The 184,453-nt window shown below is 64.7% G+C and carries 143 protein-coding genes, 1 tRNA gene, 4 pseudogenes and 1 riboswitch (1 of these 149 running past the window's edge); of the genes and pseudogenes, 73 read left to right on the forward strand and 75 right to left on the reverse strand.

Translation table 11 applies throughout. The annotated features are described in order from the left end of the window. The 11 genes from AU072_RS01980 to AU072_RS02030 form a co-directional block, all read left to right on the forward strand. Nucleotides 1-376 carry the 3' portion of a carbohydrate kinase family protein gene (locus AU072_RS01980; RefSeq protein WP_064412157.1) on the forward strand. It extends 557 nt beyond the left edge of the window, so the window shows 376 of its 933 coding nt (coding positions 558-933); the start codon falls outside the window, past its left edge; it ends in the stop codon at nt 374-376. Next, nucleotides 376-1,335: a non-homologous end joining protein Ku gene (gene ku / locus AU072_RS01985; protein WP_064412158.1), complete on the forward strand. Its 960-nt coding sequence runs from the start codon at nt 376-378 to the stop codon at nt 1,333-1,335. Before AU072_RS01980 ends, ku begins: the two co-directional genes overlap by 1 nt. 185 nt (nt 1,336-1,520) lie before the next feature. Then, complete coding sequence (locus AU072_RS01990; protein ID WP_064412159.1) at nt 1,521-2,312, forward strand: SDR family oxidoreductase; 792 nt, start codon at nt 1,521-1,523, stop codon at nt 2,310-2,312. Between the two features lie 10 nt (nt 2,313-2,322). Next, a complete protein-coding gene (locus AU072_RS01995) occupies nt 2,323-3,399 on the forward strand; it encodes an NAD(P)H-dependent amine dehydrogenase family protein (RefSeq protein WP_064412160.1) in 1,077 nt (358 codons plus the stop codon). Between the two features lie 33 nt (nt 3,400-3,432). Further along, nucleotides 3,433-3,708, forward strand: coding sequence for a hypothetical protein (locus tag AU072_RS02000; protein WP_064412161.1), 276 nt, complete (start codon nt 3,433-3,435; stop codon nt 3,706-3,708). A gap of 89 nt (nt 3,709-3,797) precedes the next feature. Further along, entirely contained in the window at nt 3,798-4,040 is a 243-nt protein-coding gene (locus AU072_RS02005) for a hypothetical protein (protein ID WP_064412162.1), read from the forward strand. 76 nt (nt 4,041-4,116) lie between these two features. Further along, nucleotides 4,117-5,343, forward strand: a complete 1,227-nt coding sequence (locus AU072_RS02010) for an Nramp family divalent metal transporter (RefSeq protein WP_064412163.1) — start codon at nt 4,117-4,119, stop codon at nt 5,341-5,343. After that, the gene (locus AU072_RS02015) at nt 5,343-6,404 is read left to right on the forward strand and encodes a poly-gamma-glutamate hydrolase family protein (protein WP_064412164.1); all 1,062 of its coding nucleotides are present in this window, start codon (nt 5,343-5,345) and stop codon (nt 6,402-6,404) included. The genes AU072_RS02010 and AU072_RS02015 overlap by 1 nt, the downstream gene beginning before the upstream one ends. Nucleotides 6,405-6,443: 39 nt before the next feature. Continuing rightward, on the forward strand, nt 6,444-7,217 hold the full coding sequence (locus AU072_RS02020) for a DUF1365 domain-containing protein (protein ID WP_064412165.1): 774 nt from the start codon (nt 6,444-6,446) through the stop codon (nt 7,215-7,217). Next, nucleotides 7,214-7,795 carry a sigma-70 family RNA polymerase sigma factor gene (locus AU072_RS02025; protein ID WP_064412166.1) on the forward strand — a complete coding sequence of 194 codons (582 nt, stop codon included), beginning with the start codon at nt 7,214-7,216 and terminating at the stop codon, nt 7,793-7,795. Before AU072_RS02020 ends, AU072_RS02025 begins: the two co-directional genes overlap by 4 nt. Beyond that, nucleotides 7,792-8,514, forward strand: a complete 723-nt coding sequence (locus tag AU072_RS02030; RefSeq protein WP_064412167.1) for an anti-sigma factor — start codon at nt 7,792-7,794, stop codon at nt 8,512-8,514. Before AU072_RS02025 ends, AU072_RS02030 begins: the two co-directional genes overlap by 4 nt. On the opposite strand, the gene AU072_RS02035 is transcribed toward AU072_RS02030, so the two are convergent. After that, complete coding sequence (locus AU072_RS02035; protein WP_064412168.1) at nt 8,511-9,611, reverse strand: glutamate--cysteine ligase 2; 1,101 nt, start codon at nt 9,609-9,611, stop codon at nt 8,511-8,513. The genes AU072_RS02030 and AU072_RS02035 overlap by 4 nt on opposite strands. Nucleotides 9,612-9,784: 173 nt before the next feature. On the opposite strand from AU072_RS02035, the gene AU072_RS02040 reads away from it, so the two are divergent. Continuing rightward, on the forward strand, nt 9,785-10,603 hold the full coding sequence (locus AU072_RS02040) for an LLM class F420-dependent oxidoreductase (protein ID WP_064412169.1): 819 nt from the start codon (nt 9,785-9,787) through the stop codon (nt 10,601-10,603). Here AU072_RS02040 and AU072_RS02045 read toward each other — a convergent pair. Then, nucleotides 10,598-12,559 (reverse strand): flavin-containing monooxygenase, encoded by a 1,962-nt coding sequence (locus AU072_RS02045; protein WP_064412170.1) that lies wholly within the window; start codon nt 12,557-12,559, stop codon nt 10,598-10,600. The two genes, AU072_RS02040 and AU072_RS02045, sit on opposite strands and share 6 nt — an antisense overlap. Before the next feature lie 126 nt (nt 12,560-12,685). Here AU072_RS02045 and AU072_RS02050 point away from each other — a divergent pair. After that, nucleotides 12,686-12,758 (forward strand) — tRNA-Arg (locus AU072_RS02050). 37 nt (nt 12,759-12,795) lie between these two features. Here the strand turns inward: AU072_RS02050 and AU072_RS02055 are convergent. The 3 genes from AU072_RS02055 to otsB form a co-directional block, all read right to left on the reverse strand. After that, nucleotides 12,796-14,541 carry a GAF domain-containing sensor histidine kinase gene (locus AU072_RS02055; protein WP_165595584.1) on the reverse strand — a complete coding sequence of 582 codons (1,746 nt, stop codon included), beginning with the start codon at nt 14,539-14,541 and terminating at the stop codon, nt 12,796-12,798. 286 nt (nt 14,542-14,827) lie between these two features. Further along, entirely contained in the window at nt 14,828-15,787 is a 960-nt protein-coding gene (locus tag AU072_RS02060; RefSeq protein WP_064412171.1) for a 1-phosphofructokinase family hexose kinase, read from the reverse strand. Between the two features lie 109 nt (nt 15,788-15,896). Further along, the gene (gene otsB / locus AU072_RS02065) at nt 15,897-19,646 is read right to left on the reverse strand and encodes a trehalose-phosphatase (protein WP_064412172.1); all 3,750 of its coding nucleotides are present in this window, start codon (nt 19,644-19,646) and stop codon (nt 15,897-15,899) included. Between the two features lie 182 nt (nt 19,647-19,828). On the opposite strand from otsB, the gene ppsA reads away from it, so the two are divergent. Then, a complete protein-coding gene (gene ppsA, locus AU072_RS02070) occupies nt 19,829-22,114 on the forward strand; it encodes a phosphoenolpyruvate synthase (RefSeq protein ID WP_064412173.1) in 2,286 nt (761 codons plus the stop codon). Between the two features lie 36 nt (nt 22,115-22,150). After that, the gene (locus tag AU072_RS02075; RefSeq protein WP_064412174.1) at nt 22,151-22,435 is read left to right on the forward strand and encodes a hypothetical protein; all 285 of its coding nucleotides are present in this window, start codon (nt 22,151-22,153) and stop codon (nt 22,433-22,435) included. Here the strand turns inward: AU072_RS02075 and AU072_RS02080 are convergent. From AU072_RS02080 to AU072_RS02095, 4 genes are all read right to left on the reverse strand, one after another. Continuing rightward, a complete protein-coding gene (locus tag AU072_RS02080; protein WP_082680903.1) occupies nt 22,395-23,951 on the reverse strand; it encodes a bifunctional aminoglycoside phosphotransferase/ATP-binding protein in 1,557 nt (518 codons plus the stop codon). The two genes, AU072_RS02075 and AU072_RS02080, sit on opposite strands and share 41 nt — an antisense overlap. 73 nt (nt 23,952-24,024) lie before the next feature. Next, complete coding sequence (locus AU072_RS02085; RefSeq protein WP_064412175.1) at nt 24,025-24,909, reverse strand: universal stress protein; 885 nt, start codon at nt 24,907-24,909, stop codon at nt 24,025-24,027. Between the two features lie 89 nt (nt 24,910-24,998). After that, nucleotides 24,999-25,874, reverse strand: a complete 876-nt coding sequence (locus AU072_RS02090; protein WP_064412176.1) for a universal stress protein — start codon at nt 25,872-25,874, stop codon at nt 24,999-25,001. A 128-nt stretch (nt 25,875-26,002) separates the two neighbouring features. Further along, nucleotides 26,003-26,692 carry a GAF and ANTAR domain-containing protein gene (locus tag AU072_RS02095; RefSeq protein WP_064412177.1) on the reverse strand — a complete coding sequence of 230 codons (690 nt, stop codon included), beginning with the start codon at nt 26,690-26,692 and terminating at the stop codon, nt 26,003-26,005. Between the two features lie 251 nt (nt 26,693-26,943). Here AU072_RS02095 and AU072_RS02100 point away from each other — a divergent pair, with 251 nt between their 5' ends. The 4 genes from AU072_RS02100 to AU072_RS02115 all read left to right on the forward strand — a co-directional run bounded on the left by AU072_RS02100 (nt 26,944) and on the right by AU072_RS02115 (nt 33,367). Then, nucleotides 26,944-28,464 carry a carotenoid oxygenase family protein gene (locus AU072_RS02100; protein ID WP_064412178.1) on the forward strand — a complete coding sequence of 507 codons (1,521 nt, stop codon included), beginning with the start codon at nt 26,944-26,946 and terminating at the stop codon, nt 28,462-28,464. 45 nt (nt 28,465-28,509) lie between these two features. After that, nucleotides 28,510-29,376 carry a winged helix-turn-helix transcriptional regulator gene (locus AU072_RS02105; RefSeq protein ID WP_064412339.1) on the forward strand — a complete coding sequence of 289 codons (867 nt, stop codon included), beginning with the start codon at nt 28,510-28,512 and terminating at the stop codon, nt 29,374-29,376. 108 nt (nt 29,377-29,484) lie between these two features. Continuing rightward, nucleotides 29,485-29,934 carry an Hsp20/alpha crystallin family protein gene (locus AU072_RS02110; RefSeq protein WP_064412179.1) on the forward strand — a complete coding sequence of 150 codons (450 nt, stop codon included), beginning with the start codon at nt 29,485-29,487 and terminating at the stop codon, nt 29,932-29,934. 148 nt (nt 29,935-30,082) lie between these two features. Next, nucleotides 30,083-33,367, forward strand: coding sequence for a LuxR family transcriptional regulator (locus AU072_RS02115; protein ID WP_064412180.1), 3,285 nt, complete (start codon nt 30,083-30,085; stop codon nt 33,365-33,367). On the opposite strand, the gene AU072_RS02120 is transcribed toward AU072_RS02115, so the two are convergent. Both AU072_RS02120 and AU072_RS02125 read right to left on the reverse strand, forming a co-directional pair. Beyond that, a complete protein-coding gene (locus AU072_RS02120; protein ID WP_064412340.1) occupies nt 33,358-33,954 on the reverse strand; it encodes a GNAT family N-acetyltransferase in 597 nt (198 codons plus the stop codon). The genes AU072_RS02115 and AU072_RS02120 overlap by 10 nt on opposite strands. A gap of 6 nt (nt 33,955-33,960) precedes the next feature. Further along, entirely contained in the window at nt 33,961-34,377 is a 417-nt protein-coding gene (locus AU072_RS02125) for a hypothetical protein (protein ID WP_064412181.1), read from the reverse strand. 78 nt (nt 34,378-34,455) lie between these two features. Between AU072_RS02125 and AU072_RS02130 the strand changes: the two genes are divergently transcribed. Continuing rightward, entirely contained in the window at nt 34,456-34,902 is a 447-nt protein-coding gene (locus AU072_RS02130) for a cupin domain-containing protein (protein ID WP_064412182.1), read from the forward strand. 3 nt (nt 34,903-34,905) lie between these two features. Here AU072_RS02130 and AU072_RS02135 read toward each other — a convergent pair whose 3' ends face one another. Then, nucleotides 34,906-35,265, reverse strand: a complete 360-nt coding sequence (locus AU072_RS02135; protein ID WP_064412183.1) for an Hsp15 family ribosome-associated heat shock protein — start codon at nt 35,263-35,265, stop codon at nt 34,906-34,908. 114 nt (nt 35,266-35,379) lie between these two features. On the opposite strand from AU072_RS02135, the gene AU072_RS02140 reads away from it, so the two are divergent. Continuing rightward, entirely contained in the window at nt 35,380-35,958 is a 579-nt protein-coding gene (locus AU072_RS02140) for an SDR family oxidoreductase (RefSeq protein ID WP_064412184.1), read from the forward strand. A 7-nt stretch (nt 35,959-35,965) separates the two neighbouring features. Here the strand turns inward: AU072_RS02140 and AU072_RS02145 are convergent, their stop codons facing one another. From AU072_RS02145 to AU072_RS02210, 14 genes are all read right to left on the reverse strand, one after another. Then, nucleotides 35,966-36,739, reverse strand: coding sequence for a VOC family protein (locus AU072_RS02145; RefSeq protein ID WP_064412185.1), 774 nt, complete (start codon nt 36,737-36,739; stop codon nt 35,966-35,968). 68 nt (nt 36,740-36,807) lie between these two features. Continuing rightward, the gene (locus AU072_RS02150; RefSeq protein ID WP_064412186.1) at nt 36,808-37,710 is read right to left on the reverse strand and encodes an amidohydrolase family protein; all 903 of its coding nucleotides are present in this window, start codon (nt 37,708-37,710) and stop codon (nt 36,808-36,810) included. Nucleotides 37,711-37,792: 82 nt separating this feature from the next. Continuing rightward, the gene (locus tag AU072_RS02155; RefSeq protein ID WP_064412187.1) at nt 37,793-39,226 is read right to left on the reverse strand and encodes an aldehyde dehydrogenase family protein; all 1,434 of its coding nucleotides are present in this window, start codon (nt 39,224-39,226) and stop codon (nt 37,793-37,795) included. Between the two features lie 27 nt (nt 39,227-39,253). After that, on the reverse strand, nt 39,254-40,969 hold the full coding sequence (locus tag AU072_RS02160; RefSeq protein ID WP_064412188.1) for a thiamine pyrophosphate-binding protein: 1,716 nt from the start codon (nt 40,967-40,969) through the stop codon (nt 39,254-39,256). Nucleotides 40,970-40,980: 11 nt separating this feature from the next. After that, a complete protein-coding gene (locus AU072_RS02165; protein WP_064412189.1) occupies nt 40,981-41,928 on the reverse strand; it encodes an acyl-CoA dehydrogenase family protein in 948 nt (315 codons plus the stop codon). Then, entirely contained in the window at nt 41,928-43,094 is a 1,167-nt protein-coding gene (locus AU072_RS02170) for an acyl-CoA dehydrogenase family protein (protein WP_064412190.1), read from the reverse strand. Before AU072_RS02170 ends, AU072_RS02165 begins: the two co-directional genes overlap by 1 nt. Further along, complete coding sequence (locus tag AU072_RS02175) at nt 43,091-44,017, reverse strand: Gfo/Idh/MocA family protein (RefSeq protein ID WP_064412191.1); 927 nt, start codon at nt 44,015-44,017, stop codon at nt 43,091-43,093. Before AU072_RS02175 ends, AU072_RS02170 begins: the two co-directional genes overlap by 4 nt. Then, the gene (locus AU072_RS02180; protein WP_064412341.1) at nt 44,014-44,931 is read right to left on the reverse strand and encodes an acyl-CoA dehydrogenase family protein; all 918 of its coding nucleotides are present in this window, start codon (nt 44,929-44,931) and stop codon (nt 44,014-44,016) included. Before AU072_RS02180 ends, AU072_RS02175 begins: the two co-directional genes overlap by 4 nt. A gap of 5 nt (nt 44,932-44,936) precedes the next feature. Further along, nucleotides 44,937-46,088, reverse strand: coding sequence for an acyl-CoA dehydrogenase family protein (locus tag AU072_RS02185; RefSeq protein WP_064412192.1), 1,152 nt, complete (start codon nt 46,086-46,088; stop codon nt 44,937-44,939). Nucleotides 46,089-46,090: 2 nt separating this feature from the next. Beyond that, nucleotides 46,091-47,398, reverse strand: a complete 1,308-nt coding sequence (locus tag AU072_RS02190; RefSeq protein WP_064412193.1) for a CaiB/BaiF CoA transferase family protein — start codon at nt 47,396-47,398, stop codon at nt 46,091-46,093. Continuing rightward, a complete protein-coding gene (locus AU072_RS02195; RefSeq protein ID WP_064412194.1) occupies nt 47,391-48,338 on the reverse strand; it encodes an SDR family NAD(P)-dependent oxidoreductase in 948 nt (315 codons plus the stop codon). Before AU072_RS02195 ends, AU072_RS02190 begins: the two co-directional genes overlap by 8 nt. 2 nt (nt 48,339-48,340) lie before the next feature. Further along, entirely contained in the window at nt 48,341-50,185 is a 1,845-nt protein-coding gene (locus AU072_RS02200; RefSeq protein WP_064412195.1) for a flavin-containing monooxygenase, read from the reverse strand. A gap of 3 nt (nt 50,186-50,188) precedes the next feature. Then, the gene (locus AU072_RS02205) at nt 50,189-51,562 is read right to left on the reverse strand and encodes an aromatic ring-hydroxylating oxygenase subunit alpha (protein WP_064412196.1); all 1,374 of its coding nucleotides are present in this window, start codon (nt 51,560-51,562) and stop codon (nt 50,189-50,191) included. A gap of 10 nt (nt 51,563-51,572) precedes the next feature. Next, nucleotides 51,573-52,418: an SDR family NAD(P)-dependent oxidoreductase gene (locus AU072_RS02210; protein WP_064412197.1), complete on the reverse strand. Its 846-nt coding sequence runs from the start codon at nt 52,416-52,418 to the stop codon at nt 51,573-51,575. A 138-nt stretch (nt 52,419-52,556) separates the two neighbouring features. On the opposite strand from AU072_RS02210, the gene AU072_RS02215 reads away from it, so the two are divergent. The 6 genes from AU072_RS02215 to AU072_RS02240 all read left to right on the forward strand — a co-directional run bounded on the left by AU072_RS02215 (nt 52,557) and on the right by AU072_RS02240 (nt 59,089). Beyond that, nucleotides 52,557-54,164 carry an SMP-30/gluconolactonase/LRE family protein gene (locus AU072_RS02215; RefSeq protein WP_064412198.1) on the forward strand — a complete coding sequence of 536 codons (1,608 nt, stop codon included), beginning with the start codon at nt 52,557-52,559 and terminating at the stop codon, nt 54,162-54,164. After that, complete coding sequence (locus AU072_RS02220; protein ID WP_064412199.1) at nt 54,161-54,898, forward strand: GntR family transcriptional regulator; 738 nt, start codon at nt 54,161-54,163, stop codon at nt 54,896-54,898. The genes AU072_RS02215 and AU072_RS02220 overlap by 4 nt, the downstream gene beginning before the upstream one ends. A 3-nt stretch (nt 54,899-54,901) precedes the next feature. Then, nucleotides 54,902-56,446, forward strand: coding sequence for an AMP-binding protein (locus AU072_RS02225; protein WP_064412200.1), 1,545 nt, complete (start codon nt 54,902-54,904; stop codon nt 56,444-56,446). A gap of 21 nt (nt 56,447-56,467) precedes the next feature. Next, nucleotides 56,468-57,247 carry an SDR family NAD(P)-dependent oxidoreductase gene (locus tag AU072_RS02230; protein ID WP_064412201.1) on the forward strand — a complete coding sequence of 260 codons (780 nt, stop codon included), beginning with the start codon at nt 56,468-56,470 and terminating at the stop codon, nt 57,245-57,247. Further along, entirely contained in the window at nt 57,244-58,716 is a 1,473-nt protein-coding gene (locus AU072_RS02235) for an acyl-CoA synthetase (protein WP_064412342.1), read from the forward strand. The genes AU072_RS02230 and AU072_RS02235 overlap by 4 nt, the downstream gene beginning before the upstream one ends. Nucleotides 58,717-58,801: 85 nt before the next feature. Continuing rightward, entirely contained in the window at nt 58,802-59,089 is a 288-nt protein-coding gene (locus AU072_RS02240; RefSeq protein WP_133147258.1) for a hypothetical protein, read from the forward strand. Between the two features lie 18 nt (nt 59,090-59,107). On the opposite strand, the gene AU072_RS02245 is transcribed toward AU072_RS02240, so the two are convergent. The 6 genes from AU072_RS02245 to AU072_RS02270 all read right to left on the reverse strand — a co-directional run bounded on the left by AU072_RS02245 (nt 59,108) and on the right by AU072_RS02270 (nt 65,769). After that, the gene (locus AU072_RS02245; RefSeq protein WP_064412203.1) at nt 59,108-59,557 is read right to left on the reverse strand and encodes a type II toxin-antitoxin system Rv0910 family toxin; all 450 of its coding nucleotides are present in this window, start codon (nt 59,555-59,557) and stop codon (nt 59,108-59,110) included. Between the two features lie 3 nt (nt 59,558-59,560). Continuing rightward, a complete protein-coding gene (locus tag AU072_RS02250; protein WP_064412204.1) occupies nt 59,561-59,800 on the reverse strand; it encodes an antitoxin in 240 nt (79 codons plus the stop codon). 10 nt (nt 59,801-59,810) lie between these two features. Beyond that, nucleotides 59,811-62,234, reverse strand: a complete 2,424-nt coding sequence (locus AU072_RS02255) for a cation-translocating P-type ATPase (RefSeq protein WP_064412205.1) — start codon at nt 62,232-62,234, stop codon at nt 59,811-59,813. Further along, nucleotides 62,231-63,832 (reverse strand): serine hydrolase, encoded by a 1,602-nt coding sequence (locus AU072_RS02260; RefSeq protein WP_064412206.1) that lies wholly within the window; start codon nt 63,830-63,832, stop codon nt 62,231-62,233. The genes AU072_RS02255 and AU072_RS02260 overlap by 4 nt, the downstream gene beginning before the upstream one ends. Nucleotides 63,833-63,916: 84 nt before the next feature. After that, nucleotides 63,917-65,035, reverse strand: a complete 1,119-nt coding sequence (locus AU072_RS02265; protein WP_064412207.1) for an MBL fold metallo-hydrolase — start codon at nt 65,033-65,035, stop codon at nt 63,917-63,919. After that, nucleotides 65,035-65,769: an enoyl-CoA hydratase gene (locus tag AU072_RS02270; RefSeq protein ID WP_064412208.1), complete on the reverse strand. Its 735-nt coding sequence runs from the start codon at nt 65,767-65,769 to the stop codon at nt 65,035-65,037. Before AU072_RS02270 ends, AU072_RS02265 begins: the two co-directional genes overlap by 1 nt. A 26-nt stretch (nt 65,770-65,795) precedes the next feature. Here AU072_RS02270 and AU072_RS02275 point away from each other — a divergent pair, with 26 nt between their 5' ends. Beyond that, entirely contained in the window at nt 65,796-67,265 is a 1,470-nt protein-coding gene (locus AU072_RS02275; protein WP_064412209.1) for an acetyl-coenzyme A carboxylase carboxyl transferase subunits beta/alpha, read from the forward strand. 1 nt (nt 67,266) lies between these two features. Here AU072_RS02275 and AU072_RS02280 read toward each other — a convergent pair whose 3' ends face one another. Genes AU072_RS02280 through AU072_RS02295 form a run of 4 tightly spaced genes read right to left on the reverse strand, consistent with a single transcriptional unit; the run spans nt 67,267 to nt 68,593 of the window. Continuing rightward, nucleotides 67,267-67,512 carry a hypothetical protein gene (locus tag AU072_RS02280; RefSeq protein ID WP_064350695.1) on the reverse strand — a complete coding sequence of 82 codons (246 nt, stop codon included), beginning with the start codon at nt 67,510-67,512 and terminating at the stop codon, nt 67,267-67,269. Further along, the gene (locus AU072_RS02285) at nt 67,509-67,724 is read right to left on the reverse strand and encodes a DUF3072 domain-containing protein (protein ID WP_064412210.1); all 216 of its coding nucleotides are present in this window, start codon (nt 67,722-67,724) and stop codon (nt 67,509-67,511) included. The genes AU072_RS02280 and AU072_RS02285 overlap by 4 nt, the downstream gene beginning before the upstream one ends. Nucleotides 67,725-67,753: 29 nt before the next feature. Then, the gene (locus tag AU072_RS02290; protein ID WP_064412211.1) at nt 67,754-68,200 is read right to left on the reverse strand and encodes a hypothetical protein; all 447 of its coding nucleotides are present in this window, start codon (nt 68,198-68,200) and stop codon (nt 67,754-67,756) included. Between the two features lie 12 nt (nt 68,201-68,212). Then, on the reverse strand, nt 68,213-68,593 hold the full coding sequence (locus AU072_RS02295) for a hypothetical protein (RefSeq protein WP_064412212.1): 381 nt from the start codon (nt 68,591-68,593) through the stop codon (nt 68,213-68,215). A 53-nt stretch (nt 68,594-68,646) separates the two neighbouring features. On the opposite strand from AU072_RS02295, the gene AU072_RS02300 reads away from it, so the two are divergent. Both AU072_RS02300 and AU072_RS02305 read left to right on the forward strand, forming a co-directional pair. Further along, nucleotides 68,647-69,750: an epoxide hydrolase family protein gene (locus AU072_RS02300; protein ID WP_064412213.1), complete on the forward strand. Its 1,104-nt coding sequence runs from the start codon at nt 68,647-68,649 to the stop codon at nt 69,748-69,750. After that, a complete protein-coding gene (locus AU072_RS02305) occupies nt 69,751-71,130 on the forward strand; it encodes an NAD(P)-binding protein (protein ID WP_064412214.1) in 1,380 nt (459 codons plus the stop codon). It abuts the gene before it with no gap. A 73-nt stretch (nt 71,131-71,203) separates the two neighbouring features. On the opposite strand, the gene AU072_RS02310 is transcribed toward AU072_RS02305, so the two are convergent. From AU072_RS02310 to htpG, 4 genes are all read right to left on the reverse strand, one after another. Next, entirely contained in the window at nt 71,204-73,048 is a 1,845-nt protein-coding gene (locus AU072_RS02310) for an ABC transporter ATP-binding protein (RefSeq protein ID WP_064412215.1), read from the reverse strand. Beyond that, nucleotides 73,045-74,970, reverse strand: a complete 1,926-nt coding sequence (locus AU072_RS02315; RefSeq protein WP_064412216.1) for an ABC transporter ATP-binding protein — start codon at nt 74,968-74,970, stop codon at nt 73,045-73,047. Before AU072_RS02315 ends, AU072_RS02310 begins: the two co-directional genes overlap by 4 nt. 41 nt (nt 74,971-75,011) lie before the next feature. Beyond that, nucleotides 75,012-76,892 (reverse strand): ABC transporter ATP-binding protein, encoded by a 1,881-nt coding sequence (locus AU072_RS02320; protein WP_064412217.1) that lies wholly within the window; start codon nt 76,890-76,892, stop codon nt 75,012-75,014. A 95-nt stretch (nt 76,893-76,987) separates the two neighbouring features. Continuing rightward, complete coding sequence (gene htpG, locus AU072_RS02325) at nt 76,988-78,913, reverse strand: molecular chaperone HtpG (protein ID WP_064412218.1); 1,926 nt, start codon at nt 78,911-78,913, stop codon at nt 76,988-76,990. Nucleotides 78,914-79,170: 257 nt separating this feature from the next. On the opposite strand from htpG, the gene AU072_RS02330 reads away from it, so the two are divergent. Further along, a complete protein-coding gene (locus tag AU072_RS02330; protein WP_064412219.1) occupies nt 79,171-80,037 on the forward strand; it encodes an SDR family NAD(P)-dependent oxidoreductase in 867 nt (288 codons plus the stop codon). Nucleotides 80,038-80,069: 32 nt separating this feature from the next. Here the strand turns inward: AU072_RS02330 and AU072_RS02335 are convergent, their stop codons facing one another. Beyond that, nucleotides 80,070-87,740 (reverse strand): non-ribosomal peptide synthetase, encoded by a 7,671-nt coding sequence (locus AU072_RS02335; RefSeq protein ID WP_064412343.1) that lies wholly within the window; start codon nt 87,738-87,740, stop codon nt 80,070-80,072. A gap of 628 nt (nt 87,741-88,368) precedes the next feature. Here AU072_RS02335 and AU072_RS02340 point away from each other — a divergent pair. Continuing rightward, on the forward strand, nt 88,369-89,628 hold the full coding sequence (locus AU072_RS02340) for a glycosyltransferase (protein WP_064412220.1): 1,260 nt from the start codon (nt 88,369-88,371) through the stop codon (nt 89,626-89,628). 56 nt (nt 89,629-89,684) lie between these two features. On the opposite strand, the gene AU072_RS02345 is transcribed toward AU072_RS02340, so the two are convergent. The 5 genes from AU072_RS02345 to AU072_RS02365 form a co-directional block, all read right to left on the reverse strand. Then, nucleotides 89,685-90,023, reverse strand: a complete 339-nt coding sequence (locus tag AU072_RS02345; RefSeq protein ID WP_064412221.1) for a hemophore-related protein — start codon at nt 90,021-90,023, stop codon at nt 89,685-89,687. A 153-nt stretch (nt 90,024-90,176) separates the two neighbouring features. Then, nucleotides 90,177-97,829 carry a non-ribosomal peptide synthetase gene (locus AU072_RS02350; protein WP_064412222.1) on the reverse strand — a complete coding sequence of 2,551 codons (7,653 nt, stop codon included), beginning with the start codon at nt 97,827-97,829 and terminating at the stop codon, nt 90,177-90,179. After that, nucleotides 97,826-108,085: a non-ribosomal peptide synthetase gene (locus tag AU072_RS02355; protein WP_064412223.1), complete on the reverse strand. Its 10,260-nt coding sequence runs from the start codon at nt 108,083-108,085 to the stop codon at nt 97,826-97,828. The genes AU072_RS02350 and AU072_RS02355 overlap by 4 nt, the downstream gene beginning before the upstream one ends. Nucleotides 108,086-108,110: 25 nt before the next feature. Then, nucleotides 108,111-108,344 (reverse strand): MbtH family protein, encoded by a 234-nt coding sequence (locus AU072_RS02360; protein ID WP_064412224.1) that lies wholly within the window; start codon nt 108,342-108,344, stop codon nt 108,111-108,113. Between the two features lie 1,145 nt (nt 108,345-109,489). After that, the gene (locus tag AU072_RS02365) at nt 109,490-109,735 is read right to left on the reverse strand and encodes a hypothetical protein (protein ID WP_064412225.1); all 246 of its coding nucleotides are present in this window, start codon (nt 109,733-109,735) and stop codon (nt 109,490-109,492) included. A gap of 305 nt (nt 109,736-110,040) precedes the next feature. Between AU072_RS02365 and AU072_RS02370 the strand changes: the two genes are divergently transcribed. From AU072_RS02370 to AU072_RS28905, 6 genes and pseudogenes are all read left to right on the forward strand, one after another. Continuing rightward, nucleotides 110,041-110,838: a GAP family protein gene (locus tag AU072_RS02370; RefSeq protein ID WP_064412226.1), complete on the forward strand. Its 798-nt coding sequence runs from the start codon at nt 110,041-110,043 to the stop codon at nt 110,836-110,838. 377 nt (nt 110,839-111,215) lie between these two features. Then, nucleotides 111,216-112,160, forward strand: coding sequence for a daunorubicin/doxorubicin resistance ABC transporter ATP-binding protein DrrA (locus AU072_RS02375; RefSeq protein ID WP_064412227.1), 945 nt, complete (start codon nt 111,216-111,218; stop codon nt 112,158-112,160). Continuing rightward, nucleotides 112,160-112,903, forward strand: a complete 744-nt coding sequence (locus tag AU072_RS02380; protein WP_064412228.1) for an ABC transporter permease — start codon at nt 112,160-112,162, stop codon at nt 112,901-112,903. Before AU072_RS02375 ends, AU072_RS02380 begins: the two co-directional genes overlap by 1 nt. A 14-nt stretch (nt 112,904-112,917) precedes the next feature. Continuing rightward, nucleotides 112,918-113,691, forward strand: coding sequence for an ABC transporter permease (locus AU072_RS02385; protein WP_328586832.1), 774 nt, complete (start codon nt 112,918-112,920; stop codon nt 113,689-113,691). Nucleotides 113,692-114,299: 608 nt separating this feature from the next. Continuing rightward, nucleotides 114,300-114,562: pseudogene (locus AU072_RS02390) on the forward strand (ATP-binding protein); the annotation flags it as partial. Nucleotides 114,563-115,018: 456 nt separating this feature from the next. Continuing rightward, a complete protein-coding gene (locus AU072_RS28905) occupies nt 115,019-115,198 on the forward strand; it encodes a hypothetical protein (RefSeq protein ID WP_456237903.1) in 180 nt (59 codons plus the stop codon). 193 nt (nt 115,199-115,391) lie between these two features. On the opposite strand, the gene AU072_RS02395 is transcribed toward AU072_RS28905, so the two are convergent. The 6 genes from AU072_RS02395 to gmd all read right to left on the reverse strand — a co-directional run bounded on the left by AU072_RS02395 (nt 115,392) and on the right by gmd (nt 121,714). Continuing rightward, nucleotides 115,392-116,366 carry an FkbM family methyltransferase gene (locus AU072_RS02395; protein ID WP_064412229.1) on the reverse strand — a complete coding sequence of 325 codons (975 nt, stop codon included), beginning with the start codon at nt 116,364-116,366 and terminating at the stop codon, nt 115,392-115,394. A 248-nt stretch (nt 116,367-116,614) separates the two neighbouring features. Further along, nucleotides 116,615-117,664 (reverse strand): sulfotransferase family protein, encoded by a 1,050-nt coding sequence (locus AU072_RS02400; protein WP_235629816.1) that lies wholly within the window; start codon nt 117,662-117,664, stop codon nt 116,615-116,617. Nucleotides 117,665-117,954: 290 nt separating this feature from the next. Beyond that, nucleotides 117,955-118,779 carry a glycosyltransferase family 2 protein gene (locus tag AU072_RS02405; protein ID WP_064412230.1) on the reverse strand — a complete coding sequence of 275 codons (825 nt, stop codon included), beginning with the start codon at nt 118,777-118,779 and terminating at the stop codon, nt 117,955-117,957. Nucleotides 118,780-118,896: 117 nt separating this feature from the next. Next, the gene (locus AU072_RS02410; RefSeq protein WP_082680715.1) at nt 118,897-119,550 is read right to left on the reverse strand and encodes an FkbM family methyltransferase; all 654 of its coding nucleotides are present in this window, start codon (nt 119,548-119,550) and stop codon (nt 118,897-118,899) included. 170 nt (nt 119,551-119,720) lie between these two features. After that, entirely contained in the window at nt 119,721-120,695 is a 975-nt protein-coding gene (locus tag AU072_RS02415; RefSeq protein ID WP_064412232.1) for a GDP-L-fucose synthase family protein, read from the reverse strand. Then, nucleotides 120,692-121,714, reverse strand: coding sequence for a GDP-mannose 4,6-dehydratase (gene gmd / locus AU072_RS02420; protein ID WP_064412233.1), 1,023 nt, complete (start codon nt 121,712-121,714; stop codon nt 120,692-120,694). Before gmd ends, AU072_RS02415 begins: the two co-directional genes overlap by 4 nt. Nucleotides 121,715-122,089: 375 nt before the next feature. Here gmd and AU072_RS02425 point away from each other — a divergent pair, with 375 nt between their 5' ends. From AU072_RS02425 to rffA, 3 genes are all read left to right on the forward strand, one after another. Beyond that, complete coding sequence (locus AU072_RS02425; protein ID WP_064412234.1) at nt 122,090-123,604, forward strand: glycosyltransferase family 87 protein; 1,515 nt, start codon at nt 122,090-122,092, stop codon at nt 123,602-123,604. 370 nt (nt 123,605-123,974) lie between these two features. Further along, a complete protein-coding gene (locus AU072_RS02430; RefSeq protein ID WP_217266005.1) occupies nt 123,975-124,952 on the forward strand; it encodes a glycosyltransferase family 2 protein in 978 nt (325 codons plus the stop codon). A gap of 130 nt (nt 124,953-125,082) precedes the next feature. Further along, entirely contained in the window at nt 125,083-126,249 is a 1,167-nt protein-coding gene (rffA, locus tag AU072_RS02435) for a dTDP-4-amino-4,6-dideoxygalactose transaminase (protein ID WP_064412235.1), read from the forward strand. 73 nt (nt 126,250-126,322) lie between these two features. On the opposite strand, the gene AU072_RS02440 is transcribed toward rffA, so the two are convergent. Further along, complete coding sequence (locus tag AU072_RS02440; protein ID WP_082680716.1) at nt 126,323-127,123, reverse strand: GNAT family N-acetyltransferase; 801 nt, start codon at nt 127,121-127,123, stop codon at nt 126,323-126,325. Nucleotides 127,124-127,560: 437 nt separating this feature from the next. Here AU072_RS02440 and AU072_RS02445 point away from each other — a divergent pair, with 437 nt between their 5' ends. The 3 genes and pseudogenes from AU072_RS02445 (at nt 127,561) to AU072_RS02455 (ending at nt 130,901) form a co-directional block, all read left to right on the forward strand. Then, nucleotides 127,561-128,403: a TylF/MycF/NovP-related O-methyltransferase gene (locus tag AU072_RS02445; RefSeq protein WP_120270938.1), complete on the forward strand. Its 843-nt coding sequence runs from the start codon at nt 127,561-127,563 to the stop codon at nt 128,401-128,403. Between the two features lie 130 nt (nt 128,404-128,533). Further along, a pseudogene (locus AU072_RS02450) lies at nt 128,534-129,798 on the forward strand (glycosyltransferase). A gap of 305 nt (nt 129,799-130,103) precedes the next feature. Next, nucleotides 130,104-130,901 (forward strand): class I SAM-dependent methyltransferase, encoded by a 798-nt coding sequence (locus tag AU072_RS02455; protein WP_064412238.1) that lies wholly within the window; start codon nt 130,104-130,106, stop codon nt 130,899-130,901. 104 nt (nt 130,902-131,005) lie between these two features. On the opposite strand, the gene AU072_RS02460 is transcribed toward AU072_RS02455, so the two are convergent. Further along, the gene (locus tag AU072_RS02460) at nt 131,006-132,082 is read right to left on the reverse strand and encodes an acyltransferase family protein (protein ID WP_064412239.1); all 1,077 of its coding nucleotides are present in this window, start codon (nt 132,080-132,082) and stop codon (nt 131,006-131,008) included. A 194-nt stretch (nt 132,083-132,276) separates the two neighbouring features. Here AU072_RS02460 and AU072_RS02465 point away from each other — a divergent pair, with 194 nt between their 5' ends. After that, nucleotides 132,277-133,902 carry a GMC oxidoreductase gene (locus tag AU072_RS02465; RefSeq protein ID WP_235629817.1) on the forward strand — a complete coding sequence of 542 codons (1,626 nt, stop codon included), beginning with the start codon at nt 132,277-132,279 and terminating at the stop codon, nt 133,900-133,902. Nucleotides 133,903-133,955: 53 nt separating this feature from the next. On the opposite strand, the gene AU072_RS02470 is transcribed toward AU072_RS02465, so the two are convergent. Beyond that, complete coding sequence (locus tag AU072_RS02470) at nt 133,956-134,954, reverse strand: Gfo/Idh/MocA family protein (protein ID WP_064412348.1); 999 nt, start codon at nt 134,952-134,954, stop codon at nt 133,956-133,958. A 44-nt stretch (nt 134,955-134,998) separates the two neighbouring features. Next, complete coding sequence (locus AU072_RS02475) at nt 134,999-136,069, reverse strand: NAD-dependent epimerase/dehydratase family protein (protein ID WP_064412240.1); 1,071 nt, start codon at nt 136,067-136,069, stop codon at nt 134,999-135,001. Nucleotides 136,070-136,396: 327 nt separating this feature from the next. Between AU072_RS02475 and AU072_RS02480 the strand changes: the two genes are divergently transcribed. After that, entirely contained in the window at nt 136,397-137,620 is a 1,224-nt protein-coding gene (locus AU072_RS02480; RefSeq protein ID WP_082680718.1) for a class I SAM-dependent methyltransferase, read from the forward strand. An 82-nt stretch (nt 137,621-137,702) separates the two neighbouring features. On the opposite strand, the gene AU072_RS02485 is transcribed toward AU072_RS02480, so the two are convergent. The 5 genes from AU072_RS02485 to AU072_RS02505 all read right to left on the reverse strand — a co-directional run bounded on the left by AU072_RS02485 (nt 137,703) and on the right by AU072_RS02505 (nt 147,822). Then, nucleotides 137,703-138,983 (reverse strand): glycosyltransferase, encoded by a 1,281-nt coding sequence (locus AU072_RS02485; protein ID WP_064412241.1) that lies wholly within the window; start codon nt 138,981-138,983, stop codon nt 137,703-137,705. A 142-nt stretch (nt 138,984-139,125) separates the two neighbouring features. After that, nucleotides 139,126-141,357 carry an acyltransferase family protein gene (locus tag AU072_RS02490; RefSeq protein ID WP_082680719.1) on the reverse strand — a complete coding sequence of 744 codons (2,232 nt, stop codon included), beginning with the start codon at nt 141,355-141,357 and terminating at the stop codon, nt 139,126-139,128. 199 nt (nt 141,358-141,556) lie between these two features. After that, on the reverse strand, nt 141,557-144,502 hold the full coding sequence (locus tag AU072_RS02495) for an MMPL/RND family transporter (protein WP_064412242.1): 2,946 nt from the start codon (nt 144,500-144,502) through the stop codon (nt 141,557-141,559). A 9-nt stretch (nt 144,503-144,511) separates the two neighbouring features. Then, complete coding sequence (locus tag AU072_RS02500; RefSeq protein ID WP_064412351.1) at nt 144,512-147,403, reverse strand: MMPL/RND family transporter; 2,892 nt, start codon at nt 147,401-147,403, stop codon at nt 144,512-144,514. Further along, nucleotides 147,403-147,822 (reverse strand): MmpS family transport accessory protein, encoded by a 420-nt coding sequence (locus tag AU072_RS02505; RefSeq protein ID WP_064412352.1) that lies wholly within the window; start codon nt 147,820-147,822, stop codon nt 147,403-147,405. Before AU072_RS02505 ends, AU072_RS02500 begins: the two co-directional genes overlap by 1 nt. 752 nt (nt 147,823-148,574) lie before the next feature. Here AU072_RS02505 and AU072_RS02510 point away from each other — a divergent pair. The 7 genes from AU072_RS02510 to AU072_RS02540 all read left to right on the forward strand — a co-directional run bounded on the left by AU072_RS02510 (nt 148,575) and on the right by AU072_RS02540 (nt 154,636). After that, the gene (locus AU072_RS02510; protein WP_064412243.1) at nt 148,575-148,913 is read left to right on the forward strand and encodes a hemophore-related protein; all 339 of its coding nucleotides are present in this window, start codon (nt 148,575-148,577) and stop codon (nt 148,911-148,913) included. Between the two features lie 292 nt (nt 148,914-149,205). Then, entirely contained in the window at nt 149,206-150,498 is a 1,293-nt protein-coding gene (locus AU072_RS02515; protein WP_064412244.1) for a sensor histidine kinase, read from the forward strand. Continuing rightward, a complete protein-coding gene (locus AU072_RS02520) occupies nt 150,486-151,130 on the forward strand; it encodes a response regulator transcription factor (RefSeq protein WP_064412245.1) in 645 nt (214 codons plus the stop codon). The genes AU072_RS02515 and AU072_RS02520 overlap by 13 nt, the downstream gene beginning before the upstream one ends. Nucleotides 151,131-151,148: 18 nt before the next feature. Further along, nucleotides 151,149-151,607 carry a DUF6197 family protein gene (locus AU072_RS02525; RefSeq protein ID WP_064412246.1) on the forward strand — a complete coding sequence of 153 codons (459 nt, stop codon included), beginning with the start codon at nt 151,149-151,151 and terminating at the stop codon, nt 151,605-151,607. A 145-nt stretch (nt 151,608-151,752) separates the two neighbouring features. Beyond that, a complete protein-coding gene (locus AU072_RS02530; protein ID WP_133147260.1) occupies nt 151,753-152,505 on the forward strand; it encodes a DUF4097 family beta strand repeat-containing protein in 753 nt (250 codons plus the stop codon). A gap of 74 nt (nt 152,506-152,579) precedes the next feature. After that, nucleotides 152,580-153,293, forward strand: a complete 714-nt coding sequence (gene prrA / locus AU072_RS02535) for a two-component system response regulator PrrA (protein WP_064396416.1) — start codon at nt 152,580-152,582, stop codon at nt 153,291-153,293. Then, the gene (locus tag AU072_RS02540) at nt 153,293-154,636 is read left to right on the forward strand and encodes a HAMP domain-containing sensor histidine kinase (protein ID WP_064412248.1); all 1,344 of its coding nucleotides are present in this window, start codon (nt 153,293-153,295) and stop codon (nt 154,634-154,636) included. The genes prrA and AU072_RS02540 overlap by 1 nt, the downstream gene beginning before the upstream one ends. A 1-nt stretch (nt 154,637) precedes the next feature. Here AU072_RS02540 and AU072_RS02545 read toward each other — a convergent pair whose 3' ends face one another. After that, nucleotides 154,638-155,012, reverse strand: coding sequence for an FKBP-type peptidyl-prolyl cis-trans isomerase (locus AU072_RS02545; protein WP_064412249.1), 375 nt, complete (start codon nt 155,010-155,012; stop codon nt 154,638-154,640). A gap of 30 nt (nt 155,013-155,042) precedes the next feature. Between AU072_RS02545 and AU072_RS02550 the strand changes: the two genes are divergently transcribed. Beyond that, nucleotides 155,043-155,291, forward strand: coding sequence for a DUF2630 family protein (locus tag AU072_RS02550; RefSeq protein ID WP_064412250.1), 249 nt, complete (start codon nt 155,043-155,045; stop codon nt 155,289-155,291). Further along, on the forward strand, nt 155,288-156,856 hold the full coding sequence (locus AU072_RS02555) for a phytoene desaturase family protein (RefSeq protein ID WP_082680723.1): 1,569 nt from the start codon (nt 155,288-155,290) through the stop codon (nt 156,854-156,856). The genes AU072_RS02550 and AU072_RS02555 overlap by 4 nt, the downstream gene beginning before the upstream one ends. Here the strand turns inward: AU072_RS02555 and AU072_RS02560 are convergent. Together AU072_RS02560 and AU072_RS02565 are read right to left on the reverse strand one after the other, a co-directional pair. Further along, a complete protein-coding gene (locus AU072_RS02560) occupies nt 156,853-157,269 on the reverse strand; it encodes a MarR family winged helix-turn-helix transcriptional regulator (RefSeq protein ID WP_064412251.1) in 417 nt (138 codons plus the stop codon). The two genes, AU072_RS02555 and AU072_RS02560, sit on opposite strands and share 4 nt — an antisense overlap. Further along, entirely contained in the window at nt 157,259-158,671 is a 1,413-nt protein-coding gene (locus AU072_RS02565; RefSeq protein WP_064412252.1) for an MFS transporter, read from the reverse strand. Before AU072_RS02565 ends, AU072_RS02560 begins: the two co-directional genes overlap by 11 nt. A 471-nt stretch (nt 158,672-159,142) precedes the next feature. On the opposite strand from AU072_RS02565, the gene AU072_RS02570 reads away from it, so the two are divergent. From AU072_RS02570 to AU072_RS02585, 4 genes are all read left to right on the forward strand, one after another. Next, nucleotides 159,143-160,393, forward strand: a complete 1,251-nt coding sequence (locus tag AU072_RS02570; RefSeq protein WP_064412253.1) for a polysaccharide biosynthesis protein — start codon at nt 159,143-159,145, stop codon at nt 160,391-160,393. Nucleotides 160,394-160,770: 377 nt separating this feature from the next. Beyond that, the gene (locus AU072_RS02575; RefSeq protein ID WP_064412254.1) at nt 160,771-161,142 is read left to right on the forward strand and encodes an acyltransferase; all 372 of its coding nucleotides are present in this window, start codon (nt 160,771-160,773) and stop codon (nt 161,140-161,142) included. Continuing rightward, on the forward strand, nt 161,139-162,725 hold the full coding sequence (locus AU072_RS02580; protein WP_064412255.1) for a GMC oxidoreductase: 1,587 nt from the start codon (nt 161,139-161,141) through the stop codon (nt 162,723-162,725). Before AU072_RS02575 ends, AU072_RS02580 begins: the two co-directional genes overlap by 4 nt. 9 nt (nt 162,726-162,734) lie before the next feature. Next, nucleotides 162,735-163,991 carry a DegT/DnrJ/EryC1/StrS family aminotransferase gene (locus AU072_RS02585; protein ID WP_064412256.1) on the forward strand — a complete coding sequence of 419 codons (1,257 nt, stop codon included), beginning with the start codon at nt 162,735-162,737 and terminating at the stop codon, nt 163,989-163,991. A 158-nt stretch (nt 163,992-164,149) separates the two neighbouring features. Here AU072_RS02585 and AU072_RS02590 read toward each other — a convergent pair whose 3' ends face one another. The 3 genes from AU072_RS02590 to pdxH all read right to left on the reverse strand — a co-directional run bounded on the left by AU072_RS02590 (nt 164,150) and on the right by pdxH (nt 166,947). After that, complete coding sequence (locus AU072_RS02590; RefSeq protein ID WP_082680721.1) at nt 164,150-165,457, reverse strand: citrate synthase; 1,308 nt, start codon at nt 165,455-165,457, stop codon at nt 164,150-164,152. A 97-nt stretch (nt 165,458-165,554) separates the two neighbouring features. After that, nucleotides 165,555-166,214 (reverse strand): TetR family transcriptional regulator, encoded by a 660-nt coding sequence (locus AU072_RS02595; protein WP_120270940.1) that lies wholly within the window; start codon nt 166,212-166,214, stop codon nt 165,555-165,557. 103 nt (nt 166,215-166,317) lie between these two features. Then, on the reverse strand, nt 166,318-166,947 hold the full coding sequence (pdxH, locus tag AU072_RS02600) for a pyridoxamine 5'-phosphate oxidase (protein ID WP_064412257.1): 630 nt from the start codon (nt 166,945-166,947) through the stop codon (nt 166,318-166,320). A gap of 116 nt (nt 166,948-167,063) precedes the next feature. Here pdxH and AU072_RS02605 point away from each other — a divergent pair, with 116 nt between their 5' ends. The 3 genes from AU072_RS02605 to AU072_RS02615 all read left to right on the forward strand — a co-directional run bounded on the left by AU072_RS02605 (nt 167,064) and on the right by AU072_RS02615 (nt 169,424). Next, on the forward strand, nt 167,064-168,182 hold the full coding sequence (locus AU072_RS02605) for a citrate synthase 2 (protein ID WP_064412258.1): 1,119 nt from the start codon (nt 167,064-167,066) through the stop codon (nt 168,180-168,182). Then, nucleotides 168,179-168,781 (forward strand): maleylpyruvate isomerase family mycothiol-dependent enzyme, encoded by a 603-nt coding sequence (locus AU072_RS02610; protein WP_064412259.1) that lies wholly within the window; start codon nt 168,179-168,181, stop codon nt 168,779-168,781. The genes AU072_RS02605 and AU072_RS02610 overlap by 4 nt, the downstream gene beginning before the upstream one ends. A gap of 187 nt (nt 168,782-168,968) precedes the next feature. After that, nucleotides 168,969-169,424, forward strand: coding sequence for a VOC family protein (locus AU072_RS02615; protein WP_064412260.1), 456 nt, complete (start codon nt 168,969-168,971; stop codon nt 169,422-169,424). Nucleotides 169,425-169,429: 5 nt separating this feature from the next. On the opposite strand, the gene AU072_RS02620 is transcribed toward AU072_RS02615, so the two are convergent. The 3 genes from AU072_RS02620 to AU072_RS02630 all read right to left on the reverse strand — a co-directional run bounded on the left by AU072_RS02620 (nt 169,430) and on the right by AU072_RS02630 (nt 172,776). Continuing rightward, a complete protein-coding gene (locus AU072_RS02620) occupies nt 169,430-171,106 on the reverse strand; it encodes an FAD-dependent oxidoreductase (RefSeq protein ID WP_064412261.1) in 1,677 nt (558 codons plus the stop codon). Between the two features lie 9 nt (nt 171,107-171,115). Further along, a complete protein-coding gene (locus AU072_RS02625; RefSeq protein ID WP_064412262.1) occupies nt 171,116-172,132 on the reverse strand; it encodes an AurF N-oxygenase family protein in 1,017 nt (338 codons plus the stop codon). Between the two features lie 161 nt (nt 172,133-172,293). Then, nucleotides 172,294-172,776, reverse strand: a complete 483-nt coding sequence (locus AU072_RS02630; protein ID WP_082680722.1) for a CAP domain-containing protein — start codon at nt 172,774-172,776, stop codon at nt 172,294-172,296. A gap of 149 nt (nt 172,777-172,925) precedes the next feature. Here AU072_RS02630 and serC point away from each other — a divergent pair, with 149 nt between their 5' ends. Then, the gene (gene serC, locus AU072_RS02635; protein ID WP_064412263.1) at nt 172,926-174,038 is read left to right on the forward strand and encodes a phosphoserine transaminase; all 1,113 of its coding nucleotides are present in this window, start codon (nt 172,926-172,928) and stop codon (nt 174,036-174,038) included. A gap of 143 nt (nt 174,039-174,181) precedes the next feature. Next, nucleotides 174,182-174,997 carry a septation protein SepH gene (gene sepH / locus AU072_RS02640; protein WP_064412264.1) on the forward strand — a complete coding sequence of 272 codons (816 nt, stop codon included), beginning with the start codon at nt 174,182-174,184 and terminating at the stop codon, nt 174,995-174,997. A gap of 16 nt (nt 174,998-175,013) precedes the next feature. Here sepH and AU072_RS02645 read toward each other — a convergent pair whose 3' ends face one another. Both AU072_RS02645 and AU072_RS02650 read right to left on the reverse strand, forming a co-directional pair. Further along, nucleotides 175,014-175,286: a DUF2537 domain-containing protein gene (locus AU072_RS02645; protein ID WP_064412356.1), complete on the reverse strand. Its 273-nt coding sequence runs from the start codon at nt 175,284-175,286 to the stop codon at nt 175,014-175,016. A gap of 5 nt (nt 175,287-175,291) precedes the next feature. Continuing rightward, nucleotides 175,292-176,167 (reverse strand): TrmH family RNA methyltransferase, encoded by an 876-nt coding sequence (locus AU072_RS02650; protein ID WP_064412357.1) that lies wholly within the window; start codon nt 176,165-176,167, stop codon nt 175,292-175,294. A gap of 48 nt (nt 176,168-176,215) precedes the next feature. Between AU072_RS02650 and AU072_RS02655 the strand changes: the two genes are divergently transcribed. Together AU072_RS02655 and AU072_RS02660 are read left to right on the forward strand one after the other, a co-directional pair. After that, complete coding sequence (locus tag AU072_RS02655) at nt 176,216-176,455, forward strand: DUF2530 domain-containing protein (RefSeq protein WP_064412265.1); 240 nt, start codon at nt 176,216-176,218, stop codon at nt 176,453-176,455. A 24-nt stretch (nt 176,456-176,479) separates the two neighbouring features. Further along, nucleotides 176,480-176,932 (forward strand): SRPBCC family protein, encoded by a 453-nt coding sequence (locus tag AU072_RS02660; RefSeq protein WP_064412266.1) that lies wholly within the window; start codon nt 176,480-176,482, stop codon nt 176,930-176,932. Here the strand turns inward: AU072_RS02660 and AU072_RS02665 are convergent. Beyond that, the gene (locus AU072_RS02665; protein ID WP_064412267.1) at nt 176,929-177,690 is read right to left on the reverse strand and encodes a DUF3027 domain-containing protein; all 762 of its coding nucleotides are present in this window, start codon (nt 177,688-177,690) and stop codon (nt 176,929-176,931) included. The genes AU072_RS02660 and AU072_RS02665 overlap by 4 nt on opposite strands. A gap of 88 nt (nt 177,691-177,778) precedes the next feature. Here AU072_RS02665 and AU072_RS02670 point away from each other — a divergent pair, with 88 nt between their 5' ends. Beyond that, the gene (locus AU072_RS02670) at nt 177,779-179,485 is read left to right on the forward strand and encodes an MFS transporter (RefSeq protein ID WP_064412268.1); all 1,707 of its coding nucleotides are present in this window, start codon (nt 177,779-177,781) and stop codon (nt 179,483-179,485) included. Continuing rightward, nucleotides 179,482-179,964 carry a DUF2771 domain-containing protein gene (locus AU072_RS02675; protein WP_064412269.1) on the forward strand — a complete coding sequence of 161 codons (483 nt, stop codon included), beginning with the start codon at nt 179,482-179,484 and terminating at the stop codon, nt 179,962-179,964. The genes AU072_RS02670 and AU072_RS02675 overlap by 4 nt, the downstream gene beginning before the upstream one ends. A 28-nt stretch (nt 179,965-179,992) precedes the next feature. Here the strand turns inward: AU072_RS02675 and AU072_RS02680 are convergent, their stop codons facing one another. Together AU072_RS02680 and AU072_RS02685 are read right to left on the reverse strand one after the other, a co-directional pair. Then, entirely contained in the window at nt 179,993-181,009 is a 1,017-nt protein-coding gene (locus AU072_RS02680) for a glutathione S-transferase family protein (RefSeq protein WP_064412270.1), read from the reverse strand. An 87-nt stretch (nt 181,010-181,096) separates the two neighbouring features. Continuing rightward, nucleotides 181,097-181,507, reverse strand: coding sequence for a cold-shock protein (locus AU072_RS02685; RefSeq protein WP_064348123.1), 411 nt, complete (start codon nt 181,505-181,507; stop codon nt 181,097-181,099). Between the two features lie 151 nt (nt 181,508-181,658). Here AU072_RS02685 and AU072_RS02690 point away from each other — a divergent pair, with 151 nt between their 5' ends. From AU072_RS02690 to AU072_RS28495, 5 genes and pseudogenes are all read left to right on the forward strand, one after another. Next, nucleotides 181,659-182,063, forward strand: coding sequence for a YccF domain-containing protein (locus AU072_RS02690; RefSeq protein WP_064412271.1), 405 nt, complete (start codon nt 181,659-181,661; stop codon nt 182,061-182,063). Further along, nucleotides 182,060-183,112 (forward strand): GTP 3',8-cyclase MoaA, encoded by a 1,053-nt coding sequence (gene moaA / locus AU072_RS02695; RefSeq protein ID WP_064412272.1) that lies wholly within the window; start codon nt 182,060-182,062, stop codon nt 183,110-183,112. The genes AU072_RS02690 and moaA overlap by 4 nt, the downstream gene beginning before the upstream one ends. A gap of 13 nt (nt 183,113-183,125) precedes the next feature. Continuing rightward, a complete protein-coding gene (locus tag AU072_RS02700; protein WP_064412273.1) occupies nt 183,126-183,395 on the forward strand; it encodes a MoaD/ThiS family protein in 270 nt (89 codons plus the stop codon). A gap of 253 nt (nt 183,396-183,648) precedes the next feature. After that, nucleotides 183,649-183,829: riboswitch (cyclic di-AMP (ydaO/yuaA leader) on the forward strand. A gap of 9 nt (nt 183,830-183,838) precedes the next feature. Then, nucleotides 183,839-184,348, forward strand: a pseudogene (locus AU072_RS02705) (transglycosylase family protein); the annotation flags it as partial. Continuing rightward, a pseudogene (locus tag AU072_RS28495) lies at nt 184,339-184,453 on the forward strand (GTP 3',8-cyclase MoaA); the annotation flags it as partial. The pseudogenes AU072_RS02705 and AU072_RS28495, both read left to right, overlap by 10 nt.

Raw genomic sequence — 184,453 nt, forward strand, 5'->3', positions numbered from 1 at the left:
GGGCCGGCCGCCCGAGCAGATCGCACAGACGTGGCTGTCGCTGGGCCCGTCGATCGTCGTGGTGACGATGGGCGGGCAGGGGTCGTTCGCACTGTGTGCGCAAGGTCTGGTGCGCGTGCCGGCGTTCGAGGTCGACGTCGTCGACACCGTGGGCGCGGGCGATGCGTACATGAGCGGTCTGATCGACGCGCTGTGGGCGTTGGGGCTGCTGGGCGCCCAGCAGCGCCGTGACCTGGCGCGGATCGGCACGGCCGACCTGAGGACCGCCATAGGCACCGCCGCGATGTCGGCGGCGCTGACGGTCGCCCGCGCCGGCGCCGACCTTCCCGATCGCCGTAGCCGCGATGCGGCCCTGGAATCGGCCATACTGGGGTGATGCGTTCCATATGGAAGGGTTCGATCGCGTTCGGCCTGGTGAACGTCCCGGTCAAGGTCTACAGCGCGCAGCAGGACCACGATGTGAAGTTCCACCAGGTGCACGCGAAGGACAACGGGCGCATCCGGTACAAACGCGTCTGCGAAATCGACGGTGAGGAAGTCGAGTACCGCGACATCGCCCGGGCCTACGAATCCGACGACGGCCAGACGGTGATCATCACCGACGAGGACATCGCCACGCTGCCCGAGGAACGCAGCCGCGAGATCGAGGTGCTGGAGTTCGTCCCGGCCGCCGACATCGACCCGATGATGTATGACCGCAGCTACTTCCTCGAGCCGGAGGGCAAATCGTCGAAGTCGTATGTGTTGCTGACCAAGACGCTCAAGGAGACCGACCGGGTCGCGATCGTGCACTTCGCGTTGCGCAACAAGACCCGGCTCGCGGCGCTGCGGGTTCAGGACTTCAGCAAGCGCGACGTCATGGTGATCCAGACGCTGTTGTGGCCCGACGAGATCCGCGATCCCGATTTCCCGGTGCTGGACAAGGAAGTTGACATCAAGCCCGCCGAGCTCAAGATGGCCACCCAGGTCGTCGACTCGATGACCGATGACTTCAACCCCGACCGCTACCACGACGACTACCAGGAGCAGTTGCGCGAGCTGATCCAAGCGAAACTCGAAGGCGGCGAAGCGTTCACCACCGAGGAGCAGCCGCAGGAACTCGACGAGACCGAGGACGTCTCCGATCTACTGGCCAAGCTCGAAGCCAGTGTCAAGGCGCGACGCGAGGGTCGCGGCGGCTCAAAGAGTTCCGACGACGATAAGCCGGCCAAGAAGGCGCCCGCGAAGAAGAGCGCCGCCAAGAAGTCCGCCGCGAAGAAGACACCCGCCAAAAAGGCCGCGAAGAAATCGACCGCCAAGAAGTCTCCCGCGAAGAAGTCCGCCGCCAAGAAATAGCCAGTCGCCGCCAGCCGCTCGGCGCCGTCGCCCTTGATTCTCGCGAGACGTACACCAGGGTCGTGCTATCCGGTCGAAGTACCACCCTGTTGTACGTCTCGCGAAAAGTAGAACGTGTTTCAGAAACCCCTCACGCACGGCGCCGCGCCCTGTTACGGTTCGCCGGCGAGGGAAGGATTCGAAACGTGATTCTTGACAGATTCCGGCTCGACGATCAGGTCGCGGTCGTCACCGGCGCCGGTCGCGGCCTGGGCGCCGCGATGGCGCTCGCATTCGCCGAAGCCGGTGCAGACGTAGTGATCGCGGCCCGCACACAGTCCCAACTCGAAGAGGTCGCCGAGCAGATCAAGGGCGTCGGTCGCAAGGCGCACGTCGTGGTCGCCGACCTGGCCCACCCCGCCGACACCGCCACATTGGCCGGTGCCGCGATCGAGGCGTTCGGCAAACTAGACATCGTCGTCAACAACGTCGGCGGCACCATGCCGAACGCACTACTGAACACCTCCACCAAGGACCTGCGCGACGCGTTCACGTTCAACGTGACCACCGCGCACGCGCTCACCACCGCAGCGGTTCCGCTGATGCTCGAGCACTCCGGCGGCGGCAGCATCATCAACATCACCTCGACGATGGGACGGCTGGCCGGCCGGGGTTTCGCCGCCTACGGAACGGCCAAGGCCGCGCTGGCCCACTACACCCGCCTGTCCGCGCTCGACCTGTGCCCGCGGATCCGGGTCAACGCGATCGCGCCGGGGTCCATCCTCACGTCGGCGCTCGACATCGTGGCCTCCAACGACGAGCTGCGTAAGCCGATGGAGCAGGCCACCCCGATGCGCCGGCTCGGCGATCCGCAGGATATCGCCGCCGCGGCGGTGTATCTGGCCTCGCCCGCGGGCAGCTACCTGACCGGTAAGACGCTGGAGGTCGACGGCGGTCTGACGGTGCCCAATCTCGACATGCCTATCCCGGATCTGTGAGAGGACTTCCATGACGATCAAGGTGGCCGCGGTCGGCACCGGCAACGTCGGCAGGCACGCGCTGACACAACTCATCAACGATCCGCAGTACGAGCTCACCGCCGTCTGGGTGTCGTCGGAGGCCAAGGCCGGCAAGGACGCGGGTGAGCTTGCCGGCCTTGGTGTTTCGACGGGCATCACCGCCACGACGGACCTCGACGCGGTTTTGGCGACCAACCCCGAGTGCGCGGTCTACACCGCGATGGCCGACAACCGACTGCCCGAGGCGCTCGAGGACTACCGACGCATCCTGGCTGCCGGCGTCAACGTCGTCGGCAGCAGCGCGGTCTTCCTGCAGTACCCGTGGGAGGTGCTGCCCGCCGAACTCGTCAAGCCGATCGAGGAAGCCACGCAGGCGGGCGGATCGAGCGTGTTCGTCAATGGCATCGACCCCGGCTTCGCCAACGACCTGCTTCCGCTCGCGCTCGCCGGAACCTGTCAGAGCATCGAGCAGATCCGGTGCATGGAGATCATCAACTACGACACCTATGACAGCGCGACGGTGATGTTCGACGTGATGGGCTTCGGCAAGCCGCTCGACGAGATCCCGATGCTGTTGCAGCCCGGCGTCCTGAGCCTGGCCTGGGGATCGGTGGTGAGGCAGCTGGCGGCGGGGCTTGGCATCGAACTCGACAAGGTGTCCGAAACCTATGTACGCGAACCGGCTCCCGAGGATTTCGACATCGCCTCGGGCCACATCGCCAAGGGCACCGCGGCGGCGCTGCGCTTCGAGGTCCAGGGCATCAAGGACGGCAAGGTTGCCGTCGTGCTCGAACATGTCACCCGGCTACGCGACGACCTGCACCCGGACTGGCCGCAGCCCGCCCAGGAAGGTGGCTCGTACCGCATCGAGATCACCGGCGAACCGTCGTACACGGTGGACCTGTGTCTGAGCAGCCCAAACGGTGACCACAACCATGCCGGACTCGTCGCGACGGCCGCCCGCGTCGTCAACGCGATCCCCGCGGTCGTGGCCGCGCCGCCGGGTATCCGCACCACACTCGACTTGCCGCTGATCACCGGAAAAGGGTTGTACGCTGTGCGTTAAAGCCGGGGGTCGATCAGAATCGAGGACGTGCCTATGCGGACCACACTTCGTCATCTCGCACCGGTGATCGCTGCCGGCGGTATCGTCGCGGCGCTCGCTGCGGCCGCGCCGGCCGTTGCCGAACCGGCTCCGAACCCGAACCCGACCCTGCCGCAGTGCGTCGACACCGGCGGCGCCCAAGCCATCGGCGGATCCACCACCGAGTGCGTGACGCCGGGCAACGTCTCCATCAACGCGACTCCCGCCGAACAGGAGTATGTCGGCCCTTGGGGCAGCATGTGGGAGGGCGACGGCTTCTTCTTCCCGTGATCGTGCGGGACTGACTCACAACGTTTTTCGCAGCGCTCGCTATTTGCGTGACCGCTGACCAGAAGTGCCCCTGGCCGAGGAGGCCGATCATGAAGGCCCGATTCCGTTATCTCACAGCGGCTCTCGCGGCGGGCATCATCGGTGTGCTGACTCTCGTCGCACCCGTCGCCGGCGCCGCGCCGCAGTGCACCAACATCGGTCCCAACACCACGCAGTGCCAGACCAACGGAAGCTCGCAGATCGTCACGTCACCGTCGGTGCAGACCAGCCCGTACTGGGGCTGGCCATGGGGCGGCGGCCTCATCATCGGGCTCGGCGGCGGGCACAAGTAGCCCCACCCGCCACTGAAGCCCGGGGTTTCGGCTACCCTAACTTTTCTATTCGCGGTTCCGGATAGAGAGGGGTGGGGTGGGCCAGGGCACCGAGGTGAAGGCGCGCCGCAATTGGCTGCTGCTCGGACCGGCGTTCGTGGCTGCCATCGCCTACGTCGACCCCGGCAACGTCGCCGCCAACGTCAGCGCCGGCGCCCAGTTCGGCTTCCTGCTGATCTGGGTGATCGTGGCGGCCAACGCGATGGCCTGCATCGTGCAGTACCTCTCGGCCAAGCTCGGCCTGGTGACCGGCATGTCGTTGCCGGAGGCGGTCGGTGGCCGGATGCGCCGCCGTACCCGGCTGACCTACTGGCTGCAAGCCGAAATGGTCGCGATGGCAACCGATCTCGCTGAGGTCGTCGGTGGTGCGATCGCGCTGTACCTGCTGTTCGACCTCCCGCTGCTCACCGGCGGCATCATCACCGGCGTCGTCTCGCTGGTTCTGCTGATGGTCAAAGACCGTCACGGCCAGAACTCGTTCGAACGTGTCATCACCGGGCTCCTGGCGGTCATCGCGGTCGGCTTCCTCGCCAGCCTGTTCGTCGCTCCTCCTCCGCTCGACGAGGCGGCGACGGGGCTGGTGCCCAGATTCGCGGGCACCGAGAGCGTGCTGATCGCGGCGGCGATGCTGGGCGCGACCGTGATGCCGCACGCGGTGTATCTGCATTCGGGGCTGGCCCGGGACCGGCACGGCCACCCCGAACCCGGGCCGATGCGGCGGTTGCTGCTGCGCGTCACGCGCTGGGACGTCGGCATCGCGATGGTGATCGCCGGCGCGGTCAACCTGTCGATGGTGTTGGTCGCCGCGACGAACCTGCGGGGTCAGGCCAACACCGATTCGATCGAGGGCGCGCACGCCGCGGTCGGCGAGACCCTGGGGCCGACGATCGCGCTGCTGTTCGCGATCGGCCTGCTCGCCTCCGGGTTGGCGTCGTCGTCGGTCGGCGCGTACGCCGGAGCGATGATCATGCAGGGCCTGCTGCACCGCTCCGTTCCGCTGGTGCTGCGCCGCCTCATCACGCTGTTGCCCGCGCTGGCGGTTCTGGCGATCGGCCTGGATCCCAGCCGGGCGCTGGTGTTGTCGCAGGTGGTGCTGTCGTTCGGGATACCGTTCGCGCTGATCCCGCTCGTGCGGCTGACCAGCGACCGGACCCTGATGGGCGACGACGTCAACCACCGGGTGACGACGGCTGTCGGGTGGGTGATCGCCGGCCTGATTACTCTTTTGAACGTGGTGTTGATCTACCTGACGCTGACGGGTTGATGCACGCCTACTTCGCCTACGGCTCGAACCTCAACGTCGCGCAGATGGCGTTGCGGTGTCCCGACGCGGCCCACCCGCGGCCGGCGATGCTGACCGACCACGACTGGCTGATCAACGAGCGCGGTGTCGCCACGGTCGAACCGTTCCACGGCTCCGAAGTGCACGGCGTGCTGTGGCAACTCAACGACCGCGATCTGGCGGTGCTCGACAGCGCCGAAGGCGTTCCGGTGCGTTACCGCCGCGACCGGCTCACCGTGCACACCGACGACGGGCCCGCCGAGGCATGGGTGTACATCGACCATCGCGTCGAACCAGGCCCGCCGCGACCGGGTTACCTCGAGCGCATCATCGACGGCGCCCTGCACCACGGCCTGCCACCCCGCTGGGTCGATTTCCTCAAGCGGTGGGATCCGGCGCACTGGCCGGGGCGCTCCGGCCAATCGGATATCCCTGCCCCGCAGTCGCTTTCGGAGCTCCTGGCGCAGCCGGGCATCGTCGAGGACCGAATCCTGCGCTCGCGCTTCGGGTTTCTGGCCATCCACGGCGGCGGCCTCGAGCAGATGACCGATGTGATCGCCGAACGTGCCGCCGACGCCGCGGGCGCCTCGCTGTACACGGTGCGCCATCCCGACCACTATCCGCACCATCTGCCCTCGGCGATGTACCTGGCGCGGGAGTCCGTGCGCCTCGCGGAGTTCCTCGACCACGTCGACGTCGCCGTGTCACTGCACGGGTACGGCCGCATCGGTCGCAGCACACAGTTGCTCGCCGGCGGCCGCAACAGCGCACTCGCCGAGCACCTCGCCAAACAGGTCGAAGTGCCCGGCTATCAAGTCATCACCGATCTCGACGCGATCCCGCGGGAACTGCGGGGGCTGCACCCCGACAATCCCGTCAACCGCGTCCGCGGAGGTGGCGCGCAACTCGAGTTGACGCCGAGGGTGCGCGGCATCAGCCCGCGCAGCCAGCTACCGGGTGACGACGGCCTGACCCCCGCGACCTCCGCGCTGATCCACGGGCTCGTCGCCACCGCACATTCCTGGGAACTCCGCTCCACCTGAGCACCCATCCGCCTCGCGTGTGGCTCCGAATACCGCTATGTGGATGGCTCGTACCTGTACCGCACCCGGACGGCGCACCTGCGTCGTGCGCCGGTGTACCACCATTTCGAGCATCACGGATACAGCTGGCTGGTCGACGTCGACCGGCTCCCCAGGGTGCCGTGGTGGCTGCGTCCCTTCGCGCGCTTCGACGCCCGCGACCACCTCGACGGTGCGCCGGGGGACTCGCTGCGGCAGCGCATCGACGCGTTCCTGTTAAACCGCGGCGTCGACCTGGGCGGCGGGCGGGTCACCGCGCTGCTGCAGGCCCGGGTGGCCGGCTACGCGTTCAACCCGGTGACGCTGTACTGGTGCCACGACTCGGCGGGCGTCGTACGCCACATCGTCATGGAGATGCACAACCGCCGCGGTGAACGCCATGCGTACCTGCTGCCGCCGAGCCCCGACGGGACGTCGATGGCACCGAAGAAGCTGCGGGTGTCGCCGTTCAACGGCGCCGACGGCCACTACTTGGTGCGCGCGCCGCACCCCGACGACGAGGTGAACGTGACCGTATCCCTGCACCGCGGCAACGGCCCGGCATTCATTGCCACCGTGCGTGGCACACGCAGGCACGCGGGCGTCGCCGAGGTGCTGCTGATGCAGGCGAAGGCCCCGCTCGCGCCGCTGATGACCGCGCTGGAGTACCGGCTCCAGCACCTCACGCTGTGGCTGCGGCGGGTGCCCGTGGTACGCGATACCGAAGTGGTGGGCGAAACCGTCGCTCCGACAGAGGTTTTCGCCGGCAACGTGGCCAGATCGCGATATTCATGACGGTGTCCACGCGGGTGGCTAGGCTACCGCTGGTGACCACGGACCTCGACGAACTGCTTCGCCAGGTTGCCGAGGAGGACGTCGAGGCTTTCGCCACCTTCTACGATCGCACCCGTGCGCGGGTGTACGGCCTGGTGACCCGGGTGCTGCGCGATCCCGGGTACAGCGAGGAGACGACGCAGGAGGTCTACCTGCAGGTGTGGCGCACCGCGGGAAGTTACGACCCCTCGGCGGGTTCCCCGCTGGCGTGGCTGATGACACTCGCACACCGCCGCGCGGTCGACCGGGTGCGGTCCGAGCAGGCGGCGACGCAGCGGGAGGACCGCTACGGCGCGACCACCGTCGAAGCGCCCGCCGATCACGTCGTCGACTCGGTGATCATGCGCGACGAGCGCCGCCAGGTCGCCAACTGCCTGGGATCGCTCACGGACGTCCAGCGGGAGTGCATCCAGCTGGCTTACTACGACGGGCTGACCTACGCCCAGGTCTCCGAACGACTGTCGGCGAATCTCGCCACGATCAAATCGCGGATGCGCGACGGCCTCCGCGGTCTCCGCAAGTGCTTGGGGATGGCATGACCGAGCCCATGGATTCCGACCTCGGCGCCCTCGCGGCGCCCTACGCCCTGGACGCGATCTCCGACTCCGAACGCGAGGAGGTCGACCGCCGCCTCGCGGCCGCTCCGCCCGCCGTCGCGCAGGCGTTCGCCGAGGAGGTGCGCAACGTCCGCGAGGCCATGGCGGTGGTGTCGGCCGCCACCGCGACCGAACCGCCCCCGCAGCTTCGCGAGCGCCTGCTGGCCGAGATCGGTGGCGAGCGAGTCGAGCCGGTACGCCAGTTGCGGCCGCGGCCGACGCGCTGGCAGAAGGCCGCGTTGGCCGCTGCCGCCGTGGTCGTGGTCGGCGCGGGCGCCCTGGGCGTCGGTCTCGCGCTGCGACCGGCCGACACACCCTCGACCGCCGAGCAGGTGTTCGCAGCGCCCGATGTGCGCACCGTCTCGGGCGAGATTCCGGGCGGCGGCACCGCGACCGTGGTGTTCTCCCGCGAGAAGGATGCCGGGGTGCTGGTGATGAACAACGTCACCCCGCCGCAACCCGGCACCGTCTACCAGATGTGGCTCGTCGACGCCGAGGGCCCGCATCCCGCGGGCACCATGGACGCGCAGGCCGTTGCCCCGTCGACCACCGCCGTGCTGCCCGACCTCGGCGACTCGAGCACGCTGGCCTTCACCATCGAACCGCCGGGCGGTTCGGCGGAGCCGACCAGCGCGCCGTTCGCCGAGCTGCCCCTGGCCTAGGTGCCCGCCATCGTCGCCTCGGCCGCCTCCGCCAGGACATCGCGCACGTCCCGGCGGCGCTGCCACGCCCGCCGCTGCCGGATGGCGCCGTTGCCGTGTTCGGTGACGCGGCGCAACTCGTCGAACACCAGGTCGTAGTCACCCACGGCTTCGAGCGCAGGCCGTACGTGCTCGACGAGGCGGTCCAGCAACTCGCGGGCGGGCACGCGTTGGTGGCTCTCCAGCAAGTCGACCGCATCGCCGTCGAGGCCGTCGCGCGCGGACTTCCAGTACGCGGCCTTGAGCGCATGCGCGGCGAGCGGCGGCGTGGGCTCGCCGCGCCGCTCGTCCTGCAACGCCGTCATCACCGCGGCCCGGGTCAACGCGGCCAGCAGCACGGTCTCGGCCACCGTCGCGGGCACGTCGGCGACGCGCACCTCGATCGTCGGGAAGTTCTTCGACGGGCGCACGTCCCAATAGACCATGCCGTCGTCACGCATCGCGCCGGCCTGTTGCAGCATCGTCACGACGGCGTCGTACTCGTCGACGGAGTCGAAGTGCGGCGGTGGGCCCGCACTGGGCCACCGCGCCCACAGCACGCTGCGCCAGCTGGCGTAGCCGGTGTCGGAGTTGCGGTAGATCGCCGAGTTCGCGCTCAACGCCAGCAGGGTGGGCAGCCATGGTCGCAGCCGGTTGCTGACGCGGATCGCGGCTTCGCGGCTGGGCACCGCCACGTGCACGTGGCAGCCGCAGATCCCCTGCTCGTGAGCGATCATGCCGAACTTCTCGCCGATCTCCCGGTACCGCGGGGTGTCGGTGATCGGAAACTCCCGCGGAAGCGTGGGCGGCAGCCCGACCGCCAGCAGCCGTGCGCCGGCGGCGTCCGCGGCCTCGGCGGAGAGCCGGCGCAGCCGCAGCAGTTGGTCGCGCAGTTCGCGGGTCGAGCCGACCACTTCGCTGGTGGTCTCGACCTGGCAGGTGGTCAGTTCGAGTTGCAGTTTCACCCCACGGTCGGCGGCCTCGCGGGCGACGGCCTCGTTGAGCGCGACCGGTTCCCCGCTCGTGGGGTCAACGAGCAGGAACTCTTCTTCGACGCCGATCGTGGGGTGCGTGGCCATGGGCAGAAATATTGATCCGGCCCGTCGGATGGTTCACGACGGGCCGGATCGGGGCAACAAGTCCTTCGGCTAGTGGGACTCCGGGAGGTCGGAGTCGGCGTGAGATTTATTGCCCCGAGCGTGTGTGCGCCAAACATTCCTTTGTCGACCTGCGACCCTCCTACGATCGATCCGTGACCAAACCGTTCCGGTTCGGCGTCGGACTGCAGGCCGCGCGCCGTCAGAAGTCGGTGCAGGAGTGGGCGCGCCGCGCCGAAGACATGGGCTACGACATCGTCCACGTCGCCGACCACCTCTACACCACCGCGCCGTTCCCGATGATGACGGCGATGGCGATGGCGACCGAGCGGCTCCGCGTGGGCACGTTCGTGCTCAACGCCGGCTTCTACCGGCCCGCACTGCTCGCGCGCGAGGTGACCACACTGCGTGACCTCAGCGGCGGGCGCTTCGACCTCGGCCTGGGCGCCGGCTATGTCAAGGAGGAGTTCGAACAAGCCGAGCTGCCGTATCCCACGGCCGGCCAGCGCGTGGACTGGCTGCGCCACGTCACCGAGCACATGACCGAGCACGCACCCGATGTGCCGATCCTCATCGCGGGCAACGGTGACAAGCTGTTGACGCTGGCCGCGCAGCGCGCCGACATCATCGGGCTGACGGGCGGCGCCCCGATCACCGCGACCTCCGATCCGCTCGCCGACCGCATCGGATTCGTTCGCCAAGCGGCCGGCGACCGGTTCGACGACCTCGAGCTCAACCTCGCCGTCACGGCCATGCCGACCGACGATTCCGGTGAGCCCGATCTGTCGATCACCCGGCGATTCCTGCCCCATCTGTCAGAAAAGGAACTGCTGGCGACTCCCGCGGTGCTGTCGGGGTCGACGAGCGAGATCGCCGACACACTGCGCGGTTACCGCGAGACGTATGGGATCAGCTACATCACGGTCCAGCAGCTGCATGCCGAGCCGTTCGCCAAGGTAATCGCCGAGCTATAACGGTTGCGCCGCAGCGGTATCGGCCGACCGCACCACGAAGTCCGACCACTCCGGTTCCCGCACCGCGTCGTGGTATTCGTAGAGCTTCCAGGGGCTGACGGTGTGGATCTCGCCGCGGGCGTTCTTGAAATAGGAATGCTTGATCGACGGGTGCGCCCAGACCGTCAGCTTGATCGCCTCCTGTGACCGGCGGCGCCAGTCGTCGGTGGCGTCGGCCTTCGGTTCGATCGAGTGCAACCCGTCGGCCAGGGCGCGCAGGCACTGGCCGATGTAGCGCATCTGCAATTCGGAATTGAAGATGAGGCTGCCGCCGTGCGCCAAATGCGTGCCGGGGCCGTAGGTGAGGAAGAAGTTCGGGAAGCCCGGAACCATGATCCCTCGGTACGCGTACGGCCGGTCCCCCCAGACGTCGCGCAGATCGATCGGGTTGCCGTCGCCGTCGCGGCCGGTGATCCGCAGCGGCCACAGCACCTCGGTGGCGCGAAAACCCGTGGCGTACACGATGACATCGGCGCGCCGTTCGCGGCCGTCTGCGGTCACCACGCCCGTCGGCGTGATCCGCTCGATCGGCGTGCGGACCAACTCGACATTGTCGCGGCGCAGGGTACGCAACCAGGTGCCGTCGTCCTGCAGCGTGCGTTTACCCGTCGCGGGGTAGTCGGGCAGGACCTTGGCGAGCAGTTCTTCGTCGCCCTCGACCTGGGTGGTGATCCAGTCGGTGAACATGATCCTCGCGGCGGCGTTCATGTCGCTGACCGCGTAATCACCTTGTTGATAGGCGGGATCGACGCGTGCGGCGTCCAGACCCTTGTCGGCGCCCGGCCACAACAACAGGAAGCGGTACCAGCGGCTGTAGAACGGCAGATGTTCCATCGCCCAGCGGGTGCCGTCGCCGACTTCCTTGTGGTACATCGGATTCGGGAACATCCACTGGGCGGTGCGCTGGTAGACGTCGAGATGCTCGACCCGGTCGGCGATCGCGGGCGCGATCTGGAATCCGCTTGCCCCGGCGCCGATCAGCGCGACACGCCGGCCGGTGACGTCGACGCCGTGGTTCCACGCGGCGGAGTGAAAGGCGGGGCCGCCGAACGTGTCCGCTCCCTCGATGTCGGGCACCTGCGGCCGGTTGAGTTGGCCGACCGCGCTGATGATCGCGCGGACGGTGACCCTCGAGACACGGCCGTTCTTGGCGCGCAGGGCGACGGTCCAGGTACCCGACGCGTCGTCCCATTCGGCCGAGACCACCTCGGTCTCCCACCGCACGTGTTCGCCGATACCGTGTTTGTCCATCACGTCGACGAAGTACTGCCGCAGCTCCGGTTGCTCGGCGAAGTAGTGGCTCCAGTTGTTGCTGGGTTCGAAGCTGTAGCAGTAGAAGTGGTTGGCCACGTCGACACGGGCCCCCGGATAGCTGTTCTCCCACCAGGTTCCGCCGGGACCGGCGTTCTTCTCCACCACGGTGAACGGCAGACCGGCCTGCTTGAGCCGGATGGCGGCGAGCAGTCCGGACTCACCGCAGCCGATGACGAGCACGGGTAGCGTTGCCGCCGCGTCCGGATCGATGGGTTCGGGCTTGCGCGGATCGGCGCCGTCGAGGTCGAGTTCCTCGGTAAGCAGCGGCAGGTACTCCTCGCCGACGGATTCGCATGCGGCCCAATCCATCATCTGTTTGACGACGGAGGCGCTCAGCGGTGCGGGTTCGGGGCAGCCGCGGTCGCGGTAGGCGGTGATCACCTCCAGCGCCTCGGCCCGCGCACGGGCCTTGTCCTCTTCGGACATGAAGCCCTGGACCTCGTTGAGGAACAACCCGGCCTGGGCGTAGTCGCGGATGAAGCGGGTGTCGCCGGTGATGTGCACGAGGCTGAGCAACAGCGTCGGGACGCTGACGTCTTCGAGCGCCCGCTGGATCTCTGCGGTGGGCGTTGTGAACGGCGTGCCCGCGTAGCGACTGCGCACGAGACCTCCTCCTGACCGCGACGGCCGCATGCAATTACGGAACTTACAGTAGCGTAATCGACGCCGGACTCCGGCAGTGACGTTTGATTCGCGGCCGTCGGTCAGCCGGTAAGCTCCCAGCGGTCCGCCCTCGTAGCTCAGGGGATAGAGCACGGCTCTCCTAAAGCCGGTGTCGCAGGTTCGAATCCTGCCGGGGGCACTTTGTATTTTCGCAGCTCAGAGGTGGTATTCGACCGTCAGGTCAGCGGTGCAGACCACGTCAGGATGGTTCCGCCGCCCGGGGCGCCCTCGACGGTGAGCCGCCCACAAACCTCCTCGGCGCGGGCGCGCAGGTTGGCCAACCCGCTGGGCGTCACGTCGGCGGCGATACCACAACCGTTGTCGACGACCTCGATACGCAGATCGTCTGCGACGGTCACGCCGATCTGCAACGCGGTGGCGTCCGCGTGCCGCACGGCGTTGCTGACCGCCTCGCGCACCACCGCTTCCGCGTGCTCGGCGAGTTTGTCGTTGACGACCGACAGCGGACCCGAGAATTTCGTCGTGGTGCGCATGTTCGGGTCGGCGAACTGATCGATCGCCTCGTCGAGCCGCTGTCGGAGGGTGACGCCCGGTCGCGAGTTGTGCAGGTCGAAAATCGCCGTCCGGATCTCTTGGATGACTTCCTGGAGGTCGTCGACGCAGCCGGTGAGCCGCTCCTGCACCTCCGGGGTGCGCGCCCGCGGGATCGTCCCCTGCAACGCCAGCCCGACGGCGAACAGTCGCTGGATGACATGGTCGTGCAGATCGCGGGCAATGCGGTCCCGGTCGGTCAGTATGTCGAGTTCTCGCATCTGCCGTTGCGTGCTCGCCGACTGCCATGCCAAGGCCGCCTGATCGGCGAACGCGGCCATCATGTCCATGTTCTCGTCGCTGAAGGGCGGCGCCCCGACGGGCCGGAGGGCAACCAGAACTCCCGCGACGTCATCGACTGCGCGCAGCGGTAACAGGAGCGCGGGGCCCGTTCCGCCTTCACCCGCACCGAGGCCCAGACCGTCGAACCGCATCGGCGTGCGCCCAGTGAACGCGTCACCAACGGGGCTGCCTACGACAGGAACCGACTCCACATCCAGGGCGGTCTCCCCCGCGGCCGCCGCGACGACGAGCTCGGTCGCTTCCATCGGCGGCAAATCGCTGTCCTCCGGAACGAACACCGCGGTCAGAGTGGCTCCGCTGAGCTGACGTGATTTCTCGGCGACCAACCGGAACACCCTTGCCGGATCGGCGCCCGAGAGCAGCTCGGTGCCGATGTCGCGGGTGGCCTCGATCCACGACTGCCGGTCCTTGGCCTGCTGGTAGAGCCGGGCGTTCTCGATGGCGATCCCGGCGGCCGCGGCGAGCGCCTGGACGAGGACCTCGTCGTCCTCGCTGAACGGCTGCCCACCCGCCTTCTCGGTCAGGTAGAGGTTGCCGAAGACCTCGTCGCGGATTCGGATCGGCACGCCGAGGAAGGTGACCATCGGGGGATGGTTCGGCGGAAATCCAACGGACACGGCGTGGTGCGCGATGTTGTCGAGCCGAATCGTCTTCGGGTCGTCGAGAAGGAGCCCGAGGACGCCGCGCCCCTCCGGCAGGTGGCCGATCGCCGCCCGCGTTTCGTCATCGATGCCCTCGTAGACGAACTCGACGAGGTCGTGGCCACGCCCGCGCACGCCCAGCGCCCCGTAACGGGCGTCGACCAGCTCGATTGCGGTGTGAACGATCGTCTTGAGTGTCTGGTCGAGTTCCAGCCCGGACGTCACGACGAGCATGGCGTCGAGTAACCCCTCGAGGCGATCGCGTCCTTCGACGATCTCCTCGACGCGGTCCTGGACTTCCGAGAGCAACTCGCGAAGTCGCAACTGGGACAAGGTGTCCCGGAGCGGACGCTCGCCGGCGTCGCTCCCGGACCGGTCTCTGTCGGTCACCGCTCTGCCGTTCCGCTCCTGTTCGACGATCACCATCCCGCAGGGGCCGATGCTACGCGTCCGGCGTGGATCGCACGCAAACTTGGTGGTGAAGCTTCAAGCCGCGTAGCGGTCGGCGAAGAGACGAAAGTTCCCGCGATACCGACCAAGCTCGGTGACGCCGGCGCCGCTGGAGCGGGCACCTGCCGGAGCCGACGGCATCATTTGGCGGGTTTCACCACCGTCGCGGACCACACCCGGCTGCGCCTCGGCTACCCCGGTGCGCGAATGTTCGCTGACGCCAGGGGTATTCATCGCGCGGCGATGGACAACACCCCGATATTCAGTCGCGGACCGCTTCGCTCTCACCGCTGATCTGGAGGGGCTCGGGCACTACCTCGAAGAACCGCTCGACGTCGGCGCGGGTGCAGGCCGCCGTTCCGGGCATCAGCAGCTTGGCGGTTGCGGCGGCGATGCCGAACCGCACCGACTCGACGAGCGGCCAGGCCCGGGTCAAGCCAACCGTCATACCCGCGACCATCGCATCACCCGCCCCCACGCTGCTGACCGCCTGAACGGGCAGGGGTGGGAACCGATAGCCGTCATGAGGTGTCACCAGCAGCGCTCCCTCCGCGCCCAGCGAAACCACGACCGCCTGTGTGACTCCGTTCTCGATGAGGCCCTGAGCCGCCGCCAACTGTTCGGATTCGGTCTCGAGCGGAAGGCCCACACATTCACGGAGTTCACGCACGCTGGGCTTCATCACGAACACTCCCGACTTCACGTGACGCAGTCCCCCGCCCCACGTGTCGAGGATCAGCAGGACACCGAGCTCTCGGCAGAGGCCTGCGACCCGCTCGAAGAAGTCGGCAGGCACACCAGGTGGGAGGCTGCCGCTGGCGACGACGAATTCCGCCGACGCCGCCGCCGATGCCAACTCATCCAGGCACCGATCCTGCTCGCCAGGGTCGAGCCGCGGGCCGGGGAACACGAACCGGAACTGGTTTCCGGTACTGCGTTCGTTGACCGTGAAGCTCTCCCGCGTAGCGTTCGCGATCGGGACGCGTCGTGCCGGGACGTCGGCCTGGTCGACCAGTTCTGAAACCATTGCACCCGTCGGTCCTCCCGCGGGATAGACCGCCGTCACCGACTCGCCGAGCGCCCGAACGAAGCGCGCCACGTTGACACCACCGCCGCCCGGGTCGTACCGGGCTCCTTCACACCGGACCTTGTCGGTGTGGCGCACGATGTCGGCATCGATGGTCACGTCCAGTGCCGGGTTCATCGCCAGGGTGACGATCATCGGCCTGGCATCGGCAGAGGATTCGGGCGCCCCTCGGTGCTCCGTCGGCTCGAAATCGGGCGGTGATGCAACCGCCCGAGGCTCTTCGGGCATTGGGTGACCGTACCCGTCACGCACAGCCGGCCACGCTGGATGAAGACGCCATGCCCACCGCCGACGGTTGCTCGTCGAATTCGACGGTGCCGCCGGCACACAGGATGTGCGTCTCGCCACGGCATTCCACCAGCACGGGTGCGGCATCGCCGGGTTCGGCGCTCAGCGTGGCGCTTCGGCCGAAGACCCCCAGTCGCAGCCGGTGCCCCCGATAGCGGAAGGTGAACTCCAGGTGTCCAAGCGATTTCGGCCACGACGGCCCCAGCGTGATGCGGTCGCGCCGGATCTCCAGCCCGGTGAAGCACCGCTGGAGGAGGTCGATGCTTCCCGCCATCGCGGCCAGGTGGATGCCCTCCGCCGTTGTGCCGCGCTGGATGTCGACGATGTCGGAAGCCAGCACATGCCCGAAGAACTGCATCGCCTGATGCCGGTTCCCCCGAGCCAATACCCACGCGTGCACGACGGCGCTCAACGTCGAACCGTGCGAGGTCCGCACCCGGTAGTACTCGATGGTTCTCGGGATCTGCTCAGGAGTGAAGCGATATCCGAGCCGGTCGAAGAGCTCGTAGAGTTCGTCGGCGGACAGCAGATAAAAGAGCATCAGGGCATCGGCCTGTTTGCATGCCCGATAGTTGTTGACGCTGTCGTTCTCGGCCTCGAGGATGCGGTCGAGCCGCTGCATGTTGTCGTACCGGCTGCGGTAGTCCTCCCAGTCGAGTTCCTTGAGTTTTTCGTAGCCTTCGAATTGACTGATCACGCCGTCGTGGAAGGGCACGAACATCCGCCGGCTGACATCTTCCCAGAGCGCGAGGTCCGCGTCGCTGATGCCGAGCGTTTCCAGCAATGCGAGCCGGTAATACAGCGGGATCCGTTCGAGGGCTTCCAGGGCCCTCATGATCACCCAGACCGCCATGACATTGGTATAGGCGTTGTTGTCGATCCCGTCGTATTCCCTTCCGGGATAACCGGAATGGAACTCGTCGGGCCCGATGACCCCGCAGATCACATAGCGTTGCCTGGTCGAGTCGTATTCGGCCATGCTGACCCAGAACCTCGCGATATCGGCGAGCATCTCGGCGCCGTAGTCGATCAGGAATCCGATGTCGCCGGTGACCTCGTAGTGCTGCCACACGTTGTAGGCGATGGCAAGCCCGATGTGGTGAGCGCGAGCGCTCGCATCCGGGTTCCACCGGCCGGACCGGGGATTGAGGTGCAGCCGTTGACTTTCCTCACGTCCGTCGCTTCCGGACTGCCACGGATACATGGCACCGGCATGACCCGCCTCGGCGGCGGCCAGGCGGGCCTCGGGTAGGCGACGGTAGCGGTACATCAACAGCGATCGGGTGACCTTGGGCAGTCGCATGTTCGTCACCGGGAAGACGAACAGCTCGTCCCAGAACACGTGTCCCCGGTACGCCTCACCGTGCAGCCCACGAGCCGGGACGCCGACGTCCAGGTCGGCGGTATGGGGAGACAGTGTCTGCATCAGGTGGAGTTGGTGCAGGCGCACGATGCGACGCAGGTCCGCATCCGCACCCATCTCGATGTTGAATCGCTCCCACAGGTGTGCCCACGCCAGTTGGTGTCCGCGTTCGAGTTCGGCGTATCCACCGATCCGGCGCAGTTCACGTTCGGCAGCCGAAACCGGACCGGAGATTCCGTGGTCACGGCTCGTGTACAGCGTCACCACCTCTTCGAGCGTGACCGCTTGTCCCGCACTGACATCGAGGGCGATTTCACGTCCCACCTGCATTGGATCGTCGACAAGGCGACGGGCGGATTCGAGGCCTTCGCTCTCGCCGCGCAGCGTGCTGCGCTTTGCGATGGCGACTTCGATGTTCGACTCGACGGTCCGCACCGCCAACAACACTGAGTCCTCGGACATCTCGCGCGTTTGGACGACGTTGACGTGGCGCGACGACAGTTCGCGGTAGCGCTCGACTCCATGGTTCTGGATGTCGCCGTCGATCATGGTGCGAAACTCGAGCCGTCCGGACCAGTTGTCGGCCCGCACTGTGGTCTGGATGGCGGCGGCGTGGGAAAGGTGCATCGCCACGAACCTGCTCTGCGACACCCGGGTGGTCCGTCCGGCCCGGTCGGTGAACGTGAAGTCACGCCACAGCGTTGCCCCGCGCAGGTCGATCGAGACCAGGTACGAGGAGACGTCGACCTCGTCGATGTCCAGCCACGGTCCGTCGTCGATGCGGAAGGTCACCGGCAGCCAGTTCGGCAGGTTCACCAGGCTCTCGTTGTCGATCACCGATCCCGCCACCTCGTCGGTCAGGCGGTTGTAGACACCCGCGACGTACAGTCCCGGGTAGTGGAACTCCCCGGCAGCGCATTCCGGTGCCGCGCCCCGTACGGCCATGTAGCCGTTGCCCATGGTGCACAGCGCTTCTCGCAGCTTCTCGTCGGCTGGGTCGTAGCCGCCGAACGTCAACTTCCACGGATCATTGGCCGTATCCCGTTCTGCGGCCAACTGGTCGGTGAGCCGGCCGAGGAACCGACACACGTGCTCGGGCCCCTCCAGGGTGAACCGGGCCGCCGATCGCCTGTCCCCCGATTCGTCGCTGCGGACCGCGACGCCGATGCCCTTGTGGCGCACTGCGTCAAACGCATCTTCATCGGTCAGATCGTCACCGATGTAGATGGGTAGCAGCGGCCGCGAGCCGTCGACCTGATCGAGGATCCATTCCAGCGTCTTACCCTTGTCCCATCCGACGTCGGGCCGGAGTTCGATGACCTTGCGCCCGCCGCCGATTCGAAACTTGTGGTGTTGCCCCACTGTCCGTACCGCGGCGACCACCCGGTCAACCTGTTCGGGTTGGACGTTGCGGTAGTGCACGGCCACCGAGAACCGCTTGTTCTCGATCATGATCCCGTCCACACCGGTCAGCCGCTCACGGAGTTCTGCCGTCGCAGTGGCGAGCGTGCGAATCGCTTGTACCCCAGCCTCATTCTGATGATGCGAGCCGTCAGGGGCCACGAGCTCGAATCCGTGGCTGCCCGCGTACCAGAGGCCGGGAACACCGACCCGCGACCGGATGTCGTCCAGACTCCGGCCGCTGATCACCGCGACCGGGCAGCTGGCGGCCAGGGACGCCAACATCTCACCCGCTCCGGAGATCAGGGTCGCCGCGTCGGGATCGTTGACGATCTGGGAGATGGTTCCGTCGAAGTCCAGCAGTACCGCTGGTTGCCGGGTGTCGGCCAAGGGTGCGATCTGGCTGTACGACAGCAGTGCGTCGGCCGTGGCGGAAAGGCGTTTGTAGCCGTCGCGGACCGTCACCTCGACGAGATCGCCGACCACCACATCGGCACCGGCCCGAAGCAGCGCTGCACCGTCTCGGGCGGGGTCCACCCCGACGACCAGTCCGAATCCGCCGTCGCGTCCCGCCGTCACCCCCGCTACGTCGTCGTCGACGACGACGCAGCGCGCAGGAGCTACCCCGAGGCTTCGCGCCACGTGGTGCAGGACGTCACGGTGTCGGCCCTGCGAATTTTGGAGGGTCGGGTTCGAGGAAGGATCGATGCACATCGAGAACAGGTCGCCTGCTGCCGACCGGGCGACTGCGCTGCCATTGCCGCCCGACGAGACGACCGCGGTCGCGATATCGGCGGCCCTGAGGTGGCGCACCAACTTGACGGTGGACTCGGCCAGGGGCAAACGGTCGGCCGGTGTTTCGGCGGTATCGGCCACAACGCCGTCTAGGCCGAAGATCACCGCGTCGTGATAGCGCGGGTCAACGAACACCGGAAGCTTCATCGCCCCTCCTCCGAAGAGATCGTGTTCCCATCGGATCTCCTCAGCGGTCCCGGGGGAAGGGACCGAAGTCACTCATCGAACCGGTTAGGGACTTAAGCACTTCCGCGGTCGGGACGTTGGTCCTCGACGTCGTGGCCCTCCGACGGTACGTCGAACACGGCGTCCAGAGCAGGATGAGCCCTATGGACGTTCGAGACGATCTCACCTTCATCCGCGATATCTCCGAGCTGACGATCGCCGATGCCGAAGAGGCCGGAGGCAAGGGCGCCAACATGGGTGAGTTGGTCGCCGCCAACCTGCCCGTTCCACCCGGATTCGTTCTGCTGCGGGATTGTTACCGCCGGTCCATGAGGTCCGGCGGGGTCGAAGCCGAGCTGAACGCGTTGCATCGAGAGGCGCTCGACGCCGTCGCCGACACCGCCAGGCTCACCGAGCTCTCTGAGCGCATGCAGGGCATGGTGCGGAAGGCCGGCGCCGACGACGAGGTGCGACGGCTGATCCTGACCGCTTACCACGGCTTGGGGCCGGGTGCGGTGGTCGCGGTGCGATCCTCTGCCACCGGCGAGGACGGCGCGGACGCCTCGTTCGCGGGAATGAACGCCACCATCACCAACGTCACCGGCGACGAGGCGCTGGTGGAGGCGGTGGTGCGGTGTTGGATGTCGCTGTTCAGCCCGCGCGTCATCACCTACCGCGCCAGCCGCGGCTTCACCAGTGACCCGGCGATGGCGGTCGTCATACAAGAGATGGTCCATTCGGAAAAGGCCGGCGTCGCATTCACCGCCGACCCCAGCAACGGCGCCCAGGACCGAGTCGTCATCGAGGGAGCGTTCGGTCTCGGCGAGGTCGTGGTGTCCGGAGAGGTCGAGCCGGACACCTACATCGTCTCCAAGGAGACGCGCCAACCCCTCGATGTCCGACTCGGCCACAAGGCGTTCAAAATCGTGCGTGGTGACGACGGGCACGATGCCGTCGTCGACCTCGACGAATCCCAGGCCGATGCCCGCGTACTGACCGACGACGAACTGCGCTCGATAGCCGAACTGGCCATCGCGACCGAGCGACACAACGGTTGCCCCCAGGACACCGAGTGGGCGATCGCGGGGGGTAAGACATATCTGGTTCAGGCGCGGCCGATCACCACGCTGGGCCACACCACTCCCGCCGCCGCAGACAAGCACCTGGTGCTGGCCCGCGGCCTGGCCGCGGCACCCGGACTCGCCTCGGGAAAGGTGCGGGTGCTGGAGTCCCCCGACGAGGGCGCGAAGTTGGAGGAGGGCGAGATCCTCGTCGCGCAGATGACCAATCCCGACTGGCTGCCCACGATCCGCCGAGCGGCGGCGCTGGTGACCGACACCGGCGGCATGACGTGCCACGCCGCAATCGTGGCTCGCGAATTGAGCGTGCCGTGCGTCGTCGGGACCCGGACTGCGACCAGAGACCTCCACGACGGTACGACGGTCACGGTGGACGGGGCCCGCGGCGAGGTGGTGTCCGGTCGGGTGCGGCCGTCGTCGACGACATCGGCGATTGAGCGGGGCGCCCCGAGCCGACCGCAGAGCGAAGCCACCGGCACGAAGGTCTACGTCAACCTGGCCATGCCCGAGTCCGCGGAAACCGTTGCCGCACAACCGGTCGATGGTGTGGGGCTGTTGCGTGCCGAGTTCATGCTGACCGAGGCGCTGGGCGGCCGTCATCCCCGCGATCTCATCGCCCACGGAGAGCAGGCCACGCTTGTGGACAAGTTGGGGGCGTCGGTCGGGCGGATCGCCGCAGCGTTCGCCCCGAGGCCCGTCATCTACCGAGCGACGGACTTTCGCACCAACGAATTTCGCGGCTTGAAGGGCGGGGAGACCTACGAGCCGGTCGAACACAACCCAATGATCGGGTATCGCGGCTCCTACCGATATGTGAACGAGCCGGACCTGTTCGCGCTGGAACTGGAGGCGCTGGCAAGAGTCCGGGAGCGGTCGCCCAATGTCGGGCTGATGATCCCGTTCGTCCGCACCAAATGGGAACTCGAGGCTTGCCTCGAGCTCGTCGACGCGAGTCCGCTCGGCCGGCAGCGGGGTTTGCACCGCTGGGTGATGGCCGAGGTGCCTTCGGTCGTGCATTGGCTTCCCGAATACATCGGGATGGGCATCGACGGAGTGTCGATCGGAAGCAACGATCTGACTCAGCTGATGCTCGGGGTGGACCGCGATTCCGATGTGTGCGCTGAGTTGTTCGACGAATCCGACCCCGCCGTGCTCGATGCCATCGGCCAGATCATCGGCACGGCAGGGAAATACGGCATCACCTCGTCACTGTGTGGTCAGGCGCCGTCCACGAACCCGGCATTCGCCGAATACCTGGTGCGGATGGGCATCACGTCGGTATCGGTCAACCCCGATGCCGCTGATGCCACCCGGCGGGTCATAGCCGCAGCCGAGCGGCGGCTGCTACTCGAAGCCGCACGGTTGAGGTGAGGCGGGCATGGATCCAGCCGACGGCAAGGCCATGAGATGACCCCGACCGAGCACGACGAGGAGACCGGGGAGAGGCGTGACACGATCGTGTGGGGTTTCTTCCGCTCGGAATTCGCCGGACCGATCTATGTCGACTGGCCGATCGACCGGCGCCTGGACGCCTACCTGTTACATCATGGGCCGGCCGAGCTTCTGATCGACGGCTCCGCCTACGACGAGTTGCTCGAGCGCGTCATGGCCAACATCGGGGTGGCGCAGCGCAAGGGCATCCTGCCACCGTTCAAAGCAATTCATCATGACGAAGCCGGTCATGTCGAATGACGGCATCGGGGAATCCTCCATCCACAGCCAGCTGAAATATCCGGTGCGCCTCGTTCACCGATTCCTCGAGCGGACAAGCGGTGTCGATTCGGTGGAATGGGCCCGTGCCTGCGTTCTCGCCGAGCGCGACGGCGATCTGTGGTGTCGCATCCGAACTCGACGGCCCTCTGGCCACGACCCGTTCGGCGGCCTGCGACGGCGACAGCGCACACACGAAATGCACTAGCGCCGAGGAGGTTTCGTTGGCCAGTCGGTACGCCCTCTCCTGTTGCTGCGCATCGCGCCAGGTGCCGTCGAGCACGACTGTCTCACCGGTGGACAGCAGCGCGCGGGCTCGACGCAGCACCTCGTCATAGACGGCGCGCACGTTCTCCGGTGCATACAGTCCCGCGTGCAGCTCGCCGACTTGTCCGTTAATGAGGCCGGACCGTTGTAGCTCGCGGCGCACCTCGTCGGTGGAGATGACCCGGGCGTTCACTTGTTCGGCCAGGCCGTGCGCGACGGTGGTCTTGCCGGTTCCCGGGCCGCCGCCGACGATGACCAACCGGACGGTGCACGATCTCAGGTGGGCGAGAGCGATGTCGAGATGGCGTATCGCGTCGGCCGCCGCTTCGCTGTGCCCTTGATCGACGCGGATGCAGTCCACCTTGGCCCGCACCACGGCGCGGTACGCGACGCTGAAATCCCTCAGGGACCGCGGTGCTGGGTCGTCGGCCCGTCGCAGGTACTCGTCGAAGAAGTGCTCGGCGAGGTCTTTGCGGCCGAGGAACTCCAGGTCCATCGCGAGGAAAGCGGCGTCGTCGACACCGTCGACATAGCGCAGTCGATCATCGAATTCGAGGCAGTCCAGCAGAACCGGACCGTCAGGCGTGCAGAAGATGTCCTGCGTCAGCAGGTCCCCGTGACCGTCGACCACGCGGCCCGACGCGATCCGCTGCGCGAACAGCTGGTCACGGCCGGCCAGGTACCGATCGGCCAGGCGTATGACCTCGCGAAGCGTCGCCTCGGGGATGACGCTGTCGACGTATCGCCTCAGCTCAGCGTGATTCTGGTGCCAGCGATCCGAGATCACCGCAGCCGTCGCCTGTTCGTCGATCTGTGGGCCCCGTAGCGCCTCCCGGTGGAACCGCGCCAATCGGTCCGCGATGGCGGTGAGGTATCCGTAGACAGGATCACCGTTGCGGACGAGCGCGGCGAGCCGGGCGGATTCGGGATATCGACGCATCACGATGACGGGTTCGGCGGGTTCTCCCGGCGCGGCGAAGTGGCCGACACCGAGATAGCTGTCGGGCGCCAACCTGCGATTCAGGGCCACTTCGCGTTGACACGCCTGCTCGCGAAGCTCGCAGGTGCCGAAGTCGAGGAAGTCCGTGACGATCGCTTTCTTCGTCTTGTATGCGCGGTCCCCGATGAGCGCAACCAGCCCCGTGTGTGTCTCATGGACCTCGGCGTGGAGATTCCCGTTGCCGGTCAACGGGTCTCGGCGGGTGCTCGCAGTAACCGACGCGGTCGTCATATCTGAACTCTCTCGCAGCCACCCTCTCTGCAACAGGGCCGGAAGACCCTAACCGCGAGAGACGGCCGGCCCGTCATCGGCTCGGTCGGCAGACCATGACCGGAATGGTGGCGTGTTGCAACAGGTTCAACGCGGTCGACCCCAGGATGGCGCTGGTGAGCGCGGGCTTCCGATGGCTTCCGACCACCAGCAGCTGCGCGCCGTCCGCGTGAGAACGATCGATGAGTGCCGCAGCGGGTTTGGCGTGTTCGACGAAACACGGTGCCGAAACCTGTGGGTAGCGCTGGTTGTATCGGTCGACGTCATTCGTCAGCTGCGCCCACTCCGCCGTCTCGAGCGCATCCCAGTCGATCAGCAGAGGCAGTCGCGTGGCCACCGCGCGCAGCGGCGACGACGTCGATCGTACGGCCGCCAACTTCGCGTTGAACCGTTCGCAGAATTCGAATGCGTTCTCCAAGGCGGCCGTAGACGATGGTGTCCCGTCCACCCCGACGACTACCGGATCGTCCGTCGGCACGACGTTTGACCCTCGCCACGCGACAACGGGGCAGTCGGCACGCGTGGCGACGGCCAGTGTCGTCGAGCCCAGCAACAGTGCACCCGCAGCGGTGACTTCATCGTTGCCGACAACGATCATCCGTGCGCTCTTGCCGAGTTCCACCAGCACCTCGGTGATGGGAACATCGGTGGACAGAGTCGTCACCTCGAGTTCGGTTTCCTGCGCGCGCACGATCTCCTCCGCGCGGCGCAGAATGGCGTCGGCATTTTCGCGCTGGTGCGCGAGGACGGCCGCTCGCATCGCGGCGACGGTGTCCGTCAGGTTGTGCCCGACGGCCGGTAGCGCATGCACGATGTGCAACGACGTGTTGTATATCGATGCCACCGCTGCCGCCCATCGCGCGGCATTGTCCGCGGCATCGCTGCCGTCCACGCCGACCACCACCGCACCTGTTCGCATGGAAACTCCTGTCTTCGGGATTCGTTAGCCCGTGAAGCCATCATGACCGGTGTCGCGCGCTGCGGCGTAGAGGCGAAAGTCCCTGGGCGTCAGCGCCGAGCGATGATGACCGGCATGCGTGCCGCCTGCGCGACCGCCGAGCTCACCGAGCCGAGCAACATCCCGGAGAAGCCGCCGAGACCGCGGCTGCCCACCACGAGGAGTTGGGCGCGCTCGGACTCCTCGAGCAGCCGGCGGGCGGGATCACCCGGGCCGACGATGCGCTGAACGACGACATCGGGATAGCGCTCGCTCCAGCCGGCAAGGCGTTGCGCCAGTTCCTCTTCCGGCCGTGTACCGCTCTCCTGTGCGCCGAGATCTCTGCTGCCCGTCCATACGTGCACGGCGAGCAGCCCCACGCCGCGACGATCGGCCTCGTCGAAGGCGATCTCGGTAGCCAGCTCCGAGGCGGGCGAGCCGTCGATGCCGACCACCACCGGAGCCGTCGCCGGATGATCCATCAAGGGGTCCTCGTCATGGATCACCGCCACCGGGCAGTGCGCGTGATGCACAAGACCCGAGCTGACCGAGCCGAGCAGCAGACCCTTGACGCCCCCCAGGCCGCGGCAGCCGACGACGATCAACTCGGCGCTCTGGGACAGGTCGACCAGTTCGGGAACCGTGGCGCCGGTGAGGACGCGATGCTTGATCTCGATGTCGGGCGCGGCGCCGAGGGCATCGCTCACGAGCCCGAGAGCGTCGTCGATCACCGCCGTCCCGCGGCGCTGCCGCTCGACGGCGAAATCGCTGGACGTCGGCAAGTCCAGCCATGTGCCGTTCGACGGCAGCACATGGACCACGGTCAAGGGCACGCCACGCAACGCTGCGTCACGCGCGGCCCAGTCGGTCGCCACCCGAGACGGCGGAGACCCGTCTACTGCGACCACGATGCCGCGCGGACCCGGCTTCGCTGCCGTCGAGCTCATCTCCTCCTCCTGACCGGCGTCGAGTAAGCCACGCCCCCAATGCTCGACGGTGAGCGGGGCGTATCGAAGAGTCGAAGGTCACCAGCTGCCGATGGATCCGACTGGTGACTTATCGAACGGCTCGCGGTTCAGGCGCCGCTGCGCGTGTCGATGACACGCGTTGCGACGTCGGCGAGCTTGACGTTGCTGTCCTGGGAGAGCTGTTTGAGCATCTCGAAGGCCCGCATCTCGTCGACGCCGTAGCGCTCCATGATGATGCCCTTGGCCTGGCCGATGCGATCCCGGGTGGCCATCGCCGACTTCAGCTGTTCACCTTCCCGGCTGGCCAGGATCGCCGCCGCGGCGTGTGCGGCCAGCACCGTGCCGATGGTTTCGTCCTCAGCATCGAAGGCGTTCGGTTTGAAGCCGAACATGTTGAGCGCTCCGGCGCTGCGATCGGCGGTATAGAGCTTGACCGACAGACCGCTGAACACACCGTGCTCGACCGCGGCCGCGGCGTATAGCGGCCAACGCTCTTCCGTGCGGAAGTCATCGGTTCGCAGAATCGATTCGTTCAGCGCGGCCTCGACGCAGGGGCCCTCGCCGGACTGCATCTGGATCTCGTCGAGTGCGTGGGGTAGCTCTGACGTCCCGGCCAGCGATTCAAACTTGCCTCCCCTACCGATCAGCAGCACGCCCACCGTGTCCGCACCGGGCATCAGCTCGCGCGCGGTGGCTGTGACGTCGTTCAGCACGTCGTCGACCGTGCGCGGCGGAGCAGACGCCCGTGCGAGCTCGGCCATCCGCTCAGCCAGTTCATGCGTACGAGGCTGCGTCATGGCCAGAAGTCTTCCCCTTCGGGCTTCGGTGTACACGATTGTTTGGCGTTCTTGGTATTGGGCATGTCGTGGTTCAAGCTCGGGTGACGGTCGACCGTTACTCGCGCTGAGGTCTCGTCGGTTCAGACAGGAGCCGGCGGGGCCGCCCTCTTCGGCCATCCCCGGGAGGTCACTCTCTTAGTTGTAGTACCGTCTCTGTCATCGACGGTCGCACCGCCGAGACCCCAGTTTCATCGGCGGGAGGGCCTGACATGGGCAGCGCGAATGTGGAGATCGTCGGCAAGTACCTCTCGACGCTTCCGGATGACGACGACCACCCCTACCGCACCGGACCCTGGCGTCCCCAGAACACGGAGTGGAATGCCGACGACCTCGCGGTGGTCGAGGGCGAGATCCCGTCCGACCTGGACGGTGTCTACCTGCGCAACACCGAGAATCCGCTGCATCCGGCGTTGAAGCTCTATCACCCCTTCGACGGTGACGGCATGGTGCACATCGTCGGCTTCCGTGACGGCAAAGCGTTCTACCGCAACCGCTTTGTCCGCACCGACGGTCTGCTGGCCGAAAACGATGCCGGCGGACCGCTGTGGCCGGGGCTGGCCGAGCCGATCGAGTTGGCCAAGCGCGACTATGGCTGGGGCGCGCGGACCCTGATGAAGGACGCGTCGAGCACCGACGTCATCGTGCATCGCGGCGTCGCGCTCACCAGTCACTATCAGTGCGGCGATCTCTACCGCGTCGACCCGTTCTCCGGCGACACCCTCGGCAAGGAGGACTGGCACGGCCGGTTCCCCGCGGACTGGGGCGTCTCGGCGCACCCGAAGGTCGACGACCGCACCGGCGAACTGTTGTTCTTCTCGTACAGCAAACAGGACCCGTATATGCGCTACGGCGTCGTCGACGAGGGCGGCGACCTCGTCCACCTCACCGACGTACCGCTTCCCGGTCCTCGGCTGCCGCACGATATGGCGTTCACCGAGAACTACGCGATCCTCAACGACTTTCCGATGTTCTGGGATCCCGAGCTGCTCGAAGCCGGCATCCACTTTCCCGGTTTCCACCAGGACATGCCCTCGCGATTCGCCGTGATCCCCCGCCGCGGAGGAGCCGCCGACATCCGGTGGTTCGAGGCCGATCCGACGTTCGTGCTGCACTTCACGAACGCCTACGAGGACGGCGACGAGATCGTCCTCGACGGGTTCTTCCAGGGCGATCCCACACCGGTGGGCACCGGCGACGTGTACCAGAAGATGTTCCGGTACCTCTCCCTCGACGGGCTGCAGACTCGGTTGCACCGGTGGCGGTTCGACCTCGTCACCGGGCAGACCACCGAGGAGCAGCTGACGGACTCCGTCACCGAATTCGGCATGATCAACAGCGGTTACGCCGGTCTGCCCTACCGCTACACGTACGCGGCCACCGGCAAGCCGGGCTGGTTCCTGTTCGACGGCCTGGTCAAACACGACCTGCAGACCGGTGCCGAACAGCGGTTCAGCTTCCCCGACGGCGTGTACGGCAGTGAGACCGCGGTGGCGGCACGTCCGGGGGCCACTGCCGAGGACGACGGCTACCTGGTCACCATCATCACCGACATGATCGCCGACGCCTCCTACTGCCTGGTGTTCGACGCGGCGAGGGTCGACGACGGACCGGTGTGCAAACTGGCACTGCCGGAACGCATTTCCAGCGGAACGCACTCGACGTGGGCTCCGGGGTCGGAGCTGCGACGGTGGCGGGAGACCGAAACGGCGGCCGAGGCCATCGGCCTGTAGGTGCCCCCATCCGAGCCCGTGTCCGAGCCGAACGCCGTCGCCCGCATGCTCGGGTTGCTCGGCGACGAATGGACGCTGCTCGTCATGCAGCAGGCGCTGCTGGGGGCGACCCGGTTCGGTGACTTCAAGTCTCGCCTGCCGATCTCCAACTCCGTGCTGACGGCGCGGCTTCGGATGCTGACGGATGCGGGACTGCTCGAGCGTCGTCAATACCAAGACCGGCCACCGCGTTTCGATTACCTCGGCACGCGGCGCGGCCGGTCGCTGTGGCCGGTGTTGCTGTCTATCTGGGAGTGGGAGCGGCGCTGGGTGCCCGGCCACGCCCAGCCGCTGCCCGCCATGCGCCATGCCGCATGCGGCGCCGATTTCACCCCGATGGTGACGTGCCGTTCGTGCGGCGAGAGCGCAGGCGACAAAGACGTTGTCGCTCAATGGGGTCCGAGTGGGTCGTGGAAGCGGTCGGTGCCCTCGACCACCATGACGCGCAGGCGCTCGGCGACCGATCAGCAATCGTCTGCGGGTCTGTTTCCGCAGACGATGAGCGTCATGGGGAACCGCTGGGGCTTCGCGCTGCTGGTAGCGGCATTCGTCGGCGTTCGACGGTTCACCGACTTTCAGGCTCAGCTCGGCGCGCCGCCCGGATCGATCGCCGACAGGTTGGCGATCTTCACCGCCAACGGGGTCCTCGTCGACGTCGGCAACCGGTACGAGCTGACCGAGAAGGGCCGCGCCCTGTTCCCGATTCTGGTCTCGGCTTTGCAGTGGGCTCAGCGCTGGTTCACCGACCTCGAGGGGCCCGCAGTCGTGCTGACCCACACCGCATGCGGGCACCGCTTCACCGCCGTCTTCACATGCGACGGATGCGGCCGACCGCTGGCGGGGGCACAGGTCTCGGCCGTGGAAATCTCCTGAAAAATTTCTGGCACTCTCTGGTGCCGAGTGCTAATATCGCAGGTGCGCACAGTGATTTGGCTGCCCGCCAGGGTGGCGGGCTCTGAGAGGCGTAGGAGGTGAATTGCTGTGCTTCGCTTTGATCCGTTCACCGAACTTGATGCTCTGACCCGTGGCCTGCTGACGAACCAGACCGGATCGAATCGTTCTCCCCGGTTCATGCCGATGGACCTGTGCAAGGTCGACGACCACTACCTGCTGACCGCGGATCTGCCCGGCGTGGACCCCGGCTCGGTGGACGTCAGCGTCGACAACGGCACGCTGACCATCTCCGCACACCGCACAGCACGCTCGGATGACGGTGTGCAGTGGCTGGCCAACGAGCGGTTCTTCGGCACCTACCGCAGGCAGCTGTCCCTCGGCGAAGGCATTGACGCGTCGAAGATTTCGGCCACCTACGAGAACGGCGTGTTGTCCGTGACCATCCCGATGGCCGAACGCGCCAAGCCGCGCAAGATCGACGTCGCCCACGGCGGCGATCAGAAGTCGATCGAGACAACCACCGTCGAAGCCGGGTAACCGCACCCAATCGAGACTGCGGTCAGATCGCGTTCCAGTCCGATCCTGCGATCTGGCCGCAGTTTCGGCGTGTCTACGCGCCCCTCTGCGACAGATCTACGCATCCGCGCCGATGTTTCGCCGTGCTGACGGCCGCACGCTGGTTAGCATGACTGGAATCGACGCGGCGCCGTTGAACTGGAGCGACTTGGGCGTGAGCGAGCTGGTACCGACCGGAACGGTGACGCTGCTGCTGGCGGACGTCGAGGGATCCACCCGGCTCTGGGAGACCCAGCCCGATGAGATGACGGCGGCCTTCGCCAACCTCGATCGAACGCTGGCCGAGGTCATCGGCGCGCACAGCGGCGTCCGGCCCATCGAGCAGGGCGAAGGTGACAGCTTCGTCATCGCGTTCGGGCGTGCAAGCGACGCGGTGGCATGCGCCCTTGACCTACAGCGCGCTGCACTGACACCGATCCGGCTGCGTATCGGCTTGCACACCGGAGAAGTGCAATTGCGTGACGAGGCCAACTACATCGGCCCCACCATCAACCGCACCGCCCGGATCCGCGATCTTGCGCACGGCGGGCAGACCGTCTTGTCCGGTACGACAACCGATTTGGTGTCCGACCGCTTACCCGTAGATGCATGGCTCGCCGAACTCGGGACGCATCCGGTTCGCGACCTACCCAAGCCTGAACGCGTGGTGCAGCTGTGTCACCCCGCAATCCGTAACGACTTTCCACCGCTACGCACCGCCAAAAGCTCACGCTCACACAATCTCCCGGCACAACTGACCAGCTTCGTCGGCCGCGCTCAACAGCTGGAGGAAGTATGCCGGCTGCTCCTCGACAATCGCCTTGTCACCCTGACAGGAGCCGGTGGTGCCGGTAAGACACGTCTCGCCATTGAGGCCGCGAATACGTTGTCCGGAGAATTCGACGACGGCCTGTGGTGGGTCGACTTGGCAGCCATCGCCGATCCGGCGGTCGTCTCGATCACGATCGCCCGCACGCTCGGCCTGCCCGACCAGCCCGGACGGTCCCCCCTTGAGACGGTGCAGCGCTTCATCGGTGACCGCGAAATCCTGCTCCTACTGGACAACTGCGAACACCTCTTGGACATATGCGGTGACGTGATCACACGACTGCTGAGCAGTTGCCCGCGGTTGACGATTCTCACCACCAGCCGTGAACCGATCGCGGTGTCCGGAGAGATCACGTGGCGGGTGCCCTCTCTGTCGTTGCAGAACGAAGCCGTCGCGCTGTTCACCGACCGGGCTCAACGGGCGCGGCCCACGTTCCACGCAATAGACGACGACCTTCAACTGGTGACGGACATCTGCCGTCGACTCGACGGGATGCCGCTCGCGATCGAGTTGGCGGCGGCGCGGGTCCGCGCTCTGTCGCTGCAACAGATCGCCGACAGCCTCAATGACAGGTTCCGGCTCCTCACCGGCGGCGCCCGAAACACCATGCGGCGCCAGCAGACCTTGCGCGCCTCGGTCGACTGGTCTCATGCGCTGTTGACCGGACCCGAGCAAGTCCTGCTCCGCAGGCTGGGCGTATTCATGGACGGATTCGACCTCGACGCCGCGCGCGCCGTCGCAGCCACCAGTGAGGCCGAGGAGTTCCAGATTCTCGACCAGCTGACGCTTCTCGTCGACAAGTCGCTCGTCACCGCTGACGAAGAGGCGGCCACCATGCGGTATCGCCTGCTCGAGACCGTCCGCCAGTACGCGCTCGAAAAGCTTGCCGAATCAGGCGAAGCCAGCCTGATACGGGCTCGGCATCGAGACCACTACGTCGCCACGGCCGTACAGCTGGGAGGCGATGGCCGGCTCGTCGGATGGGCCGAACGGGAAACCGGAAACCTCCGGGCGGCCCATGCCTGGAGCATCGACTGCGGGGAGTTCGAGCCAGCCCTGCGCCAGATTTCGGCCCTGCAGCGGCTCTGGGAGGCCCGCGGTCGCATGGGCGAAGGCATTGCGGCATTTGATCTCACGTTCAACGACAACCGCTATCGAGACGACGACGTCGCCCCGGCTGTGTGGACGCGCGCCGTCGCCGATAGGAGCCTCCTCGCCGCCTGGACCGCCGAGCCGGCCAGCTTGGAACGCGGGCAGAAGGCGCTGGCCGCTGCCCGCGAAACGGGTGACCAGGGACTTATCGCGTCCTGCCTGGCGGCTTGCGGTGGGCTTGCCTATTACAACCCGGAGGTGTCCCAAGCGTATTGGGCCGAAGCGATCGATCTCGCGCGGAAAACCGGCGATCGATCGAGGCTGTGCTACTTCCTCAGCTGCCTGGCCGTCGCGACGAGTGTGGCCGGCCAACCCATCGCCTCGCAACTGGCGGCCGGGGAGGGCCGTGACGTCGCCGAGGCCATCGGCGACGGCTTCGTATCACGTTACTGCCGCACCTGGCTCGCAACTGCCATGGGCTGGCGGGGCGGGACGACCGAAGCAGACGCCGTGATTCGGGATGTCAGCAAGGAGGCGCAAGCCGCCGGCGAGCGCATGCTCGAATTGTTCGCCCTGAGCTGTGAAAGCAACTCCTTCGCATACCAAGGAAAGGCATCTGCGGCGCGTGCGAAAGCCGAACAGGCGCGCGAAGTCTCGATCGCAATGGGCGGATTTCACGAAGACCTTCTGCACACCACCTCGGCCCTTGCGGCCTTGGCGGCCGGAGACGCCGACGCGGCGAAAGCCGCCTGCGAGGCGGCGGTGGCGTTGGTATCCCCCGACAGGATCCCGTACATGCGATCCCTCATTCCGATGACCCTTGGGTTGTTGAGTTGCGGCGAACTAGCCGCCGCTCGCAAGTGGGCCGATGAAACCATCACCCTGACGGTCGGCAACTATCGACAGAACGCCATCGTCGCGCGCGCTCACGTCGCGCTGGCTCAGGGCGAGACCGACCAAGCCGAGCGGGACGGCCACGCCGCATTGGCGCTCGCCGCAGACACCGGCTCGTTCGTGAACGTGCCCGAAGCGCTCGAAGCCCTCGGACGTTGCGCGGTTCATGACGGCAATCACCGGCACGCGGCCCGCCTTTTCGGTGCGGCCACCGCGGGCCGAAGCGCGATGGGCGTGGCTCGGTGGCCCGTGTACGCGATCGGATACGACGATGCGGTTGCACTGTGCCGAGAAGCCCTGGGAGAAGGCGTGTTCAACACCATCTGGGCCGAGGGTTCGGCCATGTCGACCGAGGAAGCCATCGCTTACGCCCAGCGTGGAAGGGGGGAACGGAAGCGGCCCACGAGCGGGTGGGAGTCGCTGACGCCCACCGAGCGGGACGTCGTCCGCCACGCCGTCGACGGGTTCGGCAACAAGGACATCGCCGAGCGCATGTTCATCTCGCCGCGTACGGTGCAGACGCATCTGACCCATGTCTACGCCAAGCTCGGATTTACTTCGCGGATTCAGCTCATCCGAGAAGCCGCACGTCACGTGTGACGGTTCAACCGGTACCGCAGGTTGTTCCGCACAGCCGGCCACTCGACGTCGAGGATCGAATACACCACCGTGTCCCGGCGTGACCCGTCGGGCAGCAGCTGGTGGCTGCGCAGGATTCCGTCGAGTTTCGCGCCCACGCGCTCGATCGCCGCGCGGCTCGCCGTATTGAAGAAATGTGTGCGGAACTCGACTGCCACACAACCCAACTCGTCGAACGCATGGCGGAGCATCAGCAGCTTGGTCTCGGAGTTGATACCACTGCGCCGCGCCGAGGCGACATACCAGGTGTTGCCGATCTCGAGTCGCCGGTTGGCGCCGTCGACGTTCATGTAGCTCGACGACCCGACCAGTGTTCCGTCGTGGCGCCGCACCACGAAGGTCAGACCGGTGTCGGGCGCCTGAACCGCCAGTCTGGCGTCCACCCATCGCTCGACGGAGTCGGCTGCGGGTGCCGCGGTGAACCACAGGCGCCCGAGTTCACCGTCGGCGGCGACGGCCGCGATCTCCGAAATATGTTCACGGCGCAGCGGTTCCAATGCCACCCATTGGTCGCCGGTCAGGACGACCGGCTCGACGAACCCGCTCACCGCCACCTACGCGACCGTCGCCCACGCGGCCACCATCGCCCACACCGACAAGACCACCGCCACCACGGCGACGGCGGCGCCGAGGTAGAGCCCGTAGCCGGCCGACACCGGTGGGTACACGTAGAGCCGGTAGTACCACACGGCGAGGACCACCAGTAGCACCGAAATGGCCAGCGCGGCAGTCGATGCGATCCGAGCCGAGAATCCTCGCGCCGACATCGCACCCGCGACGATCAGCAACGAGGCCAGCAGCACGATCAACTGGCCCACCCCGAATCCGGGCTTCGGCGTGGGCAGGTCACCGAAGATGCCGCCTATCGCGCTGACCCGGCCGCCGTTCGCGGTCAGCCACGGCAGCCAAGCGCTCACCGACACGATCGCCCCGCACAATGCGACCAGCCATCCGGGGCGCACTCGCGACATGCCACGAGCCTATCGGCTGGATCGCACCGCCCCGGTCTCTAGTCTGGAGTGTCCAAAACGAAAAAGGCAGGTACTGGAATGACCGATCTTCCGGAATGGGCGCAGCGCCTCGACCTGTCCCCCCATCCGGAGGGCGGCTGGTACAGGGAGACGTGGCGCAGTGACCTGATGGTGCCGCAGTCCGCACTGCCGCCGGACTACACCGGCCCGCGCAGCGCCGGTACGGCGATCCTCTTCCTGCTGATGCCCGGTCAGCAGTCGGCATGGCACACCGTGCGCAGTGCCGAGCTGTGGCTGTTCCACGCGGGCAGCCCGCTACTGCTCGAGGTCGGGCCCGAACAGGACCGCGCCACAACGCAAATACTGGGTGTCGACATCCTTTCCGGCGAGCAGCCCCAGTTCGTTGTGCCGCCGGGCCACTGGCAGCGCGCACGCCCCCGCGACGACGAGCCGAGCCTGGTCAGCTGCGTCGTGGTGCCGGGTTTCGATTTCGCGGACTTCGAGCTCGCAGCCCCGACAGGCTGAACTTCATCGAGCCCGCAGCCTCTCCAACATCCGGCGATCCCGCTTGGTCGGCCGGCCCGCACCGCGATCGCGCGCCGCGAATTGCACCGTTTCGGTGACCGCAGGCTTGGGTGTCCGGTCGAGATAACACGTCGACGCGTCGGCCGCGCCCACCCGCTTGTGGATCACCCGCAACACCTCCACCACGCGCGTGGTCTGCCCGAGGCGGGCCCGCACCTCGTCGCCGGGCGATACCGGGGTGGCCGGCTTGGCGGGGCGCCCGTTGATCCGGACGTGCCCGCCCCGACATGCCTCGGCGGCGTCGGGCCTGGTCTTCGCCAACCGGACCGACCACAACCACCTGTCTATGCGGGTCGACTCCACGCCACCATCATGACCGACGGCTACCTTATTGTGACCTTAGATAGACCTTATTTTTCTTAGAAATAGGTGTACGGTTGGGGCCACGCGGGCGCGCAGCGACGGAAGGAGCCCGACATGGATCACCAACCCGAACGAATCGTCCTGGTCACCGGCGGCTCGAGAGGCCTCGGCGCGCGTGTCGCGCGCCAGCTCGCCGGCGCCGACACCCACGTCGCCGTGACGCGCGACATCTCCGACGAGGTCGAATCCGCGGAGGTGATCGACGGCATCGCATCGCGCTTCGGTCGGTTGGACACGTTGATCCTCAACTCGTCGGACGCGCTGGACACCGGTGCGGACCCCGACTGCGCGATGCGCCTCAACCGCGACGCCCAACGCCGGCTCGCGCTGGCGGCTCTACCGCTGATGCCGGTCGGCGGACGGATCGTCTTTGTCACCAGCCATCAGGCCCACTTCTTCCCCGACAAGGCGGTGCCCAAGGGCTACACGGCCGTCGCGGCCAGCATGCGGGCCGGCGAAACCGCCTTGCTGACAAGGCGTTCGGAGTTCCGCCAGGCCGGCGTGCAGCTCACGGTGGTGTCCGGCGACATGAGCCACATGACCTTCGCCGACGCCGTCGTCGACGCGGCCATCACGCCGAACCCGGCGAGCATCGTCTTCGTCGGCAGGACCGACTACCTGATGACCGCCTGACGCTCGCTCACCGCAGCGAGGACAGGTTGAAGGCCGCCCCGGTGCAATCGGCCACCGCGGCCAACCGACCGTACGGCGTGTCCTCGGCGCCGCGAATCACGGCGCCGCCGTTGTCGAGGACCAACTGCACGGTCTTGTCGACGTCGTCGGCGCCCAGAAAGAAGTTCCAGTTCGAGGGCTCGGCCTCGGGCAGGAAGGCGCCGCCGTCCATCAGGCCGAGCAACGCCTCACCGTCGAAGTTCGCCGTGCTGTAGCGGAATTCGTCGGTGTCGGACACCGTCTCGAGCTGCCAGCCGAACAGGTCGCGGTAGAACTGCTGCGACCTGGCGTAATCGGGGCCGGTCCATTGGAAGTACACCGGTGCCCCGTGCTCGTTGACGACCTCGAATCCGCGGTGCCCACCCGGCTGCCACAGCCCGACGAACGCGCCGCTGGGGTCGGACAGCATGCCCATCCAGCCCTTGTCCTTGACCTCCATCACGGGCGCTCCGCACGTCGTCGCGCCCGCGGCGATCGCCGCGTCGAGGGTGGCGTTGGCGTCGGTGGTGTGGAAGTAGGTGGTCCAGCCGTCCGGGCTGTTCCACTGCGGGTCGTTGAACATCAGGCCGGCGATCGGCCTGCCGTCCTTGGACGCGGTGACATAGCCGCCGTATTCGGGGCCCGCCGACTCGAACGTCCAGCCGAACACCTCGCCGTAGAAGGCCTGCGAGCGTTCGACGTCCGAGGACGCCAGGTCGATCCAGGTGGGGGCGCCCACGGGGGCGGAATTGCGGATGGGCACGATGGTCTCCTTCTCGGTGGGTGGTCAGTCACCGGTGCAGACCGCCGTCCGCCCGAAAACTCATCGGACTAGCGCGTGACCCCCAGGACCCGCAGCGCGTTCTCCTTGTAGATAAGCGACTGCACCGCCGGGTCGATGTCGAGGGTGTCGAAGTCGGCACGCCACCGGTCGATCTGGATGTACGGGAAGTCGGTGCCGAACAGGACCTTGGTGCGCAGTTGCCGGCTCATGGCCCGGACCAGCTGCGGCGGGAAGTACTTCGGGCTCCAGCCGGACAGGTCGATGTATACGTTGGCCTTGTGCGTGGCGATCGCGATCTGCGAGTCGACCCACGGCACCGCGGGATGGGCCATCACGATCGTCAGATCCGGGAAGTCGGCGGCGACGTCGTCGAGCAGCATCGGATCGGAGTAGCGCAGCTTGATGCGGTGCCCACCCGGGAGCCCCGAGCCCATCCCCGTCTGCCCGGTGTGGAACAACGCGGGCAGTCCGGCCTCGGTGATCGCCTCGTAGATCGGGTAGAAGCGACGGTCGTTGGGTTCGAAAGCCTGCATGCTCGGGTGGAACTTGAAGCCCTTGACCCCGTAGTCGCGGATGAGCTCGTGCACGCGGTGCACCGCGCGGCGCTCGTGCCACGGGTCGACGCTGCCGAACGGGATCAGCACGTCGTTGTTGCGCGCGGCGCCGGCGACGAGTTCCTCGATCGAGTTCGGTACGTGGCGCATCGCCGTGCGCGCGTCGATGGTGAAGACGACGGCAGCCGTGTTGTGCTGCCGGTACAGGTCGGCGACCGCGTCGACACCGGCCGTCGCGCCCGGTGGCATCTTGAAGTATTTCTCGGTCGCCTCGACGAGCTCGTCGACGTAGGCCTTGTGGCCGTGGCAGTCGATCTCGACGTGGGTGTGGATGTCGATCGCCGCGATGCGGTCGAAATCGATGCCGTATTCGTACTTCTCGCCTCGTACCGTCACCCACGTGACGATATACGCGCTGAACCGCTTGCGATTCGGGTGTCCAAACAGTCGAACAGCGACTGTTTGGACACCGAAATCCCTATCCGGCGGCCTCCGGCGCGTAGCCCAGCGCGGCCTTGATCTCCAGGAACTCGTCGAACGCGAAGTGGCCCCACTCGCGCCCGTTGCCGCTGCGCTTGTAGCCGCCGAACGGAGCGGCCATGTCGAAGCCGTGGTTGATCGCCACCGAGCCCGCACGGATCCGCCGCGCCACCGCGCGGGCCTTCTCCAGATCGGCGCCCGAAACGTAGCCGGCCAGACCGTATTCCGTGTCGTTGGCGATCTCGAGCGCCTGATCGAGGTCGTCGTAGCCGAGGATGCACAGCACCGGCCCGAAGATCTCCTCGCGGGCGATCGTCATGTCGTTGGTGACATTCGCGAACACCGTCGGCTTGACGTAGTAGCCCTTGTCGAGCCCGTCCGGCCGTCCGGTGCCGCCGACGGCGACGGTCGCGCCCTCGTCGATCCCCTTCTGGATCAGGCCCTGGATCTTGTCGAACTGCGCCTTGGAGGCCACCGGTCCGATCGCGGTCTTGTCGTCCGGGTCGCCCACCTTGACCGCGCCCGCCACCTCACGGGCGATCGCGATCGCCTCGTCCATGCGGGAATTCGGCACCAGCATGCGCGACGGTGCGTTACAGCTCTGGCCGCTGTTCATCATCATCACCGAGACACCCGCGGTCACGCTCTTGGCGAAGTCGTCGTCGTCGAGGACGATGTTCGGGCTCTTACCACCGAGTTCCTGGGTGACGCGCTTGACGGTCAGCGCCGCGTTCTTGGCGACGTCGACACCCGCGCGCGTCGACCCGGTGAAGGACACCATGTCGATGTCGGGATGGGCCGACAACGCCGCTCCGACGCCCGGCCCGTCGCCGAACACCATGTTGTACACCCCGGCGGGAACGCCTGCCGAGTCGAGGATTTCGGTGAAGATCTGGCCCGAGTACGGTGCGACCTCCGACGGTTTGAGCACCATCGTGCAGCCCGTGGCCAGCGCGGGGAACACCTTGCAGGCGATCTGGTTGATCGGCCAGTTCCACGGCGTGATCAACCCGCACACCCCGATCGGCTCCTTCACGACGAGCGTCGCGCCGTGCTGCTCTTCGAACTCGAAGTTCTTCAGCACCTCGATGGCCGTGGTGAGGTGGCCGAGCCCGAGGTTGACCTGCGGGCCGGCCGCCAGCGACGCCGGCGCGCCCATCTCCTCGTTGACCGCGTCGGCGAGGTCGCCTGCGCGCTTCTGGTACTCGCCCATGATCGCCTGCAGCAGGTCGAGTCGTTCGTCGCGGCTGGTCTGTGACCAGGTGTTGAACGCCCGGCGGGCGGCCTGCACCGCGACGTCGACGTCGGCCGAGGAACCGATCGCGATCTTGCCGGAGACCTGTTCGGTGGTCGGGTTGTCGACCTCGAGGCTGTTGGGCCGGATCGGGTCGACCCACTGGCCGTCGATGTAGAACTTCAGATATTCACGCATGGCTCTACTCTTCTCTATTACGTGGTCCTACTGCGTGCCTTCTGCATACCAGGTGCGGAATCGGTCGTACTTGGGCATCTCCTCGGAGTTGGCCTTCGGGTCGATGCAGACGTGCACGACGGCGGTCTTACCGCTGGCGAACGCCCGCTTGATCGCCGGGCCGATCTCCTCGTCCTTCTCGATGTACTCGCCGTGGCACCCGAAGCCCTCGGCGACCTTGTCGAGCCGGACGTCCTTGCTCCAGTGCACACCGGGTTGCGGCGACGGCTGTTCGAACGTGCGCTTGTAGACGCCGACCTCCAGGCCCCACTGATGGTCGACCCCGACGACGCAGACCAGCGGCAGGTTCTCCCGCACCGCCGTCTCGAGTTCGGCGATGTGGAACAGGAACGCCGAGTCGCTGGTGAGCAGCATGACCGGGCGTTTGCGGCCCTCGGCGACCGATGCGCCGACCGCGTACGGCAAGCCGGTGCCGAGATGGCCGAAGTTCTGGTTCCAGATCACGTCGCGTGGCTTGGTCTGCGAGTAGGTCCACTGAAAGATCACCGTGGCGCCGCCGTCGCGGACCAGGATGCCGTCCTCGGTGCACTCGTCGAAGGCCTTCGTAGCCTCGACGACGTAGCGGGCCGGGTGAATCGGCGAGCGACCGCTCGGCGCTTCTTCGGCCACCCGGGCGAGTTCGGCGGCGTCCGCCTTGATCAGTGCCTCGAAGTCGGCCGACGGTGTCCGCGGGTTGTCGCGCAGCGCCTCGACCAGCTGCGGCACCACACCGCGCAGATCGCCGACCAGCGGCACGTCGATCGGCCGGTTCACCCCGATCGCGGTCGGATCCTGTTCGACGAGAATCCATTTGCGGTTGGCGTCGCCCTCCGCCCAGTGCTGGGTCCGGCCGTAGTGCATGGGTTCACCGAGCTCGGTTCCCAGCGCCACACACAGATCGGACTTCTCGACGGCCTCGTTGGCCGCCGGAGAGAACAGGTACGGGAACGTGCGGTCCTGCAGACCCGGGATGAACGACGTGCCACCCGAGGTCTGGATCACCGGGCAGGCCATCAGCTCGGCCAACTGCCTGACCTGCTCCTGGGTGCGCGAGGTGTGAACTCCGTGGCCCACCAGCAGGATTGGGCTCTTCGCCGCCTTGATCAGCTTGACCGCCTCGGCGACCTCGCGTTGGCCTGCGCCCTGATTGACGAGGCGATACCGGTGCGGCGGCAACGGATCCGGCACGTCGAGTTCTTCGAGGATGACGTGAGACGGGTACTCGACGTAGCTGGGGCCGGGGGTACCGGACATGGAGCGACGGATCGCCTCGCGGATGATCTCGTCGGTCTGGTCGGCGTACTCGATCGAGCTGCTGAACTTGACGGAAGCCTCGAAAAGCGGTTCCTGCTGGATGAATTGGATGCGACCGCGACGCACTCGACGCTCGGTGACGCGGGCGCGCTGTCCGCCGAGGAAGATCACCGGTGAATTCTCGACGAGCGCGCACTGGATCGCGCCCGCGATGTTGGCCATACCCGGACCCAGCGTTCCGATGCACAGTCCCGGCGTGCCCGTCATCCGCGATGCCGCTTCGGCCATGAACCCGGCGCTTAGCTCGTGGTGCGGCGCGACCACCGACCATCCGCGGGCGTCGGCTTCGGTGAACATGTGCACGAAGTTGGGGTCGGGGATGCCGAACAGCGTGTTGACGCCCTCGGCCTCGAACAGGTCGAGTATGCGCTTGTATACGGGTACACCCATGTGAAGCTCCTTTACTGGTAGCGCTTGGCTAGTTCTTGGCGGTGTGCTGACGGAGAGCCGAACAGTGATCGGTTCAGGGTGGCGCGTTTGAGGTAGACGTGGATGCCGCACTCCCACGTGTATCCGATGCCGCCGTGCAATTGCATGGCCTTGCCGGCGATGTCGACCGCGGCCGCGCAGGCGTACGACTTGGCCATGGAGACGGCGACTCCGGCCTCCGGTGCGTCCTCGGCGACGGCCTGCACTGCGGCACCGACGAGTTGGCGGGACACGGAGATGCTGACGAGCATGTCGGCACAGGCGTGTTTGACGGCCTGGAACGAGCCGATCGCCCTGCCGAATTGCTGACGCACCTTCACGTATCCGACGGTGGCGGTGAGCATGGCCTCGCTCAGACCGAGGCTGTCGCAGGCGATGGCCGCGGCGGCGCGCTCGTGGAGGCGTTGCACGGCGGTGTCGTCGGCGAACGGCAACAGTTCGGCGCCCGCCGTATCCCGTGACACGGCCGCCAGCGACCGCGTCTCGTCGACGACTGGGCGCGGCGTGGCTTGTTGTTCGGTCACGGCGATGCCGCGGTCGGTGACGATCAGCACCCGGTCCGCGCCCTCGGCGTCGGGCACGAAGTCGTACGGTTCCAGCGCGACGGTCATCCGGGTCGCGCCGCTGGCGAGTTCGGTGAGCAGATTGTCGCGAGTGTCGCTGGGCCGCACCGCGTTCAGCGCTGCGGCGGCGAGCACCGCGCTGCCGAGGAAGTGAGTGGCGCCGGCGGCGCGTCCGATCTCCTCACAGATCACCGCGACCTCGGCGAACGACGCACCCGCCCCGCCGAACTGTTCGGGCACCTCCAGCCCGACCCAGCCGGCATCGATCAGCGTCGGCCATTCGAGGTTGCGGTCCTTGGCGAGCAGATCGCCGGCCACCGAGCGCAGTTCGTCGTGGAATTCGGTGAAGTCGGTCATCAGACGGCGCTCGGTTCCCGCGGCAGGTCCAGTCCGCGCTCGCCGATGATCGTGCGCTGGATCTCACTCGCCCCGCCGGGGATCGTCCATTCCCACGATCCGATGAAGTCGAGCACCCATGCGCCCGACTCCCAGCCACTCGACATCGGCTTGGCCAGTTCGGTGTGGGCGGTCACCCCGCCGATTTCCGCGCCGAAGTCGGTCATGCGCTGAAGTAGTTCGCTGTAGAAAAGTTTGACGATCGAGGCGTCGGCCGGGCCGGCGGTGCCTCTCTCGTTGTCCTCGACCACCTTTCGGCACAGCGCCCGAAGCCCGGTGATCTCGGTTTCGAACTGCGCCAGCCGGTCGGCGACGATCGGGTCGTCGACGGGAGCGCTTCGGACCAGCCAGCGAAAGCCCGCGTTGCCCAGCCGCTCGGCGAGTTCGAGCATCGTCATGCCGCGCTCGGCGCCCAGAGTGGCCTGGGCGACCCGCCAGCCGTCGTTCTCCGCCCCGATCAAATTGGCCGCGGGGATCGTCACGTCGTTGAGGAAGATCTCGCAGAAGTGCGAGTCGCCGATCGCATTGCGGATGGGACGGACCTCGACGCCGGGAGTGGTCATGTCGAGCAGGAAGTACGAAATCCCCTTGCGCTTCGGCGCATCCGGGTCGGTGCGGGCCAGCAGCAGGCACCAGTCCGCGTGCTTGCCTCCGCTCGCCCACAGCTTCTGGCCGTTGACGACGTACGAGTCACCCTCTTTGCGCGCGGTGGTGCGCAGGCTCGCGAGGTCGGAGCCGGCCTCGGGTTCGGAGAAGCCCTGCACCCAGATCTCGCCGTCGAGGATCGCAGGCAGGTGCCGTCGCCTCTGTTCTTCGGTGCCGGCAACCAACAGCGTCGACGCGGCGTGGTGGATGCCGACGAACGCGAGCACCAGTCGCGGGGCGTCGTGCGCGGCCAGTTCCTGATACAGCACGACCTGTTCGGCCACCGACATGCCGCCGCCCCATTCGGCAGGCCAGTGCGGGACGGCGAAGCCGGCGCTGTGCAGTTCGGCGAACCACTGCTTCTGGAAGGCGACGAACTGCTCATCGGTTGCGCCGGTCTGTGTTTCGCGCCAGTCCGGCGGGATGTGCTCGACGCACCACTGCCGCACCATCTGCCGAAACCGGTCGAGCTCGGCGGTCATAGGCACACCGCCCCGGCCCGCAGGTGGTCCATCACGCGCGCGACGGCCAGGCCGTCGTCGAAGCCCGGGGTGATCTGAGTCCCGCTGCGCAACGCCTCGGCGACGTGTCCGAAGAACGCCGAGAGCGCAGGCGGGGGTGAGCGCCGCGGCGGCGGTGCGAACTCAGTGGTCTCGGGATCAGCGCCGGGCCGGCGCACCACCAGCGTCGTATCGGCGGTCAGTTCGACGGTGCCGTCGCTGCCCAGCAGCGTGACGGACGGCGGCGTGGGCACCGCGGCCGCGAAACCGGTGTCGTGAGTGGCGGTGCAGCCGTTGGCCATTGCGAACCATGCCGAGTAGGCATCCTCGGCGGTGGCCTGGTCGGGCGAACCGTCGATGCGGGTGATGCCGCCGCACTCGGTGATCTCGCTGCCGAAGAGCCACCGGGTGAAGTCGATCAGATGGGAGCCGTAGGCGCCGATCCAGCCGCCGCCGAGTTCGCGGTCGTTGATCCAGCCCAGTTTGCGGCCGCGCAGCCCGCTTCCGAAGAACGTCCAGTGCAGGTGCCTGGGTGTGCCGATCGTCCCGCCGTGGGCCAGCTCCTTGAGCCGTGACCATGATTCGTTGAACCGGAACTCGAAGTTCAAGAAGTGCAGGACGCCCGCATCACGCGCCATATCGCGCATCTGCACCGCCTCATCGGCGTTGCGTCCGAATGGCTTGTCACACAACACCGCATGCCCGTGTTCGATGGCGCCGGTGACGTGCTCGAGGTGCAGGAACGGCGGGGAGTGCACGGAGATCAGGTCGACATCCGAGGCCAGCGCGGCCTTGACCGCGGCGTCGTCGCGCGGGCTGACGACCTCGACGTCGAAGCCCGCTGCAGCGTACGCGGGGGCCGCGGCGTGCTTGCCGAAGCCGGTGCCGATCACCGCCACCTTCATGCGTACAACCCCGTCAGGCCTGCGCGCCCCGCCTCGCGGGTCAAGGCATCGCGGGTCGCCGACAGCCCGAGAGGCAGCCGTCGCAACGGCTGGCTGTAGCGGGACAGCCACGACAGGGTGGTCTCGTCGCAGAAGCCGACCGCCCCGTGCAACTGGTGGCATACGCGGAACACGACTTCGGCGGCTTCGAGCGCCGACAACCGCAGTGCGAGTGCGTCGGTGAGCGCCTCGGGCCGGGCGGTGGCGATGCTCCACAACGCGTACTTGGCGAGGATGTCGAGGCCGCTGCGTTCGACCTCGGCGTCGGTCAGCTGGAACTGCACACCCTGAAACGACGACAGCGTCTGGCCGAACTGCTTGCGCAGGCTGACGTGAGCGACGGTCAGCTCGATCGCCCGGTCGAGCATGCCGAGCAGCGTCCAGCACGGCAGTACCAGACCGAGTGCGACATCCGCGGCACCCCGGTCGTCGACGACGGCCGTCCTCAATTCGGAGACGAAACCCGGCCCGACGGGACCGATTTCGGTCACGGTGCTGCGGGTGCCATCCAGCGTGACGGTCGTCCAACGGCTCTCGGTCCCGGCCACCGCTGCGGCGGGCCGGTTGCCGGCCACCACGATCAGGCCGTCGGTGTCCAGATCGGTCGGGGCGGCCAGCCGTTCGGCGACCGGATACGGCAGCGCCCAGTATCCCGCGCTGCGGCACAGTGCCGCGGCCGCTTCGAGGCCGTCGGCATCGCTGCGCGCATCGAGTTCCCAGGCGCCGAGCCCCGCGAGGCTCGCGCCGACCAACGACTCACGGGCCTCGGGTTTGGCCTCGGCCTGTTGGACGAGCTCATCGCCGCCGGCCGCCTCGAACGCCCGAAGCGCCTCGCGCCCATACTCTTTGGAGTCATCGGAGAGGTCGAGGATCATCTCGCTCATTTCGACGCCGCCAGCAGGGCGCGTGACAGCAGGATGCGCTGCATTTCGATGCTGCCCGACGACACGGTCGAGGCCTGCGAGTACTTCCAGTGGTCCTCGACCTCGCCGAGGAACCAGGAGGCGCGGGGATCGTCGTGCGACACCTCTGCCGCGATGTCCATCAGGACTTCGGCGCTGTCCTGGTCGAGCTTGGTGACCGCGATCCGGTAGGCCGCGGCGTCACCGGGCTGGATGCGTCCGCTGCTCTGCAGCGACACCACGCGGTACGCCATCAGCCGGGCCCGCCGGCAATGCGTCAGCATCCGCACCCACCGCCCCCGTAATTCGGCGGGCAGCTCGTCCCACCGCTCGCCGAGCACGGTGGGCGCCGCGGCCAGCAGTCGTTCGCAGCGTGCGTAGCGGGCGATGCCGACCCGCTCGAAGGCCATCACGTCCTGCACCACCGACCAGCCCGCATCGACCGTCCCGAGCACATCGGCCTCGGTGACCCGCAGGTCGTCGAAGAACACCTCGTTGAGGTGATGCGGGCCCATCATGCAGCGGATCGGCCGGACCTGGATCGCCGGATCGTCCATCGGGACAAGGAAAATCGTGAGGCCCTGCTGCTTCTTCTCACCGCGCGAGGTCCGGGCCAGCAGGAAGCACCACTGCGCCATCGTCGCGTAGGAGGTCCAGATCTTCTGCCCGCTCACCAGCCAGCCCTCACCGTCGCGCCGGGCGGTGGTGCGCAGCGATGCCAGATCGGAGCCGGCCTCGGGTTCGGAGAAGCCCTGACACCAGATGACCTCGCCGCGCGCGATCGGCGGCAGGTGTGTGCGCTGCTGCTCCTCGGTGCCGTGCCGCATGATGATCGGTCCGACCCAGTTGACGCCCATGTACTGGGCGCCGCGCGGTTCGTGGTGGGCCCACATCTCCTCGCGCACGACCGTCTGCTCCCACACCGACGCCCCACCACCGCCGAACTCCTTCGGCCACGACAGGCACAGCAGTTCGCGTTCGGCCAGCATGCGGCAGAACCGTTGTGCGATCTCGAGATCGGCGGGGTCGTCGGTGAACGCACCCAGATAGTTCTCGGGCACATGCTCTTTGACCAGTGCGCGCAGCTCATTGCGTAACTCCGCGGCCTTGGCGCCCATCGCGAAGTCCATGCTCAGCCCACCTCCGACGCGCCGAAACTGCGGTTTTTGACCAGATTCGGCCCGTTTCCGTCAGAAAGCGCAGTCTCGGCGTCAGGGGGTTCGGCGGGAGGGGGCTCGGCGGGCTGAGGCGTGCCAGCGGGCTCGGGCGCGGACGCCGACTCGGGCGCTGCCGCGGCCAGGCCCAGGTCACCGAGCTCTTGGAGAACACTGTCGGTGTCGGCGCCCAGCGTCGGTGCGGGACCCGCGACCTTTCCGGGGGTGCGGGAGAACCACGTCGGCACCCCGGGGAAGCGCACCGGTCCGTCCGCGGTCTCGACGGTCTCGAAGAGTCCGACCGCGTTCAGGTGTGCGTTGTCGAACAGCGCGTCGGGGGTGTTCAGCGGCGCGGCGGGAATCTCGAGTTTCCCGAACAGGTCGAGCCATTCGGCGGTGGTGCGTTCCGTCATGGTCTGAGCCAGCAGCCCGTACACGACATCGATGTTGTGCGCACGCTTCTCGAGGGTGGCGTAGCTGTCGTTGTTCCACGCGGGCCGCACCGCGTCGATGAACGCGTTCCAGTGTTTGTCGTTGTAGATCAGAGCGGCGATGTACCCGTCGCTGGTCCGATACGGCCTGCGGTTCGGTGCGACCGTGCGCGGGTACACCGCGGGACCCAGTGGGGGGTCGAACATGGCGCCGTTGGCATGTTCGACCAGCATGAACGACGCCATCGTCTCGAACATGGCGACCTCGACCTCCTGGCCCTCCCCGGTGCGCTCGCGATGAAACAGCGCCATCATCGTTGCGTAGAGGGCGGTCAGCCCGCCGACCTTGTCGGCCATGATCGTGCCGACGAAATCGGCCTCTCCGGTCAATTGCTTTTGCACCGCGGGCAATCCGGCCTCGGCCTGGATGGTGTCGTCGTAGGCGGGGCGGTCGCGGTCGGGCCCGCGGCGGCCATAGCCGTAGCAGTTGGTGTAGATGATCGCGGGATTGATGGCCGCGACGTCGTCGTAGCCGAAGCCCAACTTGGCGACCGCCTTGGCGCGCATGGAGTGGATGAACACGTCGGACCGTTCAATGAGCGCGCGCATCGCCGCCTTTCCGTGTTCGGTCTGCAGGTCCAGCACCACGCTGCGCTTACCGCGGTTGACGTTGACGAACACCCCACTCATCCCCGGCGAGGGACCCACGGAGATGAAGCGGGTGTTATCCCCCTGCGGCGGTTCGACTTTGATGACGTCGGCGCCCATGTCCGCCATGATCTGGGTGCAGTACGGACCCATCACCATCGCGGTGAGGTCGACGACACGCACGCCGGTCAGCGGGCCGCTAGGCATGCACACCGCCCTTCTGCGCCATCGCGAAGCTGTACTTGATGTGATCGCCGTGCCCATCGGGCACCACGGGAAACACCACCGGTTCGGACATGTCGCGGATCGCGCCGATCTGCGCGCCGACGTCCTCGATCGACCACGACGGCCGGTAGACCCCAGGCGTCTCCACGACCACGGCCCGAGCGATCCGGCCGGCCAGCGCGATCAGCGCTTCACCTGTGATCGAACATGATTCGTGCGCCAGCCACCCCACCGCGGGGGCAACCAATTCGGCGCCCATCGGTGGATACGCGGATGTGTCGATGCCCTCGGCCATCCGGGTCACGGCGGCGGGCACGATCACGTTGCTCTTGACGCCGTGTGCGGCGCCTTCCATCGCGGCCACGTTGGACAGCCCGACGACGCCGGCCTTGGCGACCGCGTAGTTGGCGACCTGGTGATTGCCGTACAGGCCGCCGATCGAGGACGTCAACACGATGCGCCCGTAGCCCGCGTCGCACATCGCCGGAAAAGCCGGGCGCACAACGTGGAACGCACCGCGGAGGTGCACGTCGAGCACCGCTTCGAAGTCGTCATACGTCATCTCGGCGAGCGGAGCGCGGCGCACGATGCCGGCGTTGTGGATCAGGACGTCGATGCGCCCGTAGTGCTCCAGGGCCGATTCGACGATCGACCGTCCACCGGCCGGGGTGGCCACCGAGTCGGTGTTGGCCACGGCTTCGCCTCCGGCAGAGGTGATCTCGCGGACCACTTCTTCGGCGGGGCCCGATCGATCGGATGGCGGGTGGACCGGATCGTATTCCTCACCGGCCAGGCTTCCGCCCGGATCGTTGACGACGACCTTGGCGCCCCGCTGGGCCAACAACATGGCGTATGAGCGGCCCAGCCCCCTGCCGCCGCCGGTGACGACGGCCACTTGACCGTCGAAGCGCAGCTCATCCATCGCTACTTCTCGAGTACCAGGCCATCGAGATCGCCCTTGTCGCGCCACTCCTTCAGCAGGTCGCCGAACGCGTAGAAGCCCGGACCGTAGGGTTCGCCGAGGTGTGAGCGGATGCCCTCCCCGCCACCGCCGCCCTCGTTGTTGTAGTAGCCCGGAGTGCAGGATGCGTCGAAAGCCGAGTTGTCGACGGCGGTTTCGCGAATGGTCTGGCACCACTGCTCCTGGGCGTCGGGCGTCGGCTCGACGACGGTCGCGCCCCGCTTCAGCGCCTCGGCGATGATGTAGGCGATGTGCTCGCCCTGCAGTTCGTAGTTGGCCGCGATGTTGGCCGAGATGCCGACCTGGGTGAAGCCGGTGAAGAACTGGTTGGGGAAGCCGCGGCTTGTCATGCCGTGCAGGGTCTTGTAGCCGTCGTGCCAGTAGTCGTAGAGCGACACGCCGTCGCGTCCTTCGATCGCGTCGATCGAATAGCGCCTGCTGATCTCGGTGGTGATCTCGAAGCCGCTGGCGTAGATGATGCAGTCGACCTCGTACTCCTGACCGTTGGCGACGATGCCCTTCTCGGTGATCCGCTCCACACCTTTGGAGTCGGAAACGTCGACCAACGTCACGTTGGGCCGGTTGAAGGCGGGCAGATAGTCGTCGTTGGACAGCGGCCGCTTGCACAGGAAGCGGTAGTACGGCTTGAGAGCCTCGGCGGTGTCGGCGTCCTCGACGATCTCGGCGATCCGGCGGCGCAGCCGCTCCATGATCTTGTAGTCCTCTTCCTCGCGGATCGCCATGAACTGTTCGGGCGTCATCGACGCGGGATCCTCGAGCGAGAGCACCCGCGCCGCGGTGTTGCGACCGAGTTCGGTCCAGAAGTCGCACACCAGGTCCGGCTGCCCCAGAGCCATGCCCTCGAACGTCCACGAGTGGAAGTTGCGCTGCCGCTCCTTCTGCCATCCGGGCTGCAGGGTCTTGACCCATTCCGGATCGGTGGTGGTGTTGTTACGCACGTCGACCGTCGACGGGGTGCGTTGGAAGACGTACAGGTGTTTGGCATCTCGGGCCAGGAACGGCACCACCTGGATGCTGGTGGCGCCGGTGCCGATGATCGCGACGCGCTTGTCGGCCAGCTTGTCCATACCGCCGGTGTAGTCGCCGCCGGTGTAGTCGTAATCCCACCGCGACGAGTGGAAGCTGTGCCCCTTGAAGTCCTTCATGCCCGGGATACCGGGCAGCTTGGGCCGGTGGAACGGCCCCGACGCCAGCACCACGAACCGTGCGCGGATGTCGTCGCCGCGGTTGGTGGTCAGGCGCCACCGCTTGATCTCCTCGTCCCAGCGCATGTCCCGCACCTGGGTGGAGAAGATCGCCGAGTCGTAGAGGCCGAAGTGTTTGCCGATGCGCCGGCAGTGCTCGTAGATCTCGGGGCCGTCGGCGAACTTCTTGCTCGGGATGTAATCGAGCTCTTCAAGAAGCGGTATGTAGCAATAGGACTCGTTGTCGCATTGGATGCCGGGATACCGGTTCCAGTACCAGACGCCGCCGAAGTCGCCACCCAGCTCGATGATGCGGACGTCCTCGACACCGGCCTTCTTCAGGTGCGCCGCCGACAGCAGCCCGCCGAAGCCGCCGCCGAGCACCGCGACGTCGATGTCCTCGACGATCGGGTCACGCGGCGCGACGGGCGTGTACGGGTCCACCTCGTAGTAGCCGGCGAAGTCGTCGGTCAACTCGACGTACTGCTTGGAACCCTCGGGCCGAAGCCTTTTCGCCCGCTCCTGGGCGTACTTCTCCCGAAGCGCGTCGATGTCGATGTCGTCGGGCGTCTCGGTGGGCCCGCAGGTGTCGAACATTGTCATAGCTCAGAGCTCTTTCGGTTCGCCGGTGCCCATGTACTTGGACAACTGGTAGTGGAGGTTCACGGTGCTGCGCTCGCGGTACGGGTTGGGTTTGGTGCCCGGGAAGCCCAGCGACTTCATGCCCTGTTGCACGGCGGCCATGTTCGAAAAATCCTGGGGCAGCACCGACAGCCAGTTCGGGCTGTCCTTGGGCGTGTACTCCCAATGTGTCTGCGGCTCTTGGCCCTTCGGGAACAGCTCCAGGGTCGCCACTTCGAAGATGCACTTGTTGGGGTCGTAGCTCGGGTGGGGCCTGGCGCTGTAGCACAACGCGGTCGTCAGGCCCTGGCCGATCTGGAAGTTCGGGAAGACCTGCCACGCCGTACCGGCCTGCCCGAGGATGTCGGGCGGAATGGTCGGCCAGACGACGCCGCGAGCCTCGTCGTCACGGCGTGCCGAGGCCAGCCAGTGCTCGAGAACCTTGTCGGGGGGCGTGCCCTCGGGCAGTTCGTCGACCAGCCGCTTGGCCGCGTTCACCAGCGTCTCGGTGGTCGTCGCGTTGGTCTGCTCCCACGTGTACATCTGCATCTCCGCGGTGGAGACGCGCGGGTCGTCGCCGGTGCCGAGCCGGATCTTGGACTTGGTGGCCTCCATGTCCTTGGGCGCGTCGTACCCGATGTTGCTGTGCCTGCCCTGCGCCTTGGCCCACCCCTTGAACTCACCGAACTTGTTGAATTCCGGATGCGTGGTGAACACGTGGTAGGTCTCGTTGAAAGCCTCCAGCGCGACCTTCCAGTTGCAGTCGAAATACAGCCATTTGCGCCACTTGTAGCGCATGTTCTCCAGCCCGAACGGGTCGAGGATCTTGGCGGCCGGGAACAGGTAGTCGGCGAGGGGTTCGCAGTCGGGATCCATGTTGATGAACAGCCAGCCGCCCCAGGTGTCGACCCGGACCGGAACGAGGTGGGTGTTCTCCGGAGTGAGCGCGCCCTTCCAGTCGTCCTGTTCGCGGATGTGGGTGCACGCCCCGTCGAGACCGTATGTCCAGCCGTGGAATCCGCAGACGAACGATTTGCGGGCGCGGCCGACGGCGTTCTTCTCCCCGTCGGGAGTGTCGACGAGGCGCCGGCCGCGGTGCATGCACACGTTGTGGTGCGCCCGAAACTCGTTTGCCCCCGTGCGCACCACGATAATCGAGTCGTCGAGGACGTCGTAGGTCAGGTAACTGCCGACCTCGGGCAGTTCCTCGACGCGACCGACCTGCTGCCACACCTTGCGCCACAGCTTGTCCCGCTCGGCGCGCGCGTACTCCTCCGAGACGTACGCCTCGACGGGGATCGTCAACGGCTCCGAAAGCTCCTCCGGCACTTCTACTTCACGGTCCTGCGTATCGGTCATCTCAAACTCCTTAGAACCGACTGATCTCTGCGCGGAAGGTTTCGTCTTTCAAGAACAGCGACGTGTTGTCGGCACCCAGGTGCGTCCACTTCAGGTTGAGCCCACCGTCGACGAGAATCGTCTGCCCGGTGATGTAGCTCGACAGGTCCGAGAGCAGAAACAGGATGGCCCCCGCCTGTTCTTCGGGCCGACCGCGCCTGCCCATCGCGATCGCGCGCCGATCCCGGTCGGGGTCGACGTCGACGTAGGTGCGCGATGCGGCGGTCTCGGTCACCCCCGGGGCCACCGCGTTGACACGGATGTCGTCGTGCGCCAACTCCGCGGCCATGGTGCGCGTCATCGCGACCACCGCCGCCTTCGCCGTGCCGTAGGCGATGTGGAACGGCGCGGTGTTCATCCCGCTGATCGACGACACCGAGACGACCGAACCCTTCAGGCCACGGTCGCGTAGTTCTGCGCATACCGCCTGGCTCATGAAGAACGCGGTTTCCAGGTTCGCGGTGAACAACGCCCGCCAATCCTCGCGCGTCACCCGGGTCGACGGCATCCATGTCGACGGCGCCGCGCCGCCCGCGATGTTCACCAGTCCGTAGAGATCGCCATCAGTGCGACGGACCCGCTCCATCACGGTGGCGATGCCCTCGTCGGTGGAGGCGTCGGCCGATACGGCAATGACCGGCAGGCCCTGGTCGGCGAGGGGCCCGATGTGTTCGTCGAGGTTCTCTTTCGACCGGCTGACGGCCACCACCGTGGCACCGGCCTCGGCGGCCATCCGGGTCACGGTGGTGCCGATTCCGCCGCCGCCCGCACCCGAGACCACGACGATCCGGCCGTCCAGCCTCAAGAGGTCGTCCATGCTATTTGTCCGGACAACGAGTGTTGCTCTCCATGTTGCAGAACACTATTCCCCAGCGTGAATCGACCCGTCAAGGCCGGGATGACTTCTTTCCGAGCCTATTGTCTGGACTAAGCGGGCTTGCTAACGTGCCAGGTCATGACGCAATCGGCGACGGGGTCCCTGCAGCAGTCTCGCTATCCGGGCGGAAATCCGACCGCCGCGGCCGGATGGCGAGTCGAGCGGATCACCGAGCCGAGCCGGCTGTTCGGTGCGAACGGTCTGCGCACCGGTCCGGACGGCCGCGTCTACGTCGCCCAGGTGACAGGCAGCCAGATCAGCGCGCTGGACCTGGGTACCGGAAAGCTCGAGACCATCAGCGCCAAGGGCGGCGACATCGTCGCCCCCGATGACGTCGCCTTCGACGGTGACGGCAACCTGTTCGCGACCGAGGTGATGGACGGACGGGTCAGCGTGCGTGACGCTGCGGGCCGCACGCGGGTGCTGCGCGACGACCTGCCATGCGCGAACGGCATCACCGTGCATCAGGATCGCTTGTTCGTCAACGAGTGCCGCGACGGTGGGCGGCTGATGGAATTGGACCGCGGCACGGGTGCCGAGCGGATCCTGTTGGAGGATCTGCCCTCACCGAACGCCATGGAGGTGGGTCCGGACGGCCTGCTCTATTACCCGTTGATGACGGCCAACGAGATCTGGCGCATCGACCCCAATGGCGGTGAGCCGCAACGGGTGGCCGCCGACCTCGGCGTCCCCGATGCGGTGAAGTTCGATTCGCAGGGCTATCTGGTCTCCACACAGGTGGCCAGTGGCCAGGTGCTGCGCATCGATCCCCGAAGCGGGGAGAAAATCCTTCTGGCCCAGCTGAACCCGGGGATCGACAACCTGACGTTCGTCGGGGACCGGCTGTTCGTCTCGAACTTCACCGGGGAGATCACCGAGATCGTCGGTGTGGGTCAGACCCGCACATTGCTCGGCGGCGGGTTGAACTGGCCGCTGGATCTCGCCTTCGGTGAGGACGGTCGGCTATACGTCGCCGACGGCACCTACTTCTACACCGTCGCCGATGACGGCTCGCTGCAGACGGTCGGCATGCTGTTCTCCCCGGGCTACCCCGGCTTCCTCCGCGGGGTGGCACCCGTCGGAGACAACGCATTCGTGGTGTCCACGTCGGGTGGTCAGATCGGTCGGTACCGCCCCGCCGATGGCTTGACCGACTATCTCGCTGACGGTTTCGACCAGCTCTACGGGGTCGCGGTCGGCCCGAATGAGCGGATCGTGTTCACCGAGCTCGGCACCGGACGTGTGCACGCGCTGGGGTCGGGCGGTCCCGAGGTGCTGGCGACGGATCTGCGGGATCCGGTCGGGGTGGTCTTCGACGCCGACGGTCGCCCGCTGGTCGCCGAATCCGGCGCGGGACGGGTGGTCGCCGTCGGCGGCGCGACGGAAACGGTGGTCGACGGTCTGCAGCGACCGCAGGGCATCGCGGTCGCCGACGGGGTGCTCTACATCGTCGACGCCGGCGCCAAGGAGGTCGTCGCGGTGAACCTGGCCACCGACGCGCGCACCACGATCGCGTCGGACCTGCCTGTGGGTCCGCCTCCGGGTGTGCAGCCCAAGCCGCTCAAGGGCATGCCGCCGTTCTCCGGACCGCAGGGGCCGTTCGCGGGTATCGCCGTCGGCCCCGACGGCACACTGTATGTGTCGGCCGACGGCGAGGGCAGCGTGCTCGCGCTGCGGCGCACATGACCGTCAGCCCCACCGACCATCGCTACCTGCAGGTGGCGCGGACCCTGCGCAAGGAGATCGTCGACGGGATCTATCCCGTCGGCTCGCAGCTTCCCACCGAACAACAACTGTGCGAACGCTTTGCGGTCAGCCGCTACACCGTCCGCGAGGCGCTGCGCCGGCTGCGGGAGGACAACCTGATCGCGTCGCGGCCACGCGCCGGAACGCTCGTGGTTCCCCGACCCGCCTCCAATTCCTATGCCCAGGACGTGGTTTCGATCGACGACCTGCTGGCGTTCGCGGCGGGAGCCCAGCTCACGATCGAGTCCAACGCGATGGTCACCGTCGACGACGACCTGGCCGACCACACCGGGTTGAAGGCCGGTACGCAGTGGCTCGCGGTCCGCGGGTGCCGGCAGGCCGAGGGCAGCGACACCCCGGTCTGCACCACCGAGTACTACATCAATCGGGCCTTCGCCGCGGTCGGGCGTCTGCTGCAACGCCATTCGGGACCCATCTTCCCGCTGATCGAAGACCTGTTCGGGGTCAGCATCGTCGAGGTGCATCAGGAGATGGCGGCCATCACCGTCTCGCCCGAGCTCGCCAACGCGCTCAAGGTCGATGCCGGCAGCGCCGCCCTGGAGATGCGCCGCGCCTACACGACCTCCGACGGCGAGGTCGCGCAGGTGACCATCAACACCCATCCCTCGTCGCGGTACCGGCACTCGATGACGATGCGCCGGATCAAGGGTTAGGCCGTGCGGGTCGACGAGAAGCGCAGCGCCGACGCCTACCGGCGCGGGCTGTGGGTGCACGACACGCTGGCCGACGCACTGCGCGACGCGGCGGCCTCGACGCCCGAACGAACCGTGTTGGTGGACGGCGACATCCGACTCACCTGCCGCGAACTGCACGACCGGGCAGTGGCACTGGCACACGCGTTGATGTCGCGGATGCCCGCCGGCAGCGTGGTGTCGTTCATGTTGCCGAACTGGCACGAGGCCGCCGTCGTCTACCACGGGGCGACGCTTGCCGGCATGGTGGTCAACCCGATCCTGCCCTCGCTGCGCGATCGCGAACTGGCGTTCATTCTGCTCGACGCCGACGTCCGCGCGGTCTTCGTGCCGTCCGACTTCAACAAACACGACTACGTCGCAATGCTCGACCGCGTGACCGGCGCGATGTCCGCCCCGCCCGAAGTCGTCGTCGTACGGGGGGACGCGGGCGATCACACACCGTTCGAATCACTCCTGGGCGGCGGGGGCACGGGCGTGCTGCCGGTGTTGAACGCGGACACGGTGCGCATGATCCTCTACACGTCGGGGACCACCGGCCGGCCGAAAGGCGTGTTGCACACGCACAACTCGGTGCACGCGCTGATTCGCCAGATCGGCCGGCATTGGCGCGTGGCGCCCGGAGACACGTTCCTGGTGCCGTCCCCGATCGCGCACATCGGCGGGTCGATCTACGCGTTCGAATGCCCCCTGCTGCTGGGCAGTACGGCCGTGCTGATGCAACGGTGGGATCCCGACGCCGCGGTGGTGTTGATGCTCGACGAGCGGGTCACGCACATGGCGGGGGCCACGCCGTTCCTCGACGGATTGCTCGGTGCGGCCGAGCGGGCCGGGACGCGGCTACCCGAACTAAAGGTCTTCATCTGCGGGGGCGCGTCGGTGCCGCCGTCGCTGGTCCGAAGCGCCACCGCATATTTCGACAACGCGGCGGTGTCGCGCGTCTACGGTTCGACCGAGGTTCCGGTGACCACGGTCGGCTCGTTGGACGACGCCGACCACGCCGCCGACACCGACGGCAGACCGGGGATCGCCGACGTCAAACTCGTCGACGGCGAGATCCGCGCCCGCGGGCCGCAGATGCTCGTCGGCTACCTGCACCCAGAAGACGAGACCACCGCCTTCGACGACGAAGGCTACTTCCGCACCGGCGACCTCGGCCGGTGGGTCGACGACGGCTTCCTCGTCGTGACCGGTCGCGCCAAGGACATCATCATCCGCAACGGGGAGAACATCTCGCCCAAGGAGATCGAGGACATCCTGATCGGACATCCTGGCATAGCGGAGATCGCGATCGTCGGTGTGCCGGATGAGCGCACCGGTGAGCGCGCGTGCGCCGTCGTGGTGGCCAGTGACCAGCCACCGCCGGATGTCACGGCCATGCGGACCATGCTCGAGGAACACGGGGTCGCGCGGTTCAAGGCACCCGAGCAGGTGGCGGTGTGGGAGTCGTTGCCCAAGAACGACGCCGGAAAAGTGTTGAAGCATCGGATACGAGCGGCGCTGATATGACCGCGGACGCGAGGAGCAAGAATGGTTCAGGTAGCGATCGTGACCGGGGCGAGCAGCGGCATCGGCTTCGGTTGTGCGACCAAACTGGCCGAGGCGGGCATGGCGGTGCTGGGCACCGGCCGCGACGAGACGAGGCTCGCCGGGTTGACGAAGGCCGTCGGTGACCCCGACCGCGTCGCGACGGTTGCGGTCGACCTCACCGCCGACGACGCTCCGCAGCGGATCGTGCAGGCCGCGCTTGACCGTTGGGGTCGCATCGACTTCCTGGTCAACAACGCCGGCGTCGGCAGTCCCAAGCCGTTGCACGAGACCGACGACGAATCCCTGGACTACTTCCTGGGATTGATGCTGCGGGCACCGTTCCGGCTGGCCCGCGACGTGATCACGCACATGGAGGCCGGCTCGGGGATCGTCAACGTGACGTCGACCTTCGCCGTCGTCGGTGGCCTGCGCGGTGGCGCGTACTCCGCGGCCAAGGGCGGGTTGACCTCGCTGACTCAGCACATCGCATGCCAGTACGGCCCGCAGGGAATCCGCTGTAACGCAGTGGCTCCCGGGGTGACGCTGACGCCGATGGTGGCGACGCGTCTTGAAGATGAGCGGTTCCGCAAGATCAACACCGAGATGACCCCGTACCCACGGTTGGGCGAGGTGAACGACATCGCCAGCACGGTGGCCTTCCTGTGTTCGGAGGGTGCGAGTTTCATCAACGGGCAGACGATCGTCGTCGACGGGGGTTGGAGTTCGACGAAGTACCTGTCGGACTTCGCGCTGAACGCCGAATGGGTGGCCCGGCAGTGAACCTGTTCGCCCTTCTCGATCAGGCCGCGAGCCGCTTCGGTGACGGTGGCGCGGTGTATCACGGTGAGCGGCAACACCAAACGTGGGCGCAGCTGCGGGACCGATCCCTGCGGTTGGCCGCCTCGCTCGGCGCGCCGGGCACCCGGATCGCGGTCGCCAGCGAGAATTGTCCGGAGATCATCGAGCTGATGTTCGGGGTGTGGGCCGCCGAATGTGTGTATGTGCCCATCAACTACAAGCTGCACCCGCGCGAGATGGTGCAGATCCTCGAGGATTCCGGCGCCGCGCACGTGTTCGCCTCGCCGAAGATCGCGTCAGCGCTCGAATCGGAGACGGGGGTCCCGATAACGGTCGTGGGCACCGACGGCTACGAAACCTGGTTCAGCGCAAAGCCTTCGGAACCGCCGACCACCGATCCGCAGGCTTTGGCCTGGCTGTTCTACACCAGCGGAACGACCGGCAAGTCCAAGGGCGCGATGCTGTCACACCGCAACCTGATGGCGATGACGGTGTCGCACCTGGCCGACTTCGACTGTCCCGACGAGAACTGCGCGCTGGTGCACGGCGCGCCGATGTCGCACGGTTCGGGGCTCTACATCCCGCCATACGTGCTGCGCGCGGCGCGCCAGGTGATCCCCGAGTCGGGGGCGTTCGAGCCGAACGAGTTCCTCGACCTGTGCGAGCACCATCCCGGGTGCAGCGCGTTCCTCGCGCCCACCATGGTGCAACGCCTGGTGCAGACCGGTCGCGCCCGTCCGCACAACCTGCGGACCATCGTCTACGGCGGCGGCCCGATGTACGTCGAGAGCCTGAAGAAGGCGATGGCCGCGTTCGGTCCGGTCTTCGTGCAGCTGTACGGCCAGGGGGAAGCGCCGATGACCATCACGGGGTTGCGCCGAGCCGATCACGTCGGCGCCGACGACGCCGTTCTCGGATCCGTCGGCTATGCGCGCTCCGGGGTGGACGTGGCGGTGCGTAGGGCCGACGGAACACCCGCCGATGTCGGCGAGATCGGCGAGATCGTCTGCCGCGGTGACGTCGTGATGTCGGGCTACTGGCAGAACCCCGAGGCCACCGCCGCGACGCTGCAGGACGGCTGGTTGCACACCGGCGACATGGGCTCGTTCGACGACCGCGGCCTGCTCACGCTGCGCGACCGGTCCAAGGACGTCGTGATCAGCGGCGGCAGCAACATCTATCCCCGCGAGGTCGAGGAAGTGCTCCTCGAACATCCGGGTGTCGTCGAGGCCGGCGTGGTCGGCGCACCGGACGAGGAGTGGGGCGAGGTGGTGGTCGCGTTCATCGTCGGGTCGGCGTCGGCCGACGAGTTGGATGCACACCTGCTCGACCGCATCGCCCGGTTCAAGCGCCCGAAACGCTACGAGTTCATCGACGAACTGCCCAAGAACAGCTACGGCAAGGTGCTCAAGCGGGAGTTGCGCGACCGGGTGCGATCGGTGCCGCGGTAGCACCCGTGTCCGTCATCACAGATGATCTTGGTTTGGAGCCGATTCCGTCGGGGTATCAAGCGGGCTGCTCTACCGAAGGATGACGATGACCGACCACATGCCGACCGCCGACGGGTCGCCCACCTCAGATGGGCTGGCCACGCTGGCGCTGCTTCTGCATGCGATGGCGTTGTTCGCCTCGACCGCCTGCCTTGCCGCGTTCCTCATCGGGCATTCGACCGTCGCCCTGACGGCCGGAGTTCTCGCGGTGCTGCACCTCGTCGGCGCCAGAGCCACCGTCTTCCTCGACAGCAGCCTCGAGAAGCGCCGCCTCGGCCGAGAGGCATCGGCCCGGCCGTTTGGCGAGTACGCCCTAGCCGCCGGCTCGCCCTGACGCGAAGAACCGACCCGCCTACTGGGCCGGCGCGAACACCGACTTGAACCGGTTCAGCGACTCCTGGATATCGCTTCTGAGGGCTCCGGCGACCACCATGCCGATGGGACCGAACAGCGCGGGACCGCCGAGATGCACGTCGAACGTGACCGTCGATCCGGTGGGCTCCTTCTGGGCCGGTCGCACCTTGCCGATCAGCTTGACCTTCACGCCGCCCTTACCGTCGCCGTTGAGCGTCATCGCCTCCGGCGGACGGTAGTGCACGATGGTCCACTTGATCCGGTTCGGCATGCCCTTGACTTCGACGATCGACTCCAGCGTCGTGCCCTTCTCGAGCGTTTCGGGCAGCTTGGTGCGCCACACCCGGTGGATGCTCAGCCACTCTTTATAGCGCGCGAGGTCGGATGCGCACGACCAGGCCTGCTCCGGCGGCAGGGGGACGTCGACGGATACGGAGAGCTTGGCCATGGCTCAGGGCTGCGGTGGCTGCTGCTGCGGCGGAGCCTGCGGCGGTTGCTGCTGCGGCGGAGCCTGCGCAGACGGGTTGTCCTTGTTCACGTAGTTGCGCGCCGCGTCCTGGACCTTGTCGACGTGCTGAGCGTATTTGCCCTGCGTCTTGCGGTCGACGATGTCACCGGCCTTGTCGATCGCGGTGTCCACCTTGTCGGCGTTGCGGGCCAGCAGATTCTTCACCTTGTCGAGAAATGCCATGCACTAGAGGCTACTCGGCACGCCACAGCCGACGTCGCTCTCCCAATACCGCGCCCTGCACCCACCAGATCACCTCGATCGCGGCGGCGGCGAGAACGCCGATGGCAAAAGCGATCGACGTCGTCTTGACGTTGGAGATGTCGAGCATGAACAGCTCCTGCGCCAGCGGTATGGAGAAGATCACGACGTAGGCCAGCCCGGAGACCGCGACCAAGGCGACCCGCCACCACTCGTACGGCCGGGCCACCACCGCCAGCACCCAGATCGCCCCGACCAGCAGGGTGATCAGCGCCGCGGTCGACGCCTGGGTCTGCTCGACGGCCGTGGCGTCGCGACCCTGGTACGCGGCCAGATACGAGACGAACGTCGCGACGCCGATGACCAGCCCCGACGGCAGGGCCGCCGTCATCACGCGTTTCACGAATCCGGGGTGCGCGCGCTCCTTGTTCGGCGCCAGCGACAGGATGAACGCCGGGATGCCGATCGTGAACCACGCCGCGATCGTGACGTGTATCGGCTGGAACGGGAACAGCAGCGGGTCGGTGCCGAAGAACTTCGACGCCAGGCCGGCCAGGCCGACGAACGTCGCCAGCAGCACCGAGTACACGGTCTTGGTCAAGAACAGGTTCGAGACGCGTTCGATGTTGCCGATCACCCGCCGTCCCTCACCGACGACATACGGCAGCGTCGCGAACTTGTTGTCCAGCAACACGATCTGGGCCACGGCGCGCGATGCCGAGCTGCCCGACCCCATCGCGACACCGATGTCGGCGTCCTTGAGCGCGAGTACGTCGTTGACCCCGTCACCGGTCATGGCGACCGTGTGCCCGCGGGACTGCAGGGCGTGCACCATCGCGCGCTTCTGGTCGGGGCGGACCCGGCCGAAGGTGGTGTGCGACTCCAGCGCATCGGCCAGCTCGTCGGTGACCTCCGGCAGATTCCTGGCATCCATACACTCGCCGTGCAGGCCCAGCGAGCCCGCGACCGCCCCCACGGACACCGCGTTGTCCCCGGAGATGACCTTGATCGAGACCTTCTGGGAGGCAAAGTAATCGAGGGTGTCGCGAGCGTCGGGCCGCACGCGTTGCTCGAGGACGACCAGCGCGGCGGGGGTCACGGTCCCGGGAGCGTCGGGGTGGTCGACGGGCAGGTCGCTGGCTCCGAGCAGCAGGACCCGCAGCCCGGAAGAGCCGATCCGTTCGGCCTGTTCGGCGATCGGGGAGCCCGGTGCGCACAGCACGTCGGGGGCGCCGATCACCCAGTTGCCGTGCTCGCCGTAGGACGCACCGCTCCACTTGGTGGCGGACTTGAACGGCGCGGTGGCCGTCGCGGTCCAGCCGGGGGGCATCTTGTAGGCCTCCGCGATGGCCTGCATGCTCGCGTTCGGGCGGGCGTCGTCGGCGGCGAGCTGCGCCAGGATGTTTCCGACGTTCCCCAGCTCGCACGTGAGCCCAGCCTCGTCGAGCCGCTCGAGATCCGAGACGCGCATACCGTTCTCGGTCAGTGTGCCGGTCTTGTCGGCGCAGACGACGTCGACGCGGGCCAGACCTTCGATCGCGGGCAGCTCGTTGACCAGACACTGCCTACGGCCCAGCCGGATCACGCCGACCGCAAACGCGATCGACGTCATCAGGACCAGGCCTTCGGGCACCATCGGCACCAGCGCACCCACCATCGCCAACACTGAGCGCTTCCAACCGGATTCGGTGGTGAACAGCTGGGTGTAGATGGTCAGCAGCCCGGCGGGGATCAACAGGTACGTGATGAACTGCAGGATCTTGTTGATGCCGCTGCGCAGTTCGGAGTTCACCAGGGTGAACTTGCTGGCCTCCTCTGCAAGCTTGGCCGCGTACGCTTCCCGGCCGACCTTGGTGGCGCGGTAGGCTCCACTGCCCGCGACGACGAAGCTGCCCGACATGACTTGGTCGCCAACATCTTTCGCGATCGGATCGGCTTCCCCGGTGAGCAGTGACTCGTCGACCTCGAGGTTGGTGTCCTCGACCACCTCACCGTCGACCACGATCTGATCGCCGGGCCCGAGTTCGATGATGTCGTCGAGGACGATCTCGCTGGGACTGAGCTGCTGGGTAGCGGAGCCCGCACCGGTCTGCCTGCGCACCAACGGTTTCGTCTGACCGACGATCGCGAGCTTGTCCAGCGTCCGCTTGGCGCGCAGTTCCTGGATGATGCCGATGCCGCTGTTGGCGATGATCAGCAATCCGAAGGCGCCGTTGATGATCGAGCCGGTGGACAGCACGATGATCAGCAGCACGCCGAGGATGGCGTTGATGCGGGTGAACACGTTGGACCGCACGATGTCGGATACGCTGCGCGCCGCCCGTGTCGGGACGTCGTTGGTCTTGCCGTCGGCGATGCGTTGGGCGACCTCGGCTTCGGTCAGCCCGGCGGCCTGGATTTCGGGTGCGGCGGTCACTTGACGAACGTGCCCTTCTTGAACGTGTCGTAGTACTCCAGTATGAGCTTGTCACGGTCGACCCCATCGAACACCGCGGTGGAAACCGTTCCCGGCGGTGCGTTTTCGGTGACGAAGGAGAACGTGAAGGTGTTGCCGTCCCAGTGCTCGAGCGGCACGTCGAGCTTCGAGCCGAGCGCCAGCCGCAGCTCGCCGTTGCGTTCGGTGACCCGGGCGGGCCCCCAGTAGTCGTTGCGGTAGGTGCCGACGTACGACGCGAGTGGCGCTGCGGGTACCGGGTTGGCCGGCGGCTGCTTGCCGACCAGGGACCCGACCGGCTTCTCCATCTCGGCGAACGCCCCGCTGTAGAGGCCGTACCAGTCCTCGCGCACCTCGCCGAACTGCACCAGGTCGGCGAATTGCGCGGCCAGCGATTCGGGCACACCCGAAGGGGTGGCGTTGGTGAGCGCGACGATCGCGACGTCGGCCGACGGCAGGATCAGGAAGGTCGTGCCGGCGCCCAGCTCGAAGGCGCCCGAATGGCTCAGCTCCATGCGCGCCGCCGAGGTCGAGCTGACGTTGAAGCCGAAGCCGTAGAAGCCCGACCTGGCCGCGGGCTCGGTGGCGGGGCTCGACACGATCTGCGGGGTGAGCGCGGGCAGCAGGGCCTTCGGGGCGACGATCTGTCTGCCGTCATGGCTGCCGTTGGCGAGCACCATGGCCAGCCATCGGGTCATGTCGTTGACCGACGAACTCGCACCGCCCGCCGGGGCTTCCGGGTCGGCGTCACGGACGAACGCCGGTTCGTAGCGCTCGTCCATGTGGATGTGGCCGACCGCGCGGTTGGGTCGGGCCCGATAGTCGGTGAACCGGTAGCTGGTCTGCCCCATGCCGAGCGGACGGAACAGCACCTCGTCGGCCAACACCTCCCACGGCTTGCCCGCACCGACCGCGACCGCCTCGGCGCCGGCCGTATACCCGAAGTTGGTGTAGGCGTAGGAGATCCGGAACGGGTCCAGCGGAAGCTGGCGCAACCGTTCCAACACCTGCCTGCGGTCGTAGCCAAGATCTTCGAGCATGTCGCCGGCGTGGTCGGGCAGCCCGGACCGGTGCGACATCATGTCCCCGACGGTCACCATCGAGGTGACCACCGGATTGGACAGCGCGAACCACGGCAGCTCGGACACGATCGGGGTGTCCCAGCTGACGGCGCCCACACCGACCTGGCGGGCAACCACGGTCGCCGCCAGCGACTTCGACACCGACGCGAGCTGGAACACCGTGTCGGGGTCGACCCGGTTCTCGTCCCCGTCCGGCTTGGTGGCGTCCTTGACTCCGAACCCCTTGGCATACACGGTCTTTCCGCCGTGGACGACGGCGACCGCCATACCGGGGAGTCCGGACTTCCGCATCAGGTCCTCGGCCATGCCGTCGAGTTCGGCCACCGCGTTGTCCACCGCGTTCTCCGGAAGGGGCATCGCGGGCACCAGCGGCGGGGGTACGTCGGGCTGCGCACCCGGGGAGGCCGGCGGGGACGACGGAGCGGGTTCGGGGCGATCGGCACCGCAGCCCGCGACGAGCAGCACCCCGACGACGGCCACCCTGGCCAGTGCTTTCATGAGCTGAACGGTAACCCGGCCAGCGCGCTGTTGTGGTGCTCGAACCGCAAGTGCGTCTGCAAAAGTGTGCGCGGGCAGGCGGGGCTAGAACCGCCACCACGGGTCGAGCGCCGGCGCCGCGTCCAACCGGACCCGTTGCCCGGGCTTGGGCACCGCGATCTGCACCTTCTCCGCGTCGGCCGCCCGCAGTAGCCGCTCGACCGGTTCGGCCCACGGGTGTGGCGCGAGCCGGAAGGTGGCCCAGTGGATCGGCACCAGCAGCCCGCGGTCGGCGTCGGCGACGTCCAGGTGCGCCTTGACCGCCTCTTCGGGGTTCATGTGGATGTCCGGCCACGCCGGGTGGTAGGCGCCGACGGGCAGCAGCGTCATGTCGAACGGCCCGTGGTCCATGCCGATCTGGGCGAAGCTCTTGGTGTATCCGGTGTCGCCGCCGAAGAAGGCGCGGTGCCGGGGGCCGATGATCACCCAGGATGCCCACAGCGTGGTGTTGCGGGTGAACTGGCGACCGGAGAAGTGCCGCGCCGGGGTGCACACCAGGGTGAGCTCGCCGATGGTGTGGCTCTCGTTCCAGTCGAGTTCGACGATCCGGCTCTCCGGTATCCCCCATTTGCGCAGGTGCGCCCCGATGCCGAGCGGAACGACGAACGGTGCCCGCTGGGTGCGGACAAGTCCGGTGATCGTGTCCATGTCGAGATGGTCGTAGTGGTCGTGGCTGACGATGATCGCGTCGACGGCGGCCAGTGCCTCGAGCGGAGCGGGCACCTCGTGCATCCGCTCCGGACCGACGGTCTGAGACGGCGAGCACCGGCGGCTCCACACGGGGTCGGCCAGCACGCGGTAGCCGTCGAGCTCGACGAGCGCCGACGAGTGGCCGAACCAGCAGGCCGACACCTGCGTCGAGTCGAGCTCGGTCGGTGACGGGGTGACGACCGGAATCGGGCCGTCGGGTTTGGCGACGCCGCGCGATCCGATCAGCTCGCGCACCAGCAGTCGCTGCTGTTCGGCGTCGATGCTCATCATCGACGCCGGTTCGAGGTTGACGAACACACCGTCGCGGTAATTCGGGGAGTGCCGTGCGACGCGTTCGATCTCGGTGGGCGAAGCGCCCAGCGCCGCGGGTGCGCCCTGCAATGCGCGTACCAGCCATCCGCCGGCCAGCAGTGAGGCCGTGCCGAAGCCGAGGCGCAGCGCCGACCGGATCATCAGGCCCCCTTGAACCTCGGGGGTCGCTTCTCGATGCGGGCAACCTGAGCCTCGATGATGTCCTGGCTCGCCCACGCCCGGTCGAACAGATCCTTGTGCGCGGGCCAGGGATCCTCGTACGCGCCGTCGTCGTTGAGCACCCGCTTGGCGTGCTGCAGGGCCAGCGGCGCGAAGCCGGCGATCTCCTGCGCCCAGGCCTGCGCGTCTTCCAGCGTGCCGATGCGGTTGGCCATCCCGGTCTGCAGCGCGGCGTCGGCGGTGAGCCGCTCGGCCGCCAGCAGCATCCCGCGGGCCCGGCCCGCCCCGACCAGCGTCGTCAGCCGCCGGATACTCCAGTTGTCCAGTGCGATGCCGTATTTCGCGACAGGGAACTGGAAGTACGCCTCGGGGGCGACGACGCGGAGGTCGCAGATCATCGACAGGATGACCCCGGCGCCGATCGCTGGTCCGTTGATGGCGCCGATGACCGGTACGGGTGCCGCGTCGATGGCCAGGTTCAGCGCCCGGGCCTTGTCGGGCAGCTCGTCGGCGACCCCCTGGCCGCCGGAGAGGTCGGCGCCGGAGCTGAAGACGTGGCCCTGGCCGGTCAGCACGATCGCGCGGACGTCCTCGGCGGTGGCCTTCTCGATCGCTTCCCGGAGCCCGTCGACGAGTTCGGCGTTCAGCGCGTTGCGGCGCTCGGCGCGCTGCATCTCCAGGGTCATCACGTGGCCGTCGCGGGTCACACCAATCATGTCGCCAGCCTATATAGGCTCGCGTGATGAGCCGGATCGGTGCCCTCGAGGTGTGCGATGCCGTGCTGGACAGCGAGTCGTTCCGCAGTTGGGACGGCCCTCCGCTCGATGTCGGGGCCGACGGCGACTATCGGCGGGCGTTGGACGCCGCGGCCGCCAAGACCGGTCTGGACGAGTCGGTGGTGACCGGAGAAGGCACCGTGTTCGGCCGCCGCGTCGCCGTGGTGCTGTGTGAGTTCGACTTCCTGGCCGGCTCCATCGGGGTGGCGGCGGCCGAGCGGATCACCGCGGCGGTGCAACGGGCGACGGCAGAACGGCTGCCGCTGCTGGCCTCGCCCAGTTCGGGCGGCACCCGGATGCAGGAGGGCACCGTCGCGTTCCTGCAGATGGTCAAGATCGCAGCGGCCGTCGAACTGCACAAGCGCGCGCATCTGCCGTATCTGGTGTACCTGCGGCATCCCACGACCGGCGGGGTGTTCGCCTCGTGGGGATCGCTGGGGCATGTGACCGGCGCCGAGCCCGGTGCGCTGATCGGCTTCCTCGGTCCGCGGGTGTACGAACACCTCTACGGCGAGCCGTTCCCCGAAGGCATCCAGACCGCCGAGAACCTGCACCGCCACGGCGTCATCGACGGCGTGGTGCCGCTCGACGCGTTGCGCGCGACGCTGAACCGGACGCTGACCGTCGTCGCCGATCCGCCGGGCCCGCCGCCGTCTGGGCCCGAACTCGGGCCGCTGCCCGACGTGCCGGCGTGGGAGTCGGTGGAGGCCTCGCGGCGGCCGGACCGCCCGGGCGTGGGATATCTGTTGCGGCACGGGACGACCGAGCGGGTGCTGTTGTCGGGCACCGGGCAGGGCGAGGCGGCGACGACGCTGTTGGCGCTGGCCCGGTTCGGCGGGCAGCCCGCGGTGGTGCTCGGACAACAACGCGTGGTCGGCGGAATGGTCGGGCCTGCGGCGCTGCGTGAGGCGCGGCGGGGTATGGCGTTGGCCGAAGGTCTGCAGCTGCCGCTGGTGCTCGTGATCGACACGGCGGGCCCGGCGTTGACCGTCGAGGCCGAGCAGGGTGGGCTGGCCGGCGAGATCGCGCGCTGCCTGGCCGAACTGGTCACCCTGGACACTCCGACGGTGTCGGTGCTGTTGGGTCAGGGCAGCGGCGGGCCGGCGCTGGCGATGGTGCCCGCCGACCGGGTGTTGGCGGCGCTGCACGGCTGGCTGGCGCCGCTTCCACCGGAGGGTGCCAGTGCGATCGTGTTCCGCGATCTGGAGCATGCCCCGGAACTGGCGGCGGCGCAGGGTATTCGGTCTGCGGACCTGTTGCGCAACGGCATCGTCGACGTGGTCGTGCCCGAAAATCCCGATGCCGCTGACGAACCGCTGCAGTTCACGCAGCGGTTGTCTGCCGTCGTCGCCAACGAACTGCATGCGCTGCGCGCCGTTCCGGGCGAGCAACGGTTGCAGGCGCGGCTGGCGCGTTACCGGGGAATCGGACTGTGAGTCAACCACCCAGCTCGGAGACCGCGGTATCGAGTTGTGCTGCCTGCTCTTCGATTTCGCGGTCGGACGGCGAGTCGCCGAGGCGCTGCACCAGGTCGTCGCGGGCCACCACCTCGAGGGCGCCGCGGTAGTCGGCCGACGCGAGCCGGCCCGCGCCGATCACCTCGACCCGGCCCTCGATGACGACCAGTACGGCATTCTTCTCTTCGGACTTCAGCAGAGCGCGTACATCCTGGGCCGAGATCATGATTGGTTCCGTCCTGTCTGTTGTTGCAGCCGGTCGATCATCTCGGAGGCCTGGGCCTTGGTCAGGTTCTCGGAGACCTGCTCCCCTGCCTCCTGGGCCAGCGTCGTCAAGTAGCTGCGCTGCGGACCGGTCATCGGCTCGTCACCGGTGACCCAGTCCGAGCGGTCCTTCTGCGGGTTCTCCTGTGGCGCGCGGCCGGCGTCCTCACTCATGGCCCTAGCTATGCCCGCTGATCGCCCGTTTATGCGACCGCCAGCGCGGCAAGCATCGCGATGCAGGTGACGAGGTCCAGCGGTAACCGAAGCCGGCTGCGCCAGACCCAGCGCAGGCCCGCGGCCTCGTCGACCTCGGCCGGGTCGCATTTCTCGAACGCCACGGCCTTCGGGATGAAGTCGACCAGCGACCACACCCGCATCGCTGCGTGGCCGGCCAGCGCCACCAGCAGCGCGGTGCGCACGTCGGGGTGAGACCACGAACCGACGAGCGCGAGGGTCAGTAGCACCTCGAATGCGGTGTGCGCCGGGATCCAGAACCGCCGGCGGGAGAGCCCACCGTTGTGCGCCTGGATGATGCCGGGACGCTTCGGCCAGGCGGGGTCGACGACGATGGTCTCGTAGAGGCCGCCGCCGAACACGACACAGGCCAGCAGCGTGGTGGCGGCGATCAGGATAAGCGTCGGGGTCCACATCACCGCCGATTATCACGGGCCGTCCACCGCCCGGCCGCGGCTGTGTACGTACAGCACGGCCGCGGCGACGGTCGCCTCGGCCATGGCGACCACGGTGGCCAGCGCCATGACGGTTGACGGCGCGGTGGTCGGCGCTGCGCCGTGGTGGTGGCCGGCCGCGGGCAGGTGCAGTGCGATCATCGCCAGGTTCATCAGCGCGACGGCTAACCACGTGCGCTGGCGTCCGTCGCGCCACAGGTCGCGCGCGCAGTACAGGCATGCCGCGACCATCGCCGCCATCAGCATCGCCGCGAACGGGGTTTCCGCGTGATCGAGCATCGTCGCGTGTAGGCAGGCCGAGCCGGCGGCGAGCACGGCGCACGCCCGCCGTCCCACTGTTGCGATCGCCGTCATACAGATATCGACTCCCGCCGACGCCGGAATTCATCCCGTGACAGGATCCGGACATGGCAGCCATCCGCCCGTTCCGCATCGCAGTTCCCGACGCAGATCTCGAAGATTTGAAGGTCCGGTTGGCGCGCACGCGATGGCCCGAGGCCGAATGCGTCGACGACTGGAGTCAGGGAATCCCGCTGGAATACACCCGCGAACTGGCCGGGTACTGGGCCGAAGAATACGACTGGCGGGCCCGCGAAGAGGCGTTGAACCGGTTCGACCACTACACCACCGAAATCGACGGCCTGGACATCCACTTCATCCATCAGCGTTCGTCGCGGCCCGACGCCTTCCCGTTGCTGATCACCCACGGCTGGCCCGGCTCGGTCGTCGAGTTCCACAAGGTGATCGAACCGCTCACCGAACGCGGCTTCGACGTGGTCTGCCCATCGCTGCCGGGTTACGGCTTCTCCGCGAAGCCCACCGCGACGGGCTGGGGCATCGAGAAGATCGCCTCGGCCTGGGACACCCTGATGGGCGCGCTGGGTTATGAGCGGTTCGGGGCGCAGGGCGGCGACTGGGGTGCCGCGGTCACCACGCAGATCGGCCGCAACGGGGGTCGTTGTACGGCCATCCACCTGAACATGCCGCTCGGCTTTCCGCCCGGCAAGCTCGAGAACCCGGCCGAGGAGGAGCAGCGGGCGCTGGAACGCGGCTCCTACTACCAGAAGTGGGACTCGGGCTATTCCAAACAACAGTCCACCCGGCCGCAGACCCTCGGCTACGGGCTCGTCGACTCCCCTGTGGGCCAGCTCGCATGGATCGTGGAGAAGTTCTGGTCGTGGATGGATTGCGACGGCCATCCGGAGAACGTGCTGACCAGAGACGAACTGCTCGACAACGTGATGTTGTACTGGCTGACCGCATCGGGCGCGTCGTCGGCCCGACTGTACTGGGAGAGCTTCAACGCGTTCGGCGGATTCGACCGAGTCGAGCTCCCGACCGGCATCGCGTCCTTCCCCAAGGAGATCCTGCAAGCCCCGCGCAGTTGGTGCGAGAACGGATACAACATCACCCACTGGACGACGATGCCGCGCGGTGGTCACTTCGCGGCGTTCGAGCAGCCCGACCTGTACGTCGACGACGTCGCGAAGTTCTTCGCTAGCGTGCAATAAATGGGGCGGACACTGCAGGCCGACTACCTCGTCGTGGGTGCGGGCGCTATGGGGCTCGCGTTCACCGACACGCTGGTCCAGGAATCGGATGCAACGGTCGTGGTCGTCGACCGCAACGACCAGCCCGGCGGGCACTGGACGACGGCGTACCCGTTCGTGCGGCTACACCAACCGTCGGCCTACTACGGGGTGAACTCCCGTGGGCTGGGCAGTGACACCGTCGACCAATTCGGGCTCAACGCAGGCTATTACGAGTTGGCCAGTGGCGCCGAGGTGTGCGCGTACTTCGACGCGGTGATGACCCAGCACCTGCTGCCGACCGGCCGGGTGACGTACCTGCCGATGAGCGAGTACCTCGGCGACGGACGGGTGCGCACCTTCGGCGGCGAGGACATCGAGGTGACCGCACGGCGGGTGGTCACCACGCGGGTGGAGGTTGTCGTCCCGTCGATGCGGCGCCCGACCTACACTGTCGCCGACGGCGTCCATGTCGTGCCGCCCAACAGCCTGCCGCGCCTGCCCGATCCGCGTGACCGCTATGTCATTGTGGGAGCGGGGAAGACGGCGATGGACTCATGCCTGTGGCTCCTGCGTCACGGCGTCGCACCGGAGCGAATCACGTGGATCAAGCCCCGCGAGTCATGGGTGCTGGACCGAGCGGCCATCCAGCCCGGACGACAGTTCGCGAAGCACACGATCGGCGACTTCGCCAACCAGTTGGCCGCGGTGCGCGAGGCGGAGTCGCTTCCTGACCTGTTCACCCGGCTCGAGGACAAGGGCTGCCTGCAACGCATCGACCGGTCCGTCGAACCGACCATGTACCGGTGCGCGATCCTGTCGCAGGCCGAGCTGTCCGAACTGCGCCGCATCACCGACGTCGTGCGGATGGGCCACGTCCAGGCGATCGAGCCGGGCCGGATCACGTTGGACGCCGGCGTCCGCGACATCGACGGATCGGTGCTCTACATCGACTGCAGCGCAGACGGTTTGGGTAAGGAACCGGTGACGACGATCTTCGACGGCGACCACATCGCGCTGCAAACGGTGCGCACCTGTCAGCCTGCGTTCAGCGCGGCCGTCATCGCTCACGTCGAAACGGCGTACCCCGACGACGACGCCCGCAATGCATTGTGCCGGCCGGTGCCCTACCCACATGTACCGACCGACTGGCTACGAATGATGTTGATCTTCAACCAGAATCAACTGCAGTGGTTCTCCGACCCGGACATGATGGCGTGGGTCGACGCCGCGCGCCTCAACGCGTTGCACCATGTGACCGCCAACGTCAGCGAGCGTGCGCGCGACCGGATCATCTCGATGCTCACGTCGGAACTGCCGGCGGTCAACGAGAAGCTCCAAGAGCTGTTGGCGCAGGCCTGACTCCGACGAAACTGAACTTGTGCGCGAAGTTTCGCGCCGGCCTCGCGGATATCTTCAGTTTCGGCGGCGGGTCTCAGGCCAGCGACTCGACCCACGCGCGGTGTAGTGCGGCATAGTGGCCGTCGCTGCGGGCGATCAGATCCGTTGGCGCACCGTCCTCCACGATGCGCCCGTGCTCGAGCACCAGCACCCGGTCGGCGACCTGCACGGTCGACAAGCGGTGCGCGATGACCAAGGCGGTCCGGTCGGCGAGCACAGTCTCGAGCGCTCGCTGCACCATGCGCTCGCTGGGGATGTCCAACGATGAAGTGGCCTCGTCGAGGATCAGCACTGCCGGGTCGGCGAGGAACGCCCGCGCGAACGCGACGAGTTGCCGCTGACCCGCCGAGAGCCGACCCCCACGCTTGGCGACGTCGGTGTCGTAACCGTCGGGCAGTGCCGCGATGAAACGGTCGGCGCCGACGGCCTCGGCCGCCGCGGCGACCTCGGCGTCGGTCGCGTTGGGTCGGCCGAACCGGATGTTGTCGGCGATGGTTCCGTCGAACATGAAGTTCTCCTGGGTGACCATCACGACATGGCGGCGCAGGTCGCTCTGCGAAAGGTCGCGCACGTCAACGCCGTCGAGTGTCACCGATCCGGATGTCGGGTCGTAGAACCGCGCGATCAGCTTGGCGATCGTGGTCTTGCCCGCGCCGGTGGTGCCGACCAGCGCGACGGTCTGGCCGGCCGGCACTTCGAGCGTCAGCCCCGGCAGGACGGCGCGGTTGGCGACGTACTCGAATTGGACGTCGCGGAAGGCGATTTCGCCGCGCACATCGGTCAGCGCGACGGGGCGCTCCGGGTCCTTGATGCCCGGCCGCTGGGCGAGCACGCCCGCGAGTTTCTCGAGTGCCGAGGCCGCCGATTGGAACGTGTTGAAGAACTGCGAGATCTCCTGCATCGGCTCGAAGAACATGCGCAAATAGAGCAGGAAGGCCGTCAGCGTGCCGATCGTCATCTCACCGTTGAGAACTCGGTAGCCGCCGTAGAGCAACACCACACCGGTGGTGAGGTTGCCGACGAGCTTGACACCGGGCATAAAGATCGCGAGCAGTTGGAAGGTGCGCTCGTTGTCGACCTTGTAGCGGTCGGCGATGTCTTCGAAAATCTGCTGGTTGCGCGGTTCCCGGCGATAGGCCTGCACGGCCTTGATACCCGTCATCGTCTCGACGAACTGCACGATCACCAGGGCCGCGCTCTCGCGCACGCGGCGATATGTTCTCGCGGACTCGTTCCGGAACCACCACACGAGCCCGATCAACAGCGGGAAGGCGCCCAGGCACATCAACCCGAGCCGCCAGTCGAGTACGACGAGCAGGATGGCGGTCCCGAACAGTGTGAGCACCGCGGTGACCAGGCTGTCGAAGCCGGTCTCGAGCATGTCCTGGATGGCTTCGACGTCGTTGGTGGACCGGCTCACCACCCTGCCCGAGGTGTACCGGTCGTGGAAGGCGATGTCCAGGCGCTGGAAGTGCCGAAACACCCGGCGGCGCAACTCCAGAAGCACCTTCTGGCCGATGCGCCCGGAGCGGCGGAGGAAGAACATCCTGCTGGCGGCCTGGACCGCGACGACGAGGGCGAGGGTGCCGACGATCATCAGCAGTGTGTGGGCCGGGCCGCCGTCGACGATCGGCGGGATGCCCCGGTCGATGCCGCGCTGCACGAGGATCGGAACCGACAGGCGTGCCGCGTTTTCCACGACCACGACGAGGGCGAGCAGCGCAACGGCGTAGCGGTAGGGCCTCAGCAGGTCACCGAGAAGTGAACGGGCCTCCCGGCGGCGGTCGAGGGTCTCGTCGATCGGGAGGTCGTCGTGTTGTTCTTCGAACTTGCCGCGCCATTCTGGTGTCGCGGTATCCGGGGTGTCGGTGGCGGTCATCGGCGTTCGGCCTCCGAGGCGGCGAAGCGTCGCTGCGCAGGGTCGCGGTGCACCGCCTCCTGCTCCTCCACGACGTGGTCGAGGCGGCTGCGGTCCCGATCGTCCTCCCACGCGCACGCGCGCTCGGCGCCGTCGTCGAGTTCGTCATCGGCGGCCAGCAGGTATCGGTACTGCGGCACCCGCGCCAGCAGTTCGGCATGGGTGCCGACGTGGGTGATGGTGCCCTCCTCCAGCAGGGCCACCTTGTCGGCGAGCAGGACGGTCGACGCTCGGTGCGCCACAACGATTCCCGTGACGGAGTGCAGCACGCGACGCAACGCCTCCTCGACCACCGCTTCGGTGTGCACGTCGAGCGCGGACAACGTGTCGTCGAGCACGAGAATTTTGGGCGCCGCCAGGATCGCCCGCGCCAGCGACAGCCGCTGCCGTTGCCCGCCGGACAGGCTCATTCCCTGTTCGCCGATGCGGGTATCCAGGCCGAACGGCAGCTCGTAGACGAAGTCCGCGGCCGCGACGTCGATCGCTTCGGCCAGGTCCTCGTCGGACGCGTCCGGCCTGCCGAGCTTGAGGTTCTCGGCGACCGACATAGAGAACAGCGTCGGGTCCTCGAAGGCGGTGGCCACGGTTTCGCGCAGCGCCGACAGGGTGAGGTCGCGGATGTCACCGCCGTCGATGCGGATGGATCCCTCGGTGACGTCGTACAGCCGAGACAGCAGTGCGGCCAGCACCGACTTCCCCGACCCCGTCGACCCGACGAGCGCGAGCGTCTCCCCCGGCTCGACGGTGACCGTGACATGGCGCAGCGCAAAATCGTCCGAGTCCGGGAATCGGAATCCGACGTCGTCCAGTTCGAGGCGCCCGCCGCTGGGCGGTTGGTCGACGGGACCGTCGACGATATCGATTGGCGTATCGAAGATCTCGGTGATCCGGTTCGCGGCGGTGAACGACTCCTGCGTCATCGACAACAGAAAGCCCAGAGAGGCGATCGGCCAGACCAGGGACAGCATCATCGTGATGAACGCGACCAGGGTGCCCAGGGTGACGTGACCTTCGCCGGCGGCGTAGGCGCCGAAACCGAGCACCACGATCAAGGTCAGGTTCGGGATGACTTCGAGCAGCGTCCAGAACTTCGCCGAGACCGACACCCGATCGATCTGCGTGTCGTAGAGATCGGTGAGCTGTTCGTCGAACCGGTCATAGACGTAGTCCTCGCGCCCGAAGGACTTGACCACCCGCAGCCCGAGCGCGGACTCCTCGACGTGGGTGGCGACGTGGCCCGCCTGATCCTGAGCCAGCCGCGACAAGCGGGTGTACTCCTGCTGGAAATGCAGGACGGTCAGTGTGATCGGCACTATCGACACCAGCACGACCACGCCCAGCGGCCAGTACATCGCGAGCAGGATGGCCGTCACGACGGTGATCTGCAGTCCGTTGAGCAAGAGGAAGAGCAATCCGAAGGACATGAAGCGACGAATCGTGCTGAGGTCGTTCATGATTCGCGAGAGCAGCTGGCCGGACTGCCACCGTCCGTGAAAGCTCATCGGCAGCACCTGCAGCCGGGCGTAGAGGTCCTTGCGGATGTCGGCTTCGACGCCCATGGTCGCGCGCGCCGCCAGCCAACGGCGGATGAACCACAGCACCGCCTCGGTGATGCCGACGCCCATCGCGGCGGTGCCGAGCAGCCACAGTCCCTGCTGGTCCTGGTGGCGCACCGGACCGTCGATGACGGCCTTGGTCATCAGTGGGATCGACACGGTGGCGGCGAGGCTGGCGATCGCGACGGTGACCATCGCGATCCAGCGCGCCCGGTACGGCATCAGGTACGGCAGCATCCGCCACAGGTCCGAGCTCGCGCGTCGGCGTTGCGGTGGCGGGGCGATGGCCGGCGCTGAGCGCAGGGCCTGGATTTCGGGGGCGACCACTTAGGCCATCTTCCCATGCGGGGCAAACGGATAACGGCCGATCACGCGGCTGCCGTTTCCTGGGCTCCGAACTGGGTTTCGTACAACTCGGCGTAGCGGCCCCGGTTGGCGAGCAGTTCGAAGTGCGTGCCCCGCTCGACGATGCGGCCGTCCTCGACGACCAGGATGAGATCGGCGGCACGGACGGTGGACAACCGGTGCGCGATCACGATGGACGTCCGGCCGGCGAGGGCCTCGGTGAGCGCCTGCTGAACGGCAGCCTCCGATTCGGAGTCCAGCGAGGCGGTGGCCTCGTCGAGCACGACGACCCGCGATCGGCCCAGCAGCAGGCGCGCGATCGTCAACCGCTGGCGCTGCCCGCCGGACAGGCGATATCCCCGCTCGCCGACCACGGTGTCGAGACCGTCGGGCATCTCGGCGACCACGTCGGCCAGCCGGGCACGGTCGAGTGCCTCCCACAGTTCGTCATCGGTGGCGTCGGACGCCGCCAGCGTGAGGTTGGCCCGGATCGACTCGTGGAACAGGTGCCCGTCCTGGGTGACCACGCCGACCGTCTCCTTGAGCGACGCGAAAGACACGTCGCGGATGTCGACGCCGTTGAGCGTCACCGTACCGGAGTCGACGTCGTAGAGCCGGGCGAGAAGCGAGGCGATCGTCGACTTGCCTGCTCCGGACGAGCCCACCAGCGCCACCATCTGGCCCGGCCGCGCCGTGAACGAGATGCCGTGCAGCACTTCATCTCCGCCGCGGATGTCGAGCTCGGCGACCTCCTCCAGCGAGGCCAGCGACACCTTGTCCGCCGAAGGGTAGGAGAAGCGCACGTTGTCGAACTGCACCGCCACCGGGCCGGCGGGCACGGGGACGGCATCCGCCTTCTCGGCGATGAGCGGTTCGAGGTCGAGCACCTCGAAGACCCGCTCGAAGGACACCAGGGCGCTGGCGATCTCGACGTGCGCGTTGGCCAGTGCGGTCAGCGGAGCATAGAGCCGCGTCAGCAACAGTGCCAGCGACACGATCGCGCCGGCCTGCAGGTGGCCGCCGATCGCGAGGGCACCGCCGAGCCCGTAGACCAGCGCGAGCGCAAGGGCGGACATGAACGTCAACGAGTTCATGAAGACCGACTGCAGCATCGCGGTTTTCACGCCGATGTCGCGGACGCGGCCCGCGCGCACGGCGAACTCGCGAGATTCTGTCGCGGGATTGCCGAACAGCTTGACCAGCGTCGCGCCGGGCGCCGAGAACCGTTCGGTCATCTGGGTGTTCATGGTCGCGTTGTGGGCGGCGGCCTCGCGCGACAGCCGGGCCATGGTGCGGCCGATCCGGCGAGCCGGAACGATGAACAGCGGTACGACCACCAGCGAGAGCAGGGTGACCTGCCAGGAGATCGACAGCATCACAACCAACGTCAGCGTGAGCGTCACGAGGTTGGACACCACACCCGACAGCGTGTCGGAGAAGGCCCGCTGCGCGCCCATGACGTCGTTGCCGAGCCGGCTGACCAGTGCGCCGGTTCGGGTGCGCGTGAAGAAGGCGACCGGCATCCGTTGCACGTGGTCGAACACCGCGGTGCGCAGGTCGAGAATCAGACCTTCGCCGATCGTCGACGAGAGCCACCTCGTCACGAGGGAGGCGCCGGTCTCGGCGATGGCCACCGCCGCGATGATGACCGCCAGGACGAGCACCGTGCGGGCTGAACCCGCTGTGATGGCGTCGACGACCTTGCCCGCCAGCACGGGGGTGGCGACGCCGAGGAGTGCCGCGACGACGCTGACGGCGACGAACGCGCGCAGCCGAGGATGGTGGCGCCCGGCGAAGCGCCAGATGCGACGCAGTAACGCCGCGTTCAGCAGCGACCGCAGGTCACCGCCGCGGGCATGCGACTGCCGGTAGAGCGCCTGCCGCGCGACCGTTTCCATGCTCATGAAATCACCGTAAAACCTCAACAATAGATGAGGTCAACGGCTTCCCGCTGCCGCTGACCAGGGCACATAGGGGGTACCCAGGTTCGGCGACTCGCTTACACGGTGCGGGCGAGCCGCTCGGCGATGAGCCCGGCGAACTTGGCCGGGTCGTCGGGTAGGTCGCCCTCGGCCAGAAGAGCCGTGCCGTAGAGCAGTTCGGCGGTGTCGTTCAGTGCGGCTTTGTCACCGCTGTTCTTGTGCGCCTGTCGGAGACCCGCGACCAGCGGATGCTTCGGGTTGAGTTCGAGGATCCGCTTGGTGACCGGAACCGTCTGCCCGGAGGCCCGGTACATGCGGGCGAGCGCGGGCGTGATGCCGAAGGTCGGCGTGATCAGGCACGCCGGCGAGTCGGTCAGGCGGGTGGAGAGCCGGACCTCCGAGACGTGCTCGCTCAGGGTCTCCTTCAACCAGTCGAGCAGTTCGGCGAACTCCTTCTGCTGTTCCTCGCGCTCGGCGTCGCTCTTGTCGTCGTCGGAGTCGAGGTCGACCTCCCCGCGCGCGACCGACTGCAGCGGTTTCCCGTCGAACTCGGTTACCGAGCCGACCCAGATCTCGTCGACCGGGTCCGTGAGCAGCAGCACCTCATATCCCTTGGCGCGGAACGCTTCCAGATGCGGTGACTTAAGGAGTTGCTCGCGGGACTGTCCGGTCGCGTAGAAGATCTGCTCCTGACCGTCCTTCATCCGCTCGACATATTGCGCGAGGGTGGTGGGTTCGTCGTCGCTGTGAGTGGAGGCGAACGACGAGATCTGCAGCAGGGTGTCGCGGTTGTCGACGTCCGACATGAGACCCTCTTTGACGACGGACCCGAAGTGGGTCCAGAAGGTGCGATAGTCGTCGGGCCGCTCGGACTGCAACTCCTGGATCGTCGACAGGACCTTCTTGGTCAGCCGGCGGCGGATCGCAGTGACCTGGCGGTCCTGTTGGAGGATCTCGCGAGAGACGTTGAGCGACATGTCCTGTGCGTCGACGACACCCTTGACGAAGCGCAGGTACATGGGCATGAGGTCTTCGCAGTCGCCCATGATGAACACGCGGCGGACATAGAGCTGGATGCCGACCTTGGCGTCGCGGGTGAACAGGTCGAACGGCGCTTGCGACGGGATGAACAGCAGCGCCTGGTACTCAAAGGTGCCTTCGGCCTTCATCACGATCACCTCGAGCGGGTCGTCCCAGGCGTGTGCGATGTGCTTGTAGAACTCCTTGTATTCCTCGTCGGACACCTCGTCCTTGGACTTGGCCCACAGCGCCTTCATCGAGTTGAGGGTCTGCGTCTCGACCGTGGCGGTCTCCTCGCCGCCTTCCTCGGTCGGCGGGGTCCGGCGCTCGACATCCATCCGGATGGGCCACGCGATGAAGTCGGAATACTTCTTGACCAGCTCCCGGATCTTCCACTCCGAGGTGTAATCGTGCAGCTGGTCCTCGGCGTCCTCGGGCTTGAGGTGCAGGGTGACCGAGGTGCCCTGCGGGGCGTCGTCGACGGATTCGATTGTGTAGGTGGCTTCGCCGCTGGAGACCCATCGGGTGGCCTGGCTCTCGCCGGCCTTGCGGGTGAGCAGCTCGACCTTGTCGGCGACCATGAACGTCGAGTAGAAGCCGATCCCGAACTGGCCGATCAGTTCCTCGGCGGCGGCCGCGTTCTTGGCCTCGCGCAGCTGCTCGCGGAGCTGGCCGGTTCCCGACTTGGCGAGCGTGCCAATGAGCTCGACGACCTCGTCGTGGGTCATGCCGATGCCGTTGTCGCGGACGGTCAGGGTGCGGGCCTCTTTGTCGGGGATTACCTCGATGTGCAGGTCGGAGGTGTCGACGTCCAGGTCCTTATTGCGCAGCGACTCCAGCCGCAGTTTGTCGAGCGCGTCGGACGAGTTCGAGATCAACTCACGCAGGAACGAATCCTTGTTGGAGTAGACCGAGTGGATCAGCAATTCCAGGAGTTGGCGGGCCTCTGCCTGAAACTCCAACTCCTCGACACGAGCAGTCATGCGCCCTCCGTTTGACTATCCAGTTTGCGAAAGTCCGCGAACCATATTACTGAGAGGGTCTTGACCACTGATCATGGCGATCAGGGCTGCCCACGGTGGCGTTGCCATGGCCCCGTCCGCTGGGCCTGCAAACAGCGACAAGTGCATGCCGCGTTTGGCGCGTGTCGTTGCTAGGGTGATGCGGGGCGCGGCCGAACACGTCGGCTCCACCATTGGGGGACGTTCCGTCCATCCGGCGTGAAATTCGAGGAGAAGCGTTGACGAAGTCGAAGCTGACGATCAGCGGCCGCACAGCGGTGATCAGCGGCGCTGCGTCGGGTATGGGCCGGAGTTTGGCTCAGCGGCTCTCCGCTCACGGCAGCCCGGTTGCGATAACCGATGTCAATGAAGCCGGCTTGAAGGAAACCGAGGCCAGTCTGAAGGGCCCCGTGCTGTCGCGGGTCCTCGATGTCCGTGACGCGCAAGCCCAGACGTCCTTCGCCCAAGAAGTGCGTGACTGGACACCCGCGCCGGTCGGCGCTGTCTTCAACAATGCGGGAGTGGTGCTGGCGTCCGCAATCCTCGGCGGTGACCCCGCCGACGATGAATGGCTGTGGGACATTGATTTTCGCGGTGTCGTCAACGGAACGCGGGCGTTTCTTCCGATCCTGGTCGATCAAGGCGACGGAGCGATCGTGAATACCTCGAGTGTCTTCGGCTTGGCCGCCGTGCCGAACCAAAGCGCATACTGCGCGGCGAAGTCAGCCGTACGTGCTTTCACCGATTCCTTGCGCCATGAGCTGCGAGGCACCGGGGTAAGAGCCATCAACGTATTCCCAGGTGGTGTGAACACCAACATCGTGCGCAACGCTCGGTTCGCCGAAGGCCCTGATGGGCTCGGTCTTTCGCGCGAGGCGATGATCGAGGAATTCACGGCGACTTCGCTGACACAGCCGGACAAGGCCGCCGAAATAATCCATCGCGGCGTGGAGGCCGGCAAGGCGCGGATCCTCGTCGGGCCGGACGCACACCTCTTCGACCTGCTGACCCGAATCACTCCTACTCACTACATGGATGTGATGTACAGATTCCAGGGCATCGTAGACAAGGCTCGGCGTGCGCCCAGCCTGATTCGTCAACGTTGAATTGCCGTCGGCTCGAATTGAATTCGGGTTTGTCAGGCAGTCTGGAGCAATCCGAGTAGTTCCAGGTCCGTGACGTACTTGACGATGACGGGCGCCGAAACGTGAGGGATGTCCGGGTTGTCTTTGTCAGGACCGATCTTGGCCTCCCTCACCGCGGCCCTGAATCGATCGGTTGGCCCGTAAGCACCGCGTGTCGGCTCTGGCGGTTCCAGTATCTTCATGCCGTGCAGCAACACCAGCAGCATCTGTAGTACAGAGTGCTCGCGCTGCAGATCAGGTAGGGCCCGGAGCGCACTCTCGAATTGGTGCAGCCACTCATCGAAGTCGTCGATGCGCTCGATGTGATAGCCGGCCTCGACGAGCCAGTCGACGTATTCGTCGAGACCGATTCCGTCGTCGTGCGGATTCATCACGTGATAGGTCTCGAACCCGTCCAACAGCTGGATACTCAGCGTCGCGATTGCTTCGGCAACGAAATCGACGGGTAGCCCATCGAAATGCGCTTGCTGCCGATTTCCCGCGGCGTCACGCCGGTAAAACGAGCCGGGTGCCACACCGGTGGCCACGAGGCTGAGCGCCAATCGGGTCGCGTGGTCCGAGATATTGAGCTGCCCAGCGTATTTCGTATCAGCCATGATCATGTCGCAGCGGAACACCGAGACGGGCAGCCCGTACAGGGCGTGTGCCCCGCGTAGCAGTACCTCGCCGGCCCACTTGCTCGTGGCGTATCCGTTGGCGAAGCTGCCGTCAAGAGTTCGAGTCGGGCTGATGACGCGAATGTCGGCTTCCTCGGTGAATGACGATGGCTCGATCTGCTTACTCACGTCGGCAGTCGACGCGAATGCATATGACTTGTGCTTGGAGGTGAGCGCGAAGCGAATCAACTCCGCGGTGCCTACGACGTTCGGGCCGAACAATTCGTTGTACGGCAGGATGCTGTTCACCAGGGCCGCCGTGTCGACGATCAGATCGACGTTCTCGGTCAACCGCCGCCACACGTTTTCCGCTAGGCCGAGGTTGGGTTGAGCTTTGTCGCCCGCGACTACCTTGAGATGCTGTGCCGCTAGCGCATGAAAATGCCGCAGAAGGTGGGGGTCACCGCTGTCGAAGGTCTTCTCGAGGCGCCGGCGGGCATCTTCGTCCGAGTGGCCGCGCACCAAACAGATCAGCCTGCCGTCAACGCGCTCCATCTGCTCTAGCAGCTCTAGAGCCAGGTGGCGCCCGAGGAAACCGGTTGCTCCCGTCAGCAAGACCGTCCGCACTTCAGCGCTAGGGCCAGGTAAGGCATGGGCGGCGCCCAGAGTTTCGGCATCGATGAACTTGTCGAGCGTGAGATCACGGGCGTGAACCTCCGTTGCCCCGCGCCCATGAACCGCGGCGAACAGCGCGGCGGTGACGCTGTCCGTTGGTGCTTCCCCCGTCTCAAGCCGGTGACTCAGGCCGCTGACGGTCGGGGCATCGAACAACGTGTGTACGGCCAGGTTTGCCTCGAGGGCGGTGTTGATAGCCGCCGTCACCCGCATCGCCGAAATCGAGTCTCCGCCGAGATCGAAGAACGAATCGTCGACGCCAACCCGTTCTACACCCAGAACCTGGGCGTAGACACCCGCAATGATCTCCTCGACCGCACTGGACGGAGCACGGTATTGCACGGCGTTCCCGTAGTCCGGTGCCGGCAGTGCTCGGATATCCACCTTGTTGTTGGCCGTCAGGGGTAGCGAATCCAGCACGATGATCGCCGCCGGCACCATGTACTGCGGTAGCCGGACGGCGAGCTCAGCGCGAAGGTCAACCGGATCCGCGTCGCCGGTGATGTAGCCGATCAGCTTCTTATCACCCGGGCGGTCCTCGCGCGCGATGACCGCCGCATGGTCGACGCCGGCGAGGCCGGCGAGCGCAGCCTGGACCTCACCCAGTTCGATGCGGTAGCCGCGAATCTTGACCTGCTCGTCGGCTCGGCCCAGGTACTGCAGTTGCCCGTCCGGGCCCCATCGCACGAGGTCACCGGTGCGGTACATCCGCGCACCCCGCTGCCCGAACGGGCATGCCACAAACCGCGCCGCGGTCAGATCAGGGTGGCCCACATAACCGGCGCTGACCCCGTCACCAGCCACATATAGCTCACCCACGACGCCGACGGGCACTGGGCGCAGCCAGGAGTCCAGCACGAACACTGCGGCCCCCGGAACGGGCGAACCGATCGGGACCACACCGCCTTCACCCGCCGCCAACGGCGCGCTTATGGCCACACACATGGTGGTCTCCGTCGGACCGTACGCGTTGATCATCACCCGGCCTGGTGCCCAGCGGTCTACCACCGACGTCGAACAAGCCTCGCCGACCACCGCCAGCGTCGTACCCTCCAAACCTTCAGGCGATAGCATCGCCGCCGCCGATGGCGTCTGAGTGAGAACGGTGACACTCTCGCGGATCAGCACGTCGCGAAAGCCGGCGGGCGAGCTGACCACGCGTTCAGGGACAACGACCAGTCGACCGCCATGCAGCAATGCACCCCACATCTCCCACACCGAGACATCGAACGCCAAGGAATGGCATAGCGGCCAGATGCCCGGGTGCGTTAGACCCGCATCCAGTGACGCCATCAGTTGCGTGACATTCCGATGGGTCACCGCCACCCCTTTGGGGACTCCGGTGGTCCCAGAGGTGTAGATGATGTACGCCAAATCCTCAGGGGCCGGCTTCGTCATAGTGACGTCGTCGGCCAGACCGTCGTCCGGCGCCTCAAGATCGATGACCGGACGATCCAATCCATCGAGCCGCGAGCGCATTTGAGTAGTAGTCAGCACCGCCATCGGGTCCGCATCCTCGAGGATGAACTCCAAGCGGCACGCCGGCACCGTCGGGTCGATAGGCAGATAGGCCGCTCCCGTCTTCAGCACAGCCAAGACCGCGATCACAGCCTCAACCGATCGCTCGGACAACAGCGCCACGCGCTGGCCGGGCCCTACACCCTGCGCCGCCAGTACGCGTGCCAACCGAACCGCAGCCTCGTCCAACTGCTTATAAGTCAGCGAGCGGCCTTCTGCCGTCAGTGCTATCGCATCAGGCTCGCGCGACGCCTGCGCCTCGAACAGCGCCGTGATCGAAGGCGGTATCGGCTGCGGATCGCATAACGCCGCCCGATTGCCCCACTCATCGAGCTGGTCATACTCGCTGCCCTCGAGGAGGTCCATCGATGAGACCTGCGCTGTTGGATCAGAAGTCATCGCTACCAGCGCCCGCTCGAACCGTTCGATCCACGTCTCGATGAGCGATTCGTCGAATACGCCGGCGTCGAATTCCACCCGCAGGCTCAACTCGTAGCCAGGTATCGCCACCACAGAGAGCGGGTAGTGGTTGTACTCACGGCCGGTGCATTCGGTGATGGCCAACTCCCGGACGCCCAGCAATCCTGCGACGTCGATGGGATAGTTCTCGTACACAAAAACCGTGTCGAAAAGTTGATCGTGTCCGGTGACGTGATGAATTTCGTTGAGCGACAAGTGCTCGTGCTCAAGCGTGTCGTTATGCACGCTCTGGAGTCGATCCAGCATATCGGCGACGGCCATGTCCGGGTCGATGCGTACGCGCATCGGCACGGTGTTGATCATCAACCCGACCATCGAGTCAGCGCCGGGCAGATCAGCCGGGCGTCCCGACACCGCGGTGCCGAACGCGACGTCGTGGTTGCCGGTGATCGTCATCAGCAGCTGTGCCCATGCGGCTTGGAGCACGGTGTTGACGGTGGTGTGGCAAGTACGGGCCAGATCGCCGAGGTTTTGGGTTGTCGCAGCTGACAGGTGGAAGGACCGTTCGCTTCGCGGCCCCGGGTGAGCCGACTGTGAGATGAGCGTCGGTGTGTCGAACCCTTCGAACAATGTGCGCCACGTCGCTTGTGCGGCAACACGATCCTGTGAGGTCAGCCAAGTGATGAACCGCCGGTACGGCGCCGGTGCCGGAAGCCGTTCCTGGAAGTACGTCGCGAAGATCTCCTGCAGCAGGATCGGCTTCGACCAACCGTCAAGGACGATGTGGTGGTTGGTGAGCACGAATCGGTGATCGTTGTCTCCGGTGCGGATCAACGCCGCACGGATGGGCGGCCGATCGGTCAGTTCGCAAACCGCGGCACGTTCGGCCGCGCACAACTGCTCCAATTCCGAGTTGGACCTGCGATCGTCCCAGCGAAGGTCGAGATACCGCCATGGAACAACTGGGTTGGCCGGGATTACTTGCACCGGATCGCTGTACTGTTCGCAAAAGCGTGCCGCCAGATTTGGATGGCGATGGACCACCGTCTGCACCGCTTCGCGCAACCGGCGCGAGTCGAGTGGCCCGGTTATCGCGATTTCAAGCTGCACCGCGTATATATCGTCACCGGAACCCTGCCCGAGTCGTGCGTGGAAGAGCAGTCCTTGCTGCAAAGGGGTCAGGGGTAGGACGTCGGCGGGGTTGTGTCGGCGGGTGAGTTCGTCGATCTGTTGTTGGGTGAGTCGGGCCGGGGCGAGGTCTGAGGGGGTCAGCCCGCCGCCGCCGTTGTTCACGTGGGCGCAGATGCCGGCCAGGGCCTCGAACCACAACTGATTCAGCCGCTGGACTTTGTCTTCGTCGAGTGCTGAGGGGGCCCACGCCCAGGCCGCCTGCAGTTGCGGGCCATCGGCGGTGTCGATGGTGCCGACGTTGAGTTCGATCGTGTGCACCAACGGCATCCGCACCGCCCCGGCCACGTCGGCCCACGCCAAACTGTCGGCACTGATCCGCCACAGCTCCTCGGACAACTCACCGGCGCCAGCACCCAGACGTCCCAAATAGTTGAACCCGATCACCGGATCCGGACCCGAGAGATTTACATCGGGGTTCAGGTAGCGCAACAGGCCGTAGGTCAAACCGTCGGGCAGGGCGCGCAGTTGCTCCTTGACCTCCTTGATCACCGCACCCAACGCGGCATCACCGGCAGCCACCTGCGCCCACGACACCCCGCGGCCGACGGTCAGCGCGACCGGATACTTGGTGGTGAACCACCCCACCGTGCGGGAGAGGTCCACATCGGCGGCCAACTCCTCGTTGCGGCCGTGGCCCTCGACGTCGATGCCGATCGGCGCACCGGCGGTTTCCAGAAATTCCGCCCACGCCAGCCCGAACGCGATCAACAGAATGTCTTGCACGCCAGCGTGAAACGCCGCGGGCACCTCCCCCAGCAGAGGTTGGGTGATCGCCGCGTCCAGTGACGCGGTCAGACGCCCGGCGGTGGCGAAGGTGTCGGTCTCGGGCTGCACCGCCGGCAGTGCGGCCGCAGTCGAGGCCACCTGCCGCCACGTCTCGGCGTGTCCCGCGACGTCGGCCGCACCGGCATGCTCGGCCAGCAGCGATGACCATCGGGCGAAAGATGTTCCCCCCGTGGGCAACTCGGTCGGCTGACCACTGTGATGCTGCGCCCAGGCGATGTTGAGGTCTTCGAGCAGGATGCGCCACGACACCCCGTCCACCGCCAGGTGGTGGATCACCAATGCCAGCTGAGCAGCGTCCGGCATCCACACCGCGCTGAGCATCACCCCCGCACCCGGGTTCAGCCGCGACCGCGCCGCCATCAACGCCTCATCGGACAACGCGTCGACGACCTGCACCAGATCGCGCGCCTGCACCGCGCCGGGCTCGGGCACGACCAACGACCACCCGTCGCCACCGTCCTCGGCGCGCAACCGCAATGTCGCGTGCCGATCCAGCAGCGCCTGCAGCACCACTTCGACATCGGCCTCACCCACGCCCGCGGGGGCTTGCACCACCAGCGTCTGGTTGAACTCCTCGGTCGGGCCGTCGATCTCGCGCAGCCAGCGCATGATGGGCGTCGCCACCACCGAGCCGATGCCCTCATCGATGACCGCGGCCTCCCCGCCGACGACCTTGGTCACCGCCGCCAGACGCGCCACCGTCTGCTCGACGAAAATGTCGCGCGGCCGGCAGAACAACCCCGCCGCCCGAGCACGACCCACCACCTGCATCGACAAGATGCTGTCGCCACCCAGATCGAAGAACGAATCGTCGACCCCAACCCGCTCCACACCGAGCACCTCGGCGTAGATCCCGGCCAAAATCTCCTCAACCGGGGTGCCCGGACCGCGGTAGGCCGCATGGTTGCACACGTAGGTCGGTGCGGGGAGAGCACGCTTGTCCAACTTGCCGTTGATCGTCAACGGGAGCTCGTCCAGCAGCACGATGGCTGCGGGAACCATGTAGGCTGGCAGGGTCTGTGTCAGAGCGCTGCGCAAACCGGCCGGATCGGCGGTTCCGGTGATATAACCCACCAGCCGCTTGTCGCCGGGCCGATCCTCGCGCGCGATCACGACCGCCTGGTTGACCCCGTCCAGCTTGGACAGGGCCGCTTGAATCTCCCCGAGCTCGATTCGGTAGCCACGGATCTTCACCTGCTCATCGGCACGCCCCAGGTAGAGCAGGTGACCATCGTCGGTCCAGCGGACCAGATCACCGGTGCGATACATCCGCGCGCCGGGCCCGCCGAACGGACATGCCACAAACCGCGACGCCGTCAGACCCGCCCGCCGTACATATCCGCACGCGACGCCCCGACCGGCCACATACAGCTCGCCTACAGCGCCGATCGGCACGGGCCGTAGCCATCGATCGAGGACGAACAGCGCGGCGCCCGGCACGGGCGAGCCGATGGGCGCTACGCCTGAATGCGGTACCAACGGTGCACTCATGGCCGCGTAGATCGTTGTCTCGGTCGGGCCGTAGGCGTTGATCATCAGGCGGCCGCACGCCCAGCGATCGACCAGATCGGTCGGGCAGGCTTCGCCGGCCACGATCAGGGCCGTCGACTCCAAGCCCTCCGGCGCCAACATGCCCATTGCCGAAGGGGTCTGGCATAGAACGGTCACATTCTCAGCGACGAGCAGCTCGTGCAGATCAATCGGTGAACCGGCCACCGAATCCGGAACCACCACCAATCGGCCACCCTGTAACAGCGCACCCCAGATCTCCCACACCGAGACGTCAAAAACCAGCGAGTGCCACTGCGACCACGTTTTCCCTGCCCCCGTTGGAAGATCCCGGTGAAGTGACGAGACCAGTGAGGTCACATTCTGGTGAGTGACCACCACGCCCTTTGGAACCCCGGTAGTGCCCGAGGTGTACGTCATGTAGGCGAGATCTTCAGGCGAGGGTCCGGACATCAGCCTTTGGGGGCGAGGAGGGGCGGGGTCGTCGACGGCGACGACGGGTAGCCGTGTTCGGGCCAGACGTTGGCGCAGCTTGCGTGTCGTAACTGCCGCTATCGGCTCTGCGTCTCCGACTATGAAATCTATTCGCGCATTGGGATACGCGGGGTCGATCGGAAGATAAGCCGCCCCGGTTTTGAGCACTGCCAAGATGGCCACGATCGCCTCGGCGGAGCGCTGAAAGAACAGCGCAACGACCTCGCCTGCGCCCGCGCCCTCGGCTGCCAGGAGGTTGGCGAACTCGTCGGATGCCGTATCCAGCTCGCGATACGTCCAAGACTTGTCGCCGCAGACTAATGCCACCATGTCCGGGGTGCGGGTTACCTGTGCGGCGAACAGGGACGTGATCGGTGCCGACGAATTTGGTGGCTCGGCCAGAACCGCCCGGTTACCCCATTCAGCCAGCAGGTCATGCTCGGTTCCGTCCAGCGCATCGATCGACATCAACCGCCGATCCGCTCCAGCCGTCATGTGTCCTCCCCCGGACTGCACGTCGTCCACAGCCCCCCGGCGACACGTGGTCGTCGTCGGCGAAGCTGACTCCCCTTACTCATCGTCCGACCAAAAGCGCCGATGGTCAGCGATTTGGGCGAAGAAGGTGCGCTGGCCGGTTCGATATCTATAGATCTCGACGCCTCGACGAACCGTCCACACACCAGGACACAACCGCGGTGATCAGAATCGGAAGCCTGACGGTGGTCACGCCGACCCGAGCCGTGGCGCGTTAGATAACAGCTGGCCATAGGCGGTGCGCTCCTCGTCGTAAACTAGACGAAAAAGCTTGGGTTCGCGGCGTCGGTTGTTTGGGTTCTCCTGGCTGAGAGGGCTTACCGCAAACATACGGCAGGCGACTCCGATGAATCCGTCTTTTTGAACTCTTTACTGGAGGTTTTTCTGTGTCGAAGCGGTTTATCGCCCGATATCGACGGCCGAGTAAAAATTCTATTTCCTTTCCAGAAGATTTCGGTGGGCCGTGCGTCGTCGTTGCTGGACAGCAGACGGTTCGCCGTGCTGTCCCCCTCCGGCCCTCCAGCCCCACCCTGCGACGGTCGGCGCCCAAAGCGGCCAAATATGGCGTCGAAGTGGCTAGAACCTAGTTATGGAATTCGCTTTTGCGTGTTACGGCAGTCGCGGTGATGTCGAGCCGTCCCTCGCCGTCGGGAGCGAGTTACAGCGCAGAGGACACACCGTACGCCTTGCCGTGCCGCCCGACCTGATGGGGTTCGTCGAGTCAGCAGGAGTTGCCGCGGTCCCGTACGGACCTGTCGTCAACGACCTCCTGAACGCAGAGTTCGTGCGGAATTTCTGGACGAACTTCCTCCGAAATCCGGTCAGATCTGTGCAACAAATATGGGCCCCGTTGATCCGAGACTGGGAAGACACGAGCGCCACATTGAAGTCGCTGGCAAAAGGTGTTGACGTGCTCTCCACCGGTATCAATTTCGAGCAAGCGGCGGCGAACGTAGCTGAGCATTACGACATTCCATTGGTTGCGCTGCACCACTTTCCGATGCGGGCTAATGGCCAACTCATTCCTTTCCTTCCATCACCGTTGGTCCGCTGGGGCGGTGCGGCGTCTGAATGGATGTTCTGGCGGGCGACACGAGAGGTCGAGGATGAGCAGCGTCGTGAGCTAGGTCTGCCCAGGGCAACAGCACCCTCGCCGCATCGGTTCGCGGCTCGCGGGTCGCTTGAGATCCAAGCCTATGACGACGCGTGTGTACCCGGCTTGGCGCGTGAATGGGACAGCACGGTCAGCCGTCGGCCGTTCGTGGGCGCCCTCACGTTGGAGTTGGAGTCGGAAGTGGACGAGGAGGTTCGATCGTGGATCGCCGACGGATCACCGCCGATCTGCTTCGCCACTGGCAGCATCCCAGTCACGTCCCCCGCCGACCTGGTGAGGATGATCGCTACGGTGTGCGGACAGTTGAATGAGCGGGCGTTGGTGTGTTTCGGCGGGACCGACTATGCGGCCGTTCCGGATTCCCGAAACGTCAAGGTGGTCGGCCCAGTCAACTATGCGAAGGTTTTCCCGGCATGCCGAGCGGTGGTCCACCACGGCGGCTCGGGAACTACCGCCGCAAGCCTGCGGGCTGGCGCCCCGACGGTGATTCTCTGGAGCTCGGCCGATCAACCCTATTGGGGAAATCAGGTAAGACGCCTGAAAGTTGGTACCAGTAGGCGGTTTTCGGCAATCAGTCGAAAGTCTCTCCTTGCCGATCTTCGTCGTGTTCTGACTCCGCAGTACGCCATCCGGGCCCGCGGACTTGCCTCCCGGATGATTCCGCCCGCAACTAGCCTCCACAATGCGGCTGACTTGTACGAAGAGGCCGCCCGCCGCGGATGCGCGACCTCGTGAGGCCAGGAGGCTCTCGGACGGCACTCGGGTTACGCGTCGCTGCAATTAGACTTGACTCAGTAGTTCGGACAGCTAGCGAACATCTGTTGGATGATCGGAAAGGCCTCAGCCGCGCCTGGATTGTTTTCCACCTGCTTGATCAGGTTCATCCGTTGGTCCGGTGATGACGAGAGGAACAAACGCAGAAATTCTTGGTTCGGCGGGGAGGCGTCGAGGTACTGCGCAGCCATGGGATTCTCCGCGTGGATCGCCGCCATCGCCTGCTCATAACTGCAGGTTGTACTGATCAGTGGTCCGTAGTCCGGATTCGCGGAGGCGACTCCTGTCCCAGCGGTCAGCAATAGCGCCATCCCGCCGACTGCGGTAGTCAGTTTGGTCAACGACAGTTCGGGCATGTGCTGATCCTTCCCCTCCTTGGCGGACGACCCCCACAGACCGACTCTAAACGCCGAGCACGGGGCACGCGCAAGTAATTTCCGAACCATCGACTCGGCGCAGAGGTCATAAGCCGCCCGCAGGTACGTATGTCCAGCCGAATCTCGACCTTCTTACAGCAGCCCGAGCATTTGTAGATCGGTGACATATTTGACGATGACCGGTGCCGAGACATGCGGAATGTCGTTGTCGGGACCGACTTTCGCCTCCCGCACTGCAGCCTGGAACCGATCCGCCGGCGCGAACGAGCTCAGCGTCGGCTCGGGCGGTTGCAGAGCGCCAAGCGCCCGCATCATCAACAGCATCTGCAGCACCGACTGCTGACGCTTCTTATCCGGCAGTGCGCGCAGTGCGGTTTCGAAGCGGTGTAGCCACTGGTCGAAGTCGTCGATGCGTTCGATGTCATAGCCGGCGTCGATGAGCCAGTCGACGTATTCGTCGAGTCCGATGCCGTCGTCGTGGGGGTTCATCACATGGTAGGTGGCGAACCCGTCGACAGTCTGCGACCCAAGCGTGGCGATCGACTCGGCAACGAAATCGACCGGCAGTCCGTCGAAGTGGGCCCGTTGGCGGTTGCCTTGAGCGTCGCGCTGGTAGAACGACGCCGGCGCCACACCGGTGGCCACGATGCTGAAGATCATGCGCGTCACGATGTCGGTGACGTTGAGCTGACCCGCATAGGTCGGGTCGGCCAAGATCATGCCGGAGCGGAACACCGAGACCGGCAGTCCGCAGTGGTCGTGGGCTTCGCGTAGCAGCACTTCACCGGCCCATTTGCTGTTGCCGTAGCCGTTGGCGTAGCCGGAGTCGACGACGCGGGTCGCGCTGATCTGGCGGATGTCGGCGTCCTCGACGAAGGCCGAGGGTTCGATCTGGCGGCCCACATCCGAAGTCGACACAAACGCGAACGCCTTGAGCTTGGTGGTCAACGCGAAGCGGATCAGCTCAGCGGTGCCCACCACGTTCGGGCCGAACAACTCGTTGTAGGGCAGCGCACTGTTGACCACCGCGGCCGAATCCACAATCAGGTCAACCGATTCCGTCAACCGCTGGTAGGTCTGCGGGTCGAGACCGAGGTCGGCTTCACCCTTGTCTCCCGCGACTACCTCCAGATGATTGGCGGCCAGTCCCTGGAAGTACTGCACCAGGTTCGGATCACCACTGTCGAAGGTGTTGTCCAGTCGCTGTCGGGCGTCCTCGTCGGTTTTGGCGCGCACCAGGCAGATCAGTTTGCCGTCGACCTGTTCCATCTGTTCGAGCAGCTGCAACACCAGATAACGCCCGAGGAAGCCGGTGGCCCCGGTCAGCAACACCGTGCGCACCTCAGCAGCCGGGCCCGGCAGTGCGGGCGCCCCGGCCAAAGTGGCCTCGTCGATGAACTTGTCCAACCTCAGATCGCGGGCATGGATCTGGCTGGTACCGCGCCCGTGCACCCGGTCGAAGAGCTCGGCGGTAGCGTCGTCGGCCGACCCCTCTACGCGGTGAGCCAACCCGGCCACCGTGGGTGCTTCGAACAACGCGTGCACCGAAAGGTTGGCATCCAAGGCGGTGTTGATCGCCGCGATCACCCGCATCGCCGAAATCGAGTCCCCGCCCAGATCGAAGAACGCATCATCGACACCGACGCGCTCCGCACCCAGCACCTGGGCGTAGATGCCGGCGATGATCTCCTCGACCGCGCTTGAGGGGGCCCGATACTCGGTGGCGTTGCGGTACTCCGGAGCCGGCAACGCGCGCCGATCGAGCTTGCCGTTGACCGTCAACGGCAACCCGTCCAACGCCACAATCGCCGCGGGCACCATGTACCCCGGCAGACGCTGCGCCAGTGCCGCCCGCAGCTCGCCCGGATCACCGGCACCGGTGATGTAGCCGACCAGACGCTTATCGCCGGGGCGGTCCTCACGCGCGATCACCGCCGCCTGATCCACCCCCTCCAGGGAAGCCAGCGCGGCCTGGATCTCACCGAGCTCGATGCGGTACCCGCGGATCTTGACCTGATCATCGGAGCGGCCCAAATACTCCAACTGCCCCTCTGCGTTCCAGCGCACCAGATCCCCGGTGCGATACATCCGCGCCCCAGCCTCGCCGAACGGGCACGCCACGAACCGCAACGCCGTCAACTCCGCACGATTCACATACCCCACGGCCACGCCACGCCCGGCCAGATACAACTCACCCACCACACCAGCGGGCACCGGGCGCAACCACTCATCAAGCACGAACGTCGCTCCGCTGGGCACCGGCGAACCGATCGGCACCACCGCAGCACCAGGGGTGAGCGGAGCGCTGATAGCGGCGTAAATCGTCGACTCGGTCGGACCATAGGCGTTGAGCATCACCCGCCCCGGCGCCCACCGATTCACCACCTCCGTGGGGCAGGCCTCACCGGCGACCACCAGCGTCGTATTCTCCAACCCCTCCGGCGACAACATGCCCACCGCCGACGGGGTCTGATACAAGACGGTCACACCCTCGCCGACCAACAACTCATGCAGATCATCTGGCGAAGCGGCCACCGCCTCGGGCACCACCACCAACCGACTGCCATGCAACAACGCGCCCCAGATCTCCCACACCGACACGTCGAACACCAACGAATGCCACTGCGACCACACCTGACCCGGCCCCGCCGGCATATCGGCATGCAACGACTCCAACACCTGAGTCACATTGCGGTGCGTCACCGCCACACCCTTAGGCACACCCGTCGTCCCCGACGTATAGATCAGGTACGCCACATCATCAGGAGCCGGCGGCAACAACGTGGTGCGGGGGTACAGATCGATCGCGGGATCATCGACCTCGACGATCGCGATGTCGAAGCCGTCCAAGCGAGAGCGCAGGTCCGGCGAGGCGATGGCCGCGACGGGCTCCGCATCGCCCAGCATGAACTCCAGCCGCGCGTCGGGTACAGCCGGATCGATCGGCACATAGGCCGCGCCCGTCTTCAGCACCGCCAGCATGCCCACGATCGCGTCGTCGGAGCGGGGGACGAACAGCGCGACGGACTTCCCTGGTCCGGCGCCGTGCATGGCCAGAAGCCCCGCGACCCGGTTTGCGGCCTCGTCGAGCTCGCCGTAGGTCATCGAGCGATCGTCGAACGTCAACGCGATCTGGGCGGGGGTGCGATCCACCTGCGCTTCGAACGCGGCCGGGATCGAGGTCGGCGTGGCGACCGGCCGGCTCAGAATCGCCCGGTTCCCCCATCCGTCGAGTTCCTCGTATTCGTCGGTGTCGAGGGTGTCGATGGTGGCCAGTTGTTGGCTGGGGTCGGTGGTGGTGGTGGCCAGGATGCGTTGGAACCGCTCGATCATGGCGTCGATGTCGGCGGTGTCGAACACGGTGGTGTCGTATTCGACACGCAGACCCAGTTCGTGTCCGGGCAGGGCCATCACCGACAACGGGTAATGGTTGTACTCACGGTTGGTGAACTCGGTGACCGCCAACTCCTGCAACCCCGAGAGCGCGCTGGTGTCGATCGGATAGCTCTCATACAAGAACAGCGTGTCGAAAAGCGCATCATGCCCAGCAGCGTGATGAATCTCGGTCAACGCCAAATGCTCGTGATCGAGGGTGTCGTTGTGGTGGCGCTGCAACTGCTCGAGCAGATCGGCCACCGTCGCCGAAGCCGACATATCCGCCCGGATCGGCACCGTGTTGATCATCAACCCGACCATCGCCTCAGCACCAGCCAGATCCGCCGGGCGACCTGAGACCGCGGTACCAAACGCCACATCATGCTGACCGGTCAGCGCCATCAACAACTGCGCCCACCCAGCCTGCAACACGGTATTGACCGTCGTATGGCACGAGCGGGCCAACTCCCCCAACTCGCGGGTCAACTCCGTAGGCACCCGATACGACGCCACCCCACGCGGGCCCGGCACCCCCGGCGGGGCCACCAGAGTCGGGGTCTCAAACCCGGCCAACACCTGCTGCCACGCCGCGCGCGCCGCCGCGCGGTCCTGGCCGGCCAGCCAGGTCACGAAATTGCGGTACGACGGGGCCGCGGGCAGGCGCTGTCCGTAGTAGCTGGCCAAAATCTCCTGCAACAGGATCGGCATCGACCAGCCATCGATGACGATGTGATGGAAGGTCAACACGAACCGGTGCTGATTGCCCGCCGTGCGGATCAACGCCGCCCGGAAAGTCGGCCGATCCGCCAAATCGCACACCGCCGCGCGCTCAGCAGCGCACAACGCCTCGAGCTCGGCCTCAGACTTGCGGTCATCCCAACGCAGATCCAAATACCGCCACGCCATCACCGGATTGGCCGGCAAGATCTGCACCGGCTCACCGAACTCCTCGGAGAACCGCGCGGCCAGGTTCGGGTGGCGCTGCACCACGTTTTGCACCGCATCACGGAACCGATGCGCATCCAACGCCCCAGCCACCGTGATATCAAGCTGCACCGCATACACGTCATCACCGGTGCCGCGCGCAATCGCCGAATGAAACAACAACCCCTGCTGCAGCGGGGTCAGCGGCAACACATCAGCAATGTCGTGCTCGGCGCACAACTCGTCGATCTGTTGCTGGGTCAACCGCGCCGGGGCCAAGTCCGACGGCGTCAACCCGCCACCGCCGTTGCGCACATGGGCACTGATCCCGGCCAGCGCCTCAAACCACAACCGGCTCAGCCGCTCGACCTGGTCGCGATCCAGCGCCGAGGGCGCCCACGTCCACGCGGCCTGCAACCGCGGGCCCTCATCGGTATCCACCGTGCCGGCGTTGAGTTCCACGGTGTGCATCAACGGCATCGCCACCGCCGACACCGCCTCCGACAACGCGAAACTGTCCTCACTGAGCTGCCACAAGTCCTCGCCGAGATCACCCGCACCAGCACCCAGGCGACCCAGATAGTTGAACCCGATCACCGGGTCGCGACCCGACAACTCCACATCGGGATTCAGGTAACGCAACAGACCATAGGTCAGCCCATCGGGCAGCGCGCGCAACTGCTCCTTGGCATCCTTGATCAGCGCACCCAGCGCGGCGTCACCGGAGGTCACCTGGTCCCAGGACACGCCGTCAACGCTCAGCGCCACCGGTGACTTGGTGGTGAACCACCCGACCGTGCGCGACAGATCCACATCGGCGGCCAGGTCCTCGACGCGGCCGTGGCCCTCGACATCGATACCGATCGGCGTTTCGGTGGCGCCCAGGAATTCGGTCCAGGCCAGACCGAACGCGATCAACAGGATGTCCTGGACGCCGGCATGAAACGCCGAAGGCACCTCGCCCAGCAGCCGCCGGGTGGTGTCCACATCCAACGGAACCGACAACTGCCCGGCAGTGGCATAGGTGTCGATCTCGGGTTGCACCGCGGGCAGCACCGCCGGAGCAGCCTCCACCCGTCGCCACGTCTCGGTGTGTGCGACAACCTCCGGGCGCTGGGCGTGCTCTGCCAGCAGGTTGGCCCAGTGCTGGAACGAGGTGCCGCCCACCGGCAGCTCGATCGGCTGACCGCTGTGGTGCTGCACCCACGCGATGTTGAGGTCCTCGAGCAGGATGCGCCACGACACCCCATCCACGGCCAGGTGATGCAACATCAACACCAACTGGTTCGTCGAGGCCACCCACACCGCCGAGAGCATCGCGCCGGCGCCCGGGTTGAGCCGCTTCCGCGCTCCCACCAACGCCTCATCGGTCAAGGCGTCGACCACATGCAGGTAGTCGCGCGCGTTGACGGTTTCTGGCTTGGGAACGGTGAAGGACCATTCGCCGGCGCCGTCATCGTCGACATAGAGCCGCAAGGTGGCATGCCGGTCCAGCAGGGCTTGCAGCACCACCTCGACGTCGGTCTCAGTGACCGCCGCCGGTGCCTGCACGATCAGGGTCTGGTTGAACTCATCAACCGGGCCCTCGACCTCTTGTAGCCAGCGCATGATCGGGGTCGCCACCACCGGGCCGATGCCCTCATCGATGACCGCGGCTTCCCCGCCCACAACCTTGGCCACCGCCGCCAGCCGGGCCACGGTCTGCTCGACGAAAATGTCGCGGGGTCGGCACACCAGACCCGCGGCGCGTGCGCGACCGACGACTTGCATCGACAGGATGCTGTCCCCACCCAGATCGAAGAACGAATCATCAACCCCGACCCGATCCACACCCAACACCTCGGCGTAGATCCCGGCCAGGATCTCTTCGACCTGCGTGGAGGGCGCGCGGTAGTCCGCGGCCGTACTGCGGTACTCCGGCGCGGGCAGGGCGCGCTTGTCGAGCTTGCCGTTGACGGTCAGCGGGAGCGTTTCGAGCACCACGATGGCCGTGGGCACCATGTAGGCGGGTAGACGCTGGGCCAGCGCGCCGCGCAGTTCGGCCGGATCGGCGGTCCCGGTGATGTAGCCGACCAGCCGTTTGTCGCCGGGACGGTCCTCACGCGCGATCACCGCCGCGTGATCGACCCCGTCCAGTTTGGCCAGCGCGGCCTGGATCTCGCCCAACTCGATGCGATAGCCGCGGATCTTGACCTGCTCATCGGCGCGGCCCAGATACTGCAGTTGACCGTCCTCGCCCCAGCGCACCAAATCCCCGGTGCGATACATCCGCCCACCAGGCTCACCAAACGGGCACGCCACAAACCGCGACGCCGTCAACCCCCCACGATTGACATAACCGGCGGCCACCCCGGCACCGGCCACATACAACTCACCAACCACACCCTCAGCCGCCGGACGCAACCACTGATCCAGCACAAACAACGCCGCCTGCGGCACCGGCGAACCAATCGGCGCGACCCCCGAATTGGCCACCAACGGCGTGCTCATCGCCGCATAAATCGTCGCCTCGGTCGGCCCGTAGGCGTTGATCATCACCCGATCACCGGCCGCCCAGCGGTCCACCAACTCCGTCGGGCAGGCCTCACCAGCCACGATCAACGTCGTGGACTCCAACCCCTCCGGTGACAACATCCCGGCCGCCGACGGCGTCTGGCACAACACACTGACCTTCTCGGTGATCAACAAGTTGTGCAGATCCATCGGTGAACTGGCCACCGACTCGGGCACCACCACAAGACGGCCCCCGTGCAACAGGGCCCCCCAGATCTCCCACACCGAGACGTCAAACACCAACGAATGCCACTGCGACCACACCTGCCCCGGCCCCGACGGCAAATCCGCGTGCAACACCTCCACCAGCGACGCCACATTCGCATGCGTCACCGCCACCGCCTTCGGCACACCCGTCGTCCCCGAGGTATACGTCATATAAGCCAGATCAGCGGGCGCCGGACCCGTCGCCAAGACGACGTCGGGCTGACTCGACAGGGCGGGATCGTCGACGTCGATGACCGGCAGGTCCGAAACAGCCAGCCGTGAACGCAGATCACCCGTGGTGACCGCGGCGACCGGCTCGGCATCGCCGACCATGAACGTGATCCGCTCGTCGGGGTGCGCGGGATCGATCGGCAGATACGCCGCCCCGCTCTTCAACACCGCCAAAATCGCGATGATGGCCTCCGCCGAGCGCGGGATCAACAACGCGACGGTGCGACCCGGACCGGCGTCGTGCTCGGCCAAAACGTTGGCCAACCGGTTCGAGGCCTGATCCAACTCCCGATAAGTCCACGACTGATCTCCGCACACCAACGCCACCGCGTCGGGGGCACGCAGGACCTGGGTGGCGAACAAATCAGGGATCGAGACACGACTGTGCGTCGGCTCGCTCAACACCGAGTGGTTACCCCACTCAGCCAGCAGGTCCTGCTCGTCATCGTCGAAAAGGTCCAACGACAGTAAAGTCCGGCTCGGATCGGCGCTCATGACTTCCCCCTCGTATCTACAGTCATAGCCACCAACACACGCTGGAAACGGTCGACCAGCTTTCCGATGCGGGCGCTAGAGAACACGTCCTTGTCGTATTCGACGCGCAATCCCAGTTCGTTACCGGGAACGGCCTGCACCGACAGCGGGTAATGGTTGAACTCGCGATTTGTGTACCCGGTAATCGCCAGTTCCTGCACTTCCGACAACCCCGCTGCATCGAGGGGATAGTTCTCGTAAACGAAAACGGTGTCGAAAAGCTGATCATGGCCAGTGGCGCGATGAATCTCGGTCAGCGCCAGGTGCTGATGCTCCAGCGTGTCAGTGTAAGAGCCTTGCAGTTGCGCCAACAAATCGGCGATGGTCGTCGTCGGTGTGACGCTCGCCCGCACCGGAACGGTGTTGATCAGGAGTCCGACCATGGATTCGGCGCCCGGCATGTCGACCGGACGTCCCGAGACGGCGGTACCGAAGGCGACGTCGGTTTGCCCCGTCAACCAGATCAGGATCTGTGCCCACGCCGCCTGCAGCACCGTGCTGACGGTGGTGCGGCAGGAGCGGGCCAGCTCACCGAGGGCCTGCGTGGTCTCCGCAGAGACCGTGAAGGACTCGACGCCGCGACGGCCCAATGCCAGCCGTCCTGGAGGACCCACAAGGGTGGGCGTATCGAAGCCCGCGAGCACGTTTCGCCACGCCGTTTGGGCGGCATCGAGGTCTTGTTCGGCCAGCCAGTTGACGAACCGACGGTAAGGCACCGGTGGCGGGAGTCGGTGACCGAAGTAGCTGGCGAAGATCTCCTGCAGCAGGATCGGCTTGGACCAGCCGTCGAGCACGATGTGGTGGTTCGTGAGTACGAATCGGTACTGGTCTTCGGCGGTGCGGATCAGCGCGGCCCGGAATGGCGGCCGGTCTGCCAGGGCGCAGACCGCAACGCGCTCACCGTGGCTGAACTGGTCGATCTGCTCCTCGATGTCGCCGATCTCGGCGTCGAGTTCGACGTACTGCCAGGCCAGCTCCGGAGCCGCTGACAGGACCTGGACCGGCGCGCCGAAGTCCTCGTAAAACCGGGCCACCAGGTTCGGGTGGCGGTTGACGACGGTGTGCACCGCGTCGCGGAGGCGCTCGGGCTCGACCCGTCCGCTCACCGAAACGTCCAGCTGCACCGCATACAGGTCTTCGCTGCCGTCGGCTTCGCCGGTATGGAACAGCAGACCCTGTTGCAGCGGGGTGAGCGGCAGCACATCGACCGCCTGGTACTGGCGCTGCAGCAGGTCGATCTGGTCCTGCGTGACGCGTGCGGGCGCGACGTCGGACGGGGTCAGGCCGCCGCCGCCCGACTGCACGTGGGCACAGATACCGGCCAGGGCCTCGAACCACAGCTTTCCGACCCGGCTGACCTGCTCCTCGTCCAACGCCGAGAGCGCCCACGTCCAGGTCGCTTGCAGATGCGGTCCGGCTTCGGTGTCCATCGTGCCGGCGTTCAGCTCGACGGTGTGGCCGAGCGGTGTGGGCACCGCGGTCGCCGCGGCGGTGATGGACACACCCTCGTGGTCGATCCGCCACAGATCCTCGGAGAGCTCGGCGGCGGCCGCACCCAGCCGTCCCAGGTAGTTGAAACCGATCGAGGGGTCGGAGCCGGCGAGGTCTACGTCGGCATTCATGTAGCGCAGCAGGCCGTACGTCAGACCGTCCGGCAGCGCCCGCAGCTGTTCCTTGGCGGCCTTGATGACCGGGCCCAGCTCGGTGTCGCCGGCCGCAACCTGCTCCCAGGACAGCCCGCCGACGGTCAGGGCCACCGGGTATTTGGTGGTGAACCAGCCCACCGTGCGCGACAGGTCTACGTCACCGGCCAGTTCCTCCTGGCGGCCGTGGCCTTCGACATCGATGGAGATCGGTCCCTCGTTGGCGTCCAGGAACTCGGCCCACGCCATGCCGAAAGCGATCAGCAGGATGTCTTGCACTCCGGCGTGGAACGCCGCGGGTACCTCGCCGAGCAGGAGTCGGGTCGTGTCGGAATCCAGCTCCAGCGACAGCTGCCCCGCGTTGGCGTAGGTGTCGACATCCGGTTGTACGGCCGGCAGCGCGGCCGGGATGGCAGCCACCTGTCGCCATGCCTCGGCCAGGTTCACTACGGCCGGCAGGTGAGCATGCTCGTTCAGTATCGAAGACCAGCGGGCGAACGAGGTGCCGCCCGTCGGCAGCTCCACATCCTGGCCTCCGTGATGCTGAGCCCAGGCGATGTTGATGTCTTCCAACAGGATTCGCCACGACACGGCATCGACTGCCAGGTGGTGCACGATCAACACCAGCTGGTGTGCGTCGGCCACCCATAGCGCGCTGAGCATGGTGCCGGCGGCCAGATTCAACCGTGACCGCGCCTCCAGCAGCACGTCATCGGACAATGCGTCCACCGATTGCAGGCAGCTGCGCGCGTCGAGGGCGCCCACCTCGGGGACGCTCAAAGACCAACCGCCGGTGCCGTCGTCGTCGACGATCAACCGCAGCATCGCATGGCGGTCGAGCAGCGCCTGAAGGACGGCCACCACGTCCGCCTCGGTCACGCCGGCGGGTGCCTGCAGCACGACCGTCTGATTGAACTCGTCGATCGGGCCGTCAACACCGTTGAGCCACTGCATGATCGGTGTGACGACCACCGGCCCGATGCCCTCGTCGACTGCGCCTTCGGCGTCGGAGAAGGTGGCCACCTGCGCGAGCCGGGCAACGGTCTGCTCGACGAAGATGTCGCGCGGACGGCACACCAGCCCGGCCGCCCGCGCGCGGGCGACCACCTGCATCGACAGGATGCTGTCACCACCGAGATCGAAGAACGAGTCGTCGACACCGACGCGCTCCACACCGAGAACCTGGGCGAAGATGCCGGCGAGAATCTCCTCGACCGCCGTGCTCGGGGCGCGGTACTGGTCGGCGTCCTGGAATTCCGGCGCCGGAAGCGCGCGAGTGTCGAGCTTGCCGTTGACGGTCAGCGGCAAGGCGTCGAGTACGACGACCGCGGTCGGCACCATGTATGTCGGCAGCCGTTCACCGAGCTTCGCGCGCACCGCGGTGGGGTCCACATGTCCGGTGACATAGCCGACCAGCCGCTTGTCGCCCGGGCGATCCTCACGGGCGATCACCGCCGCTTCGTTCACACCGTCGAGTCCCGCCATCGCCGCCTGGATTTCGCCCAGTTCGATGCGGTAGCCGCGGATCTTGACCTGCTTGTCGGCGCGACCCTCGTACCGCAGCTGACCGTCGGCACCCCAGCGGACCAGGTCGCCGGTGCGGTACATCCGTGAGCCGGGGCCTCCGAACGGGCAGGCGACGAACCGCGTCGACGTCAGCCCCGCCCGGCCGAGGTAGCCCGAAGCCAGCCCCGCGCCGGCCACATACAGTTCGCCGGTCACACCCACCGGCACCTGTCGCATCCACTCGTCGAGCACGAAGAACGCCAGGTGTTCGAGGGGCACACCGATGGGGCTGGTGGTGGTGTCGACGTCGCCGGCGCCGATTTCGCGGAAGGACGCGTGCACGGTGGTCTCGGTGATGCCGTACATGTTGATCATGCGCGGCAGGCCCGGATGGCTGTGCAGCCATGACGAGAGTCGTTGTGGCTCAAGCGCTTCACCGCCGAACACGACGGTCTGAAGCTTGAGCTGCTGACCCAGCTCGGGCTGCAGAGCATCGGCGGTCTGCAACGCGTAGAACGCCGACGGAGTCTGGCTCAGGACACTGACCTGTTCGGTGACGAGCAGGGCGTGGAGCTCTTCGGGCGAACGGACGACCGAGTCCGGCACGATCAGCAGGCGGCCGCCGTAGAGCAGCGCGCCCCAGATCTCCCAGACCGAATAGTCGAACGCCAGGGAATGGCACTGCGTCCAGACCTGCCCGAGGGACAGTTCCACATCGAGCGACTCCAGCAGCTGGGTGACGTTGCGGTGCGTGACGGCAACACCTTTGGGCTTACCGGTGGTCCCGGAGGTGTAGATGATGTAGGCGATGTCGTCGGGCGCGGGCGCCGTCAGCGCAGGCGCGGGATCAGCGTCGGGTGCCTGGTCGTTGACGTCGATGATCGGGACGCCGTAGGACTCCAGCCGCCCACGCAGATCGGCCGTCGTGACCGCGGCGACGGGCGCGGCGTCGCCGATCATGAACTCGATTCGGGCGTCGGGATGCGCGGGGTCGATCGGGAGGTAGGCCGCGCCGGTCTTGAGCACCGCCAGGATAGCCGCGATCGCCTCGGTGGAACGCGGAAACAGAAGTGCCACACGCTGTCCCGGGCCCGCGCCACGGCTGGACAGCAGTGATGCCAACCGGTTGGCCGCCTCCTCGAGCTCGCCGTAGGTCGTCGACCGACCCTCGAACGTCACCGCCACAGCCTCGGGGTCGCGGCTCACCTGGGCGTCGAACATGGCCATGATCGACACCGGCGTGGTCGCGGGCCGGGTCAGTACCGCCCTGTTTCCCCAGCCGTCGAGTTGTTCGCGTTCACCGGATCCGAGCAGCTCGATCGAAGACAACCGCCCGGCCGGATCAGCGACCATGGCCGTCAGCACGTGCCGCAATCGGTCAACGAGCACTTCGATTTCGGACTCGTCGAAGATGTCGGTGTCGAACTCGACGCGCAGACTGAGTTCGTTGCCGGGCGTCACCACCATCGAGAGCGGATAGTGGTTGTACTCGCGGCTGTTGAAGTCGGTGACGGCAAGGTCTTGCACGCTCATCAGCGCGCCGATGTCGATCGGATAGTTCTCGTAGACGAACAGGGTGTCGAACAGACGATCGTGCCCGACGATGCGGTGGATCTCGGCGAGCGCGAGATGTTCGTAATCGAGGGTGTTGTTGTGGTCGCGCTGCAGCTGGTCGAGCAGGTCGGCGACGGTGGTCGCAGACGTCATGTTCGCGCGCACCGGCAGCGTGTTGATCAGCAAGCCGACCATCGAGTCGGCGCCGGGAAGGTCGACCGGCCGCCCGGACACCGCGGTGCCGAAAGTGACGTCGTGATGACCGGTCATCGCCATGAGCAGTTGTGCCCATGCGGCCTGCAGGACGGTGTTGACCGTGGTCTGTTGGGCACGTGCCAACTCGCCGAGCGACGCGGTGAGGTCCGCAGGCATCCGGTGTGACGCGACGGCCCGCGGCCCGGCCTGAGCCGGTGGTGCGACCAAGGTGGGTTCTTCGAAGCCGGCCAGCACCTCGCGCCAGGCCGCGCGTGCCGCGTCGTCATCCTGGTTCGTCAGCCAGCTGACGAAGTTGCGGAACGGCGGAGCGGCGGGAAGCCGTTGCCCGTAGTAGCTCGCGAAGATCTCCTGCAACAGGATCGGGAGCGACCAGCCGTCGATCACGATGTGATGGATCGTGATCACCAGTCGATGTCGATTCCCCGGCAGGCGAATCAGTGCGCCTCGGAACAGGGGTTGGTCCGCGAACTTGCAGACGGCGGCGCGCTCGTCGGCGCACATCTGATCGACTCGTTCCTCGGAGGTGTCGCCGTCGCTCAATTCGAGATACTGCCAGGCGATTACGGGATCGGCCGGGATGATCTGCACCGGTTCGCCGAAGTCTTCGCTGAACCGTGCGGCCAGGTTGGGATGGCGGGCGACGACGGTCTGCACGGCGTCGCGCAGGCGGTTCGGGTCAAGCGAACCGGTCAGGGTGATCCCGAGCTGCACCGCGTAGACGTCGTCGTCGGAGTCCTCGATGAAGCTGGACTGGAACAGCAGCCCCCGTTGCAGCGGAGTCAGGGGTAGCACGTCGGCGGGATGGTGCCGACGCGTCAGATCGTCGATCTGCTGTTGGGTGAGCCGGGCCGGGGCGAGGTCGGACGGAGTGAGACCACCGCCGCCGTTCTGCACGTGGGCGCAGATGCCGGCCAGGGCCTCGAACCACAACTGGTTGAGCCGCTCGGCCTTGTCCTGGTCCAGCGCTGTCGGTGCCCAAGTCCACGCCGCCTGCAGTTGCGGGCCGTCCTCGGTGTCGGCGGTGCCGGCATTGAGTTCGACGGTGTGTGCCAACGGCATTGACACCGCCGCCGCGATATCGGTCAGTGCCAAACTGTCGGAACTGATTCGCCAGAAGTCGTCGGAGAGCTCGCCCGCACCAGCGCCCAGGCGCCCCAGATAGTTGAACCCGATTGCGGGGTCCGGACCGGAAAGGTCGACGTCAGAATTCAGGTAGCGCAGCAGACCGTAAGTCAGACCCTCGGGAAGAGCGCGCAGTTGTTCTTTGATGTTCTTGATCACCGTGCCCAGTGCGGCATCACCGGCACTCACCTGAGCCCAGGTCACCCCGCCCACGTTCAGCGCGACAGGGTACTTGGTGGTGAACCAGCCGACCGTGCGGGACAGGTCGACGTCGGCGGCCAACTCTTCGTGACGGCCGTGACCCTCCACGTCGATGCCGATCGGCGCGCCGGTGGAGCCCAGAAATTCGGCCCAGGCCAATCCAAAAGCGATCAACAGAATGTCTTGCACGCCAGCGTGAAACGCCGCGGGCACCTCTCCGAGCAGCTGGCGGGTGGTCGCCGCGTCCAGCGAGGCGGTCAGGCGCCCGGCGTTGGCGAAGGTGTCGGTCTCGGGCTGCACCGCAGGCAGCGCGGCCGGGGTCGACGCCACCTGCCGCCACGTCTCGGCGTGCCCAACGACGTCGACGGAGCCGGCGTGCTCAGCCAGTAGCGACGACCACCGGGCGAACGACGTTCCTCCGGTGGGCAATTCGATCGGTTGACCGCTATGGTGCTGCGCCCAGGCGATGTTGAGGTCTTCGAGCAGGATGCGCCACGACACCCCATCGACCGCCAGGTGGTGGATCACCAACGCCAGCTGTCGGGCGCTTGGCGCCCACACCGCGCTCACCATCGCACCGGTGCGTGGATTCAACCGCGATCGCGCCGCCACCAACGCCTCGTCGGTCAGTGCGTCGACGGCCTGCACACAATCGCTTGCGTTGACCGCGCCGGGTTCGGGGACCATCAGCGACCAACCGTCGACACCGTCCTCGGCGCGCAACCGCAATGTTGCATGCCGATCCAGCAGCGCCTGCAGCACCGCCTCGACGTCGCCCTCGGTCACCTCCTCCGGGGCCTGCACCACCAGTGTCTGGTTGAACTCGTCGGTGGCACCGGACATCTCGTGCAGCCAGTGCATGATCGGCGTAGCGACCACCGGGCCGATGCCCTCATCGACGACCGCGGCCTCACCGCCGACCACCTTGGTCACTGCCGCCAGCCGTGCCACGGTCTGCTCGACGAAGATGTCGCGCGGCCGGCAGAAAAGCCCCGCCGCCCGGGCCCGTCCCACCACCTGCATCGACAAGATGCTGTCGCCACCGAGGTCGAAGAACGAATCGTCGACCCCCACCCGCTCCACGCCGAGCACCTCGGCATAGATCCCGGCCAAGATCTCCTCGACCGCGGTGCCCGGGGCGCGGTAATCGGCTCTGCCGCCGGTGAATTCGGGCGCAGGTAGAGCGCGGACGTCCACCTTGTTGCTCGATGTCAGAGGCAATGACTCGAGGACGACGATCGCGACCGGCACCATGTAGGGCGGCAGCCGGTCCGCCAGCTGGGCGCGCAGGTCGGCCGGATCGGCGGTTCCGGTGATGTAACCGACCAGCCGCTTGTCGCCAGGGCGGTCTTCACGCGCGATCACCACCGCCTGGTTGACGCCGTCCAAGCGGCCCAGTGCTGCTTGGATCTCCCCGAGTTCGATGCGATAGCCGCGGATCTTGACCTGCTCGTCGGCGCGGCCGAGATACTGCAGCTGACCGTCCTCGCCCCAGCACACCAAGTCGCCGGTGCGATACATCCGCGCACCCGACCCGCCGAACGGGCAGGCGACGAATCGTGATGCGGTCAGATCGGGGCGACCGACGTAGCCAGGCGCCACTCCATCTCCGGCTACATACAACTCGCCGACCACCCCGGCCGGCACTGGGCGCAGCCAAGTGTCGAGCACGAGAAGCGCCGTTCCCGGCACCGGTCGGCCGATCGGCACCACACCATCGCCCACAGCCAGCGGTGCACTGATCGCCACGCACATCGTGGTTTCGGTCGGGCCGTACCCGTTGAGCATCACCCGGTTTTCGGTCGCCCACCGTTCCACCAGCGATGCGGGGCAGGCCTCGCCGATCACCACCAGTGCGGTTTCCTCGAGTCCCGCGGGTGACAACATCGCCGCCGCCGATGGCGTCTGGGTCAGTACGGTGACCCCTTCGCGAACAAGTAGTTCGTGGAAGTCCTCCGGTGAGCTGGTCACGTGCTCCGGCACGACCACTACACGACCGCCGCGAAGAAGCGGATTCCACACTTCCCAGACCGAAGCGTCAAAGGCCAACGAGTGACACTGAGCCCAGACGCCCGGGATTGGCCAGCCGGGATCCAGCGAGCCCAGCAGCCGGGTGACACTGCCGTGGGTAACCGCCACTCCCTTCGGGGTCCCGGTGGTCCCCGAGGTGTAGATGATGTAGGCCAAATCGTCCGGGGACGGCGCGGACAATTCCGCCGAGGAGACCTCCGAAGGCGCGGCTTCAATGTCGATGACCGGAATGTCGAGACCGTCCAGCCTCGAACGCAGGCCCGCCGTAGTGAGCAGAGCCATAGGCGCTGCATCCTTGAGGATGAACTCCAGCCGTGCCGCCGGCACCGACGGATCGATCGGGAGATACGCCGCTCCGGTCTTGAGCGCGGCCAGAATCGCAATCACAGCCCGATCGGAACGGTCGGCGAGCAGCGCCAGGCACTGACCCGGGCGCGCCCCCTGGGCTGCAAGCGATCTCGCCAGTCCAGTCGCGGCCTCGTCCAGCTCGCGATATGTCCATGATCGATCGCCGAAGGCCAACGCTGGCTCTTCCGGGGCGCGCTCCACCTGAGCGGCGAACAAGGCCGGAATCGAGAGCCGGGTCGGTGCGGGATCGGTTAGCACCTGACGCTTCCCGATCTCAACCAGCTTGGCGTGTTCGTCGGAGCCGAGTTCGTCAATCGACGACAGTGGCCGATCCGGGTCGTCGGCCATCGCCGTGATGATCCGCTGCAGGCGCTCGGCCAACTCGGCGGCGTTGAAATTCGCGAACGGTTGCCCTAAACCCGCAGTGCTCAGCGACATCTGGTCGCTCACGCCGGAGAAGAAGAAGCCGTAATGACCGACCGGACCATGGTTGGTGTAAGACGCCGTTGCGGGAACGCCGCCAAGGTCCAGGGTGAGCCGCTGCGGAAGGAAGCTGATCGCTACCCGATTTGCGGTATGCCTAAGGCCGCCTGCACCTTCCAGGGTGTGCACCGGGAACCGCTGATGCTTCAACAACTCTCGAATGCGCACATCGACGTGCTTGCAGAACTCGCCGGCCGACAACTCCGGCGGCGCGCTCAGTACCAACGGCACAACGCCGGCCAGCATGCCGGGAATGGTCTTGGAGTCCTCGGTGACACGCCGGCTCACCGGAAAATCAAGGGCCACTTCGGAACCGCTGGCCGACCAAGACCGAGCCAACAACGCGCACGCCGCGGTTGTCACCGCGTAGCGGCGAATCCGCAACGCCTTCGAGAGCTGTTTGATACTGCCGACGGTTGCCTGGTCTATGTCAACGGACGTGGAGGGTGTGTATGCATCACGCTCCGCCGACTCCTTGGACCCCCGCGGATCCAACCCACTCTCCGGCGGAAGGTTCTCGCTCCAGTACGCCCTGTCTTCGGCGTAGTCATCGGACGCCTCGTACGCGGCCTCGCAATCGACGAGGTCCTGGATCGAGCCGAAGTAGGCGGGCGGGATGGGCTCACCCTTGGCCAACGCCGTATAGATGGTTGAAATGCGGCGGCACACCAGTGCCATTCCCATCCCATCAACGGAAACGTGATGGCCTAACCCGTACGCATAATATTGGTCGGTCTGAGTTTGAAATAACGCAAAAGTGACCATGCGGCCGGTAAGCGGCATTGGAGTGTGCTGAATTGATGACGCTATCTCCCGGACTTTGGCCGCAGGATCGGGCGCATCCCTGACGTCATAGAAGGGCAACTCGAGATCCGAGTAGTCCATCGGGCGCTGGACGATCTGGCCGTCTTGTTCGAAAAACGTCGCCCGGGCCGGTTCGGCTTCCTGCAGCGCCTGCCGCATGGCGTGGTGGAGAAGGTCCGGCTGGATCGGACCGTCGACCCTGACGAGAAGCCCGAGCTGCCACTCGGTGCCGGCGAGACCACTTTCCTGCGAGAGCCAGACGTCCAGCTGGCCTCGCGACAGCGGTAGTGCCCCGTCGTCATGTCCCATTAGTCGACTTTCCCCGCCAAGCCGTTCAGCCGTCGAGGGTCCCGCCGCCCTGCGCCAACCTCTCGCGCAGGCTCTTCGGCCTGATGTCGGGCCAATGCTCTTCTACGTACTCGAGGCATGCGGCGCGGTCAGCTTCGCCATACACCACCCGCCACCCGGCCGGCACTTCGGCAAAGCTAGGCCAAAGGCTGTGTTGCTCCTCGTCATTGACCAGAACGAAGAAGGTACCCTTGTCGTCATCGAACGGATTGATGCTCACGTCTCTCCAGGTTAGTCGTCAGACACCGCAAACCATTGGCGAGCCTATCGCAAAGTTACCGCAGGCTGTAGAGGTCGGCAAATTGTTACCTTACGGTTCCCTGTCGATGCGATTACAGCAAACTTTAGGTAGCTAATCTCTAAAATTAACTGCGGCGTCAATACCGCTAGGGATATGCGCAGCTCAACGGCTACCTTCAGCACCCACCTCGGGGTTGCGGACAAATCCTGCTTATGAGAATTCTGTGACCTCGCTAAGTATAAGGCTCACAATGCCGCCAAAATCTGCGCGCTCGCGCAGCGACTCCAGCAAACGCGCTTGCAAAACCGGATCGGTCCTCGAGCCCGACCAAAGGTTCGACGTGTGAATTATCGCTAGAAGTGGCCACGACCTGCAATTTGCCGTGGTTATCGGCGCACCGAGTGGGCGGGTGCGTGTTTGCCAGGTTCGCAGTACCAGCGATCTCACGTAAACTGCCTCCACCGACCCGGCGAGTCGCTCGGAATCGCGGCTCCTTGTAGCTGCTTAGCAACCGATCGCCGAACTACTGCAAAGCTCCGCCCTGAGGCGCCGATCGTGATTGCCAATGCCGTTCGCGCAGCGCCAGTCGATCTTCGCGAGAGCAAGTACCTGCGATGATCTTGATTTACGCTTCGCCCCGGACCGCCCGCCGCGGGGTCCCGCCGTAGCGGCGCTGCAAGTAGCGGTGGCGGTCTGTCGGCGCACCGAGCGAACGGCGAATCATATCGGGTCGGCCATGTAGTTACCACGGGTCCGGGGCGAGCGTCTTGGAGGGCTCCGGCGACCGACGACGTTGCGCGAGGACGGTGGGGCCTAAGGAGCCCGGTCGAGGGATAACGACTCGAACAGTGTCCCTTTCATTGCGGTCGTGTGCCGACATTCGGCGGCGGCTCATAGCGCGCTTGCGACGTCGTATGCCGGTTACCGCAAACTCTTCGGCCCGCCTCCCGCTTAGTCGCGAACCCGTGACAAGGTAAACAGCCGAAGTGGGCTTTCGGGGCCAACCACTGAGGACACCACCGCGCGTCCCAAATCGTGATAACAGTAGGCAATATCGATGCCAAAATTTATTCTTTAAAGTCTTGACGAATCCTTCACACTGGCGCCAAGTAGGCCAAAGGGTATTAATCCTTGCGGTCTTCGGAGCGAACCTGCAAGCCCTCGATAGGCGAAGACCCAACCGGCATGACCATGATGAAGACGGGAATGCTGATCATGGCGCCACCGGGAAATGGAACCCGAAATTTGAAGGAGACGACCTCCATCTCCAGACGTTTGCCGCGCTGGGTCTGCATCTCCAGTCGACCTGGTAGGTACCTCGGCGTCGCAACCCACTCCAAACCACGTTTGAGTGACTCGAGCAGATTCATCCCTCGACTCTATACCTCGCGGCGCTGAAGATAAGGAATCGAGAAAATCGCATCGGCACCGAGGTCTGCTGCACCGATCACACTCAACCTCAATGCCTTTGGCATTCTTAGCAGTCGGATCGGCTCCGGAGAGCCATTGTCCCGGCCCGACGCTGCTGCCGCGATATCTTGGTGCTGCGTTTCACGGCACTGCCGGCACGCGACGGGGTCCAATGCGGTTGGCCGCGACGACTGTACTTCGAATCACCCACTCAGGCATCGCGGCTCAGCCAGCGGTAGCCAGTTGAGCCGGTAGTCTGGCGGCAATGTGGAGCGCGTTGCTGGGGCTTGCGCTGGTGACTGTTCCCGATCCGCTCCGGCTGGTTGCCATACTGCTCGTGATCTCACGGCCGCGTCCGGTCCAGAACCTCTTCGCTTACTGGCTTGGCTGCTTGGTAATCAACGGGATTGTCCTCCTGACACCGCTGATCGTGCTCTACTACACGCCGGCGCTCAGAGGTTTCGTGCAGGAGTTGATCAGCTCGGCGATGACCGGCACGTCAACCATCCAGCCGGTTCAGGTCGGGATCGGTGTGCTTCTGTTACTGGTTGCCGCCCTTCTGGCGGTGCGGCCAAGGTTGCGGCAACGGGTAAGTGCTGCGGAGAAGTTGCAATCGAGCACTGACACGCGTCCGCGCGCCGCGATCTCGCGAACGCAGACGGGGGATGCGGAAGGCCCGGCGGCCGAATCCGCGCAGCCAATCAGACGGCTCCTCCTCCGCGCCCGCTCAGCCATCTCCAAAGCCTGGAAAGGTGGAGCGCCTTGGGTGTCCTTCTTGATGGGTCTAAGTTACTTACCACCCCAGGCGACGATCGCCCTCGCCATCATCGCGGCATCGGGAGCTGTGATCAGCACGCAGATCGCGGCCGCCTGCGCATTTGTGCTGATCATGCTCGCGGTCGTCGAGATCACCCTCGTCGGTTACATGCTCGCCCCGGCGAAGACCGAAGCGATACTGCGTTCCTTGCATGACAGGGTGCAAGCTCACCGTCGAGTAATTCTGGTCGCCGTCCTGGTTTTGGTCGGTTCGTGGCTTGCCGCTACCGGTTTGCGGCTCATCTGAGAGCATCCTGGCAGGACAATCCAAGCCCAAACTCCTGGCCGCTGGCTACCCCAGTAACGCTTTACGCGTGAAGTTTATGGGGATACGTCGCAGGTGCCCACTGTGCGTCGGAGATCTCATCAAGTGTAGACGGGTCGACTACCATGCGCAGCGCAAGTAGCCGAGTACTCGACGCAAGTGTTGCGGCGGTTGACAATTCAAGATGTAGCCAGCTGCCTAGTCGTCGGCGACCCCGATGGCGGGCTGTTCGGTGGAGTCGATTCTTCACAGCCGGTCTCGATCGCGACCCTTATCGAGGGCTCGATCGGCCTGGAGGCGGCAAACATGCTTCCGGGGTCTCGCAACACTCGAGCTTCCTACCATGAGACACTCGTGCAGTGAGTTCGCTTGCGATAGAGGTCGACGGCCTAACGAAGACCTTCGGCCGAAGCGTACATGCGCTCTCTGGCGTGAGCTTTTCGGTTCCGGCAGGAACCGTGTGCGGAGTTCTGGGGCACAATGGCGCCGGCAAGACAACGACGATCAATATTCTTTCCACTCTGCTTCGCCCGACTTCGGGCAGCGCGGCTGTCGCCGGTTTCGACATCACCCGCGAGCCCGCCGCGGTGCGTGCCAGCATTTCAGTCAGCGGCCAGTTCGTCGCATTGGATCCTCTGCTGACGGGCCGTGAAAATCTGGTGCTCTTCGGCAGGTTGCGAGGCTTACGCCGACAACAAGCACGGGCCCGTGCCGACGAGCTGATCGAACGGTTCGACCTCGTCGCGGCTGCCGACAGGCGGATCACGACTTACTCCGGCGGAATGGCGCGACGCGTTGACTTCGCCGCCGCTCTGATGGTGCTACCGAAAGTCCTTTTCCTCGACGAGCCGACTACAGGGCTTGACCCCCGTAGCCGCCGCGACGCGTGGGCTCTGGTGAGCTCCTTGGCTGAGCAAGGCGTCACCGTGCTGTTGACGACGCAATACCTAGAAGAGGCCGACCTGCTGAGCGACTCAATCGTCGTCATCGACCATGGACAGGTGATCGCCAGCGGGACCGCCGAGGAGCTGAAGCGCCGCGTCGGCGCCAGCTACTGCCAGGTAAGCCCGGCCAACCCGGACGACTTGCCCCGCGTCGCTGCGGCGTTAGCCGGTCTCGAGGGAATGGACGTCGATGAGGATGCGAACTCGTTGTCAGTGTTCGCCCCAGACGGAGTGGCCACACTGGCCGATGTGTTCCGTCGGATCGAGGCGCTGGGCGTTGAACTCACCGACATTTCGCTGCGCAAGCCTTCCCTAGACGAGGCTTTTCTGCACCTCACGAACCGCAGTCTTACGCGGTAATGAGGGGATTAGTTGCTCTCACCGAACGTTCGCTGAGAGCCGGCGCACGCGACGGCGAGATGATCTTCGAGATTCTGGCACCGATCGCATATCTAGCAGGTTTCAGCGTGGCCCTACGGGGCTTGGTAGACACCGGACCTGTCAGCTATTCCCAGTACCTGGTGCCGGCCGTGGTCGTCCAGGCGATGATCTTCGTGGGACTGATCACCGCGGACCGCGCGGTTCGAGACAATGTCAGTTTGTTCGGCACGCGTTTACGAACGCTCCCGATCGCCGCGATAACTCCCGTAACAGCTCGTATGGGGGCGACGCTGGTTCGGGGTCTCTTGGCCCTGTGGGTAGCGATAGCGGCCGGTTATGCATTCGGATTCCGGATGACCGGCGGGCCGGGCTATGCGATCGCCTTCATGTTCGTCGCGTTGCTGCTATGCCTGGCCGTGGCCCTCGGTGCAGACGCGCTGGGCTCGAGCATGAACAGCCTCCAAGGAGCCAGCTACATATTATTTGTCCCCCAGCTGCTGCTGTTCATGTTGTCGACCGGGATCGCGCCCGAAGAAACTTTCCCGGAATGGTTGCGGCCGTTCGTGCGTAACCAGCCGGTCTCACAGGTGGCCGAATCGCTGCGTGGGCTGGGCAGCGGACATGTGACGATGGGCAACCTGGCGCCCTGTCTGGCGTGGTGTGTCGGCATGGTGTTGGTCTTCGGCGCGATCACGGTGCGCATGCAAAGGCGCGAAACTTGATGTCACACCAAAATATGTCAAGCTCCCTGCTTAGGGAGGGCTTGATCGAAGCGGGTCGGCTCCTTACCCGGTGGCGCCGAGACCGCGCGGTTCTCATGGGTTCGCTACTGCTCCCCGTCGCCCTGCTGCTTCTCTATGTGTTGGTGTTAGGCGACCGAGTTAGAGCAATTACCGGAGCCCACAGCGTTTACGGTCTCGTTCCGACGTGTTTGGTGCTATCGGCGCTTTTCGGGACCCTGGGTAACGCAGTCAGCCTCACAATGGATCGCGAGTCGGGACTCCTCACAAAGATGTGGCTTCTACCAGTTCATCGGGCTTGCGCCATCACAGGACGGCTCATCGCGGAGGCTACCCGGGCCCTCATCGGATCGATCCTCATTGCCGCGCTCGGGATGGTCCTCGGTTTGCGCTTCGCTCATGGATGGGCGGCTGCGGTCCTTTACCTCCTGATTCCTTCGGTCGTCGCGATCGGGTTCACTGCTCTTGTGGCAGCCTTAGTGCTTAGCAGCCGCGGGCGCGCCTACACCACGTGGCTAGTCGGCGGGGTGGTGGCGATGGCATTCATCAATCCCGGTATCACCCCGATCGGGTTGTTCCCCGATTGGATGCAGCCCTTTGTTCGATTCCAGCCGATGTCGCCCCCGATCGAGGCCATGCGAGGGCTGGCCTATGGCGGTCCACTCGCATGGCCGCTTGCAATGACATTCATCTGGGCGATTTCTCTCCTTATCGTGTTCCTGCCCTTAGCCGTGCGTTCCTATGGGCGCGCCGCCGAATCCCATGGGTGAGTTGCGTGGCAGGGCATGTTCCCAGAACCGCGGAGACCGCCTTCTCCCTTTCAACGGCCTGAGCGCCGTGTGGTTGATGTCCGACGGGCAGAAGTCAGTTAACGAAATACAGCCGCCAGGCCAAGCCGATCTGATGCAGAACTCGGGGAACGGAAATTCCTGTAGGGTTTGACCTGGCCTGCACGAAAGCCGAGGCGACGTCGAGCCGTCTGCCGCCCCGATTTTGGAAGACTTCTTGGCGAGGATCCCTCGAAACATTGGGACGAACACTCTTCACAACCCCCGGTCAAGGGTACGTCTCGGGCGCCAGTTGCTCGCTGCTGGCCGGAGACGAGTAGGAAGCTGCGGTCGTTGGTTCAAGGAACCGACCTCGTATCGACGGGCCGGAACTTTCGAACGCGCGGGCGCCAATGTAGCCGACTATTGCGGCTTCCGTTGGTTGCGATCCATCACTTCCCGATGCGCGCCAACGGCGAACTTCTCCCAGCGATTCCCAACCCTGGTTCGGTCAACCGGAAAGTTGTTGAATATCTGTTCTGGCGTACGGCCGAGAAGATCGAGAATGCCCAGCGACGAGAACAGGCCTGGCGAAGGTGAGGCCTCCATTACTACCGGCTGAGGCCGCTTCAGCGCTGCTTCAGGTTGTCTCCCAACGATATTTCAAGACCAGCATCGTCATCACCACCAACCGCGGCGTCGGTGCATGCGACGACATCCTCGGCGACACCACCGACGCGGCCGCAACGCTCGACCGACAATTACACCGATCCATAGTCGTCAACCTCGACGGCCAGTCCTAGCGCCTCCGCGATCACCACGACGACGCCGAAACGCTACGCCGAACCACCACGGCACCCGCCAACCACTACATTGGCCGCTGCTCACAGGCAGGGAATTTCAACGAGCACACCCGCGGACTTTCGATGACCGCCGCCAGTCCCTCGAAATCCAAGCGCACGGCGAGGTCTGCCGCCCCCGTTGCGCCGCCCAGTGGGCGAAAATGGAATAGTCGGCGACGGTCTGTGGGCGCCCTGACAATGGAGACGAGCGTGGCAGCCGATGATGACGTCATGCGGTGGATCGCTGACGGATTTGCTTTGCGGCCGAAAGCATACCGGTTCGAATCACCCTCCGACACAGTCGAAATACCCAGCAAAGCGTGCGTACGCCTGGGGCTGTGAGTGTTGATCGACTTCGATGTAACCAACTCTACGGCATTCGACAGCGCGGACATATCTAGGTGGTAGAAGCAGTCAATTACCCTATGGCCTTCGCGGCATGCAGCGCGCAAGTTCACCACGGTGGATCGGGTACAACGGCTGCGAGCATGCGCGCGGGAGTTCCGACTCTCGTACTGTGGAACTCGGCGGATCAGCCGTACTGGGGAGCGCAAGTCAAACAGCTCAAACTCGCTTCTCCTCGGCGCTTTTCGAAGACTACCCGCGAAACTCTCGTTGCAGACCTACACCCAGATCCTAGCCCCGGAGTACGCGGTCAGAGCACGTGATTTCGCCGCCCAGATGACGAAGCCCACTGAGAGCATCGCGCGCCGCTGACCTCTTCGAGAGTCAGGTCAAACCGTAAGGTGACTGCACGGACCAGTCCTCGACACCGAGCAGCGCGGAGGTCGATGCGCTCGGATCGGTCCAAGGCGGAACCGCTTCCAGCTTAGGGGTCTGAGCTTTCGAGGCGAACCCTGTCTACAGGGCCTCAACGTCCTGACGGGACAGAATTATCTCGTACACTTTGCCTTCCCGGCTTTCCAGCACAGTCAGGTCCCGGAGGCGCTTCGGTGCTCCGACGTCGTTTGGCCAGAGATATCGCCATGGCCAGTAGTCATACGGCAGTAAGTAAACGTGAAATCCGAGGTCAAGGAATGGCCGCAGGACATCGATCGGTCGCAAATTGGGATCGGTCCACCATTTTGGGGTCAGCTCAACCATGATCTCGGCATCATCGCGCAGCGAATCGACCGTGGGGAGGATACCGGCCAGCACACGGTCCTCGGCACCTTCGACGTCGATCTTGATCAACCGTGCAGATGCGAGCTCCTCTGCCGTCACCAATGAATTGAGCGGCGCCGCGGAAACCCGCTCCGCTTCTCGTAGAAAGCTATGGGCCACCGTCGAAGTCAGGCCGGTGCCGAAGCTTGGTCCAGCGAACAGCGGGAGCTCACCGTGGTGATCAGACACGGCGGCCGCGACAACTCGAACATTGGCCAGATTGTTCATCGCCAAGGTTTCGTTCAATGCCGCGATGGTCTCCGTTGCCGGCTCGAGCGCGACGACGCCACCATCCGCGCCGACGAGCTTGCCGGCGAGCGCGCTCATATAGCCCACATTGGCACCGATGTCTATGAAAGTGTCGCCCCGCGTGAGCCGACTGCGCATGAACGCTACAAGGTCAGGCTCCCATGTACCGAAGAGGTAGATATACAGCTGGATGATGTCTGGAACACGGCATCGTAGACGAATGCCCTCCAGCGAGGTCCCATCGACGACGAGCGGCTTCCAGAACCCCGCCCGGGCGTACAGCGGCAATATCCCGACGCCGTACGGCCCGATCATGAAGGCCGCGCGGACCACGCGCTCGAGGAGGCCGACTCGTTCTTTATCTGTCCTGAACAGTCGTATGTACCATCGCCACACGGCTGCGATGCGTCGCTCGATCATCATGCCTCCACTCTGCCTGAAATCGTGCGCATGCCATCTGCGCGCATAGGGCGTCGAGCGCGACTGACCAACCGGCAAGCTGACGAAGCCACCCACAGCGGCTGCGGCCCTCCAAAATACGCTCCGTCGCGCGGACGCGGATGGCCGGTTGTGGCTCGACATCGATCGCGCTGCCTCCAGCCATCGCGGCTGACGTGAGAGCACGTAGTCGGGCGTGCCTTTAGGAATCGACGAAGCGGAACGTCGAGTGCTCACGCCCAGGTATTCTTCCGACCGTTGGCAAATGCCGCGAGTTCGATTGCGGCAGCGACAACGGGCGGGCGAAACAGTCGGAATTTCAGACTAGATGAATGCTTACCGAAGTCCTCGAAAACCCTGCGGAAGTCGCGCTCACTCGAGTGGTATGACTCGAATACGCGGTTCAGCGCAAGCATATCTACGGGCCCATCCCGACCGGCAGCGCATAGGGCCTCATAGACCTCCGAGACCCAATGCGTGCCGAAGCGCTCTGTGACGGGGTCGCCGCACCGCTGACGCCGTAGGTCAGGTGTGAGGAACTCGTCGATCGCACCTTCATCACGAGCTTCCACTTCGAATCCCAGCGCCGCGGATACGCGACCGACCTCGCGTCGCCAATCCTCGAGGAGATTGGCGTACTCGACGAATACGCGGGACACGCCGCGAGTAGATCTTTCCGCAAGCAGGTTGTACTTCAGCCACAGAGCACTTGCCAACTCGGGCGAAAGACCCCATGACGACGCGATCGACGAGACGACCTCTTGCGGGTGGCGCAGCACGGTAACGGCCGCGACATCGAATCCGGCGTCACGCGCCGCCTCGAACCACAGGTTGAACAGCACCGTGATCCTCGGCTCCTTGATCACCACAAACGGAGCCGCGGGCAGCGTCGACAGATAACTCGCGATCTCAGCGACGCATGCGGTCCGCGCATCACTGCCATCAGCCAATTCGTCGAGCAACCGAAGAGAGGGGTCAAACCATGCGCTGCCATAGCGGTTGAGTATCGCTTCGTTGAGGCTGATCGCCTTGCGTGGTTCCCAGCAGCCTCGTGGATTTCCTGCATCGGCGCCCAACAACCCGGCTGGAAGCGCTCCCCCACTCAGTGAGAGCACGCGGGTAATCGCCGACGTACCCGACCGTTGCGTACCAAGTACGAATACGGCAACCGGGCGGGCGCGGATACCGTCTCTGACCCCATCCGAGGCTTCGGTCTCGGTGCGATACTCGCACTGATCATGCCTCGACATCGAAATCATCGCGCTTTCAAAGCTTCCGAGCATCGTCGGAGGAATATTGGATTACTGCTCTTTGCAAGGACCCTACATCTCGCGAAATACTTGCGCATGCGATCGGTGGGTTTGGCGGAATTGCCTTCCGCACCGGCGGCACCGTTGCGTCTTAAGAGTTGCGCCGCGCGTCCCGTTCCCTCGGGCTACGCGCCTGATCACTCATCGTGATGGAGTATCCGTCGTTACTTCCAAAGTGAAATACCTAAAAGTACTGCGGCGTGAGGGCTCAAGCGAAATGGAGCTCCCATTCGCCGATGTCATCAACCGGAATGATGTTCCTGTCACAGCGTTCGAGTCGGGCTCGACTCATCGGCGCTTGTCGAACGTCCGGACACAGCCTTATACCTGATCACCCGCGAACGAACTGCTAGTCGGCGGTTCTCCGGCCGGCGCAAGAACGACAACATCCGACTACATGTTTCCCATGCCGCCACCCAGAAGTACATTGGCAGCCGTTTCCGAAACTCTTTGTCGACCCGTTCCCTCATACTCAGCCCGGTCATGTCGTTGTAATTGGCAACGACTAGGTCCATATACCTGATAGCCAACGCCGGGTTCGAGAAGCAGCGGATGTTGTAGTCCCAGTCGGCCCACACCCGGTAGCGCAGGTTGTAGGGGCCGATGCCATCGAAGATTGCGCGACGGTAGAAGATCGACTGATGGCAGATGTTCGTCTCGAACAACAGACGATCGAGATCGAATGCGCCGGCGTGCCGCACACCGGTTGAGCGCATTATCGCGTCGCCGTACACCAGGTCGCTGTGGTCCTGGCTTTCGATGAACGCCACCACCTGGGCCAATGTATCGTCTGCGTGGAGGGTGTCATCCGCGCCGAGGAAGAGTAGCCAGGAGCCGGTGGCCATGCTGACTCCCCGGTTCATCGCGTCGTAGGGACCGTCGTCCGAACCCGAATGTACAACTAGTCGAGTGCCGAGTTCGGAAGTGAATCCTCTTGCGACATCGAGGGTTCCGTCCGTGGACCGCCCATCGACTAGGATCACCTCGAATGAATCCCAAGTTTGACGGACGACGCTGTCGAGGCAGGTTTGCAGCGTCTCTGCAGCGTTGAACGTCGGAATTATGATCGAGAACATTGGGTCAGCCATGGCGCTAGCCACGTTAGCATTGGCAAACGAACTAGTGCGCGGTATCTACGACATCGAGGCGGAGACGGGGCGGCCGAACAAGCGCTGAAAACCGTAAAGGACTAACCGAATCCCGTCTCATCCGTCTCGGCGGAAGAAGATTCCGTCGGCTTGCAACATTTGACCGTTTCGCGGATCCATGAAACACGGCAGCAAAGCGGTCAATCCAAAGCCCATAGATTCAACTAACTCCAGTGATTCACGAATGAGCATTCCGTTCTCATACAACGGGAAGAATGACAATTCTATTTGCAGACCGACACAGCGATCGGTCACGGTATTCGTGGCACCGGCGAGCACCTGCTTCTCGAAGCCTTGAACATCGATCTTGAGGAAGACGGAATCATCTGGTTGTAGAATCTCGCTGGCCAACGCATCCAGCCGACGAATTTGCACCTCTTCGGTGGCGACGTAATTCGCTGGCGGATAGGCATCTTGATGGCGTTTCAGCATCGGCAAGACGGAGCTGCTTTCACCGGCGTTTCCCGCAACATTGACAATAACCGAACCATCCTCGTCACCCAGCGCGCAACGATGGCAATCCCATAATTCGTCCTTAGATGATTCTCGCTTAAGAGCGGAAAACGGTTCGGAGAGCGGCTCGAACGATACGATTCGACCAGTGAAACCAGCCGTTCGGAGACCTCTAGAATATTGTCCAGAATTTGCGCCGACATCGAGGATGATATCCACTACGCGTGACTCGAGCTGTCTTACTAACTCACGCTTCATGTCACGATCTGAATATCGTCTTGACAGTTCAAAAGCGACGTTACGTGCTATCAATCCTGACTGCCGCAATATCCCCACTGGACGACACTAACATGCGGATTTCGGCTAACGCATGTTCGGAACCCGGCGGCCGAGGCCATCAATGCTGTGGCACTCGACATGACGCGTCGTCAGGCTCTGACAACGTCAATGTTGGCTCGATACCACGCGACCGTCGCCTCAATGCCGTCACGGAGGGCCGTTCGGGGCTGCCACCCCGCCTCCGTCAGTCGGGAAACGTCGAGTAGCTTACGTGGGGTGCCATCAGGCTTCGTTGCGTCCCAGCGTGTTTCGCCCGCGTAGCCGACCGCTTCGGCGACCATTTCCGCAATCTCGCTGATGGTGTGGTCAACTCCAGTCCCCACATTGACGTGGTCGGGCCCGTCGTAGCTCTCCAAAAGATGAAGACATGCCCTCGCGAGGTCGTCGACATGCAACAGCTCGCGTCTCGGCGTACCGGTGCCCCAATTCGTCACGGCGGGGGCGCCCACAGCTTTCGCCTCCTCGTACCTGCGAATCAGTGCCGGGAGCAGATGCGATCCCTCGGAAGAGAAATTGTCGCCTGGGCCATAAAGATTGGTCGGCATCGCCGAGATCCAAGACAAACCATGCTGACGCCTAACGGCCTGGACTTGGAGGATCCCTGCGATCTTGGCTATTGCGTAGGCATCATTGGTCGGCTCGAGAGGGCCCGTGAGAAGCGAGCTTTCCCTGATTGGTTGCGGCGCATATTTCGGGTATATGCACGACGATCCAAGGAAAAGCAGCCGCGGCACTCGCGCGGCGGCTGCCGCGTCCATCAGATTAACCTGAATTTGAAGGTTTTCGGAAAGAAAGTCCGCCGGGTAGGTGTTGTTCGCCATGATGCCACCGACACGGGCGGCGGCGACGATGACAACATCCGGCCGACGCTCAAGAACGAAGTCGAAAGTGGCTGCACGGTGGGTCAAATCGAGTTGGGAGTGCGAACGCGTGAGCAGCTTGGTGAAGCCTTCGGCCTGAAAGCACCGGTATAAGGCGGACCCGACGAGGCCACGATGCCCAGCGATGTACACCGGGGCTTCCCGGTCGAGGGTGCCGACTGAAGGTTCTGATACGCCGCTCATGCGGTCCCAAACGTCATCGGCCTGTCGATCCATGGCCTGCCCTCACACTCCAACGCCGCCACGTCGGCATCCACCATGATTTGCGCCAATTCTGCGGTGTGTATCGATGCCTTCCACCCCAAGGTTTGCGCGGCCTTGGTCGCGTCGCCGATCAGCGAATCCACTTCCGTCGGTCGCAGATAACGCTCATCGAATTTCACGTAATCCTGCCAATCTAATCCGGCGTGTTCGAACGCCGCCTGTGCGAATTCACGCACGGTGTAGCCCCGGCCCGTGGCCAACACGAAGTCATCGGGCTCAGGCACTTGCAACATCCGCCACATCCCTTCGACGTATTCCGGTGCGTATCCCCAGTCGCGAACTGCATCAAGGTTTCCCATGTAGACATCTGACTGAACACCGGCCTTGATGCGAGCTACCGCTCGAGAGAGCTTCCGAGTCACGAATGTCTCGCCGCGTCGCGGAGATTCATGGTTGAACAGAATCCCGTTGACCGCGAATAGGTCGTATGCCTCCCGGTAATTCCGCGTCACCCAATACGAGTAAACCTTCGCCGCACCGTAAGGTGAACGCGGATAGAACGGCGTCAATTCATTCTGAGGCGGCGGCGACGCGCCGAACATCTCGGATGACGACGCCTGGTAGAACCGACAGTCCACCCTCGATAGACGAACCGCTTCGAGGAGTCGTATCGACCCCATACCGGTCGTTGCGCAGGTGTTCACGGGTTCTTCGAAGCTCACTCGCACATGCGACTGCGCGGCGAGGTTGTAGACCTCATGCGGCTCGATGGTGCTGAGCAAGGTGACCAGCCGGGAGCCATCGGTGAGGTCGCCATAGTGCAGAAACAGTCGCGCGCCTGGTTCGTGCGGATCAACGTATAGATGGTCGATCCGTGATGTGTTGAACGTGGATGCACGACGGATGAGTCCGTGGACCTCGTACCCCTTGCTCAATAGCAACTCGGCGAGATAGGACCCGTCCTGTCCGGTGATCCCGGTTATGAGTGCTCGTCTCACTGATTCCCAATTCCCTCGTGTTCGGCTCGCCGCGGGTCACCGCGTGCCAAGGCGAAAGACGTAGGGCGCCGCTACAACGGTTGCACGCGACGCTGTCGCCACATAGTAGTTGGCAGCCGTGTTCCGGGGCCCACGAAGTCATGCACATTTCCTTCAGCCGTCGGTACATGCTGCCTGCGAGGTCATGCGTGGGATCTCGGCGTCTATCGGGTAGCGCAAAGTCATTGCACTTCTAGATCAAGCGGGGGACGCCGACGCGAGCAGTGTGGTTCAAACTGACGCGAACAACAAAGATCGGCCTTGCGGTGTCGGTCGAGAAACCCAGCCCGACAGTTTGTTGTGCCTGCTACGGTTCACCTCGAATAGGGGGAAAGCATGACTGGACCGCTGATGGCACTGCGCGGCGCAGCTAAGGCCAGCCGGGAGCGACTATCAGGACTCGCCGGCCAATCGGAGCGCACGATTCTCCTCGGGACGGTGCTGCTGGTCTCGGCATTCTCGGCGACGACGGCTTATGTACTCAGCCAATGGTTTGCAGTTGACGTGCCCGCGTCTCTTCTGAGCGTACCTGAGGACTGCTGGCTCGATTGGGGCATCGGCTTCGGTCGCCATTGTTTTAGTGACTACGCATTGACAGTGGACACAGGACTACGTGCGAATCCCTGGACCTACCCGATATTCCTGCCCTGGGACAGTACCCAGCCATTCCTAATTGGTTATCCAGCCGGGGGCATGCTCCCGGGTGTCATTTTTGGAGTTCCCGCACAGTGGCTGGGAGCACCACAATTAGGGCTTGTCCTGTACCTGATGGCCCTTACGCTGGCCGTGCTTTTGCCCGCGATCTGGGCGGCAAAGGGGACGCGTGGGCTCGAACGAGTGGTGGTGTTCGTCGCCTTGGGCGCCGCAGCAGTGCCGATATGGGCAGTTATCGATCGGGGTAACACTGCGGGCTTTCTGGTACCAGCAGCGCTGCTCTTCCTCATTGCTCTACGTCGGCAACGGTGGGGTCTGGTCGCAATCGCGGTCATCCTGGCTGCATTGGTCAAGCCAATGTTCGCAATATTGGTGGTAGCTCTGCTCGCCGCTCGACAATGGCGGATGGCAGGTCTCGCGGTGGTCGGAGTCGGAATTTCAAATATTGCCGCGTATCTCCTATGGCCACGAGACTTTCCGAGCACCATAGTGCAGACGATTCGCAACCTCTCGATCGATCCCTCGTTCGAAAGCCTTATCTCCTTGAGAAACTTATCCTTCGGGAGAGCGCTTCTGGTCGTCCCCGACATGATGAAATTCGCTCAGACCGGAGGCGAATTACCGGATGACTATCTCGCCGGCGCTAGGTCGCTCATTGGGTACGCTGTCGCACTTCTCATCATGGTCGCTTTGTTCGTCCTTGGGCGACGTATCCCACCGGTGTTGGTCGGCATAGTCCTATTGGCTACCGCCACGCTCCTGCCGCCTGTCGTCTTCTCGTACTACCTGGTCTTCGCTTTGCCGGTCGCCGCCGTCATAGTCCGAGACCCCGAGGGTCCGCGAGCCAGTGGAATATTCGACTATCTTTCGGTCAAGGGAGACCGTCGTCGTTTCGTTGGCATCTGCACAAGCTTGGCGGTGGCACTCAGCATCGCTCAAATGGCGCTGCCTGGCCAAGCCTCCGAAGCGCAAATCTTCGGGCAGCTAGGCGCACAAGGACTAATCGGTACAACCCTCGTAGTGGGCACCACGGTGTTCCTGACTCCATTTCTGTGGATCGCGACCTGCGTCTCCATCATCGTTTCGTACGCGCGAAGGCCAGATGACTCTGATGAAGTCAGGCCGATGAGCGCGGAAGGACAACCCGATACCGAGGGCAACACCACTGCAGGCCAATCTGAGCTGGTGAGAGATTAGACGTATTTGAATCGGCGTAGTCAGGCGTGAGCCGTGGGATCAAAATGCTCCGTAAAGATCGATGCCGGCGCATCAATTCAGCCGCTGTACCCGATGAGATCGGCGACGATGGTACCGCGATTTTCAGTGACCGAAGTTGGAACCAGTCGACCCCTCACTCTCAAGCTGCAGTCGCTTCCCGCGCGGACGGACGCGCAACTGTTAGCGTCACTTCGTCGACAGCTTCTTCTCAAACGTCCAAGTTCCGCCGCGCGCCCCTCCAAAACGCATTCCCGTCGCGGTACGGGGGTTTCCATGCTTACGGCACCGCAGGCCAGCTACGTCGTCTCGGCTCAGAACCTCACATCAACTCGAAAGGAACCGGTTTGTAATGCCCACGGCGGACCTCAACCCAGCCGATGCAGATGGCATGCCCTCCGTGAGCGTTGTCATACCGGTGTATCGCGCCGCTTTGACGTTACGACCTTTGTTTGATCAATTGACTGACACGCTGCATCTCATCGCCCAAGAATTCGAGATAATTTTCGTCGAAGACTGCGGCGGCGACGAATCGTGGTCTATTATCTCCGAACTCGCCTCCACAGACGTTCGCGTGCGCGGTATTCGCATGAGTCGAAATTACGGTCAACACAGTGCCCTTCTCTGCGGCATACGGGCGGCGGAATACGATGTCATCGTCACCTTGGATGACGACCTTCAACACCCTGTAGATGAGATCGCCACACTACTTGCGGCACTCACACCCGAGGTTGATGTCGTCTATGGAGCACCCCAAAACGAACAACACGGCCTATTGCGCGATCTCGCGTCGCGTACGGCGAAGCTGGCATTGGCGAGTGCGATGGGTGCACACACAGCGCGGGATGCCAGCGCATTTCGGGCGTTTCGCACCCGCCTACGACATGGTTTTCAGGATTACCGCAGCCCAACGGTGTCAATCGATGTACTGCTCTCCTGGACCACGTCGCGATTCAAGACGGTGAAAGTACCACACGCACCCAGGTCGACGGGAACAAGCGGATATTCGGCGACTCGACTCATCCGGTACGCAATGGACTTGATCACAGGATTTACGTCGCTCCCCTTACAATTAGCGAGTTTCATCGGGTTTGCATTCGTGTTTCTAGGCTTTTTCATCCTGGCCTGGGTTGGAGTCAATTATTTAATCCAGGGCAGCGCAGTGCCCGGCTTCGCCTTTCTGGCGTCAATGATCGCGATCTTCTCCGGAGCCCAACTTTTCGCCCTTGGAATCATTGGCGAGTATCTCGCCAGGATGCACTTCCGCACCATGGACCGCCCTACGTACCTTGTGAGCGAGACGGTGGCGCGCAAAGATGCTGACCGCTGACCAAGACACCCGCGACAAGAATCGGATGCGATATGCGAGAACCGTCTGAACCGGCTAGGCGATCGCGCAGGACATCGTCCCACGCTGCCACCGACTCTCTCGAAACATCAATCCGGGCAGAGGCCCGGCGATGACGGTTCGAATCCCTTTCAACAAGCCAGCCGTTGTCGGGTCGGAATTGGAGTATGTCCGTGAAGCGGTCGCCGGCGGACATGCCAGCGGAGACGGACCGTTCACCGAGCGCGCGCAAGCCATGTTGGAAGAACGTTTCGGGGCGAACCGGGTGTTGCTGACGACGTCCTGCACTTCCGCACTCGAGTTAGCGGCACTGCTTTGCGACTTACAACCTATGGATGAGGTGATCGTCCCTTCATATACATTTGTATCCACAGCGAATGCGTTCGTGTTACGGGGCGCAAGACCGGTCTTCGTCGATATAAGGCCCGATACACTTAATATCGATGAGAGGCTGATAGAACAGGCCATAACCCCGCGGACGCGGGCGATATTTCCCATCCATTACGCTGGTGTCGCCTGTGAGATGGACATCATCATGGATATTGCCGATCGCCATGGCCTGTTGGTCGTGGAGGATGCAGCACAAGGTGTGTTCGCTCGCTACAAGGATAGATGGCTTGGCACTATCGGCCATCTCGGCTGTTACAGTTTTCATGAAACCAAGAATATTTCCTGCGGCGAGGGTGGCGCTTTGGTCATCAACGATTCAGCTTTGGAGAACCGGGCCGAAATCCTCCGTGAAAAAGGAACCAATCGCAGCCAATTCATACGTGGACAGGCCGATAAATACACGTGGGTAGACATAGGCTCATCGTTCTTGCCGTCTGATATGCTCGCGGCCTTTTTAGTAGGGCAGATCGAAAATATGGAAGCGATCACCGAGCGACGTGGTCGAATTTTCACGCGGTATGCCACCATCCTCGAGCCGTTGGTGGAACGCGGATTAATTCAGATACCGGTGGTGCCGTCGCATTGTGAGGCCAACTACCACATGTTCTATCTGGTAACAGGAAGCGCTGAAGAACGCACAGCACTTATCGCTCATCTGCGTAGAGCAGGCATACTCGCTGTCTTCCACTACGTCCCACTGCACACATCACCGTTCGCACGATCCCTTAACTTGCCGAATGAAGAACTTCCTGAAACCGAGCGGCTGAGCGCCCGTTTGTTGCGCTTGCCAATGTACTTCGATCTCACCGACGAGCAAGCGGACGAGGTGGCTCATCATGTGCTTGATTTCTACGGTGCTTGTCGGCCTTCGGCGGTACATCGGCTATGACATATGTGCCTTGATGGCACCCCGGTAAGGTCGGCAAGCTCGTCGATTGAAACCGACTCTTCGGCCAAAAACCTTACCGCTGATTCGAGAGAAACCAGCGGTGGTACCAGAGTTGCACTGAATGAGGTAAGAAACTGCATTGCATATACGCTCTCTGAGCGCGGATATTGCGGCCCTGAGTGACGACTTGGGCCCGCTGGAACCCATGTTCGCGAAACCATGCTGCCGCTGCGAGCACCAGGTTTCTGCCTGCTCCCATTCCCTGCGCGCTCGAATCGACCCCTAGCAAACCGATCTGTCCGGTCTCCTGATCAAACCGTTCGCAAGTTATGTATCCGATCGGAGCACCCTCAAATTCTGCGATCAGCACGGCACCAGAATGGTCGTCAAAGCATTTCCGCAGCCAAGTCTCGTACAGCAGATCACACTTCTCATCCGGAAAGTTGCGATCGAAGTAGAACCGGGAGTCGTGATAACTTCGTCGCGCGACCGATCGTAGTTTCTGTAGGTCGGCGGCTCCCCCGAGCCGAATGATGATCGGCGTTGTACGTGTGACTTCTTCAGCCGTCGTGACGCTCCGCGTCAACGTGACGCGGATGTCGACCAAGTTGAAGCCGAAGTCCTCCGCTTGACGGATACTCTCGGCGTCATTTGAGTCCGCTAAGAAATAGAGGCAGTCGATCGCATTGTCTTCACACCAGCTACGCACGCTTTCGAGAAAATCCGCAGATAGCTGCTTCGTGCGCAATCGGCCGATTTCGAGACCGAAGAACGTCGAATCCCAGGCCAACCGTTCACACCAGCCAACCCCGGGTTCAGTCACAAAAAGTCCTTTCCATACGTGGTCGCAGCTTTCGCTCGAACCGCGCAGCACCGTCTGATGCTACCTAGTTCGACGCAGTTCCCGTGGATCCTAATTTCGTTCCTGGGCGACGTTCGATAAGGGTCACCGCCACTTCTTTGTCATGCTCACCGCTCACTGCTCACTGCTCACTGCAACAGCGGCGACAGCAAGAACTGAAATACAAGATTCTTTGCGGTCTATAGATCCTGTCGATGTTCGGCATGTGATCGCTGGCATCTGCCCCCTTCGGGCGCCCTGGTCAAGTCGGCGGCGTTGAACCTCGAAACCGAGCCGCATTTCGAGCGCGAGGAAACAGCAACAAGGACGCACGGCCGGGCCGCAGACCCCGACGGTTGGAGGGTGAACTGAGGAGAGGGAAACCCGGGTTCTGCACTCCATTTCCAGCGGCATCATCCAGCCGTCTAGACTCATCGCGGAAGTTGCTGGCATGTGAGATGGGGAGAGCCTTGACCGCAACCGATCGCGATGCGCGATCTCTGTACCTCGACCAGATCCGGCGGGACCTCACCCGGTACGGCATGGACCAGCTCGTACCCGTGGGCTGGCCGCTGAAGATGCGCGCAAATATCGGCTGGCTCATGGGCCTGCCGATACTCAAAGCCCGCAACTTGATGCTTGTGCGCAAGCGTCCGTTCGACAAAGAAGCTCGTGACACAGGCCAAGACTGGCCGGTGGACGCCGAGACGATGATCGGGATGAAACGCCTGACCAGTCTCCAGGAATGTGTCGAGACTGTGCTGACCGAAGACATTCCGGGCGATCTTGTCGAATGCGGGGTATGGCGAGGGGGCGCGTCGATCCTCATGCGGGCTGTGCTCGCGGCTTACGGAGACAAGACACGAAGTGTCTGGCTAGCCGATTCGTTCGAGGGTGTGCCTCCGCCGGACGTCGAGAATTATAAGGAAGACAAGCTGCCGTGGTATGCGATCGGCCTGCACCGCGCGGCGCCGATTCTCGCCGTGTCTCAAGAGGATGTCAAAGCCAACTTCGAGCGCTACGGCCTGCTGGACGACCAGGTTCGTTTCCTCCCTGGCTGGTTCAAAGACACGTTGGCGGACGCACCAATCGAGCGCGTCGCGGTTCTGCGACTGGACGGTGACTTGTACGAATCCACCATCCAAGCACTGGACGCCCTATATCCGCGGCTCTCTCCTGGCGGCTTCTGCATCATTGATGACTACAACCTCCAGGGTTGTCGGCAGGCGGTCTCCGACTACCGACAGAAGCACGGTATTACTGCAGAGATCTCCGAGATCGACCAATGCGGCGTGCTCTGGCGCAATCAGTGAACGCCGCGGGCACTTCTGTTGTTGGTGCCGCCGAAATGCGCTACTGCTCGGGAATGGTTGCACCACAGCCTCCCTCGGTTCGTCTGATCAGTGCACGCTGACCGCCCACGGCAGAATTCGAGGTGTGACGATGAAATTTGTGGTGGCGAGTTATGGCACCAGAGGCGATATTGAACCTGCCGTCGTCGTCGGTCGCGAACTAGCTCGTAGAGGTCACAACGTCTGCATGGCCGTTCCACCGGATTCGGTCGGCTTCGCCGAGTCAGCTGGCCTTTCGACGTTCGCCTACGGTCTACCCACCCAGACGTGGTTGGACGTTTACCGCAACTTCTGGACCTCTTTCTTCCGCGGTTTCTGGAAGATCAGAACTCTTCGTGGGTTGTGGCGCGATATGTGGGATCTCAGCGATCAGTGCTGGACCCAGATGAGCGCCACATTGACATCGCTGGCCGAGGGCGCAGACGTGCTGTTCACTGGACAGAGCTATCAGGAGCCTGTCGCCAATATCGCTGAGCATCACGGCATTCCACTGGTGACTCTGCATCACGTCCCGATTCGACCGAATGGCTACTGGGTTCCGATCCTTCCGCCGCGATTGTCTCGATGGGCCATGGAAATGTTCGACTGGCTTGCTTGGCTGCTCAACAAGAAGGTCGAGGATGCGCAGCGGCGAGACCTGGGCCTACCGAAGGCGAAGAATCACCCTGCGCGACGCATCGCTGAACTCGGAGCGCTGGAAATCCAGGCTTATGACGAGGCATCGTTCCCCAAATTGGCAGCCGAGTGGGCGCGGTGGGAGGGGCATCGGCCATTCGTTGGTGCCCTGACAATGGAGCTGACAACCGAGAACGACGACGAGGTCGCGCAATGGATCGCGTCCGGGCCGCCGCCCATTTGTTTCGCGTTCGGCAGCATTCCCGTCAAGTCACCCACCGACGCTGTCGAGATGATCAGCACCGCCTGTGCGGCGCTGGGGCAGCGAGCTTTGATTTGCGCAGGTTGGACTGATTTCGGCGATATCTCTCACGCCGCCGAGGTGAAGGTGGTGGGTGCGGTGAATTACGGCGTTTTCCGGCATGCCGCGCTGTCGTCCACAACGGTGGTTCGGGTACTACGGCGGCGAGCCTGCGCGCGGGCGTCCCTACGCTCATCCTCTCGATGGACGCCAATCAGACCATATGGGGTGCCCAACTCAAGCGACTAGGTGTTGGAACATCACGCAAGTTCTCCGCGACGACACGGAAGACGTTGGTTTCCGACCTCCGCCGTATTCTCGCTCCGGAGATGGCCGTTCGAGCGCGCGAGCTCGGCACCAGGATGACTGCGCCGACTGAAAGTGCCAGCCGTACAGCAGATCTGATGGAGAAGTTCGCTGGCTCCAGACGGGTCGCCTGACGGGCTACCGTCTACTTCAACGATCGCTCGGCGCGGCACCAGTCCGGCCGACTCCGGACCGCTGTCGGGAAAGCGACCTGACGTGACGGCAATCCCCTACCTGCTAGGATTCGGTAGCCTGACCAACGGTCTTGCCTGACCTGACCCGGATCGTGGCGTACTCGTCAGCAAATCAAAGGCAGCATCGACATCCACCGTAGACCTAGGGAAGCATGACCGGACCGACAGCAAAGCTAAGAATTCGTTGGACTCCCCGACGCCTGACCATTCTCTTCCTCGTATGGCTCGGGAGCCGGCATCCATCTATGGCCTGGCACTACCTCACTGATCATCTCCGGTACCTTTTGGTCAAGCGTGGAATCCCAGCGGAGACGTCGAAGCATGTCGAGCAGGTTCGCGCGGAGTTCGAGGCAAGGGCGTCCCAAGGGCAATTCAAAGAGCTGTGGTTCGACATGAACATACTGCCCTGGTGCGTAACGTTCTCGAAGGTCATCACTCGGACCGACCCTGTACGCATCCTCGAGATCGGGTCCTGGGAGGGCCGTTCGACGCTGTTTTTCCTCACCTATTTCACCAATGCGCACCTCACTGCGGTGGACACCTGGGAAGGCAGTGACGAATGGCATTACAATGCCACTTCCAAGCTCAGCGACCTGGAAGCCCGTTTCGATCATAATGTGGGCCTCGCCGGAGGCAATGTCACGAAGCGCAAAGGCTCATCGCTCTACGTGCTCCCGAAGCTGCTCGATGAAAAAGAGAAATTCGACGTCGTATACGTGGACGGGTCGCATCTGGCAGACGACGCTGTAACGGACGCGATCAACGCGTGGCGCTTGCTCAAGAAAGACGGAATCGTGATATTCGATGACGTCATGTGGCCCGCGTACTCACGCACCCATGCCAATACTGCATGGGCGATCAATACATTCTTGAAGTATTACCGCGGCCAGTACAACGTTTTGCACGCTCAATACCAACTCATCCTCCAGAAAAGGGATGACTTCAATGATCAGCCGGCCGAATGGATTGGCCGGCCCGCACCCGCTGCGGAGTCAGAGCCGACCACAAATTCAGAGTCATCTCGAGAACAGCTGCTCGGCTGAGCGCTCGGCCTCGTCGGTGTAGATCACATATCGGCGGACTCGTCACTCCCCCATTTGAGACTTGAAAGGCTGACCGGCGCAGACGCGAGGGATGCTTGGGAGTTCTAGCCGGTAGCGGCCTGCTGCTGAACAGTGACGGGCGGCAGATCATGTTTCTTACGAAGTATCCGAGTCTTCAAGGCCATTGCGGGCTTTTCGACTACGAACCAACTGAATGCCGCAAGTGGCAGTGTCACCATCAATGCGACGACAGCAAAGAGATAACCACTCAGCACGGTGAGTCCGCAAATCACCAGCAACTGCTGGATGGGCCAAGCATAGATATACACGCCATACGACAAATCCGTACGCAACCTTAGGCGCTCGTTCTTGAGCAGAGCGGCTGAGACGATAAGCGCATATGCCAGCGGAATGGCGGCAACCACTCGATAATTGACCATCAGTAATCCCGATGCGATGACTATGCCCAGACTCAAAGCAACGAGAGACCATCGAGCCGGAATCACATCCTGGAATTGGTGGATCACCATTCCCGCCAAAAATACGACTGCAAACCGCGCAACCATCTGCGGAATGGTCTGCAGTGCATCAACGGGGTAAGACACTATAGCGGACCAGATCACCGCCAGAATAAATGCCGCGAGAACTGTCCATCGAAAGCGCAGAAGGCCAAGGACTCCCGCGATGGCGACCCCGATGTAGCAGAAGATCTCAAAGATCAGAGTCCAGAGCGATCCGTCCCAAACGCCCGGCCACGGGACGTCGCTCGGCGTGCCCGCGATACCCGCGTAATAAACGTTCAATACCGCGTTGTTCAGCACCCATTCGATTGGTGCGGTTGACAGAAAGATCTCGCGTACCGGTCCGCCCTGAATCGCCACAGCGATTGGGGCGATTACGAACGCGACAACGAGTAAACAGACCCACAAGCCTGGAAATATGCGCAGAAATCGTGACACCAGATACTCGCGCAACCGGGGGTTGCGGAGCCAACTCGACGTGATCAGGTACCCCGACATCACGAAGAAGCCGTCGACAAAAGCGTCATCGAGGCTACCGAGGTCGGGACCCTGATGGCCTGGGAGCGGCCAGGAATGGATGTAGATGACGCCACTTGCCATCACCAGCCGCCAGGCATTAAGCGCATTGAGTCGTGGATCGAATACCTGCGCCAGTTTCATGCGCCTCCCCCATCGGCCGACTGCCCCCAAGGTTAACGTCTAGCAAGCTGAACCGTAAGGCGGGTCGTCGTGCGGGTGTCCAGTTTCTGAGTTCGCACTGTATCTCTGCAGCAAACAAGCGGTGGTACCGTGGTGACTCGCCCGAAGAGTTAACCCTGAGCGACCTCTACGAGGACTTGATATTGGCTGACGGCATGACCAGCGCACGTGAGGCTGAGCAGGTTCTCTGGGATGTCATCGTTGTAGGTACCGGCATGGGCGGCGGGACGCTGGGCTACGAGTTAGCTCGGGCGGGTCGTCGCGTACTCTTCGTCGAAAAGGGCCGTTCGACATTGCCTGGTGTCGAGGGAACCATCCGCTCCGCCATGCCTGAAGTAGCCGAAGCGTCTGCTTGCCGAACCAGCGCGGGATATTACGATGCTCTGGCTCGAGCTGGCCGCACAGATGATGAGATCGAGGACATCAGCGGCCGTATCCCCCATCGGTTCATGCCGTTACTCGGCAGCGGTACAGGCGGGTCATCAGCTCTCTACGGCATGGTCTGCGAGCGGTTCTTTGCCCGTGATTTCACACCCCGTCAGGATTTCCCTGACGCCGGAAGATCCACCGTGCCCGATGGTTGGCCGATTACCTACGACGAAATGACACCCTGGTACGCAGCCGCGGAGAGATTGCTTGGGGTTCGCGGTCAGCGGGATCCTTTGCGCCCCGAAGTAGCTGATGCCCTCCCTGCTGCGCCGTCCTTCTCGGCGGCCAACCAGACGCTTGTCAACTACCTGCAAGGTCGCGGATTGCATCCATACCATCTGCCGATGGCCTGCGACTACACCAACCAATGCGTGACCTGCCAGGGCTACCTGTGTAGCCAGTCATGCAAACGCGACGCTGCCCGTAACGGTGTTCTGCCGGCTGTGGTCGACTACGGCGCAGGGTTGCTCACGGAGTGCCGGGTTCTGCGACTCGACGCGGACCGTACGAGCGTCCGAAACGTCTTATGCGACAGTAAATTCGGCGTGCTCACTCTCAAAGCTAAGGTGGTGGTGCTGGCGGCCGGCGCTCTAGTCACCCCAGTGTTGTTGCTGAACTCCCGTTCGGCGGATTGGCCTCAGGGGCTGGCCAACGGCTCGGACTGGGTGGGACGCAACCTGATGCGTCATCTGATCGATCTGATCGAGGTATTTCCTGAGCGCGACTCGAAGATCCTGGACCAGAACAAAGAGATCGGTCTGAACGATTTCTACTTCTGGGAAGGGCAGAAGTTCGGTGCCGTACAGTCATTCGGCTCCATGCCTCCCATGGAGATACTCACGAGCCGTCCCGGCTGGTGGCCAAAGATGTTGCGCGTAATGAACCCTGCGGTTCGCACGGTCTACGAGCGGTTCTTTAACGGGGGGCTTGTGCTGGCGGCAATGATGGAAGACTTGCCTTATTTGGAGAATCGAGTTCTGCCGCACGATCAGCCCAGCCCGCACGGTCGCCAGCGACTGCGTATCCGCTATCGCATCAACGAGAGCGAGAGATCGCGGCGTACGTTGTATCTGGAGCAGATGAAAAAGCTCTTCGAACCGTTCCGGACCATCACGTTACGCGGAGCCGAAGATAACAAGGCCCTTGCCCATGTTTGTGGTACCTGTCGCTTCGGTACCGACCCAAGAACCAGCGTTCTCAACCCACAGAACCGCGCTCATGAGGTCGAAAATCTCTACGTGGCGGACAGTTCGTTCTTTCCATCCAGCGGCGGTGTCAACCCGAGTCTCACGGTCGCGGCCAACGCATTGAGGGTTGCGGCGCACATCAACCAAGCGCACTTCGCCACCTGACGAATCGATCTCTAGTGCACCGCTTCGAATTCCCTAGAAGCTCGCGGGACAGGTCAAGATGGCTGGCGCAGTGGAAGTCCGGCCGCACGGTAGATCGCGTCGATGACAACCATCGTCTCGACCGCGTCTTGCGCCGTCGTTCTCACCCGCTCACCGCGCAGAACCGCCGAGACGAAAGCGTCAAGTTGATACGCATAGGACGGCCGGCGTGAAAAGCGTTCCACACGTTTGCCCTTCGCTGAACGCACCGAGAGCCGATGGAACGCGTGCGGCATCACCGGATTGATAACGCTCAGCCTTCCCTTATCACCCACCACCTTGGCGCTCATTTCAAGCAGGCGCGACGACCACATGGAGCAGCGGATTCGTCCGGTATGCCCTCCCGCGAAGCGTAGGTCCGCTGTCATCGCCCTGTCCACCATGGGATCGCGTAGCTTTGCTTGCGCCGAAACCACTTCCGGTGTTGACCCACCGAACGTACGAACGATGTCGACTGCATAGCACCCGGCATCCATCGTTGCACCACCCGCGAGGGAGTAGTCGTATCGGATATCGGAGAACTTCGGCAGCGGGAAGCAGAGGCTCGCCTCCACCCGGTTTAGCGCGCCCAACTCGCCCGAAGCGATGATCTCTTCGATGCGCAGCGTCAGAGGGTGGTAGCGGTAGTGGAAGGCCTCCATCACGACCCGGTCCGACTGATTGGCGAGATCCGCTATTTCGCGCGCCTCCGCGGCATTGGCAGTGAATGGCTTCTCACAGAGCACATGCTTACCAGCGGTAACGGCGGCCCGAGTCCATTTGCCGTGCAGGCTATTTGGCAGCGGATTGTAAATTGCGTCGATGCCTGGGTCGGCGATCAGCGCGTCGTAGCTGTCGTAAACCCGTGGAATCCCGTGTTCTGCAGCAAACGACTGAGCCCGGTCTCTGTCGCGGGCCGCTACGGCTACCACCGAGACTTCGGGGTTGTCCTTTGCGGGATTGATGAGGGCCAAGGGTGCTATGCGGGCGGCCCCTAGTATGCCGATCCGCACCTTCGCCCCCGATTCGGACACGACGCCGATGGTAGCACCGACGCCAGCCTCCACGAGTGTGCCGGCTAGGACAATTGAGGCTGCCGAGAGATCCAATCTAGAAGCGCGCGCAGACCGTCATCCAACGACCATTTCGGTTGCCACTGCAGTTCGTTCTTCGCGGCATCGATGTCGGAACTTGCAGCGCGGATGTCGCCGTCGCGGAATTTCCCTACGACAATTGGCTCTGGGGCGTTGAAGACAGCGGCGATCTTCTGGGCAAGCTCAAGAATCGTTGTCCTGGTTCCGGATCCGATGTCCAAGCACCGCGCTTTGGTCGCAGGGTTCTGAACCGTGGCGAATACCGCATCAATGACATCGTCGATATAGACCAGATCGCGGATGATCTGGCCATCTTCGTAGACCTCCGAGGGACGTTGTTCGCGCGAAAGGCGCGCGAAGAATGGAACAACGCCCGTGTAGGGATTCGTCAAGGACTGCCCCGGACCGAAGGCGTTCTGCAGTCGCAGGACGCTGAGATTGGTGTCGTGCGCCGCCGCCCAGGCGGTCAGCATGTGCTCTTGGGCGAGTTTCGTCGCGCCGTAGATGTTCGTGGGCCGCGGCTCGGTCTGACCGGCGCAGTGTGGAAGGGGCAAAGCCGGTTCGCCAGTAGGTCCGGGGGGATCCCACACACCTGCCTCGAGCTGAGCGTGACTCCGCGGCGGGGGATAGAAAGTCTCCCCGCCACTCTGCCAGGCGCCCTCCCCATATACCGCCCTCGACGATGTCAGAACCAGGTGTTCAGGCACGATCGCCAAACGGCTCATGGCGTCGAGAAGTTCGGCGGTGCCCACAACGTTTACGGAGCCATGACGTGTCGCGTGTGCAAGAGACTGTCCCGTCCCTGTTTCCGCTGCCAGGTGCACCACCTGAGTTGGACGGAAGAGTCTCAGCACCGCGTCCAGATCAGGAGCGTGGGTGACATCGCCGGTGAAGAATCGCACGGAGTTCGCGAGGTTGATCGTTGGACGATCACCGTGGACCTGCGGAAGCAGCATGTCCATCACGGCGACCTCGTACCCAACCTCGACGAGTCGCCGCGAGAGCGCGGATCCAATGAACCCCGCTCCGCCAGTGATGAGAACGGATGCAGACAAGACTTAGCGCCTCCCCTTCGTAGCTTTAGGCAAACTACGGTACCGAGCTAAGACGTCGCCGGAGCCGCCGGGGCGGGGGACGGTTGACCGGCGGTACCGGTCTGGCGTTCTTTGCGCGCTGCAGCCGCTGATATCGCCGTACATTCCCAAAACCTGAAACGGAAAATGCCCGCGCCCCGATATGCTTCGGCGGGGTACGACGCAGGCGCTATCAGCTCCGTCCGTGATGGGTGGGATCCAGCCTCCGGCAAACCGCCCCGCACGAGGGTCGGCATCTGCACCGTCCTAGACTAATCACAGCCACAGCATGCGAGATTGGGGAGAGGTTTGACCGAGCACAGTTGCCGCATATGCGGCGGCGTTCTAAGTGAGGTTCTAGACCTCGGCCAACAGCCTGTGTCGAACGCTTTCGTCCTCCCAAACCAAACCGACACGGTTCCCTTTTTCCGTCTGCTCGTCGGTCTGTGCACTTCGTGCACGATGGTGCAGCAACTCGACGAATTTTCGCCCAAACAGATGTTTCGCGCCGACTATCCCTATCGCGCATCTGGATCGTCAAGAGTTCGTGAGCACTTCGAGGAGGTCGCTCGCCGAATCGTGCATACATGCCCGGGCGGGCCGAATGGTTTCGTCGTTGAGATCGGCAGCAACGACGGAGTCATGCTGAAAACCCTCAAAGACGCCGGGATGCGGCATCTCGGAGTGGACCCAGCCGCCGGAGCAGGCGACGTCGCCCGCAAGCACGGCATCAACATTCGCACGGATTTCTTCAATGAGGCGACGGCCGAAGACGTTCACGCCGAACATGGCTCGGCAGATTTCATCTTCTCCGCCAACACGATCAGCCATATCTCCTACCTCGACTCGATCTTCCGCGGAGTCGATGCGCTATTGTCGCCCGACGGGCTGTTCGTATTCGAAGATCGGTATCTGGCGGACATCTTGAAGTACAACTACTTCGACCAAATCTACGACGAGCACTTCTATCTATTCTCCGTTCGGTCGGTGCAGGAGTTGGCGAATCGGTTTGGTTTCGAACTGGTCGACGCTGAGCACCTCCCCCAGCATGGCGGCTCGATTCGCTTCACCGTCGCGCGGGCGGGCACTAGGGAGCCGGCGGCCGCGGTGGCCGACTTTCTGGCTCAGGAGAAGGCCGACGGTGTTGCCGATGAAGCGACTTACGCGCGATTCTCCGCCGATGTCGAGCAAGTCCGGACTGACCTCGTTTCGCTGCTGGAAAAGATCCGGTCCGAGGGCAAACGCGTCATCGGCTACGGCGCGACGTCGAGGAGCGCGACGGTGTTGAACTACTGCCGCATCGGTCCGGATCTGCTTCCGCTCGTAGTTGATTCGACGCCCGAAAAACAAGGCCGTCTCACCCCGGGTTCGAAGATCCCAGTGTCATCGCCAGAAGCCTTTTCCGACCCATACCCCGATTATGGGTTGCTCTTCGCATGGAACCACGCTGAAGAGATCATGGCGAAGGAACGTGCATTCCAAGAGAGCGGTGGACGCTGGATTTTGTATACGCCTCAGGTTCACGTCGTCTGAACATCGAGTAGATCTGCGAATACCATTTGTTCGCATCGATGTAACTGGCGATGTTTTACTCGCGCTCAGGAAGCATAGCGCTTCAGGCTGTGCGCCTCGACCGCCTCGTGTGAGCGAACTCCTCCATGAGATCAGCGGCCCGACTAACGCTTTCACTCGCTTTGGTCATGCTCGTGGCAAAATCACGTGCGCGAGCGGCGTACTCCGGTGCAAGAATCTTGCGGAGGTCTGCGACCAGTGACTCACGAGTCGTACTCACCAGGCGCCGCGATCTCCCCACCTTGAGTCTCTTCGCCATCGCTCCCCAAAGTTGCTGATCGATCAGCGTCCACAGGATGAGCGAAGGAACTCCGGCACGCAGACTCGCGGCGGTCGTACCGGAGCCACCATGATGCACGACGGCCCGACAGGCGGAAAACGCCGCTGAATAGTTCACCGCACCCACCACCTTGACGTGGTCTGGGTATACGTCACCGAAATCAGTCCAACCGGCGCAGATCAGCGCCCGCTCCCCTAGCTGTTCGCAGGCCGCACTGATCATCTCGAGCGTTTCGGCGGGCGACGCTGCTGACATGCTGCCGAATGCGAAACAGATGGGCGGTGTCCCGTCCGCAATCCACGACGCGACTTCATCGTCGGCGTCGGTGGTCAATTCCATTGTCAGCGCACCGACAAAGGGGCGCTGGCCGTTGAACTTGGCCCACTCGGTCGCCAACCCGGGAAAGCACGCCTCGTCGTACGCTTGGATCTCCAGCGCCGCGCGTTCTGCCAGCCGTTGGGACGACGGGCCTTTCGTTTTCGGGAGACCAAGTTCGGCACGTTGCGCGTCATCGACCCTTTTTGTTGAGCGCCAGTACACCCAATCGAGCGCCGTCATAGCGGAGCGGACGACGGGCCGGGGGAGGCCGGGGATCGTGTGTCTGTTAGGCCGTATCGGCATCCAATGCAAGGTGGCCAGCGGCAGATCGTAATATTCGGCTACGTTTGCCGCGGGCTGTTCGAAACTCACACCGGTGAAGAGCACATCGGCTCCGTCGGCGAGCGACATCAGAGTCGTGTTCATCTCACCCCAGCACTCGTAAATCGGTTCCCAAGCTTTATGCACCAGGCTTATCGGCTTACGAATGGTCCATATATCGCGGAAGAACTCACTCCAAAAAGTGCGAATGAAATTTAGGTCCAGGTACTCCTGAATTTCCATCCCATATCCGACCGCCGAGAGTCCCGCAGATTCGACGAATCCGATCAGATCCGGAGGTACCGCCATTCGAACTTCATGCCCCCTGCGCAGAAGCTCACGACCAAGCGCGGCACATGGTTCGATGTCGCCTCGCGTTCCATAACTCGCCAGCGCGAAGATCATCGCAGCATTCCCCCTCCGTGCGCACATTACCAGCGCGCGTCACACTCAGCGCTACCACTTTCCTTATACCGATGCAACCCGAGTCCCAAGGAGGTATTCGAGGAATCCCGAGGTTTCGGCTTCACCCGTGGCTGAAAACCCTTCAGGCACCGGCGAGCGCACGGTCCGACAGCGCACCGATCACGGGAGCCAGCAGTCGGGAATACTCGAGCGTGAGGTGGAACTGGTCGAGATACACCAGAGCGTTTCCCACGATCGGTGGACAACGTGTAACAGTGCAGAACAGAGCCGTGATGTCGGCATAATGCCCGCCGCCGGCTTCAGTCGAGGCAGTTTCGGCAGCGATGCCGGATTCGTTCACTGCCGCGTCTCGAGGCGCCGAACAAGCGGATACCTCGTCCAGGTGGCCAGACAAGCAGACAGGTACGACCGTGCCCGGATCCGGGATTGGGCCAAGTACCAGCACTTTCGAACCAGTAGCCCGCAGTTGTCGCACCAGCCGAGTCAAGCTCTCGAACCACGCTGTGTCGTAAGAGCGAAACTCGTTCGCCTTATAGAGCCGAGAGACGCTGAGGACCACCAACCGCGGAGGTTCCGCTTGCAGCCGGGTGAGGATCTCGTCACGCCACTGCTCGCACTCGGTGTACTGGCGCCGAAGCTGAGGCTCGGTGAATCTGAGGTCGAGTAAGGGGCAGCCAGCTTTCGTGAGCGTCTCCAACCGCCAACGCCGCTCCAAAGCGATGCTCTCGAAGGCACGACCCCACATCGCGGCGTTCGAATCACCGACAAGCGCGACCGTACTCGCCGACGTGGTGACACCCGTCGTGCACTCAGGATGTCCGACTTCGACCACGTTGCGCATGCACCCGTTGAGAAGCATGTCAGCCTTCTCTGCCCCTGCCTCGGCGAGCGGCGGCTCAAGATTGGACGGAACCATCTCCAGTTGTGAGGACGCCGCGACCGCTGCCCTCACCTGCGCGAATAAGTCTTGGACATCAACTTCGTAGAGCGCCGCGTTACCTCCCGCCGGACTGGGTTCCGCCGAAAGTGCGAGCGGCTTTGTTGCCGGCCCGCGGCCGACCGGGACAGGCATCGAGACGAGCAGTACCACCGCTACGCAGACCGCCATCGCGGTAGCCGCCCCGCCAAGCGCAAGGCTCCGGGCCGCCGACTGGCGAACAACCGGCTTGAAACGCAGTGGGTTCTCGATGAAGCGCAAGGTGAGCGCCGCCAAGCACAGCGACACGAGCACCGCCGCTAGCCTCCCGGCCAAGCCCAAAGAATGTCCGACCACTGCTGGCGCGAGCACCAACACCGGCCAATGCCAGAGGTACCACGAGTACGACACCTCCCCCAGCGCTCGCATCGGTCGCATCGACAGCACACGCCCGACACCTCGGTCGGATGCGGCGCATCCCGCCCCGATTACCAGTGCCGTGCCAAGCACCGGAATCAGCGCGGCGGCGCCGGGGAACGGAGTCGCTGCGTCGAACCGATTACAGGCGAACAAAGTAATCGCTATGCCAAACCATCCCGCCAATGCAGCAACACGAAGCGGCAGTCGGCGCCATTGGGCCACTGTGAGGGCGACCAAGCCTCCAACAGCCAATTCCCACGCACGCATCGGTAGTAGGTAAAACGCCGCCGTGGGCCAGATGCGCGTGACCACAATTGACCCCGCCAACGAGGCCGCCCCAACAACTGCAAGTAAGACGATGTATGGCGTCTTGGCCGTACTGACTTGGCTGGTATTCAGCCGGCGTATACGTCGAACGACCCAAGCAGTGCAAATAATGATCGCTGGCCATACCAGATAGAACTGTTCCTCCACACCAAGGGACCAGTAGTGAAGAAATGGGGACGGGTCCGTTTCACTGGCGAAGTAGTCGCTGGCTTGGAGGAAGAACCAAAAATTGCTGATGTATAGCGCACTGGCGATGCCATCGATGTAGATGGCGTCGGCAAGCAGCGGCGGCAAGAGGATCGCCGAGCTGAGCGTTGTAACGATCCCGACCAAAGCCGATGCCGGCAGCAATCGGCGGGCTCTAGCACCGAAAAACCGACGCAGGCGAACAGTGCCGGTACTCCCGAGCTCGCGCCAGAGCAATCCCGTGATGAGGAATCCAGAGATTACAAAGAAGACGTCCACACCGACGTATCCGCCGTCAATTCCCGGGATGGACGCGTGGAAAAGGACTACCGCGACCACGGCGACCGCACGCAAGCCTTCGATGTCTGTGCGGAACCCCGCTTTGGTTGGCCGCGAAGCGAACCTGGTGGCTCCCCCGTTATCACTCCGCGCGGCGGTAGCAGCTACCTCCCGCTCGTCAGGTTCGCCTAAACCGCGTACGCCGGCTGCCGGTGCGTCTGTCAACCTTTAGTTGTCCCCCGTTTGGTCAAATCCTGCTAGATCAAGATCAGGATAGTAGAAAACACTCGAATGCTACGGCATTGTGCCGTCACACGCGTCAATATCACGCGCCGTGGTCACCACCTGAGAAATGGCCTTTCCTCATACCGAAGCGGAGGCTTCATCGTCCCTCGGCCGAAACAACCGGGGTCGGGTGATCGAGCTAGATCGGCGGCCTAGGTATCTCCGTGGTCGGCGCATCGTCGCCTTCGTCGCGTCCCTCACCGAGCAGCAGCGATCGGACCAGAGGCCTCGGTCCTACCGATCGGAGCATGGTGCTCGCGGGGCGAGGACGGACCCGTTGCGGCCACCAGAACCACCGCCCGAGAAGTGCAGCGATCGAGGGTGTCATGAACGCTCGGACGATCAACGTGTCGAACATCAGCCCCAGCGCGATGGTGGTACCGATCTGACCGATGATCAGCAGATCGCTGACCACCATTGACGCCATCGTGGCGGCGAATACCAAGCCCGCCGTCGTAACGACCTTCCCGGTACCCCCCATTGCCCGGATGATGCCGGTATTGATGCCCGCACCGATCTCCTCTTTTATGCGCGAAACCAACAGCAAGTTGTAGTCGGACCCCACGGCCAAGAGGATGATCACGGTCATCGCGAGCACCATCCAGTGCAAGCTGATCCCTAGAATGTACTGCCATAGCAGCACGGACACGCCAAATGATGCGCCTAGCGAAAGCGCGACCGTGCCAACGATTACGAGCGCGGCAATGAAGCCTCGGGTAACAATGAGCATGATGGTGAAGACAAGGCAAATGGCCGCAATTCCCGCAATCCATAGATCGTATGTAGAGCCGTCGCTCCAGTCCTTGGCGGTCGATGCAGCCCCAGCCATATAGATTTCGGCGTCTCTGAGGGGTGTGCCCTTCAAGGCTTCCTCCGCCGCATGCTTTATCTGATCTACTCGCGCTATACCTTCAGGTGTCGCGGGATCGCCGCGGTGCGAGATGATGAATCTTGCCGCCCTGCCATCCGGAGACAAGAAAGAAGTCATCGCGCGTTTGAAGTCCGGATTATCGAATACTTCGGGCGGCAAGAAGAACGAATCATCGTTCTGGGCAGCGTCGAATGCCTGACCCAAGGCCGCGACATTCTTCGTTGTTTCGTCCATTCCGGCGAAGTAGCCCGACATTGTGCTGTGCATTGTCAGCATCATTGTCCGCATGTACTTCTGGAACTCGATCATTTTCGGCATCAACTCGAGGATCTGCGGCATGATCCTGTCGACCGTGTCGAGATCTTCGAGAAGGTCGTCCATCTTGAGACTTATCGAATCAACACCATCCAGAGTGTCAAAGACTCCGCGAATAGCCCAACATATCGGGATATTGAAGCAGTGCGGCTCCCAATAAAGATAATTGCGCAAAGGTCTCCAGAAATCATCGAAATCAGCGATCCGATCGCGCAACTCGTCTAATACGACCTTCAATTCGTGCGTCTGTACAGTCATGCGATGCGTCACATCGACCATTTCCTGCATCACCTTATACTGTCTTTCGGTGATGTTGATCATGCGGGTCAGGTCGTCAGCCTGCTTCAGCATGTCATCTATACGCAGCTTCTGGAATTCCATCATCTGCACCTGGCCCACGGTCTGAAGACTCATTAGGAACGGTATCGAGGTGTGTTCGATGGGCGTGCCTTCGGGCCGTGTAATACCTTGCACCCGGGACACACCAGGCACGCGGAAAACCGCTTTGGCCACTTTGTTGAGTATCAGAAAATCTGCAGGATTACGCAGGTCGTGATTCGACTCGACCGTCAAGATATCCGGCATGAGCCGCGTCTGAGAGAAATGTCGTTCGGCCGCGACGTATCCCGCGTTGGCGGGGATGTCGTCCGGAACATATAACCGGTCGTCGTAGCTCGTAGTGTAACCCGGGAGGGTGAGCAGACTGACCAAAGTCACGGCGCAGGTCGCTGCGAGAACAGGAGCCGGCCACCGGACGATAGCCGTGCCGAGCCCACGCCAACGTCCAGTCCGCATTTTGCGTTTCGGTTCTAGAAGCCCGAAGCGACTAGCAATCGAGATCCCCGCGGGAACCACGGTCACTGCAACGGCTACTGCGACAAGCATGCCTACAGCACACGGGATACCCATGGTTTGGAAGTACGGCAGGCGCGTGAAGCTCAGACAGAACAGGGCGCCGGCGATCGTCGTACCGGACGCCAATACCACCGGAGCGACACTGCGATACGTGGTGTAGTAGGCCATCTCCCGGTTCTCGCCGGCGGAACGCGCCTCCTGATATCGCCCAAAGAAGAATATGCCGTAGTCGGTCCCCGCGGCAATGGCTAGGAAGACCAGCATATTGACGGCGAAAGTGGACAATACAAAAATTTCGCTGTTGCCGAGGAAAGCCACGACGCCTCGCGCCGCTGCTAGTTCGACACCGACCATCACCAATAGAAGAATTACGGTGACAATCGATCGGTACACCAGCATGAGAACGGTGAAAATGATCACCACGGTAACCGCGGTGATTTTCAATATCGAGTGATCGCCGGCACGTTGCATATCGGAGGCTAGAGGGGCAGCCCCCGTGAGATACACTTCGACGCCGGGAGGAGGCGTTGTGCGATCGACTATTTCTCGAACCGCATTAACTGATTCTTCCCCAACGAACGTGCCTTGGTCGCCGACCAAGTTCAATTGCACGTATGTTGATTTGCCATCAGGACTTTGGACGCTCGACGCCGTAAGTCGATCACCCCACAAATCCTGCACGTGCTCGACATGCTTCGGATCATTTCTGAGGTCGCGTATCAGTCCGGCGTAGTACTGCCGTGCTTCCTCGCCCAGGGGTTCTTGCCCCTCGAGAACGATCATCGCGAAGCTGTCCGAGTGTGACTCCCCGAAAACCTCGCCCATTCGCGTCATGGCCTGTACTGACGGCGCATCCTTGGGCATCACTGAAACGGACTGCTGTCGACCGACTTTCTCCAACGCCGGGATGACTGATCCCCAATTTCCGTTCACCGCCGCCAATGTGGTGACGATGATAAGGAGTAGCCACGCCAGAATGATTAATCCGGGGAATTTGCGTATCGCCCGCGGGATAAGGGGCGGCCGAGTGCGTTCGTTGCTCATGGAATCGCGCTAGTCGTTCCTAAGCAGCAGCGAACGTACCAGCGGGCGGGGTCCGACCGACCGGAGCAAGGCGCTGGCGGGGCGTTGACGGACCCTCATCGGCCACCAGAACCATCGGCCGAGGAGCGCAGCGATTGACGGCGTCATGAATGCACGGACAACCAAAGTGTCAAACAGTAGGCCCAGACCGATGGTCATACCGACCTGGCCGATCGTCAGCAGGTCGCTCACCACCATCGACGCCATGGTCGCTGCGAAGACCAAACCGGCCGCCGTTACCACCTTGCCGGTGCCGCCCATTGCCCGGATGATGCCCGTGTTCAGTCCCGCGGCGATTTCTTCTCGCATTCGGGAGACCAACATCAAGTTGTAATCGGATCCGACCGCCAAAAGGACGATCACGGACATCGCCAGCACCACCCAGTTGATCTGGATGCCGAGAAGGTGCTGCCAGAAAAGCACTGACAATCCGAAGGATGCGCCCAGAGATAGCGCGACCGTACCGACAATTACCATTGCGGCGATGAGGCTTCGCGTCATGAGGAGCATGATTATGAAAACGAGACACGCTGCGGATACCGCCGCAATCAGCAGGTCGTACCTGGAACCGTCGACCAGATCTTTGACTATCGCGGCCGTGCCCCCCATATAGATGTTCGCGCTTTCTAGAGGCGTTCCCTTGAGCGCTTCCTCGGCTGCGACCTTGATTGGTTCCACACGCCCGATGCCCTCTGGGGTCGCGGGGTCACCCTTCTGCGAGATGAGCATGCGTGCGGCCTTCCCGTCTGGCGACAAGAAGATGTCCATCACGCGTTTGAAGTCTTCGTTCTCGAAGATTTCGGGGGGTAAGTAAAAAGAGTCGTCATTCTTGGCAGCGTCGAATGCCTTACCCATGGCAGTCGCAGTCTCACTCGACTCCTCCATGGCGCCGATCGTGCCGGACATCGTGCTGTGCATGGTGAGCATCATCGTCCGTGTGCTCTCCATGGTCGCGATCATCTGCGGGAATTCTGCGAGCATCCGTGGAAGGAGGAGATTCAACTGGTCGAGATTTTTCACCAGGTCTCGCATTTTCACAGTTACTTCGTCCACGCCATCCAAGGCGTCGAAGAGAGTTCTCAACGACCAACAGATCGGAATGTTGAAGCAGTGTGGTTCCCAGTAAAGATAATTACGAATTGGGCGGAAGAAGTCGTCGAAATTAGCGATTGAATCCCGAAGTTCGTTCGTAACGTCTTCCAACTCGTGTGTGGTCGCGACCATACTCTGCGTCGTCGCCACCATCTGTTGCATCAGCGCATACATGCGCTGCATGATGCCGATGGTGTTAGCCATTTCGTTGGCTTGCTCGAGCATGTCGTCCATTCGATCCTTCTGTAAGGGCATCTGAAGGACCTGACTGCCCTGCGACATGCTGAGTATCCACGGAATCGTGGTATGGGGGATCTGAGTGCCCTCCGGCCGAGTGATCGACTGTACGTCCGCGACTCCGGGGACGGCGAAAACCGCTTTGGCGAGTTTATTGAGGATCAACATGTCAGCCGGATTCCGCAGATCGTGATCGGCCTCGATCATCAAAATGTCGGGTGCGGCGAGACGCGATTCCGGAAAGTGTCGGGCCGCAGCCTCATACCCCTGGTTCGCGGGAATGTCTTTCGGGATGAACTCCTGATCGTTATAGCTCGGGTTGTAGCCCGGCAGTGTCAGTAGCCCGATGAGCGAGATCGCCAAGGTAGCGGCGAGGATAGGCGCCGGCCACCGAACGACTGCGGTGCCTACTCGACGCCAGCGACGAGTAACGATCAGTCGCCGCGGCTCGAAAAGACCAATTCGGCTCCCAACCGCTATTACGGCGGGAATGAGCGTCAGGGCTACGGCGACGGCGACTAAGATTCCCAAAGCGCCAGCGCTACCCAGCGGCTGAAAGAACGGCAGACGCGTAAAACTGAGGCAGGCAATTGCTCCAGCGATGGTCAACCCCGACGCCAGCACGACCTTCCCGACACTGCGGTAACACGTGTAATACGCGGATTCTTTGTCTTCGCCCGCTTGCCTCGCCTCTTGATATCTACCGGTGAAGAAAATCCCGTAATCGGTCCCTGCGGCAATACCGACGGAGACAATTAGATTGACGACGTAAGTAGTGAGTCCGACGAGCTCGTGAAGTCCCAGAAATGCAACGACGCCCCGCGCGACCTGCAATTGTATACCGACCATCAGCAATAAAAGAATGACGGTGATGACGGAACGGTAAACCAGCAGCAGCATGAAGAAGATCACCGCGAATGTCACGACAGTGATCAGAATGACCGTTCTGTTGCCACTCTTTCCGATGTCGGCGACAATCGGCGACGGCCCGGTTACATAGGTCGCCACGCCCGGCGGCGCAGGGAGCCCGTTGACGATGTCCTCAAGGGCTGCGACTGACTCATTACCTTCAGCCGAACCTGTGACGCCGAAGAGATTAACCTGTACGTAAACTGCCTTGCCGTCTTCGCTCTGGGCGGCGCCTGCAGTGAGCGGATCCCCCCAGAAATCCTGGACATGCTGCACGTGTTTTGAATCGGCCTTCATGCGCCGAATCAATTCAGAATAATAATCCCGCGCGTTCTCGTTCAGAGGTTGCTGACCCTCTAAGACAACAATCGCGAGACTCTCCGAATTCGATGTCTCGAACAACTCCCCCATGCGAATCGCGGCCTGATAAGAGGGCGCGTCACTTACGACCAGGGGAACTGACTTTTCTCTCTCTACTACCTCCAACGGCGGGACGAAGAGAGTGACAACGACGGTGATAGCCAACCACGCGAGAATGACGAGAACCGAAAATCGCCGGATCGTCCGTGCAATGAATGGTCGCCGTGTGGCCTGGTGCGACGGGCTACCGGCAGGTTTGTTCATCATGCGGCCTGGATCAGACACGATGCGAAAGCATTCGTTTGGTTAGAAATCTTTTCTGCCTTGACCTCGCCGTCGATGAGGATGCGGCAACCGATGCTGTCTGAATCACCCTGTGTCACAAGGCTCGCCACCGCCGTAGCGTTGCCGATGTCGAACTGCAACGACCATGGAAGGGAGGCACCCCGCACGGTCTTCGGATTGAATTCAGCGTCGAAGTAACTGATTGTGGCGGTGGTGCCAGGAGGGCCGAAGACCTCATACGTAAGGCGTTTGGGGTCGTACGGTTTGGTGTTAGCCGCTTCGGTATCGGTGTACGAGGGTCGCTGCTCCGATGCGAACATGCCGTGTAGGCGCGACACCGTGAACCCACCGGCGACCGCCACGACCACTATCACCAGCGGAATCCACACCCGCTTCAGAAGCCCGAAAATCGTAGACTCCCTCCACCTAGTTCCACGCTCGGCCCCGTATCGGCGACCATGCAACTACACACCGGACACGCCGCGCAAGAAACGGTCCCCTCGATGCAGGGGACGTCGCGAGCTCGGCGCACATCGTGCACCGCAAACATGGGCACCTCGTGCAGCGCACCGCGGTCCTGACGAGTAAACCATGCAGTTGTCCCCCTAGATCAGGCCGTTCCCAAGGCGATATGAGATCGGAACACACACGAGTGCGCGAACGCACGATACGAAACTGACGACCATCCCGCAAATCGCGGATAACACAATTAAAGCGAGGCCGGGGAGTCTACCTTTCCTGCCCTTCACCTGGAAGGAAACAAAATGTTACGGAGGTTATCCCCCAGGAGAGGTGGACTCACGCACCACTCGCTTCCACGGCTGCGCGAGCTCATTGCCATAACCATGGCGTTGACCACGCTCGGAGAGAGTTACCTTGTATCCGAACGACATTCACGCGCTACTCGAACTCACCCCACCGGCAAGCGCGGATACCCGCGCCGACCGGCAGACTTTCATGGAACTCGGGGGAGCACCGCGCCTTGTTGGCCAGAGCAGTTGGCGCAGGCCCCTGCGAGGGCCGCTAGTGTTCATGTAACGCGCGGTTTGACCGGGACGAAATGGTGGTATATGCCCTGCCAAGTATGCGCAGAGCAAATCTTGGTAGTGTTCAAATCGGGTTGGGTAATCGTCCAGGGAGGGACTCAGACATGATTAATTTGTCCGTAACGAAAATGGCTGCCGCTTTTGGGGGGTTGGCGTTGTCGGCCATGGCTGGAGCCGGAATCGCGGCTGCTCAGCCGGATATCGGGCCCATGATCAACACAACCTGCACGTACGACCAAGCGATCGCTGCCGTGAACGCGGAGAATCCGACGGCTGCGCAGTACTTGAACCAATCGCCGCCGAACCTGGAGTTCCTGCGTATCTACTTCGCGTCCTCACCGGCTGAGCGCGAGTCGCTTCTGAACCAAATCAAGAACAATCCGGGCATTGATCAGGCCATGCCGGTCTTCCAGCAGATGATGACCAGCTGCGTCAACTACTGACGACACTGCTGCCAGGCTGCGTTCAAACCTCGGTTGAACGAGGTCTAGTCAGACCACCCCAGCCGTCGTAGGGCCTAGCGGACTAAAAAAGTCCGCTAGGCCCTACTCTTCTGTCGATGATGCTCGCCCTAGGTCCGCTTAGGAATAGACTCCGCGCGGCACGATCCAGCCGGTTTATCGACCCCTTTGGCTCTTACGGCCGAGAGGGGGTTAACCCCCCTTACCTTGTCCGGAAAACGGCATTTTGGGCCGCCCCGGCTTTCCGTACGTTGAAGTAGTGGTTGCTGCAGTGATGGATCAGGAGGTCGCGCCGGTTGTGGCTGGCACGATACAGCCACCCGCGTATCGGCATCGACACCTCGGGGTCGTTCCCAGCGCGTCGCTGATCACGGGCGCGGTGCTCGGCATCTTCTGGCTGTGGGTGCCGATCGCGGTCGCAATCGCCGCCGTCGTGTTCATCCCTTCGGTCCTCGGATCCGTGCTGGCAGTGATCGTCTTCGTCTACTTGATGCGTGGTGTCGAATGGCTTGAGCGACTACGTAGCCAGGCTGTTTTCGGCATGAGCATCCCAGTCCCACCCCGCAAAAACTCGCCTTACAGCGGTGTTCGGCGTTGGCTGCACCAGCTATGGCTGGATATTACGAGCACGCGGTTCTGGAAAGGCTGCACACACCACTTCATCCGGACGGGCTATGACATCGCCGCTGGCGGCTTGGCACTCGTCTTACTGGCGTTCGCTTTCCTGGCGCCGGCCGCGACGATCGCCGTAAGCCGCAGCGACGACGACGCCGGACTCTCGTTCCTTCCGCCCTCTCTCACCTGGCCATTGGCGGTGGTCGCGTTGATCGCTGCAGTAGCCATCGTGGTCTTCGCACCGCTTCTCGATGCCAGAATCGATCGCTGGCTGCTATCGCAATCGCCGGCAGCGATGCTGCAGCACGAGGTGGACGCACTGGCCGACGCCAGGCTCGGCGCTGTGTCGTCGGCGCACACCGAGCGGAACCGCATCGAACGCGACCTCCACGACAGTGTTCAGCCGCGACTCGTATCGCTGGCCATGACAATCGGACTTGCTCAAACCAAGCTCGACACCGACCCGTCTGCCGCCAAAGCGCTGATCGTCGAGGCACATGAGGACGCCAAGACCGCCCTCGTGGAACTGCGTAACGTCGTACGAGGCATAGCGCCGACGATCCTTCGCGATCGCGGCTTGGATGCTGCCCTCTCCGCGGTGGTACATCGCGCCGCTGTACCGACCACGCTGGACATCGACTTGCCCAGACGAGTCCCACACGAGACCGAATCCGTTGCTTATTTCCTCGTCGCCGAGGCACTCACCAATGTGGCGAAGCATGCTCAGGCATCTCGGGCCGAGGTGAGGGTGAGACTCGACGAGCCGGAAAACACGCTTCACGTCTCGGTTTTCGACGATGGTCGCGGTGGCGCACGCATCACCAGCAGCGAGACCGCCACCGGCCTCCGCGGTCTAGCGGATCGGGTGCGTGCCGCCCGAGGCACTTTCACTGTGTCCAGTCCTGACTCCGGGCCCACGACCATTACAGCGGTGCTGCCATGCGCATCGTGATCGCCGAGGATTCAGCATTACTTCGTGCCGGTGTCGAACGCATTCTCACCGACGCCGAACACCAGGTGGTAGCGAGCGTTGGGGATGCCACGGACCTGCTGGGTCTGGTCAAGGAGACCGATCCCGACCTCGTCATCGTCGACGTACGGATGCCACCGACCTTCACCGACGAGGGCATTCGGGCCGCGGCCCTCTTGCGCGACGAGAACCCCGAGTCACCGGTGCTCGTGCTGTCCCACTACGTCGAGGAGCGTTACGCATCCGACCTCATCAGCTCGGATACCCGCGGCTTCGGCTACCTGCTCAAGGACCGCGTCGCCGACGTACCCGCATTCCTCGAGGCGGTCACGGTCGTTGGAACCGGCGGTACCGTGCTCGATCCCGAAGTGGTCTCACAGATCCTCGCGCGATCGCACCGCCGCAGCGCACTCGATGAACTCACGCCACGCGAGCGGGAAGTGCTGCAGCTGATGGCCGAAGGTAAGACCAATTCTGCGATCGCCTCGACCCTGTACATGTCGACCGGGTCGGCCGAAAAGCACATCGCTTCCATCTTCACCAAGTTGGGGCTCGCGCCCGATGACACCGAAAACCGCCGTGTCCTCGCCGTGCTCCGCTACCTCGAGTCGTAATCGAAAGGACCGATCACCATGAGGACAATTAAGACAGACCGGGAAGTCGTGGAGGGCGCATTAGCGCTCATCGAAAGTGACGGCGGCTGGGCGCAGGGCACCTACTGCCGCGATGCCAACGGCCGTGAGGTGCAACCGGTCGTTGGCTCTCCAGGCGAGTGGGTGACCGTGTACACCGAACACGTCGGCGCAGGAGGCTACCGGGTGCGCACGGAACCCGGTGCTACGCCATGCAGTTTCTGCCTGGAGGGCGCGGTGCGTACGGCTGCCGGTTATTGGCACCTCAACCAGGCGGGCGCGGTTCATGAGCAGGCGGACCGCGTAGAGGACCTGTTGCTGCGACTGGCAAATGCCTCGGCCGTTCCCGGATGGCTCGACTTGCACGCCTACAACGACGATGTGCACACCACTCAGGCAGACGTTGTGCTGTTGCTAAAGCGCGCCGTCGTCCACCTCGATGGCGATGAGCATCCTTGAGCAGCATCGCAACCGTCGCTCAGTGCGGCTGAACGCCCCCACAGAGGAGGGATCACACAATCCGGTGTCAGCTCGACCGCCGCTTGTAGAGTCCGCTCGCCTTCTTCGCGCGATACGCGTCGCGTGTGTCGTCATCGCAGCCTGCGTGTGCCTCAGCGTGGTCGGTGGTCTCGGTGCTGTCGCGATCGGGCTGGGAGGAACCCGCGTCGTCAGCGACACTCAGGTGCTCCCAGCCGACTTGACGGCGCTGACCATCGACACCGGAGATGTTCCGGTGAACATTCACCTTGTCGCCGACGCTGACGCGGCCACCCCCCGCATCGACATGCGCCTCGCCACGAGAAACGACGGTGTGCAACTAACGGTCGCGGATGAGGGGACCGACAGCCGTGTGTCGCTCGCAGACGGGGGCTATGGGTTCTTGGGCTTCAACGGCGCCGGAGATATCAATGTCGTTCTCCCGCCGAATGTTGCGAAACAGCTGAGCATAACCGTTAACCAGCAAGCCGGCTCGCTGTCAGCCGATGCCACTCTCGACCGTTTGGTCGTCAAGACCGAGCGAGGCGCCGTCACACTCGGCGGCTCAGCTCGCGAAATCGACGTTGAAGTCGGCCGCGGTGACATCAGCACCAGTAACGGGATCGCCGTCAGTGAATCATTTAGAGCAACAACCGAGGTCGGTAGCATCTCGGCTCAATTCCGACTGTCGCCCCGCAGCACGGAAGCGAATGCCGGAGGAGACGTGACGGTGCAGCTGCCCGGCCCTGAGCCGTACTGGGTACGCGCCGAATCTGATCGCGGAACCCTGGTGACCGTGCCGCAAACCCCCAATTCAGACGCCCCCACGGTGACAGCCCGCTCGGAGAACGGCAACGTCGAGGTCACCGAACTGCGTTGAGAGCCGACCGCCTCCGCCCTCCTGTTCGCACGGCCTCCCCCGATTGGGGCCGTCCGTCAGGCAAGATTGGCTACATGGCCAGTGGTACAGACAGTGGCGGAGCCTCACCCCGGGTTCTCGTGGTCGACGACGATCCCGATGTGCTGGCCTCGCTCGAGCGCGGCCTGCGGCTGTCCGGGTTCGACGTGGCCACCGCAGTCGACGGCGCGGAGGCGCTGCGCAGCGCCACCGAGACCCGACCGGACGCGATCGTCCTGGACATCAACATGCCCGTGCTCGACGGAGTCAGTGTGGTCACGGCGCTGCGCGCAATGGACAACGACGTACCGGTATGCGTGCTCTCCGCGCGCAGCTCGGTCGACGACCGTGTCGCCGGCCTGGAGGCCGGAGCTGACGACTACCTGGTCAAACCGTTCGTGCTGCAGGAACTGGTGGCCCGGGTGAAGGCGCTGCTGCGCAGGCGCGGGTCCACCGCGACCTTCTCCTCGGAAACCATCCAGGTCGGACCTCTGGAAGTCGACATCCCGGGCCGTCGCGCCCGCGTCAACGGCGTCGACGTCGACCTGACCAAACGCGAATTCGACCTACTCGCGGTGCTGGCCGAGCACAAGACCGCCGTGCTCTCGCGCGCACAGCTGCTCGAGCTCGTCTGGGGCTACGACTTCGCCGCGGACACCAACGTCGTCGACGTCTTCATCGGCTACCTGCGCCGCAAGCTCGAAGCGGGCGGCGCTCCCCGGCTCCTGCACACCGTTCGCGGAGTGGGGTTCGTCCTGCGGACGCAGTGATGTCTGTGCTCTCGCGGATCTTCCGCCGAACTCCCTCACTGCGCACCCGCGTCGCGCTGGCCACCGCGATCGGCGCGGCGATCGTCGTCGTCATCGTGGGAACGGTCGTCTGGGTCGGCATTACCAATGACCGCAAGGAGCGCCTCGACCGCCGGCTCGACGAGGCCGCCGGCTTCGCGATTCCGTTCCTGCCGCGGGGTCTGGACGAGATTCCGAAGTCACCGACCAACCAGGACGCGGTCATCACCGTGCACCGCGGTGACGAGGTGACGTCCAACTCCAATGTCGTCCTCCCCCAGCTCGAACCCGGATACGCCGACACCTACGTCGACGGCGTGCGCTACCGCGTGCGCACCGTCGACATCCCCTACTACCCCGGGCCGATGTCGGTGGCCGTCGGCGCCACCTACGACGCCACCATCGCCGACACCAACAACCTGCACCGACGGGTGATCATCATCTGCGTGTTCGCCGTCGGCGCCGCCTCGGTGTTCGGCTGGGTGCTGGCCGCGTTCGCGGTGCGCCCGCTCAAGAGCCTGGCGCAACAAACCCGTCAGATCGACGCCGGCGACGAGGACCCCGACGTCGAGGTGCGCGGCGCCACCGAGGCCGTCGAGATCGCCGAGGCGGTGAAGGGCCTGGTCGAACGCGTGTGGAAGGAACAGGACCGGACCAAGGCCGCGCTGGCCTCGGCGCGCGACTTCGCCTCGGTCTCCGCCCACGAACTGCGCACGCCGTTGACTGCGATGCGGACCAACCTCGAGGTGCTGTCCACCCTCGACCTGCCAGAGGACCAACGCAAAGAGGTGGTCAACGACGTGATCCGCACGCAGTCGCGCATCGAGGCGACACTCGGCGCGCTGGAACGGCTGGCGCAGGGTGAGCTGTCGACCGCCGACGACCACGTGCCCGTCGACATCACGGAGTTGCTGGACCGCGCCGCCCACGATGCGATGCGGGTCTACCCGGACCTGGAGGTGTCGTTGGTGCCTGCACCGACGGTGATCATCGTGGGCCTGCCCGCGGGTCTGCGGTTGGCGGTCGACAACGCGATCGCCAACGCGGTGAAACACGGCGGCGCGACGCGCGTTCAGCTATCGGCGGTCAGCTCACGAGCGGGCGTGGAGATCGCGATCGATGACGACGGCGTCGGCATCCCCGAGGAGGAGCGCTCGATCGTGTTCGAACGCTTCTCTCGCGGATCGACGGCGTCGGTTTCGGGCTCGGGGCTCGGCCTGGCACTGGTGGCGCAGCAGGCCGAACTGCACGGCGGCACAGTCTCTTTGGAGGAAAGCCCGCTCGGTGGCGCTCGACTGCTGCTGCGCCTGCCCGGCCATCAATGAGCTAGCGCGTAGCCAACAGGTCGATGACAAATATCAGCGTCTTGCCGGACAACCGATGCCCGCCGCCGGCGGGGCCGTAGGCCTGCTCCGGCGGGATGACGAGCTGTCGACGACCGCCCACCTTCATGCCCGGAATGCCGTCCTGCCAGCCCTGGATCAGTCCGCGCAGCGGAAACTCGATCGACTCGCCACGGTTCCACGAGCTGTCGAATTCCTCGCCGGTGTCATATTCCACGCCGACGTAGTGCACCTCGACATTGCCGCCCGGCACCGCTTCAGCTCCCTCGCCGACGACCAGGTCCGTGATCACCAACTCGGTGGGCGGAGGTCCGTCGGGGAATTCGATCTCGGGCTTCTGCCCTGAACTTGAAGTCACGCACTCACCGTAGTCGGGCAGACTGGTGCTGTGACCAAAGACCAAGACATTCTCGACCAGGTCAACATGCTGGTCGCCGAGGAGCAGGATCTGCGGGCCAAGCTTCAGAACCGCGAGATCGACGAGTCCGAGGAGCATCGTCGGCTCAAGGCCGTCGAGGTGCAGCTCGACCAGTGCTGGGATCTGTTGCGGCAGCGCCGGGCTCTTCGGGAGACCGGCGGCGACCCGCGCGAAGCCGAGGTGCGTCCGCCGGACGAGGTCGAGGGCTACCTCAACTGAGTTCGCGTTACGCCGCCGGGACCGCTCCGGCGGCGACATACGACGCCGTCGTCATCGGCGGTGGGCACAACGGCCTGGTCGCGGCCGCGTATCTGGCCAAGGCGGGTCGTCGGGTACGGGTGTTGGAACGCCTGGACCATGTCGGTGGCGCAGCGGTATCCGCGCACGCCTTTGAAGGAGTTGACGCCAGACTGTCGCGGTACTCCTACCTCGTCAGCCTGTTGCCCCGACGGATCATCGACGACCTCGGCGCGCGGGTGCGCTTGCAGCGCCGCCGCTACTCGTCATACACCCCCGATCCGGCGGCCGGCGGACGCACCGGACTGCTGATCGGCCCGACGTCGACGTTCGATGCGATCGACGCTGCCGACGACGGGCCGCGGTTCGCCGAGTTCTACCGCCGGTGTGGTGGCGTTGTCGAACGGCTGTGGCCGACGCTGCTGGAACCGTTGCGCCGCCGCAACGAGGCACGACGTCTCGTCGGTGACGAGGCCGCGTGGCGATCGATGGTCGACGAGCCGATCGGGCACGCGATCTCCTCCGCCGTCGACAACGACGTCGTGCGCGGTGTGATGGCCACCGACGCGTTGATCGGAACGTTCGCCCGCCTCGATGACCCGAGGCTGACTCAGAACGTCTGCTTCCTCTACCACCTGCTTGGCGGCGGAACCGGCGACTGGGACGTACCGATCGGCGGGATGGGCGCCGTCACCGGTGCGCTGGCTGCCGCCGCGACCGGCTATGGTGCCGAACTCACCTGCGGCACTGAGGTATACGCTCTCGACCCAGAGGGTGAAGTGCGGTACCACTGCGATGGCATCGACCACTCCGTACACGGGGAGGTGGTACTGGCCAACGTGACGCCCACGGTGTTGGCGGGCTTGCTGGGTGAGCAACCGCGGGAGTCGACGCCGGGCGCGCAAGTCAAGGTGAACCTGATGCTGCGGCGCCTACCGCGGTTGCGCGACCAGACCGTCACACCGGAGCAGGCATTCGGTGGGACGTTCCACATCAACGAGACATTCAGCCAGTTGGACTCGGCATATCTGCGCGCGGTCGACGGCGCGGTACCGGACCCGCTGCCGTGCGAGATCTACTGTCACTCGCTGACCGACCCTTCGATTCTGTCCGATGAACTGCGCGCCGCTGGTGCGCAGACGCTGACGGTCTTCGGTCTGCACACTCCTCACCACTTGGTGTCGTCAGGTGACCCCGATCGGATGCGGGACACATTGACATCGGCGGTACTCAATTCATTGAATTCCGTTCTGGCCGAACCCATTCACGACGTGCTGATGGAGGACTCGGCGGGCCGGCTGTGCATCGAGACGAAGACGACGGTCGACCTCGAACACTCGCTCGGTATGACCGGCGGGCACATTTTTCACGGTGGGCTGGCGTGGCCGTTCGCCGAGGACGACGAGCCACTCGGCACTCCGGCTCGACGGTGGGGTGTGGCGACCGCGCATGACCGAATCCTCCTGTGCGGGTCGGGATCACGTCGTGGTGGCGGAGTATCGGGGATCGGCGGCCACAATGCCGCGATGGCGGTGTTGGAGGACTAAGAGCGCATCTTGGTCACAATGCGACGAAGCGCCTCGAGATCAGCTTGGTCCAGATTCGCCATGGCTTTCGGCGCCGGGTCCTCGATCGCGTCGATCTTGGCCACCATGGCGCATCCCGCATCGGTGAGCGATACCCGCTTGCACCGGCGATTGGCCGGATCCACCTGACGCACCACCAACCCGCGCCCTTCCAGGTCGTTGACCGCGACGGTGGCGGCCGGCGCGTCGATGGTCGTCGCGTGCGCCAACTCCTTGACCGTCATCGGCCGTCGGCTCAACCGCAGCAAGATGCGCACCCTGCTGAACGGCAGACCGGACTGCTCGACGACCGCCCGCTTCCAGCTGTCGTGGTTCTCGATGACGAAGGCAGCCATCGCCCGCCACGCCTCGTCAGCCACTCGATTACCGGACATCGGCCGCCACCAAGGGTTCCAGCCGATCGGCCGACCGCAACGCCCTACCGGAGGTCGAGTAGAAGCCGAGGACGATGATCACCACCCCGAGCACAGCGCAGATCAGCCACAGCGGTCGGGCGGCCTGCGCGAAGCCGGGACCCGTCGCTGCCAGCGCGCCGCCCGCGACCGAACCACACAGCGCCACACCGATACTCACGCCGACCTGCCTGCTGGTCGACGCGATCGCCGACGCGGCGCCCGCCCGGTCGGTCGGCATGCCGCTGACCGCCGCGTTCGTCACCGGCGCATTCACCATCGAGAACCCGATACCGAAGACCGCGAAGATCACCAGCAGCTGCCACACCGGCGTCGTCGCCGACAGCTGAGCGAGCATGACCGTCGCCGCCGTGATCAGCGTCCCGGCGATCAACAGTGACGGCCGCGCCCCGAACCGCCCGACCATCCGGCCCGATAGCGGTGAAAACACCAGCGCGCCAACCGCTATCGGCAGATAGATCAACCCGGTGCGGAACGCCGAGAAGCCGCGCTCGTCCTGCAGATACAGCGACATCATGAACAGGAAGGCACCCCACGACGCGAACGCGCACACCGCGATCATCGTCGCCGATGCGAACGGGATACTCCGGAAGAACCTCAGATCGATGAACGGATCCCGCCGACGCGCCTCGTAAGCCAGGAAGCCGATGAAGGCGGCGACCGCGCCGACCGCCACGGCGACTGTACGAACGTCTGTCCACCCCATGACCGGGCCCTCGATGAGTACGAAGACGAGCCCGAACAGGAACGCCATGCCGAGGGCCTGTCCGACCGGATCGACATCGCGCATCGTCAGCGACTTGGATCTCGGAACGAAGATGACGGTCAGCAGGATGGCCAACGCGCAGATCGGCAGATTGATCCAGAACACCGCGCGCCAATTGATCCACTCGATGAGCACACCACCGACGATCGGCCCCGCGGCCATCGAGATGCCCACGACCCCGCCCCAGATGCCGATGGCCCGGGCTCGTTCCACCCGGCCGGTGAACACCTGCGTGATGATCGACATCGCGACCGGGTTCATCATCGAGCCACCGATCGCCTGCAGGAAGCGCGCGGCGATCAGCGTCTCGATGTTCGGCGCCAGGCTGCACAGCAGCGACGCGACCGCGAACACCGTCAGCCCGAGTTGGAATGTGCCTCGCCGACCGAACCGGTCGGCGGCCGCACCGGACAACAGCAGCAACGACGCCAGCACCAGCGTGTAGATGTCGATCACCCATTGCAGCTGGGACCCGGTGGCATCGAGGTCGGCGCGGATGTTGGGAATAGCGACGTTGACGATCGTCGCGTCCATCGACACGATCAGCAGGCTCAGGCAGCAGGTCACCAGGATGATGGCCTTGCGCCGAGCGCTCATTGACCGGACGACGGTTTCATTCACCCAACAACTGTGAAACTACAACTGTCGAGACGGCAAGCCGCTCAAGAGTGATTTGCGTCAGATTCAAAACCCGAGGAGCGACCCGGACCATCGCCGTCACGCTCTAGTCCTGACGGCCGGTTGCGAAGCACTTCTTTCAGGTTGGTGGACGGTAGGGTTGCGATGCCTAAGGACGGGCGGGATGCGCGCTAATCGAGCGAGTTGACGCGCAGTGGAGTCATCATGATTCTCGATGACCATCAAGGCAGTGACACATTCAGCGCGGTTTACTCTCACGCATCCCATCACGGACTGCCGTGGCCGGCGAACAAGTACGGCGTGGCCGGCAGGTGAATGCCCTACCCCACGGTGTTGACTCGGGCATGCGAGAAGAAGCGGTGATGGTGGCTTATACCCAGCCGTATTCGTACACGCCGAAGTCATCACTCGGCGCGGGCGATGGCATAGATGACTGACGTCGGTGGCGCATCAGCCTCCATAGGGCCAGTCGCACGTGGCAGCGTCGCCCGTGTTGGTACGTCGACAGCGTTGACGGTTATCTGCTCCTATGCGGTTTATTGCCTGGCGGCCCGCGACCTTTCCCCTGAACGGTTCGCGCTGTTCGGAGTGTTTTGGGGGGCGCTCGGTCTAGTCACCGGCGTGGCCTACGGTGTTCTTCCAGAAACGACCCGGGAGGTCCGTGGTGCACGATCCGTCGGATTGATCACGGGCCCACGGACCCACCCGCTGCGGACCGCCGCGCTGATCGGTGTCGTCGCGGCTGCAGTAATTGCTGGTAGTTCGCCGTTATGGGGGCCTCACGTATTCAGCGAAGAACGCTGGTTGTCGGTGGGGCTGGTGAGCGTCGGCATCGCCGGGTTCTGCGGACAAGCGGCCCTGTTGGGCGCGCTGGCGGGGTTTGACCGATGGTCGCAATATGGTGCATTGATGGTCGCCGATGCCGTCGTCCGGTTGAGTGTGGCTGCAGCGGCAGTGGTGATGGGATGGGGCCTCAGCGGTTTCTTGTGGGCGATAACGTCAGGAGCCGCGACTTGGCTCGTGTTTCTGATCGTTTCGCCTTCGGCGCGCGCTGTGGCGCGGCAGTTCACGCCCGGAAGCGTCGCCACATTCGTTCGTGGCGCCGCTCACTCGATTACCGCGGCGGGTGCCAGCGCGATGATGCTGATGGGTTTTCCGGTCCTACTCAAAGCGACCTCTGAGGAATTGGGCGCGGCGGGTGGAGTGCTCATTCTGGCGGTCACCTTGACACGGGCTCCGTTACTCCTTCCACTGAACGCGATGCAGGGCAACCTGATCGCTCATTTCGTCGATCAACGCAGCGAAGGGCTCCGATGTTTACTCCCACCGGCGCTTGTCATCACCGGGATTGGAGCCGTTGGAATACCAATGGCGGGGTTGGCGGGGCCTTGGCTGTTACGAGTCGGATTCGGGCCCGACTACTACGCCAGCGGCCAATTGATGGCCTGGCTGACGGCCGCGGCCGTGGTGATAGCATTTCTGTCGCTCACCGGTACTGCTGCGATTGCAGCATCGCTTCACCGGGCATATTCGATGGGTTGGGTAGGTGCCACGGTGGCGTCAACTTTCTTGTTATTGCTGCCGTTAGCGCTGGATACGCGCACCGTGATTGCGTTGATGTGTGGTCCGTTGGTAGGCATTGCCATTCATCTCGGCGCCTTGGCGCGCGCACTTGCTTGACCAACCGCGAAGGTGGTTCAGGGCTCACCTGCTTCGCGGAGCGCGCCCTGCGGTGCTCGCCTACGAGATCACGTTGTGCGCCGGCGTATCCGAAAGGTATTCGGAATCTGGGAAGTGACGGAAGCGGGTACGTAACATCTTCGTCGTGCTCCCAGACGTTGGATTCGCCCAGATCACGGTTGACCGAACCCCCCGTAGGTTGACCCCCCGAGTGACGCATTGGCCAGGCGCCGTCTGATGCCAGCCATGAGGACGCGCCCGAGGGCTCGCGCATGAGTCTATCGCTGGCTCTGAAGTTGCTCTTCAGGAGATTCGTTTGCCTGAAGCTCGGCAATTTGTGCCCATTTACGTCCGGGCGAATCTTCCTCTACAGGCTAATGGGCATTCAGATCGGTTCCGATGTCTACATGGGCTTCGACATCGAACTCGAGACGAACTTTCCTGATCTCGTCAGCATCGGCGATCACGTCACGATCTCCCACCGTTGCATCATCACCGCCCATATGGACAGCCCTTCGGACACCGCGGTGAAGCGCGTCGTTCCGATGGGAGCCAAGCCGGTCGTCATCGAGGACGGGGCGTGGATTTGCATCGGCGCGACCATCCTGCCCGGGGTCACAGTCGGCAAGAACGCGGTGGTTGGAGCAGGAGCTGTGGTGTCTCGAGACGTACCAGCCGGCACGATGGTCGGCGGCATTCCCGCGCGGCATATCAAGAAGCTGGACTCTTCGACAGAGCCTTGGCAATGATCAAGGTCGCGATCATCGGTTCTGGACACACCGGTATCGCCGTCGCAAAAGTGCTCGTGCAGCGGGGCGCTCGCCCCGTGATTCTCGACGTGGGAGAAACACTCGACCCCGAACGACAAGCCGTCGTCGAGCGAATGAGCACGCAGCGGAAATGGGAGTGGAGCGCCGAAGATCTCGCCGTGGTCACTTACAACCCGACCGTCTCGAAGGACAAAGTGCTCCGACTCGCTTTCGGGTCGGATTATCCCTATGCCGGATCTAGGGTGAACGCGCCGCTCGACGTGGTCGAGGACGGGCCGAGCCCCTCGATGGCTCGTGGTGGCTACAGCACGATCTGGGGCGCTTCCATGCTTCCCGCAGCATCGTGCGATATACAGGCATGGCCTTTCCGCGCAAGCGACTTGGCTCCGTACTACCAGAGCGTTCTGCAGGATTTGCCGTACTCCGCACTCGACGACCAACTGACGCGGGAGTTCCCGCTCTATCGACGCGATCCTGAACCGATTGCGCCTTCCCCCATCGTTGAAAATTTCCTGAGAACGCTCGATCGCTCGCGGCTCCTTCGTGAACGCGACGATGTGACCTTCGGGCAGGCGCGAATCGCGGTGCGTGCGACTGACACTCCTGACGCTCCCGGATGTGTCTATTGCGGACGCTGCCTTTCGGGATGTGTCTACGGTTCGATCTATTCGGCTGATCAAGACCTGGAAAAGATGGTCCGAGCCGGGCAAGTCGAGTACCGATCTGGCCGAACGGTACTCGAATTCTCCGAGCGCGAAGGCGAGGTCGACATCCTCTGCGAGACTAGCGACGGCCTCGAAAACGTCGTAGTGAACCGCCTTTTCGTAGCCGCAGGCGCACTCAACTCAACGCGCCTTGTTCTCGAGTCCAAGAAACTCTACGGTCGTCCTACGATCATGAAGACGACGCAAGGATTCGTCGTCCCCATGATCAATGTTCGAGGCGCGCCCTACGAGTGGCCGAACGCCAACACCCTCTCGGGGGCTTTTTTCGAGTTCAAGCTTCCCTCGGTATCAAACACTTGGATACACGCTCAGATCAGCCCGGCCAACGAACTCATTTTGGCCAAGTTGGGTTACAAGGCGACTGGGGGCCTTCTCGACGGAATCCGCAAGCTCGCACTCGGACGACTCCTCGTTGCGCTTTGCAATTTCCACTCCGATGTCACAGGGGCGTATGAGCTACGACTGCACCCGGCCCCCGCGGGCGGGCGAAGTATGCTTTCGGTGACACTTCGGCCTTCGATGCCCTTCGTGAGGACCATGAAAAAGGGATCGCGGCGGCTGACGCGGCTCCTATCCTCGGTCGGCGTTTTTCCGGTGGCCCCATTGATGTATGGCGATCCGCTGAAACCGGTTGGCTGGCATTTCGGCGGTACGCTACCTATGACGAAGAACCCGAGCGACGAGCTTCACACCGACCTACTCGGACGCCCGAAGGGATGGCAACGAATCCACGTCGTCGACAGCAGCGTCTTCCCGTCCGTGCCCGCAACGACCGTCGCACTGCTTGCGATGGCCAACGCGTCTCGCATCGCACAGACCGCCCCACTCGAAAGCTGAGGAGATCCCTTGGTCATTCCCCGAACGATCGTCTACCACCCAATATCTTTCGACGTTCGAAATTACTTTGCGTCGTTCCGCAACCGGGGCATCACCACGAGCGGGAAAGCCGAGAAGGTCGCTGAGTTCGAATCCGCTTTCGCCCGCTATGTTGGCGTGAGCAGCGCGCGCGCGTTTCCGTACGCACGTTCGGCGCTTTACTTCTCACTTCGGGCGCAGAACTTCGAACCGGGTTCTGAAATCATCATGCCACCCATCACGATCAAGCCCATGATGGATGTCGTCATCAACCTCGGATTGAAACCCGTTTTCGTCGATATCGAGCTAGACACACTCTGCTTTGATCCTGATGAACTCAAGAAAGCGATTTCCCCCAAGACCCGGGCAATCCTCATTACATATCTGTTCGGCGTTGTTCCGAATATTGATTTGCTCGTTGGCCTCTGCCACGAACACAATCTGTTCGTCGTCGAGGACTTCTCACATGCGCTGAACGCCACGTGGAACGGTAAGAAGCTCGGAACATTCGGAAATGTCGGCATTTACTCCTGTTCGAAGACGAAGACACTCGACACCTATGGTGGCGGACTCGCAGTGACGAACGACCCGGTGCTCGCTGAGCAGCTTGAGGAACTACAGGCTTCGTTGAAACCGACGCCACCTGCGCGTCTCCGGACGAAGATCACAGACGCCCTCATCACGAACCTCGCGACGCGTCGTCCAATCTTCACGGCCGCAGTGGCCCCCATGCTGGCTGTGGTGGGAAAGTTCAGCCCGGAGAAGGCGCAGGCGCTCACCGGGGCGCGGCTTAACCTCAAAGCCGACAGTGTGCTGCCTGAGGAATACTTCGAGCAATACACATCCGCTCAGGCACAGGTCGGCTTGGCGATGTTGGACAAGGTCGAGAAGGAAGACGCTAAGCGAATCGCCAATGTCGAAGCGCTTCGCCGGCCTCTCATCGACCTCGGTGAACCTTGCGCGCGAATCGAAAAGCAGGGCCGGAGCGTCTATTGGCAATTTGTGGTGTTTGCCGACGACCCTGAGCGTTTCCGCAAGGCGCTTGCACGCCGCGGAATCGACACCGGCACGACCAACCTTTCGCTTATCTGTGGTTTGGGGATTTATCCGGAATACGAGAAGTGGTGTCCCAACGCCGAGCGTGTCAAGACCAACGCCATGTACATCCCCGTATATCCGCGGCTAGGTGAGTCGTCCTTGAACCACGTCATCGACGCCATCCCTTATGCCCTCACGCGCTCGAGTTGAGCCGGAACAATGACGTGAGATCTGGAAGTGTGCGGAGCGACAGCTCATAACGGTGGTTGCACCCGCCGCCTATACTTTACGAGCGCGTTGCGTCCTGGCTAGTTCGAGCCGGGACCGTCCGAGCCGACTTTTCCGTTCGGCACAGAGCGCGAACAGACCTAGCGGCTGCTGACGTCCTTGTAGTCGCGCTCGGTGTAGCCGGTGTAGACCTGGCGCGGACGGCCGATCTTGCCGCTACCCTCGTCGTGCATCTCCCGCCAGTGCGCGATCCAGCCGGGCAGCCGGCCGAGCGCGAACAGCACGGTGAACATGCGCGTCGGGAAGCCCATCGCCCGGTAGATCACACCCGTGTAGAAGTCGACGTTCGGGTAGAGCTTGCGCTCGATGAAGAAGTCGTCGGTGAGCGCGGCTTCCTCGAGAGTCCGTGCGATGTCCAGCATCTCGTCGTCGCCGCCGAGCTTGCCCAGGATCTTGTCGGCCTGCTCCTTGACGATGCGCGCGCGCGGGTCGTAGTTCTTGTAGACCCGGTGACCGAAGCCCATCAGCTTCACGCCGTCCTCGCGGTTCTTCACCTTCTTGATGAACTCGTGGACGTCGAAGTCGGCCTGGCGGATCTTCTCCAGCATCTCCAGCACCGCCTGGTTGGCGCCGCCGTGCAGCGGGCCCCACAGCGCGTTGATGCCGCCGGAGATCGACGTGAACAGGTTGGCCTGCGACGAGCCGACCAGCCGCACCGTCGACGTCGAGCAGTTCTGCTCGTGGTCGGCGTGCAGGATGAACAGCATGTCCAGCGCGCGGACGATCTCGGGATCGACCTCGTAGGGCTCGGCGGGGAAGCCGAACGTCATCCGCAGGAAGTTCTCGACCAGCGTCAGCGAGTTGTCCGGGTACAGGAACGGCTGGCCCGCGGACTTCTTGTAGGCGTAGGCCGCGATGGTCGGCAGCTTGGCCAGCAGCCGGATCGTCGACAGCTCGACCTGGTTGTCGTCGAACGGATCCAGCGAATCCTCGTAGTAGGTCGACAGCGCGTTGACCGCGCTCGACAGCACCGGCATCGGGTGGGCGTTGGCCGGAAAGCCGTCGAAGAACCGCTTGAGATCCTCGTGCAGCAACGTGTGCCGCTGAATCCGGGTGGTGAACTCCGCGAGCTGTTCCTTGGTGGGCAGCTCACCGTAGATGAGCAGGTAGCTGACCTCGATGAAGTTCGACTTCTCGGCGAGCTGCTCGATCGGGTAGCCGCGGTAGCGCAGGATGCCGGCGTCGCCGTCGATGTAGGTGATCGCACTCTTGGTCGATGCGGTGTTGACGAAGCCCTCGTCGAACGTCGTGTAGCCGGACTTGGCCAGAAGTGACCCCAGCGCGATGCCATCAGCGCCTTCGGTGGCGGAAACGATGTCAAGGTCGAGCGTGCCACCGGGGTAGGAGAGGGTGGCTTGCCCTTCCCCACTCTTCGCGTTATCGGCCACGAGGTTCCCTTCGTCGCTGCTGGGAGTATTCGGACATTGCTCCTACAAAAGGTAGTCCCATTCGGGCAGGCGTGCCCCGCCGGGGGCGGTCACTTGCTCAGACGGGCAGCCGCAGATTACCCAACAAGCCGGTGAACTCCGCGAAGACCGTCTCCAAGCGCTCGATCAGGTCGTCTATGGACACCCGTGACCAGTCGCTGTTGACATGCACGACGTCGGTGAGCGCCGTCATGATCACCGCACTCCACGTCGCAGATGCCAGGCGCACCCTGCGGTCGGCCACATCGACCCTCATGCGCCTGGCGAGTGCCTGTTCGAGCGCGTTGCTCCGGAACTCGACGGTGACCTGGCGCAGCGTCGTCGACGACAGGACGATCCTGGCGATGCACAACACCCGTTCGGCCCGCAGATCGTCTGGTCCCGCGTGCTTGGCCGCCTCCCCCATCGCGACATAGGCGCGCAGGATCGCCTCGAGGTGGTTCAGCTCGGCGGGCTGGCGGTCCAGTTCGCGGGCGACTTCGTCGACGATCTCGTCGACCAGAGCCAGCGCGATGGAGTCCTTGGTCGGGAAGTACCGGCTGAAGGTGCGCGGTGAAACGTCGGCCACCGCGGCGATCTGCTCCACGGTGGTGTTGTCGAAACCCTGTCCGTTGCACAATTCCACTGCGGCGTCGATGAGAGTCGCACGCGTGCGCTGCTTCTTGCGCTCGCGCAGCCCGACGGACTGCGCCCCCCTACCGTCAGGCACAAGGCGCATCCTAACGGTCGAAACTATGGATGAGCTAAGAATTCATCTTCGCCGAAAACATGTTCGACGTGAGCATTTCGGGTCCGCGCCTCGCAGTAGCGAACGCCGCCGCCTAGGGCTGCAGCCGCTCGACGCGGCCGTCCTGAATGCGAATCCTGTTGTGCACCCGGTTCTCCCGGCCCTGCCAGAACTCGACGACGTCGGCAGCGATCAGATAGCCACCCCAATTCGGCGGCACGGGCACCGTGTCGTGGGCTTCGAAGCGCCGCGTCACCTCGGCCAGTTGCTCCAGCAGTGCCGCGCGCGAGGCGATCGGTTTCGACTGGTACGACGCCCAGGCACCCAACTGCGACCCCCGCGGTCGCTTCGACCAGTATTCGGCGGTCTCCTCCGCCGACACCTTCGTCACCGGTCCACGGACGTGGACCTGGCGCCCGGTCAGATACCAGGGGAAGGTGGCCGACGCGTACGGCGTCGCCGCCAGCTGCTCGCCCTTGTCGGAGTCGTAGTTGGTGTAGAACGTGATGCCCGTGTCGTCGACGCTCTTGCACAACACCGACCGGGTCACCGGCCGCCCGCGGCTGTCGACCGTGCCGACGACCATGGCGTTGGGTTCGGCGACACCGGCGCGCTCGGCGTCGGCTAACCACTTGCGCAGCAAGGTAACCCAGCCGTCCGCCAGCCAATCGACGTCCAGATCGGGACTGCCGTCCTTTTCCGCCGAACCGTATTCCACCCGCATCCTCGCCAAGCGTTCTGGGCCTACCTCCGCCACGCGACAACGCTACGCCCACACCGGCCACCGTCGTGTCAGCAACCGCCAGATGAGCACCGATCGACAGGTGCGAGAATCTGGCCATGAGCGCGGTGCCTGAAGACTTCGTACCCGGCCTCGAGGGCGTCGTCGCCTTCACTTCCGAGATCGCCGAACCCGACAAGGACGGCGGCGCGCTGCGCTACCGCGGCGTCGACATCGAGGATCTGGTCAACCAGCGGGTGACCTTCAGCGACGTGTGGGCGCTGCTGGTCGACGGCAAGTTCGGCAACGGTCTGCCGCCCGCTGAACCGTTTCCGCTTCCGATCCACAGCGGCGACGTGCGCGTCGACGTCCAGGCCGGTCTGGCGATGTTGGCCCCGATATGGGGCTATCCCCCGCTGCTCGACATCGACGACGCGACCGCCCGCGAGCACCTCGCCCGGGCCTCGGTGATGGCGCTGTCCTACGTCGCGCAGTCCGCGCGGGGGATCTATCGGCCCGCGGTCCCGCAGCGCACCATCGACGAATGTTCCACCGTGACAGAGCGATTCATGACCCGCTGGCAGGGTGATCCGGATCCCCGCCATGTGGAGGCCATCGACGCCTACTGGGTCAGCGCCGCCGAGCACGGTATGAACGCATCGACCTTCACCGCCCGCGTGATCGCGTCGACCGGCGCCGACGTCGCGGCCGCCCTGTCCGGCGCGATCGGCGCGATGAGCGGGCCGCTGCACGGCGGCGCCCCGGCCCGGGTGATCCCGATGATCGAGGAAGCCGAGAAGACCGGCGACGCCCGCGCGGTCGTCAAGGGCATCCTCGACCGCAACGAGAAGCTCATGGGCTTCGGGCATCGGGTGTATCGCGCCGAGGATCCGCGGGCCCGGGTGCTGCGCGCGACGGCCAAGCGTCTCGAGGCGCCGCGCTACGAGGTCGCCGCGGCGCTCGAGCAGGCCGCCCTTGCCGAACTGCGGGAGCGGCGACCCGACCGCGCCATCGAGACCAACGTCGAGTTCTGGGCGGCGGTGATTCTCGACTTCGCCCAGGTGCCGACCAAGATGATGCCGGCGATGTTCACCTGCGGGCGCACCGCCGGATGGTGTGCGCACATCCTCGAGCAGAAGCGGCTCGGCAAGCTGGTGCGTCCGTCGGCGATCTACGTCGGCCCGGAGCCGCGCAGCCCCGAGTCGGTCGAGGGCTGGGACCAAGTCGTTCGGTCGTGACGACGACGTTCGCCTCGGCGGCGCACAGTTTCGCGGACCTGGTCGGCCGCATTCCCGCCGACGCGTGGTCGGGTCCCGGTCTGGGCGACTGGGATCTGCGCTCGCTTGTCGGGCACACGTCGCGCTCGCTGACCACGGTGCTCACCTACCTCGAGACGCCCGCCGATCGTGAGGACATCGCCACGCCGCAGGAGTACTACGCGCGGGTGAACCCGGCGGCGCTGGGTTTGGACCCCGCCGACGTGGCCGAGCGCGGGCGGCAAGCCGGACGCGACCTCGGTGACGACCCGGCGGCCGCCGTGGCCGACCTCGTCTCCCGAACGCTCGCACGGCTGGAGACGGTGGACGATCCGATGATTCGGGTGCTCGGCGGGCTGGGCATCCGATTGCGGACCTATCTGCCGACGCGGACCTTCGAGCTGGCCGTGCACAGCCTGGATATCGCACGCGCCGTTGGTCTTTCGTTCACGCTGCCGGGTTCGGTGCTGGAGGAGGCGTTGGTGTTGGCGGCGCGCATCGCGGCTGGGGGTGACGGCCAGACGGTGCTGATGGCGCTGACGGGCCGCGACAGCCTGCCGCCGTCATTCTCGATCGTCTGATCTGTCGGTGGGCGGTGGTTGCACTAAGCGGTTGATTGCCCTCATGCCATGCGTGCGATCAACCCCTTAGTGCTTGTCGGTGGGCGGTGGTTGCATGGCCGGTGTACCGATGACTTGGGAGCGCTCACCAAGTCGGTACTGAGGACCCCGTTCGCGGGACGCAACCCAATTCGAGAGGAGCTTTCACATGGCTATCGATTTTCAGCCGGCGGTGTCGCCCATGCTCACGGTCAGCGACGGCGCTGCGGCCATCGACTTCTACGTCAAGGCGTTCGACGCCGAGGAACTCGGCCGCGTACCCGGACCCGACGGCAAACGACTGTTTCACGCCGCGCTGCGCATCAACGGGGCCTTGGTGATGCTCAACGATGACTTCCCGGAGATGAACGACGGCAAGTCGGTGACGCCGGAAGCGCTCGGCGGCTCACCGGTGACCATCCACTTGACGGTCGACGATGTCGACACCAAATTCCAGAAGGCCGTCGACGCCGGCGCGACGGTCGTCATGCCGCTCGACGACATGTTCTGGGGCGACCGGTACGGCGAGCTCCGGGACCCCTTCGGACACCTGTGGTCGATGGGCCAACCGGTGCGCGAGGTCAGCCAGAAGGAGATCGACGAGGCGATCAAGCAACACCAGTGACGGAGCTAGCGGCGCAGCCCGGCAAGTAGGCGCCGGCCGAGCGGCACCGGCGCGTCGGCCGCGGCGGTCAACATGTCGGCGACCGCAGTGAACTTGACGCGCGGCCGTTCGTCACCGCCGCGGGCGACCTCCGCGGCGTCGATCGCCTTCCACCCCGCGGCGTCGAGCACGTCGGGTCGCCTGCTGCGAACCAGCTTGTCGAGGGCGGCCGGCTTGTGCGCGGGGTCGCGCAACCTGCCGTCGTTGTAATCGGCGACCAGGTTGTGAACGGTCTGCGCGGCGCACGACTTGTTGGTGCCGATGAAGCCTGTCGGCCCGCGCTTGATCCATCCGGCGACGTAGCTGCCGGGCACGGGAGCACCTGACCGCTGGTCGACGACGCGGCCGCCGTCGTTCGGCACCATGGCCGCCGACTCGTCGAAGGGGAGTCCGCGAATCGGCTTGCCGCGGTATCCGATCGAGGTCAACACCAGCCCGGCGTCGAACCGCCGAACCTCGTCGGCTCCGGTGACGGTGAACTCCATCGCCTCGGCGCGGGCCTCGCCGAGGACGCGCTGCGGCGTCAGGTGATAGGCCAGCCGGATACGCGGATGCTTCACCGGTGCCGACGTGTCGCCGAGCTTGCTCAAAACCTCCAACTTGTTGCGGGTCAGGCGATCCTCGGTGGTGGCCAGGTCGCGCTCCACCCACTCGTGGTCCTCAGGCGAGAGCACCACCTCGCATGTCGAGGTCAGTCCGATCAGCTCGGGCAATGTGAACGCCGAGTCGGCCGGCCCGCGCCGCGCCGCGACCACCACCTCGGTCACCTTCGAGTCGCGGAGCACGGCGAGCGCATGATCCGAGATATCGGTGCCTGCAAGGACATCCGGCGGCGTGGTCAGTATTCGCGCGACATCGAGGGCGACGTTGCCGTTGCCGACGATGACGACCCGCTCATGACTCAAATCGACTGGCAGCGAGTCGAAGTCGGGGTGGCCGTTGTACCAGGCCACGAATTCGGTGGCGGTGGCTGTGCCCTGCAGGTCCATTCCCGCGATGTCGAGCCGGCGGTCGTTGGGCGCCCCGACCGCATAGAGCACGGCGTGGTGGTGCTCGAGCAGCTCGTCGTGGGTGACGTCGGTGCCCACCTCGACGTTGAGGTAGAAGGTGAATCCCGGTTGGGCCGCGATTCTGTCGAACAGTTTGGTCACGCGTTTGGTGCTCTGGTGGTCGGGTGCGACGCCAGCGCGCACCAAACCGTATGGCGTGGGCAGCTTTTCGAAGACGTTGACCCGCACGCCTTTTTGGGTGAGTAGCTCGTCGGCGGCGTACATCGCCGCCGGCCCCGATCCGACGATGGCCACGGTGAGCGGTCCGCCTGAGCGGGGATAGACCACCGGCGCCTCGATGACCGGTGCCAGCTTCGACGTCGGCGGCAGCTTTCCGTCCGGTTCGGGGTAGAACGCGGCGTTCAACTCGACGAACGGGAGCTGCGCGGGCGTCAACTTCGAATCGTGCGATATCGCGCCGACCGGGCATGCCGACACGCACGCACCGCAGTCCACACACGCCACCGGATCGATGTAGAGCATCTCGGCGGTCGCGAAACCGGGTTCGTCGGGCGTCGGGTGGATGCAGTTCACCGGGCACGCGTAGACACAGGACCCGTCGCTGCAACACGACTGGGTGATCACATGCGGCACAGGCGCTCCCTACGCGGCAGCGACCACGTGCTGGCGAGCCGGTTCGCTGCGGTACCGGCTGGGCGGACCGTCGATCTTGCAGAGCCGCCAAACGAGTTTCGCGAACGGGTTCATCAGCCCGGTGTCGTGACACAGCATCCGGACATCGCCGAACATGTCGCGCAGGAACTGCCGCGACTTGGGCGCACGGAAGAACAGTTCCTTGCGCACCGAGCGCGGGATGTCGAACTCCCGCCAGAAGGACCTCGGCGGCACGATGATCGCCTGGCACAGCACCCGCATGATGATCGGCACGTTCCACGACAGCCAGAATCGCTGGCGGCGGTTCAGATACGGCAGGCGCTTGCGCAGGTACTCGTGGGCGAATGAGATGTGGCGGGCTTCCTCGGCGACGTGGATGGCCATCACCCGCTCCATGATCGGGTGCAGGTCCTTACCCTCGCGCAGCACGTTCTTCTGGGTGTGGTCGATCGGTTCCTCGCCGGCGAGCACGCCGAAGAAGAACGGAATCGGCAGCGGCCCGGCGATCAGCGGGATGAACGGCGACAGCCAGCGCAGCATCCGCGGCATGCCCGGCACGTCCGCGCCGATGCGGTTGACCATCTCCTGGAACATCATCGTGTGGTTGCACTCTTCGACCGACTCGTGCAGGCAGTACCGATATTCGGGGGAACCGTTGGGCACCCAGAACGCGTAGTTGGTCAGGCCGCGAATGAGGATGATCTCGAACTGCAGCCCGACCTTCGCGACGTTGGCCTGCCGCCACATCCCGATCTCGATCTGCCGCTCCAGCGGCTGGGCCTGATACCAGGGATGCCCTCCGAGCGGGTCAGTGGCGGGCAACACCCAACGCGGGTCGTTTTCGGTGACCGCGAACTCCGGGGAGTCCCAGTCGATGTCGGTGTAGGGGTTGAAATTCCGCCGCACCGAACCCTCGGACAGCGTCATGAGCGTGTCGACGTACTCGGCGTCGTCGCTGACTTCCATGTTGCGACGCCAACGCCTGACCATACGAGTGCGGGCCATCTTCAGACCTCCCCCTTGAGGTTTACATTCACGCCTTTGATGTCCAACAACGGTACCGCAGGTACTACGTACTGAACATACCCCGAAGCGAGATGTGTCACACCGGCTGTTGCGGCGCGACGTGTGATCGCGCTCACACATCGGAAGGGGAAGGGTGTGGCTTATTTGGTGCCGAACTCGCCCACTGCGGTGGCCCGATTACCGGCGCGCGCCACCGAGAACCCGGCTTCGGTCATGCCGCAGTCGGTGATGATCGCGCGGTGTCCCGGGCTGTTCATCCACCAGTTGACCGCCGCGGCGGGGACACCGTTGACACCGGTGCTCCAGAAGATGATCTCGCCGACGTTCGCGTACTGCGTGTAGCCGGCGGCGGTGATGCGTTGACCGACGGACGACCCGTCCGAGCCGGTGTGGCTGCGCACGTTGTTGGCCAGCATGTCGTTGGCCTGACGCGCGGCGGCCGCGGTCAGCTGCGGGTTGGCGGCGACGGGGCCGCAGCCGTTGGCCGCGCGGGCAGCATTGACCTCACCCAGCAGCGCGCCGCCTTCGTCGGCGTGGGCCGGAACGGCGAGTGCCGGGCTGAACAGTGCCAACGCCGCTGCGCAGGCGGGTATCACCTTGATGCTTCTGCTACGACTGTCCACGTGCCCCCCTGGGCTCGATCTGCAGTCCCCGACAGGTCACAGTATGGACACGGCGAGGTCTCTATATCGGCTCTTTACCCACTTTTTAGAGTTCTCTTGCCTTCCATCCCCGCGGCAGGAGCACCGGCGCGGTCATTAGTGTTGACCGCATGGGCCAGCTGACGATCCCCGCCGACCTCAAACCGCGTGACGGCCGCTTCGGTTGCGGCCCCTCCAAGGTTCGGCCCGAACAGCTGGCGGCGCTGGCCGCCGCCGGCGACCTGTTCGGGACGTCGCATCGCCAGGCGCCGGTGAAGAACCTGGTCGGCCGGGTGCGCGACGGGCTGCGCGAGCTCTTCTCGGTGCCCGACGGCTACGAGGTGGTCCTCGGCAACGGCGGCACCACCGCGTTCTGGGATGCGGCGGCGTTCGGCCTGATCGACAAGCGTTCGCTGCACCTGACCTACGGGGAGTTCAGCGCGAAATTCGCCTCGGCCGTCGCCAAGAACCCGTTCGTCGGCGATCCCGTCGTCGTCAAGGCGGACCCGGGCAGCGCACCGGAGCCGACGTCGGACCCGTCGGTGGACCTGATCGGCTGGGCGCACAACGAGACCTCGACGGGTGTCGCGGTCCCGGTGCAGCGCCCCGACGGGTCGGGTGATGCGTTGATCGCGATCGACGCGACGTCGGCGGCGGGTGGGCTGCCGGTCGACATCGCCGAATCCGACGTCTATTACTTCGCTCCGCAGAAGAGCTTCGCGGGCGACGGCGGCCTGTGGATCGCCGTCATGTCGCCGGCCGCGCTGGCCCGCGTCGAGGCCATCGCGGATGCGGGGCGCTGGGTTCCGGAGTTCCTGTCGCTGCCGATCGCGATCGAGAACAGCCTCAAGAACCAGACGTACAACACCCCGGCGATCGGCACGCTGATCCTGCTGGCCGAGCAGCTGGACTGGTTGCTGGGCAACGGCGGCTTGGACTGGGCGGTCAAGCGCACGGCGGACTCGTCGCAGCGGCTCTACTCATGGGCCGAGGCCGCGGCGTTCGCGACGCCGTTCGTCGCGGATCCGGCGTTGCGGTCGCAGGTGGTCGGCACCGTGGACTTCAACGACGACATCGATGCCAGCGCCGTGGCCAAGACGCTGCGAGCCAACGGCATCGTCGACACCGAGCCCTATCGCAAGCTCGGCCGCAACCAGCTGCGGGTGGGGATGTTCCCGGCCGTCGACCCCGAGGACGTCAGCGCGCTCACCGCGTGCATCGACTGGGTGGTGGAGCGGCTTTAGCCGCGACCGACAAGCGGGGAGCGGCTTTAGCCGCGACCGACAGCAGGGGCGCGGCTTTAGCTGGCGTGTCCTACCAGGTAACGAGCGGATAACGCAGTAGTGTCCGGTTGATCGGGCTTTGCGCTAGCCCGGAGGAGGTCGCCATGCGGGAACTCAAAGTCGTCGGACTCGATGTGGACGGCAAACGAATCATCTGCGAGGCCGACGGCTCCGGCGAGAAATTCACGCTGCGGCGCGACGATCGGTTGCGGGCCGCCGTTCGAGGTGACCAGATGGGTTCGAGCCAGACACGAGACGAGGCCGAGGTTCACAACGTGCTGCGCCCCAGAGAGATTCAGTCCCGGATCAGGGCGGGCGCGTCCGTGGAGCAGGTCGCCCAGGCGTCGGGCGTCGACGTGGCCCGGGTCGAGCGGTTCGCACACCCGGTGTTGCTCGAGCGTTCCCGCGCCGCTGAACTGGCAACGGCCGCGCACCCGGTGCTCCCCGACGGTCCGTCGGTGCTGACCCTGCTGGAGACGGTCACGACGGCGTTGATCGCGCGCGGGCTCGACCCCGACGCCCCCGCGTGGGATGCGTGGCGCAACGAGGACGGCCGCTGGACCGTGCAGCTGGCGTGGAAGGCGGGGATGTCCGACAACGTCGCGCATTTCCGGTTCACCCCTGGCGCCCATGGCGGGACGGTGACGGCGTTCGACGACGCGGCGTCCGAGCTGATCGATCCGAACTTTTCGCGACCGCTGCGTCCGGTCGCCGCGCTGCCTCAGCCTGCGGTCGAGGTCGAGGAACCGACGCTTCCGATCGAGCCGCCGGTGCAGGTCACCGCCCCGGATCCGCAGCCCGAAGCGGAGGCGGAGCCCGTCGCACCGAAGCCGGCCAAGGCTCGCAGAGGTAAGGCCAAGCCGGCGGTCCCGGCGTGGGAGGACGTTCTGCTGGGCGTGCGGTCCAGCGGTCAGCGCTGAGTTTTTCGCGCCCAGATCAGCCGCTCAAGGCGACGGCGAGCACCACCAGCCACGCGGCGAGCACTCCGACGCCGGAGCCCAACACGAACCATCGCCACACCGGCCGGTTACGCCACCCCCACACCGTCGGGGCCAGGCCGCCGACCGCCACCAGGTTGAGTCCGATCGCCAGCAGCGGGTGCAATCGCAGCAATCCGAGGCTCAGCACGACGATCGCGGCCGCGATGACCGCCGCGACGAAACCCGCCACCGTCAACCCCATCGCCCACGGCGTCGAGTCGTCGGCCATCTCGTTCACTCCGCGTCGCTCCGCTCAATCTCGCCGGTGCCCAATCTAACCCGCTCATAGAACGCCAGGGCCGCAGCGGTCGCGACGTTGAGCGAGTCGGTTCCCCGCGACATCGGGATCCGTACCCGAAGATCCGCGGCGCGCATCGTCCGCTCCGTGAGCCCCGGCCCCTCCGCGCCGACGAGGATCGCCACCTTGTCGTCGACTACGTCCGACATCGCCTCGGCAAGAGTGCGTGCGGTAGCGGTGGGCGTCATCGCCAGTAGTCGAAACCCGTTGTCGCGCAATAACTCCAGATCCGTCGGCCACGACCGCGCCCAGGCGTAGGGTACGAGCAGTGCATGGCCCATCGACACCCGGACGGCGCGACGATACAGCGGATCGGCGCAGCCGGTGCCGAACACCACCGCGTCCACACCGAGGCCGGCCGCGTTACGAAAGATCGAGCCGAGATTTTCGTGGTCGTTGACACCTTCGAGGACGGCGACGGTACGCGCGCCCCTGCCCGATGTCGCCGGCGCGCCGGCTCCGTCGAGCACCTCGGCGACCGTCAACTCCCGCGGCCGCGAGGCCGACGCCAGTACGCCGCGGTTGAGGTGAAAGCCCACCACTTCGGCCATCACGTCGACGGGCACGCGGTAGTACGGGGCGGAGACACCGGCCAGATCGGCCCCGAGTTCCTGCAGCCGGCGGTCGGTGCCCATCATCGCGCGCGGGACGAACCGCGAGGCCAACATGCGTTGCACCACCAACACGCCCTCGGCGATCACCAGCCCCTTGCCGGTGGGCAGGTCGGGTCGGCGGTCGACGCTGTTGAGATCGCGGAAGTCGTCGAGTCGCGGATCGGACGGATCGGCGACGTCGATCACGGTGTGGGTCATGGTCACGCCCGACCGGCACCACCGCGCGGTGGGCTATTTTTCATAGCGATGACCCCGCAACCGCCCCCGCTGCCCGACGTCCTGCTCAAGCCGGCACCGGTCATCGTCGTGATCGCGGCCGGTTGGGTCGTCGCTGCGATCCTCGCGTTCACGGTGACCGGTTTACACGAGTGGCGGCCGTACACGGTGGCCGGGCTGGGCGTCGGCGCCCTTGGCACGGGGATCTGGTTGTGGCAACGTCACGCCGTGCGTCGCGGATCGCGCGGGGCGCAGAGCGGACTCACGTAAAACAGGATGAGACGGGAGGGCGCAATGGCAGCGCCGCTGTTGCAAGCCGAGACGACGATCAACGCCCCGGTGGCGAAGGTGTGGGAACTGGTCTCGGACCTCAAGAACATGCCGCGATGGAGCCCGCAGTGCCGGCTCATGAAGACGTTCGGTCCGCTGCAGCCGGGCGCTCGGACCATCAATCTCAATCGCCGCAAGTTCATGTTCTGGCCCACCACCAGCCGGATCATCGAAGTGATCCCGGAGAAGAAGCTGGCGTTCCGGGTCAACGAGAACAACACGGTGTGGAGCTACGAACTCGAACCCACCGAGTCCGGCACCCGGCTGGTGGAGACGCGCCATGCGGAGAACGGGGTCAAGCCGGTGTCCACGATGCTGGTCAACGCGGTGATGGGCGGCGTGCCCAGTTTTGAACGTGAACTCGTCGAGGGCATGAACGAGTCGCTCGCGCGGATCAAGGCCGCCGCCGAGAGCTAGTCGGACGGCTCGGTCAGGTCCAGCACACCGTCGTCGTACGGGTCGTAGAGCGGGGATCCACCGCCCGCGGGTTGCGGCGTGTCGGAGTGTGCGCCGCAACCGTATTCGGAGTCCACGACGTGGCCGTCGGCGGAGAACTCATTCGCGCAGACGCCGAACATCGTGCCCAGTGAACCGGCCAGCGGAAGATAGAACCCGCAGTCGCGGCAGACGCGCCGCGTCGAGCGCGCCATCGCCGAACCGGGACCGTAGTCGCCGTCGTGCCAGCGTTGGGCGGCATCGATGCGGCCCCACTGGCTGAGCACCTGGCGACGGCCCAGACCCACCTCGAGTGCGACGGCGTCGATCTGCGGGTCGCCGGTCGCCATGTAGCCGGGCACCAGACGGGGGTCGTCCGGGGGCGGGGCGAGAAGATCGCCGGGGCCCAGATCGCCGGGCTGGACACGGTCCTGCCACGGCACCCACTTCGGCGCCAGCAACGCCGTCGGCCCTGGAACCAGCACCACCTCGCTGATGGTGGCGTGGTCGGCGCCGGGCCACGCCGCGACGACGACCGCCCACTGCCAGCCGCGGTAACCGGGCATGTCCGCGAGGAAGCGGTGCATGGCCGCGGTCGGGTCCTCGAAGCTGGCACCCAGGTAGTCACCGACGGTGTCTTCGCCGCTGAATTCGACGATCGCCGCACGTGCGTCGTCGACGGCGCCCAGGAGTACCGCCTCCAGATCCGGCCGCTCGGCGGATTCGGTCACGCTTTCCATCGCCCCCAATACTGCCTGACCGGCTAACCGTCAGCCACACCGGTTGGCTGCACGCCCGCTACCGCTTCGATGGTGGAGAATCGACATCGTGACCGGACCGCGTCGTGACCCCCGAGACTCTGCGGGTCGGCGCGACCCCCGGTACCACCCGCCACGACCGCCCGCCGACGACCGCTGGAGTGACGACCGGTGGAGCGATGAACATCCGGGGATGGCGAACTACCCGAGCGATCCGAGCTACCGTCGACCCCGGCGCAGCGGACCGACGCCGAGCGCCAACCGCTGGCTGCCTCCGCTCGATGAGCCCACCCGCGAATTCGGTGCCACGCCACCGCCGCACCGGATGGGCGGTGCCGCAGGCGAAAAGGTCACCGTCACCCGGGTAGCCGCCCAGCGCAGCCGCGAGATGGGCTCCAGGATGTACGGCCTGGTGCACCGGGCCGCGACCGCGGACGGCGCCGACAAGTCCGGGCTGACCGCGCTGACGTGGCCGGTGGTCGCGAACTTCGCCGTCGACGCGGCGATGGCGGTCGCTCTGGCCAACACGTTGTTCTTCGCGGCGGCCTCCGGGGAGAGCAAGGGCAAGGTCGCGCTGTATCTGTTGATCACCATCGCGCCGTTCGCCGTGATCGCCCCGCTCATCGGGCCCGCGCTGGACCGGCTGCAGCACGGCCGCCGCGTCGCGCTGGCCACGTCGTTCGGGTTGCGCACGGCGCTCGCGGTGGTGCTGATCGCCAACTACGACGGTGTCACCGGAAGCTTCCCCTCGTGGGTGCTGTACCCGTGCGCGCTCGGAATGATGGTGCTGTCCAAGTCTTTCAGCGTTTTACGCAGCGCGGTGACCCCGCGGGTATTACCGCCGACCATCGACCTGGTGCGGGTGAACTCGCGGCTGACCACCTTCGGCCTACTCGGCGGCACAATGGTCGGCGGCGCGGTGGCCGCCGGTGCGGAGTACCTGTTCAAGCTGTTCGAGATGCCGGGTGCGCTGTACGTGATCGTCGCGGTGTCGGTGGCAGGCGTGGCCCTGTCGATGCGCATCCCGAAATGGGTCGAGGTCACCGAGGGCGAGGTGCCCGCGACGCTGAGCTACCACGGTCGCACGGGTGAACTGCGGCGCGGGGATCACGTGCCACCGGCAAAAGCGGCGCGCCAACCCTTGGGCCGCAACACCATCGCCGCACTCTGGGGTAACTGCACCATCAAGGTCATGGTGGGCTTCCTGTTCCTGTACCCGGCGTTCGTCGCGAAGTCTCACGACGCCAGCGGGTGGGAGCAGCTGCGCATACTCGGACTGATCGGCGCGGCCGCGGCCGTCGGTAACTTCGCGGGCAACTTCACCAGCGCGCGCCTCAAATTGGGCCGCCCGGCGCAGGTGGTGGTGCGCTGCACGATCGTCGTCACCCTCGCGGCGCTGGCCGCCGCGCTGACCGGCAATCTGCTGGTGGCCGCGATTGCCACGCTGCTCACGTCGGGGGCGAGCGCGATCGGCAAGGCCTCGCTGGACGCGTCGTTGCAGGACGACCTGCCCGAGGAGTCGCGTGCCTCGGCGTTCGGCCGCTCGGAGTCGGTGCTGCAGTTGGCCTGGGTCGCCGGCGGCGCGGTCGGTGTGCTGGTCTACACCGAATTGTGGGTGGGCTTCACGGCGATCACCTCGGTGCTGATTCTCGGCCTGGCGCAGACCGTGGTGAGCTACCGCGGTGATTCGCTCATTCCGGGGTTTGGCGGTAACCGACCCGTGCTGGCCGAGCAGGAGGGCGGACGCACCGACACCGCGGCGGTGGCGCACGAGTGAAACGCATGATCGCCGCGCTCGTCGCGGTGGTGATCCTCGCGTCGGTGGGTACCGGTGTGCTCGTCTGGTGGCTCAGCAGTAACGACGATGCGCCGAAATACCCTGAGATCAGCGCGTATTCGCATGGGACTCTCGTGCGGGTGGGCCCGTACCGCTATTGCGAGGTGCTCAACCCCACCAAGTGTGAGGTCTTCGAGGACCAGGGCGAACTGCCGGTCATCGAGAGCGACGCGGTGCAGCTGTCGGTGCCGCCGGCGATCGCGCGGGCGCCGTGGGTACTGCTGCGTCAGTACGAGGGTGGCGACGTCGTCGAGGAGTTCCGCCCGGGAACGCGACTGGCGGTGACCATCCCGACCGTCGACCCGCGGCGCGGCAAGCTCACCGGGTTCGCCGTGCTGCTGCCCACGCTGGTCCGCATCGACGACGAAGAGGTGCCGGCTCCGCACGCCGAATGGTCGGTGCGCACGGTCTGGTCCTGAGCCTTCCCGTGGTGGCTTTGAGCCGGCGTCACTCGGCGCCGTGACCCTGCTCCACCCGTTCGCCCTCGCGCGTCGGGCCGGGCGGTGTCCCGTCTCCGAACGGCCTGCCGCCCAAAGCTTCTCGACCGTGCAGTGTCAGCCAGTTGGACAGGTCGGGTCCTTTCGGCACGACCTGCGTCGGGTTGATGTCGGTGTGCACGATGTAGTAGTGCTGCTTGATCTGGACGAAGTCGATGGTGTCGCCGAAACCCGGCGTCTGGAACAGGTCGCGGGCGTAGGCCCACAGTGCGGATAGCTCGGAGAGCTTCTGGCGGTTGCACTTGAAGTGCCCGTGATAGACGGGGTCGAAGCGCGCGAGCGTGGTGAACAGCCGCACGTCGGCCTCGGTGATGGTGTCGCCCACCAGGTATCGCTGGTCGGCCAGCCGGTCTTCGAGCCAATCGAGCGCTGTGAACAGGCGGTCGTAGGCCTTGTCGTAAGCCTCTTGAGAGCCCGCGAACCCGCACCGGTACACGCCGTTGTTGATCTCGGTGTAGATGCGTTGGGCCACCTCGTCGATCTCGTCGCGGTGCTTCTCGGGGTACAGGTCGGGCGCGCCGTCGCGGTGGTACTGCGTCCACTCGGTGGAGAAGTCGAGCGTGATCTGCGGGAAGTCGTTGGTGACGACCTCACCGGTCGGCACGTCGACGATCGCGGGGACCGTGATGCCCTTGTCGTATTCGGGGAAGCGTTTCAGGTAGGCGTCTTTGAGCCGGGGGATTTTGAGAACCGGGTCGACGCCGCCCGGATCGAGGTCGAACGTCCAGCTGTCCTGGTCGTGGGTGGGCCCGCAGAAGCCGATGGACAGGGCGTCTTCGAGTCCGAGCAGCCGTCGGACGATGATCGTGCGGTTGGCCCACGGGCAGGCCCTCGCGACGATGAGCCGATAGCGGCCGGGTTCCACGGGATACCCGTCGCGGCCATCGGCCGTGATACGAGTGCCGATGTATTTGGTGTCGCGGTTGAACTCGCCACCCGAGTCGGATTTGTCGGCGACATATGCCATGGCACCAGCATGCCCGCCGACAGTGGGGTTGATGCACGCAGTCGCGGCTCAGGTGTCGATCAACCCGACACTCGGCGCTTAAGAGAGTTAATTCTCGAGTTCGCGGGCGACCGCCCGTACCACCTCGGACACCCGGCGGGCGGCCTTGCGGTCCGGATAGCGACCCTTGCGCAGTTCGGGCTGCACAGCGCTCTCGAGCAGCGTGATCATGTCCTCGATCATGCCGTGCAACTCGTCGGGTGAGTGCTTGCGCTCGGCGGCGGCGGCCTCCCGGCGCGTGCGCGACAGGCTCGGCGGCGGGTCGATGAGCGTCACCGTCAACGCCTGCGGCCCGCGTCTGCCCGCGGCGATGCCGAACTCCACGCGCTGCCCGGCCTTGAGGGTCTCAACACCGGAGGGCAGCGCCGACGATCGGACGTAGACGTCCTCGCCGTCCTCCTGGGACAAAAACCCGAAGCCCTTTTCGGCGTCGTACCACTTAACCCTGCCGGTCGGCACTGGTCTCACCCGCTCGTCGTTGTACCTACAAAAGGAAAGCGCCCCGAATGCGCCGGGACGCGTGCTGCTCGATCCTACTCTGACCTCTACCTCGCCAGCACCCCCTTATCGGTAGGCTGAAGACCACCGCTGGAGGAGAAGAAGCGCGCATATGCGATTGATACTCAACATCATCTGGTTGGTGTTCGGCGGCCTGTGGCTGGCGCTGGGCTACCTGCTGGCGGCGCTGATCTGCTTCGTGCTGATCATCACGATCCCGTTCGGCTTCGCCGCCCTGCGCATCGCGGCGTTCACGCTATGGCCGTTCGGTCGCACCGTCGTCGACAAACCGGGGCCACGTCCGGGCGCACTGGTCGGCAACGTCATCTGGGTCATCCTGTTCGGCGTCTGGTTGGCGCTCGAACACATCATTACGGCGGTGGCGATGGCGATCACGATCGTCGGGATCCCGCTGGCGCTGGCCAACCTCAAGCTGATCCCGATCTCGTTGATGCCGCTGGGCAAGGACATCGTGCCCGTGGATTCAGTGGCCAATCCGGAGCGGGCGTTCGCGTGACCGTCGTCGACCTCGGTGTGCCCTCTGCCGCCGCACAGTCCTCCCCCGCACCCGCCGACGGACCGCTGATCGACACCTTCGGCCGGGTCGCCACCGACCTGCGGGTGTCGTTGACCGACCGCTGCAACCTGCGGTGCACCTATTGCATGCCCGCCGAAGGCCTGGACTGGTTGCCCTCGGAGCGGCTGCTGCGGCCCGAGGAGCTGACCCGCCTGCTGCGCATCGCGGTGACGCGGCTCGGCGTCAGAAGCGTGCGCTTCACCGGCGGCGAACCGCTGGTCGCCCGCCACCTCGAGGACGTCGTCGCCGCGACGGCTGCGCTGCAGCCCCGGCCCGAGATCACGCTGACCACCAACGGCATCGGCCTCGACAAGCGGGCTGAACGGCTCAAGCGGGCCGGGCTGAACCGCATCAACGTGTCACTGGACACCGTCGACTCCGCGCGGTTCGCCGCCATCACCCGTCGAGACCGGCTCCCCGATGTGCTGGCCGGTCTGCGGGCCGCGAAGGCCGCGGGCCTGGACCCGGTGAAGGTCAACGCGGTCCTCGACCCGGTCACCGGCCTTGACGACGCGGTCGGGCTGCTGCGGTTCTGTCTCGACCATGGCTATCAGTTGCGCATCATCGAGCAGATGCCGCTGGACGCCGGCCACGAGTGGCAGCGCGGCAAGGCGATCGGCGCCGACGATGTGCTGGCCGCCCTGCGACAGCATTTCGACCTCACCCCGGACACCGCCCCGCGCGGCTCGGCGCCGGCTGAGCTGTGGCGCGTGGACGGCGGCGTGGGCAAGGTCGGCATCATCGCCTCGGTCTCACATGCGTTCTGCTCAGCATGCGACCGCACCCGGCTGACCGCCGACGGCCAGGTCCGCAACTGCCTGTTCGCGCAGCAGGAGACCGACCTGCGACGGCTGATGCGCGCGGGCGCCGACGACGCCGAAGTCGAGGCCGCGTGGCGCGCGGCGATGTGGGCCAAAGCGGCGGGCCACGGCATCAACGATCCGAACTTCGTACAGCCCGATCGGCCGATGAGCGCGATCGGCGGATGAGTCAAAGGAAGCAATGACGGCGACAACAACAACGGTGGCGGTGAACGTCCGCTATTTCGCGGCCGCACGGGCCGCCGCCGGTAACGATGAGGAGACGATTCGGCTTCGGCCCGGAACGACGCTCGCCGAACTCGTCGGGCAACTGAGTGAGCGCGACGAGAATCTCGCGAAAGTGTTGAAACGCTGCTCTTTTCTGAGCGACGGCATCGCCGTGCGCGATGACGCCGTCGCGCTTCGCGACGCTCAAACCGTCGATGTTCTTCCCCCATTCGCCGGCGGATAACGGTGATTTCCGTCACATCACGGAATGATCACAACCTGGCTACGGCGCGATTGAGCGACCGCTAGTCCTGCGGGAACGCCGAAAGCTGCTGGGCATTTAGAGGATTTTTAAGATTTGCCGGAAGCGAAAACGCCGTAATCGGCAAAAGATGACGCGGTCAAAACGAGCCGTTACGGTTCAGTCCCAAGCCGGTCGACCTCAAACCGACTGGCCCGCCGTGGCCAACCGCGCCGAGCTCCATCCGTTGGCGCACGGGATACCAACGAACAACTTGGATGGAGGCGGGGGACCCAACCGGTCCGCCGAGTCAAAGACGGACCTGGAGCCGATTGGTTCCTTGGGGTGAAGCCGAATCGCGTTGTGCGACACGGCCGGGCAATACCTCTCCAGCCCGAACCCGACAGCTGACCTCGTGGGCGCCGAAGAGAGGACCGAACGCACCTATGAGTGGACGGCACCGCAAGCCGGCTTCATCGGCTGTAAGCGTCGCGAAAGTCGCCTTCACGGGCGCTGTGCTCGGAACCGGAAGCCTTGCTCTCGCCAGCCAGGCCCACGCGGCCACCGACGGCGAATGGGATCGAGTGGCCAGCTGTGAGTCCGGCGGCAACTGGGCCATCAACACCGGCAACGGCTACCAGGGCGGACTCCAGTTCGCGCCGAGCACGTGGACCGGCCACGGCGGCGGTGAGTACGCCCCCGCCGCACACCTGGCCTCCAAGGAAGAGCAGATCGCCGTCGCCGAACGCGTCCTCGCCAGCCAGGGCAAGGGTGCGTGGCCGACATGCGGTAAGGGGTTGTCGGGTGCGACGCCGCGCACCGTCGTCGACGACGCCATCGACGCCGTGAACGACGTGCTTCCTCCTCCGCCGCCGCCGTTCAACCCGTTCGCCCCGCCGCCGCCCCCCGCGCCGGTCGACGCGTTGGCCGCACCCGCGCCACCGCCACCGCCGCCGGGCTGAACCGCATCAACGTGTCACTGGACACCGTCGACTCCGCGCGGTTCGCCGCCATCACCCGTCGCGACCGGCTCCCCGAAGTGCTGGCCGGTCTGCGGGCTC

It is taken from the genome of Mycolicibacterium novocastrense (assembly GCF_001499835.1).
Taxonomy (GTDB): domain Bacteria; phylum Actinomycetota; class Actinomycetes; order Mycobacteriales; family Mycobacteriaceae; genus Mycobacterium; species Mycobacterium novocastrense.

Excerpts from the sequence above, each read along its gene's own strand:
- ku (WP_064412158.1), top strand. The coding sequence starts at position 376 with ATGCGTTCCATATGGAAGGGTTCGATCGCGTTCGGCCTGGTGAACGTC.
- AU072_RS01995 (WP_064412160.1), top strand. The coding sequence starts at position 2,323 with ATGACGATCAAGGTGGCCGCGGTCGGCACCGGCAACGTCGGCAGGCAC.
- AU072_RS02000 (WP_064412161.1), top strand. The coding sequence starts at position 3,433 with ATGCGGACCACACTTCGTCATCTCGCACCGGTGATCGCTGCCGGCGGT.
- AU072_RS02005 (WP_064412162.1), top strand. The coding sequence starts at position 3,798 with ATGAAGGCCCGATTCCGTTATCTCACAGCGGCTCTCGCGGCGGGCATC.
- AU072_RS02015 (WP_064412164.1), top strand. The coding sequence starts at position 5,343 with ATGCACGCCTACTTCGCCTACGGCTCGAACCTCAACGTCGCGCAGATG.
- AU072_RS02025 (WP_064412166.1), top strand. The coding sequence starts at position 7,214 with ATGACGGTGTCCACGCGGGTGGCTAGGCTACCGCTGGTGACCACGGAC.
- AU072_RS02030 (WP_064412167.1), top strand. The coding sequence starts at position 7,792 with ATGACCGAGCCCATGGATTCCGACCTCGGCGCCCTCGCGGCGCCCTAC.
- AU072_RS02035 (WP_064412168.1), bottom strand. The coding sequence starts at position 9,611 with ATGGCCACGCACCCCACGATCGGCGTCGAAGAAGAGTTCCTGCTCGTT.
- AU072_RS02055 (WP_165595584.1), bottom strand. The coding sequence starts at position 14,541 with ATGGTGATCGTCGAACAGGAGCGGAACGGCAGAGCGGTGACCGACAGA.
- AU072_RS02060 (WP_064412171.1), bottom strand. The coding sequence starts at position 15,787 with ATGATCGTCACCCTGGCGATGAACCCGGCACTGGACGTGACCATCGAT.
- otsB (WP_064412172.1), bottom strand. The coding sequence starts at position 19,646 with ATGAAGCTTCCGGTGTTCGTTGACCCGCGCTATCACGACGCGGTGATC.
- ppsA (WP_064412173.1), top strand. The coding sequence starts at position 19,829 with ATGGACGTTCGAGACGATCTCACCTTCATCCGCGATATCTCCGAGCTG.
- AU072_RS02075 (WP_064412174.1), top strand. The coding sequence starts at position 22,151 with ATGACCCCGACCGAGCACGACGAGGAGACCGGGGAGAGGCGTGACACG.
- AU072_RS02080 (WP_082680903.1), bottom strand. The coding sequence starts at position 23,951 with ATGACGACCGCGTCGGTTACTGCGAGCACCCGCCGAGACCCGTTGACC.
- AU072_RS02085 (WP_064412175.1), bottom strand. The coding sequence starts at position 24,909 with ATGCGAACAGGTGCGGTGGTGGTCGGCGTGGACGGCAGCGATGCCGCG.
- AU072_RS02090 (WP_064412176.1), bottom strand. The coding sequence starts at position 25,874 with ATGAGCTCGACGGCAGCGAAGCCGGGTCCGCGCGGCATCGTGGTCGCA.
- AU072_RS02095 (WP_064412177.1), bottom strand. The coding sequence starts at position 26,692 with ATGACGCAGCCTCGTACGCATGAACTGGCTGAGCGGATGGCCGAGCTC.
- AU072_RS02100 (WP_064412178.1), top strand. The coding sequence starts at position 26,944 with ATGGGCAGCGCGAATGTGGAGATCGTCGGCAAGTACCTCTCGACGCTT.
- AU072_RS02105 (WP_064412339.1), top strand. The coding sequence starts at position 28,510 with ATGCTCGGGTTGCTCGGCGACGAATGGACGCTGCTCGTCATGCAGCAG.
- AU072_RS02115 (WP_064412180.1), top strand. The coding sequence starts at position 30,083 with ATGACTGGAATCGACGCGGCGCCGTTGAACTGGAGCGACTTGGGCGTG.
- AU072_RS02125 (WP_064412181.1), bottom strand. The coding sequence starts at position 34,377 with ATGTCGCGAGTGCGCCCCGGATGGCTGGTCGCATTGTGCGGGGCGATC.
- AU072_RS02130 (WP_064412182.1), top strand. The coding sequence starts at position 34,456 with ATGACCGATCTTCCGGAATGGGCGCAGCGCCTCGACCTGTCCCCCCAT.
- AU072_RS02140 (WP_064412184.1), top strand. The coding sequence starts at position 35,380 with ATGGATCACCAACCCGAACGAATCGTCCTGGTCACCGGCGGCTCGAGA.
- AU072_RS02155 (WP_064412187.1), bottom strand. The coding sequence starts at position 39,226 with ATGCGTGAATATCTGAAGTTCTACATCGACGGCCAGTGGGTCGACCCG.
- AU072_RS02160 (WP_064412188.1), bottom strand. The coding sequence starts at position 40,969 with ATGGGTGTACCCGTATACAAGCGCATACTCGACCTGTTCGAGGCCGAG.
- AU072_RS02165 (WP_064412189.1), bottom strand. The coding sequence starts at position 41,928 with ATGACCGACTTCACCGAATTCCACGACGAACTGCGCTCGGTGGCCGGC.
- AU072_RS02170 (WP_064412190.1), bottom strand. The coding sequence starts at position 43,094 with ATGACCGCCGAGCTCGACCGGTTTCGGCAGATGGTGCGGCAGTGGTGC.
- AU072_RS02175 (WP_064412191.1), bottom strand. The coding sequence starts at position 44,017 with ATGAAGGTGGCGGTGATCGGCACCGGCTTCGGCAAGCACGCCGCGGCC.
- AU072_RS02180 (WP_064412341.1), bottom strand. The coding sequence starts at position 44,931 with ATGATCCTCGACCTCTCCGATGACTCCAAAGAGTATGGGCGCGAGGCG.
- AU072_RS02185 (WP_064412192.1), bottom strand. The coding sequence starts at position 46,088 with ATGGACTTCGCGATGGGCGCCAAGGCCGCGGAGTTACGCAATGAGCTG.
- AU072_RS02190 (WP_064412193.1), bottom strand. The coding sequence starts at position 47,398 with ATGCCTAGCGGCCCGCTGACCGGCGTGCGTGTCGTCGACCTCACCGCG.
- AU072_RS02195 (WP_064412194.1), bottom strand. The coding sequence starts at position 48,338 with ATGGATGAGCTGCGCTTCGACGGTCAAGTGGCCGTCGTCACCGGCGGC.
- AU072_RS02200 (WP_064412195.1), bottom strand. The coding sequence starts at position 50,185 with ATGACAATGTTCGACACCTGCGGGCCCACCGAGACGCCCGACGACATC.
- AU072_RS02205 (WP_064412196.1), bottom strand. The coding sequence starts at position 51,562 with ATGACCGATACGCAGGACCGTGAAGTAGAAGTGCCGGAGGAGCTTTCG.
- AU072_RS02210 (WP_064412197.1), bottom strand. The coding sequence starts at position 52,418 with ATGGACGACCTCTTGAGGCTGGACGGCCGGATCGTCGTGGTCTCGGGT.
- AU072_RS02215 (WP_064412198.1), top strand. The coding sequence starts at position 52,557 with ATGACGCAATCGGCGACGGGGTCCCTGCAGCAGTCTCGCTATCCGGGC.
- AU072_RS02220 (WP_064412199.1), top strand. The coding sequence starts at position 54,161 with ATGACCGTCAGCCCCACCGACCATCGCTACCTGCAGGTGGCGCGGACC.
- AU072_RS02230 (WP_064412201.1), top strand. The coding sequence starts at position 56,468 with ATGGTTCAGGTAGCGATCGTGACCGGGGCGAGCAGCGGCATCGGCTTC.
- AU072_RS02240 (WP_133147258.1), top strand. The coding sequence starts at position 58,802 with ATGACCGACCACATGCCGACCGCCGACGGGTCGCCCACCTCAGATGGG.
- AU072_RS02245 (WP_064412203.1), bottom strand. The coding sequence starts at position 59,557 with ATGGCCAAGCTCTCCGTATCCGTCGACGTCCCCCTGCCGCCGGAGCAG.
- AU072_RS02250 (WP_064412204.1), bottom strand. The coding sequence starts at position 59,800 with ATGGCATTTCTCGACAAGGTGAAGAATCTGCTGGCCCGCAACGCCGAC.
- AU072_RS02260 (WP_064412206.1), bottom strand. The coding sequence starts at position 63,832 with ATGAAAGCACTGGCCAGGGTGGCCGTCGTCGGGGTGCTGCTCGTCGCG.
- AU072_RS02265 (WP_064412207.1), bottom strand. The coding sequence starts at position 65,035 with ATGATCCGGTCGGCGCTGCGCCTCGGCTTCGGCACGGCCTCACTGCTG.
- AU072_RS02270 (WP_064412208.1), bottom strand. The coding sequence starts at position 65,769 with ATGATTGGTGTGACCCGCGACGGCCACGTGATGACCCTGGAGATGCAG.
- AU072_RS02275 (WP_064412209.1), top strand. The coding sequence starts at position 65,796 with ATGAGCCGGATCGGTGCCCTCGAGGTGTGCGATGCCGTGCTGGACAGC.
- AU072_RS02280 (WP_064350695.1), bottom strand. The coding sequence starts at position 67,512 with ATGATCTCGGCCCAGGATGTACGCGCTCTGCTGAAGTCCGAAGAGAAG.
- AU072_RS02285 (WP_064412210.1), bottom strand. The coding sequence starts at position 67,724 with ATGAGTGAGGACGCCGGCCGCGCGCCACAGGAGAACCCGCAGAAGGAC.
- AU072_RS02290 (WP_064412211.1), bottom strand. The coding sequence starts at position 68,200 with ATGTGGACCCCGACGCTTATCCTGATCGCCGCCACCACGCTGCTGGCC.
- AU072_RS02295 (WP_064412212.1), bottom strand. The coding sequence starts at position 68,593 with ATGACGGCGATCGCAACAGTGGGACGGCGGGCGTGCGCCGTGCTCGCC.
- AU072_RS02300 (WP_064412213.1), top strand. The coding sequence starts at position 68,647 with ATGGCAGCCATCCGCCCGTTCCGCATCGCAGTTCCCGACGCAGATCTC.
- AU072_RS02305 (WP_064412214.1), top strand. The coding sequence starts at position 69,751 with ATGGGGCGGACACTGCAGGCCGACTACCTCGTCGTGGGTGCGGGCGCT.
- AU072_RS02310 (WP_064412215.1), bottom strand. The coding sequence starts at position 73,048 with ATGACCGCCACCGACACCCCGGATACCGCGACACCAGAATGGCGCGGC.
- AU072_RS02320 (WP_064412217.1), bottom strand. The coding sequence starts at position 76,892 with ATGAGCATGGAAACGGTCGCGCGGCAGGCGCTCTACCGGCAGTCGCAT.
- htpG (WP_064412218.1), bottom strand. The coding sequence starts at position 78,913 with ATGACTGCTCGTGTCGAGGAGTTGGAGTTTCAGGCAGAGGCCCGCCAA.
- AU072_RS02335 (WP_064412343.1), bottom strand. The coding sequence starts at position 87,740 with ATGACGGCTGGAGCGGATCGGCGGTTGATGTCGATCGATGCGCTGGAC.
- AU072_RS02340 (WP_064412220.1), top strand. The coding sequence starts at position 88,369 with ATGGAATTCGCTTTTGCGTGTTACGGCAGTCGCGGTGATGTCGAGCCG.
- AU072_RS02345 (WP_064412221.1), bottom strand. The coding sequence starts at position 90,023 with ATGCCCGAACTGTCGTTGACCAAACTGACTACCGCAGTCGGCGGGATG.
- AU072_RS02350 (WP_064412222.1), bottom strand. The coding sequence starts at position 97,829 with ATGAGCGCCGATCCGAGCCGGACTTTACTGTCGTTGGACCTTTTCGAC.
- AU072_RS02355 (WP_064412223.1), bottom strand. The coding sequence starts at position 108,085 with ATGGGACATGACGACGGGGCACTACCGCTGTCGCGAGGCCAGCTGGAC.
- AU072_RS02365 (WP_064412225.1), bottom strand. The coding sequence starts at position 109,735 with ATGAATCTGCTCGAGTCACTCAAACGTGGTTTGGAGTGGGTTGCGACG.
- AU072_RS02370 (WP_064412226.1), top strand. The coding sequence starts at position 110,041 with ATGTGGAGCGCGTTGCTGGGGCTTGCGCTGGTGACTGTTCCCGATCCG.
- AU072_RS02380 (WP_064412228.1), top strand. The coding sequence starts at position 112,160 with ATGAGGGGATTAGTTGCTCTCACCGAACGTTCGCTGAGAGCCGGCGCA.
- AU072_RS02385 (WP_328586832.1), top strand. The coding sequence starts at position 112,918 with ATGTCAAGCTCCCTGCTTAGGGAGGGCTTGATCGAAGCGGGTCGGCTC.
- AU072_RS28905 (WP_456237903.1), top strand. The coding sequence starts at position 115,019 with ATGCGCGCGGGAGTTCCGACTCTCGTACTGTGGAACTCGGCGGATCAG.
- AU072_RS02395 (WP_064412229.1), bottom strand. The coding sequence starts at position 116,366 with ATGATGATCGAGCGACGCATCGCAGCCGTGTGGCGATGGTACATACGA.
- AU072_RS02400 (WP_235629816.1), bottom strand. The coding sequence starts at position 117,664 with ATGCTCGGAAGCTTTGAAAGCGCGATGATTTCGATGTCGAGGCATGAT.
- AU072_RS02405 (WP_064412230.1), bottom strand. The coding sequence starts at position 118,779 with ATGGCTGACCCAATGTTCTCGATCATAATTCCGACGTTCAACGCTGCA.
- AU072_RS02410 (WP_082680715.1), bottom strand. The coding sequence starts at position 119,550 with ATGAAGCGTGAGTTAGTAAGACAGCTCGAGTCACGCGTAGTGGATATC.
- AU072_RS02415 (WP_064412232.1), bottom strand. The coding sequence starts at position 120,695 with ATGAGCGGCGTATCAGAACCTTCAGTCGGCACCCTCGACCGGGAAGCC.
- AU072_RS02425 (WP_064412234.1), top strand. The coding sequence starts at position 122,090 with ATGACTGGACCGCTGATGGCACTGCGCGGCGCAGCTAAGGCCAGCCGG.
- AU072_RS02430 (WP_217266005.1), top strand. The coding sequence starts at position 123,975 with ATGCCCACGGCGGACCTCAACCCAGCCGATGCAGATGGCATGCCCTCC.
- rffA (WP_064412235.1), top strand. The coding sequence starts at position 125,083 with ATGACGGTTCGAATCCCTTTCAACAAGCCAGCCGTTGTCGGGTCGGAA.
- AU072_RS02455 (WP_064412238.1), top strand. The coding sequence starts at position 130,104 with ATGGCCTGGCACTACCTCACTGATCATCTCCGGTACCTTTTGGTCAAG.
- AU072_RS02460 (WP_064412239.1), bottom strand. The coding sequence starts at position 132,082 with ATGAAACTGGCGCAGGTATTCGATCCACGACTCAATGCGCTTAATGCC.
- AU072_RS02465 (WP_235629817.1), top strand. The coding sequence starts at position 132,277 with ATGACCAGCGCACGTGAGGCTGAGCAGGTTCTCTGGGATGTCATCGTT.
- AU072_RS02485 (WP_064412241.1), bottom strand. The coding sequence starts at position 138,983 with ATGATCTTCGCGCTGGCGAGTTATGGAACGCGAGGCGACATCGAACCA.
- AU072_RS02495 (WP_064412242.1), bottom strand. The coding sequence starts at position 144,502 with ATGAGCAACGAACGCACTCGGCCGCCCCTTATCCCGCGGGCGATACGC.
- AU072_RS02500 (WP_064412351.1), bottom strand. The coding sequence starts at position 147,403 with ATGAACAAACCTGCCGGTAGCCCGTCGCACCAGGCCACACGGCGACCA.
- AU072_RS02510 (WP_064412243.1), top strand. The coding sequence starts at position 148,575 with ATGATTAATTTGTCCGTAACGAAAATGGCTGCCGCTTTTGGGGGGTTG.
- AU072_RS02515 (WP_064412244.1), top strand. The coding sequence starts at position 149,206 with ATGGATCAGGAGGTCGCGCCGGTTGTGGCTGGCACGATACAGCCACCC.
- AU072_RS02520 (WP_064412245.1), top strand. The coding sequence starts at position 150,486 with ATGCGCATCGTGATCGCCGAGGATTCAGCATTACTTCGTGCCGGTGTC.
- AU072_RS02525 (WP_064412246.1), top strand. The coding sequence starts at position 151,149 with ATGAGGACAATTAAGACAGACCGGGAAGTCGTGGAGGGCGCATTAGCG.
- prrA (WP_064396416.1), top strand. The coding sequence starts at position 152,580 with ATGGCCAGTGGTACAGACAGTGGCGGAGCCTCACCCCGGGTTCTCGTG.
- AU072_RS02540 (WP_064412248.1), top strand. The coding sequence starts at position 153,293 with ATGTCTGTGCTCTCGCGGATCTTCCGCCGAACTCCCTCACTGCGCACC.
- AU072_RS02560 (WP_064412251.1), bottom strand. The coding sequence starts at position 157,269 with ATGTCCGGTAATCGAGTGGCTGACGAGGCGTGGCGGGCGATGGCTGCC.
- AU072_RS02565 (WP_064412252.1), bottom strand. The coding sequence starts at position 158,671 with ATGAGCGCTCGGCGCAAGGCCATCATCCTGGTGACCTGCTGCCTGAGC.
- AU072_RS02570 (WP_064412253.1), top strand. The coding sequence starts at position 159,143 with ATGACTGACGTCGGTGGCGCATCAGCCTCCATAGGGCCAGTCGCACGT.
- AU072_RS02575 (WP_064412254.1), top strand. The coding sequence starts at position 160,771 with ATGGGCATTCAGATCGGTTCCGATGTCTACATGGGCTTCGACATCGAA.
- AU072_RS02580 (WP_064412255.1), top strand. The coding sequence starts at position 161,139 with ATGATCAAGGTCGCGATCATCGGTTCTGGACACACCGGTATCGCCGTC.
- AU072_RS02595 (WP_120270940.1), bottom strand. The coding sequence starts at position 166,214 with ATGCGCCTTGTGCCTGACGGTAGGGGGGCGCAGTCCGTCGGGCTGCGC.
- pdxH (WP_064412257.1), bottom strand. The coding sequence starts at position 166,947 with ATGCGGGTGGAATACGGTTCGGCGGAAAAGGACGGCAGTCCCGATCTG.
- AU072_RS02605 (WP_064412258.1), top strand. The coding sequence starts at position 167,064 with ATGAGCGCGGTGCCTGAAGACTTCGTACCCGGCCTCGAGGGCGTCGTC.
- AU072_RS02615 (WP_064412260.1), top strand. The coding sequence starts at position 168,969 with ATGGCTATCGATTTTCAGCCGGCGGTGTCGCCCATGCTCACGGTCAGC.
- AU072_RS02625 (WP_064412262.1), bottom strand. The coding sequence starts at position 172,132 with ATGGCCCGCACTCGTATGGTCAGGCGTTGGCGTCGCAACATGGAAGTC.
- serC (WP_064412263.1), top strand. The coding sequence starts at position 172,926 with ATGGGCCAGCTGACGATCCCCGCCGACCTCAAACCGCGTGACGGCCGC.
- sepH (WP_064412264.1), top strand. The coding sequence starts at position 174,182 with ATGCGGGAACTCAAAGTCGTCGGACTCGATGTGGACGGCAAACGAATC.
- AU072_RS02645 (WP_064412356.1), bottom strand. The coding sequence starts at position 175,286 with ATGGCCGACGACTCGACGCCGTGGGCGATGGGGTTGACGGTGGCGGGT.
- AU072_RS02650 (WP_064412357.1), bottom strand. The coding sequence starts at position 176,167 with ATGACCCACACCGTGATCGACGTCGCCGATCCGTCCGATCCGCGACTC.
- AU072_RS02655 (WP_064412265.1), top strand. The coding sequence starts at position 176,216 with ATGACCCCGCAACCGCCCCCGCTGCCCGACGTCCTGCTCAAGCCGGCA.
- AU072_RS02660 (WP_064412266.1), top strand. The coding sequence starts at position 176,480 with ATGGCAGCGCCGCTGTTGCAAGCCGAGACGACGATCAACGCCCCGGTG.
- AU072_RS02665 (WP_064412267.1), bottom strand. The coding sequence starts at position 177,690 with ATGGAAAGCGTGACCGAATCCGCCGAGCGGCCGGATCTGGAGGCGGTA.
- AU072_RS02680 (WP_064412270.1), bottom strand. The coding sequence starts at position 181,009 with ATGGCATATGTCGCCGACAAATCCGACTCGGGTGGCGAGTTCAACCGC.
- AU072_RS02690 (WP_064412271.1), top strand. The coding sequence starts at position 181,659 with ATGCGATTGATACTCAACATCATCTGGTTGGTGTTCGGCGGCCTGTGG.
- AU072_RS02700 (WP_064412273.1), top strand. The coding sequence starts at position 183,126 with ATGACGGCGACAACAACAACGGTGGCGGTGAACGTCCGCTATTTCGCG.